Origin of the sequence: Xylanibacter ruminicola, from assembly GCF_900107775.1 — a bacterium.
Classification (GTDB): Bacteria; Bacteroidota; Bacteroidia; order Bacteroidales; family Bacteroidaceae; genus Prevotella; species Prevotella ruminicola_C.
Genome location: NZ_FNRF01000001.1, coordinates 865,072 through 1,069,247 on the forward strand (window position 1 = coordinate 865,072; position 204,176 = coordinate 1,069,247).

Genomic DNA, 204,176 nt, shown 5'->3' on the forward strand with positions numbered 1-204,176 from the left:
TATACAATTCATAAGTTATCAAAGTATTTGCCAGTAGTTATGTAATTTTGCAGCATAAAATCAAATTAAAACTAACATCCAAAATGAAACGAATACTATTATCAACACTTGTTGTCGCCTTTGCGATTGTAGCATCAGCAAGTAAGAAGAAGGGCCCTACAATGGGGTGGAGTTCATGGAATACTTTCGCAGTAAACATCTCTGAAGACATCATTAAAGGTCAAGCCGATGCGATGGTGAACCAAGGATTGAAGGCCGTTGGTTATCAATACATTAATATCGATGATGGATTCCAGTACGGTCGTACGCCAGAAGGTAAGGTATGCATACATCCTGAGCGATTTCCTAACGGGTTGAAAGTGGTGAGTGACTATATCCATTCGAAAGGACTCAAAGCTGGAATCTATAGTGATGCCGGTGACCTTACTTGTGGTAGTATCAGTAATGGTGATGTGAGGAATACAAATGTAGGTTTGTATGGCTATGAACAAGTGGATGCTGATTTCTACTTCAAGGAGTTAGAGTTCGATTTTATTAAGGTAGATTATTGTGGTGGTAATCATCTGAGTCTTAATGAGCAAGAGCAATATACGCGTATCTCAAACGCCATTAAGAATACCGGTCGCGATGTTGTGTTTAACATTTGCCGTTGGCGCTATCCAGGCGATTGGTGCCACTATGCTGCAAACTCTTGGCGTACCACGGGTGATATCCACGAGAGTTGGCAGTCGGTAAAGGACTTGGTAAACGAGAACCTCTATATGTCGGCCTATTGCTATAATGATACCTATAATGATATGGACATGTTGGAGGTAGGACGCTCGCTGACAGCAGAAGAAGACAAAACTCATTTTGGCTTGTGGTGTATCATGGCAAGTCCGCTACTGATCGGTTGCAATATGGCTACTATTAATGAGCGTGCCTTGGAGTTGCTCAAGAACAAAGAGCTGATTGCCTTGAATCAGGATCTACTTCATTTGCAAGCCTATGTGATTCAGCATATTGGTGAAACTTATGTATTGGTTAAAGACTTGCTGAAACTGCATGGTAACACCCGCGCAGTAGCGCTCTACAACCCTTCAGATAAGCCTGTAGAGATGTGTGTTGATTTCAGCGAGCTGGAGTTAGGTGGAAAGGTGTCTGTGCGCGACTTGTTCGAGCATAAGGAGTTAGGTAAGATGCAGAACTCGCTTACAGTTCTGGTTCCAGCCCATGCCACACGTATCTATCGCCTGAAGGGCGAGAAGCGCCTTGAGCGCCGCGTTTATGAGGCTGAGACTGCTTTTCTGCACGATTATCAGCAGGTGGCTAATCATGAAGCCTTGGGTACAGCTATCTATCTACCAGGCGATGGTGCCAGCGGTCGTATGTTTGCAGGTTGGTTAGGTCACCGTCGCAGTAACTATTTGGAGTGGAGAGATGTGTATGTGAAGAAAGGCGGTAACTATGTGGTAAAGTTCCGTGCAGGTTCTCAGGAAAAACGTTCATTCAACGTGGAAGTGAATGGTGAGACAGTTGGTACTGTAAGTGTGAATACCAATGACTGGAATCATTTCCAGGAGTTCGAGCTTACCCTCAAACTAAAGGCTGGCTCAAACCGTATCCAACTGTATAATGCAGATGCCTGGATGCCGAATATCGACAATATGACTATATGTTCTAACAGCCTTTAGTGGGGCTGTTAGAACATTTGTGACACACGACGGATGCCCGCTATAAGGGTATCAATCTCTTCTTTTGTGTTATAAAGTGCGAACGAGGCGCGAACGGTGCCTGAGATGCCCAAACGGTCCATCAGTGGCTGTGCACAATGGTGACCAGTACGCACAGCAATGCCCAGACGGTCGAGTAGGGTACCCATATCCAGGTGGTGGATATCGCCAACGTTGAATGATACTACAGCATCTTTCTTCGATGCATCCATCGGACCGTAGATCTTCATGCAGTCGATGGTCATCAGCTGCTCCATGCAGTAGCGGGTGAGTTCCTGCTCGTGCTGCTGGATGGCATCAATGCCGATAGCATCGATATATTCGATGGCCTTAGCCAGTCCGTGGGTAGCCACATAGTCGGGTGTGCCAGCCTCGAACTTGAATGGCAGGCGCTCAAAGGTGGTCTTCTCCCAAGTCACTTTGTCAATCATCTCGCCGCCACCCTGATAGGGAGGCAACTTTTCCAGCCACTCTTCCTTTCCATACAGCACACCGATGCCGGTTGGTCCGTACATCTTATGACCGCTGAAAGCAAAGAAGTCGCAATCCATAGCCTGAACATCCACCTTGAAGTGTGGCGCACTTTGGGCACCATCCACCAGCACGGGGATGTTATGGGCGTGGGCTATCTTGATAATCTGCTCTACCGGATTTATTGTTCCCAGCACGTTGCTAACGTGGGCCACGCTCACGATCTTGGTCTTGGGAGTGATGAGTTGCTCCAGCTGGTCGATACACAAGATACCATCGTCGGTAATGGGGATGTGCTTTACCACAATGCCACGTTTCATGGCCTGTAACTGCCACGATACGATGTTCGAGTGGTGCTCCATCTCAGTTACAATCACCTCGTCGCCAGCCTGCATCTCGCTTTCGCAGAACGAGCTGGCCACCAGGTTAATGGCCTCGGTAGTACCACGCGTAAAAATAATCTCCTCTATCTTGCGGGCATTAATAAACTCACGAACCTTTTCGCGAGCCGCCTCGTGCAGGTCGGTAGCCTGCTGCGACAGGTAGTGTACGCCACGATGCACGTTGGCATTCACGTTGAGATACTCGTCGCGCATGGCGTCGAGCACCATCAATGGCTTCTGTGTGGTAGCCGCGTTGTCCAGATAAACCAGCGGCTTTTTATATACCTCGCGACCCAGGATAGGGAAATCTTCGCGTACCTTAATTATATTAAACATTGAACTTTAAGCTTTGAACTGTTTTTATTTGCAGAGTTTGCAGCCTGAGCATTTGTTCAGCTCGCCACGGAATCGCTTCTCTACCAGGTAGTGCAGGCGATCGCGTAGTGGCTCTAACTGCATGTGGTCGATAACCTCGTTGATAAAGGCATTCTGCAGCAGTACCTTAGCCTCCTGCAATGAAATGCCTCGCTGGCGCATGTAGAATAGGGCGGCATCGTTCAGCTGTCCAACGGTAGAACCGTGGGCACACTTCACGTCGTCGGCATAGATCTCCAGCATGGGCTGGGTGTACATGCGTGCCTCTTTGGTGGCAGTGAGGTTCTGATTAGTCATCTGCGAGGTGGTTTTCTGAGCACCATGCTCAACCAGCACACGACCGGCAAAAGCACCTGTAGCCTTCTCGTCGAGTACATATTTGTACAGCTCCTGCGAGTTGCAGTGAGGCACCTTGTGAACTATCAGCGTGTTGTTATCTACGTGCTGCTGCTTGTCGGCAATCACACATCCGTAGCATTGGCACTCGGCACCCTCGCCACTGAAGGTCAGGTCAAGCTTGTTGCGGGTAATACCGTTGTGCAGGGTGATGACGTTGTGGTTTACACGACTGTTGGCCTGCTGGTCGATATATACGTTGCTTACGCGTACATTCTTATGATGCGTCTCCTCCATGCAATAGAGGTCTAACGATGCATTCTCGCCTACGTAAGCCTCGATAACCTGTGTGGCTAGGAAGTTACGGTCGTCGGCAGCATGATCGCAGAACAGCATTTTTATTTCGGCATTCTCTTCGAGTACAATCAGCACGCGACGGTTCACCATCAGGTCGGTCACAACATGCTGCGCGTTCTGTGGTGTTGCCTTCAGGATGTTAATCACCTGAATGGCGCGATCCACCTTCACGTTCTTGGGCACGTAAACCAGCAGTCCGTCCTGTGCCAGCATGGTGTTGAGTGCTGTAACAGCATCCTCGCCAGTCTTAGCCAGCTTGGTGTAGTACTTGCTCACCAGCTCAGGGTAATCGCGCATAGAGCCGATCACAACGCCTTCAGGTAAGTGACCCTTCTGCTTGTCGTCGTGGTAGAACATATCGTTAACCACAAAGTACAGGCTTGTGCTCAGGTTGGGCACGTCGCAATGGAAAGCCTCGTAGGGATCCACAGGTATCTGCAGGCGATTCAGGTTCACACCGTAGTCGGGCTCAAACAGCTTCTGCATATCGGTGTACTTGTATCTCTCCACCTTTTTCGAGGGGAAGCCCTGCTTGCGGAAGTCCTCAAAGGCCTGGTCGCGCACCACGTTCATCGACTCTGGGGCATGCTTGATAATCATCTCGCGTGCCTGCTGATAGAGGTCAATATATTGTTGTTCGCTATTCATTATTCCTCGCCTATTTCTTCCTTAATCCAATCGTAGCCGTGCTCCTGAATCTGTACAGCCAGCTCTGGGCCGCCTGTCTTCACGATACGTCCCTTGTACAGCACATGTACAAACTGGGGCTTAATCATTTCGAGCAGACGGTCGTAGTGGGTGATTACGATGCACGAAGTCTCAGGGGTCTGCAGTTTGTTTACACCCTCGGCCACAATACGCATAGCATCTACGTCAAGACCAGAGTCGGTCTCGTCGAGGATGCTCAGTTTGGGCTCCAGCATAGCCATCTGGAAAATCTCGTTGCGCTTCTTCTCACCACCGCTAAAACCCTCGTTAACCGAGCGGTTAGCCAGCTTCGAATCGAGCTCTACAATCTTACGCTTCTCGCGCTGCAGCTTCAGGAATTCGGCAGCGTTCATGGGCTCCAGGCCCTGATACTTGCGCTTCTCGTTGATGGCAGCCTTCATAAAGTTGGTCATCGATACACCAGGAATCTCAACGGGATACTGGAACGAGAGGAACAAGCCCTCGTGGGCACGGTCCTCAGGCTTCATCTCCAGCAGGTTCTTACCGTTGAAGAAAGCCTCGCCCTCGGTTACTTCGTAAAGTGGGTTACCCACCAGTACGGCGCTCAGGGTAGATTTTCCAGAACCGTTAGGGCCCATGATGGCATGTGTCTCGCCATCGTTAATCACGAGGTCGATGCCTTTTAATATCTCTTTATCGCCAATCTTGGCGTGTAAGTTCTTAACCTCTAACATTAATATATTTTGTTATTTTACTATTTTACAATTAAAGGAATGCGTAGCGCATGATAAACAGAGCGGCCAGCAGGATAGTGGCCCAGTTAATGTTGTTACGCTCGTCCTTATCTTTGAGTGTGCCCGACAGCAGATGGATGAGTACATACGAGATAACACCCATCAGGATACCATCAGAGATACTGTAAGTAAGTGGCATCATCACAATACATACAAAGCAAGGGATGGCTGTAACGTAATCGCTGAAGTCAACCTTGCGGATGTCGTGCATCATCATCACACCAACCAGAATCAGCGCGGCGGCTGTGGCCTGTGCTGGGATGGCCAGGAACAGGGGCGCAAAGAGCAATGCTACTGCAAAGCAGATGGCGGTAGTAAAGCTGGTAAGACCAGAGCGGCCACCTACGTTTACACCCGAGGCACTCTCAACATAAGTAGTTACTGTTGAAGTACCCAGCATAGCACCAACAGTGGTACCGATGGCATCGGCCATAAAGGCCTGGTTCAGGTTCTTCACGTTACCGTTATCATCAACCATGCCGGCACGGTTTGATACACCAATCAGGGTACCGATGGTGTCGAACATATCGATAAACAGGAAGGTGAGTACCACTACCACCATATCTACGGTCAGGATGTTGTGCCACTCAAACTGCCAGAAGATGGGGCTGATTGATGGTGGAACCGACATCACACCTGTGTAGTTGGTAACACCCAGAGGGATACCTACGATGGTGGTTATCAGAATACCGATAAGCAGCGAGCCTGTAACCTTGCGTACCAGCAGGGCGGCAGTAAGCAGAATGCCGAAGATAGCCAGCAGCACAGCAGGATCGTGCAGGTTTCCTAAGGTGATGAATGTAGATTCTGATGAGGCTACGATACCAGCGCCCTTCAGACCTACAAAAGCGATAAACAATCCGATACCTGGACTGATGGCTCGGCGCAATACCAGTGGTATGGCGTTAACAATGTGTTTGCGCAGGCCTGTAACCGTGAGTAGGATGAAAATCAATCCCTCGATCAACACAGCCGTAAGTGCAAACTGCCAGGTGTAGCCCATGGTAAGCACTACGGTGAACGCAAAGAACGCATTCAGACCCATTCCAGGTGCCAAGGCAAATGGCAATTTGGCATAGATGGCCATAACCAACGTACCTACAACAGCTGCGATACATGTGGTGGTAAACACTGCCCCTGCATCCATACCGGTTGCCGAGAGGATGCTTGGGTTTACGGCTAAGATGTAAGCCATTGTTAAGAAGGTGGTAATACCACCAATAACCTCCTTGCGCAAAGTCATTGTGGAGGCATCAAATCCAAATAATTTCTGAAGCATATCGTTTTTATTTATCCAACAGTTCCTTCTAATGATACTGATAATAGTTTCTGTGCCTCAACGGCAAACTCCATAGGCAACTTCTGCAGCACCTCCTTGGCATAACCGTTCACAATCAGTCCAACGGCCTGCTCGGTGGGGATACCGCGCTGGTTGCAATAGAAGAGCTGGTCTTCCGAAATCTTCGAGGTGGTAGCCTCGTGCTCAAACACAGCTGTATCGTTGTGTACATCCATATAGGGGAAGGTATGTGCGCCACAATCCGAACCTAACAGCAGCGAGTCGCAGCTTGAGTAGTTACGGGCATTGTCGGCAGTTGATGCTGCACGCACCAGTCCGCGATACGAGTTCTGTGAGTGACCAGCCGAGATACCCTTCGAGATGATGGTACTCTTGGTGTTCTTACCAATGTGTATCATCTTGGTACCTGTATCGGCCTCCTGATAGTTGTTGGTAACAGCTACCGAGTAGAACTCTGCCACAGAGTTATCGCCGCGCAGAATGCACGATGGGTACTTCCAGGTGATGGCACTACCCGTTTCAACCTGCGTCCACGACAACTTCGAGTCAACGCCACGCAGATCGCCACGCTTGGTTACCAGGTTCAGCACACCGCCCTTACCGTTCTCGTCGCCAGGATACCAGTTCTGAACAGTAGAGTATTTCACCTCGGCACGGTTCATCACGATAATCTCAACGATGGCGGCATGCAACTGGTTCTCGTCGCGCATAGGGGCTGTACATCCCTCCAGATACGATACGTAGGCATCGTCGTCGGCAATAATCAGTGTACGCTCAAACTGACCTGTGTTACGGGCATTGATGCGGAAGTAAGAGCTGAGCTCCATGGGGCATCTTACACCCTTGGGGATATAAACAAACGAACCATCGCTGAACACAGCCGAGTTGAGTGCTGCAAAGAAATTATCTTTGTAAGGCACTACTGTTCCCAGGTACTGACGCACCAGGTCGCCGTGCTCCTTGATGGCCTCGCCAATCGAGCAGAAGATAACACCCTTTTCGCGCAGCTTCTCCTTAAAGGTGGTCTTTACCGATACGCTATCCATGATAGCATCAACGGCTGTGTTACCACTCAGGGCCAGGCGCTCTTCAAGGGGGATACCTAACTTATCAAAGGTTTTCTCCAGCTCTGGGTCGATCTTGCCATCGCCTTCGGGCTTCTTAGCCAGTGGGTCGGCATAGTAGCTAATGGCCTGATAGTCAATCTCCGGCACATGCACATGGCCCCACTTAGGTTCCTGCTGCTCCTTCCAGTAGCGGAACGCCTTCAGGCGGAACTCAAGCATCCACTCGGGCTCCCCTTTCTTAGCAGAGATGAGCCGAACGATATCCTCGTTCAGCCCTTTCTCGATTATTTCAGTATGTACGTCGGTAGTGAAACCAAATTCGTATTTTTGTTCAGCTACCTGACGTACAAATTCATTCTTATTATCTGACATTATTACAGTTTCTGTTCTACCTCAATCTCTGTGAAGGTCTCGATGATATCACCTACCTGGATATCGTTGAAGTTAACCAGTGAGATACCACACTCCAGTCCGCTTGCCACCTCCTTGGCATCGTCCTTGTAACGCTTCAGGGCGTCGATAGGAGCGGTGTGGATCACGATACCATCGCGGATAACACGGGCCTTGTCCTTGTTGTGTACCTTACCGCTGGTAACCAATCCACCGGCAACAGTACCAACCTTCGAGATTTTGAATACCTGCTTAACCTCGATCTCACCGGCCAGAATCTCCTTCTTAACCTTATCAAGCATTCCCTGCATGGTCTGCTTCACATCGTCGATAGCATCGTAGATGATAGAGTAGGTATTGATTTCTACACCCTCGCGGTCGGCAGCCTTACGGGCATCGGCCGAAGGACGTACCTGGAATCCGATGATGATAGCCTCTGAAGCCGAAGCCAGCATGACATCGTTCTCCGAAATCTGACCCACAGCCTTGTTGATTACGTTTACCTGAACCTTCTCGGTAGAGAGCTTGATGAACGAATCAGAGAGGGCCTCGATACTACCGTCGGTATCACCTTTAACGATGATGTTCAACTCGTGGAACTCACCCAGAGCGATACGGTGCGACAGCTCATCCAATCCAAGCTTGGTGGTGGTACGTAGGCTCTGCTCGCGCTGCAGCTGGATACGCTTGTTGGCAATCTCGCGGGCCTCCTGCTCACTCTCCATCACGTGGAATGAGTCACCGGCAGTAGGCGCACCGTTCAAACCAAGAATGATAGCTGGCTCGGCAGGACCGGCCTTTTCAATGCGCTGGTTACGCTCATTGAACATTGCCTTTACCTTACCCCAGGCAGTACCTGCAATCACTACATCGCCTACCTTCAGTGTACCGTTTGATACCAGTACGGTTGAAACGTAGCCACGACCCTTGTCGAGCGAACTCTCGATAATGCTACCAGTGGCCTTACGGTTAGGATTAGCCTTCAGGTCGAGCATCTCGGCCTCGAGCAGTACCTTCTCCAGCAGCTCGTCGACGCCGATACCCTTCTTGGCGCTGATCTCCTGGCACTGGTACTTACCGCCCCATTCCTCAACCAGCAGGTTCATGTTGGCCAGGTCCTCACGAATCTTATCGGGGTTAGCACCTGGTTTATCAATCTTGTTGATAGCGAATACCATTGGTACGTTGGCAGCCTGTGCGTGGGCGATGGCCTCCTTGGTGGTAGGCATCACTGAGTCGTCGGCTGCTACGATGATGATGGCGATATCGGTAACCTGAGCACCACGTGCACGCATGGCGGTAAATGCCTCGTGTCCTGGGGTATCCAGGAAAGTAATCTGTCGGCCATCCTTCAGTTTCACGTTGTAAGCACCGATGTGCTGGGTAATACCACCGGCCTCACCGGCAATCACGTTGGTGTTGCGGATATGGTCGAGCAGCGATGTCTTACCGTGGTCAACGTGTCCCATCACTGTTACGATTGGAGCGCGGCTGATCAGATCGTTCTCATCGTCCTCCTCCTCAGTAATGGCGTTCTGTACTTCGGCTGATACATACTCGGTGGTGAATCCGAACTCCTCGGCTACGATGTTGATGGTCTCAGCATCCAGACGCTGGTTGATAGATACCATGATACCGATGCTCATACAGGTACCGATAACCTGGTTCACACCTACGTTCATCATGGTGGCCAGCTCTGATACGGTTACAAACTCGGTAAGCTTCAGAATCTTGCTCTGTGCTGCCTCGGCTGCCATCTCCTCGTTCATGCGCTCTGCTACGGCATCACGCTTCTCACGACGGTATTTGGCACCCTTCTTATTCTGGTTCTTCGAGGTGAGGCGGGCCAGTGTTTCCTTAACCTGGCGTGCTACTGCCTCGTCGTCAACCTCCAGTGGCTTCTGGATGGGGCGGTTCTTCTTGTTCTTCTTGCCGCCACCGTTGTTTCCATCCTGGAAGTTCTGGTTGCCACCCTTGTTCTTCTTATTGTTGTTCTGGTTGCCGCCATTACGGTTGTCCTGACTGGCTGCAGCCTCGATGTCAACACGCTCCTTGCCGCCGTGAATGCGCTCGCGCTTCTTCTTCTCGCCGTGCATCTGGGCCTGCTTCTCCTCGCGCTCCTTGCGGCGCTCCTCCTTCGACTTCTTCTTGGGACGAGTGCTCTGGTTCAGCGAGTCGAGGTCGATCTTACCTACCACGTTAAAGTTTGGAGCCATCTTCTTCTCGCTCTTCAGCGTAAAGATGCTCTTCTGCTCGTTAGTGGCAGGCTTCTCCTCCTGCTTGGGTTCAGCTTTTACCTCGGGTTTTGGCTCTGGCTTAACCTCGGCTTTGGGCTCTGGTTTTGGCTCTGGCTTCACTTCGGGCTTTGGCTCGGGTTTTACTTCGGCTTTCACCTCGGGCTTTGGCTCAGGCTTAACCTCAGGTTTTGGCTCTGGCTTTGGCTCGGGTTTGGGCTCGGCCTTAGGCTCAGCGGGTGCTGCTGCCTGTGGCTTTTCCTCCTGATGCCTGGCGGGTTTGCCCACGCTGCTCAGGTCAATCTTTCCTAATGGAGTGAAAGTCTGCTTGATTTCATCCTTTACCTCAACGGTTTCAGATTTAAAGTCGGGTTTAGCTTTCTTCTCCTTCTTGGGGAATATCATAGCGGCCTGGTTCTTCACATCCTTGTCGCCCTTAAACTCCTTAACCAGCGCGTTGTACTGCTCGTCGCTAATCTTGGTGTTCATGGTGGCGTCGTTGATCTCGCCCAGGTTCTTCTTCTTCAGATAGTCAACGGCTGTCTGAAGTCCGATATTCAATTCTGTTAATACTTTATTTAATCTTACACCCATCTAATTCGAAAATTATAAAATTTAATAATTTAAAAATGTAACAATTAAAATGCTCAATGTAATTAATGCAATATCAGCGTTGCCAATTTTTACATTTTTACATTTTATCATTTTTAAATTGTTATTCAAACTCCGCGCGGAGTACATCCAGCAGCTGGTCGACGGTCTCTTCCTCCAGGTCGGCCTTCTCAATCAGCATCTCACGTGGGGCATTGAGCACAGCCTTAGCAGTATCCAGTCCGATAGCCTTGATGGCATCGATAACCCACTGGTCGATCTCGTCAGAGAACTCATCCAGGTAGATATCCTCATCGGCCTCGCCCTCGTTAAGTACGCGGAATACGTCGATGGTGTACTCGGTAAGCATAGAGGCCAGCTTGATGTTCATACCGCCACGACCGATGGCCAGCGACACCTCCTCGGGTTGCAGATAAACCTCGGCTTTGTGGTTCTCCTGATCCAGGTTGATGCTCGAAATCTTAGCTGGGCTAAGTGCGCGCTGGATAAACAGCTGGGTGTTAGCCGAGTAGTTGATTACGTCGATATTCTCGTTGCACAGCTCGCGAACGATACCGTGCACACGACTACCCTTAACACCTACGCAGGCTCCTACTGGATCGATACGGTCGTCGTAGCTCTCAACAGCCACCTTGGCACGGTCGCCAGGGATACGGGCCACGCGCTTGATGGTAATCAGTCCGTCCTGAATCTCAGGAACCTCAGCCTCGAGCAAACGCTCCAGGAATACAGGGCTTGTACGAGAGAGGATGATACGTGGGTTGTTGTTCTCGTTCTGTACCTCCTTTACAACGGCACGTACGGTCTCGCCCTTGTGGTAGTTGTCGCCAGGAATCTGCTCCTGCTTTGGCAAGTGAAGCTCGTTACCCTCGTCGTCAATCAGCAGTACCTCGCGCTTCCAAATCTGGTAAACCTCACCGCTAACTACCTGGTGAACCTTATCCTTATACTTCTGGTAGAGTGAGTCGTGCTCGAGCTCCAGAATCTTCGAAGCCAGAGTCTGACGCAGGTTCAGAATGGCACGGCGACCAAACTTAGCGAACTGTACCTCCTCTGATACTTCCTCGCCAACCTCGTAGTCGGGCTCAATCTTCTGAGCCTCGCTCAGCTCAATCTCCTTGTTCTCATCCATCACCTCGCCGTCGGGTACAACCACGCGGTTACGGTGAATCTCAAAGTCGCCCTTGTCGGGGTTTACGATCACGTCAAAATTCTCGTCCGAACCAAAAATCTTAGCGATAACGTTACGGAAGCTTTCCTCCAGTACGCTCACCAGTGTGGTACGATCGATGTTCTTGGTTTCCTTGAATTCCTGGAAGGTCTCAATCATTGAGGGGCCCTTCTCTTCTTTTTTTACTGCCATTCTTATATTGTTTTTTTAATTTTTACATTATTACATTTTTGCATTCTCTGCATTTTACTTAAAGGCCAGCACGTACTTGGCGTACTTAATCTCGTCCATCTGGTAGGTCTTATCTACATCTACCAGCACGGGGCGCTTCTTGCCTTCAATCTTCTGCTTTTCCTGTACGGTAATGGTAAAGCTTGGGGCATCTACTGCTTTCAGCACGCCCTGCACTTTCTTACCATCGGCCTGCAGCACCTCGAGGGTGTCGCCAATGTGGTTCATGTATTGCTGGGCTACCTTGAAAGGCTGACCTAAGCCGGCGCTGCCCACTTCCAGTTCGTATTCTCCGAGTTCCTCGCCCAGGCGCTCCTGCAGGAATCGGCTCAATGCTGCACAATCCTCGATCCATACACCATCTGCATGGTCAATCTCAATCACGATGCGGTCATCAGCCGCAAAGTTCACGTCTACCAGGAAGTACTCGTTGCCTTGCAACCACTCTTCCGTTAATGTCTGAATAATCTCTTTATTTATCATCTATCAGTTATTAAAATGTGAAATGAGAGACTCTTTCGAGCCTCTCATTCCGCTGAACGGGTGCAAAATTACGAATAATTCTGCAATCCTCCAAATTTTTCCTCACTTTTTTATGCTAAATCACTAAAAATCATCCGTTTAGGGGCCTTTTTGGTGATATTTACGGGCGATTTCTTCTGCAACTGTATCAGCTGGGCTGTCTGCTTAGGCTTCTTGGGCTGCAGTATTTTCTTGTACTCCTCCTGGTTCTTCAGCAGGCGTATGGCCTCTTTCACCTGCTTGTCGTAGGCCAGGGCAGCCTCGATGGTGCCGCGCTGGTAGTAGTAGGCGGCAATGATATCAGTCTCCAGCACCTGTCGCAGCACCTTCTCGTGCTTATCCAGGTCGGTAGCCACGTTGTGGTTCAGCTGCTTCTCCAGCTCGTCGAAAGTTTGCTTGGCATCATCGTAGTAGCCCTCAAACTTGGCTGTCTTCACCAGTTCGGATAGCTGCTTCTTGCTCACGGGGTCATACGTAAAACCACTCTTTATTACGCGGGCCTTAAACTCCTGCCAGTCGGCATCGCTGATGTGGAACTCGGTAGCAGGTGCTATCTGTGGGTGCTTGGCAATGTAATCCACCACGTAGTCGAACATCACCTCGGTTGAGTCCTGTCCGCTGGCGCTCAGGTAGAAGGCTATGTTAGGTATGGTGTCGCCCTTCAGCTCTACATCGGGCATAATACCACCGCCATCGCGCACCTCGCGACCGTTGCGGGTGTAGAACACCTTGGTGAGCGAGTCGGGTATATGCTCCTGATAGCCCATGCCGCGCTTGTAGTTGTAAGCCTGGATGCAGCGTCCGCTGGGAATGTAGTATTTCGAGGTGGTTACCTTCATGTTGGTATTGTAAGGCAGGTCGATAGGTATCTGTACCAATCCCTTACCATACGTACGCGTACCTAATATAATGGCGCGATCCAAATCCTGCAGGGCTCCGCTGGTAATCTCGCTGGCCGAAGCCGTCTCGCCGTTCACTAGTACTACCATGGGCATTACGGTGTCAACGGGCTCTACGTGGGTTTCGTAAGCCTTGCTGGCCTGGCGCAGTTTGCCTCGGTTCTCAACCACCTTTAAGCCTTTTGCCAGCCAGATGTTCAGAATGTCTACAGCCTCCTGCTCCGATCCGCCACCATTGCCGCGCAGGTCGAATATCAGCGATGTGGCTCCCTGTTTCTTCAAATCCACAAATGCGCGACGCACCTCCTTGGCGCATCCCTCGGTAAACTGGTTCAGCACAATGTAGCCCACGCCGTCCTTCACGCCGTAGTAGGGTAGTTCGGGAAGTTTAATGTTGCGTCGTGTAATCTTAAAGTTCATCAGCTTGCCGGTGCAGGGGCGCATGGCCTTCAGCACAAAGGTGGTGCCAGGCTCGCCACGCAGATGACTGCTCACGTAGCCCACCTCTTTCGATATCATCGTCGAGTCGTCGATGCTCAGTATGATGTCGCCCTTCTTCAGTCCGGCCTCGGCGGCAGGCATATTTTCGTAAGGCTCGTCTATCACCACGCGGTCAAGTTTCTGGTGTTTGCGCACCACGGCGCCTATACCCGCATACTTACCCGTAAGCATCTGTCGCAGGTTCTTGGTTTCGTCCTGTGCGTAGTATTCGGTATAGGGGTCAAGACTTCGCAACATGGCGTTAATGGCTGTGCCCACCGTTTCCTTGGGGTTCAGCGTATCCACATACAGCAGGTCCAGATTCTTATATACGTGGTTCAGTATATCCAGCTGCTTAGCCACTTCAAAGTTATGGTCGCTGGTTTTCTGGGCCATTGTGGCGGTGGTGGATAGGGCCATCGCGCAAAGAGCTATCATTAATCGTTTCTTCATCATCCTATATAATTAATGTTTATGGCTGCAAAATTACAAGATTTACGGCGAAAAACGTGCATTTTTGTCTGAAAAATGAAAAAAATTAAGGTTTATAGTCATTTTTTTCCAAAAAAGTTTGGTAGTTTCAAAAAATCCTCGTACTTTTGCACCCGCTTAACAGCAATACCTGCTTCAGTAGCTCAGTTGGTTAGAGCACCTGACTGTTAATCAGGGGGTCGTTGGTTCAAGCCCATCCTGAAGCGCATAAGTCCCAATCGCAAGGTTGGGACTTTTTTTTGTGATTTAACAAAAAAATAACGTTCGGTTAACCCTTTTTGCCATCGAAAGTAGTTATCTTTGCACCGTCAATCAATAAATAAGAGATATAAAATGATGAAAGCAACGGATAAACAATCGATTATTATTGCATGCGTATTCCTTAGTGTGCCATTCCTCAATATGCTTAATAACCTCCAGTTTATGGGGTGGGGCTATATGGTAGGCAGCGCATTCTATGTAGCATTGTTGTTCACTATGGCAGTTGTCTTAATTAAGTATGCCACATCCAACGAGCAGATGCATTTTTCGACCGCATTGCTAAAGTGCGCCAGTAAATATTGGGCTTTCGCTTTTTCCTTCATGATGCTGCTACTGGTGTTTATCAAATATGTTATTATGAATTAGAAGCGAGAGGACCGGCATTCGTTGTGAATGTCGGTCCTCTTGTATCCTGCTCGATGTCAGCGATCAGTCGAGAGAAGACTTTGACGAGCTGCTGTTAGAGTATTCGCCCAGGGGCGGCTATTGGCTCCACTTTGCCGTAAAATCAAAGGGGAATCGACGAAAAGTAAGGCTTATACAGGCGTAAAATAGTAACCGCCGATGTATCTCGAAAAAGATGCGTCGGCGGCTTTTTTATTCTGGTAATGTGGTAAAACTCTTAACTGGCGATTTAAACCAATCGGCGTAACCGAATCGCAGGGTGCAGAGGCCCGAGAAGCTGTAATAGTAGGTGGTGTTGGGCTGCAGATTTTTAAGCGTAAGCACAAACTGGTTGCCTACTCTGGGGGCCGTAGTCAGGTTTATCAGGTTGTTTTTATCCTTACCGTAGTACACTGATGCCCACTGCTCGCTGTCAAAACCCTCGGCATCCATGACGCAGGTGATGGTGGCCGAAGTAGAGGTGATATCGGTGGGCTCGCCTGGCAGGATATGATTGGCGGGATCATCGGTTTTAAATACATGTTTCTCGCTCTCGGCTACCGTATAACCATTCTTGACGGCCCCAATCCAGCACTCGTAGCTGCGACCATAGGTGATGGCATCGAGCACTACCGACAGCTTATTGCCGTCCTTCTTCATTTCTTCATTCAGTACCCAGCTGTCGCCAACCCCTTGGTAAAACAGCTTGTACTCCAGTCCTGTCTCTATAAGATGCGTGGTGCCCGTCAACTCGGCGTAAATAAACTTGGCATCGATGTTGTCGATGGTCATCAGCCCGTCGCGATTGCCTGTGGTGAAACTCTTTACGGGACCCAGCTTACAAGCAAGCTGATCGCCGCAAAGCACGCTAGCGCAATAATAATACGTGGTGTTGGATTTCAGCTTGTCGAGAACAAGTTTCTGGCTGGAAACGCCTGCAGAAGCTTGTGCAAACAGCAATAAACCATTCTCAAAATCATCGTTGTTCAGCATGGTTTGTTTGTTGTCGAGCAGGTCTTTTTCAGTAGAATACAGCACGCCGTACATGACATTGTCGTATTGTGATGGTAAGGCTGATGTGTTGCTGAATTTAACGTCAACGTTTGCCTTGTCGTAGCTTACACCACTAACCTCTTCGGCACTTAATATCAACTCCATGGGCAGTGTAACGAAAGGCTGTGTTTCACCATAAAGGCGTTCGGCGCCAAACTCTAAAAATGTACGTGCGTAATACTGGGTGCCAGGAATAAGTCCAAAGGCAGTGGCTGCAAAGTGACTACCCTGCAAATCGTCGACATAGCCCGACAGGCTGTTGTTGGCCTCGAAGCGTGGTGATGTTGAAAGCTCAACACCAAACTGCATGGGCATGCCGTTGGCATACGCCTGGGGCAGGTTGTCGGGATAATACTCGCCCGAAAGCGTGGCATAGGTCATACCGATGATTTCAACCGGGTTGGTAACGATATACTTGCCATCATGCTTCGGGCCATTGTCATCGCCCGAGCATGATACAGCCGTAAATCCATACATCAACACTGCGATAAGCCAAACACGACTCATCAGAACTGAAATAGTTTTTGTTGCAAAATTCATTGTTTTTGTTAATCTCTTTAATTCAAGTAATTCAATTGGCTGCAAAGATATAACAATATTTCGAATCAGCAAAACAAAAACGCTATTTCTTCAACTTTTTATCCAGATTTCTCTCTGGCAAATGGTTGTGCTGCCATCTGGGTGCAGCAAACGGCCGCAAACAGGGCGACTAGCAAAACTTTTGTTCTCATATATACAAAAAGAAAAATTGTTAACTTGATGTTGCAAAGATAATTGTTTTTGGCGAACCGAACGTATTGATATACAGAGTTTTTTGTTTTTTTATCAATAAACATGGATGCGTAATGCGGCTATGATAGTTTTTTTTCGTAACTTTGCACGCGATTTTAAGAACGTACGTTTAAAAATAGGTATAAGATTATGGCAAAGAAAGCATTATTGATGATTCTCGATGGATGGGGAATCGGTAAGCATGGTAAGGGTGATGTGATTTTCAACACTCCAACTCCTTACCTCGATCTGTTAACAGCTACTTCGGCTCACTCTCAGCTCCAGGCATCTGGTGAAGATGTAGGTTTGCCCGACGGACAGATGGGTAACTCAGAGGTGGGTCACCTGAACATCGGTGCCGGACGCATCGTATATCAGGACCTGGTAAAGATTAACCGCGCCTGCAAGGACGGTTCTATCATGGAGAATCCACAGGTTAAGGCTGCTTACACCTACGCCAAGGAGAACAACAAGAAGCTGCACCTGATGGGACTGACCTCTGACGGTGGTGTACACTCTTCACTCGACCACCTGTTCAAGCTCATCGAGATTGGTAAGGCTTACGGTCTGAAGAACCAGACTTTCGTACACTGCTTCATGGATGGTCGTGATACCGACCCCAAGAGCGGTAAGGGCTTTATCGAGCAGATTAGCAAGGTATGTGCCGATAACGATGCTGCCATCGCATCAATCGTAGGTCGTTTCTACGCTATGGACCGCGATAAGCGCTGGGAGCGTGTAAAAGAGGGTTACGACCTGATTGTGAAGGGTACTGGTAAGCAGAGCACCGATATGGTTGCTGCTATGCAGGAGAGCTACGACGAGGGCGTTACCGACGAGTTCGTAAAGCCTATTCACAATGCTGCTGTTAACGGTTGCATCGAAGAGGGGGATGTAGTAATCTTCATCAACTTCCGTAACGACCGTGCTAAGGAGATGACTATCGCACTGACTCAGGAGGATATGCCAGAGCAGGGCATGAAGACTATCCCTGGCCTGCAGTACTACTGCATGACTCCATACGACGCTAACTTCAAGGGTGTGAACATCCTGTTCCCCAAGGAGAACGTTGAGAACACACTGGGCGAGTACCTGAGCAAGCAGGGCAAGAAGCAGCTGCACACTGCCGAGACCGAGAAGTATGCTCACGTAACATTCTTCTTCAACGGTGGTCGCGAGCAGCCATACGAGGGCGAGGATCGTATCCTGGTTCCAAGTCCAAAGGTTGCTACCTACGACCTGAAGCCTGAGATGAGCGCCTTCGAGGTAAAGGATAAGCTGGTGGCTGCTATCAACGAGGCTAAGTACGACTTTATCGTAGTTAACTTCGCTAACGGCGACATGGTAGGTCACACTGGTATCTACAACGCTATTGCCAAGGCTGTTTGGGCTGTTGACAACTGCGTGAAGGATGTAATCGAGGCAGCTAAGGCTAACGATTACGAGGCTATCATCATTGCCGACCACGGTAATGCCGATAACGCTATCAACGCCGATGGTACTCCAAATACCGCTCACTCACTGAACCCCGTTCCTTTCATCTATGTAACCAACAACAACTCGGCTACAGTTAAGGACGGACGTCTGGCCGACGTGGCTCCTTCAATCCTGCACATCATGGGTCTGGAGCAGCCTGCCGACATGACTGGTGAGAACCTTATTTGCGATTAATAAATAATGGATGTTCAGATAGAACAAAGCTGGAAACAGCATTTACTTGGTGAGTTCGACAAAGACTACTTTGTTGGGCTCACCAATTCTGTTCGTGCAGAGTATCAGCAATACACGTGCTATCCCCCAGGCAAACTGATATTCAATGCCTTTAACCTGTGTCCGTTCGACAAGGTGAAAGTGGTGATTATCGGTCAGGACCCCTATCACGAGCCAGGACAGGCACACGGACTGAGTTTCTCGGTTCAGGACGGTATCCAGTTTCCGCCCTCGCTGCAGAATATCTTCAAGGAGATTCAGACCGACCTTGGTACGCCAATCCCCACATCGGGCAATCTTACCCGTTGGGCCGAGCAGGGCGTGCTGCTGCTGAATGCTTCGCTTACCGTTCGTGCCCATCAGGCCAACAGTCACTCGTCGCTGGGATGGCAGAAGTTTACCGATGCCGCTATACTGGCGTTGGCCAAGAACCGCCAGCACCTGGTGTATATGCTGTGGGGCGGCTATGCCCGCTCGAAGGCGTATATGATTGACAAGCAGAACAACCTGGTGCTTGAGAGCGTACACCCATCGCCACTGAGTGCTAATCGTGGCGGCTGGTTCGGTCAGCACCAATTCTCGCGCTGTAATGCTTACTTAGAGCAGAACGGCCAGGCTCCCATCCAGTGGTAAATATCTCTTAATTCTAAAATATCAATTCTAAATTGAATACAATTCCCCCAATTATACAAGTAGGTGATGTGTTGCTCTCGTCGGAGATACTGACGGAGAAGTTTTGTTGCGACCTGAGCGTTTGCAAGGGCGAGTGCTGTGTTGAAGGCGATGCAGGCGCCCCTGTAACGATGGACGAGATAGCTGCCATCGAAGAATGCGTGGATGACGTGTGGGACGACCTCTCGGCATCGGCCCAGGCTGTTATCGACAAGCAGGGCGTGGCCTACACCGATCAGGAGGGCGACCTGGTAACCAGTATTGTTGGTGGAAAAGATTGTGTGTTTACCTATTACGGCGACATTGAGGACTGGAACACCCACTTGCCCATTAAGAACTGTTGCCTATGTGCATTAGAAAAGGCTTACAGAGCAGGGCGTACCCACTTCTGCAAGCCTATTAGCTGTGCTTTGTATCCTATCCGCGAAAAGCAGCTTGGCGGCGGTTTGACGGGCCTGAACTACAACCGCTGGAGCGTTTGTAAGATGGCCATCGCCAAGGGTATTCAGGAGAATCTGTATCTGTATCAGTTCCTGCGCGATCCGCTGATCCGACGCTTCGGCGAGGCTTGGTATCAGGAGTTGCTTGATACCGTGAGCGAACTGAAGGAGCAGGGCTACCTATGATTTGCGATAGGCCGAGGGCGTCATGCCCACGTGTTCCTTAAAGTACTTGCCCAGAAAACTCTGATTGGGGAAGTTCAACTCTTCGGTTATCTCCTTGATGGATTTGGTGCTGTTCTTTAGCAGCACGCGTAACTCCATGGTTACATAACTCTCGATCCATTCTACGGCTGTGCGACCGCTGATGCGCTTAACGGCTGTAGAAAGATATTTGGGGGTGATGTTGAGCTGCTGGGCATACCAGCTGACGCGGCGTTCGCGTTTGCAGTTTTCCTCAACCATCTTCAGGAATCGTGTAAACACCTTCTCAGAACGCAGCAGCGACTCGTCGAAATTCTTCACTCTGTAAATCACATTACCCACATCGTAGAACATGGCCAGCATGAGCGTGCGAATCAGGTCCTTACGGAAGTGGTTGTGGTTGTCGCTGATTTTCTGTTTGATAAACTGGAAGTATTCTGTGAACGTAGCGATCTCATCGGCCTCGAGTTTCATCACAGGCTGCATGCGGGCAAACACAAACAGCGAGCTTACATCGTGTACGCTCTTGATGATCTCGTGGAAGAAATCCACACTCATCATGATGCAAAGTCCCTCCATATCCGCTGAGGGCTGATAGCCATCAATCACGTGGCGTTCGCTAGCCACAAGCATCTCACCGGCATGTACCACCAGTTCTTCGGTATCCATGCGATAGCTGATCTGACCTTTGGTGCAAAGGCCAATCAGAATGAAGTTCATCTTTCTGGGCTCGCTGGGCATAGGGGCCTTGTTAATCTGGTCGGACAACAGCAGGTCGTCGTCGAGACAAACCGATCCTTCCCAGTTTTTTGCCTTTTTAAACTCAGTGTCCTGTATCAGTATTTGCTTTTTAGCTTTTACCATGTTTTAATGTTTTGTGTCTCGCCAGCCTTCAGTTTTACCTTCTTCTGCTGACCGTTATATTTAAGCGTAAGTGTACCTGCTTTCTTGGCCTTGATGCTGCAACCGCGCACCTTGCCATTTTTCCACTCGAAGCTTACCTCGTAGCCACCACGAGCGCACAGGCCGCTGATGGCGCCATCCTGCCACTGCTCAGGGCATGCAGGCAGTAACTCGATGGTGGCCTGACCATTAGTCAGAGTAGATTGCATCAGCATCTCGCACACACCGGCTGTTCCGCCAAAATTACCGTCAATCTGGAAGGGTGGGTGCGCATCAAACAGGTTGGGGTAGGTACCGCCGCCCTTGTGCCAGGCCTTCCAATCCTCCTTACGCACACCGCGTGGGGCAATAGGTGTAAGCAGCTTCTGGTAGATGTGATAAGCCTGCTTGGCGTTGTGCAATCGGGCCCACAGGTTAATACGCCAGCCTGTGCTCCAGCCGGTGGTCTTGTCGCCCTTAATCTCCAGCGAGCGCTCGGCAGCCTTCTGCAGAGTAGCATCAGTAAGATGATTGCCTGGGTAGAGACCGATGAGGTGGCTCTGATGGCGATGCTGGAAATCCCAGTCGTCCCAGTCGTAGTACCACTCGTTCAGGTCGCCCATGTGGCCGATAGTGTAGGGGTGCAGCTTAGCCAAGGCCTGCTCCATCTCTTTGTTTTTCAGTCCGAGCACCTTGCCTGCAGCAATGGTGTTGATGAACAGCTCGCGGATAATGGCCAGATCGGCTGTACCGCCGTAGCAGGTAGTGCCGTGATAGCCCTTGTCGGTCTTATACTCGTTTTCGGGCGATGTGCTGGGGGCAGTAATCAGCTCGCCTGGCTGCTTGGGGTTGTCGATGAGCCAACGCAAGCAGAACTGGGCAGCACCCTTCATCAGCGGATAGGCCACATTCTTCAGGTAAGCCTTATCCTGTGTAAACTGGTAGTGCTCCCACAGGGTGTTTACCAACCAGGCACCACCCAGGTTCCAGTTACTCCACTCCGGACTCTCGTTCTTCTCGCCCACAGGGTTGGTCATCGCCCAGATGTCGCTGTTATGACTCGAGCACCAGCCCTCGTGAATGTTATAGTAGTTCTTGGCGGTGAACTTACCGTTGGCAGCCAGTCCGGCAATAAAACCGTCAAGTGGCTCGGCCATCTCGGCCATGTTAGCCACAAAGGCAGGCCAGTAGTTCTCCTCCAAGTTGATGTTTACCGTATAGTTGCCACGCCAGGGCGACCACAGCTGGGGTGCCCACAAGCCCTGCAGGTTGGCAGGCACGTTCTTGGTGCGCGAGGCTGAGATAAGCAGATAGCGGCCGAACTGGAAGTAAAGCTCCTCCAGATAAGGTGTCTGGTCGTTGCCGTTTGTATAGTCCAGCAGCATCTCGTCGGTCATACGGCGATCCTTGGCACCTGGCAGGTCCTTAGGATTACGTCCGCCCTTGTTCAGACATATTTTTACGCGGTTGTAGATAGTCTTATAGTCGGCCAGGTGGCGGGCATAGAACTCGTCGAACGTCATGTTCTGTGTGTGCCACAGGTCGTTGGTTACAGCCTCCAGGTAGTTGGCACCCTCGCGTACAGGGTGCTTGTCGAACCCGTTAAAGCTGGTTTCGTTTACAATATAGATGATAGCCTCTTTGGCTTTGGTGATGGTGAGCGATGAGTCGCTGGCAGCCATCTCGCCATCGGTCTTTACGCTCAGGATGGTACAGAAATGTGTGCTCTCCTGAGGGTCGCCAGTGGCATGGCCCGTCATGGTAAGCTGACCTAAGCCGCTCTTTACCTGGTGGGGCACTTGGGCTGTAAGGGCTATCTGGCAGTTGATGTCGCCACGCAATCGGATAGCTATCAGCTTATCAGGATTTGAGGCAAAGTACTCGCGGGTGATGCTGCGGCCGTCGCGTTCGTAACTGTCACGAACAATCGCCGAGTCGATATTCAGCGTGCGGCGGTAGTGCTTAATCTCGCCCAGACCTAAGTCCTTGATATGCAGTGTGCCCAGGGGCTGGTAGTGCTGCGAGTTAGGACCCTGCACGTGCAGCTGTAGCGAGTCGGCCAGCGCATAGTTCTCGTTAAACAGCGCCTTGCGAATCTCAGGTATCCACTTGTGGGCATCGGCATCCAGGTTGCGATCCACGGGTTTACCTGTCCACAGCGTAATGTCGTTCAGATAAATCACGTTGTCGTCGGTGCCGCCATAAATCAGGGCACCCATCCTACCGTTACCAATAGGTAGCGATTCTTCGAAAAATGTAGCTGGTTTGTTGTACTCCAATACCATTGGAGCCTGCTGCTGTGCCGTAGCAGTTAGGCACGTCATAGTTAGTAAAAGCAGGTAATTCTTCATTTTTTTTTGTTTTTATCGGTTTCTGCTTGCAAAGATACAAAAATATTTGTATATTTGCGCCATTAAACCGATAAAATTGATAAACCTATGCAGTCGATACGAACTTTAAATGATATGATAGTATTCCTCCAGCAGCGTGGCGACAAGAAGCGTGTGGCTGTGGTTTGTGCCAACGATGCCAGCACCCGATACGCTGTTGAGAAGGGTAAGGAAATGGGATTTATCGAGCCTATCTATGTGGATGGCGAGGATAAGGAGGAATGTGCTCGACGTGCTGTGGCGATGTGCAAGAATGGCGAGGCTGACATCCTGATGAAGGGCCTTGTGAACACCGATGTGTTGTTGAAGGCTATCCTTGATAAGGAGCATGGTATTCTGCGTCCAGGCCATGTGCTCACCCATGTGGCAATGGCCGAGATTCCCAAGTACGAGAAGCTGCTGTTTTTTACCGATGCAGCCGTGATTCCTGTACCCACCGAGGCCCAGCGCCGCCAGCAGATACACTATGTAAACTATGTGTGCCACGCCTTGGGTATCGAAGAGCCTCGTATCTCGTTGATTCATTGTGCAGAGAAGGTGAGCGCCAAAACATTCCCATATACCGTGGATTACTTAGAGATTATAGCCGAGGCTCAGACGGGTAAGTTCGGTCGATGCATCATCGACGGTCCGCTCGACCTCAAGACATCGCTTGACTCCGTTAGTCTGCGCGAAAAAGGTATCCACAGCGTGATTGACGGACAGGCCGATGCGTTGATATTCCCCGATATCGTGGCTGGTAATGTGTTCTACAAAACCATCACCCTGTTTGGCTATGCCAAGACGGCTGGTGTGTTGCAGGGCACCCAGTGCTGCTGCGTGCTGCCATCGCGTGCCGACAGCCCCGATTCAAAGTACTACTCTTTGGCTTTAGCAGCAATTTAATGAAGATATTAGTTATAAATCCAGGTTCAACATCAACGAAGATTGCCGTTTTCGACGACGAATCGCCTCTGCTGGTCCGCACCATTGCCCATAGTGCCGACGAACTGGCCCGTTTCGACGATGTGATAGAACAGCAGGACTTTAGAAAACAGCTGGTACTCGACGAGTTGCGCCAGGCCGATATACCCGTGGAGTTTGATGCTGTGATAGGCCGAGGCGGACTGGTGAAACCGCTCGAAGGTGGTGTTTACGAGATTAACGACCTGATGATACAGGATACCCACAGCGGTATTGCCCTGCATAATCATGCTTGTAACTTAGGCTGCCTGATAGCCCACGAGATAGCTGCAACCATCCCTCATTGCCGCTCGTTTATAGCCGATCCTGGTGTGGTGGATGAGTTGAACGACTATGCCCGTATCTCAGGTTCGCCGCTGATGAACCGTATCTGCATCTGGCATGCCCTTAACCAGCGCGCCATAGCTCGCAGGTATGCATCGGAGATAGGTAAGGAGTACGAAGACCTGAATCTGATTATCTGCCACATGGGTGGCGGCATCTCTATCGCAGCCCACGAAAAGGGCCGTGCCGTTGATGCCAACAACGCCCTGGATGGCGAGGGCCCGTTCTCGCCCGAACGTGCTGGTTCGCTGCCAGCATCGGATCTCATCCGACTTTGTTTTAGTGGAAAATATAACGAGAAGCAACTGCTGAAGCGCATTGCCGGCAAGGCCGGACTGAATGCCCACCTGGGTACCAACGATGTGCGCGAGGTGTTGCGACGCATCGAGGATTATGGCGACCAGCACGCCAAGCTAATCCTGGATGCGATGATATATCATGTGGCCAAGAACATCGCCTCCGAGAGTGCTGTGCTCTGTGGTCAGATAGATGCCATCCTGCTAACAGGTGGTCTTGCTAGGAGTGAATATATCGTGAGTCGTATCCGCGAGCGTGTAGGCTTTCTGGCACCCATCCGCTGTTTCCCTGGCGAAGACGAGATGGAAGCGCTGGCCCTGAACGCCCTGGCGGTGCTGCAAGGCAAACGAAAAGCTAAGGAGTACAAGTAAACAAAAACGCAGGTAAGTATGACTAAACTAACTAACTTTATCAAAGGCCGTCTATCAGTCAAAATCAGTCTGATGGCTGTCTCGGCTATGGCCGTTCTTCTCATAGCCTCGTTGGTAGTCATGCTGCTTTACTCGCGTAAGAAAGTAAGGGAGGAAACCTTGGCACGCGTTACCCTGACCCTCGATGCCACTGTGCAGAATATCGATAACATTCTGCTGAGTGTTGAGCAGGCTACGGGTAATGTGTATTACAGTCTGCCATCTCGTATCAACAATCCAGAGGCATTGGAACTCTATCGCCGCAAACTCATAGATAGTAACCCCTATGTGGCCGATTGCACCATCGCCCTTGGCGATACTACAGTAAGCGAGTCGAAGTGGACCGTAAAACCTGTTCAGGAGGGTAAGGAGCCGCTTATCAGTTTCAGCGTGCCGTTGTATAATACAGCAGGGCAGCTTGCGGGTTACGTCAGTACCGATGTGTCGATAGGATTGCTCTCACGTATTGTGGCTCAGACCAAACCATCCGAGAACTCGTTCTGTGTACTGCTCGACAGCGTGGGCAACTTTATTGTGCATCCCGATGCTGAGCAGCTCATACAACAGTCGGCCATCGAGATATCTAAGGCTAATGCCAACGCTGAACTTGTCGGGGCTGTGCAGGCCATGATAGCCGGTCAGACCGATTATCGCACATTCCGTTTGTGGGGTACCGATTTCTATGTGTATTTCAAGCCCTTCAGTCGTAGCAGCGTGCGTGGTCGCACCATCGGGCATCTGGGTTGGAGCGCAGGCATCATCTATCCTGAGCGCGATATCTTTGGCGATTACAACAATTTGCAGTACTATGTGCTGGTTATCAGTATTATAGGTTTGCTGTTGACATTCCTGTTGAGTCATGCGGTTATCAAGAGCCGCTTGAAGCCTCTGCTTATGCTTACGTCGCAGGCGCAGCATATTGCCGCAGGTAACTTTAGCGAGCCCATCCCTGATAGCAAACATATTGATGAGGTGGGACGTTTGCAGGATAAGTTCCAACTGATGCAACGCTCGCTGGCCACCCAGATAGATGAGCTGGAGAGCCTGAAGAATACCTTGTATCAGCGCTGCGAGGGATTGCGAAAGGCTTACGATCAGGCTAAGAAGGCCGACCGTATGAAAACCTCGTTCCTGCATAACATGACCAACCAGATGACGGAACCTGCCGATGCCATCGAGAAGGATGTGCTGCAGCTTTGCAGTCAGTCGGATCGTGATACAGCCCAGTTGGTGAGCGATGTACAGAAGAAGGGTAAGGCCATCACCGAGTTGCTGAAGAATCTGATATCGATGTCGGACGATGAAATGAGAAAGGAGGCCGATCATGATTAATATCCGTAAGTCGTTCTCAACCAAGCTCAGCGTGGCACTCCTGATTCTGGCTGCTCCCATCTTTGTCATCTCGCTGGGTGTGCTGTTCACTCAGTCGCGAAAAATGATTCGTAACGAGGCCATCGGGCATGCCAGCAGCGTTCTGAATGCCACCATGCAGCAGCTTAACCGTCATTTCCTGACTATCGAGACGGCTACAAATGCCAATCTGTGGCAGGTAGAGCAGGTGTTTACACCCGACTCGCTGTTGTATTTTGCCAACCGTATCGTGAGTCTTAATCCCCATATTGATGGATGCTCTATCAGTGCCCAACCTGACATGTTCCCCCAGTACGGACGTTATTTCTCGGCTTACTCGGTGCGCAAGGCCGACTCGGTAACCACAGTTATCGAAGAGCCCTACGACTATTTTAATAAGGTATGGTATAAAACGCCCCACCAGTTGCGCGATGCCTGTTGGGTAGCCTATTACGACGAGGTTGACTCGTTGGAGCTCACTCTCGACGGCATGTTGGCATCGTATTGCAAACCGCTTTATAATGCCGATAGCGCGTTTGTGGGTGTGATTTCTACCGACCTCTCGTTGTTGCGACTATCGCACGAAATGTCGGCTATGAAACCCTATCCCCATTCTTATTTCATGCTGATAGGCGAGAATGGCCGCTATTATGTGCATCCCGATTCTACGCTGCTGTTTAAACAAACCATCTTTACGGGCGCTGATACCCGCAAACAGGCCGACCAGATAGTACTGGGACACGAGATGACCAGCGGCAAAAGGGGTAATATGATGGTAAACATGGATGGTGCCGATTGTATAGTTTGCTACCAGCCTGTGCCTGGCACCAAGTGGAGCCTGGCTATTGTGTGTCCTGATAGCGATGTGATGGAAGGTTACCATCGACTGATTTATATCGTGGTATCGCTGCTGGTACTCGGCTTGCTGGTGATTATTCTGTTGAGTCATCGCGCTATGGCTCATACCATCCGTCCGCTGCACGAGCTGCTGGATAAAACCCAGAGCATTACAGCTGGTAACATGGATGTTACTATCCCTCGCACCACACGTATCGATGTGATAGGCCGTTTGCAGAACAGCTTTGCACAGATGCTGGAATCGCTTAACTACCACATGAAGAGTGTGCGCTTTGTGAGCGACCAGACCCGCCAGCGCAACGAGGAACTGCTGCAGGCCACCCGTATGGCTCAGGAGGCCGACCGCCAGAAGACCACTTTTATACAGAACGTTACCCACCAGATACGCACGCCGCTGAATATCATTATGGGCTTTGCTCAGGTGCTGAGCGATGCTGGTAGCGGTAACCTGTCGGACGACGATCTGAAGAATGTTACCGATACCATGAACCATAATGCCACCCAGCTTAACCGCATGGTGCAGATGCTGTTCGACAGCTCTGATTCTGGACTGAACGAGGAGATGAATTGCGATAAAACCGACACGCTGCTGTGTGTACAAGAGGTCCATCAGGCTGCAGATGTGGTGCGCCAGCGCTATCCTGGTGTCAGCATCAGCATTCAGTCGCAACTGGCCGACGATTTCAGTGTGCTTACCAACCGCACCTATTTTATGCATGCGTTGTTGGAGCTGCTGTACAATGCCGCCAAGTATTCCGACGGAAAGCATGTGGAGTTGCAGGTATCGGCCGATGAGGCTATGGTTAGCTTTGTGGTTCAGGATCAGGGTAACGGCATCCCTGAGGCCGAAGTAGAGCACCTGTTTAAGTTCTTTACCAAGGTCGACGACCTCTCCGAAGGTCTCGGCTTGGGCTTGCCGCTTGCCAAGCGCCACGCTCAGAACCTCGGCGGCGATGTAGTTCTCGACACCACCTACCACTCTGGCTGTCGCTTCATCCTCACCATCCCAAATACAAATTAAAGAATAGTGAAAAAGATATGTTTTCAAGGATTGATGGCAATGTTTGCCATCGGTGCTTCGGCCCAGAAGTGGGTGGAATGCCAGAAAATAGGTTTGCGGTAACGGTGAAGATAGATTCGACCATCTTTCCGCTGCCCAGCGCACCCTCCGCATGATGATGTGGTAGAATACGTAAAGTATCACTTTTATGTATAAGGTGTTGAAATACAGAATGATAGGTGTAGTGATGCTTTTTGTGGAAGTATCACTCCTAATATGATACATGTATAAAAACAAAACAACTTGTTTTGCTTTGTAAGAGATAGCTTCTTAAATAGTAAAAGACTATCTTTTACGCTACAAAACAAGTTGTTTTGTTGTCGTATCTGACGTATTATTATGCGTCGATATTGGCGTAGGTGGCGTTCTTCTCGATGAACTCGCGGCGTGGTTCTACGTCGTCACCCATCAGCATTGAGAAGATCTCGTCGGCCTCGGCAGCATTCTCGATGGTAACCTGCTTGAGCAAGCGGTTCTCGGGGTTCATGGTGGTTTCCCAAAGCTGCTCTGGGTTCATCTCACCAAGACCTTTGTAGCGCTGAGTGTGCAAGCCCTTGTCGTCGCCGTTGCCAGCCACGTACTTATCGATGAATGCCTGGCGCTGCTGCTCGGTGTAGCAGTACTCTGAGGTCTTCTTATAAGTACACTTGTAGAGTGGAGGGGTAGCGATGTAAAGGTGACCACCCTGGATAACCTGTGGCATGAAGCGATAGAAGAGTGTCATGATCAGTGTGTCGATGTGAGAACCATCGACGTCGGCGTCGGTCATGATGATAATCTTATCGTAACGCAGCTTATCGATATTGGCATCCTTTGAGTCCTCGCCGTCAACGCCGAAGCGTACACCGATACTCTGGATGATGTTCATAACTGATTCGGCCTCGAACACACGGTGCCACTGTACCTTTTCTACATTCAGAATCTTACCACGCAGAGGCAGGATGGCCTGGAAGTGACGGTCGCGACCCTGCTTGGCAGAACCACCGGCCGAGTCACCCTCGACGAGGAAGATCTCACACTCCTTAGGATCCTTGTTTGAGCAGTCGGCCAGCTTACCAGGCAGACCACCACCAGTCATAGGATTCTTACGCTGTACACTCTCGCGGGCCTTACGGGCTGCAATACGTGCTGTAGCGGCCAGAATAACCTTCTCGCAGATGGTATGAGCCTCTTTGGGGTTCTCCTCCAGGTAGTTGGTCATCGCCTCGCCTACGGCCTTCTGTACGGCTCCGTTCACCTCACTGTTACCCAGCTTGGTCTTGGTCTGACCCTCGAACTGAGGCTCAGCAACCTTAACAGAGATGATAGCGGTAAGACCTTCGCGGAAGTCGTCCTGGGCTACCTCGATCTTGGCCTTCTCAATCTGCTTGCGCAGCTGATCGTCCTCGTCGGCATACTTCTTCAGAGTGCGGGCCAGAGCGATGCGGAAACCAGTAAGGTGGGTACCACCCTCGATGGTGTTGATATTATTAACGTAAGAGTGGATATTCTCTGAATAATCGCTGTTGTACAGCAGAGCTACCTCGATGGGCACACCATCCTTCTCAGTTTTCAGGCAGATAGGATCGCCGATGATTGAGGTGCGGTGACGATCGACGTAGCGAACGAACTCCTTGAGTCCCTCCTTGGCATGGAATACCTCGGGCTGACGGAGGTTGCCCTCCTCATCAGGACGCAAGTCGGTAAGTGTGATGGTGATACCGGCATTCAGATATGCCAGCTCGCGCATACGCTTAGCGATGATGTCGTATTTATACTCGGTAGTAGTAAAAATGCTGCCGTCGGGCCAGAACTGCTGGCGGGTACCGGTCTTGTCGGTGTCGCCTACAATCTTTACGTCGTAGAGGGGCTTACCCTTCTCGTACTCCTGCTGGTAGATGTGACCGTTACGGAATACCTGCGACATCATGTGGGTAGAGAGCGCGTTTACACAGCTTACACCTACACCATGCAGACCACCTGATACCTTGTATGAGCCCTTATCGAACTTACCACCAGCGTGGAGTACTGTCATAACCACCTCGAGGGCGCTCTTGTGCATCTTCTCGTGCTCATCTACTGGGATACCACGACCGTTGTCCTGAACGGTGATTGAGTTATCCTCGTTGATGGTTACCTCGATGTGGGTACAGTAGCCAGCCATGGCCTCGTCGATAGAGTTATCAACGGTTTCGTTTACCAGATGGTGGAGACCCTTCTCACTGATGTCGCCAATGTACATAGCAGGACGCTTACGTACAGCTTCCAAACCCTCGAGTACCTGAATGTTACTCGCGGAGTAGTTTTGTTCTTGGTTCAGTTGTTCTTCTGTCATTATTTTAATTCTTCAATTTTTCGATTCTCGAAATTTACCATTTTGGTTGCAAAGGTACAAAAAAAAGTTCAGATAAACGTAGTTTATCTGCTAAAAAACTGAAAAAAGAAAGCCGCAACCCTCTTGGGGCTACGGCTTGTACTTATTTGTTGGGTAAATATTATCCCAGCTTGTTAACGTGCAGTGCAAGGCTTGACTTCAGGTTTGCGGCCTTGTTCTTGTGGATTACGTTGGTCTTAGCCAGCTTGTCCAGCATCTTCTGTACCTTTGGGAACAGAGCTACAGCCTCTTCCTTGTTTGTTGTAGCACGGAGCTTGCGAACTGCGTTACGCATTGTCTTTGCGTAGTAGTGATTGTGAAGTGCTCTTTTCTTCTCCTGACGGATTCTCTTCACTGATGACTTGTGATTTGCCATGTTTTTTGAATGAAATTTAAATTGTTAATATAAAGCTTATGGGTCTTACGTCGTTAAGGCTGCCCTGGGCGGGTTCTTGCGAACCCTCCGCCACCTTATCCCATCCTTGAAGGCTGGTAGCACATGGCTGTGCAGATGACAGATTTAAATTTTGTAGTCCCTAGGAGAGTCGAACTCCTCTTTAGAGAATGAAAATCTCTCGTCCTAACCGATAGACGAAGGGACCATCGCGCAAAATGCGGGTGCAAAGGTACTACTATTTTTCGGTTCTACCAAATTTTTTTAGTAAAAAATAACATTTTACGAATATTTTTCGTACCTTTGCACCGTATGTTGACGAAAACTCAGGCTATTGTGCTGCATGCTATCAAATACGGCGAAACCCGACTGATAGTAGATATGTTTACCAAAGTGTTTGGTAGGCAGGCGTTTATTGTGAGCATACCCAAAACACCCAAGGGGAAGGTAAAGAAGCAGTTTTTCCAGCCATTGACTATTTTGGAAATAGAAACCGATATACGTCCAAGACAGCAGCTGCAGAAGTTGCACGATGTACGGTTGGCTGCCCCCTTTGCATCGATACCGTTTGAGCCCGACAAGTTGGCCATCTCGCTATTTGTAGCCGAATTCCTGTATTATGCGTTGCGATCGGAACAGCGTAACGAGTTGCTGTACGAGTATCTGGAGAATAGTATTGTATGGCTGGATGGTCAGCAGACGAGTTTTGCTAATTTCCACCTGGTGTTCTTGTTGAGGCTGACACGTTTTTTGGGTTTCTATCCGAATCTTGACGATTACAAGGATGGCGATTATTTTGACTTGCGTGAGAGTGTGTTTATGCCCGTGCCGCCTGTGCATCGCGACTTTCTGCATCCTGAAGAGGCACAGAAGGTACAGCTGATGATGCGTATGGATTTTCCTACGATGCATCTGTTCCGCATGTCACACCAGGAGCGCAACCGCTTGCTGGAGGTATCACTAAAATATTATCGACTCCATCTGCCGGATTTCCCAGAGATGAAGTCGATAGAGGTATTGCAAGCCTTATATCAGTAAGGCAGCTGATTTACATAAACTTAATAGTGCCCTGAATAGGTTCCTGTGGCTCCTGGTTGGGCTCGTCGATGTTCACAATCTCATCTACGTTGCTGGCCTGCGAGTTGATGCTATCCAGAATCTCGCGGGTACGCTTGTAGGTAGGTGTCTGCTCAACAGCAGAGATCACATCGTCGTTATCCAGATCCTCAGGACGGAACAGGTAGATGTTTGGACGGCGCTTGTAGCGCTTGGTGGCACCCTCGCCGCCATAGTAGCGGTTACGACGGTCCTGACGCTCGGCTGCTTTCTCCTGCTCGGCAGCAATACGGTTGATATCCTCCTGAGAGTGCTTCTTCAGGTGGCCGTTCATACCATCTACATTCTCGATGCCGAAACCGGTGGCCAGGATAGTTACCTTAACCTTCTTGCCCAGCTCAAGGTCGGTTGCCAATCCCCATTTAATCTCAAAGTCGTTGCCGAACTTAGCCATGAAGTCGTTAACATCGTTCATCTCCTCCATCATAAGTGATGACTGACCATCCTTTGAGCCAGCAAACGAGATAGAGAGCAGAATCTTCTTAGAGTTGAAGATGTCGTTATCGTTAAGCAGCGGTGAGTTGAGGGCATCCTCAATAGCCTTCTTTACACGACCTTCGCCCTCGCCATAACCGGTACTCATGATAGCTACACCACCATCCTTCAGTACGGTCTTTACATCGTTGAAGTCGAGGTTGATGAGTCCGTGAACAGTGATAATCTCGGCGATTGACTTGGCGGCAACACTCAGTGTGTCGTCGGCCTTGCCAAAGGCATCGAGAACCGACAGCTCTGGATAAATCTCACGCAGGCGCTCGTTGTTGATAACCAGCAGGGCGTCGACATGTTTCGACATCTCCTCGACACCGTCGAGAGCCTGGTCGATCTTGCGGTCGCCCTCAAAGCGGAAGGGGATAGTAACGATACCTACGGTAAGGATACCCAACTCCTTAGAAACGCGGGCGATAACAGGGGCTGCACCAGTACCGGTACCACCACCCATACCTGCGGTGATGAATGCCATGCGGGTGCCGTCGTTCAGCATGGTGCGGATGTCGTCGATACTCTCTTCGGCAGCCTGACGAGCCTTCTCAGGCTTGTTTCCTGCACCAAGACCCTCCTTACCCAACTGGAGATGTACGGGTACGGGCGAATCGTTAAGTGCCTGGTTATCGGTGTTGCAAAGCACGAATGTAACATCGTGAATGCCTTCGCGATACATGTGGTTAACAGCATTGCCACCACCACCGCCAACACCAATCACTTTGATAATGCTGTGCTCCTTCTCCGGTGCTCCGAAGTCCAGGATGTCTATATTCATATTATTCTCCATAATTCTTCTTCTTTTTTAATCTTCTTCTTCAACAATCTTCTTTCCAAAGTTCAGGAGTCCCTTCTTGAACTTGTTCCAGGTGCTGTTTTCCTTGCGGATGCGGGCCTCTTCCTCTTGCTGGCGGCGCTCCTCCTCAAGGCGTGCGCGCTCTTCCTCCTCCTGCTGGCGGCGGCGCTCCTCTTCGGCTTTCTGCTTCTCGGCCTCGGTACGGATAACACCTGCTGGCAGATCGGTAGTCTGACGGGCTGGGCGCTGGTCGTTAGTGAGATGTGGTGTCTGAGGTCTCAGACTGGCAAACAGGTCGCCGTTAGGATCGAAAGCATCGCCGGCGCAGTTGATGTCGCCCTTGGCCAGCAGACCTAATACGGTGTTCATCGTGCCGTTGTGGGCCTTGATGTCCTCGTTGCTGGTCTGCACAGTCTGCGATACAAACTTGGCGATGCGGATTTTGTCTACATGAGTGTGGTTGAAGAAGGCTTTCTCGATGTTCTTCATGTTCGAACCACCACCTGTCAGGATGATACCGCCTAACAGTTTGTCGTAATATTCAGATGGTATCTGGTACCATACGTTTTCGATAATCTCCTCTAAGCGACCCTCTACAATCTCGATGAACTTACGGCTCTCAACCTGACGGTCGGGATCGATAGAGTACTTGAGCTCGTTGTCGATTTCGTTGTTGTCGGTATAGGCCGAACCGTACTTCAGTTTCATCTTCTCGGCATCGCTCTCTTCCATCTGGAGGGTGGCGATATCCTTGGTGATATTATTGCTGCCCAAAGGGATGACAGCCAGATGGCGCAGGATATTCTTTGAATAAACAGATACAGTAGTGGTATCCGAACCGAGGTCGACAAGGGCACAGCCAGAGCGCTTCTCAACCTCGGTAAGCACGCTATCGGCTAGTGCCAATGGTGCGAGGTACATCTCAGCTACGTTGATGCCGGCTGTCTCGAAGCACTTGTTCAGATTGCGGTAGAAGGCCTTGCGCTCCAGAATGTTCAGGAAGTGACCTTCGAGATGGGTGGCCTGGATGCCTACTGGGTCCAGCTGGAACTGGGTGCCAACCTTGTATTCCTGTACGGCAGCATCGAGAATTTCCTGGTCTTGGTAGGTCATGTTACGGTTAGCATCCATCAGTTCGATTACCATATCCTGTGTGATGATGGTTTCGCCTGGAAGATCCTTGGTTACTACGTTCTTAACGCTGCGGATTGACTGACCGCCAACGCCGACATACACCTGTGTGATCTGAGTCTTGAGCTGATTCTCCAGTTTCTTGATAATACTGGTAAGGCATTGTGCGGTCTTGTCGATGTTATAAACCACACCTTTGCGGATAAACGACGAAGAGTTCTCCTTGACAACAGCCAGTACGTTGATGCTGCCGTCGAGATTCTTCTGTCCCGCGATTCCGGTTACTTTGGACGAACCGAGTTCAATTGCTACAATAAAATCCTTTGCTGCCATATTATTAATCACTATTCACTTTTTTACATATAATTTGGTTGCTGAACTCTACATTGATATAGTTGTACTTGTTCCAACCGGCCTTGTTAAGACCGTAGATGTAGAACTTACGCAGACGTTCGAGCTTGCTGTCGATATTTGTGGGCGAGCCCAGGTACACAACATGCTCGCCTACACGGGGTACCATCTCGATGGTCCCATTGGGCAGAACGTTGAGCTGTACAGCCTGGTTGCGCCAGAAACTATCGCCTACAATCTGGTTGGCCACCTTCGACAGGGCTTTCTGGGCGTACTTCTTGCTGATGCGGCCTGTGGCTACCAGAATATCGGTGGCATAACCTGCCTCGGGCATGATGTTGCCATGATGGTCGAGATAGTAGTTCTCGCCGTTCTCGGCCATGATGCGGATAACAGGTATGCGCTGTTTGATGCTGATGCACACATGTCCGTTCAGTGTTTTATAGCACTCTGCCTTCTCAACAAACGGACTCTTAAGCAGGGTCTCCTCCATCTTGCGTGGCGAGATGGTGTTCATGGGTTGCGAGAGTGGGTACAACTGATGCTGTGTGAGCAGCTTCTTGACTTCGGCTGGATTCAGAAAACCCTCCATCGACTCCTGTTCGATGTCGATGTTAACCTCGGTGCAGGCTTTGGCCATGGCTTCGTCGGGGCTGTTGAAAGCGGTGACGGCCAGTATCAAGTAGATGCCAACGGCTGCGTTGCAGGCTACCAAGAGGATATGTTTCCAGTTGAAAGTCATTTATATTTTACAATTATACTATTTACTATTTAGAATCTTGACCATCTGGGGAACCTGGTTGTCCAGGTCGCCAGCGCCCAGTACGATGAGTACCTCGAAATCGTGGTCCTTGATGTAGTCGAGTACATCGGCCTTCTGTATCATCTTCTTCTGCACACCTGGCTTCAGGTTGTCGTAGATGAGCTGCGAGGTAACGCCTTCGATAGGTAATTCGCGGGCGGGGTATATCTCAGTGAGTATCACCTCGTCGAGCTGACTCAGAGCATCGGCGAAATCCTTGTAGAAATCGCGGGTGCGGGTGTATAGGTGGGGCTGGAAAATAGCTGTGATATGCTTGTTCTTATACAGCTCGCGGATACTCTTGGCACTCTGATAGATCTCTTTTGGATGATGGGCGTAATCGCTTAGGAACACTAACTTATCGGTCTTGATCTTGAAGTCGAAACGACGATCCACACCACCATAGGTCTGCATGCCGTACTTCAGTTCGTCGGCTGTACAACCATTCAGCTGTGCCATAGCCATAGCGGCAATGCCGTTCTCGATGTTGATGGGTACGGGCTGACCTAACTGTACGTTCTTAACGCTCTCGATGGGCGAAATGAAATCGAATGTAATCTCGCCGTTATCAATGCGGATATTCTCAGCGTGGAAGTCGCCATCGTTCAGACTATAGTCGTAGATACGAACACCTTCCTGTACGTTCTGCTTCATCTCCAGATCGCGATGGATAATCAGGGCACCGCCTGGCTGGATGAGCTCGGTGTAATGACGGAAACTCTCCAGGTAAGCCTCTTTGGTACCATAGATGTCCAGATGGTCGGGGTCGGTAGAGGTGATAACGCTCATCCAAGGGCGCAGCCAGTGGAAAGAGCGGTCGAACTCATCGGCCTCGATAACCACGTAGTCGGAATCCGACAGGATATAGTTGGTGCCGTAGTTCTTGGAGATACCACCCAAGAAGGCATTACAGTCGAGCTGACTCTGGTGCATGATATGTGCACACATGGTAGATGTGGTGGTCTTACCATGAGTACCTGCTACGCAGAGACCTTTGTGACTCTTGGTAAGGGTGCCCAGTACCTGAGCACGCTTCTGAATCTCGAAACCGTTCTCGCGGAAGTACTTGAGCTCCTGATGATCGGCAGGGATGGCTGGGGTATAGATAACCAGACACGACTCTTTCTTCTTGCACACGTGAGGAATCTCGTCGACACTTTCATGGTAGTGGATAAGCATCCCCTCGTTCTCGAGGTGCTTGGTCAGGTCGGATGGGGTCTTGTCGTAACCAGCTACCACCAGGCCTTTCTTAATAAAATAACGGGCGATGGCACTCATTCCAATGCCACCGGCGCCTACAAAATATACTGCTTTTATATCGTTTAATTCCATAATCTCTTTTTCACTCTTCGCTTTTCACTTTTTACTTTCCTGCCAACTTGATAACCTCCTTGGCAATGATGTCGGCAGAGTCGGGCAGGGCGAGCTTTAGAACATTCTCGCTCAGCGACTGCAGCTTCTGGGCATCGGCAACCGTCTTGATGGCCAGCTCCAACAGGGTGGCTGGTGCGTCGGCATCCTTCACGTAGATGGCTGCATCGCGGTTGGCCAGAGCCAGAGCGTTCTTGGTCTGGTGATCCTCGGCCACATTAGGACTTGGTACCAGGATAACGGGCTTGCCAATAAGACAGAACTCCGAGATACTGCTGGCGCCGGCACGACTGATAACCAGATCGGCGGCCTTGTAGGCAGCGCCCATATCGGTGATAAAGTCGGTTACCACTAGGTTGGGGATATCCTGTCCCTTCAAACGCTCGGCAATCTCAGCGCTGTAGTACTTACCGGTTTGCCAGATAAACTGGGCATCGGCAGCCTTTACCAGGTCGAGGTGCTGCAGCACGCTCTCGTTGACGGTGCGGGCACCAAGGCTACCACCTACCAGCAGAATGGTTTTCTTGGTAGGATCGAGACCAAAGGTCTTGATGGCATCCTCGCGTGAAATCTTTGTGTCGAGCAGAGCCTGACGTACGGGATTTCCTGTAAGGATAATCTTGTCGGCAGGGAAGAAACGCTCCATTCCCTCGTAAGCCACACAGATCTTGGCGGCTTTCTTGGCCAACAGTTTGTTGGTAACACCTGCGTATGAGTTCTGTTCCTGAATCAAGCAGGGGATACCCATGGCGGCAGCCTTGTTAAGGGTAGGACCGCTGGCATAACCACCAACACCTACAGCTACCTGAGGCTTAAAATCCTTGATAATCTGCTTGGCCATACGCTGGCTCTTCCATATCTTGTACAGAACCTTAAAGTTCTTGAGTAAATTCTTTCTGTCGAAACCGCAGATAGGTAAACCTTTGATTTCGTAACCTGCAGCTGGCACGCGTTGCATCTCCATTCGTCCAAGGGCGCCAACAAACAGAATTTGGGCGTCGGGACGCAGTGCCTTCACGGCATTTGCTATTGAGACGGCTGGGAAAATATGTCCTCCAGTGCCTCCTCCGCTAATGATGACTCTTAGTTCTTCCATATGATATTTGCTTATTGCGTGCAAAATTACAAATTTAATTTCTTATTCTGCTATTTTTAACTCCCTTTTTTTCGCAGAACGGCTAACACTTAATATAACACCGATGTAGGCACAGTTAATGATGGTAGATGTACCACCTTTACTGATGAGTGGAAGCGGCTGTCCGGTAACGGGTGCGATACCTACGGCTACCAGCATATTGAACGAGGCCTGGATGACTAACAGCAGGGCTAGACCCATGGCCAGGAAGGCTGGGAAATTGTTCTCGCAGCGACTGGCGATACGGGCGGTGCGGTATAGCAGCACAATGTAAAGGAATACTACTGCTGTGGCGCCTACAATACCTAACTCCTCGATGACAATAGCGAAGATAAAGTCGGAGAAGGCCTGTGACAGGAAGTCGCGCTCAACCGACTGACCAGGACCTTTACCGATGATGTTACTCGATACGATGGCAATGTTAGCGTGCGCCACCTGTGCATCCTTGTCGAGGTCGTACTGGTCCGGAGTAATCTCCTCTTTGTTCGAGAATTTCTTGATACGTGATTTCCAGGTGTCGGCACGGTGCAGCAACTTCTCGATTTTACTCTTCTCCTTGGGGACAGTAACCACCTGCTCGGTCTGGGCTTTATCTACGGCCACATTGGTATCGTTACCTACGGCCATGATGAGCAGCAAGCCTACCAAGGCCAAACCAATCACTATACCAGCCAGTTTTATCAGTTGCAGGGCGGGCACACGGCCGATGATCATCATGAGATATACGACCAAGCACAGCAGGGCTGCCGTCGACAGGTTCTCGACCATAATTAGGAAGGCGATGGGGACCACGATGCACAGGATGTACTTGAAGGCCTTTTTGTCGGCTCCGTTCTCGCGTTGCATAGCACTCAGAATCTGGGCTGTGGCCAGCACAATGGTGCCTTTGGCTATCTCGGACGGCTGGAACGTTAAGCCGAAGATATTAATCCATCGGCTGGCATCACCGGTTCGTTCACCAGCAGCCAGTACCCATAGCAGCAGTACTACGGTGATGATGAGTAAGAAAGGCGTCATCAGCTTGAAGTAACGGCACGGGATGTTAAGGGTAACTACCGCTACCACAGCACCCAATATGATGGTGACGGTGTGGAACACGATAGGACCCATATAGTTCTGGCTCTTATACGTCAGGTTACTCGAGGCAGAGAATACCTCGACAATACTGATCATACAGAGGAAGAAGAATACCATCCAGATGACCTTGTCTCCTTTGAAGATGTTGCCTATTTTCTTGTTCATTCTTTACAGACTTCTTGCTATTGTCTTAAACTGCTCGCCGCGATCCTCCATGTTCTTGAAGAGGTCGAACGAAGCACAGCAGGGGCTTAACAGTACGGTTTCGCCTGGCTTGGCCATCTCGTAGCAGGCCTCCATACACTCCTTCATAGAGTGGGTGTCGCGAACGGGAATGCCTAAGTTGTCGAAGTTATCGTGCAGTTTCTGGTTGTCGGCACCCAGGTACACAATACCCGAGCACTTCTCCTTAACCAGTGGTTTGATGGGCTCGTAATCGTTGCCCTTATCCTTACCACCGATAATGAGGATAACCTTGGTTTTCATAGCCTCGAGGGCATACCAACAGGCATCTACGTTGGTGGCCTTTGAGTCGTTGATATACTGCACACCACGAACGGTGCATACCTTTTCTAAACGGTGCTCAACACCAGGGAAGTCGCTCAGACTCTTGCGGATCTCTTCCTTCTTGATACCAGCAATGTCGGCAGCGATACCGGCAGCCAGCGAGTTGTAGATGTTGTGCTTACCCGTCAGACTCAGACTCTCCTGCTCCATGTTGAATGGCTCGGGCTTCTCAATCTTATACTGGCCCTCCTCGATGTAACCAATCACGCCCTTCTCTTTCAGCTCAGAGAATGGGTACTGGATAGAGTGGATATCGTACTTCTCTAATTCGCGCTTGATGATGGGATCGTCGGCCCAGTAGATGAAGGCATCCTTATCTGTCTGGTTCTGGATGATACGCATCTTGGCATCTACATAGTTCTGCATCTCGAAGTTGTAACGATCCAGATGGTCGGGGGTGATATTCAGCAGAATAGCGATGTCGGCACGGAAATCGTACATATTGTCGAGCTGGAACGAGCTGAGCTCGATGATGTAGTATTCGTGTGGATCCTCGGCCACCTGCAGAGCCAGCGAGTTACCGATGTTACCAGCCAGACCGGCATCGTAACCAGCCTCCTTAAAGATATGATAGATGAGCGAGGTAGTGGTGGTCTTACCGTTAGAACCTGTGATACAGATCATCTTTGAATCGGTATAGCGACCAGCAAACTCAATCTCGCTGATGATATGGATACCTTTGGCAATGATTTTCTGAATCATGGGAGCGGTATCGGGGATGCCTGGACTCTTGATGATTTCGTCGGCATTCAGAATCTTCTCCTCTGTGTGCTGACCCTCCTCCCACTCAATCTGGTGGTCGTCCAACTGTTTCTTGTACTTGTCGGCAATCTTCGACATGTCTGATACAAACACATCGAAACCTTCTTTCTTTGCGAGAACAGCGGCTCCTGCGCCACTTTCTCCTGCTCCTAATATAACAATCCTTTTCATATACTTGTTTAACGCATCTTTAATGTGATGATGGTGAGGGCGGCCAGAATAATCGAGGTGATCCAGAATCGGATAGTGATCTTCGACTCGTGGAACGGACGATGAGGCCAACTCTTCAGAATATATCTACTTGTAGCATCGAGCTGTGTGTCGAGCTTACGGAAATTGTCGTGGATAGGTGTGGCACGGAATACGCGCACACGCTGACCCTTGCGTTTCATGAACTTGAACCACTGGGTCTGGATAATCACACTCAGACTCTCGACGAAGAAGATACCGCACAGGATAGGCAGCAGCAACTCCTTGTGGATGATGATGGCGGCTACACCGATGATACCACCGATGGTAAGCGAACCGGTATCGCCCATGAATACCTGAGCGGGATAGGCATTGTACCACAGGAAACCAATCATGGCTCCGATGAATGCGCAGAGGAATACAACCAACTCCTCAGAGTGGGGGATATACATGATGTCGAAGTATGAGGCATAACCGATGTGCGATGACACATAGGCCAGTATGCCTAACGCCACACCGACGATAGCTGAGTTTCCTGCACACATACCATCCATACCATCGTTGAGGTTGGCACCGTTTGATACGGCTGTAACGGCAAAGATGGTGATGAATACGAAGATGATCCAACCGGCAGCTACCTTGTACTTGCCGCAGAACGACATCACGTTAGAGTAGTTCAGGTTGTGATTCTTTATGAATGGGATGGTGGTCTGTAACGATTTTACAGCCTCCTTCTTATGCTTTACCACAATCTCCTGGTTCTGCTGACGGACGTTCACATTCTCGCGAACCACTACATCGGGACTGAGCCAGAGTGTGAGACCAACGATGAAGCCGATACTTACCTGACCAACAATCTTATACTTACCTTTCAAGCCATCCTTGTTGCGCTTGAAAATCTTGATATAGTCGTCGAGGAATCCCAGGAAACCTAACCATACGGTGGTGATAACCATCAGGATAAGATAGGTATTACGGATTCGACCGAAGAGCAATACCGGGATGAGGATGCTCACGATGATGATGATACCACCCATGGTGGGCACACCCTTCTTCTCTACTCCGAATGGGTCGATACTTGGATCGCGCTCGGTCTCAAAAATGCTGCGGCGCTTCATCCATTTAATAAACTTCTCACCAAACCATGCTGAAAGCAGCAGCGAGAGGATGAGCGTGAGCAGTGAGCGGAACGAAATGTACGCCCACATGTGTGATCCAGGTATATCGTACTGGTCGAGGAATCTGAACAGATAGTATAACATTGTTGCTATTATTATGAGTTAAAAATTTCCTTTACTACTTCCTTATCGTCAAAGTGGTGCTTGACACCTTTAATTTCCTGATAGTCTTCATGGCCCTTACCGGCAATCAGAATAACGTCGCCCTTTTCGGCCAGCATGCAGGCGGTGCGGATAGCCTCGCGGCGATCAACAATGCTCACAACCTTCTTCATCTGCTTCTGGTCGAGACCTGCCAGCATATCGTTGATGATATCCTGTGGTTCCTCAAAGCGTGGATTATCAGAGGTGATAATCACTTTGTCGCTCTGCTTAACGGCCTCCTGAGCCATGATGGGGCGCTTACCCTTATCACGGTTACCGCCAGCACCGCATACGGTGATGACCTTACCCTTGCCGTTCAGTACCTCGTGGATGGCATTGAGCACATTCTCCAAAGCATCGGGGGTGTGGGCATAGTCAACAATGGCTGTATAGCCTTCGGGTGAGTGGATAGGCTCCAATCTTCCGTTCACGCTCTTCAACGTACTCATAATGAGTAGGATATCCTCGGGCTTCTTGCCTAGCATTACAGCTGCGCCGTAAACGGCCAACAAGTTGCTGACGTTGAATTTACCGATAAACTGCACGCCAACCTCCTTGCCGTTGATGTCGAGATACATACCCTCGAAGTGGCACTCGATGATCTTTGCCTTGAAATCGGCCATGGTGCGGGTAGAGTAGGTCTTTACGTTGGCCTTGCAGTTCTGTACCATCACCATGCCATTCTTGTCGTCGGCATTGGTAATGGCAAAGGCATCTTTCTCCAAACCATCGAAGAAAGCTTTCTTGGCATCACGGTAGTTCTCGAAGGTCTTGTGATAGTCCAAGTGGTCGCGTGTCAGGTTGGTGAACAAACCACCTGCAAACTTCAGTCCGCCGATACGCTTCTGAGCGATGGCATGACTCGAACACTCCATGAAGGCGTACTCGCAACCGGCATCAACCATCTGAGCCAGCAAGCGGTTCAGCTCGATGGGGTCGGGAGTAGTATGATCGGCTGGGATAGCCTCGTCCTCGATGTAGTTGCATACAGTTGACAGCAGACCGCACTTATGTCCGAACTTGCGGAACATATTATATAATAAGGTGGCGATGGTGGTCTTACCATTGGTACCTGTTACTCCAACCAGTTTGAGTTTGCGCGATGGGTCGCCATAGAACTGGGTGGCAACCTCGCCTACGCAGCTTTCGGTAGATTCAACTGCGATGTAGGTTACACCTGGCTCGCGTTTGTTAGGGAAATACTCGCAAAGTACGGCTACGGCACCTTGCTCGATAGCTTTTGGAATGAACTTGTGTCCATCGGTTACGGTGCCTGGGATGGCAACGAACAGATGACCAGCTTCAATGCGACGTGAATCGATATTCACACCCGTAATCTCTACATCAACATCGCCCAGCGTGTTGAGTACTTCTACATTCTTGAGCAGTTCATTTAACTTCATATGCTTATACCTTATTATATATATTAATCTAAAATGAGTTCGCACACCATACCTTGCCTAACTGCAGTTCCGGCGTGGATACTTTGTGATTTAACTTTTCCTCTTCCTTTGATGCGTGCCTTAACGCGACGGCTCTCTAACAGATAAACGGCATCTCTGGCACCCATGCCTGTTACATCGGGTACGGTATGCTTGCTGCCTTCGCGATAGTTGGCGCTGCTAGGAGCCGAAGCCTTGGTCTTAAGACTGGCCAATACGTAGTTGGCAGCCTGGCTGTCACCCTTCTTAACTGCTGGTGTAAACGATGAGCGCGAATCGCGGGCATCATCCACGCTACGCTTCAGGCTCTGCGCCATTACACCTTCGGCAATATGGTGGAATACCACACCACTCATACCACCACCAGATGCGGGCAGGCCCGACTTCTTGAGGCATACGATACAGGTGTAACGTGGGTTGTCGGCAGGGAAGAAACCTGCGAAACTCAACCAGTAACGGGTAACGCCTGAGTGGTAACTACCAAACTGGTCGGCCACCTGGGCTGTACCTGTCTTACCTGCCACCTTGAATGATTTAGAGCCAGCCTTCTTACCCAGACCCTGACTAACCACGTGTTCCAGAATGGTCTGCATGGTCTTGATGGCCTGTGGCTTGGCAATGCGCTCTTTCAGCACGACTGGTTCGAACTCGCGAATCACCTCGCCGTTCTTCATCAGCTGCTTAACAAAGCGTGGCTGCATCATCTTGCCGTTGTTGGCTATCGCATTATAGAAAGCCACGGTGTTGATAGGTGCTATCTGGGTTTCGTAACCAATACTCATCCAGGGTAGGGTGGTCTTACTCCAGTACTTGGATCTGTCGGTAGTCTTGGTATCCGGCATACGGATCATAGGGGTGTGATAACCCACCAAAGGCAACTTCAGGTCCTCGTGTATACCTATTCTATATAGACCCTCTACGTATTTCTTGGGGTTATGACCATAGTACTTGTCAATCAGGTAGCTTACGCCGATGTTCGAGCTCACCTCGAGAGCGCGTGCTACATTGATGGTGCCATAGCCGCCACGACGCCAGTTGTGATCCTTCATGGGACGACCGTGCATTTCCATCACACCACAGCCTGTTGGGATAGTCATTGTGGTGTCGATCACACCATCGTCGAGGGCAACAAGGAACGAGGCTACCTTGAATACTGAACCTGGTTCACAACGGTAGCTGATGGCATTGTTCACCATCTCGTAATAGTTGCCGTCCAATCCACGGGTCATATTTACAATGGCTTTTACGTCGCCGGTCTTTACCTCCATCAGGATGGCTACGCCCATTTCGCCGTTAATCTCCTTCAGTTCATCTACCAAGGCACGCTCGGCTAAATCCTGCATGCCTACATCGATGGTGGTTACTACATCTACACCATCCTCGGGCGACAGTACAGGGATGTCGAGGTACTTGCTCAGAATCTTACGACGATGCATCAAACCATTCTTACCACGGAGCAGGGTGTCTAATGAGAGCTCCAGACCATTCTTGGCGCTATCTTTAGCACCGTACATCTCACCGATGGTACGCTGGGCCAAGGTGCCGAATGGCTTACGGCGTGAGTTGAAGGTTTCCCAGTGGAAACCGCCTTTATACAGTTTCTCTCTGAAGATGGGCAATTCGTGCACCTCGCAGAAAGTGTTGTAATCAATACGGCGAGGCCAGATAGCCCAGTGACGGGCACCTATGGTACCGTTCTTCATCACCTTACGCTTGCCTTCCAACAGATGCGCCTTGAATTCGGCTGCCGACTTCTGTGGGAAAATCTGGTTCAGTCCATAGCAGATGGTATCAATCTCGGCTGCCCAGATGGAGTCGCGATTGTGTACACCAGTAGAATCCTCGGCGCCAGCCTGGAAATCCATATATACCTTATACTCAGGAATGCTGCTGGCCATCAGCTGACCGTCGCAACTCAGAATATTTCCACGATTAGGCTTCACGGTAACGCTATCGCGCTTCAGTCGCGAGGCCACCTGAGTCCAATAATCCTTCTTGGCAGTCATGATGTACATGGCTTTGCCCACTACGGCAAAACCAATCAGCGTGAGTACTACTGCTATGACGAAGTAGCGCGGCATGACTTTATCGCTATTGAACTTACTCATCTCGTTTCTTTATTCTGGTACATTAATAATATAAGGTGGCTGGTCGGAAATGTGCAGCAGCGTATCTCTGTTCTGCTTCAATGCCTCCAGCACATGACTCTCACGGCATTTTTCTGTCAGGGTACTTGAACTCGACAAAGCCTTGTATTTGGCATGCAGCAGTTCTTTCTCCAGTTTATCGATGGCAATCAGATCCTGCTGACACTGGTATCTGGAAGCCACATAGATGATGGTGAACAATACCATGAGTACAATCAGCCAAATCTGGCGGCGCACCATGTCGGCTGTCAGAAAGTCGCCACCAAGAATAGTCCTCAGATTCAGGGATGGGGTGAGCTTGGGGTCTTCCTCCTTCACCTTTTCCTTAATCTTCTGGATGGTTTTCTTGGCATGCTCTTTTACGTCGGCAGCCTCAACCAACAGTTCAATTTCTTCTTTGTTCTCCATCTCCTCTCTTATATTTTCTCTGCTATTCTCAATTTGGCGCTACGGCTACGAGGGTTCTGTTGCAGCTCCTCGTCGCTGGGCACAATCACCTTGTTGTTTATCAGGCGGAAAGGCGTCTCGATCCGACCGAAGAAGTCTTGCTTAATCTTACCTTCTACGTTGCCTGCTTTCATCATGTTCTTCACAATACGGTCCTCCAGCGAGTGGTAGGTGATGACCGACAGACGTCCGCCCTCGCCAAGCAGGTCCTTGGCGCCATTCAGCATCTCCTTCAGGGTATCCATCTCGTGATTCACCTCTATACGGAGGGCCTGGAACATCTTGGCCATCTCTTTCTTCTCGCGTTCGCGCTGGAAGAGCTTCTCGGTGGCGCTCATCAGGTCGCCAGTAGTCTCCATCTTCTTCTCATTGCGTGTCTTGGCAATGATAGATGCTATCTTGCGGGCATTCTTCAGCTCACCATAGATATAGAAGATGTCGGCCAACTGCTCCTCATCGTAGGTATTGAGAATATCGGCAGCGGTAGCTCCGGCACGTTTGTTCATGCGCATATCCAATGGGGCGTCGAATCGGAATGAGAAACCACGTGTTTCATCATCAAAGTGATGGCTCGATACACCTAAGTCGGCCAGCAAACCGTCGATATGGTCCACGCCGTAATAGCGCATCCAGTTCTTCAGATATCTGAAGTTGCTGCGTACAAACGTAAAGCGATCGTCGTTTACAATGTTTTTCTCGGCATCTGGATCCTGATCAAAACTATATAAATGTGCCTTTTTATCGAGTCGGCGCAGTATCTCTTTACTGTGGCCGCCACCGCCAAAGGTAACGTCTACGTAAATGCCGCCAGACTTGATGGCAAGTCCGTCGATGCTCTCATGGAGAAGCACGGGTACATGGTATGTTTCAGCTGTGGTTATCATAAAGCCTCACAGTTATTCATAATGTTCTCAAATTCAATCCCAAATTCTTCTTCGGTTTTCAGCGTCTGCTTCAATCGCTCTGGTGCCCACATCTCGATGGTGTTGTCCATGCCGATAAACTGGATGTCTTGATCAATCTCGGCAACCTTCAGCAGGCGCTTTGAGATGAGGAATCGGCCATTGCCATCAAGCGTTACAACTTCTGCCTCCGATACAAACTGTCTGAACATCTGCTGGTGGGTGTGCTTCCATGGGTGAAGTTGCGACTTCAAAAGGTCGAGGCGCTCATTCCATACGCTTTCAGGATAGAGCACTAAGCAATTCTGGAAGACGTCCTTTCTGAGTACCAGGTTTTCCTCGCCAGATGCCTGAAGCACCTTGCGGAAAATAGCTGGCAGGAATGCTCTTCCCTTAGCGTCGATCTTAGCCTCTATATTACCTATAAAACGCATGCGTACATATTTAATAATAAATTTGCCGCAAAGTTACTCATTTTTCCCCACTCTACACCACAATTCCCCACTTTTTTTCAAATTTAACCTTTTTTTGATGATTTTACCCCCTCTCGTGTCCTAAATACATTTAAAAACTAAGTTTTTTCTGCATTTTTTGCTCATTATTCAAAGAAATGTGCTATTTTTGCAAATTGTTAGTACATGAGAGAAATGACAACCGTAACAGAGCGTACGATAGACATTGAAAAAATCCTGAAAGGGAAGATGGGCGCAAAGGCTAAGTTTGTGCCCGGTTTCTTGGTTCGTTGGCTAAAGAAGATAGCCCACCAGGACCAGGTAAACGCTTTTCTTTGGGAAAGTCGAGATAAAGTTGGCGTTGAATGGTTGGAGGAATGTGTGAAATACCTCGATATGACGCTGAACATTGTTGGTAAGGAGAATCTGCCTGATCCTAACGATGGCAAACTATACACTTTTGTAAGTAATCACCCCTTGGGTGGCGAGGATGGTGTGGCGCTGGGTGCCATCATCGGCCGTTTCTATGAGGGTCGATTCCGTTATCTGGTTAACGACCTGCTGATGAACCTGCCTGGTTTGGCGCCGTTGTGCATCCCCATCAATAAAACAGGTAACCAGAGTCGTAACTTCCCAGCGATGGTCGAGGCTGGTTTCCAGAGTGATCACCACATGCTGATGTTTCCTGCAGGCATCTGTTCGCGAAAAAAGAACGGCGTGATTCGGGATCTCCCCTGGAAAAAGACCTTTATCTCGAAGAGCGTGGAATATCAGCGCGATGTAGTGCCCATTCATTTCAGCGGCGAGAACAGTCAATTCTTCTACCGCTTAGCAAACTTCAGCGACAAGCACCTGCCCTTTAATTTGGCAATGCTGTTTTTGGTCGATGAAATGTACAAAAACGTGCACAAATCTTTCGAAGTAAAGATTGGTAAGCCAATTCCCTGGCAGACATTCGACAAATCGAAATCGCCGATGGAATGGGCAGAATTTGTAAAAGATCAAGTCTATAAACTATAAACTTTTTAAGTAGAGAGAATGGAACAGGAAATTATCCAGCCAATTGCTAAAGAGGTTCTCAAGAGTGAACTCACTCCCGACCGTCAGCTGCGTATGACGAACAAGAGTCACAATGAGATTTATATCATTACGGCTCACAATGCACCAAATGTGATGAAAGAAATCGGGCGTTTACGTGAGATTGCTTTCCGCGAAGCTGGTGGTGGTACAGGCAAGTCGATGGATATCGATGAATTCGATACTTGTGACAATTGTTACAAGCAGCTGATTGTATGGAACCCTGAGGCAGAGGAGATTATCGGTGGCTACCGTTATCTGCTTGGTACCGATTGGGAATACGATGAAAAGGGGCAGCCCATTCTGGCTACCAGTCATATGTTCCACTTCTCCGATCGCTTTATTAAGGAGTATGCCCCTTGGACCATCGAACTCGGTCGTTCATTCGTCTCTCTTCCTTATCAGAGTTCGCGCATGGGTGCCAAGAGCTTGTTTGCACTCGATAACCTGTGGGATGGACTTGGTGCGCTGACGGTGATCAAGCCCAACGTGAAGTATTTCTTTGGTAAAATGACCATGTATCCATCGTATATCCGCAAAGGCCGTGATATGATTCTCTACTTCCTGAAGAAGCATTTCGACGATAAGGATAAGCTGATTATACCGATGAAACCGCTGGAATTGGAAACAGATCCCAAGGAATTGGACTCGTTGTTTGGTGGAACGTCGTTCAAGGACGACTATCGCGTGCTGAATGGCGAGATCCGTAAGTTGGGTTATAACATCCCACCATTGGTTAATGCGTATATGAGTCTGTCGCCAACCATGAAGTTGTTTGGTACTGCCATCAACTACGGCTTTGGTGATGTGGAGGAAACAGGTATCCTGATTGCTGTTGATGAAATTCTTGAAGAGAAGCGCGTGCGCCATATCGACTCGTTTATCAAGGAACATCCTGAGGCTCTGAAGATTACCAGTGGTGCCAATAATGTTATTTATAAGGAAAAGTAAGTTAAAAAAGATTTAACCTAAAGATAACGTACTGTTTTATCTTACTTTAAGAAATTCATCGTACCTTTGCACTTGGAAAGAAAAAAAGCAAAGACGATGAAAAAGGCAATGATGTATCTACTGTTGGCATTGGGCATCACATTGTTTGTGATGTTCATTGGTGGTGCTGTCGGTGGGTTTCTTATTGGTTTCATTGATGGCTTTAATGGAGGGAAGGTTGGAGTTTCCTCTTCTATGTCTTATATGGCAGGATTAGGTTCGGGCCTTGCGTTGGTTCTTTGCTTAATTCTTAATTTTGTGTTCCTAAAGAACAATTTTGCCAGCTATACTATCGGTCGCATTCCTAAGCCCATCTGTTGGAAGGTTTTTTTAGGTATGATTATTTCCATGGCTGGTATGGCGGTACTCTATGCTGCGATGAATGATGTAGCTATCGAGAGAGGCTGGCGCGATGAATTCTTGATTGAGGCGTATGCTTGGATGCAGCATCATCCTGTATTCTCTTTGCTGGTAGTTTCTGTCGTCTCGGCTACTGCCAATCTGATCATTTATGGTGCTGTGTTACGCGAAATACTAGAGTGGAAACATCGACCACAAATAATAATTCCGATTTATGGTGTGATTATGGCTCTAGTGAGTATGCTTGATGGCAACTTCATGTTGATGATTGTCTCGATGATGATGGCCCAGCTCGAGGCGTTGGTTTATGAATATACCCGTAGTGTGATACCTATTATTATAGGCGATGTAGCTTTTTGGGCGGTTACATTATGCCTGATAGGTATTCCTTCAAGCGGATGGTGGCTCTTGATTGGTATCATCTTGGTTCTGCCAGGTTTGTATCTGGCTGTTAATCTGATGGAACCTTACAAACCTATCGATTAAGCCATTGCTTGCGCTTATGCGTTAACTAATAACTGTAGCCCTATGCCTCTGACTGTTTTTAACGTAATCTTTGGCTCGTCGGCCAATACTTTTCTGAGTTTATTGACGAATACATCGAGCGAACGACTTGCAAAGTAATCATCTTCGGTATTCCAGAATCTACTCAGGATAGCTTCTCTGCGAACCACATTATTCTTGTTCTCGGCCAACAGCTGCAGTATCTGAGCCTCTCGTTGGGTGATGGTTTGTGCCTCGCCTGTTTCGTCGTTGCGAAGTGTGGCGTGGTTGGCATCCAACGTGAATTTGCCCAGTTTGTAATGGCTCGTTTCGTTCTGAGTCTTGGCGCCGCCTCGCATCTTCATGAGTGCCTGGATATGTGCGTCTAACTCCTCTGGAACGAAGGGCTTCTTTACATAGTTATTGATGCCTAAGCGATAACCGGCCTTTACATCGTTGGGCGAGGTGAGGGCCGAAGTGAAGATGATTATCACGTCGCCATCCGTCTCGCGGATACGTTCCACCATCTCGAAACCATTCATCACAGGCATGTCGATGTCCGATATAATCACGTCGGGATGCGTCTCCTCCCAAACTTTCACGCCTTCCTTACCATTCTTGGCGGTAATTACTTCGTAGCCACCAATAATGTCTTCCAAACCTGTCTTTTCGATGTAAGCGAGCGATTCGTCGTCTTCAACTAACAATAACTTGATCATACGTTCTTTGGGATATAAAGTGTAAACTCTGAAAATTTGTCTTTCTCACTCGATACCGTCACCTTGCCGCCATGGGCTTGCATCACCTGATCGACATAGTTCAGACCTAAACCGAAGCCGGATACGCCGCCTTTGCGGTTCTTTTCGTGGATGGCAGCGCGACCGAACTTGTCGAAGATAATCTGCTGCTCTTCCTTGGTGATACCTATACCGTTATCGCGTACCTTTAAGAGTACATTTTTGTCGGTATCTATCGATGAAATCTTGATTTTTATCTCATCCCTCGAGTATTTGATGGCGTTATCCAGTAGGTTGGCAATAGCCTCTGTAAGGTATTGCTCATCGGCCAGTACATTCCTTATTTTCAGGTCGGTGATAATCTCGAGTGGCTTGTCGGTCTTAGCCTTTGTTTTCTCGATTAAATCGGTAATTATTGGCTCGATATCTATATCCCACTTGTTGAGAATCAGCTTTTTGTTCTCGAGTTTAGAGATGGTGAGCAACTTGTTGACGAGTGCCAACAGGTGTTCGGCTTCTTCTTCAATGATGGTATAGTACTTTTCTTTAATCTGTGGTTTGTCGTCAACCTTACCGCTATGCAAGAAGTGGGCACCCATAATGATCGATGAAAGCGGCGATTTCATATCGTGAACCATCGCATACGAGAAGTCGTTACGCAACTCGGCCATCTGTTCCTGTTCGGTAATAAACTTCAACAGCTGCACAATAATGATGGCAAAGAATCCAAGAATAAAGGCACTTAACAGAAAGAGTGGACTCAGTTTCTGAGCCAATTCTGGATAGGGGTTGTTAAGCGCCAGCTGGATGGCTCGCGATTGGTCTCTACGAATGCTGACGGGACGTGTGAGTAGCGACCATGAGGTGTTACGCTCGTTGTTGCGTCTGAGCACATTCCTGTTCGAATCTACCTCCAAAATGGTTACGTTGCGGTTAATATCAGCTATGCTGAGCAGCGAGTCGACATAGAGAGCAACGGTATCGAGTGAAATCTCTGATTGATAATCTTTGCTCAAAGCATCGTTCATACCCTCAACCGACGAGGCTAACGATATGTTACCTCGTGCTTCAGGCAGACTGAGTGTATCGTCGGCTGTTACCAGGTCGGCACGTGTGTAGCTCTCATAGAACATGGCCCATGTGAGCTGGTTGCCAGCGCGTTCCGTCATATCTTTCGTAACAGAACGATAGGTCATCCACATATAAAGAGCCAGCAGTAGCAAAACTGCTACTGCACTCACAATCGACACGTATTTGTACCTGTTTTTATGCATAACCGCCTGCAAAGATAGTGCAAAATACGTGAACTTCCAAATTTATTGTGGAAATTCGTACACTAAATATTGCGTGTTAGGCTCTGTGGGGTAGTTGGTGAGTCGACCAGAACGTGTGATGAACGACAGAATGCCGTTATTTACCCCATTGCCAAAGGTATGCATGCCACCATAGATGTTGATATACTGGATGCGGCGGGCATCATACTTCAGTAGGCGATCAATGTCGATAACAGGCATGCCGTCTATCAGTACCGTAGCTGGCCAATAATTGTTGTATTGGTCGTCTTCTTTACGTACAAACAGCTGTGTTACGCCATTACTCTTCTTGCTTCGTACGCATTGAACGTACTCAATCAGCACCTCTTTAATAGTGAGGAACTGACGGTATTCGTCGAGATTGTATGTCATGTCGGGCTGATTGCCAAATACCGTTGCATCATAATCCATTGGAACACCATCTTCGGCGGTTTCATCGGAATAGTCGCCCAGTTGCAGCTCGCGTTTGGCGGGGGTAATGGCTATCTGATGTCGTTGCATGGCTAGAGAGCGGGCTTCAACTTCGATGCGTTTGTAATGGAAAATAAGGTGTGGAAGTTCTTTAGGCAGTAAGGTGGCAAACGGACTGATCATCTCGATAGGCAGAGTTAAGCCTGTGAGCGATGTGGCTGTGAGCACCAAGGGTTGTTTGCCATGAATGCCGTAAGTATAGAATACGGCTGTAGAGTCGTTTTCCATCTTGCCCTCAAAATAATGTATCTGTTTACCTACAATGCTTAACGACGGGTTAATTTGTTGTGCATTGTAGGTGTTTCCATTATAGGTATTCTTAATACGTGCTCTGATGATATGTCCTTCAGTCTCGCGGATATCTACAACTTTTTTGTTGGTCAGGTTTGCTGTGCCTTTGCCTGATACCCAGCAGCTATCGCTTGATATCCACTCGATATCATCGTCCTTGCTCTTGTGGAGTGGATTGATGATGGGAATCAGTTGGTTTGATACCTGAGCGCTGTGGCGGGTATATACTGATAGTACATAGTAGCCGCTATGCAGGGTGGCTGGCAGTTCTATGGCGCCTGTACCTTTATTGTTATGGATGCTGATAATGGTGCCTGCGGCCAAACCCTGCGTATCGCACAGTTCGGCATAGGCTATCAGGGCATCTTGGTCTGTTACACTTACTGTCATCTGCTCGCCTGCCAGATACCAGGTGCGATCAGTTCTGAATTCTGCGGCAAAAGTGTTGTGTGCCAGCAGAATAGTTGCTATGAGTGATATGATTCTGTTCATCTTTGTTATCTTTGTGATTATTCAAAAGGTGGCATATAGTCGGGCTTGGTAGTTGTTGCACCACTCAAGCGTACGTCAAAGTCGGCAGGATAAGCCCAATATGTGGTTAACGGTTGATATATCATTCGCCTATCATCCCAGATATAGAGTATCATGCCCTGATATACCATTTTCTCGCAATCAAGTTCTGTGCAGTCTTCTAATTTTATGTATGGACCAGGCTGGGGAACCTCTCTGTAGATATCATGCCCATCAATGTACACACGCTTGCTGGCCGTATTAAGCGAGCAGCCCACAAAGCCTAACGCTCTTTTCGACGAGGTGGTGCAGCGAATGTTGCTGGGTAGGGCTGATGGCTGGGGTGTAAACAATCCGCCCATCTCCCATCCGGCTTCAACACATGCCTTATTGTATTCGTATTCGGCCTTGCTGATAGCACGTTGAGTTACTTCATTGCAGTAGTTCCAAGCTATGCGTTCGTCTTTGTATGAAATATCCAGTAATTGGTATTTAGTGAATTTTCCACCTACATACTGAGCTGTTGATTCTGTTAGAATGGCTTTGCTATCTGCAATTTTCCATCCTTTCGAAGGATACAGCATGTCTTGGGCCAGGTACTTTGCAGTCATAGCTTCCAAGTCGAAATAAACCGATGTCTGGCGTGTTGGTCTCACTTCCCAAGTCTCAGTATAATCCCATGTGTAATAGGCTGTCTGTGTAGGATCATCAGGCTCTGCTGTGGTCAGCAGTATCTCTATGTTCTCCCAATCACCTTTCTGATAATACTCTAATTCCTCGATATCAGGTGTGCGGAGAGGCTTTTCGGGTTCCGACTGATAAATGTCGTCATCGTATTCTATCCTTACAAAATACGCTACGTCTGGGTTCAGCGATGGTGTATCACAACTATAATAACCATTATCCTGTATTTCACAAGCGTATTCCGAACCATCGGTTCCACAGATGGTAACTCTTGCATAGTAAACAGTCTGCGCATCCCAAGTGTAACTGTCGTTTACATAATAATAGTCGGAACTATGATCGTTGAGCGGAATAGACCTTGTGAGATAGAACTCGCTTTTTTCGTTCGAACGGATGGTGCCGTTAACCACTAGCAGGTTCGTTTCGCCCTCAGGCAGATCGGCTTCGTATTCCTCCACGCATCCTGTTAGCATACAGGCGCAAATCACGATGAAATGGGCGATTTTTGAAAATAATGATATCCTTTTCATATTAGTTGAAGCGTACGTTAAGTGAGATATAGGGGATGGCTGTACCAAATACTGATAGCTTGTAGCCCTTGATGCTTTCGCCTTCGGTTACATAATAGATATTATAGGCGTTTTTTCGGGCAAGGGCATTATACACACCGATTGAGAACGAGGTGTGGAAAAATGCTGTCAGCCTATGGGTTGGCTCGATGTTGAACGCAAGATCCAGACGTGTGTAGTCGGGAATACGGTAGTTGTTGCGCTCGGTATAGTAGGGCAGGTAGTAACCTAACTTGTTGTTGTAGAATCTACCTGCGGGTACTGTGGTAGGACGACCTGTGGCATAGTTAAAGTTGCTTGAAAAACTGTATCGTTCTGTAATCTTGTAGTTCAGCACAGCTTTTACCTCATGCGGTCTGTCGTATTCCGATGGATACCACTCGCCGTTGTTCAGGGGCACCGCTACGCGTTTGTCGTCCTGGCGCAGTAGTGAGCGCGAGTAAGTATAGCTTACCCAGCCATTCAGCTTACCGAAAGGCTTTTTGGCCTGTAACTCCACGCCGTAGGCCTTTCCTTTGGTAGAAATTACATCAGTTTCCAGGTGTGGATTCATCAATAGTACAGCCGAACTACGATAGTTCAGATAGTTGCTGATGTGCTTGTAGTAAGTCTCGGCCGAGAACTCGTAGTTCTTGTCGGGTGTCTCGTAATAGATACCTGCGGCTATCTGCCAACCATTCTGGGGTTTGATGTTCAGATCCGACAACTTCCATATGTCGGTAGGCGACATGATAGAGGTGTTAGACACCTTGTGGATATACTGATGCATGGTGTTGAAACCTGCCTTAACCGAAAAATTGTCCTGTATGGCATAACGTGCCGAGAATCGGAACTCGGGAGCCTGATAGGTTTTGATGATGCCTGTTTCGTGGCGTGTCTCTAACAGGGTTTCCTGCGATGGCAGTTCCTGGTCGGTATAGATATTCACGTCGCGAGGACCAATGGCGTTGAACATCGAATAGCGTAAACCTGCCGATACCGACAACTTTTCGGTCAGCGAATGTTCGTAGTCGATATAGGCACCACTCTCCAAGGCTTTCTCTTTCTGTAGCTGGTCTGGATTGACATACGATTCCTCGCTTAAAGGTTCGTACTTTCCGCTCTGTACATCGTAATGCTGAACAGACAGACCGTAAGAGAGGCTTTGGTTCTCAGTCAGACGGTGGCGGATATGCAACTTGGCCCACAGCTGATCGATGCCGAAACTCAGTCGGGCTGCCATCGTGGGCTTTGCTTTCTCGTCGTTATAATAGTCGTAATGGTCTAATCCGGCAGTCAGTGTGGCTGTTATCTTTTCGCTCAGGATCGATCGCCATTCGGCTGAGAAGTTGCGGTTCTGATAGCCGTAACTATCGTCAGAACTGAACGAGAACTTATCTTTACTCAGATATCCGAATATCTTGAGACGATGCATGTTGTTAAGTTTCCAAGTAAGTACGCCGCCAAAGTCGTAGAAGTTGGCTTTACCGTTTTTGTAGCCACTTTCCTCTGGCAACTGCTTCAACATCCAGTCACTATAGGTGGTACGGGCATTCAGCAACAGCGACACATGATCCTTTACGATTGGGATTTCAAGATTAGCCTTGCTGGTAAGTGCACCGATACTGGCCGAACCAGTAAACTTACGCATGTTAGCCTCTTTTGAGTTCACTTTCAGTACGCTACTTATTCTGCCGCCATATTCTGCGGGGATACTCGATTTAAACAGCTCTACATCCTCTACCGCATCCGAATTGAACGATGTAAACAAGCCGAAAAGATGCGTTGGATTGTACACCGTGCCGCCGTTAAACAGTATCAGGTTCTGGTCGGTGGCACCACCTCGTACGTTGTATCCGCTCGAAGCCTCGCCAACGGTTGTTACACCAGGCAGCGTTAGCACTACCTTCATGATGTCTGATTCGCCAAAGGCCGATGGGATATTCTTCAGTAACTGAGGCTTGAACTTCTCGGCTCCCATCGTGGTGCTTTGTACTACCGATTGGCGACCTGCTACTACTACAATCTCGGCCAGTTCCTGATCGTCGGCAAGGCTTGCCCTTGCTTTCTTGGCACCTGGTATAATATAGGTTCGTGTATTAGCCGAACCTGCGGTTATCGATAATGTATCGCTATCAAGAACAGGGATACCGGCGATGAGCGAATCTGTAGGAATGTATTCTATCGTAACAGGAAGTTCTTTGTTTTTTTCTCCTTCAGGTGTCGTTTCTGCTTGTAAGTGCTTGGCGACTACTTCCTTTTTCTCTCCGATTACACTTGCCACCACTTGCGCAAGACTTTGCTCACGTTTATGTTTGGTAAAGGTAAGGTGTTGCTGCTTGGCAAACTGTTTGATCTGTTTTTTCTGTTCGGGAAACAGCGCTGCCACATCCTTAGCGCGTTTAACATGACATGTTTTCCCTTCAGGTGTGATGAGCGTGTAGTGTTCCAAATTGCTAAGGTGTTTAAGTAATTTTCTTTCGCCAAAAGTTTTCTCGCCGTTATAGCGCTTCCACATACTATGATAAAGTTGTACGCCATTAACGTTGCCATCACAGAGTTGGGCTGCAAATCGGGTACTATCTTCAGGATCGTGTACAAATCTGTAGCCGTCCATTTCAAACCAGTCGATATGCTGCTGGTCGGGCAGACAGCAGATGCCTGCTTTGGGCGATAGCACAGATACGTGCTGTTTCATCTGGTCGAAACGTAGCTCAACATCATCGTAAACTACACCATAATAGCTTATTCGCCCTTTATACATATTTGTATTACCTTTATAATAGGGAATGTCGTACCACTGTGATAGCTGGTACTGTGGTTCGACAGGCCCAATATACAGGCGGGCATAGTCAGAAGCTGCAGAGAAGTAGTCCTGAGCTTCAGTGTTCTGTACAACAAGCGTCATACAGGCCAATAGTAATAATTCTTTTTTCACGTCTTTATAGATACACAATATTCATTAGGTTGATGCATTTTAGAACTTAGTTCTAAGTATTAAATGCAAAAACACGTAAAACGTTGTATTGAGACCTTATAATTTAACATACTTTAGTAACTATGCTAGGCTAACAATGAAAGTTTGTTAATTATTCGCTTTTTTATGCAAGATTCTGCCTACTGATGAATTCTATAAATAAAATAACGCTCAATCATATAACAAACCAAATGGTATGAAACGAACTATAGAAATGATTACAATGACGCTGATAATCATAGTATTTGCAGCGTTTGTAGGCTCAACACTAATGGGCTGTGGAAGTGACGACGGTAGCATCATTGTTACCGGTGACTTTCATGTAAGGGATGTTGCTAACAGTGGTTGTAAAAGTACAAGCCACACAAGGAGCGAATACCCGGAGTACTTTGAGTTTAAGGCCTGCGATGGTGGTTACCTGTCTGTTAATCATGTGAACGCATCGTTCAATTGTGCTCCTGGGGAATTAAAAATAGAGGCTACTATCGATGGTAATGTGATTAAGATTCTGGAAACAGAAGAGACATCTTTGGCAAATTGTATTTGTCCTTATGATCTATACTGCGAGGTTGGTCCTCTCAGTAACGGCGATTACGAAGTGGTGATCTACCGTGGTTCGTTCGAAATTCCTGCTCATAAATTTTCTATCACCTATAATAAAAGGCTGAATGCAAAATATGAAGTTACTTATGATAATTAAACAATAACAGTTGTACAACAGCCTACATGCCTACATAAAAACGCTCAAAACCCGTATGTACAAAGGGTTTTGGGCGATTTGGAGCCTACATAAAGCCCCACAAAAGCCTACATAAAGCCTACATTGTTTATACATTCAGCCTGCGTGTTTTAACATTTATACACGGGGTAGAAGATGGTTTTTGTCTGAATAACAACTTTTATCCTTAATGCTTGTTGTAAAATTCTCTAGAGAATTTTGTGGTTTCCTAGGCAGTTAGCAATCTTTAGTACGGCACTTAGCCAAAAATTCTCTAGAGAATTTCGCAACTACCCTTACTACAAATTATTGCAAGTACGTTGAAAAGTAACTTTTTGCTCGGCAGGAAGCCACTTCTTGTGCCTCAAGAAGCTACTTCTAGCCTATCAAAAAGCTACTTTTTGTGGATTTTATGTAGGAAACATGTAGGCTTTATGTAGGCTTTTGTGGGGCTTTATGTAGGCTTGAACAACACGAAAATGCCCATAAACACAGTTGTTTTGAGCAATTTTATGTAGGCATGTAGGCAATATGCGATTATTTTATTCGCTTAAATACGAATGTGGCTGGAACATGGTCGCAGGTATAGATGCCGTCATAGTGAAGTTTGAGTCGAGTACTTGTAACCTCATAACTGAATGGTACTTCATCAATCTTAAGAACTGGATAGTTGGAATAAGTAGATTCTTCAGATGGAACAAGAGTCAACTTAACTGGTGTACTCGGTGTTGAGGCGTTCTTCTCGTCTTCAGGAAACAGAATGGTTCCATCTCCTTTAATCTCAATCGTATAATCATTTGGAATATCCTTCTTCCATGCCTTTTGTCCATCATCACCTAGTGATCCTGGTCCATTCTGTACTTCAAGCAAACGCCATCTGCCATAGAGACCTTCCCCTTCGAATTCATCACTCGAACAACCGGTTATGCTGATGGATAGCAGCATAACAGCAAAAATCTGTAAAAAACAATTCTTCTTCATACTTATAGCTTTTTTATGTTTGTTACTGACAAGATAATGAGAGAAAGTAGGAATCCTTGTATGGTGAAGTGTATTTTTTACAATTTGTTAACGCTGGGGAACTTTCTACGTTGGTAGATAATTCGTATCTTTGCAACCAAAATATCAATATTTTCTAACGAACTATGATCAGAAATGTTTTTTTGGTAGCCGCTTTGTTGGCTACAAGTCTCTGCGGGGCAGAGGAGGTAAAGGTGAAATCACCAAGTGGAAATCTGGAAGTTACAGTGAACGATGAGGGTGGCAAGGCTACCTATCAGGTATCGCTCGATGGCAAGCAGATGGTTACCAAGTCGAACTTAGGCTTGAACACCAGCATTGGCGATTTAACTCAGGGCTTGAAGATTGTGGATAGCAAGACCGAAGCTGTGGCAAAGCAGTATGATATCCGTACCGTTAAGGCTTCGCACATTGATTACAAAGCCAACAAACTTACATTAACACTCGAGAACGAACAGAAGTTGCAGATGACCGTTACCTTTATGGTGTCCGATAACGATGTGGCTTTTAAGTATGGTATTGCTAAAGCCCCACGTGGCATGCAGCGCACGCTGGTGTTTGGCGAGGCTACCAGCTTTAACTTTCCTGATGGCACCACCACGTTTATCACACCGCAGATTGGTCCAAAGACTGGTTGGGCAAATACCAAACCCAGTTACGAAGAGGGTTACAGCGTAGATGGAAAGCTGAACGAGAAATCGCATTATGGTCGTGGTTACACCTTCCCTTGTCTGTTCCACCTGCAGGATGGCTGGGCATTGGTAAGTGAGACTGGTACCACCGGCGCTTATTGTGGCACACATATCTCTGATTATCAGCCTGGTATAGGCTATACCGTCGCATTCCCCGATAAGGGCGAGAATGGTGGCTTTGGTTCGGAGTTTGTAGCGTTGTCGTTGCCTGCTGAAACACCTTGGCGTACCATCACCGTAGGCTCAACCCTGAAGCCTATCGTTGAGACTACCGTAAGCTACGATGTGGTTGATCCACTCTACGAGGCCTCTGAACAGTATAAGGAGGGCCGTTACACCTGGAGCTGGCTTATCTGGCAGGATGGTGCTACCGTTTATAAGGATCAGGTACAGTTTATCGACCTGGCTGCGGCTATGGGCTACGAGTACTGCTTGGTTGATGCCCTTTGGGATACTCAGATAGGTCGTGACAAGATGGTTGAACTCTCACGTTATGCCCAGAGCAAGGGTGTGAGCCTGATGCTTTGGTACAACTCAAATGGCTATTGGAACGATGCGCCTCAGGGCCCACGTAACTGTTTGAACACCTCGCTGGCTCGTAACCGCGAGTTCAAGTGGTTGCAGCAGATTGGCGTAAAGGGCATCAAGGTTGATTTCTTTGGTGGCGACAAGCAGGAAACCCTGCAGCTTTACGAGGATATCATGGTTGATGCCAACCGTTACGGCATTCAGGTTATCTTCCATGGATGTACCCTGCCTCGCGGTTGGGAGCGTATGTTCCCCAACTATGTTGCCTCTGAAGCTGTGCTGGCCAGCGAGAACGTGTTCTTTGGCGAGGGCGCAGCCATTCACGAGCCATTCGACCTTACCTTGCATCCATTCTGCCGCAATGCTGTGGCATCGATGGACTGGGGTGGTGTGATTATGAATAAGTATCTGAGTCGCGACAACAAGAGTCGTCACTCTCGTAAGACTACCGATATCTTCGAGATTGCTTCAGGCATCACCAACCAGACATCTATCCAGTGCGTGGCCATGTGTCCTAACAATCTGCAGGAGCTGCCTCAGTTTGAGCTCGACTTCCTGAAGACTCTGCCTGCTACATGGGATGAGACACGCTATATTGATGGCTATCCTGGTAAGTATGTGGTACTGGCCCGTCGCCATGGTGCTGATTGGTACATCGCAGGTTTGAATGCCCAGAAGGAGCCACTCAAGCTCACACTCGATCTCTCGATGTTGGCTGGTAAAACACCAACTATCTATGTAGATAACCAGAAGGGCGAACCTACAATGGGTACCTTGAAGGTAGATAAGAAGGGCAAGGCAAAGGTTACTATCCAGCCTAATGGAGGATTAATCATCAAATAACAAATGATATGAAGAAATTACTAACTACTATGTTGCTGGCTGCAAGTGGTGTGCTTGCTGCTTCAGCCGCTAACGAGCCCCTGCCATTAATCCAGAATGTACAGGCTTATGAGAGTTGTTCGCTGAATGGCGATTGGAACTACATTGTTGATGTACAGGAAGAGGGCTATTACGACTATCGCATGAACCCCATGCGCAATGGTTTCTTTATCAATGCTAAGCCCCAGAAACCTGAGGATTTGATTGAGTACGACTTCGATAAGTCGCCAACCATGAAGATTCCTTCTGACTGGAATACTCAGGACGAGAAGCTGTTCTTCTACGAGGGAACGGTTTGGTTTAAGAAGAGCTTCCAGGCTGTGCCTATGACCGAATGCCGCACCTTGCTGTATTTCGGTGCTGTAAACTACGATTGCCATGTATGGGTGAATGGTAAGAAGGCTGGTCACCACGTGGGTGGCTTTACCCCATTCAACTATGATATCAGCGATTTGCTGAAGAAAGGCGAGAACACTGTGATTGTCAAGGTAGATAACAAGCGTCATGCCGAGGATGTGCCTACACAGATTTTCGACTGGTGGAACTACGGTGGTATCACCCGCGATGTGAAGCTGGTTAAAGTGCCCATGAACTATCTGGAGAACTATGATCTGCAGCTGAATAAGGCTGCCAACAAGGTCAAGGTGAGAGAGCTCGCCTTTTCGGCTAAGATGAACGCCAAGGAGGCTGGTCATCAGGTAGAGGTGTATATTCCTGAACTGAAGTTGAAACAGCAGTTCACTACCGATGCCGAAGGCAAGGTGAGTGGTATCCTGAAGGTGGCTGCCAAGAAACTGCAGCTGTGGTGCCCAGAGAACCCCAAACGCTATGATGTGCAGCTCACGCTCGATGCAGGTATGGTTGCTGATTCTATCGGTTTCCGTACCATCGAGACACGTGGCAAGCAGATTCTGCTTAACGGCAAGCCCATCTTCCTGAAGGGTATCTCTATCCACAATGAGAAGCCTAATGGCGGCGGTCGTGCCAACAGCGTTGAGGATGCTCACACGCTGCTTTCATGGGCCAAGGAGTTAGGTTGTAACTTTGTGCGTCTGGCCCACTATCCTCACCACGAGGAGATGGTGCGCGAGGCTGAGCGTATGGGTATCCTGGTATGGAGCGAGATTCCTGTTTACTGGACCATCGCCTGGACTAATCCAAACACCTTTGCTAATGCCAAGCAACAGCTTACCGATATGATTGCCCGCGACCATAATCGCGCTAACGTGATTATCTGGAGTATCGCCAACGAAACCCCACACTCAGCCGAGCGTGATAAGTTCTTAGGAGGTCTGGCCAAGTATGCCCGCACACTCGATAACACCCGTCTGATTTCGATGGCGATGGAGGTTACAGGTGCCTCGAACTACGTGAACCGTTTGAACGACAATATGAACGAGTATGTGGATGTAGTAAGCTTCAACCAGTACATCGGTTGGTATCGCGATGTAAACGATGCACCAAAGATGAAGTGGGTGATTCCTTACGACAAACCCGTGATTATCAGCGAGTTTGGTGGTGGTGCCCGTTATGGCTATCATGGTGCCAAGAACCAGCGCTGGACCGAGGAGTTCCAGGAGAATCTCTATAAGGAGAATACCGCTATGCTCGATAAGATTGAGGGTCTGGCAGGTACCACACCTTGGATTCTGAAGGACTTCCGTTCGCCTCGTCGTGTTCTGCCTGGTGTGCAGGACTACTATAACCGTAAGGGTCTGGTAAGCGATAAGGGCGAGAAGAAGCTGGCCTTCTACGTGCTGAAGAAGTGGTACGAGACTAAATAATAATAAATAAGGTATTATCCAATGAAAAAGGAACTTAAGACTATTGGCAGTTGGGCTATGATGGCGCTTGCTGCATTAATTACAAGTTGTAACACAGCAACAGACATGGAACAGCAAATTGATGAACTCTACCAGAAGATGCCTCAGGAGGAGCGCATCGCACAGCTGAAGAGTATGTATATGGACGAACTCTTTGATGCTGACGGCAAGTTAGATACAGCCAAGTGTAAGGAACTGATACCTTATGGTATTGGTCATTTCTCACAGTTCTGCATGCAGCAGCCTCGCGATCCGAACGAATTGCGCGATCGTGCTGTGGCTATTCAGGACTGGCTGATGCACCATACACCCAACGGTATCCCAGCACTTTTGCACGAAGAGGTGCTCTCGGGTATCAATACCTTAGGTTCCACCATCTATCCCCAGCAGATTGGTCAGGCTGGTTCGTTCAACCCTGAGTTGGCTGAACTGAAAACACGTCAGACCAGTACACAGCTGCGTAAGATGGGTGGTATCTTTGCCCTGTCGCCAATGGTGGATGTATGTCGCACCCCCAGCTTTAATCGCTTGGAGGAGTCGTATGGCGAGGATGGCTACCTGTCGGCTGTGATGGGTACCGCTTTTGTAAACGGCTTGCAGCAGGGCGACTTGAAGAAAGGTGTTGGCGCCTGCTCTAAGCACTACTTAGGTTATGGTGGTGGCGGCGATGCCGACGAGAAGGAGATGATGGAAGAGATTCTGTTGCCTCACGAGACTATGATTCGTTTGGCTGGTAGCGTAGCTGTTATGCCAGGCTATCACGAGGTGCATGGCACAAAATGTGTGGCTAACAGCGAGATTCTGCAGGATATTCTGCGTGGTTACGTAGGTTTCGATGGTATGGTGGTGAGCGATTATACCGCTATCGACCAGATTCCAAATATCGACAGCGCAGTAGAAAAGGCTGCCGCTGCCATCAATGGTGGTAACGATGTTGACTTCCCCTTTGGTGCCAACTACCAGCTTTTGCAGGAGGCTATCGATAAAGGTCTGGTTAAGCCCGAGGTGCTGGAGCGTGCCGTGAAGAATGTGCTGCGTATCAAGTTCCGTATGGGCTTGTTCGATAAGGATGCTTATCTCTACTCGAAGGAGGATGTCAAACTCGATACTCCCGAGGAGCGAAAGACGGCTTACGATATCGCTACCCAGAGTGTGGTGCTGTTGGAGAACAATGGGGTGCTGCCACTCAAGGAGGTGAAGAACGTGCTCCTTACTGGTCCTAATGCCAACTCTATCTGGGCTATGTGTGGCGACTATACCTATCCTGCCATGTCGTACTTCTGGAAGAAGGTCGACTATAAGTCGGAGAATCCTCACATCGTGAAACTGCTCGAAGGTATGCAGAACCACAAGCCCGAGGGCGTGAACGTGATGTATTCGCGTGGTTGCGATTGGACCGAGGAGATTGAGACTAAATATGGCGAGCTGGGCGATGCACGTGCTTGGGAGTACGAGTTGCTGCACCGTAAGGTGGATGCAGGCGAGAAGGCCGACAAAGCCGAAGCCCTGCAGATGGCTAAGGATGCCGATGTGATTATTGCTGCCGTGGGCGAGAACGTGATGCTTTGTGGTGAGAACCGCGATCGTCAGGGCCTGCGCTTGCCAGGTAAGCAGGAGCAGTTTGTTGAGGAACTCATCCAGACAGGCAAACCTGTAGTGCTGGTGATGTTTGGCGGTAGAGCTCAGGTTATCTCTGGCTTAGCCGAGAAGTGCGCTGCCATCATTCAGGCCTGGTATCCAGGCGAGGAGGGTGGTAATGCTGTGGCCGACATCCTGTATGGTAAGGTATCGCCATCGGCTAAGCTCTCTGTCAGCTATCCTAATGTTGAGATCAACGAGCCTATCTGCTACAACTATGCTGCCGAGAAGGATGCACGTGTTGCATGGCCCTTCGGTTATGGTTTGAGCTATACCACCTTCGAGTATGCTAACTTAGAGGCTACAATCGAGGTTACTACCAAGGACGAGAGCTTTAACCTTACCTTTGATGTGAAGAATACAGGTAAGGTGGCAGCCGATGAGGTGGCACAGATCTATCTCTCGCCTGCCGATAAGAGTCAGCAGATTCGTCCTATCCAGCTGCAAGGCTTTGCCCGTGTATCGCTGAAGCCCGGTGAGAGCAAGAAGATTAGCGTGAAGATGTACACCGAGCAGTTAGGTTATTATACCCATGATGGTCAGCGCCAGTGGAATATCCAGCCTGGCAAGTATGTCATTAAGGTAGGCGCATCTTCGCAGGATATCAAGCTGCAGCAGGAGATTAACGTAAGTGGCGAAGCTGTTAAAATGCCTCTGAGAAAGTACTATTTCTCGGAGGCTAAGCAGATTTAACCTAAAGATAACATTACGATAACTCAATGCTTGTGCAACTTTTCGTACCTTTGCAACGTCAAACAGATAAAAATAACAATTTAAAACGATAAAGGTATGAAAGCAATCATCACAGCAGCAATGGTTATCGCCATGTGTCTTAGCACTGTTAGTTCGTATGCAGCTAACAATCAGAGTGAGGCTCAGAAGGTTGAGTATCGTTATGAATACGATGAGCAGGGTCGCCTTGCCTTCAAGGAGATGCTGAGCTGGGATGAAGCCACACAGCAGTGGCAGAAGAGCAGCCGCCTGACTTATAAGTACTTTAAGAATGGCTACAATGTAGAGGTAAGCATGTGGAATGCCGAGAAGCAGACCTATGATATCCCCTCGCAGGTAACACTCTACCGTTCGCAGGCTCCTAATCTTACAACGGTTAAGACCTATAAGATGAACGAGGCACACGACAACATGTACCTTACCAGTCGTACGGTAGTCATGGAACCGCTGAACACTTATCTGCTGGCTAGTAAGTAAATTCTCTCTCTTTAAATTATAAAAACCCTTAAAGGGTAAAAGAATCCGTGGTCAGTTTACACTGATTACGGATTTTCTTAGTAACTTTGCACCCGAATTTATAATAATACAAAAACAATGGAACTAATTAGAGGTAAGGAATTTGGAGGCGAGAGGCCTCTGTTTGCCGCTCATGATTTGAGATTAGAAGAGATTACAATTGTAGATGGAGAGTCTGGTATCAAGCAGTGCCAGAACATGGAATGTTACGATAGCAAGTTCTATGGAAAATACCCTTGGTGGCACGTGGATGGTGCTAAAATCGAACGCTGCTATTTTGCACCCGGTTCGCGTTCGGCTATCTGGTACACCAACGATCTGGTGATGAAGGATTGCACCATCGACGGTCCAAAGTTCTTCCGTGAGATGAAGAACGTAGAGCTGGAGAACGTGGTGATTAACGATGCCGACGAAACTTTCTGGAAGGTAGATGGCTTGAAACTGAAGAATGTGAAGCTGCATGAGGGAACCTATCCCTTCATGTTCTCTAAGAATATCTATGTAGATGGATTGGAGAGTGATGCCAAATATGTATTCCAGTATTGTGAGAATGTAGAGATTCACAATGCTAAAATTATCACGAAGGATTCGTTCTGGGAGTGCGAGAATATCACCATCTACGACTCTACGTTGGATGGTGAGTATCTAGCTTGGCACTCTAAGAATGTGCGTTTGGTTAACTGTCATCTGGCAGGCGAGCAGCTGCTGTGCTATGCCCAGAACCTGGTACTCGAGAACTGTACCTTTGATGCCGCTTGCGACCGTGTATTTGAGTATTCAACCGTTGAGGCCGACATCAAAGGCCATATCGAGAACATTAAGAACCCCACCAGTGGCCACATCGTTGCCGACAGTATAGGTTCGATTACTATCGATGAGAACGTGCGTGAACCAAATAATTGTATAATAGAAACAAGAAAATGAAATACGATTTTGACGAGTTGGTAGAACGTCGTGGAACGGGATGCGTAAAGTGGGACGAGGCTGAGAACTGCGATGTAATTCCACTTTGGGTAGCCGATATGGACTTTAAGGCTGCCCCAGCCATACTGGAGGCAGTTCGTAAGCGTGCCGAGCACGGTGTGTTTGGTTATACTGTGGTTGAGGATGATTACTACGAGGCTGTTATCTCATGGTTCCAGCGTCGCCACGATTGGACAATCCATCGCGAAGAAATTCTCTATACCACAGGTGTTGTTCCTGCCATGAGTGTGGCCATCAAGGCCCTCACCATGCCAGGCGAGAAAGTGCTGATTCTCTCGCCCGATTACAACTGTTTCTTCTCGTCGGTCCGTAACAATGGCTGCGAGGTGCTTGAAACAGCCTTGAAGCGTGTTGGTGATACCTTCGAGGTTGACTGGCAGGATTTTGAAACCAAGTGTGCTGATGAGAAAACGACTGTCTTCCTGCTGTGCAACCCTCATAACCCCACCGGACGTGTGTGGACTAAGACGGAGTTGATGCAGATGAACGATATCTGTCTGAAGTACGGTGTCAAGGTGGTGAGTGATGAGATTCATTGCGAACTGATGATGCCTGGTCACAAGTTCCTGCCGTTTGCAGCTGTGAGCGAGGCATGTCGCCAGAACTGTGTCATCCTTAATTCGCCTTCAAAATCGTTCAATATAGCAGGTTTGCAGGCTGCCAACATCATCTGTTCACAGCCTTCATGGCGCCGCAGATTGGATCGCGCTATCAATATCAACGAGGTGTGCGATCTGAATCCCTTCGGTCCTGTAGCCCTGAAAGCGGCCTATAACGAGAGCGAGGAGTGGATTGATGAGCTGAACCAGTATCTCTGGGGTAACTATCAGCTGCTTTGCGAGTTCGTGGCAGAAAACATCCCCCAGTGGAAGGTTTGCAAATTGGAGGGCACCTATCTGCCTTGGGTTGATATCTCGGCCATGAATATCACATCGCAGGCCCTATGCGATAAACTGCTTGATGAGGCTAAGGTATGGCTTAATCCTGGCACGATGTACGGACCTCAGACAGGCGAGGGTTATGTGCGATTCAACATCGCCACCCAGCGTTCGCGACTGAAAGAAGCCTTGGAAAGAATAAAGGATGCACTCGGTTGAGTGCATCCTTTTTCTTTATTAGTTAATAAGGAATATCTTTGTAAGACCGTTGTAGGTTGCCTTAACGGTGGCGCGTCCTTCTACAACTTTGCTTATCTCAAACTTCACTTCAGGTACATCAGAAGTGACAACAATGCTTGAGTTGTCGCTTACTTTACCATATACCTGATAGCGGGTCTGGTCGGTATAGCCGTTCAGATTGGTGAAGCGGATAGGTGTTGTGGGCATGACTAACTTCTGTCCGTCAACCTCAATGTTGACCTGAGGCACAACAGGAGCTTCGAACTTATCGCCAGCCTTTGAGAAACCGATACCGTGCAGGTCGAACAGTCCCTGAGGGCGCTGAGGTCTGCGTGGGCCCCACTGTGGGCGTATAGGCGCTTCGATTTCTGCACCATCAGCCACCAGATAGATAGCGTGCTTACCTGTCAATCCTTCGACTGCAGGTGTGCTTACCTGGTAAATCTTAGCGGTGCGTGGTGCATCGGCTGGAATATCTAGTACGGCAATCTCTTCGCCCTTCCATGGGTTATCCAGACGTACGTGAATCTTAAAGGCACCATGTCCGCCTGGAGTTAGGTTTAGATTCAATGTGGCGCCATCGCCTTTACTGATGCCTTTAAAGGCCTTGATGCCCTTGGTGTCGGCTTTCAGTCCGCCAAAGCCAAAGTACTTAAAGCCTACAATACCAGTATTGGTAATGCCAGCCAGGTCCATCGAGTTGTTCCAGATGTCGTGGTTATCCTGCATCCACTCGTTGCTGTTGGTGCCGCCAGTCATAAAGCAGGCGATACCAGCCGAATAGTACTGATATGGGGGCAGACCGAAAATCTGGAATCCCTCTGAAGTTACTTCGGCACCAGTATATTCTGTGCCATCGGTAGCCTTGGCTGTCCAACTGTTATCAGCAGCATATGGATCGTAACCGGTAATCTTTACGGTACCGCCTTTAGCCACAGGTTTCTTGTCCCAAGTAATCTTAACAGGGGCTACCATTGCCTGACGGGCATAGCCGAAACCACGTGGTGGACGATGATAGAATACGTACCACTGACCGTTAATCTCCTGCAGCGAGCCATGGGTGTTGTGGGCGGCATTGGTGGTAATCAGCTTCGAACCGTCTTCGCCAGTTACTACACCACGCGAGTCAACCAATACACCACCAGAGCGCCAAGGACCTAATGGTGAATCACCAAAGGCATAACGCAAGGCTGAGTTGGTAGAGCCCTGTCCGTAGTCAGGACCGCTATAACCAGAGAATACCATCACGTATTTGTTGCCTACCTGACGGATGCTCGAAGCCTCGAAGAAGTTAAACTCGCCAGGATTCTGTCCTTTATAGAGGGCTGGATACTGCGTGCCCTCTGGGTCGCGAACCTTACCGTAACTGGCCGAAGCGGGGATAAAGTAATCGTGCAGCTCAGTGCCTGGGCGCATAGAGTACATGGTGTTCTGATCCAGCTCACAAGCGGTTGAATGTTGGAAACCATAGAATACGTAGGCACGGAAGCCTTTAGCGTAATCGGGATCCTTTTTGTTCGTTACAGGCTCGATGAATACTGATGGGTCGAAATCAATCAGTGAGCCAGGTAGGCACTTGCGACCATCCTCGGTGAGGTTGATAGGGGTGAAGGGACCGTTGGGGCGGTCGCCCTTACAAACCATGGGCACGCGCTGCCAGCCACGAGAGTGGGGATACAGATAGTAGGTCTTCTTACCTGTGGCCTTATCCTTTACCTCAACCAAATCTGGGGCAAACATGGTGTCCCACTGACCGTCAACATAATGGGTAAAGATAGGACCTTCGTCGCGCCATTGGCTTAAGTCCTCTACAGGTGCCGACCACATGCGGATATCGCTACCGCAGTAGGCTGTGTAGTTGGTGTCGTGCGAACCGATAATGTATGCACGGAACTTTCCTGGCTGATCGGGATCCTCAAATACACGAGGTTCGCCATCAGGCAGATGCTCCCAAAGCGGGAGGTAGGGATTCTGTGCCTGAGCTGATAAAACAGCCAGCAACAGAAGGGGTAACATAAAAAGTCTTTTCATATAAATATGGGTTGGGTTTTGTGAAAAATTGCTTGCAAATTTAGTAAATTATCTACATTTATGCTGTTATTTTTAAAGGAAATGTTTAACTTTGCAACATATATGAAAGTAATTGTAACTATTCTGGCGTCTTTGTGTATTGCATCGATGCACGCAGCCGACTTTAACATTAAAAGTTATGGTGCCAAAAACGACACCACAGTACTCTCTACGCATGCTTTACAACAGACCATCGACGCTTGCTCTGATGCAGGTGGTGGTCGTGTGGTGGTGCCTGCTGGTATTTATAAGATTGGTACTATACAACTAAAGAGTCATGTACACTTGTATCTGGAACAAGGAGCCACGCTCTATGGTAGTACCCGATTAGAGGATTATATACCGATGAAATCGGACTATTTGTCGCTTCGAACACAAACTACCACCATCCAATTGATTTATGCCGATGGTGTGCAGGATGTGTCGATCGATGGCTTAGGTACCATTGATGGTCGTGGACGGGCCTTTAAGAAACTTTCGTGGAATGATGAGGGTATCACCCGTCCGCATCTGATTCGCTTTATCCAGAGTCAGGACATCCTGGTGCGTGGTATCACCTTGCGTAATTCGGGCTGCTGGATGCAGCATTACTTGGCTTGCGACCGTTTGAATATCGATGGAATCAAGGTTTTTAATCGAAATAACTATAATAACGATGCGCTGGATATCGATGGCTGCCATGAGGTGATTGTACGCGGCATGATAGCTGATAGCGATGACGATGGTATTACGCTGAAGAGTACCTCGCCCCGTCTTTGCGAAAATGTGCGTATCAGCGACTGTGTGGTATCGAGTCATTGCAATGCCGTTAAACTGGGTACTGAGACCAATGGCGGCTTCCGGAATATCAATATCAGTGGCATCGTGGTAAAGCCCAGTTACAATCAGCAGGAGAAGTTCTTCGGACAGTGGATTGGCTCGTCGGCCATCTCGCTTGAGATAGTTGATGGCGGTGCGCTCGAGAATGTGAATATAGCCGATTTTACCGTCGAAGGTACCGAGTCGCCTATCTTTGTGCGCTTGGGCCATCGTGGACGTGGCTACAAAACTGGACAGCATATCGATCATGTAGGTTCGATTGATGGTGTACGCATCAATAATATCCAAATCCGAAATGCCGGTTCTATGGGCTGTTCGATTACAGGTCTGCCAGGCTATCCTGTTCGTAATGTATGGATATCTAATGTGTCTATACATCATAAGGGAGGGGTGAAGAAGGATCAGTTGACAGAAATTGCCGATTCCATCGCTAATGAGAAGGCTGCTGATTATCCTGAGGCCACCATGTGGGGTAATCTGCCGGCAAAGGGTTTCTTTGTGCGTCATGCCCGTAACGTACAGTTCTCTAATATCCATGTATCTACTGTTGATGAGGATGTGCGCCCTGATTTTGTGGAAGTAGATACCGAGGGATGGGGCGATCAGGGTGACGGAACATATCGTAACCCTGTACTGAATGCCGATTTTTCTGATCCTGATGTCATCCGTGTGGGCAACAAGTTCTATATGGTGGCTTCTGATTTCCACTTTATGGGTATGCAGGTGCTGGAGAGCGACGATATAGTGAACTGGCGTTATATCTCCCAGATTTATCGCCGTTTTAACGAGCCTGGCTGGGATGCCAACCAGCATTATGCCGGCGGCTCGTGGGCACCCAGTATCCGCTATCACAACGGCTTGTTCTATGTTTATTTCTGCACACCCGATGAAGGTCTTTATATGTCAACAGCCAGCAATCCTGCAGGCCCATGGGCACCGCTGCATCTTGTAAAGCGTGTGGCTAAGTGGGAAGATCCTTGTCCGTTCTGGGATGAAGACGGACAGGCTTATTTAGGACGCAGTCAACATGGCGCTGGTCCAATCATTGTGCATCGCATGTCGGCCGATGGCAAAACGCTGCTCGATGAGGGTAAAACGGTATATGAAGGACCTATTGCTGAGGGTACAAAGTTTATGAAACGTAATGGCTGGTACTATCTTATCATTCCTGAGGGTGGTGTTGGTACAGGCTGGCAAACTGTTCTCCGTGCTCGTAATATCTATGGGCCTTATGAGCGTCGTATTGTATTAGAGCAAGGTTCTACTAACATTAATGGTCCTCACCAAGGTGCGCTGGTAGATGCGCCAGATGGCTCCTGGTGGTTCTATCATTTCCAGGAGACACCCGTACTGGGGCGCGTGGTTCATCTGCAGCCTGCCCGTTGGGAAGCCGATTGGCCTGTGATAGGTGTCGATTATGATAAGAACGGTATAGGCGAACCTGTGGCTGCTTGGAAAAAGCCTGTTTCTTCGGTAGAAACTGCCAGTTTCCAGACCTGTGACGACTTTAATGGCGTCTTAGGACTGCATTGGCAATGGAATCATAATCCGGTTGATACACATTGGAATCTCACCGATCGCAAAGGCTGGCTCACACTCAAGGCAATGCCTGCCGATAGTTTGAAACAGGTCCGCAATATGCTTACTCAGAAGGTGATTGGCAATCAGAGTGAGAGCACCACCAAGGTAAGCATTAAAGGCGGCAGCTATGCAGGACTTTTCTGCTCAGGTAAGTTGTTCTGTGGGGTAGGATTGTGTAAAGATGGTGTGTTTACCGAGTTTGGTGGACAGCGTAAGCTCGTCGCCAAGGGTAGCTATCAGGAAGTATGGTTCAAGGTAACTAACGATTGCGAGCAGAATCGCCACCTATTTTATTATAGTATAGATGGAGAGCATTATCAGCCTGCTGGTTCGGCATTCGCCATGCGCGGCGGTTATTGGAAAGGTATCCGTGTGGGACTGTTTAATTACATTCCTACAGGCAAAACGTCCGCTAAGAGCCAGTCATCTTCGTATGCTCAATTCGACTATTTCAATCAAATATTCGCCCAATAGTTTGGCTGATTGCTAAAAATCTCGTACCTTTGCACACGAAAGAACACGCGCCCTGATAGTTAAATGGATATAACAAGGTCCTCCTAAGACTTAGTTCCGCGTTCGATTCGCGGTCGGGGTACGAAAAAAGAGCTGCATTCCATCTGGAACGCAGCTCTTTTTTATATGCGATTGTATGATTACTTGTTCTCAGCAACCTCTACGTCGTCCTCCTTGATAGTACGGCCCATCCAAAGGAAGGCTGTAGGAGCGGCGATGAAGAGCGAACTCAGAGTTCCGAATACAACACCCAGAATCATAGCCAGAGAGAACGAGCGGATGCTATCACCACCAAGGATGAAGATAGCCAGCAGCACGATCAGTGTGGTTACAGAGGTGTTGATGGTACGAGCCAGTGTCTGGTTCAGTGAGTCGTTGAACAACTGCTGACGGTCGCGCTTGCCATACAGACCGAGGTTCTCACGGATACGGTCGAATACTACCACCTTATCGTTGATAGAGTAACCGATAACGGTCAGGATAGCACCGATGAATACCTGGTCGATCTCGAGCGACATGGGAACCCAACCCCAGCACAGTGAGTAAACACCGATAACGAGCAGAGCGTCGAGAGCCAGAGCCACAACAGCACCTACAGAGAAGGCGAGGTTGCGGAATCGCAGCAGGATGTAGAGGAAGATAGCAATCAGAGCGATACATACGCTGATGATAGCACCATGTGTGATATCCTTAGCTACTGAAGGACCTACCTTAGCAGAGCTGATGATTGAACCACCCTCGCGAACATCAGGATTCTTGAATGCCTCAACGTTCTCCTGACTTACGAGACCAGCCTTCTTCAGGGCGCCGAACAGGATGTTCTCAGCCTTGTCGTCAACCTCAGGATTATTTGACTCGATATCCCAGTTGGTAGAGATACGAACAGTCTTACCATCAGTACCCAGAGCGATAACAGAGGTGTTAGCCTCCTGGTTAGCCTTCTCGCCGATGGTGTTGATGAATGCACCAGCCATAGCCTTACGAACCTCCTCAACAGGAGTCTGCTTGTCGAGTGTTACAACGTAGTTACGACCACCAGTGAAGTCGATGCTCTGGCTCAAACCACGAACAAAGAACGAACCAATGCAAACTACTGCTACAGCAGCCCAGATAGCATAGGTCTTCTTGTAAGCGCCCATGAAGTTGAACTTAGCATTCTGCATCAGGTTCTTAGAGTAACCAGTTACGAATGTCAGGTTTGTCCACTTATCTTTAGCCAGCATGCTGTCGTAAACGATACGTGTGAGGTATACTGCGGTAAAGAATGAGATAACGATACCGATGATCCATGTGGTAGCGAATCCCTTAACAGGACCTGTACCGAAGTAAAGCAGGATGATACCTGTAATCAGCGAAGTGAAGTTAGAGTCGAAGATAGCGCTGAAAGCGTTAGAGTAACCCTTGTTCAGAGCCTCTTTTACACCAAGACCCTTCTTCAGCTCCTCCTTGATACGCTCGTAGATAAGCACGTTAGCATCCACAGCGGTACCCAGAGTCAGTACGATACCGGCGATACCAGGCATTGTAAGAGCGGCCTGGAACGAGGTAAGGATACCCAGTGTGAAGAACAGGTTGAACAGCAGAGCGATATCCGAGAGAAGACCTGGTACAAAGCCGTAAAGCATGATCATGTATATCATCAGCAGTACGAAAGCCACTACGAATGAGATAATACCCTGCTGGATTGACTGAGCACCCAGTGAAGGACCTACAACCTCCTCCTGTACGATACGTGTAGGAGCTGGCATCTTACCTGAATTCAGTGTGTTAGCCAGGTCCTTTGTAGCCTCGATGGTGAAGTTACCAGTAATCTGTGAGTTACCACCGTCGATCTGAGTGAGGATACGAGGAGCAGAGTAAACGGCATCGTCGAGCACGATAGCTACAGCCTTACCGATGTTCTGCTTGGTAATCTGGCTCCAACGACGAGCACCGTCAGAGTTCATCTGCATTGATACAGAGGGGTGACCCATCTGATCGAAGTCGTCCTTGGCACCAGTGATAACATCACCCTCCAGTGGAGCACGACCTGAAGGCTCAGTAACCTTCAGAGCATAGAGCTCGAAGATGTCGCCCTTAGTATTCTGGCCTCCGAAGTCCTCAGGTGTAGCACCCCAACGGAGCTTCAGCTCAGCAGGGAAGATACGACCAGCGAGGTCAGAGTAGATCATCTTGTTAATCTCGGCAGTATCGCGAGCGTTAGCATAACCAACTACAGCGAGGGTGTTGCCCTGTGTAGGCTGGAAGATAGAGAACAGAGGATTCTGCTTCTTTGCCATCTCAACAGCCTTGTTATCCTTGCTGTCCTTCTTAGCCAGCTTAGCAGCCAGGTCGCCTGTAGCAGCCTTAGCGCTATCGGCAACAGCAGCAGTAGCAGCGCTGTCAACAGCAGTTGTATCGGCTACGTCAACACCACCCTGAGCAGCCCAACGCTGATTCAACTGAGCCAGCAGAGGAGTTACCTCCTGTGAGTTGTAGGTCTCCCAGAACTCAAGGTTAGCTGAACCCTGGAGCAACTTACGTACACGCTCAGGCTCCTTGATACCAGGCATCTCGACCATGATACGGCCGCTCTGGCCTTCGAGCTTCTGGATGTTTGGCTGAACAACGCCGAACTTATCGATACGGTTACGAACTACATTGAATGAGTTATCAACGGCACTCTGTACCTCGGTACGCAGCGCAGCTTCTACCTGTGAGTCGGTAGATGATGTGCTAACCTTGCCCTTCATCTGCTGGGTAGCAAAGATAGCAGCAAGTGGACGACCGTTGCCTTCCTGTTTCCAATACTTTACGAACAGAGAGATGAAGTCGTTCTGACTGGTCTCCTCTTCCTTCTTAGCCAGCTCCATGGCCTTCTTGTAGGCAGCGTCAGTCTTGTGGTCGGCCAATACGTCAACCACATCAGGTACTGATACCTCAAGAATAACGTTCATACCGCCTTTCAGGTCAAGACCCAGGCCAATCTCCATCTCACGGCACTGCTTCAGAGAATAGATACCCATGTACACCTTCTCGTTGTTGATTGAATCGAGGTACTCCGCACCTGCCTCTTCGCCCATAGCTGCAGCCTTACTTTCGTAGTGGCGTGTTACGAACGAGAAGGAAAGGTAGAAGCAGCACACGAGAATCAGAAGCACTGCGATAAATTTTACAATTCCTTTGTTTTGCATTTTGTTTTTAATTATTATTTATTTATATTATTTTCTGTTCGCGTATAAAATAGCGTGCAAATATAGGCATTTTTTTACACAAGGAAAAATTTATTGGCAAAAATTCACTCATTTTTATTGATTACTTTTCATTTTTAGGGTGCAGATGATAGGATTATGGTCACTTGCGTCCATTTTACTATCAATGTGACAATTATAGGGTTCAAAGTGGTTGGATACTAAAATATGGTCGATACGTACAAAGAAACCTTTCTGATTATATGACAAACCGATGCCTCTTCCTGTCTCCTGATAGCAGTCTGTCAACCCCTGTGCGATGGTACGACGGGAGTACGAAATGGGGTTGTCGTTAAAGTCGCCACACACGATAATCGGGTACTGTCGGTGTGCCTCGATATAGTCGTGAACAGCTTCGGCTTCAGGCGCTCGTTTGGCGGCGTTTTTGCCTAATTTCTCAATCAGAAACAGCGTTTCGGCCTTAGCGGTGTCTTTCTTCATCTTGCCGCTAATCATCTGCTTGTATTTATCTCGGTCTTCGTTCGAAAGATGTGTACCTTCTAAGTGATTGTTAATCACTAGTACGGTGTCGTTACCCACTTGGAGGAAGTAGGCTACAGAACCATTTCCTGACGACTCGTAGGGGATACGTTCCTTCCTGATAATCGGGTACTTAGTATGGATACCAACACCATTGATGGAGGCATCCTGAGGATTAAAGATGGTGGTGTCGTTATAAGGGTAGATTTTCTCGTACCATTGTTTCACATATCTGCGCCAGGTATCGACATCCTCCTGTAAGCAAACAATATCGGCATCCTGCTCTGTCAGGTATTCGTGTACCTTCTCAAAGCCTTGCTCATATTTGTAGTTGCCACCATACTGACAGACGTTGTAGGATATTAGCTTGATGGTGCCTTCTGGGGGCGTTTGCGAGACGTGTAGCGGCATATAGAGCGTGATAGGACCATATACTATCACATAGCCTACGACAGGGATCCAGACCTTCTTCCATTTGAATGTCAACCAAAAGAACAGAAATAGCAGGTTGGCAATCAGGAAGCCAGGGAAAGCCATACCCATACACGAAAGCATGGGGTGCTCTACAGGATTGATACGGTCGGCATAGCCCGCCAGTATCATCAGCAGTACAGTAGCCACATTGGCGCCTGCGATAAGGTTTACCGTTATGGTCTTAAGTTGCTTGATCATGACTGGTTGCTTGCATCGAAGAGCTTTTTCTTCTCTTCTTTAGTCAGACTGTCGTAGCCACTCTTGCGAATTTTATCAAGAATGGCATCTATCTCTTCCTGGTTCTGCCGCTTACGGGCATTATACTCCATATCATCTTCTTTCGAGCCGCCACCTCTGTTTACGTGCATGTTGGGATTGCTGTACCCGCTGCCCTGATGGTGCTGGCGCTGTTCAAAGTTGCGCTTCAGGTTATCGAAGAACTGCATCCCCCGACCACGATCGTAGCCTGAGTTGGGATGACGGTTCCAATAGCGTATCATGAGGAATCCGAACAGCATACCACCTAAGTGGGCAGTGTGTGCTACACCATCGCCACTGGTTCCTAAAGCAGAGAAGAACTCGATAGCTACATAACCCAATACAAACCATTTGGCCTTGATGGGGAATGGGAATGGGATGATAAAGAGTCGCTCGTTGGGGAATGTCATACCGAACGCTAAGATCACGGCATAAACGGCACCAGAGGCGCCAATGGTGGTCCAGGCATTGAGTTGACCGCTCAGTTGCTGACCGATGGCAAATATCTCGCCAAAAGTTACTGTCGGGTCTTGTGCGTTAATGGTCATATAGAACTGGCCCAACTGCGCGATTTCCTGCAGGAATCCGGCACCAATACCACAAGTAATGTAATAAAAAAGGAATTTCTTTGGGCCCCATACATTTTCTATCACACAACCAAACATCCATAAGCCGAACATATTACTGAGAATATGCATGAAGTTGGCATGCAGGAACAGGTAGGTGACAAACTGATACAGGTGGAAATCGTTGGCCATGAAGAAATGCAGGCCACCGATGTCGGCCAGATCGATACCACGCAGTTGTAGTACTACCGTGGCTAAGAATGCTATCAGGTTAATGATAAGCAGATTCTTTGTGATGGTTGGTATGCGGAACATCATATCGTTTACTATTTATCTATTATTACTTTTTATAATGAGTGCCTTTTGGCATCTATCGGGTGCAAAATTACTAAAATAATCTCTTTTTTAGGCCAAAATGCCCTCGATTACAACTATTTTTTATTAAAAAGTGAAATTTTTCTGTTTTTTTGTTGTTTCTTTAAATACTTTCCCTTATATTTGCCAAAGTTTTCGACTATACAACAGTTATTACTATTAAATATTTCATTAAATTTTTTAAGATTATGAACAAAACAGAATTGGTAGAGAAGATTGCAGCAAGTGCTGGCATCTCAAAGGTTGACGCTAAGAAAGCTCTCGACGCAACAGTTGTAGCTATTAAGGACGCTCTCGTTAAGGGCGACAAGGTTGCTCTCGTAGGTTTCGGTACATTCAGCGTAAACGAGCGTCCTGCTCGTGAGGGTATCAATCCTCTGACAAAGCAGAAGATTACAATTGCTGCTAAGAAGGTTGCTAAGTTCAAGGCTGGTGCTGAGCTTGCTGACGCTATCAAGTAAGTCGATTGTAAATAAAAATTAAATGGGGATCCTTTTCAGGGTCCCCATTATTGTTATATATGTATCATGTGCTTATTTTGGCTGCTTGCCGATATAAGCCAAGATACCACCATCTACATAAAGCACGTGACCGTTTACGGCATCCGAGGCGTGTGAAGCCAGGAATACAGCAGGACCACCTAACTCAGAAGGATCGAGCCAGCGGCCGGCAGGTGTCTTGGCGCAGATGAATGAATCGAATGGATGACGGCTTCCGTCTGGCTGACGCTCACGCAATGGGGCTGTCTGTGGGGTGGCGATATAACCAGGACCAATACCATTACACTGGATGTTATACTCACCGTACTCCGAGCAGATGTTACGAGTAAGCATCTTTAAACCACCCTTAGCAGCAGCGTAGGCAGATACGGTCTCACGGCCCAGTTCACTCATCATAGAGCAGATGTTGATGATCTTACCCTCGCGACGCTCCATCATCTCAGGAATAACAGCTGAAGAGCAGATGAATGGACCAACGAGGTCGATATCGATAACCTGCTGGAACTCAGCACGCTTCATTTCATGCATAGGAATACGCTTGATTATACCGGCATTGTTCACCAGAATATCAATCTGACCAACCTCAGCGTGAATCTTCTCAACGAGTGCCTTGACAGCATTCTCGTCAGTTACGTCGCACACATAACCCTTAACGTTGTCGATACCGGCCTCCTTGTAGTTGTCGATACCGCGCTGCAGAGCAGCTTCGTTAATGTCGTTGAAGATGATGGTTTTGATGCCGGCAGCAACGAATGCTTTAGCAATGTTGAAACCAATACCGTAAGATGCGCCAGTAATCCAGGCGTTCTTACCCTCTAATGAAAATAGATTTGCCATAATTTGTTTGTTTTAGAAAAATGTTCTTAGTAGTTGGACGACTCGGATTCGAACCGGGAATGACAGAACCAAAACCTGTAGTGTTACCATTACACCATCGTCCAAGGATATTTGGCTGCAAAGGTACGAAGTTTTTTTGTAAGTACCAAATTTTGCAGCCAAATATTATTTAACGATCAGCAAGTAGTAGTTCTTTTTGCCTTTCTGGGCCAGAAGATACTTGCCATCAATCAGATCCTCGGCTGTGATAGCGCGGTTCTGATCGGTAATCTTTTCTTTGTTCAGCGATACACCACCGCCCTGAACCATCTTACGCATTTCGCCCTTTGATGGGAATACAGGTGCAACAGTTGTCAGCAGCTCGATAGCGGGCTGACCAAGCTGGTCCTTAGAAATCTCGAACTGGGGAACGCCGTCGAATACATCGAGCAGTGTCTGCTCGTCAAGTTTCTCAAGGCCTTCCTTGGTTGACTTGCCAAACAGGATGTTTGATGCCTCGATTGCAGTGTCGAGAGCCTCTTTTGAGTGTACCAGTACGGTAACTTCCTCGGCCAGACGCTTCTGCAGAACACGACGACCAGGATCCTGCTTGTGCTCCTCAATCAGGGCGTCGATAACGTCCTTCTCAAGTGATGTGAAGATCTTGATGTAACGCTCGGCATCGTCGTCGCTTACATTCAGCCAGAACTGGTAGAACTTATATGGTGTGGTACGAACAGGATCGAGCCAGATGTTACCGCTCTCGGTCTTACCAAACTTCTTACCATCGCTCTTGGTAATCAGTGGACAGGTGAGTGCAAAGGTCTCAACCTCATTGCCCAGAGTGCGACGGATAAGCTCAGTACCTGTGGTCATGTTACCCCACTGGTCGTTACCACCCAACTGCAATTTTACGCCGTAGTGCTGGTAGAGATACAGGAAGTCGTAACCCTGCAGCAGCTGATAGGTGAACTCTGTGAACGACAGACCGTCACGAGCAGTTCCGTTCAAGCGCTGCTGTACGCTCTCCTTTGCCATCATATAGTTAACGGTGATGTGCTTACCAACCTCGCGTGCAAAATCAAGGAAGGTAAAGTCCTTCATCCAGTCGTAGTTGTTAACCATCAGTGCAGCATTAGGCTCCTTCGACTCGAAGTCGAGGAACTTGGCTACCTGCTTCTTGATGCACTCCTGATTGTGATATAGTGTTTCGTTGTTAAGCAGATTACGCTCCTGACTCTTACCCGATGGGTCGCCAATCATACCTGTGGCACCACCTACCAAAATCACAGGACGGTGACCGCAACGCTGAAGGTGGCGGAGCATCATGATACCGCACAAGTGTCCGATATGCAGCGAGTCGGCTGTAGGGTCGGTACCCAGATAGGCTGTTACCATCTCTTTCTGGAGCAGTTCTTCTGTACCTGGCATCATCTGTGCCAGCATACCGCGCCATTTCAGTTCTTCTACAAAGTTCTTCATCTTTATTTCTAAAATTGTTTCTTTATTCTTTCTTTATTAAGGAACGGGGTCGTAACCCGAACCACCCCATGGGTTGCATCTTAATATGCGCCAGATTGCCAATCCTAAACCCTTGATGGGACCATGCTTCATGATGGCCTGCTTGGCATACTCGCTACATGTGGGAGTGAATCGGCACGATGGCCCTAAAAGCGGAGAGATGGCCGTTTGGTAAAAGCGGATGGGCAATACCAGCAGCCATGAAATGATATGTATCAGCCTCTTCATGCTTTGTCTTTAGCAATCTGCTTCATGAGGCTTATCATCTTCTTCTCAACATCAAGTGTTGGGAAGTGTTTGTCGGTCAGCCAGATGATGGCAATCAGTAGCATCTCGCCTTCGTTTACCTTACCTTCGAGCAGTGATTTGTTCTTGCGGTAGGCCTCACGTACCTGGCGTTTCACCCTGTTTCTGTCAACTGCGTGCTTAAAGCGTTTCTTAGGCACGCTGATGAGCAGTTGCACAGGGGCACACCCCTCATGGTGTTCTGTTTTAAGAAAAACAGCCCTTAGAGGATAAGCAGTCAGCGAATGACTATTGCCTTTCTCAAAGAGCGTTTCTATCAGCAGGTTGCTGACGATGCGCTCCTCTTTACTGAAGGTAGGCGCTGTCGTCATCAATTCTTAGTCTTGTATTTCAAACAGGTAGTGCTGCAGAGCACCTGTCATTGATGGATACTTCTCGTTAGGAGCCTCGATATCCAAGCGCAGACCGGCTTCCTTGGCAGCCTTTGCTGTTGCTGGACCGAAAGTGGCGATAGCAATCTTGTCCTGCTTGAAGTTGGGGAAGTTCTTGGTCAGCGACTCGATTCCGGCAGGGCTGAAGAAAATCAGCATGTCGTAGTCGAAGTTCTTAACCTCTTCCTCAGTGAAATCGTTGCTCACAGTCTTGTACATGACGCACTCGGTGTGCTGCAGCTTCTTAGAGTCGAGCAGGTTGGCCAGACTGTCGGTATGTACATCGCTCAGTGGAACAAGATACTTCTCGGTCTTATGCTTAACCATGGTAGGAATCAGATCGTCGATACGACCAGTCTCACCAAAGAAGATCTTGCGCTTTCTGTACTGCACATATTTCTGGATGTACAAAGCAATAGTCTCGGTAACACAGAAATACTTCATGTCCTCAGGAATGTTGATTCTGAGCTCCTTGGCCATGTTGAAGAAATGGTCAATGGCATGACGCGAGGTAAATACGATGGCAGTGTGATCCAGGATGTTCACCTTCTGTGCACGGAAATCTTTAGAGCTGATTGCCTCGACCTTGATGAAAGGACGGAAAACCAGTTCTACACCAAACTTGTTCGCTATATCGAAATATGGCGACTTCTCACTTGTTGGCTTAGGTTGTGAAACCAAAATCTTTTTGAGCATATGTGTCCTAAATATTTATTTTCAAATTCTCAGTTATTACCAGCAATCCGCTCCAGAGCGAAATTAAAGGTATCATTTCGAGGGCACAAAAGTACAAAATATTTTGCAGAAAACCTCCTTTTTGATTAAAAAAGATAACATAAGACTTATAAAATGTGAGAATTTTAGCAAAAATAACGATAGTTGCGGTGTAATAGATGGCATTTTGGAGTGAAAACTGGAAATATGCCAACAATAATACCAACGGGAATAATGCAACCCCTTCAAGTGATGTTATGAGTAGTAAAGATCTCTGAAATTGTAAATTTTTTCTCTTTAAAAAGAATACACTGTTCACTACCGAATACAATATTATTCTGCCTAGCATATAAATCAGTATGCTCAATCCGTATATGAATAGCAACGTGTATTCGGAAGAAAATACAAAGGTGTTGGCCACAAAATGGTTAGTATAGAAGTAGTATAGCAGGGCATAAAGCAGACAGGTGATAAACAGGAAAAGAAACTGAAATTTGATTTCACTACCTGTTTCGTCGAGTATCTGCACCGACTTGGATGGTGAGAAGAAATGCTTCGTCTGCTTGATGATAAATCCTGAAATGCGCGATAGGGTGAATGTTATCAACAGGAAACAGAATATCAGGATGCCAGTTACAAAACTGTCGTTCTGAATGGTGTAGGGGATAGGGGCGCCTGAAACGCCAATACGCTCTACATTCAGTTCCGGATGATACATCGTGTTGTTCGAGAAGAAGTTCTCGCGGTAATAGTTCGGCAAACTTACTTCCTTCAGGTCGCGAGGTATCTCTTGTCCTGGCAGATGCAGTGTGTCAGGTCTACTGCTATAATGGATCTCCTTGGGCTCGAACCACTCTTGTATAGCCGAGTCCTGTTGGGCAGGTGTAGCATCTTTAGGCAATAACCGCAGCACCTCGTAGGGTGTCTGCGGTTTTGCCGTATGAACTACCACCGTATCTTCGGGGGCAGATGTTATAGTAGTTAGGATGCTATCGTTCTCCAGCATATCTGATTACAGTCCGAACTCTTTGCGGATATCGTCTACACGGTCCAGTTTCTCCCATGTAAACAGTTCTACATCCATCGTTTTTGTTTCGTGATAATGACTGGTGAAAGTCTTCTGTACTACCTCGCACTTACGTCCCATGTGTCCGTAGGCTGCTGTCTCGCTGTACATTGGCTGACGGAGTTTCAGGGTGCGTTCGATGGCCTTTGGACGCAGGTCGAAGAGCTTCTCAATCTTCTTGGCAATCTCGCTATCGCTCATCTGTACGTTGCTGCGACCGTAGGTGTTTACATATATGTTCATGGGTTTAGCCACACCAATGGCATAGCTTATCTGTACCAGCATCTCATCAGCAACACCTGCTGCAACCATATTCTTGGCTATGTGGCGGGCTGCGTAAGCGGCACTGCGGTCAACCTTCGATGAGTCCTTACCCGAGAAAGCACCACCTCCGTGTGCACCCTTACCACCATAGGTGTCGACAATGATCTTACGGCCAGTCAGACCTGTATCACCGTGAGGACCACCAATCACGAACTTACCTGTTGGGTTAACGTAGTACTTGATGTCGAGTCCGAACAGGTCGAGTACCTTCTGTGAGTGAATCTGTTTCTTCACGCGAGGGATCAGGATATTGATGACATCGTCCTTGATCTTGGCCAGCATCTTCTCGTCCTCGTCGAACTCGTCGTGCTGTGTTGATACTACGATGGTGTCGATACGCTCGGGGATACCCTCGTCTGAATATTGTACAGTTACCTGACTCTTAGAGTCGGGGCGCAGGTAGGTCATTTCCTTGCCCTCCTTGCGGATATCTGCCAGGGTACGCATAATGAGGTGTGCCAGATCGAGGCTTACGGGCATGTAGCTCTCAGTCTCATTGGTGGCGTAACCGAACATCATGCCCTGGTCGCCAGCGCCCTGTTCGTCTTCGTTGCCGTTGTCAACACCGCGGTTGATGTCGGCACTCTGCTCGTGGATGGCACTCAGGATTCCGCATGAATCGCCGTCGAATTGATACTCTGCTTTGGTATAGCCAATGCGCTTTATTGTTTTGCGGGCCATAGTCTGCAGGTCGATGTACACATCACTGCGAACCTCACCCATGATTACAACCTGACCTGTAGTGACAAACGACTCAATAGCACAGCGTGCCTTTGGGTCGTAAGCCAGGAACTGGTCAAGTATTGCATCAGAAATCTGATCGGCCACCTTATCGGGATGGCCTTCAGATACTGATTCTGACGAAAATAGATAACTCATTCTCTCTTAATTATAAATATTTTATTCTAAATTTTTACTCTGCGGGCAGCATGATCACCTCGGCACGGTTACCCGACTTCAGAACCTCTTTTACAAAGGCACTGATGCTTTCAGGTGTCTGTGCATTCACCAGCTTCTCAAAGTTGCTGTGGAAGTCGATGCCATACTTGCGCCAGCCATTAATGATGCTCAGCCAGTAGCTGTTCTGCTTTACCTGGTCGCCATGACTCTTCAGCATGTACTCCTTTACCTTCTGCAGTTTTTCTGCATCACAGGTCTTGGCCATAGCCGTAACCTCGTCGCGCAGAATCATGATGGCTGTATCTGCCTTCTCTGGCTTCATGGGGCAAACGGCAAGAATCTGAGCGATAGTCTCAAAGTCGTTGCGCTCAACACCGGCCATTGCCTGTACGGTATAGGCAGCACTGGCATCTTCGCGAATCTTCTTCAGATATTCCATGCTGAGAATCTGTCCAGCCATGTCAATTTTGATATCGTTCTCTGCTGTCATAGGAATATCTTCTGAGTACCACTGCATAACGGCAAAGGCCTTTGGTGTTTCTGCCTTCTGCTTGAAGTTGTTGATGGCAATACCCTTAAAAAGGGTAGATACCTTCGGACTCTTTACTACCTTCTTCTTGGCAGGCAGTGATGCCAGATAGGTCTCGATAAGTGGACGGATAGTGCTCTCGTCGTAGTTACCAATGATGGTGAAGGTAAAGGCAGCAGCGTTGGCTGTCTGTTCCTTGGCCATCTCGAGGATACGATCGTAGCTAACCTTAGTCAAATCGGTTGTTGTCAGCACCTTGTTGCGTGGGTTGTTGCAGGTCAGGGTGGCAGTCAGAGAATCCTGAAGTACAGCCTCTGGCTGCAGCAGACGGTTCTTCAGACTAACCTCTGTGGTCTGCATCAGGTTGTCATACGACTTCTGGTCCTTTGCAATGTTGGTGAAATAAAGGTAAACCAACTGCAGCATAGTCTCAATATCCTTTGGTGTAGAGCTACCGCTTACATTCTGACGGTTAGTTCCGAGTGAAATAGATGCACTGGCAATCTTACCGGCAAGAGCTTTCTCGAGCTCTGTGTGTGAGAAGTTGCCCAGACCGCTGGCTTCAATCACATCGTCGAACATCTTGATGTTGGCAAAGTCTTTCTCGCCATAGAGGGCTGAACCTCCAAATCCTTCACCGCGCAACAAAACCTGATCTTTCTTGAAGTCGGTCTGCTTCAGGATAACCTTTGCACCGTTAGAGAGAGTCAGCTCGGTGTAGCCGAACTGGTCGTTCTTGGTTTCTTTCTTGATACTACCCTTTTTAGGCATGGTGGTCATCAGTGGCTCGTCCTTTACATTGTCAACGTAAGCCTCAATCTGTGCCGAACGGGCGTTGGCAATAGCCTTTTTCATGCTCTCCTCTGTAGGATAAACAGTACCCTCCTTTTCAGTGTTCATGCTGAATACCACCAGATTACTGTCGTTGGTCAGGATCAGTTCCTTCATCAGGGCATTGATAGCCTCCAAAGGCAGCATTGGCACAATCTGCTTCATGGTGGTATAGGTGTAGTCGATGCTTGGCATTGGAGTATTGTTAAGGAAGTTCTGAACACACTGATTTACAAACTGCGAATTGTAACGTTTGTCTTTGTTTGAGTACTGTTTCTCAAGCTGACTGGTGTAGTTCTGCTTGAAACGGTTGTACTCTGTAGCTGTAAAGCCGAATTCGGCAGCACGACGTGCTTCGGTGAGGGCGGCGGTAACAGCGGCTTCAATCTGTCCGTCCTTTGGACTTAAGTCAATCTCAAATGCATCCATTGTACTCGAGAGAATATATCTGCCGTCGTCTGCTCTAGCGCTCAGGAATGGACTCTCGGGCTTCTCGGCATACTCCTTCAAACGGTCGTTAAGCATCGAAATGCAAGCATCTTTCAGATAGTCGGTCAGCATGTAGGTGATGGTGCCTTTCAGTGAGTCGGGGAAGATCTCATGCTTCATCATGATCATTACCTCGTTGGTGGGCTGCTCTTTATCCTTGTCTATAACGTAAATAGCCTCGGCATTGTCGGGCACAGGTTCTTTGGTAACGAGTGTGCGGTTCTCTGGCAGCACGATAGGTGAGAACAGATCCTTGATCTTCTTCTCAATCTTGTCTACATCTACATCACCTACTACGATGATACCCTGATTGTCTGGGCGGTACCACTTCTCGTAGTATGACTGCAGGAATGGACGCTTAAAGTTGTCGATAATCTCCATCAGACCGATTGGCATACGATGACCGTACTTAGAGCCTGGGTAGAGCTTAGGAAAGTCTCGCTCAAGCATACGCATCATAGGACTGGTGCGCAGGCGCCACTCCTCGTGAATCACACCACGCTCCTTTTCAATCTCCTCCTGCTCCAGCAGCAGCCCGTCGGCCCAGTCGTAAAGAATCAGCAGACAAGAGTCTATGATACCCTCGCGTGTAGTGGGGACATTACTGATGTTATATACGGTTTCATCGATTGATGTGTAGGCGTTCAGGTCACCACCAAAGTTGATACCTACGCTCTCGCACCAACGAATCAGCTCGTTGCCTTTAAAGTGTTTTGATCCGTTGAAGGCCATGTGCTCAAGGAAGTGAGCCAGACCACGCTGATCGTCGTCCTCCTGAATAGAACCTACCTTCTGAGCAATGTAGAACTCAGCACGGTTCTCAGGCCAGTTGTTGTGACGGATGTAATAGGTTAATCCATTGTCAAGTTTGCCGATGCGTACATCGGGATCTACGGGAATTGATGGCATCTGCATCTGTGCCATCATCGCTACTGTGCCGATCAGTGTCAGCAAAATGGTCGATAGAATTTTCTTCATGTCATTTAAGTTTGGTTGTTGCATAACTGTTATCGGGTGCAAAGTTACACCTTTTTTACTTATTTGTTGCAAATTCTACGTTAAACCTACGTTAAAACTAAATTACCTACACTAATAGTCGCTTAGCAAAGTAGCGAACGGGATACCATACAGAGAGAAAACCTACAATCAATACCGTGCAGAATACCAGGATAATATCCTCGGGATGCACGCTTACGGGGTAGGCGTTAATTACAAATGTGCCGCTTGATGAGCCTAAGGCCACAATGCCGTATTGCTGCTGCAGCCAGCACAGGGTCAGACCAATGACGATACCTAAGATGGCACCGATGGCTGAAATCATACGACCCTCGAACAGGAATATACGAACAATCTGCTTGTCGCTTGCACCAAGGTTACGCAGCGTAACTACATCGTCTTTCTTATCGATAATCAGCATCGACAGCGAGCCGATGATGTTAAAGCAGGCCACCATCAGAATGAAGGTCAGGAAGATATAGGCAATCAACTTTTCAATCTTCATAATCTTGAAAGTGTCGTCCTGCTGCTCAAAACGGTCTTTTACAACGAACTTGGTGCCGCACAGTTGTTTAATCTGATCTTTTGTCTTGTCGAAGTTACTGCCTGGCTTCAGGCGTAGCTCGAGCGACGAGAGCATGCCCTGCTGTCCGAAGATACGACGGGCGAATGCGATGCTGGTCAGGATGTAGTTCTTGTCATAGCGCGACTGCTTTACGTTGAACAGAACACCGGGTGAGTAGAGCTCATCTTCCTCGAATGCCTCGTCGGGGTTGGTCATGTCTAACTGACCTTCGCGGCGTGGGGCATAAATATGAATAGGCTCTTCGTAGGTGTAGCCTGTGCCTAACGTCTCGGCCAGTCGGATACCTAAGGTGCCGTAGTCCATATCGGCAGCATGCAAGCTGAAATCGCCATCGCCCACCAGAATCTCGTTGATGTGGGTAAGCTGGGCAAAGTTGTCGTCAACACCTTTGATTACCACCATCGCCTGTCTGCCACGATAGATGGCCAGTGCCATGTCCTCTACGCTCTCGGTAGCCACCTCAATCTCGGGCAATTGTCTGATCTCTGTCAGAATCGGGTCGTCGGCAGCTACGGTCTTTCCTTCGGCAGGCACCACTTTCAGCTGCGGGTCGAAACTGGTAAAGAATGTTGCTACCAGATCGTGGAACCCATTAAACACTGATAGTGTGACCACCAGCGCCATTGTAGCTACGGCCACACCAATCACAGAAATACCACTGATGACGTTGATGGCATGAGTGGATTTCTTTGAGAACAAGTACCTGCGGGCAATAAAGAAAGGAAAGTTCACCTTTTTACTTTTTCAAAAGTTCGTCGATGTGCTCAATATAGTCGAGCGAGTCGTCGATAAAGAATCGCAGCTCTGGGATGATACGCATCTGGTTTCTTACGCGAGTGCCTAACTCGTAGCGTATCTGTTTGGTATTGGCATTGATGTTGGCCAATATCTCTTCGCCCTTTTCGCTGGGGAATACACTCAGATAGGCGGTGCAGATACTCAGGTCGGGTGAAATCTTGGTACGTGTAACCGATATCATCACGCCGTGAGTAGCACGCGTCTGTTGCTGGAATATCAGCGAGAGCTCCTTCTGCAGCAATCTCGCAATTTTGTTTTGTCTTGTCTCTTGCATCTCTAAAATCTTAATTCTAAATATCTTTTTTTCTTATCAGTGTCAACCCGTCTCTTAGTGGCAGTATCACCTGCTCTACGCGAGCGTCACGGGCTATATAGTCGTTAAATGTCTCAATGCCTTGGGTCTGTCGATCCTTATCGTAGGCATGATCTATCACATGTCCGTCCCAAAGTGTGTTGTCGGCCAATATAAAACCGCCAGGCTTCAGTATGCTCATCACCATCTCGTAGCAGTCACGATAGGTGCGCTTGTCACCATCCATGAAAGCCATATCAAAAGCTATGCCTAACTTGGGGGCCTCTTGTAGCGCATCACCGATGATGAATTCTATCTTATCGCTCACACTCGAACCTTCTATCCACGGACGGGTAAAGTCCTCCATCTCGTCGTTAATCTCGAAGGTATATAAGCGTCCGCCTTCGTCCAGTCCTTCTGCCATCGATATAGCACTGTAGCCGCTAAAGGTGCCTATCTCTAAGATGTTCTGGGGGCGAATCATCTTCACCAGCATCTTGAGCAGTCGGCCTTGCAAGTGTCCACTCGCCATACGTCCGTGAATAGTGTGTATGTGGGTGGCGCGCCATAGTCGGTACAGGTAGTCGGGCTCTGGCTCCGTATGCTGCAGGATATACTCGTCGAGCGTCATCCCTTCAGAGCTTCTATGGCCAAACGGTACGAGTCGAGACCGAAGCCTAGAATTACACCTTTGCAGGCGCATGAGATCATCGACTTATGACGGAACTCCTCGCGTTGGTGCACATTCGAGATGTGAACCTCGATCACAGGTGCCTTAAGTGAACGGATACAGTCCTGCAGAGCGATAGAGGTGTGGGTGTAAGCGCCGGCATTCAGCACAATGCCATCGTAGCTAAAGCCAACCTCTTGCATCTTGTTAATCAGCTCGCCCTCTATGTTGCTCTGATAGTACTCGATGTCGATGTCGGCAAAGCGCTTACGCAACTCAGGCAGGTATGCGTCGAATGACGACGAACCATAGATGCCTGGCTCTCTCTGGCCCAACAAGTTCAGGTTCGGACCATTGATAATCAGAATCTTCATTTTTGTAACTTTGTATTAATACGGCTGCAAAGTTACAAATATTTTTCTATATATTAGAAAAAAATACTAACTTTGCACCAAATTTGTGCAAATGATTGACCAAAAGGGTATTGTAAAGGCTTATGTACGCTATCTGAAGCTGCAACGTAATATGTCGGGTAATACGCTCGATGCCTATCAGCGCGACCTTCGTAAGCTACTCGACTATCTCGATCATGAGCAGATCGCTATAAGCGATGTGACGTTGGCCGACTTGGAACATTTCTCGGCCAGTTTGCATGATATCGGCATTCATCCCCGTTCGCAATGTCGCATTCTGAGTGGTATCCGTAGCTTCTTTAAGTTCGCTCAGTTGGATGGCTATCGCGATGATGATCCTACTGAACTGTTGGAGTCGCCACAGATAGGCGACCATCTGCCCGAGGTGCTTACCACTCAGGAGGTTGACCGCCTCGAAGCCAGTATCGATCTCTCTAAGTGGGAGGGCCATCGCAATCGTGCAATCATCGAGGTGCTCTTTTCGTGTGGACTTCGTGTTAGTGAACTTGTAAACTTGAAGTTGTCCGATTTATATCTCGACGAGGAGTATGTCCGTGTATTGGGTAAAGGCTCTAAGGAACGTTTAGTACCCATTTCGCCAAAGGCCATTCAAGAACTGGGTTACTGGTTTGATGATCGCAACCTGATGAAGATTAAGCCTGGCGAGGAAGACTATGTGTTCCTTAATCGTCGTGGTGCCCATCTTACTCGTACCATGATTCTCATTATGATCAAAGCCCAGGCCAAGGAGGCTGGTATACAAAAGACCATATCTCCCCATACCCTGCGTCACTCCTTTGCTACCGCATTACTCGAAGGCGGTGCCGACCTTCGCTTTATCCAGGCTCTCTTAGGTCATGAAGACATCGGCACCACCGAAATCTACACCCACATCGACACCTCAACCCTGCGCCAAGAAATCTTGGAGCACCACCCGAGGAATATGAAACGGTCGTAGAGTGAATGTCTTTATTTCCTTAGCCAAAGATACATCAGTTGGTCAGCTATAAAGTATTCGCTTGATGATGTTGAAACGAGTCCAAGTGCGAGCAATTTCTTAATAGCTTGCTGGACACTACTGGTAGAGCTGAGCTGATGCTTGCGGATGAATGCACCTGATGTAATTTTCTGTGCTCGGCCTTCGTTAGCAATGGCATATAGCAGTTCTTTTTGTGGGAGAGAGAGTCTTGAGAGTTTCTCGCTATAAAGATGGTCTGCTTCTTTAATCATTAGGTTGATGCTGTTATCAACTGTCTCCAGTGAACAAGTTTCGCCTTGAGCGGTTTGCGCAAACGCCTCTCTGAATGTTTTCTGATTATAATAGGTGTTGCCCTCAAAGAGGTGATAAACATGGCTGATGGTATCGTTTGCAATCTTCTTGTCATTCTTATTAAAATGATATTGTACAAACTCACAATATTTCTCCTCAGCAATAATGTCAATACTCTGTATGTCTGCACTATTATAAAAAGGTCTGCTTGATTCTAAGAACATTTCTTCAAGTAGCTGTCGCTCACTACCTGCAAAAATAAATAGTGAGTTACTTAGTTCTTGTATATGCGTACGCAGAATAGCCTCGATATTTTTCTCTGGGTAGTTAGTTATCTGTTGGAACTCATCGATAGCTACAATGCATTTTTTGCCAGCCAGTTCGAGTGTGCGGAATATCTCCTCTAACGAATAGGCTGGGTTTTGTATATTTCCTATGGCAAGTCCGAATGTAGGTAGCATGGTAGCTGGATCGATGGTGATGTTACCCATCAACGATTTCATGGTAGCGATAGCCAGTTTCTGCATCTTTTGCCCCTTTGTGGCGAGAGTGTTGAATACAGCTTTACCAAATTCATAGGTAAACTCCTGGAATGATGATGTTCGGAGTATATCCACAAATATGGTAATATAGTGGTCTTTTATCTCAGGTTTATCAAAACAATGGTATATGAGCTGTGTTTTACCAACTCGTCGTGGCGACATTAATACAACGTTGGCACCATTAGTTAAACTTTGGATGAGGCGTTTCGACTCGTCCTTCCTGTCGCAAAAAAGCTTTGCAGGAATTTTGCCTGAAGCGATAAATGGATTTGTAACTATGCTCATAACTCGTTCATTTTTCGACAAAGATAGGTTATTTCCATGAAATATCCAACTAATTATTTAAAACAAATTATTTATTTTGAATAATTTAACTTGAATAATTGGTTTTAAATAATTTTTATTTTCTGTTGGTTAATATCGAATATCACTTTGAATGTGAGATGGAAATATATAGTTCCCGAGACAATTGAAGTGCCCCACGAAAGTTTGGCAAAATAACTATCGGGGGCACTTCTATTTAGTGATGTGTAGTTTTACTCATCCAATTTGAAACGCCATATCTGGTAGTTCCCTTCTGTATTACCACGATCTGATACGAAATAAAGGAAGTTGTCTTTTGTCCAATAGGGCATTCCATCGTATGAGTTGTTGATGGTCACTTGTACAAGATTATTGCCGTCAATGTCTACTATATAGATGTCGTAATCCTTTTTGTCTTTTTTTGAAGACTCAAATACAAGTTTATTTCCATCAGGACTCCAGTTAGGTCTAATTGCATACCCTTTCTTAGCATCTGTAATTTGAATTTGTTCGCTACCATCTAAATTCATTGTCCAGATACTAGTACTCTTGGCATCTGAGGAATATTTTACAAAAGCAATTTTTGTTCCGTCTGGAGAGAATGCGGGCATAGCGCCTGTTCCAAGAAGTGTTGTTTCTCCTGTCTTCAAATTCTTCATCCAAATTTCACTGTTGGCAACCCATACAGTATTTGAAATGCCAAAGAGTGCTCCAAACAGACTGTACGATTTGTAGTAAGAATATTGTACTTTACTATATACTATCAACGTTCCATCTGGATTAAAGCTTGGTCTGTCTTCGTATGCTGTAGATGATTCTGTAATTTGATTCATAGCTTTTCCTTTACCATCAGTCATCATATAGATGTCTGATGTATTGCTCCCTTCTAGCTGGCAACGAAAAGCTAATTTGTCTGTAGTAGTACAATAAGCAGGACTAAAATTGTAGTTCTTTCCACTTGTTTTCTGTGTCATTGCTGCAGAGAATGGGTTGTCTTTTTTGTAGATGTTGAACCATTTCTTGTTTTCGCGTGCAGAAAAGAATAATGCAGTACCATTGTCTCCTCCAAATGGGTAAAGACATGGTTCTTCGTTATCTGTAACTTGTGTTAGTGCTTGAAGCATCTCTCCATTTGTTGTAATGGCGTACTTCTTTTTTGCATAAGTTGATACTGCTATCGATGCTAGCAGTGTGGCAAATAGTAATTTCTTCATAATTTATAGTTTTAAAATATTATTGGTAATATTCTGCAAATATAGTTTAATTTGGGAGAGAGTCTTGAATTGGCTATCAAGATTTAACTATTTTTAGCGAATGTGTCTTTCAGCATTCCCATTAATGGAGCGAGATGTTTTTCGATAAACGAAGCGACAAAGCCGATTTCCCACGTTGGGAATGAAATGTTCCCAGGTTGGGGACAAAACATTCCCTAGTTGGGAATAAATCTCGCGCTTTTGTTGGCGATGATGAAAGACTAGGTCTGGAGATTTTACGTGCAAAAATCCCTCATCTCTCATAAATGTGCGTAAGTATCTTATATACAGGTGTTTAACGAATTGAGAGATTCCTAAAATCTCTCCCTCATCCCTCCCTTATCTCTCCCTCATCTCTCATGCGGTCTCCACTTTACAATGATGCAGATGGTACTAATTTGGAGGGGGTAAAGGGAGGGATAAGGGAGAGATAAGGGAGGGATAAAAAGAATCTCTCAAAGCCCGAATCTCCTGTGTTTATGCGGGTTTTGAGAGATTTGTTGAGAGATGAGGGATTTTTTATCCTAAAGTGATGTTATCTACCTCTACGGGTTCGTGGAGGAAGATTTGGGCTTGTTCCTTGAACTTGTTGGGGTTCTCGGTGGTGAGGTAGTGTACACCTGCACCTTTTGAGCATTTGGCTTCGATATTTGGATGGCGCTCCAAATATTGTTTCAGACTCTCGGCTACGTATTCGCCTTGGGGCACAACGCGTACTCCTGCGGGCAGATACTTCAGAATCTTAGGCATCAACAAGGGATAATGGGTGCAGCCTAAGATGATGGTATCGATATCTGAATCCTTACGCATAATCTCGTCGATGCGTTTCTTTACGAAGTAATCGGCACCTGGTGAGTCGGCCTCGTTGTATTCTACAAGTGGTACCCAGAAGGGGCAGGCCACGCCTGATACCTTGATATCAGGAAAAAGCTTGTGAATCTCAAGGTCGTAGCTCTCACTCTTGATGGTTCCTTCGGTGGCTAGTACGCCAACATGCTTGGAGGTGGTAAGATTGCCAATCACCTCGGCTGTAGGACGGATGATGCCTAACACGCGGCGTTCGGGATCAATCTTTGGCAGATCGTTCTGCTGGATGGTGCGTAGTGCCTTGGCAGAGGCTGTGTTACAACCTAAGATAACCAAGTGGCAACCCATCTCAAATAGTTTTACTACAGCTTGGCGTGTAAACTCATAAACCACGTCGAACGAACGTGGTCCATAAGGCGCACGGGCATTGTCGCCCAAATAAAGATAATCGTATTCGGGAAGCAGTTGACGGATGCCATGCAGGATGGTGAGTCCGCCGTAACCGCTATCAAAAATACCAATAGGTCCTGGATTACTTGAGAGCATCCTTCACTATTTCGTTGATATCTTCGCCCAGTGCGGGATTAATGAATGGGCAGGCATCGCTGTCGGTATTGATAATGAGTGCCAAACCACGTTGCTGGGCAATGGCGCTAAGCGTCTCGTTAAGACGAGTCTTGAGGGCGTTCATTGCCTCTTTCTCAGCGGCTTCAAGTTCTTTGGTGCTCTTGTTCTTAAACAAGATGTTCTGCTGCATCAGCTCCTGAAGTTCTGACTGGCGCTTTTGCAGAATGCTTTTAGGGAAGTCGCGCTGACCATCAAGAAATTCCTCGTACTTCCTGTTGAATTCGTCTTCTACACGCTTGGCCTCTGCCTGATACTTGGCTTTGAGGTCGGCCATCTGCTGCTGAACCAGCGCGTAGTCGGTCATCGACTGGATGGCGGCCTGATAGCTCAGGTAGCCAAATTTGATAGATGAGGTGGTCTCGTCCTGTGCAAATGCATGGAGCGATACGAATGCCACAAGAAGTACGAGGAATCGTTTCATGATGTTATAATTTGGTAGTTATACTTTCGAATTACTTCAAACCTAACTTTGTCTTAACCTGAGCAGTTACATCGGTAGAGAGGGTAGTGCTGATGTAAGGCAGCGAGTTGTTCTCCATTATGTAAACATACTGACCAGCCTGACCTACGGCCTTGATAGCATCAAGAATCTTGGTCTGGATAGCCTGCATCTTCTCAGCCGAAGCCTTCTGCAAAGCCTGCTGGTTGTCCTGGTAGCTCTGCTGAATCTTGGTGTACATATCCTGCAGTTCCTGCTGACGGCGCTGCTTGATGTTCTCGGGCAGTGAAGCCTGCTCCTTCTCGAAAGCCTCACCCTTCTTCTGCAGTTCGTCCTGCATGCTCTTCAGGTCAGCCTCATACTGGTCCTGCAGCGCCTTAATCTCGTTCTGAGCCTTTGTAAACTCAGGCATGGCCTGCATAATCTCCTGGGTGTTCACATGGCCGAACTTACCCTGTGCATTGGCGGTAGTGAAACCGCAGATAGCGCAAAGTGCGCAGATAATCAATTTTTTCATATTACTTATTGTTTTTAATTATTATTTTTTCAATTTTCAATTAATTTGCGTATCCCAACTTACGAAGCACCTCTGATGAGATGTCAATCTTGGGTGAACTGAAGATGATACCTGCATCGCTGGCACGATCGAGTACCAACTGATAGCCTCGCAGTTCTGCTATATCTTTAATCACGTTGTAAACCTCTTCCTGTATTGGGTTCATCAGGGCGGTACGCTTCTTAAACAGCTCGCCCTCTGGACCGAAGTAGTGCTTCTTCAGCTCGGCAGCCTGCTTCTCCTTGTCAACGATAGCGTCCTGCTTGGCTTTCTTCTGCTCCTTCGAGAGGAACACCACCTCGTTCTGGTAGTTCTTATAAAGTGTCTGGGCTTCGGCATTCAGAGCGTCAACCTCAGCCTGCCACTGCTTTGATACCTGACCTAACTGCTCGTTGGCACGCTCGTAGGCTGGGATGTTCTTCAGGATGTACTCCATGTCGATCACTGCCACCTTCTGGGCGTTGATACTTGTGAAACCACAGATTGCGCAGATTGCGCAGATAATCAATTTCTTCATAGCTGTATAATTTAGAATTCCTGACCGAGAATGAAGTGGAAGTTGCTTCCACCCTTCTTCTGTGCACCATACTGGCTGGTGTAAACGTTGTCGAAACCGTATGCCCAGTCGATACCCATCAAACCAACCATAGGCAGGAAGATACGAACACCGAGACCTGCCGAACGCTTCATCTTGAATGGGTTGAAGTCCTTGGCGTTGGCCCAAGCGTTACCACCCTCCAGGAAGCCCAGTCCGTAGATAGTGGTGTTACCCAGCATGAATGGGTAGCGCAGCTCGAGTGTGAATCGGTCGTAAGCGTAAGAGTTGTAAGATGAGATGGTACCACCCTTCATCATGGTCTCGTAGGCCGAAGAGTAAGAGAGTGATCCATTCTCGTATCCGCGCAGTCCAATAGTCTCCTCTGAGTAGCCGTATGAGTATCCGCTCATACCATCACCACCCACGTAGAAGGTCTCGAATGGTGAGCGCTTATTGCTGTTGTAGCTGCCTAACAGTCCCATCTCTACACGGGTCATCAGCACAAAGCACTTCTGACCGCCTGTGAGGGCTGTAAAGGTGCGGCTCTTAAACTTCCACTTGTGGTACTCAATCCAGCGATATACATCCTGCAACTCGTCCTCGTAGGTAGCCGAGTTAGAGTTCTTGGCCAGATTAGCATAGTCCTTATTGTCGAAAAGCGACCAAGGTGGTGTGACGGTTACCGATGCCATAAATTCTGAACCGCGACGTGGGAACAGCTGGTTATCGGTAGATGTACGACTCAGTGTCAGACCAAGGTTGATATTGTTACAGTTACCGTTGTGGATATAGAAGTAGCTCCAGTCGCGCAACATGTAGCGTGAGAAACCGAGCTGTGCCGACAGCTGGAAGTAGTCGTCGGGCCAGCGCAGACGCTTACCCCATCCCAGAGATGCTCCGAATACGGTCATGGTCTTATCGTCGTCGAGCATCGACTCATAGTTGTAGTAGTAATTATTGTATGAGCCGTAGCCGCCGCTGTACATGTAGTAGTTGTTGTAGAATGAATTGTTACGGTAGTAACTTGATATGTCGCTCTGCTTAGAGTAGAACACACCCACATTCAAACTGTTAGGACGCTTGCCGCCAAACCAATTGGTACCATAGTTGGCGCTCAGTGAGCTGTAGTAGCTACCGTTGGTCTGGAAGCTGAAGCCCAACTGCTCACCATCACCATAAGGCAGGATACCGCGGTGCAGCTTGTTCTTACCAAACAGGTTACGGATAGAGAAGTTGTTGAACTTGATACCAATCTTACCGATGATACCGGTCTGTCCCCAACCTAATGAAAACTCCAGCTGGTCGTTACTCTTCTGTTCCAGGCGCCAGTTTACGTCTACCGAACCATCCTCAACGTTTGGCTTTATATCTGGAACTACCTTTTCTGGATCAAAGAATCCCATTGATGCGATATCACGTACCGAACGTGTCAGTGCCTCCTTGTTGAACAGGTCGCCAGGCTTGGTGCGCAGTTCACGACGTACAACCTCTTCATACAAGCGGTCGTTACCATAGATGCGAACGTGGTTCAAATGAGCCTGAGGACCCTCGGTTACGCGCATCTCAATATCGATAGAGTCGCCGTCGATGTTCACCTCAACAGGGTCGATATTCGAGAATACATAACCATTGTTATAGTAATAGTTTCCAGCGGCATCCTCGTCTTCACGCAGACGCTTGTCGATATGCTTCTGGTTATATACGTCACCCTTCTTCATGCCCAATACGGCATTCAGGTAGTCGGTAGTAACCACAGTGTTACCTACCCATGTGATATCGCGTATAAAGTACTTCTCACCCTCGTCGATCTTTACTAAGATGTTTACGTGCTTATCGTCGCATGGATAAACCGAGTCCTCAACGATGGTCGCATCGCGGAAACCTAACTCGTTATATTTGTCGATCAGGGCCTGCTTTGCCTCCTTATAGCGTTCGTCGGTAAACTTCTTGGCTTTGAAGAAGTTGGTAAACTTACCAGCCTCGTGAATCTTTCCGAAAGCACCCTTGCCAAACAGCGAGCCTTTAATCTTGCCAGTCTTCAGCTTGTCGTTACCCTGGAACACCAGCTGGCGTACCTTCATCTTGTCTTTCTTGTCGATGTTTACGTCAAGTGTTACCTGTCCAGAGGCGTCCTCATGCTGTATGATGTCGATCTCGGCATTCTTGTAACCCTTGTCGTCGAAGTATTTCTTGGCCAAGATCTTAGCACGGTCGATGATGTTACGAGTCAAACTCATACCCTTAACCATACCTAATTTAGCCTCCATATCCTCGCGCTCAGCTTTCTTGATACCGTTGTAGTTGATGGTCTTGATACGTGGACGCATACCTAAGTGAATGCACAGATAAATCTTGTTGCCAACAATCGAGTCGGCAGTAATCTGCACCTTCGAGAACAGTCCGTTGCGCCAGTAGCGCTTTACGGCTTCGGTAATCTGCGAACCGGGCACCTCAATCTCCTGACCTACTGTCAGTCCCGAGAGACCAGCCAATACGTAATCCTCGTATCCCTCAACACCCTCAACTGCGATACCACCGATTTCGCAGGTACGAGGTGTACCAGCGTACGAGATATCAGGGTTTACAATCTTATCCTGAGCAGAAGCAGTGAAAGGTAAAAAGGTTAAAAGGCAAACAGGTAAGATACCTTTCACCAGTCCTTTTACCTTATTTATAATATATATATAAGTCACTTTCTTTTTACTTTATTACTTTCTTACCTTTTTACTTTTTCTCTTCGGCCTCTACCTGTGCCTCGGTCTTGCCGAATCTGCGCTGGCGATTCTGGTAGCTGTAGATAGCCTTGTACAGGTCCTCCTCCATGAAATCAGGCCAGTATGTATCACAGAAGTATAGCTCTGAGTAGGCAATCTGCCACAACAGATAGTTTGATATACGAACCTCGCCACCTGTACGGATCAGCAACTCAGGATCGGGCATGAAATTAGTCCACAAACGTTCGTTGATGGTCTCCTCGGTAATGCTGTTCACATCCAGTTTTCCTTCCTTTACCTCCTGGGCAATCTGCTTGGTAGCTGTGGTCAGCTCCAGCTTCGATGAGTAGCTCAGTGCTACTACCATGGTCATGGCGTCGTTTTTGGCGGTATGCTCCTCGGTCTCGGCCAACTTCTTGTTAACTGCATCGGGGATACGTGAACGGTCGCCCACCACGCGGAAACGTACGTTATTCTTCATGAAGATCTCGTCCTCAAGCGATGTGAGTACCAGTCCCATCAGGGCTGCAACCTCGTCGGCTGGACGATTCCAGTTCTCCGTAGAGAAGGTGTATAGCGTTAAGAACTTGACTCCCAGTCGGGTACACTCAGAAGTGATGCGGCGCACTGCATCTACACCTGCCTGGTGACCAAAACTACGGTCTTTACCACGCTCCATGGCCCAACGTCCATTACCGTCCATAATGATGGCAATGTGCTGGGGAATCCTGTTCATGTCTAAAAGTTCCTTCATATATCTTAATATCTATCGTTGTTACACGTTTTGCATTTCTCCCAGAGGTCGTAGGTTAGTGCTATTTGTAGCACGCTGTAGCCATCGGTGTTCTTAAACAGGCCGCTGCTCTTAATGCCTAAGGGATCCTTACTGCCGTCCAGCTTGTCGCTCAGCGTAAAACGCATGGCCCACTCAGCTGTCAGGTTCAGTCTGTTGCCGATTTTATATTTTATGCCTGCGCCTATTGGCAGGTTCATCGTTGCTCCTTTCTCTGGTCCGCCATAAAAGCTTGCGCCTGCACCTATGGTGATGAATGGTGTAAAGCGCCTTGCGCCTCGATATTCATAACCTGTTCCATACGGCCAGAAGTTGTATTCTAATCGTACATCAGCCTCGGTTACATTGTGACTGAACTCGTAGCCATTGGTTATTGTTTCGGCTTTGCCTTTTAACTTGCCTGTGCCTAAATCAAAGGCTATGGCCACACGTGGATCCAGTCGGTATTTGGCTACTAATGCCAGCCAAGGCTGCATACCTTTCAGTGGATTGCTGTTGTAGTCTCCTACATAGCTTACCAAGCCTACGCCGGCACCTATCTCCATCTTGTACTCAGGCTCGTCCTGAGCAGTGGCGGCCATCGTTATGGCCAGTGCGAAGATTACTGCCAGCAGCTTTTTCACTGTTATTCAATAATAAGGCCTCGCCATACTTCACCGGTATCCTTGCCTACCAGCCAGAGATAGCCGTTGTCGTCGGTGATGGCGGTGAGATTATTGGTGCCCAAAGCATCGGGTAATGTATATTTCGTTGTCGTTTTCCAGGTGATGCCCTGATCACGACTTACGTAAATGTTCTTGTCGTTGCCAATGGCCAAAACCACATTGTTAAAGTGTACCAAGTTCAAGTTCTCCATCTTAGGCAGGTAATAACCAGTGCTTTCCTCGATAGGAATGAGTACCCATTTTGAAGGCTGACTATTATGAGCATACTCTGCTATCTTGCGCCATACCATACAAGCCTTATCGCTCTTGTCGTTGGTGCCTATCAGCATCTGGTAATCGGTAGAATCGTTGGCAGCAAAGGCCCACGATGCAAAGGCGATATTATCTGTTGGCAGCCAGGCTGCATCATCGTCGAGTATATCGGCTGCCCATGTGTCGCCGTTGTCCTTACTTACCATCAGCGTACCGTCGGTATCAAAGGCATACCCCTCGGCAGTGCCGTAACCTATCAGCTGCTTCATATCTGCTGTAGCAGCTTTCTGCTCCCACAGGGCTTTCTTGGTATCGGTAGGCAGATCGGCAGCAGTCTTCTGCTCCCAAATCATCTTATTTGTCTCGGCCTGGTGTACGTTGATTGATACTGCATAAGTGCGATAGCTGTTACCGCTCTGTGCGTATACACGCAGGTCCTTCAGCTTGGTAAAGTCGATCGAGTCGGTACTGCTGTAGTAGAGCAGTGAGTCTTCGCCGTTCTTATCTGGGTAGTTTACTACCACCGTACCAGAGTTAAGGCTGCTGATTGTGGCCAGAACGTGGTTCAAGTCAACATCCGATGGCAGCGAGTCGGTATTATATATCTTGCGCTGTGCCTGATCGATGGTGAATACAACAGGGTCGCTCAGCGTTTTCTTGTAAACAGAATCCGCACCTGCCGAAGTTGTGGTATGTACATAACGATTTACACACGACAGCTTGAACTGTGTAATAGCCGTGTTGTTGTAATACTGGGTGGTGTCGTCGTTCTCGTCCTTCAGGCACGAAGTCATCAGCAGGGCACCCGCCAGCATCATGCAAAGCGTAGAAATATATCTTTTCATTGAGTCAATAATCTCTATTTTGTTCAATTTGGCTGCAAATTTACGCACATTTCTGCAAAAATGAGCACATTTCTACTTATAATTAATGAAAATATGCCATAATTTGACCGATTTTAAGTTAGTTTAGGGTTTTAATACCAAAAAGAGCGCGGTATGAATCACTCACCCCGCACTCAATTCAACGTATGTTAGTATGCATGAGCGTATAAATGCTCAGGCCGGCAGATAATCCAACCATTACTAACATAACAGTTGTTTGAAAATCTAATAACATAATCTTTTACCTTAAAATCTAACTAATAAAAAACCTAATGAAATACAAGTAATCTCCCGATTACAAGTGCAAAGGTACAAAGAAAAAGTGAGAAACTAAAAGTGAATAGTAAATAGTTGAGGGTCTCAAGAGTTGATTTTGATATATATCAATAAAAATTGGCCACGCCTTTCGGCGCAGCCAATTCTGATATTTAGAGTGATAAATCTCTTATTAGAGCTTTGGACCAGCAGCAACCAGAGCCTTACCAGCCTCGTTGCCCTCGTACTTCTTGAAGTTCTTGATGAAGCGGCCAGCCAGATCCTTAGCCTTCTCCTCCCACTCAGCAGCGTTAGCGTAAGTGTCGCGAGGATCGAGGATGTTGGTGTCTACGCCCTCAAGCTGTGTTGGAACCTCGAAGTCGAAGTAAGGGATCTTCTTGGTAGGAGCGTTCAGGATAGCACCACCCAGGATAGCGTCGATGATACCACGAGTATCGCGGATAGAGATACGCTTACCAGTACCGTTCCAACCAGTGTTTACGAGGTATGCCTTAGCACCGCTCTTCTCCATCTTCTTAACCAGCTCCTCAGCATACTTTGTTGGGTGCAGCTCGAGGAATGCCTGACCGAAGCAAGCAGAGAATGTTGGAGTAGGCTCAGTGATACCGCGCTCTGTACCAGCCAGCTTAGCTGTGAAACCAGAGAGGAAGTAGTACTTAGTCTGCTCAGGAGTCAGGATAGATACTGGGGGCAGTACACCGAATGCATCAGCACTCAGGAAGATAACGTTCTTAGCGTCAGGACCTGCACTCTTACCATTTACCTTCTGGGCAATCTTCTCGATGTGGTCGATAGGATATGATACACGAGTGTTCTCGGTTACGCTCTTATCAGCGAAGTCGATCTTACCATCCTCAGCAACAGTTACGTTCTCGAGTAGAGCGTTACGACGGATAGCGTTGTAGATATCGGGCTCGCTCTCCTTGTCAAGGTTGATAACCTTAGCGTAGCAACCACCCTCGAGGTTGAATACACCCTCGTCGTCCCATCCGTGCTCGTCGTCACCAATCAGCAGACGCTTTGGATCGGTTGACAGAGTGGTCTTACCTGTACCAGACAGACCGAAGAAGATAGCGGTGTTCTTACCCTCCATGTCGGTGTTAGCAGAGCAGTGCATTGAAGCGATACCCTGCAGAGGCAGATAGTAGTTCTGCATTGAGAACATACCCTTCTTCATCTCACCACCGTACCATGTGTTGATGATGCACTGCTCACGGCTTGTTGTGTTGAAGGCAACACAAGTCTCTGAGTTCAGACCCAGCTCCTTGTAGTTCTCAACCTTAGCCTTAGAGGCGTTATAGATTACGAAGTTAGGCTCGAACTTCTCCAGCTCCTCAGCAGTAGGCTGAATGAACATGTTTGTTACGAAGTGTGCCTGCCATGCTACCTCAACGATGAAGCGAACAGCCAGACGTGTAGCCTCGTTAGCACCGCAGAAAGCATCTACTACATAGAGGTTCTTGTTAGAGAGCTCCTTGATAGCGATGTCCTTAACCTGCTTCCAAACCTCCTCGCTCATGGGGTGGTTGTCGTTCTTATATTCCTCAGAAGTCCACCATACCTTGTCCTCGCTCTGTGCATCCTTTACGATGTACTTGTCCTTAGGTGAACGGCCGGTGTAGATACCAGTCATAACGTTTACAGCGTTGAGCTCGGTGTTTACGCCCTTGTCGAAACCCTCGAGTCCAGCCTTGGTCTCTTCCTTGAAGAGCTCCTCATACGATGGATTGTGTGCAATTACGGTAGAACCTGTAATGCCATACTGAGTCAAATCTAACTTTGCCATATTACTAATCTTTATTTTAAGTTGTGAATATTATCCTTTTGTTATATATAACTTTCTAAAAAGCGCTGCAAAGTTACAAATTATTCTCGAATTGACAAGTGGCATTTAGCAATATTTTGTGCGCACACAATTCTTTTTAGGTTAAAGAAGCTAAAAAAAAACGTCGGAGTAGCGCTTTTGCCACTCCGACATATCATTTTCTGATTTTGGATATTTACTTTTTTAGCTCATCTGGAATCACAGGCATGGCGCCGTTCTGGGTGCATACATAGGCGCTTACCTGTACGGCTGTTTTGTGGGCTTCCTGTACGGGTTTCCCGTTGATGATTGATGCACAGAACGAGCCGGTAAACGAGTCGCCGGCGCCCACGGTGTCGGCAACCTCCACCTTGGGTGTCTCCTGGAATGAACACAGACCATCGTCGGTGAAAACATACGAGCCATTAGTGCCACAGGTCAGTACCAGCATTTTTAAGTGGTAGTCCTCTACAATCTGATGGCAAGTGTCGCGCATGTCCAGACTGTCGTAGCCAAACATGCGGTTGATAACAACCAGCTCTTCATCGTTGATTTTTAGGATGTTGCAGATGCAGAACGAGTCCTCGAGAATCTCTTTCGAGTAGAACTGCTGACGCAGGTTGATGTCGCAGATTTTTATACAGTCTTCTGGCGTGGCGTCCAGGAATTTTCGGATGTTCTCACGGCTTACCACGTTGCGCTGTGCCAGCGATCCGAAACAAACGGCACGGGCATTCTTAGCTATCTCCTCCATCTCGGCTGTGAATGGGATATTGTCCCATGCTACGTTTTCCTTAATGTCATAGGTGGGTATGCCGTCGCCCGTTAGCGTCACTTGTACCGTACCGGTAGGATAGGGCACATGCGGCATCAGGTAGTTCAGATTGTGCTCCTTCAGCGCCTCAATGGTCTCCTCGGCCAGCGCGTCGTCGCCAAGTGCGCTGATGGCAATAGTGTCCAATCCGAACTGTGCTGTATGATAGGCGAAATTTGCTGGTGCGCCACCAAGTTTCTTTCCTTCGGGAAGTACGTCCCACAATGCCTCTCCGAGGCCTACTATATATCTCTTCATAATACTTAGTTGTTTTTTACGTTCTTAATATAGGTAAACAGATAAATCACTCCAACAGCCATTACTGCTACTGCGCCGGCCTGGCCCATAGCGTCGCTGGCAATTCCCATCAGCAGTGGGAAGATAGTGCCGCCAAACAGTCCCATAATCATCAGTCCCGATACCTCGTTCTGCTTCTGTGGCATAGCTGTCAGTGCCTGGGCAAAACAGATGGAGAAGATGTTAGAGTTGCCGTAGCCCACCAGTGCTATAGCTGCGTAGAGTATCCATTTTTCTGTGCCGATAAAGAGTCCACACATCGATAGCGCCATCATCACTACGCTGATTACGAAGAATGTGCGATTAGGCAATACTCGCAGGAAGAACGATCCGGTAAGGCAGCCGATGGTACGGAATATGAAGTACAGACTGGTGGCAAATGCGGCATCGTTCAGCGTCAGTCCCAGTCGCTCCATCAGTATCTTTGGTGCTGTGGTGTTGGTGCCCACATCGATGCCCACATGACACATGATACCAAAGAATGACAGCAGTACGATAGGTGTGCCCAGCAGTTTCAGGCATTCAGTAAATGTAGATGCGTTGCCTGTGGTGTGTTCTTCTTCGATAGGCGTAACTGCCAGCAGTGCTGCAGCCAGAATACCCACCACGAAGTAGATCATAAACAGCACTCGCCAGTCGTAGCCGAACGAGGGCAGTACCTGTGTGGCGCCCCACATGGCCAGATATGGAGCCAAGAACGAGGCGATGGCCTTGATAAACTGTCCGAAGGTAAGTGTCGATGCCAGATTCCCTCCGCCCATCACTGTTGATACCAGTGGGTTAAGCGATGTCTGCATCAGGGCGTTACCTATGCCAAGCAGCGAGAATGCGCAGAGCATTATGCCGAAGTTCTCGCCAAACAGAGGCAGAAGCAGCGATACGATAGTCACGCCGAGCGATAGCAATACAGTGTTCTTTCGTCCGATCTTGTTCATCAGCATCCCCGTAGGTACGCTGAAGATCAGGAACCAGAAGAATACGAGCGACGGGAAGATGTTGGCCACGCTGTCTGTCAGCTGCAGGTCTTCCTTCACATAGTTCGATGCAATGCCCACCAGGTCGACAAATCCCATGGCGAAAAAGCAGAACATCACGGGGATCAGAGCAAATTTCTTCATATTACTAAATATTCTCTAAATTCTAAATTCTTACTTCTTAATCTCATATATGGTCGCCTTTCCGCCCTTCACCTTTATGTTATTATAAGGTTCTGATGGGAATACCAGGTTTGTCATTGCCATCTTTCCTTCTGCATCGAAGGCCTCGATAGAACAGCGGTCGATAAACAATCGCAGCTGTTTGATATGTCCATAGGTGGGAGCGATAGTTGTGCATGCAAAAGCCTCACTGAAGCTCACGTCGCCACTCTTTGTGCGGTCCATGCTGAAGCTCTGGCGCTGTCCGTCGTAAACCATCGTCACCTCCTCGCCCTTTGAGTTCGAGAGCACAATCTCCGCCTGATTCTTCACGTCCACTACTATCTCGCAAGCTTCAGTCGGCTTCCTTACCTTGGCTCCACGCATGTCCAGCATCTCCTTCGATGGTACTACGCTTACGTATGTCTCCTCGCCAAAGTTAAACAGTCCCAGGTCGCGAGGAATGCTGTTGCCCGAGCGATACTGCTTGGTTGGCACCTGGTTGGCATACTGCCAGTTGCTCATCCATGCCAGTACCACATGACGGTTCTCAGGTGCATTGTAGAACGATACTGTAGCATAGTGATCCTTGCCATAGTCCATCCATTTAGTTACCTTTGGCATCGACTCGCAAGTAAACTTATGTCCGTCGAATTGCCCCACAAAGTACTGTGTAGCACTACCTCCGAATGGGCCGCCAGGGTTGATGTTGCAGATAAGCACCCACTTGTCGCCAATCTGAATCAGGTCGGGACACTCCCAAACGCCACCGTGATTGCCATACTCCTGACCGAAAGCTGACTCGTATTTCCAGTCTTTTAGGTTCTCTGACGAGTAGAGCTGCATCTCCTGACCCACTGCCAGGATCATCACCCAGCGCTTGGTGCCCTCAAACCAGAACACATTGGGGTCGCGGAAGTCGGGCTTGTCGCTGGTCAGTATAGGGTTTCCTTCATATTTCTTGAATGTCATTCCACCGTCTTTTGATATGGCCATCGACTGTGTCTGGTGGTGACCGGCTGAGGTGTAGAAGGCTACTACATCATCTCCGTTGGTGATACATGAGCCACTGAAGATGCTACCCAACCAGTCGGGCTCGAATGTCTGTGGCTGTGCTTCCCAATGCACCAGGTCTTTCGACGTAGAGTGGCCCCAGTGCATGTTCTCCCATTGTGAACCATAAGGGTTGTACTGATAGAAGAGATGCCAAACACCATCTTTGTAGAACATACCGTTAGGATCATTCATCCAACCATATACTGGTGTATGATGATAAACCGGGCGGAAGCGCTCGCGATTGGTGGTGTCGAAGGTATCGCTATACTTGATTTCCTTCCAACAGGCGAACTCGCCTACGGCACCTTTCAGACGGCGGTCGCCATGAAACTCGATGTCGAGCAGCTGGGCATCTTTCAGTTCGTAGGGCACATAGTAATCTACGCGATCTACTGCCAACTTCACATTGATGCGCTGCACCATCTCGTTCTTCCCGTTTACCACAGCTATTGCTGCAATGTCCTCAGTTTCCTGTACGGGCAGCAGTAAGTACTTGGTTGGTTGTTCCACTCGCAGCATGGCATGCTTTTCGCCCAGTACCATAGGTGTTACTTGGGCCATTGCCGATGCAGAGGTAAGCACGGCTGCCACCATCATCATTACCGTTTTTCTCATTTTGCTATTCATTTTTTGTTGTACGATTTTAGATTTCTGCTGCAAAGTTAAGTCAAATCGCGTGTATATCCTATAAATAATGTTTCATTTCTTAAGAAAAATCGTTCATTGCAACAAATTTTTATGCAATGAACGATAATTGAAAGGTTTAATTCTCTAACTACTTTTCAATTGCAAAGTACCTAGCGTGCAATTGTTTTCTAACTACTTTGCAAATACTACACTTCAATAAAAACGTGCGACTCTCACGAACCGCACGTTTTTTTGAAAAACCAATCCATTACCTTACTACTAAATTACTAACTAACATTTAACCAATTAATCACTCGATGAACCTAAAACAATTTAACTAACTAATAACAATATGACCGTATCCTAAATCTTCTGCTGCAAAGTTAAGACGTTTTTCAATATCCATCGATAAATAATGTTTCAACTGCTAACAAAAATCGTTCATTGCAACATTTTTATGCGCAATGAACGATTATTTCTAATTCCATATCCTGCTTAGGCTTCTTACTTGTGCAGTAGGGCTTGTGCCTGCGAAAGACACTCTGTCGTAAATTGACTGAGGGAACACAAGGTTTGTCATCGACATCGTACCATCCTGTGTAGTAATCTCTACCGATGATTGATCAACAAAGATGTCGAGAACAACTGTGCTACCATCAGTGTTAAGTGGCGCTTGCATTGATGGGATTGAGAAACTGCCATTAAAGTTGGTCTTGCCCGTAGATGCATTGCGATGAACAGCTATTGTACGTGATGATGCGTTTACGTCGATCACGTATTTTTCATTATTGCTATTACCAAGCGTGATGGTTGTGTTCTGTTCCAAACTTACATTAATGCACAACTGATAAGCCGACTTGTTGGCATCAAGCGGCAGCGCCTCTGTGTTAACTTCCTGCCACTGACCAGCTATCTTGTCTATCTCGCTCACTACAGGACTGCAGAGCAATGGCTTGCCTGCATATTCCGCCAGTTTTAGTTCGCGAGGTAGCGTCATAGCCGAGCGCCAAGGCGAGCAAGGTACGCTGCCTGCATACTGCCAGTTGTTCATCCAGCCAATCATTATTTTACGATTGCCTGTGTTGCTCCATGTTACACCTGCATAGTTATCCATTCCATAGTCGAGCCAAAGCGGATAGTCGAGGGCATCGGCTTTGAACTCTTTGCCATCGAAGTCGCCAACAAAATACATCGTACCAGAGCCAAGTACAGGTCCACCAGGATTTACACTTACCAGCAGAACCCACTTGTTGCCCATCTGAATCAGATCTGGACACTCCCACTGCAAACTTGGTCTGCCTGGAAGATCAACCACAAAGGTACTGAGATGATTCCAGTTTTTCAGATTGGTAGAACCATAAAACTCTACGCCTCGAAGCCAGCCTTTGGCCAGAGCCATCACCCATTGCTTACTGCCTTCGTGCCAGAAAACTTTTGGGTCGCGCAGATTGTCGTCGTTGTTCTTGATTACAGGATTACCTGTGAATCGAGTAAAACTATTTCCGCCATCAATAGAGTAGGCGATAGACTGCTGCTGTACACTGCTGGCCGAAGTATAGATGGCCACCATAGCATTGGCGCCAAATCCTGCTGTGTTATCTTTATCGATAACTGCCGATCCAGAGAAGATGTCGCCCAGTTCATCATGACGCAAGGCTACAGCCTGTTCTGTCCAATGAATGAGGTCGGTACTTGTGGCGTGTCCCCACGACATGTTGCCCCAGTCATTGCTCTGTGGATTGTACTGATAGAACAGGTGATACGTGCCGTCTGCATATACCATTCCGTTAGGATCGTTCATCCAGTTCTTGGCTGGAGTGAAGTGTACTTGTGGGCGAAACAATTCAGTGTAACTGTCTGGTGTAGGTGCTGGAGGGGGCACAGGATCCACGGGCGTTGGTGGCTCGGGAGCCGGTTGCTCCTTTTGGGGATCATCACCTGAACAACCACTGATGGTAACCGCCATACCAGCGGTTACCATCATTGCAGAAAAGAAATTCCAGAATTTCTTCATGATCTTTATTACTAACTCTAATTACTAGCGTGTCTTCAGATATTCAAGAGCGTTCTTGGCGAGCGTAAGGACATTGTCCTGATAGATATTGTTCTTTGGATGAGCACTCTTGTCAGGAGTACCGTCGGCATTCTTCATCGAGAACTCGCAGCCACCATTACCGATACAGAGCAGTGTGCCCTTGAACTCGGTGTTACCCTGCTGAGCCTCCCAGACATTCATCTGACTTACCCACCAGATCTGACTGTCCCATGTGCCGAGTGGATATACGCCAAAGGTGCTGGTGCACTGGGCATAGCAGGCTTCCTCGGTGTTGCCGATACCTGTCCACAGACTAGGCAGATTGAAGTACAGACAGTTGTGGTCCTCAGTCCAACCTGGTCCCTTGAAGGCAATGAGTTTGGTGTCGGGAGTGGTCTCTACTTCCAGACCCTTATAGATGGGGTGAGAAGAGTGATCTTTCTTGAACTTGTGGTCGGGATTCAACTCAACAGCCATCTTCCACACGTCGTTGTTGATGCCACCCTCACCGAATCCGAAGGCATGGTCGTTGCCCTTCATCTCATCGAGATTGATACGTCCCAGGTGTCCTGCATATACGGTGGCATGACTCCACAGCAGCATGCTTCCGCCGTTCTTATACCACTCCTTGATGATAGGTGTGGCAGCTTGTACGTCGGTAGGAATATTCCATACGTCACTTTCGCTGACACCCTCAAGGTCGCGCAGCCAGAACAGCACACGGAATGGCTCAATGACGTCGGCAGATGTGATACTTGTGAATGGTACGAACTGTGCTGTAGGATAGGTCTCGTGCAGCCAGAGCCAAGCCGAAGCCTCGTCGTCGTCGCCCTTCTCTACTAGCTCATCTGGAGTGGCGTAGATGCTCAGGAAGCCGATGGCGGTCTTACCGATACGGAGCGATGATGTGGTTGACAGCGATGTGCCCTTTTCGTTCTGGGCTACCAGTTTCACCTCCCAAGTGTCGCCTGTCTCAACATCTTTAATGAGATATTGGGTGTCGGTACCAGCCAGCGTTTCTGTAATGGTTCTTACACCGTTAGTGGCAGTCAGTATGATACTTGTGGCATCGGTTGACTTGTTCCAAGTAACCAAGGCATCGTAACCGCCGTCTTTGTCAAGCTGACTCATCTGTACGCCACTGATGCTGCTTGCACCTTCGCGGGTGTAGTTCTTGACAACACCGGCAGATACGTTGCTGCCATCGGTCAGTTTGAACACATATTCAAATGCCACGTTGGTGGGCACATTCTTATGTGTAAAGGTATTGCCGCTGACGGTCTCTGTATTCGAGATGGTTCCATTGCGGTAGATAGCAACTCGCATCTGAGCGTTCTGGGCTGGCCACGACCAGATGTAGTCGTCGCCCGACAGTTGACCTGTGATCTGTGATACATCGGGAGCACTCAGCTTCATTGCCTCGCGTTCGATGTCCTTGTCTTGGCAAGCGCTCAACACTAGAGCGAACATCGCCATTATAATGAATGAAATCTTTTTCATAACTCTAAGTTCTTAATTATCAATTATCAATTGTCAATTATCAATTAATTATATCCCTTGTTCTGAGTATAGAGACCTGGCACATAGTAGAGCTGGATGTATGGCAGAGGGAAGTACTCGTTTTTAGCAGGAGTGAAGTGAGCATCCTTGTAGTACTGTGCGTATGTCTGTCCATCGTATACCATATCCTTTTCAATCTCGAAGAAGTTGTTAAGAGTCTTTGAGGCAATACCCCAGCGGCGCAGGTCGAAGAAACGATGATTCTCCATGGCCAACTCCAGTCGGCGCTCCCACTGCAAACACTTGCGGGCACTCTCCTTATCCTGGAAGTAAGATGCAGGATAGAGTGCAATTTCGCACTGATCAGCTGCATAGGCGATGTGCTTTGCAACAGAGTTCTTGGCACGCTGACGGATATCGTTGATGATAGTACGGGCACCTTCCAGGTCGCCAGTTTCTACCATAGCCTCGGCACGCATCAGCATCACGTCGGTATAGCGAAATACATAGTCGTTCATGGCGAAAGCCTGCCAAGGATTGTCGAATGTCTCACCCTTTGATCGCTGTGGCACTTCCTTTAATGAGGCATAGTAGCCATAAGTGTTAGGTGTGCGAGAGTTGTCCTTTGTCATAGTATATTCTACCTCATATTTGTATGGGAAGGTAGGCATACCTACTGTGTGGAAGAGGCGTGGATCCCACTTCTGTGCATTGGGCACACCATTGGTAGGATAGGCAATCTCCTTGTTGTAGTCGTCGAACATAGGCAGTCCGTCCTTGGTCTTGAAAGCGTTCACCAGATTCTGTGTTGGCTTGTGGAAGTCCCATCCACACGACCAAATACCCCAGCAACCATTCAGCATGTTACTCCAGTTGGCACGACCATAGAGTGTATTATCATCCTGATAGTCTGAGTGCTGTACAGCGAACACGCTCTCCTTAGAATTCTTGTACTCAGGAAGGAAAATATCTCCGAAATCCTCCAGATAGCCATACTGCGAATTGGCTACTTCCTGTGTATACTTCAATACTTCCTGCATGTATTGGGTGTTGATGTGGCTTACACCAGTGTTTGCCTCGTAGCCATCACCCCAAGCCATAGTAAGGTAGCACTTTGCCAGATAGGCAGCAGCAGCAATCTTGTTGGCGCGTCCGCCCTCAGCCTGTGTTGCTGGCAGAACGTCGTAGGCTGCCTTGAAGTCGGCAACAATCTTCTGCATCAGCTCATCATGTGTGAACTCATCGTTGCGAGTCTGCTCCTCAGAGTGAACCTTATAAACTTCCTCGTCAATCCAGGGCACCTGATTCCACATCTGTACCAACTTGAAGTAGAAGTGTGCACGCAGGAAACGAACCTCACCCTCGCGGATAGCCTTTGTCTGAGCGTCCATCTTGTCATCGTTGGCCAACGATACCAATGCACGGTTGCAACGGCTGACAGAGCAGTAGAAGTGATACCAGAGCTCGTCCATATGGTCGGGGGTAGAAGCGGTAAGAGTAGACCAAACCTCAACGGGGTGGTAGTTAGTATCGGTAGTTCCCGATCCGCCTTTCATGGCATCGTCTGATGATACGTCGCCATAAGGCCAGAGGTTAAACGGATAGGTGTACCAGTCGTCGCCCAATTTGGCGTAAGCTGCAGTTACCATTTCTTCGGGCTGACTCATGGCAATGTCTTCGCTAATGACACCCTTTGGAGTTACGTCGATGAAATCGTTGCACGATGTTAGCGTACCGCAAACGATCAGACCTGCACAGATTGTTTTATATATTGTCTTCATAACTATAATCTTTTTAACTATTATACCTTTTTCTTTTTCACCTTTAGAAGCTTGTCTGGATACCAAATGAGATGCTGGTGCTGTTAGGATACATCCAACGTGGGTTCTCTGGGTCCGAGCAGGTAAGTGAACTACTCTTGATAGTGAGCAGATTGTGACCTGAAACGTAAACACGTGCACTTGTCATGTTCAACTTGCTGATGATGCTCTTGGGCAGGTTGTAACCAATCTGTACCTGGCGCAACTTCCCGTATGAACCATTCTCAACGAAGTAGGTTGATGTGCGGTTCTCGTTACCAGTATTGTTGGTGGTAAGAGCAGGGATGGTGCTGCTGGTGTTGCCAGTGGTCCATGCACCCAGCATGCGGTTTCCCTTATTAGATCCGGCATCGGTAAGACTGTAGAAGTCGGTCTGGAATTTCTGGTCGTTATATACGTCCTGACCAGCAACACCCTGCCAGAACATATTGAAGTCGAAGTTCTTGTAGCTAAGATCTACATTCAAACCCCAAGAGAAGTTGGGTACTGGGTTGAAAATCCAAGTCTGGTCTTGCTCGTTGATGATGCCATTACCATCCAGATCGGCATACTTCAAACCACCTACACGGGCGTTGTCCTGACCGCTTGCCAGCACTTCCTCACGATTTTGGAATAATCCGTCGACTACATAACCTACGATTGAACCATAAGGACGACCAGATTCTACCAGATTCTCTTTAGCTGTATGAACATACGAACCAGTTGTCGTCTCAGGAAGATAAGTAACCTTTGAGCGGTAGAAGTCGATGTTTCCGTTTACGTTGTACTGCAGACCGTATTCTGTTGTATGACGATAGCCGAGAGCAAACTCCATACCCCAGTTCTGCAGGCTTGGACCATTGAGCCAGCTGGCACCGCCTTCACCCATCGAACCCAAATATGCGGGGTTAATCAGCATGTCCTTCACCTTCTTAATATAGGTATCGAATGTACCATAGAGTGAGCTACCGAAGAAGCGGAAATCGAGACCTGCATTCCACTGTTCTGTGGTCTCCCACTTCAGGTCATTGTTCTGAGCCTGTGTAGCACGGAATCCTGATGGGAATATACCGCTACCAGCCAGTGCAAGATCGTAAGCAGTCGACTCATTGCGTGCACCTCCATAGGTGGCAGCATAGAGCCCGTAGCGAGCATAGTTCGAGATGGCCTGATTACCAGTCTGTCCCCAAGATGCGCGAATCTTCAAGTCATCAATCCAACTCTGTCCGAGGTGCTGTGATATACGATAACCGAGTGTTGCAGCAGGGAATGTACCGTAGCGGTTGTTCTCACCAAAGCGGCTTGAACCGTCGTGACGGATGGTGAACGAAGCTAGTATCAGGTCCTTGAAATTATAGTCGACCTTGCCGAAGAATGAAACCAGGTTGTAACCCTCCTGGATACCAGTTGCACGTTGTGTGCCAGTTGCAGCATCGGGATACATATAGTCGTAGTTCTCGAGTGCGAACATCTGTGCGTAGGCATTCGACCACTCGTTGATATCTCTGTGAAGTTCGATACCACCCAGTACGATGAACGAGTGATCGGTGCCAAGTGTGAAGTTATAGTTGGCGGTATTCGACCATGTCCACTTAACTGAAGTCTTTGCTCCCATGTTGGCAGATGGGGTAGAGTTGTTTACCACGTCAGAGTGCCAAGTATAAGTAACGCTGTGGATATTCTCCGACCATAGGTCAAGTCCGAAGTTTGAACGCAGCAGCAGACCCTTGATTGGCTCGAAATTAACGTATGCATTACCGAAAACACGCCACATCTTCAGACGATTGTCGCGATTATGATACAGCTCGCGCAGTGGGTTCTGACGGTCGCTCATGCCACCTACAGGACCAGAGAATGTAACGCCGTCTTCTTCGTATACAGGCAGAGTTGGCGACATCTTAAGCGCATTCTCCAGGGGTTGGCAGTCTACCTGATTAGAATATGTAATAGTAGCATTCTCACCTACAGTAATAAGTTTGTTTACTTTGAAACTTGTGTTGATACGGCCTGAGAAACTCTCGAAGTCAGTGTACTTAAGAATACCGCTGTTCTTCTTGTAGCCAAATGAGAACAGAGCCGATGACTTATCTGTAGCATTAGAGATAGAAAGGTCGTAATTCTGTGAGAAACCTGTGCGTGAAATCTCCTTCAACCAGTCGGTATCACTGAAGCGCATGGTTCTCTTAGAGTTCATATACCCGTCGTACAAACCATTAACGGTAAAGTTCTCCATCTGTCCTGTTGCGGGGTTATAGGCAGAGATGGGTGTACCGCTGCCAGCGTGCAGAGTCAAACCGTAATTATTGGCATATGCCTCAGGATCCAATCCGTCGTTCATGGCGGCCTGAGCCATTGCTGTAGCGTATTCAGATGTATTCGAAAGACTCATCATGCTCTGCTTGTTGTAGAACTGAGCCGTGAGATTGGCCGAGAAGTCTACTTTTACCTTGTCGCCCTTTTTACCGCTACGTGTCGTGATGATGATGACACCATTGGCAGCTCGGCTACCATAGATAGAGGCAGAAGCGGCGTCCTTCAGCACCTGCATCGACTCGATGTCGTTCATGTTCAGTGTGTTCAGGTTGGTGGTTGTTGGCACACCATCGATAACGAACAGCGGATCCTGTGAAGAGTTGAATGAACCAATACCACGTATACGTACTGTACCTGCGCCTACTGGCGATCCATTACTAGTAATCGTCATACCAGGAACCTTTCCCTGCAGAGCACGCATTGGGTCGGTATCAGAAGAACTCTTCAAGTCTTTTGTTTCCACTACAGAAACAGAACCTGTCAGGTCTGCCTTACGTTGGGTCTGATAACCTGTTACTACAACCTCTGCCAGTTCCTTGGCATTGTCTTTCAGTGTTACCTGCATACCATCTTTTGCTGGCAATTCCTGTGTCTTGTAGCCAATGTACGTGATAACCAGCGTTGTACCAGGATTAACCTTAATCTTAAAGTTACCGTCGAAATCAGTAATAGTACCGTTCGAGGTCCCTTTTTCCATAACTGTGGCACCAATAATGCTTTCGCCTGTAGCGTCGACCACTGTACCGCTAATTTGCGTCTGCGCGTACACGATGGTACTTGTCAGCAAGAGTGTAAAACTCAGAAACATTTTCTTTAGTTGTTCCATTGTTGATCGTTTTAATTGTTAGTACTCAATTTGATTTGAAATTCTGCTGCAAAAGTACAAATGTATCGTTAGCACAGCGTTAAAATATCGTTCATCACGTTCAAAAATTGTTTCAATGTATCATATTTGTTATCAAATGAACGTTTTTTGTTAGTATCTGTTGGCAAATATACAAAAATTACGCAAGAATGTCTTGTATATCAGAACTTTTTTTTATATTTGCCGACAGAAAGCTTAAAACAATTATGAGGAACTTATCAATTTACCTTTTTACGTTTGCTGCAGTCCTGCTGATGGGTTGCAAGCAAAACGAGTCTAAATATATAATAGGTGTTTCACAATGTTCTGAGGATATATGGCGTGATTGGCAGAACGCCGAGATGAGAATGGAGGCCAACTTTCATGAGGGTGTAGAACTGCGCTTTACCGCTGCTCACGACGATTCTGAACTTCAGAGCAGTCAGATAGATAGTCTGGTAGAGAGTGGTATCAATCTGCTGATTGTGGCTCCCAACCAGCTCTCGTCGGTGTCGCCTGCTATCGACCGTGCCTACGATAAGGGCATTCCCGTTATCGTGTTCGAACGTAAAACCGACTCGCGTAAATACTCTGCCTTTGTGAGTGCTGATAACTATGAGATGGGACATCTGATGGGTGAATACATCGCTACCCAACTTGGTGGTAAGGGGCAGATAATGGAAGTGAAAGGACTGAAAGGTTCATCGCCTGCCGAGGAGCGTTATAATGGCTTCCATGTGGCTTTGGCTGCCTATCCTGATATTAAGGTGGTGGCCGAAATACAAGGCGACTGGACTGAGCCTACGGCTTATCAGGCCGTTAAGAACTGGAAGGGCGATATGAACAGTATCGATCTGGTTTTCGGACATAACGATCGTTCTGCTATTGGGGCCCGTAAGGCCTTCGAAGAACGAGGCGCCAAACTGCCCATGTTCTGTGGTATCGATGCCTTGCCAGGACCTGATGGTGGTATCCAACAGGTGCGCGATTCGCTCCTCGATGCCTCGTATATCTATCCTACACGTGGCGACCAACTGCTACAACTGGCCCTCGACATCCTCGATGGCAAAGAATATCCAAGAGAAACCTTGCTTACCTCGGCTTTGGTAACCCGCGATAACGCTACGGTACTGTTACTTGAAAGCGATGAGGTGGTGCGCCAGGCGCATAATCTGAGTAAGCTTCAGAAAAAGGCCGCAAGCTATCTTGAACAACTGTCAACACAGCGCACCATCTCGTTGCTGGCACTCGTGTTGTTGGCATTGCTGGTACTTATATTAGTACTCTTTATTCTCTATCATCGTTCCAGAGTGTCGGCCCAGCGCGAGCGTATTGTCAATAACCTGTGGAACATGAAGGCACCAGCTGAGCCGGTACGGCCTGCCGATCAACAGTCTACGGCTGCACAGCCCGTCGTACAACCCGTAGATGAGGCTGCTGAATCGGCCAAGGAGCCGCTATTCATCGTGCGCTTCAAGGATGTGGTCGAGGCCCGTCTCTCCGATAGTGATCTGAGTGTTGATGATTTGGCTGCTGCTATGAACCTGAGTCGTGTACAGCTGTACCGTAAAGTTAAGGCCATCTCTGGTTCGTCGCCTGTCGAGCTGTTGCGTTCTGCCCGACTGAATCGCGGCTATCAGTTACTGGTCAAAGGCGATAAGACCATCGCCGAGGTAGCCTACGAGGTTGGTTTCACCGCCCCCAGCTACTTTACCAAGTGTTTCAAGGATGAATTTGGAATCAGTCCTTCCGATCTGTCCTAACTCAGCATGTTTTTCCCATAAAAACTTGTCACTGTCATTTTAAATTTGTACTTTTGCCGCAAAAATGTAAGTATATGATTGAAGTAGTAGATTTTAGCAAAACCAATTCGGTTATCAATTTGTACATGTCGGAACTGAGAGACAAGAACTATCAGAAGAACCGTCTGTTGTTCCGTCATAATATCAAGCGTGTGGGCGAGATGATGGCCTACGAGTTGTCGAAAACCTTGGAGTATCGTCCTAAGACGATTACAACACCATTGGGCACCATCGATATCCAGCTGCCAAAGGAAGACCTGCTGATTGCCACTGTGCTGCGTGCCGGTCTGCCTTTCCACGAGGGCTTTATCAATGTGTTCGACCATGCCGATAACGCCTTTGTATCGGCCTATCGTATGTACACCAACCGTGAACATACCGAGGTGGGCGTGCATACCGAGTATCTGGCTGCACCAAGTGCTAAAGGCAAAACGCTGGTAATTGTTGATCCTATGCTGGCTACGGGTGGCTCGATGGCTGCCAGTATCGAGGCGTTAGTGAAGACGGGCAAGCCTAAGAAGATTCATGTGGCTTGTGTGATTGCTGTTCCCGAGGGACTTGAGGTTGTGAAAAGTGCGCTTCCCGATGGCTCTACTATCTGGTGTGCTGCTATCGACCCAGGTATGAACGAACATAAGTATATCGTTCCTGGCTTCGGTGACTGTGGCGACCTCTGCTACGGAGAGAAGTTATAAAAAGAAAAATCCCGCTCAACCGAGCGGGATTTCTTTTTTCTATTTAGATGAGGTGAAGTGTTCCCATCAGGTAAACCAGACCGAAGCCTAATACCATTGAAATGATACCCATTACGATACCCATTTTGGCCATGTCGTTCTGTTTTACATAGCCAGTAGCAAATGCCAGTGCATTTGGTGGGGTAGAGATAGGCAGAATCATAGCACTCGATGCTGCGATGGCCACACCGATCAGTACGGTTGGGGTACCACCGATAGGAGCCAGCTTGTCGCCCATAGCGCCACAAACAATGGCAAGGATAGGCATGAGCAGTGCTGCAGTAGCCGAGTTGGAGATGAAGTTGCTGAGCAGGTAGCAGATAGCGCCTCCCATCAGCAGAATGAGCAGTGGTGAGAACTCGCCGAAGGGGATGCTCTCAACAGCGTTAGCAGCCAGACCTGATGCATTCAAGCCATAACCCAGGGCGAAACCACCGGCAACCATCCAGATAACACTCCAGTTAATCTGCTCCAGGTCGCGCTTGGTAATCACACCTGTCAGGGCGAATACCATGAATGGAATCATAGCTACTGTATATGAGTTGATACCGGTAACACGGTCGAGCAACCAGAGAGCTACGGTTACAAAGAAGGTAACGATAACTACGGTAGAGTGGAAGCCCTTCTTCATGCCACCCTCGATGTTCAGCTCAATGGTTTTCTGTGTGAATGGGAATGCCTTGAGCAGAATGCGCCAGCTGATGAACAGCAGCAGAATAACGAGTGGGAACATGAACATCATCCACTGACCGAAACCGAGACCGAGGTTCAATCCCTCTGGGTCGTTCAGATACTTCAGAGCGATGGTGTTTGGAGGTGTACCGATAGGGGTACCCATACCACCTAAGTTGGCAGCTACAGGAATACTCATAGCCAAGGCTACACGACCCTTACCCTCGGGAGGCAACTGGTGGAACACAGGGGTGAGGAATGTCAGCATCATGGCAGCAGTAGCTGTGTTAGATACGAACATCGAGAACAAACCGGTGATGAGCAGGAAACCCAACAGTACCATCTCACTGCGTGTGCCGAAAGGCTTCAGCAGCACCTTGGCCAACTGGGCATCGAGACCGGTCTTGGTAGCGGCAATAGCCAGTACGAATCCACCGATAAACAGCATAATCACTGGGTCGGCGAAGGTGGCCATCACACCTTTGTAACTAAGTAACTTACCTACTTCTTCTTCGTTCACCATCGGCAATATTCCGCTATCCGTACAGAATAACAACATGAGCACTATGATGGCTACTGATGTGGCCCACGAGCTTACAATTTCGAAAACCCACATGAGCGTAGCAAACGCAAAGATAGCGATGATGCGCTGCTGAATGACGGTAAGGTTCTGGATGCCATACCATTCGGCAGGCATATTCCAAAGTAACAGAGTAATGAGAGCTACAAGTGCAATCTTAATAGCTCGTTTGGTACCATCGGCAGGATAGTACTTACGATTGTGACGCATTTTGTGATACGCCTCAACAAGATGAAATCCTTCGTAAATGTGAAACATATGTTATAAGTTATAATTTAATATTTGGTTTTAAGTAAAAATCGAGCGCAAAGATAATCATTTATTGAGAAATTAGTTTTATAGTTGAGAGAAAAAACGATAAATGAGTGTATTTTTACACAAAAATCATCCCCACGACGATTTGCCATGGGGATGATTGATATGTGGAGTTTACAAACTCGCGGGTAATTTAGAGGTTATTTAACCTCCCAGATGTCGTTGGTCTCGAGCAACTCCTCAAAGTTATGATACTTCTTTTGGGCAGCTACCTCAGCCAGCTGTGCATGAACGGCATCGTTGTAGGTTGGAGCCTCTACATCGCGGATTACACCGAGAGCGATGGGGAATCCATCCTCAGGTGTCATCATGGCCAGCTTCAGCTGTAGGGTGTTATCCTCGCAGTGAGCGTCGTGTACCAGTACATCGTCGATGGTGTAGCCATCCTTGCCAATCTCAACTACTTTCAGTCCGAAGCCCTGCTGTACCAGTCCGAACTCGTTGTTCTCGCCGAATACCAGTTTCTCACCGTGCTTTACATAGATGGCGTTCTTCTTACGCCCCTCGTTGTTGTAAACCACATCGTGGCAGTGGTCGTTGAAGATCACGCAGTTCTGCAGAACCTCTGTTACACTGGCACCCTTGTGTTCGTAAGCAGCCTTCAGTACCTCAACAGTACCCTTGGCATCGGTAGCCACGCAACGGGCAAAGAAGTGACCGCGGGCACCGAAGCAAAGCTCGGCAGGACGGAAGGGATCCTCTACGGTACCGTAAGGACTCGACTTAGATACGAAGCCACGGGGTGAGGTGGGTGAGTACTGACCCTTAGTCAGACCGTAGATACGGTTATTGAGCAGAATCATGTTCAGGTCGATGTTACGACGGTTGGCATGAATAAAGTGGTTACCACCGATAGCCAGTCCGTCACCATCACCTGATACCTGCCATACGGTCAGGTTGGGGTTAGCAACCTTGGCACCGGTAGCGATGGCAGCGGCACGACCGTGGATGGTGTTCATGCCGTAGGTTGCCATGTAGTGAGGCAGACGGCTCGAACAACCGATGCCAGAGATGACTGCTACGTTCTCGGGAGCTACGCCAATCTCGGCCATAGCCTTATGGAGTGAGGCCAGGAAGAAGTGGTCACCGCAACCAGGGCACCAACGAGGCTGGCCTTTCTTAAAATCTTGTGCTGTATAACTCATAATAGTTTACTTCTTTTAGTCGCTACGCTTTGTAAAAGCGCTAAAGCGGTTACTTTAAAATTTCCTCGAATGCGTTCACTAACTCTTCTACTACGAAAGGCTGACCCTTAACCTGATTGAACTGGTAAGGTACGAAGCCGTCAACCTTCATGCGGAGGTAAGCGGCCAGCTGACCCATGTTCTGCTCGGCTACTACCACCTTCTTGTATTTAGTAAGAACGGCAGTAGTGTTCTTTGGCAGTGGGTTCAGATACTTGAACTGAGCCTGAGCTACCTTGTGGCCCTTAGCCTTCAGCTCATCCATAGCTGAGTGCAGGTGACCATAGGTAGAACCGAAGCCAACAATCAGCAGGTCGGCATCGGCGTCGCCGTCAACTTCAAGGTCGGGCACCTGGATATTGTCAATCTTCTGCTGGCGCAGACGAGTCATCAGATCGTGGTTCTCAGGGTTGGTAGAGATAGCACCTGTGTTAGAGTCCTTCTCCAGTCCACCCAGGATATGAGCAAAGCCCTCGCGACCAGGAACAGCCCAGTAGCGGGTTCCGTTCTCGGCACGCATGTATGGTGTCCACTTACCCTTCAGCTCCTCAGGAACATAAGGAGGATTGATGGCATCGAGCTTAGCCATCTCGGGCAGCTTAAAGGCACCAGAACCATTAGCGATATAAGCATCGGTAAGCAGTACTACAGGTGTCATATGCTCCAAAGCCATCTTGGCTGCCTGGTAAGCAGCGTCGAAACAGTCGGCAGGACTGGTAGCAGCCATTACAGGCATGGGGCTTTCACCGTTACGTCCGAACAGAGCCTGCAGCAGGTCGGTCTGCTCACTCTTGGTTGGCAGACCAGTAGCAGGACCACCACGCTGTACGTCGAGTACTACGAGTGGCAACTCCATAATCACAGCCAGGTTCATGGCCTCGCTCTTCAAGCAAACACCAGGACCAGAGGTTGAGGTAACACCAAGTGCACCGGCGAACGAAGCACCGAGAGCCGAGGCACAGCCCGAAATCTCATCCTCGCACTGTACGGTGATGACACCGCACGACTTGTGCTTACTGAGCTCGTGCAGCACGTCGGTTGCAGGAGTGATAGGATAAGAACCTAAGTAAAGGCGCAGACCAGCCTTCTCGGCAGCAGCGATGAAGCCGTAAGCGGTAGCCTTGTTACCGGTGATATCCATATAGCGTCCAGGAGTCTTCTCCTTGGTTTCTACGCGATAAACATTGATAGCGCTTGAGTGTGTGTTGTGACCGTAGTCCCAACCAGCCTGAATCACCTTGATGTTAGCCTCGGCGATAGCAGGCTTCTTGGCAAACTTTTCACGCAGGAAGTTAGCTACGAGGTTCAGGTCGCGATCGAAGAGCCAGCAAACCAATCCGAGCGCGAACATGTTTCTACATTTCAGCATAGCCTTGTTGTCCATACCGCTGTCGGCTAGACAATCCTTAACCATGGTAGTGAGAGGGCACTGGATCACACGGTCGGGGTCGATGCCCATCTCGCCAAGGTAATCCTCGGTAGCAAACTGGGCCTTCTCCAGATCCTTAGGACCGAATGAGTCTGTGTCGATGATAATCGTTGCACCGGGCTTGGCGTAACGATACTGAGTCTTCAGCGCGGCTGCATTCATGGCTACGAGCACGTCGCACTTGTCACCAGGGGTGTAAACTTTACCAGCACCGATGTGTACCTGGAAACCTGATACACCAGTGAGCGAACCTTGCGGGGCGCGGATGTCGGCTGGATAGTCGGGGAATGTTGAAATGCCGTTACCAACGGTGGCACTGACCGTAGAGAAGATGTTTCCAGCAAGCTGCATGCCGTCGCCGGAGTCACCAGAGAAGCGTACGACCACTTGGTCAAGCTCCTTCACTTCCAATGTTTCTGCCATAATATTCAGTTTTGTTTCTAACGTTTCTAACTTACGGGGTGCAAATTTATTCAATTTTAGCGGAATATCCAAGGGAAAACGCAAAAAAATGCATTTCTGGACGAAAATTTATACATAAAGCCATAAAAAAGGTGGCCGTTTTACACAGTCACCTCTCTTGCTCTAGGTCGGGATGAGGCGACTCGAACGCCCGACCCCTACGTCCCGAACGTAGTGCGCTACCAACTGCGCTACATCCCGATTTTGCGGGTGATTCCGAAGAATCGCCTGCAAAGGTACATCTATTTTTTGAAATACGTGCACGAAAAGGGATAATTTTTACTAAATCCCTTATTTATGCTTACTGTAGTATTGACGGAACTGGTCGTACTCATCGCACTTGGAAATATACGCTGGTTTGTTGGATGTATTCTCAACCATATTGTACACATTCTGGAAGGCGCGGAACTGCCATGATTCGCGGTTATACTGTCTGATATAGTCGGCTGCCTGCTCGTTCCATTCGTTGCTGGTCCACAGCTTAGCGCCAGGTGTGGCGTTGTAAAGTTCCTGCCAGCCCATGGCAAACATAGCCTTCAACTTCAGGTTCTTATCCTTTGTCATGGTTGTCTTCTGCAACAGTTCCGCAGCTTTAGCACCAAAGTCAATCTCGTTTACACGTACCGAGTCGTAGATATTCTTCGAGTTGCGGAGCAGCCACCAGCAGTCGCCTTTCAAACTGGCTTGGGCATAGCGTACGGCCAGGTCGTAATAACGCTGGTCGAGAGCTTTGTCTTGCAACAGGTTCAGCGAACTTTCCATGGTCTGCATTTCCTTGCAGAATTCGAGTTTGATGTTTTTGTTCCACTTCTGCTCGCGCTTGTTGGCATTGCTGCTATCAAGCCACTGGCGTGTTAGCCATGGCTCAACATTGTACTTGCGTGCTGTAGAATAATAAAGGTACTCCTGACTGTGGTGATAGTTAAAGTAGGCCAGGGGCAGTTTGCTGAGCCACTCGATGGCCTTGTCCCATTTGGCTAAGCGCATGTACTTGGTGCCGATGAGCTCGATGTACGATGAATCGTTGATTTGGAACTGGCGTTGCAGGAACTGGTCGAAGGGTTTGTCGCCTGGTGCCTTGGTGTAATGGAAGAATTTCTCCAGGTCGGCCACAGGCATGGTTTCCATACGCTCGATGTAATCGGTGTTGTTAGTGATAATCATCAGCGCCAACTGCTGCTCGGGTTTGTTCTGATAGTGGGGCACGATAGCCTGATACGAGAGTCGTCGCAATGCACTGTCAAAGAATCCGTCGGCTGTTTGCTGTTTAGACTGCATCCATGTCAGCTCTTCGGTAAAATACGTGTCAAAACTGTCGCTGGGTTTAGCTGTGGCGGTAGTCATGAAGAATTTCAACACGCGGGCATTATCCTTCATACGCTGGGTACCTTCCATTTGCATGGCGGTGTTGATGTCTTTCAGGGCTTCCTGTTTCTTGCCTGCCAGGTATTCGAGCCAGGCTTTCGCACTCTGCCACATAATGGGTGTTTCGGTTTTACCTTCGCGTACCACTTTCTGACAGAACTGCTGCATCTGAGCCGACTCCTGCTGGTTGATGTCGCGGATAAAGAGCTTACCGCCCAAAGCTCCTTCGGTCTTGGCATCTTCAGCTTCCTGAGCATTGTTTACAAAGTCCTGCAACAGGAATGGCAGCACCTTGGCATTGGGGTTCTGCTGGTATTGCTGACTGATGGCCTGGAACGAGCGTTTCTTATAATAGATGGTCATCAAACTCTCGTAGTCGTCCATCTCGGCAAACATCTCGCCAGCTTCGGCTGTGCGACCGCTCTTATACAGGGCACCGGCATAGATGTTCTTCATCATATCCTTATATACGGTCTCGATGAATTTGCTGGCTGTTTGCTCCCAGAAGTTAATGTTGTCCTGATGGCGACCCAATATCATGTTGCAGCGCATATAGAGCAGGGCATGCTGCGAGCGCAGTTTGGTCTTGGTTTTGCCAATGGCATAGGTGCGTACCGTTTGCAGGTCGCGTTTCTGGGCGTTTATGTCCTGAGGAGTGGGGTAGTTCCACTCGTATTGCTTGCGCTGTTCAATATCTACGCAGTTCAGGTATTTCTTCAGGTTCTGTAGGTAGCTCACCATCAGGACATCGCCTTTCTTTCGGGCGGCCTTGATGGCATCGTCGGCATTAAACCAGAAGTACTCCTCGGTAGATCCGAGATAGGCTTTCCAGTTGTCGTTGCAGATACGCTCCACACGGTTCTTAAAGTTCTTCTGCTCGTACATGCTGAACAGATAGAAGTTGGTGGTGTCCCACCACAAGCATGCCATCATGGGCATGGCGAATACACATAAAAGGCTAATGATGATAAATCTCTTCATAGGTCTCGGTCTTATATCTGTTAATGTTATCTGTTTCTAAATGATAGGTAATGATAGCCTTGGTCAGGCTGGGGCGCTCTTTTTCTAACGCTTTCTTTACTTTCAATATCTCGTCTGCCTCAACGGTATGCTCTATCCTTACGTTCTGTATGTTGCGTATCCACTGGTAAACGGGGTAGGCAGCAGCAAGGGGTAGCCTATACTGAGCCAGCTTGTTAAGGTATGGATACACATCGCGGTAGTCGAGAATGGGATTCCTTTCCTGCCACTTACGTGGATCGCCTGTGTTGTAAACCATCAGCACGCCATAATCCACGTGTGGCACAGGCATTGATAGCTGATGCAGTCGGATGGTGGTTGACAGTTGATAGTGGATAGTTGATAGTTGTGATTTTATGGCTTCCAGGAACTGATAGTACGTGGCGCGACTCTTCGAGGTGTAGTCGCAGTCAATCTGTATCTCGTGAACGTTGCCGATGTGGTTGGTCTTGTTCATCTGCATAATGCGTTTTACCAGCTTTTCGGCCAGGTCCTTGTGGGGTTTGTGCATACAGTCCTCGGTAATGTAAACGGTGGGGATGAGTTCGATGCCGGCTGGTAACGTATCAGTAAAAGCGATGGTGGCATTGGGCTTGGGCTCAGTGCCATCATCGCTCATCACTACATCAAAATATCTGCAATATACCTTATTAATATGGTGCTGCTTTAAGAAGGCTCGCTCGGTAGAATCCAGATGCAAGTCGGTGCGCCAGTAGTACACACCATAACTCTGCTCAAGGCTCTCGTCTTGATACCTCTGCTTTCCGCAACTAATCATTAGCAACCCTAGCAGGCAAGTCCACACAATGTAACCTTTGAAACTCAATGTTCAATGTTCCATGGTCAATGTTCAATGCTTTACAGTAGTTCGGGCAGTTGATAGAGCTTTGTGCTGTTTGAACCCTTGATAAGAATGTAATGGTCTGTTGGCTGTTCGGCAGCGATGGCGGCTTTCACCTCCTCTACATCCTTAAACTTACGGAAGTCGCACTGGGTGTCCTCAAACTCTTCGCCTACCAACCATACGGTTTTGATATCCGATGTCTTCAGATAGTCAACCACATGCTGGTGCTCCTCGGCCGATACCTCGCCGAGTTCACGCATGGCACCAAGGATAGCCATCTTGTTGTCGGCCTGCATAATCTTGAAATTCTCGAGGGCGGCCTGCATCGATGAGGGGTTGGCATTATAGGCATCTACTATCAGGTGGTTCTTCTCGGTAACGGTCATCTGACTGCGGTTGTTAGATGGTTCGTAGGCTTCGAGGGCGGCTACAATCTTTTTGCGATCTACACCAAAGTTGATACCTACGGCGATGGCTGCCAGCAGGTTGTCGATGTTATACGATCCAATCAGCTTGGTCTGTACCTTATGCCACTTGGTGCTGCGACCTTCTTCTTCGAGTACCATCAAAGGCTCGCGCCAACGGAACTTCAGGAATGGGTTGCACTCCAATACCTCGCCGCTGATGCACGAGTACTGGTTGTCGGGATCGGTAGAGTAGGGTGATAACCACATCTCCTCGTCGTCGCTAATCTGATCTATCAGGTGCTCGTTGTCGGCATTGATAAAGATAAGACTGTCCTCGCGACTGCGCAGGAAATCGTAAAGTTCGCATTTTGTTTTAATCACACCTTCGAACGAGCCGAAGCCCTGCAAGTGGGCACGACCAACGTTGGTAATCAGTCCGCAAGTAGGTTCAGCGGTCTCAGCCAGCGTCTTGATGTCGCCAGGGTGACTGGCACCCATCTCAATTACGGCTATTTCGTGCTCCTTGTTCAAGCGGAACAGCGTCTTGGGTACACCTACATCATTGTTAAAGTTTCCCTGGGTGTAGAGCACATTGTATTTCTGTGAGAGCACAGCGGCAATAAGCTCCTTGGTGGTGGTCTTGCCGTTGGTGCCTGTGATACCGATTACGGGGATATCGAACTGGCGGCGATGCTCGCGGGCCAGGTCCTTGAAAGTCTGCAGCGCATCATCAACTAGGATGATTCGCTTAGCTAGACTATCTAGAGGGTCTAGGTTATCTAGAACACTTGCTTCATCAACGATGGCATAAGCACAGCCTTTTTCGAGTGCCTGCAAGGCGAACTTATTACCATTAAACGACTCACCTTTCAGTGCCAGAAAGATGCTTCCTTCGGGGCAGTCACGACTATCGGTTGTGATGCACGGATGCTGCTCATACAGCTTGTATAGTTCCTTAATATCCATAAACTTCGTTATTTTTGGTGCAAAGATAGTGAAAATTCTTAATTCAGGATTCTTAATCCAAAAAAAATGTGTATCTTTGTGGGCGATATGAACGAAACGATTCAAATTCGAGGCAAATTAGTGGATCTCAGCACCCCGCAGGTGATGGGAATCCTGAACGTTACGCCCGACTCTTTTTATGCAGGGAGCCGAGTGCAGACTGAGGCTGAAATTGTTCAGCGTTGTCATCAGATTATCGACGAAGGTGCCAGCATGATTGACGTGGGTGGCTATTCTACCCGTCCTGGTGGCACCGAGGTGTCGGAGGCCGAGGAGATGGAGCGCTTGCGCTTTGGTTTGAAGATTATCCGTCGTGAGTTGCCCGATGCCATTATTTCGGTAGATACGTTCCGTCCCGATGTGGCCCATATGACGGTTGAGGAGTTTGGTGCCGATATCATTAACGATGTGAGCGAAGGCAACGAGACCATGTACCGTTTAGTGTCGCGCTTACGCGTACCTTATATATTAATGTCGCAGCAGCCCACGCTGAAAAGCATGCTGATGTCGTTTGCCCGACAGGTACAGCAGTTGCGTGATTGTGGTGCTTGCGATATCATTCTTGATCCTGGTTTTGGTTTCGGTAAGACGCTGGAGCAGAATTACGAGATTATGAACCAGATGGAGCGTCTGCTCGTGATGGAACTGCCCCTGTTGGTAGGCATCTCGCGTAAATCGATGATTTTTAAACTCTTGGGTACTACGCCTATGGAGTCGCTCAATGGTACTACGGTGCTTAACACCATCTCGCTCATGAAGGGGGCTCACATCCTCCGAGTGCACGATGTCCGTCAGGCTGTAGAATGCGTAAAAATGGTGCAATCGTTAAATAGTCAAATCGCAAAATAAACATGTTCTTCGAGTTTGGCATAAAGGACTTCATCGACATCCTGCTTGTAGCTATGATACTTTACTACATCTACAGGCTGATGCGCGAATCACGTTCGCTTAACGTGTTCATAGGCATTCTGATGTTTGTGATTACGTGGCTGTTCGTGTCGCAGGTGGTCGAGATGAAGTTGCTTGGCTCGATACTTGATAAGCTGGTGAGTGTGGGTGTTATCGCGCTCATCGTACTTTTCCAGGACGAAATCCGTAAGTTCCTTTATAATGTAGGTGCCCATCGTCGTATGCGGGCATTTGCCAAGCTGTTCACATCAAAGGATGTGAGCGAAGATGATAAGAAGGCACTTAAGGAGATTATCATGCCTATAGTGATGGCATCGATGAATATGAGTCGTGGCAAGGTAGGTGCGCTCATCGTGATAGAGCGTGCGATGCCACTCGACGAGATAGCTGTGACGGGCGATCAGATCGACTCCAACATCAATCAGCGACTCATCGAGAACATCTTCTTTAAGAACTCACCCCTGCACGATGGTGCCATGATTGTGTCAAAGAAACGTATCAAGGCCGCAGGTTGTATCCTGCCGGTAAGTCACGATATGGATATCCCAAAGGAGTTGGGTTTGCGACACCGTGCTGCCATGGGCGTATCGCAAGAGAGCGATGCTGTGGCCATCGTTGTATCCGAGGAAACGGGTGGTATCTCTGTCGCCGTTAAAGGCGAGTTCCATCTGCGACTCTCGGCTGAGGAACTGGAGAGTATCCTCACCAAAGAATTAGAACAATAAAGAATTCATATATATAACATTTTAAAACAAATCAAAGTTATGGATCTATTAAGTTCAATTGTAGCGCGTGCTAAAAGTGATAAGCAGCGCATTGTGCTCCCTGAGGCAGAAGAGGAGCGTACACTCTGTGCAGCCGATAAGGCTCTGGCCGACGACCTCGCCGACATCATCCTGATTGGTAACCCTGCTAAGGTTGAGGCTCTGGCTAAGGAGAAGGGACTCACCAATATTGGTAAGGCAACCTTGATCGACCCTGAAAACTACGACAAGAGCGAAGAGCTTGCTGAGAAGCTGGCTGAGATTCGCAAGAGCAAGGGTATGACTATCGAGGAGGCTCGTAAGCTCATTAAGAATCCTCTGTACCTGGGTTGTATGATTATCAAGACCGAAGGTGCCGATGGTCAGATTTCTGGTGCACTCTCTACTACTGGCGATACACTGCGTCCTGCGCTGCAGATTATCAAGTGCCAGCCTGGTATCACCTGCGTAAGCGGTGGTTTGCTGCTCATCTCTAAGCAGAAGCAGTATGGCGAGGATGGCGTATTGGTAGTTGGCGACGTAGCTGTTACCCCAATGCCAGATGCTGCTCAGCTCTCACAGATTGCTGTATGTACCGCTCAAACTGCTAAGAGCGTGGCTGGTTTTGCTGAGCCACGTGTGGCTATGTTCAGCTTCTCTACTAAGGGCTCAGCTAAGCACGAGGTAGTAGATAAGGTAGTTGAGGCTACTCGCTTGGCTAAGGAACTCGATCCAGCACTCAAGATTGATGGTGAGTTGCAGGCCGATGCCGCTCTGGTTCCATCAGTAGGTGCTAAGAAGGCTCCTGGTTCTGATATCGCTGGTAAGGCTAACGTACTGGTATTCCCTAACCTCGAGGTTGGTAACATTGGTTATAAGATGGTTCAGCGCCTGGGCGATGCTATCGCTATCGGTCCTATCCTGCAGGGTATCGCACGTCCTGTAAACGACCTGTCGCGTGGTTGCTCTATCGACGACATCTATTACATGATTGCTATCACTGCTTGTCAGGCAATGGACGCTAAAAAGTAATTGATAATTGAAAATTGATAATAATATGAAAATTCTTGTATTGAATTGTGGCTCTTCATCTATCAAGTACGCCCTGTACAACATGGACGATAAGAGTGTGATGACTAGTGGTGGTGCTGAGCGTGTAGGCTTGGACAATGCCTTTGTAAAGGTAAAGCTGGCCAATGGCGAGAAGAAGCAGATTATGCACGATATCCCCGAGCATACCGAGGGTGTTAAGTTTATCTTCTCTCTGCTTACCGATCCCGAAATCGGTGTGATTAAAGATCTGAAGGAGATCGACGCTGTAGGTCACCGTATGGTGCATGGCGGCGAGAAATTCAATAAGAGCGTGATTCTTACCGACGAGGTTCTGAAGGCTTTCGAGGAGTGCTCTGATCTGGCTCCCCTGCACAACCCTGCTAACCTGAAGGGTGTTAATGCTGTTAAGGAGCTGATGCCAGGTCTGCCTCAGGTAGGTGTATTCGACACCGCCTTCCATCAGACCATGCCTGCCAAGGCTTATATGTACGCTATCCCTTACGATCTGTACGAGAAGTACGGTGTGCGTCGCTATGGTTTCCACGGCACCTCTCACCGTTATGTATCTGCTCGTGCTTGTGAGTTCCTGGGTATCAAGGCCGAGGGTACAAAGATGATTACCTGCCACATCGGTAATGGTGGTTCTATTGCTGCTGTTCTGGATGGCAAGTGCATTGATACCTCAATGGGTCTTACCCCACTCGAGGGTCTGGTAATGGGTACTCGTGCCGGTGATATCGACGGTGGTGCTGTTACCTTCCTTGAGAAGAAACTCGGTCTCGATGCCGATGGTATGAGCAACCTGCTCAACAAGAAGAGTGGTGTAGCTGGTATCACAGGTGGTTCGAGCGATATGCGTGATGTAGAAAACGCTGCCAAGGCTGGTGAGCCCAAGGCTGTGCTGGCTCAGCAGATGTATTTCTATCGTATTAAGAAGTATATCGGTGCTTATGCTGCTGCCATGGGTGGTGTAGATGTGATTGTGTTCACCGCTGGTGTTGGCGAGAACCAGATCTCTATGCGCTCTGAGGTTTGCAAGGGCCTGGAGTTCTTGGGTGTGAAGTTCGACGACGAGAAGAACAATATTCGTGGCGAAGAGGCTATCATCTCAGCCGACGACTCAAAGGTTAAGGTTGTTGTTATCCCAACCGATGAGGAGCTGATGATTGCTACCGACACTATGAATCTGCTGAAGTAAGCATTTTGTCTATTAAATAAGAAAGGACAAAGCTCATACGGGTTTTGTCCTTTCATTTTGTCGGGCTTAGGTCGAACCTGAGGCCCAGCTGCAGGTTGAAGCTTGTTGGTTTATCCTTGAAATAATTATTGATAGTGCTACCATTATCTATATAATGTATGACTCCTGGCTCGGCATACAAACTCAGCTGAGGGATGATATGGTATGCCAATCCCAAACTGCCACCTACCGACCACTGCATGCGATCCTTGTCCATCACCTGATTCACCCCATCGGTATTCGATTCGGCCTTGATATTCCAGTCGGCTTGGGTGCCTGCAGTAAGATAAAGACTGATGCCATGCCATTGCAACAGGTGGGCCTGCAGGTTAAGGGGCACGCCTATGTAGTGGAGCTTCTGATGGCGCTGTATCTCATGGTTGGGCATCAGGGTGGTAAAGGTTGAATTCAGCTTGGTATAAACCAAACCCGAACTGAGCGACAACCAGCTATTGAGTGGATATCCAACAGAAAGACCGAACGATATGGGCTGGTTGTGACTCTCTTGCTCTTCGTAATCTGCTAGAAAAGCACGTGTTGCAGCCACGCGATGCATCAACTGCGGGTTCATCATCACCGCATTCTTATTGTTCATATCGTTGGTGTTACCCTGAGCAAACAGGCCCATGGTAAGGCGCATCGGCTTTTGCTGCTGATGTTTCGCATGAGAATATGCTTTAGGCTCTGCTGACAGAGGGTGATGTACCTGTGGACTTGGTGTATCTTCCTTGGGCTTGTTAGCCGTTTCATCGGGCTGTGTGGCCTTCTCTGTTGGTTCAGGAACTACGTTTTCTGGTAGCATAGCTGTTTCTGCTATCTGTGTAACAGGTTTGGCTGCTGTTACTACCTGAGCAACCAGTTTCTCTGGAGCCTTTACTGCTGCATCTGGGGTGATATCTGCTTGGGTGGCTACGGGCGCTTCTTCCTTATCGGCATGATTGGTAGCCTTAACCTGTGCCACTTGTGGCTGTACGGGCTCGTTGTTCCACATCAGATAGGCACCACCAAACAGCACACCAATGATAGCAGCTGCCATCATCCAACGACGCAGAGCTATGTGGCGCGTCTGACCTTTAGCCTGCTTATCGAGCGAAGCCTCAATGCCCTCCCACAAGTCGCGTGTTGGCTCCTGGTGGTAGTCCTTCAGGTGGTTGTTAAGCCTTTCGGCCCATTCTTCTTGCTTCATATCTCGTGTCGTTTGATGTAATCTGTTATCATTTGGGTGAGTATCTGTCGCGCTCTCGACAACTGTGAGGAGGATGAATTCTCTTTGATGCTTAACTTATTGGCTATTTCGCGATGCGAGCAATGCTCGAACACATACAGGTTTAGTACCATTCTGTAGCCTGTAGGTAGCTTGGCAATCATTGCCGTCAGCACATTGGGCGGTATCCGTTCTATCTCTGGCTCTTCGTCCTGTGTATCAGGGATGACGTCGGTAAACGTCATGCGCTCATGATGTTTCACAAAATCAAAGGCCTTATTAGCAACAATCCTGCCTATCCAACCTTTCAGCGAACCCTCACCTCGGTAATCGAACTTGCCGATAGAGGTAAGGATGGTCACAAAGCTGTCCTGCACCACGTCTTCCACGTCGCTCACTTCGGCTATATACCTTAGTCCGATTGACATGGCATAGCCCTTGTAGCGCTCGTAGAGTTGCCTCATGGCAGCACGATCGCCTTGGTTGATGGCTGATAGCAGTTGCTGTTCGTTCTCCACTTCTTTTTACTTAACTCTTTCGATACTGGTGAACTTGAGCTGCATCGTGGGATTGAGCGTCCTGCTTTCTTTCTGCCCGTCGATGATGGTTTCTATCTGCGTTACTGTTAGTATGTTTGTGAACGATGCTCCACTACGATCAAGCAAAGCGGTTGATTCGGTAGGGGCTATCGTCAGAACTACTGCCATCAGCGTGCCATCATCCTTGGTTACGATAAATGGCAGGTATATGGTGCCATATGTTTCGCTGGGCATCATCTCCAGATAGAACGATAGATCTGATATGCCGATAATGCGATAAGGAACGGCGAGGGTCGACTCCAGGCAACTTCCGTTTCGATAGTCAATCAGGGTCTGCATCCAAAGCTCTTCTTCGGGTGTTGGTGTGTTGCCATAGGGTGCTTCAGCCGAAAGCTTGGCCACCTTTACCTCAGGCAGGAATTTCTCCATGATAGCTGCGTAAGGATAATCCGCACAAGCTACGTAGTTTTCGCCTTTAAAGCCTAATACAGTACGTATATAAGTCTCGTTGCCTTTCACGTTGTCAACCATCCATACACCTTTGAAAGTGTAATCGAGGGATGGTTGGTCAGAAGGGTCGAGATGTGGGTCACCTGTTTCAAGCATATCGCTGCCAGGGCTGCATGATAGCAGCGTTACTAATACTATAAATAATGGAAATATTCGCTTCATATTTGTACACGTTTTATTGCTTCTTTATCCATTAAACGATGAAGAAGGCCAAATACTGCATCAAGAAATGTTAAATTTTCACATCAAGAATCTCTTCCTCGGTCGAGAGGTTGAAATCGCCCGGGATGGTGTTCTTGAGGGCTGCGGCAGCTAACGAGTAATTCAACTGCTTCTGCATGTCGTTGGGGAACAGACTGATGGCATGCAGCCAACCACCCATAAAGGCATCGCCCACACCAACTGGCTCCACCACATCAGGGATATCCATGATAGGTGCCTGCAACAGTTTATTGTCGGTATAAAGTAGGGCTGTAAGGGTGTGATGATTCGAACTTACGATATTACGCATACCCATCATCCAGTGTTTTACTCGGGGGTAGGCAGCATGCAACTCGTCGAACCACTCGCCATACTCTTTCATCTGCATCTCGAAGTTAGAGTCGGTAGCCGTGAATGGTGGCTGTGGATGCTGCGACAACCAGTCGAACTCGATGGCATCGCCAAACATCATATCGCAACGCGACAGCATGCGACTCAATGTCTTTCTAGGCTCAGCGCCTTCGTACTTCCAAAGGTTTTTGCGGTAGTTGATGTCGAAGCATACAGTAATACCCAACTCATCGGCCACGTCGAGTGCCTCGAAGGTGGCATCAGCAGCCTGTTGCGAGATGGCAGCCGTGATACCCGATACATGGAAGTAGTTGCAATCCTTCAGTATCTCGCGCCAGGGAATCATGCCTGGCTTCAGATCTGAATAAGCCGAGCCATTACGGTCGTAAATCACCTTGGCAGCACGCATGCCGGCAGCAGGCTCAAAGTAATAGGTACCAATGCGCTGTCCGCCATAAAGCACATGGCTGGTATCCACACCAAGCTCTGCTAAGCTCATGGCTCCTGCATGGCCTACTGGCGTATCAGGCAGTCGGGTAATATAGGTTACATCTTCGCCCTGGGTAGCCAACGATACGGCCACATTAGCCTCGCTACCACCATACTTACTGGTAAACAGGTCGCCCTGAGTCAGTCGCAGTTGTCCGGGCTTCGAAAACCTGAGCAACAACTCGCCAAACGTTACTATCTTCTTTCTGTTCATGTTGGTCATTATCTGATAACTTCGCTGCAAAGATACATATTTTAATTCAAAAAGACTTAATGTTACATTAATTTTTATATCTGTAAGATAATATAATATTTCATTTTGAAAAGATATGCAGAAAAGTATTACATTTGCACCCGTATTGAAAAGACTAAATAATGAAACTGTATCTGATCATATGGTTGATGCTGTGGGGCTCTGAGGTGTTTGCTCAGCGCAAACTGGTGGTGGCCAGTTTAGAGTCGAAAGCGCCGCAGCGTGATATCAAGGTTCGTGTTGATAATGGCGATGAGGTTGTTACCCCATGGAATGGCGAGATTGAGGTGCCCGACAGCTTTAAGCGTATCACCCTGAGTCATCCCAAGTTCCAGCACCGTTATGTGCTGCACGATGAACTGAAGAACGATACCATTTACTTGATACCAACCTTGCATGCCATCGACGAGGTAGTGGTGTATGGAACCGACCGTAGCAAACAGATGATGGCCAACATCATGCGTCCTGCAATCCCTAAGGAAGTGCCACTACCACAAGTGGTACCAGCTGGTCCCAATGTGTTAGCCATGTTAGGCTGGCTATTCGAAAAGACCGTGGCCCCAAAGATTGAGGCTAAACAGCGTAGAAAGAGGGCCCTGAAAGTAGTACGCCAGAAAGAGCAGGAGTATGAAGCCAAATGGGATGCCCTAAAGGCACCCCAGAAGTGACCACGATACTCTTTAACATATTTTGATGCAGTATTTTTACTTCTTAGTCGTTTAATGAGTAAAGAAGTTTTTTAAAAGCATTGAAATGAAACTAAAGACAATCTTGATAGCGATGGTATTCGTATCGGCTATCACAACAAAAGCTCAAGATGTTAACTGGCAGGCCCGGGTAGGTGGTGGTGTTACATGCCTGATGGGTGGTGTGTCTAATATCAACGAACGTACAGGTTTTCATGTTGGTGGTGGTGCTGATATCGGCTTGTCAAAAAACGGTGTGTTCAGATTGCAACCAGAGCTACGATTTGAGCGTAATGGCTGGCAGTTTGATGGATATTATGGTAGCGAGCAGATTATGGAGGCACATTTCAGTACGCGACTCGACTATCTGAAACTGCCCGTGATGGTAGCTGCCCGCCTGCGATTGGCCAATCAATGTTTCATTACTTTCAAAACTGGTGCTTATGTGGCTTACGGTCTGCAAGCTAAAACCCGTATGCACATCCTGAATACGGATTATGAGGAAACCTTCAGCGAAAACCACTTTAGTGCCCCCTGCGATTTCCATGGTGCAGCTTATGATAAAGATAATCGCCGTACGGGATATCCTAAATTCAACCATTGGGACGTTGGGTGTATCGGTGGTGTCGACTTAACTTTCCATCATTTCATCATCGGTGCTGAAGTGTCGTATGGACTGAAGCGTGTCTGCGAATCTGGTTTCATCGGTAATCCGCTTGGTAACATCGCTACATTAGTCCTAACAGGTGGCGGTCCCAAAAACATTAGTGCAGGTATTTCTTTGGCGTATCAATTCTGATTTTTGATGTCATAACGTCATATTGGGGCTGTTATATGACATTGAGATAGGTTGTATATAGTGTTTCATTAGGAGAAACACTTTGTTTCTACTGATGAAACATGTTGAAAACATAGGTTCTTTTATGCAGTGATGTACCTTGTATGACATCATGTGTTTTAATATGACATCATAACGTCATATATAACCAACTAAAAGTCAGATGGTTATAATGAATATGACGTTATGACGTTAAAAATACGAATAATTTGCAGTGAAGTGTTTTTTCATGGGCGGCTTTCGCCTTCGATGTATTGCGAAAGGAGCAGGTGTTCGCCATCAAACATCACATAAGAGAACTGACTGATCCAGTCGCCTAAGATAATCATGCGGGCTTTCTTGGTAAGCTGCAGATCTACTTCGATGTGACGATGACCGTAGATGAAATAATCTACGTTAGAGTGGTACTGGATGTACTTTTTGGTAAACAGTACCAGATGCTCGCGGTTCTCACCCATATAGGCAGGCTCTTCGCCGTTAGGACGCTTCATGCGACTGTGCTTGGCCCAGTTCAAACCAAACCACATGCCCCAACGGGGATGCAATGACGAGAAGGCCCACTGACAAGCCTTGTTGTGGAAGATGCTCTTGATAAGTTTGAACTTCTTATCAGGATCGCCTAGTCCGTCGCCATGCGCCAGGAAGAACATCTTTCCGTATATCTCAGTAGTCTCGGGCTTCTTATGCAGAATCACGCCGCACTCCTTTTCCAGATACTCGTAGGCCCAGATATCGTGGTTACCAGTAAAGTAATGCACCTCGACACCCATGTCGGTGAGCTCCGAGATTTTTCCAAGAAAACGAGTGTAGCCCTTGGGTACTACATATTTATATTCGTACCAGAAATCGAACATATCGCCCAGCAGGTAGATGGCAGCCGCCTTCTCCTTGATGCTATCGAGGAAACGGACCAGTCGGCGTTCCTGCATGCGCTGGTGCGGAATGGCTAACGAGCCCAAGTGGGCATCGGAAAGGAAATATACGTTCTTCATATTAATCGAATCCAAGTTCAACTCTCGCTTCTTCGCTCATCATACTCTGATCCCAAGCGGGTTCGAACACGAGATTAACATTGGCACCCTTTACGCCATCCACACTCTCTACCTTGGTGCGGACATCCTCAAGGATAAAGTCAGCAGCAGGGCAGTTGGGGGCTGTAAAGGTCATGTCCAACTCAACAGAACTGTCGTCCTGTACATCTATCTTGTAAATCATTCCCAGGTCGTAGATGTTGACGGGAATCTCTGGATCGTAAACGGTCTTCAGAACATCTACAATCCGCTCTTCTATCTGTGTCTTCTCTTCTTGTGTCATAATCGCTGCAAAGATACAAAAAAACATTCTCAGGACAAAAGAAAATCTTTCCTTTTTTGTTCAGATATGGAATTATTTCGTATCTTTGCAACCAAAACCGATCAGATGGGCTTTATAAGTGTACAAGTTAATATAAAACAACTTATATGTATATTGATAATGTCGTTGACGTTGTCAATACCTGCAATGGCTGTCTCTGCAGGAAACCATTGTCCAATGGTTAAGATAGAGGCTGAACGTTTGCCTGATATGACGATACCACGTAGTGGACACTCTGTTTTCGTAGTGAATGGCGAGGTGACGGTTGTTGGTGGTCATACATCTGGATTCAAGTTGACATCTACTGCAGAATATCTTAAAGACAATAAGTGGTATCTGTTGCCTACCGTCTATTCGCACGATGGTGGAATGTCTATAGTCATGAAGTCGGGAAAAGTGCTGTTGGCGGGTGGCTTTAAGGATAACTTGGGCATTTCGCAGAGTTATGAAGTAGAACTCTATGACCCCATGACTCATTCTTGCAAAGGATTCGGATGCCTGAACCAAAAACGTGCTTCGGCAGCTGCTGTAGAAATGGATGATGGTAAGGTGCTGATTACAGGTAATTGGTATGCTGATGACGAGATGGAACTTTACGATGGTAAGGCCTCGTTCTCTCATGCAAAGGCCGTTTCCCAATCGCGCTATCTGCCTCATGTGTTACGTACTTCTGGCAATGATGCGATGATTATTGCGGGTTATGATATGCATGGTGAACCGCTTGATACGATTATTGTTGATCGCTTATATGGAGAGGCTGTCAGAGATACATTGTTTAATACCTGGCGCCCATTGCATTATGACCTCTCTCAGCATAGTGATGATAGTTTTATCGGCGATGAGGCTCAGCAATTTTATCGTTATCTGGTACCTGTTGAGAATAGTCGTGGCCAATTAGCGATTGTTGATGTTCGTGATACAATCTTTTCTCTTCTCCCAACGATTTGTCCTATCCCAATGAAGAGTCAGTGGGGGACTATTAAATATATAACTCCGGTTTATGCAGATCGTTTGAATCATCGTGGTTATGTATTAGGTTTCGATAAAACACGCCGTGTATATGCACTCTGTATCGACTATGCCCAGATACCAGCCAAACTAACCCTTTATTATACTGATCCTTTGCCAAAAGATGCGGGTATGTTGAGCATTCCTGTTCTTACAAAAGATGGTAATCTGTTATTAACAGGTGGTATCGATGATAAAAGACCAAACGAAAATTTCCAGCCCAAGGCTTCTGTTTGGTTGTTACGTTTCACAGAAGTAAGCAAGGCGGAATCGCCTCTTTGGATATGGGGCGTTATATTAGTATTAATCATAATCGCAACTTCTGTTTTCTTTATACAGAGAAAGCTGCGTGGACGTAGAATGGAACTCGAGGGGGCTGACCAACCAACATCTGTAAATGTTGATACTCAGTTAATGCAGCGTATAACAGAGTTGATGGAAGAGAAACAGCTTTATAAAATTCCTGATTTGAAGGTCTTGGATATCGCAAGTGAGTTAAGAACCAATGCTCGTTATGTATCCGACTGCATCAAAAACTCAACGAATTATTCCTTTACTCAATACGTTAATAGTTATCGTATACAGCATGCCCAGCAACTGATGCGTGATTTCCCGGATCAGAAGATCTCTACCATTTATATAGATTCGGGTTTTACTAACGAAACAACATTCTTCCGAGCGTTCAAGGCTATTACAGGTATGACACCTAAAGATTGGAAAAACCTGCAAAACGACTGACAAAACAAGAATTGTCAGTCGTTTTGCAATTTTTGATAGTCGCTTTATGGGCTATTATGGCTATCTTTGCCCCACAAAAAATATGATGCTTATGAAACAGATTCTATTATGTGTGGCGACCTTGATGGCTTTTGTAGCTGGTGTTTATGCCCAATCGCTCAAAGAAAGAGCGCTTGTATATAAGTATGTGGTTAACGATAAGGCTCCTGGCGTTCACACCACCATTAAGAATGGTGTGAAGATCTGGACTAATTCTAATGGCGACAATCTCGGTGAGTATAAATACTCTGTCACTGTTAGTGAAAAGAAGGAGGCCGACAAGATTAGAGCGCAAGCAATGGATGAGATTACAAAGAAATCATTGACTAAAGAGGCTCGCAAAAAAGCGGATGAAGCAGTAAGAAAGAAATTCATCAAAGAGAGAACAGCCAAAACCAAGAAGAACGGTAATACATCTTCTGAAACAGAGTCTGTGTTTAATGTCAACACAAAAGATTGATTATAAAATGCTATAACTTATGGCAATTTGTGAAAAGTGTGGTCATTCCAATGATGACAATGTGAAATTCTGTGGTGGTTGTGGTGCCCGTATGGATGTAAGACGGTCAACACCACCTCCTCTTGTGTTCGACCTTGAGCCTGATGAGGAATCGCCTAAACAACCAAAGCGTGAACATAGGGGATCTGTACCTCCACCATATGAGCCTCGTCCCTCCTCACATTCGTCAAAGCCCAAACCAAAGAATAAGTACGTTGAGCGTAGTAGCACTCCTGGGTCTCTGTCGAGGGGGTGCATGTTCAAAGGGTGTTTGGTTCTGTTGGTTACTTTCCTAGTTTGTGGTGGAATTATGGCCTACCTGTTTTATCAGGATGATGAAAAAGAAAGCAGGGGCATCTTAGACAGCATTGAAACTCCAGAGGATACTATTAATATTGTAGGTGTTTCAGGTGTATCCTTATCTAAGGATAGTGAAGCTTCAGAAGAGAATGGTGAAGAAACACTCCCTATTGGGAAGGAGTATATCAACAGAGAACTTAATACAAAGATTGGTTTTGCCAAAAGTGAGAGTAGTTCCGAACCTGTCTACGTCGTTTATTTCTCAACAGATGATACTAAGGGGCATGATATCGTGAAGATAAGCCCCTCAGGTAAGGGGCACTTTACGCTTTATAAGTCGGATGGAATGACTCCCGATGCCGAGCTCTATATCTATCCTGGCGCAGAGAAGGTACGTATATCAAGCAAAGGTGTAGAGGTGATATTCCAATCTGCCGAGAGTTTCTCAGAGGCTGTCAGCAGTACCGATCCCAGCTATACACCAGCACGCTATGCCATCACGGCAGGATCGGATAAAGGTAAATGGGAAACACTGCAATCAGGTGAGACGGTCTATATCTATCCAAGTGGCACCTATGCCCATAGTATATGGATAAAGGATGGCGGTAAATTTTATTATGTAGATGCGAGTGGCTGCCTCATGAAGGATAACTATGCCCACGATGGCTTTTATGCTGGGGCAGACGGTGCATGGAATAAAGAGGTGAAATGCATCGATGTTAATAAGTTGCCTGGGAAATTATATACTGATAGAGACTCTCAGAGATGGATTTTTGATGTGAAAGAACATAGTAATGGTACTATCACAGGTACTGCTCAGCACATTTATCACGGTACTATCAACCTCACCGAGAACTATGTTGTCAAGTCGTTCGGTCATAGTGCTTACTCGCTAACAAAGAAGGACGATGAATTTGTACGCTGCCATGTGGTGGTACTCGATAATGGTCATACTATCCTTGTATCTTCCGTTGGAGCCACAAATAAATTTATATTAAACTAATGAAGATTTTTTATCAATTACTTGAATTAATCACGATGTTATTGGTTGTTAGTACTATCCTAACAGCCTGTCATCCGTCGTATGTTAATGCGCAGAAAGAGTTAGAGACGCTTTTAAATAGTGAAGAGGGACAGAAAATGACAGCTGACCAGCTGGCTGAGATGACGCCTGGTTTTGCTGATAAGTTGCGAGGGGCTGGTTGCGAAATTCATTTGCCGCTGACAGATGAAAACACGTTGCCTAAAACTGGTCAACTTTATGTTTCCTCCTCTACAGGTAGTAGTATACTGTTTCATCAGAACGGCTCAAGTGTTAGCGTAACCATTGCTTTGCGAGAGAATCATTGGGGTATGCCTGCTGACAGTTTGGAGGGTACTGCACAATATGTAGTGCAATCTCGCGGAAAAGGCCTCTATACCTTATATAATAATGAGGAAGCTCGTTTTGAAGGACGATTAGTATATGTGTTTCCTGGTGCTGATAGTATTATTGTTACTCGTGGCTGTCAGGAAACACAGCAGACTTTCTTTAGAACTGCTACAGATTATGATGCCGTTGGGCAGTGATCTTTGATGTATTGGCAAACCCAGTTGTAATCCTCTTCATCCACATAGATGTGGTTCCAGCTGTACCATGCCTCTGTGAGCTTGATAAGATTGCGACGAGGGACTGTCTTTACAGAATGGACATGCTTGAATTCTGTCTTAGTGACCTGTACACCAGAGGAGAAGAGAGACAGGCCCACCATGCCCATATCGCCCTTGGCTGCTCCTATCCAACCGCCAATGGTATTGATCAGCTGCAGCTTCTTCACTTTCTTGGGCATCTGATGGTGCTCAATGCCTTTCTCGTCCATTACAAACAGGGCGGCATAGGTTCCTCCCATAATGGCTGCAATCACTAGATAAGCCGGAATGGTTATTAGAAAGAGAAACAGAAACACACCCGTCAACATCAGTATGGATGGCAGCACCTCCTCGTCCAAGCAGAAATTGATGACCGAGAATAACACAACGCTTACCAGATAGCAGATAAGAAACATGTTTGCTATCACATAGAAGATGGTTGGGTTCCGATACATATTTACCTCATAAGCCCAACGGTACTTGCCATCTGGGCATAACTGAACTTTGTCTTTATTTTCCATAGCTTGAATACTCTATTTGTTCTTAGTCTATTTTCTTTCCGCATTCGGTACAGAATCTGTTCCCCTCTTTCAGGCGAGCGCCGCAATAGGGACAGAAAGCACGTCTTGACTCTGCTTCTGACATAGATTCTCCCTTTTCCTCTTCCATAGCGGCACGCTGCTCCAGACGTTGATTAGTGTATGCCACGATTTCCTCGGCAGTAAACTCTACCCCTTTGGAATTCGTAAAACGGTCGTAAGTCTTGTTGGCCACAAGAAACTCCTCTTTCAGTGTTACGGGATCCAACACCACCACGTTCCCAGCATGTGTCACTTGTATCAGGTGGATGGCCGGTAAATACTTCTCTTGTTCTTTTTCCATATTAAGTATGTCCTTTCGTGATTATTCAAAAAAACTTCAAAATTCTACTTGAATATTGCCAACTTGCATGCCTGCATGAGTCCAGAATGATTTTGATTTACTTCCGATATCAGAGAACTTTTCATCGACGCCATTCTGAAGGAAACTCTTTGTAGTATCAATAAGCGACTTCTTAACACTTGCCTCTCCTTTGATGATGTCAACGGTGGTATTTGCTATTGTGTCAAGACCTGTTTTGCCTCCGATATTTTTTAAGTCCTTATAATTGCCTGTGGAATTGATCTTCGACTTTCCGTACTCAGCACCGCCTTTAATGGCTGTACGAGCGATAGTCTTCACAACTGTCTCACCTTCATTAATACAATTGCCCAACTCTTCTGCTCCAGCAATTAATGCTAAACCGCCATCTGCTACAGAAGCCGCATGCGCTCCACCTGTTGCCTTGGAATATGAACTTATTGTCCTGAGGGCCCACTTACTTCCTTCACGAGCCGCATAGGTTGTCTTATAAGCAATATCCCAGTTTCGTTCAATGCGTCTATTACGCTCTTGGTCAGGCTGGAGTTTGTTTGTCATCTCATCATCCATCATTTTTCGTGCTTCTTCTGGGGTGGTCACATCCCTCATCGAGGTATGCTCACGCACATAGGACTGATGTTTTTTATCTCGTTCTTTGGTGGCTTTCTCGAACTCATCCTGACGCCAGCGCCACGACTTATAACTCTCACCTTTTTGGGGCTTCAAATACTCTTTGACACCTCTTTGGCGCAAGTCTTCCTGGATCTGTCGGTTAACAAACTCTTCCTCAGATTCACCCTGGCGTTTCTTCATACCTGAAACATTCTCTACCACCGTCTTCTTAGCTTTCTTACCCTTACGGATAATCTTAACAACGGCCCAACCGATCAATCCTCCTACAATAATTGGTATGGCTGGTGAGGTGCCTCCATCGTCGCTGTCAGAATTGCCAGTGGTAATTGCTGTTGCGCCTCCGCCTGCCTCTTCGATGATCGCCGCATCCTTCTCCGATGCCCAGTGATAACAATAAACGGCATCCATATTGCAGCACGACAAGATGATGTACATCTTCCTATCACCTTCGTCATCATTAGTGTAACCTGCCTCTTTGGGCGATACCACATTGTTTTTCATAACTGTGTTGTACTTCTCACCACTGGGAACTACAATGATTTGGTAGTTGTCATCATCTATTAGTGCACCAGGAAGTTCTGTATCGTTTGTAATACCCTGTCTTTCCCAGTTGTCAGCATTCCAGCCAAGACTCTTGTATTTGATGGTAGCTCGTGCCCAAATGGCATTCTCACGTGGACCATCGTCTGGATTCGATGTTAGCTCGTAATTCACTGCCACCTCGTCGCCAGGATGGTAGATACTCTTCAGACCTTTGGCGATGCCCTGAGCCGTTGCGTTGTACGTTTTCCCGTTATGTCGGTATTCGCGTTCCAGTCGGAATACACCCTTGTCGTACTGACGCCGTTCCGTTACAACACCTCCATCGTCATCGCGTTCATACTCATGAGCCCCATATACGGCAGAACTATGGAATACCCAGCAGAAGTCTTCTGTTTCTTTTATCACCTTCTTAGCCCGAACAAGCTCATAGACAAAATAGACGATAGGGGTTGTAGGCTGTGCAACGCCGTATGACGATGAAAGTGCGATGCCAATGTAGCGATATACTTTCTTTTTCTCCATCTTGGCATTGAGCATACCAAAAGGTATCTGCCATATCTGTTTGTCGCCAGACTTAGTGAAGGTGGCATACGATTTTTCATCCACAGAGATACTACTGGTATTCTCTTTACGACTAACGGGCAGAACTTTGGCTCCTCCTTTCACACTGGCCTCACCGTTTCCGTCAACAACGGTTACGTTGGGTACGGTCGAAAAGGTGTCTCCATGTTTGCAGGTGGTTTTGATACTTAGCTCCACCTTTAATTCTGTCGGCCCCTCTATGATATCAGGTAAACCTTTGATGATTAGTTTTGCTGTCATACTTTCGCCGTAATGGTCATGAGCTAATGTTGCATTCTTTTGTTTTTCAGGGTCATCCTTGTAGCTCGATAAGTATTGCCCAACAATAAACTTCTCTATCTTGATAGCGTTTTGATCAAAGGAATAATTGATCTGTACATTGTTTTCGCGACCAGCGACTCCCATAGATTTATACTCCTCAGATGGCATGTTATGTAACTTTGTGCCAACGAGTTTCCAACATGTCGCTTCTTGAGCCTGCATGGCAGAAACCAAGAAAAGAGCAATAATCGCAGGAAAGAATCTTTGGAATATAATCTTATGCATAGTCTTAGGTGTTTTTAGTTCTTATTTTGTATGATAGGTTTTCTCTGAGCGTTTGTAGCCCCAAGTAATGAGGAGATCCTTGCTGCCAGGCTTTATCCATACGATGCATTCTGCATACTCTGGGAATCCATCGGGATGCTTGTCGTGATTCTGACAATGGCAACCTTTGTGCTTGATATTATAAAAGGTGTAAAGGCCATTACCTCGAGCATGCACACGATAATTTATTGTTGTATCTGGTGCTTGCTGCTCCCAATCATGTATAACTGTCCGAAGGTCGGCTGTGCCGATGGGGCAGATAGTGTCTCCCTTGATAGTATCTTGATGGAATACGATGGTGCTGCCTGTTGCATCATCGATGTAAGGTGTGTCAAACAATGGATGTTCGTCAGCATTCGTGATAGGAAGATTGACAGCAAAAACACTATTGTTTTGATAGCCGTCTTGATGAGCCAGTTCTGTGGCGCTCATCATGTGTCCCTTGGCACTATTTAATACTGCATGAAGATGTTTAACGGCATCCTCTTCGATATTAGCGGCATCGTTAGTTATCTGCTGGGATGGGGTAGAACCGCAGGCCATTAGCAGAACTGTTGCAAAACAAAAAATTTTATTCATATCGTGAATCCTATAGTTATTCCGCAAATTTACCGCTAATATCCAAGAAAAGCAATAATGATGGGGCTAAAACGACTTACAATGCAAGAATTGATAGTCTTTTTACGATTTTTGTAAGTAACGCAGTCAGACTTTTTCCCTATATTTGCGAAATAAACAAACCTAGTTATTATGCATAAATACATCGGTTATGGAAATATGTTCTGTTGGCACTGCGGGAAGCGTGTTCATTTAGGGAAGAAATTCTGCCCGCATTGTGGTGCACGATATAATGGAACCGTCAAACACAGTAAGTTTAGCTACCCCGTCAACAAGCGTATCTCGCCCCATGTAGGTCTGGGTCCATTCCATTTTACGTTTGTTCGTTTCCTGTTCAAATACATCATCGGAAGCATCATCACGGCTTTGATCGTACTGGGCATCATTTATATGATAGATAATTACGAAGAAGGTGTGTATGAGAAGATATGTATGATTCTCTGCTCGTTCTGGGTAGTATGGCTTGCGTGGTATTTCTTGTCTAAAGCCTTGGCAGTGCCGTCTGTGCACCGTAAGAATAATGCAAAAGCTGCAGTTGGTGATGAGTTGGATTGTGCATGTTGCCATAATAAAGGGGTAGTAGGCGAGAACTATTGCGATCTCTGCGGTACTGTGCTTTACTACGATCATAATGGCATGAATCAGCCACCCGTTGAGCCAGACAAGTGAATAACAAATAAAACTATAAATATTATGAAAAAGTTAGTTATTACATTATTAGCACTTGTTGCTATTGTTACAGCAGTAAATGCTCAAGGTATGTCTGAAGAGCAGCGTGAGAAAACACTGTATAATCTGATTGTTCGTATGCGACCTGTTGGCACTCAATATGCCATCACTACCACGCCCGTTACTTATAATGAATACTGGGCTGCCACTGGCTCGAAGGCTCACTCTGCTGGTACCAGTGTCACGAAGGCTGCAAAAGTTACAAGGACGCAGGCAGAGAATATGGTTAAGAAGTTGAATGCTGAGACAAAAGGCGTCCTGAAATTCTCTATTGCCACTCCTGCACAGATTTCCCAAGGTTCAAAGAAAGTGGGCTTGCATGGAGAGATGGGACCACAGAATACCCAGACGCAGGGTTTCTTCTTGGTATTGCCCCATAGTCAATGGAAAATGTATAAAGCAACCGAATAATACCGTTATGCTATGACTCAAATTAGGAGATATCTCAAAACCCTGCTGACGGCATTGGCACTCCTGATGCCCTTAGGTGCATGGGCTAGTGGCGACTCAAAGAAAGCCCTGATTGATATGGACTTCGAACTGAAGGAGTTCAACGTGAATGACGGAGAGGGATGGGGAGGCTTTTCTGGGAAAGCTCATTTCTGGGCAACGAATGATGAATTCATTATAACCATTCCTGCCCAGACAGTTACCAGAAAGACCAATTATGAGGTGTATACAGCTAAACTCCCAGCCATCACGGTTAAAGGAAAGTGTAAGGTGGAACGCGCAACTTATGGTGGCTCTCCTCATTTCGCACTCTTGCCCGTCGGCAATGTGACGGTTAGCCCTACAAACCTTCATTTTGATATAGCCGTAAAAATTGATGGCACTGAGACTGGATATAAAGCAACAAAAGACTATGTGTTGTCTGCCAGTCAGGAACCTTGGTTCGAAACTGCTGGTATTATCCGCTTTTTTATCAATGCAGGCTTCGCCAGTAATGGTTCTGTTAATATTGGATTGAAATGGGATAAGCTGACGCGTAAGCCTCTTACAGGTACAACCCTTGCAGATTATCATAACCCAGATGTAATAGAATACAAGTGGGGCGAATATGATGGTGCACTAAGCGGTCAGTATCTGTATATTTCTGGAAAAGTTGAAGAAGTAAAAGTCAGCGAAGGCGACATAACAGCCAGTGCAGAGGATGATACGGAAGCTCCCGATGAGAAAGGTCCATGGGGAACAGCCATTCCTGCTGCCGTTGCTGCAGGTATCATCGGTTACCTGACTCATCTAATCAATAAACTCAGAAAGAGAAGAAAAGGAAATGCTAAAGACCAACAAGACGAAGATGATTCGGATGATAATGAAGAAGAGGACGATGATGACGAAGAAGAACCTGACCAGTTGGAGATGAAGTTCTACAAAGACTTCGATGGTACATTGATAAGTGGCGATGTTGCCCAGCGTGTTAGTGCCTGTATCGTGCGTCATCCTGCTAAAGGAGGTGAATGGGTGGATGAGAATCTGACCCGACAAATCGAGATTACTTCTGCCGATAATTACCTTGAAGTGGAGGACGACGGCATGGTAAACGGTTGGCGTTCATGTTTCGTATCAGCCCCACAGGATGATAATCCGCCCGAAGAGGGTGTCGTGAAGTTCCGCCTTTCTGTTGACAGGGGCACTTATACCAACCGCGTTCACTTCCGCATAGAAAAGGGCGAGATACAGTTCGGCCAGGAGAACCTGACCATCCCCGCTCAATATGAGTCGGTTTTGGAACTGCCTTTCCTGGTGCCAGGCTTTGAGGGCGAGAATGGTGTAACTGCCTACATCACAGATAGTGAAGGAAACGAAGGTGATTATGGGGTAGATGTGTATTGGGATGCTCAGAAAAAACATCACTTTGCGCATATTCGCGATAAAGTGAAAGATCCTGCAAAGGATGAGGGCATCCCTGGTCAGTACCTCAGTTATACGCTCCATGTAGAGGCCAAGAACGATCGTGGCACCAAGCTTGAAGGTACATTGCCTGTGCTGCGCTTTTACATGGGCCTGGCTGTGGAGTTTAAGGACAAGGGCGAGATAGGCTGTTACATCACAGAGTATGACCCGATGAAACACCGCACACGTCCGGAACTGCGTATCAAGGCTGGCAGCAAGCAGTATATGTCGCAGGAGAATCAGGCCATACTTACGCTTTATGATTATGATATCTCTCGTAATACCCTGCTGAAGATTTCTCCTATTCCGCTGCGTAAGGATGGATTTACTGTGAAGGCTAAGGACGAATCGAAGCAGGAGTTTGTGGATAAGTTGGGACTGCAGATGGAAGCACTGACAGATCGATGCGACGAGGGACGCCTCTGTCTCATTCGTAGTTTGAAGGGTGTGCTCGATGCGCCTAACCGTATTGATGCCGAGTGTATTATTAAGGTGGAATATCAGGGTCCGAACAATCCAGAGCCAAAGATCTACACTTGTACTCATGCTATACGTCTGGCATCACAGCCCCGTCGTGAAGTCCAGGATATGAATAGTGCCGAGGCCTTCATGAAGGAAGACCAACACACCTACGACCGCCTGATGCATATCATCGAGTCAGTTGTCCAGACTGGACAATTGAACCGCATGTTCCCGTTGGTGAAATACACCGAGATGCAGATAGAAGGCTATGATGCAGCCTACGGCTATGATAAGCGCAACGTTAATCGTATCCGAAGCACGTATGCCCGTCTGGTCATGGGTGACATCGGTGGCGTGGACGAGGAACTGCCGCCAGAGTTGGGCATCAAGGATGAGCTGGAATGGTGGTTCGAAGCCATAAAACAGGTAGAGAAAGACATCGGTTTCATTGGCCGTATTGTGGCAGGCGTCGGTTCATGGGGCCTTTCGGAACTTATCTTTATGCCCGTTGATTTTGCTGAAGAGATTCGTGAGTACGTTTACGACAAGAACGGCGACAGCATGCTGAAGATGTTCTGGATAGGCATTAAGAATGGTGCATTCATGGTGTTGGGTGCTACTGGCGCTGCCAGCACAATAAAGGCTAAGAACCTTACCCGTCAAGGCATGCGTGAGGCTATACAGAATGCCAAGAAGGGCTTTGAAAAGCCGTATAACACCCTAAAGGGATGGCTGTTCCGCGAATCGGCAGAGAAGAGTTTGGAGGCTACACGTCGTGCTTCATCGGTAGCAGAGATGCGTCTGAATGCTGCCAAGAATGCGCCACGTTTGCCAGGTGATTTGAACCTCGACAAAGCGATGGCGACAGGACGTGCCAATGCTGCTGAGAAGGTGAAGAACCTGAGAGCTGCCATTGAGATGGCGGAACAAAATGGTGAATGGACGAATGTAGCTCTGAAGAACCGTCTGATTCTGGAGGTACAAGGCGATAAGCAAGCCATGTATATGTTGAAGAATGCCAGCTCGAAGTACGATGTTGTCCGCAAGGAATTGAACGGCACCTTGAAGAATATCTATGAGATTACCGATGCCAAGAGTATAGCGGAGTTGTCAAAGAAGTACCCTGGCAGGAAGATACGGGTCATGAATGCCACATCGTCGAAAGCCGAGCAATTGGCCAGTGGAAAGACCATTACGATGGACCGTGACATCACTTATTATTTCGTCGACGAGAACAATGTGACGCATTATCTGCCTCATGAAGAGGTGGTTGAAGTCTATAACCGCAACTTCTACGAGACGACTCGACGTTTCACGTCGAAGTCGAATGTGATTGCGGATTCGTCTGCATCGTCTGCTGAGGTATATGGCAGGTATGCCAAGGGTAAGGATCAGACTGTCATCCAAGACGTATTGCATGATAATGAGAGTTTCGGCGTCGATTGGGAGAAACTTGCAGATAAAAGTCGTCATGGTGAGGCACTCACTAACCCAACCAAGGTGGGTGATGCCATGACCTTCAAGGGCTATGACCGTTTCCAATCGGCTGAGAAGATGCTAAAGGAGGCAGAAACCATCACCAACGAAGCAGAACGACTGCTCGTGCAGAGCGAGGCCGTAAACGAGTATATGGAAGGTCTGCGTCAGATGGCCAAAGAGTTCAACAACTTCGTCAAGCCCTATGATATTGCCCGTTATAAAGTCAACGGTACGAGCATGATTCCGCAGCACATGCGTGAGGCAGTGGAGATGGTTGAGGATATGTTCAAGGCTGGATCGACGGTCTCTATCGACCAGATACAGCGAGCTTTCCGTAGCATGAACTATAGTTTCTACCAATTCGCTGACGATATGGGTGCCTGCATGAAGCGGATAACTACAGCTAAGAGTTGGGAGATCGCAAAGTAAACGTATAAACAAAGGATTCTATATGGAAGAGAATAAAAATGGTCAAGGTTTCTGGGTGGAAAGCAACTTTGAACCCAATCCTAACTATCAGCCGAAGCGTAGACAAAAAGCTAAAGGTGGAACCTCGAAGCATAAGGCTGGGAACAGTAGTGCCCTGTCGGGACTTAACGCCCTATTGCCAAGTCTTACATGGTTTTTCCCAAGACTCTCTGGAATAATCTCACTGGGTACAGGCATCGTTTCACTGTTCGGTGGACTTGGAAAATTTCTAAAACGTGGATGCTTGATACTGGTTGTTGGTATTGTCGTCATCATTGCCTTACTTTGGGGAGTCGGTACATGCATGGGAATTGATGACGATGGTCATCAGGTAAAAGCTGTTGCTGATAGTACAATAGTGGAATCAGAACCAGTCGAAGAACCTGAGACTATTGCTGAACCAGAAACAGAACAAGAGGTTACAGAACCTGTTGAAGAACCAGCGATAGTTGAGGAACCTAAACCTGAGCCAGTTGAGGTTTCTGTGCCAGAACCAGAGCCGGAAAAGCCGAAGGTTACGCCTCAGCAAAATCCGCAGTCGAAAGCTTTGAACCGAAATAAGTCGACTCGTAAGCGTTCATCAAAGTCCACGGATACTCCTCCTACTAAAAAGAAGAAGGGCTATGGTTTCCGCTTGGAGAGGGTTGATCATATTCCAACGAAGGATAATCCGTAATTCTTAGTTGGAATATCAATCTTAACATTTTCCTTGTTCGTGGTAGCTGTAGTAGTGGCCATCTGTGATGATGACGTGATCGGCAAAGTGGATGTCCATCAGCTTGCAGGCATTCATGATGCTGATGGTTAACTCATCATCCTGTTTGCTGGGTGTGATGCCACCCGATGGGTGGTTGTGACATGCCACCAGCTGTGTGGCGTTGCAGAGTACTGCCTCGCGGATGATGAGGCGTATATCTACTGTTGTTGCGGTAATGCCGCCACGGGCAATACGCAGTTTCTTGATGAGTCGGTATTGCTGGTTAAGCAGCAGTACCCAGAACTCCTCTACATCCAAATCCTGCATCACTGGGTGCATGTGGTTGTAGATACGAGTGGCTGTGCCTAAATCGGGACGCTCCTCGGGTGTTTCCATCTGCCGGCGCTTGCCCAGTTCGCAGGCTGCCAGGATGGTGATGGCCTTGGCATCGCCTACGCCGTTATACTGGCATAGGTCGTGAATGGATTTCTTGCCTAAGGTGTTCAGACTGTTGTTGCAGTCGGCTAAGATGCGCTTCATTAAATCTACGGCGCTCTCTTTGGTTGAACCCGAACCAATCAGTATGGCCAATAGCTCAGCGCTGCTCAGTGCCTCGGCACCCAGCGTAGCCATCTTTTCGCGAGGACGATCCTCTTCGGCCCACTGATTAATGTTCAGTTTCTCGCTCATTTGTAGAAGTTTTTTTCGAATGCGGTAAACTCATCCTGCTTCAGTATGCAGCGTTTCCACCACGACTCGATGAAGCCGAAACCATAGCCCATCAGTTGTACAAAGGCGGCTGGGATGCTGAGCAATCCTACCCACAAGCTCTTGTTCTTGATGCTTGAGTCGATGCAGAGCAATAGACTATATAATATAATAGGAACGCACGCGAGCGCCCAGAAAAGCGAAATGAGCAGCAACCCGATGATACCCAAGGTGAATACGGTTGGCAGTAGATGCACTAACTTCATAGTGCCGGGATGGCGCTTTTCGAGATTGATGCGGGCGATACCGCTGTTGTACACCTGACGGAAAAACTTGCGGAAATCGGTGCGGCGCTTGTGCCACACCCAGGCCTCGGGGAAGAGACGTGGCATATAACCTGCCTCGACGATACGATACGAGAAGTCGATATCCTCGCCAAAACGCATCTTGGTAAAGCCGCCCAACTGGAGATACACATCGCGACGGATGCCCATGTTGAACGAACGGGGATAGAACTTATCAAGCTTAGCCTTTCCACCTCGGATACCACCAGTGGTAAAAAAGGATGTCATCGAGTAGCTGATGGCCTTTTGTATCGGGGTGAACGATGGGTGTGTGGCGTCGGGACCGCCAAAAGCTTCGCATGGGTTCTGCTTGAGCTCATCCTCGACAGCTTGAAGATAGCTTGCGGGCAGTACCACATCGCTATCTAAAATGATAACATACTCACCGTTAGCACGTTCGGCACCGTAGTTGCGACTCTGACCGGGACCGCTGTTCTCCTTGGCGTAATAATGCAAATCAAGGATGCTTGCGTATTTATCGCAAACATCCTTGCATGGTTTTACTGATCCGTCCTCTATTATCAGAACCTCAAAATCCTTAACGGTTTGTTCACTGAGGCTCTGTAACAGTTCGTCTACCTCGTCGGGACGATTGTAGACGGGAACGATGATCGAGTATCTCATTATTCCTTTACACGCTGCAGGTAAGAACCGTCGCGAGTGTCAACCTGAATCAGGTCGCCCTCGTTGATGAACAGAGGAACACGAATCTCAACACCAGTCTCCAGAGTAGCAGGCTTCAGAGTGTTGGTAGCAGTGTCGCCCTTAACACCAGGCTCAGAGTGAGTAACGCGGAGAACGGTCTTAACTGGCATCTCAGCGTAAAGGATAGTACCATCGGTAGTGTCAGAAACAACCTCCACGATGTCGCTCTCCTTCATGTACTCATGACCGATTACGAGCTCGTTGTCGATGGGGATCTGCTCGAATGTCTCCTGATTCATGAAGATACGACCAGACTGGTCCTCATAGAGATACTGGTAAGGACGACGCTCGATGATTACATCCTCGAGCTTCTCACCGATGTTGAAGCGACGCTCCAGTACGCGACCGTCTGAAACGTTCTTAACTTTGATAATCATGATGGTGTTACCCTTACCTGGCTTGCGGTGCTGGAAATCGATGCACACCCAGATGCCACCGTCCATGCGAATGGCGGTGCCCTTTTTAATGTCCTGTGAATTAATCATAAACCTTTAAAATATTACTTTTATATCGTTTTCGGGTGCAAAGGTACTGCTTTTTTGGAAAAAAACATAAAAAGTTTAGCTAAAAATCGTATAAAATTTGCGTAATTCAAAAGAAATGAGTACTTTTGCACCCCAAATCGGTAAATAAATAACAAAATTAAATAAGTATTCACAATGAAGAGAACATTTCAGCCACACAATCGCCGTCGCGTAAACAAGCACGGCTTCCGTGAGAGAATGGCCACCAAGAACGGTCGTCGAGTACTGGCTGCTCGTCGCGCTAAGGGCCGCAAGAAGTTGACAGTTTCTGACGAGAATCACGGAAAGTAATCCGAGAGGAACTTAGAAAATGAGTTAAAATAGAAAGAAGTAGAGTGAAATCTTTGCTTCTTTCTGTTTTTTTATGTACTTTTGCACAAAATTCGCAAAAGAAAGATGAGAACAAAAGAATTCTTCGGCAAGTTCTGTAGTAAGTTCCTGATTTGGAACCTGATAGCTATGGCGCTCGTGGTCATCCTGTTGGTGGTAGGTGTGAACTACGGACTTGACTGGTACACCCATCACGGTGAGAGTATCAGAGTGCCGAATATAGAGGGTATGCGAATAGCCAAGGCACGCGAGATGATGGAAGAGTGCGGACTGGAGATTGTGGTAACCGATTCGGGTTACAACAAACGCTTGCCTGCCGACTGCGTACTGACGCAGAGCCCTGGTGCCGGACTGACTGTTAAGTCGGGCCATACCATTTATGTAACCATCAACTCGTCGAACTCGCCATCGGTAGCTATTCCCGACGTGGTGGATAACTGCAGCTACCGCGAGGCCGAGGCTAAGCTGATATCATTGGGATTTAAAGTTCTTCCGCCACAGTATGTAACAGGCGAGAAGGATTGGGTTTACGGTGTGTCGTGCAATGGTCGTAAGGTTTCTACAGGCGAACGTATATCCATCGAACAGCCCCTGACGCTGCTGGTAGGTAGCGGACAGTATGGTGCCGATGAAGAATTGAACGTAATTGGCGGCGACGATGCTATGATGCAGAGCGGTAACGGCGAAGTGGATGATTTTGAGGAGGTAACAGAATGACAAACGAAACCATCGATATCGAAGAGCAGGAGCAAGAAGACTTGCTGTACGAACACTTTCGTATGGAGGTTGATAAAGGACAGGTGCCTATACGTATTGATAAGTACCTGGTTGAACATCAGCCACACTCCAGTCGTAACCGTATCCAGCAGGCTGCCGATGCAGGTTTTATACATGTAAACGAAAAGCCAGTAAAAAGTAACTATAAGGTACGTCCGGGCGATATCATCACATTGATGCTCGATCGTCCGCATTACGATACCACAATCGAACCCGAAGATATCCCATTAGAAGTGGTTTACGAGGATGCCGACCTGATGGTGATTAACAAGCCTGCAGGTATGGTGGTTCACCCGGGATGCGGCAACTTTAACGGCACCTTGGTAAATGCAATAGCCTGGCATCTGAAGGATTTGGCCAGCTACGATCCTAACGACCCAGAGGTGGGTTTGGTGCATCGTATCGATAAGGATACCAGTGGCCTGTTGGTAGTAGCCAAAACACCCGATGCCAAGACATCATTAGGAAAACAGTTTTTTAACAAAACCACTCACCGCAGTTATAATGCCTTGGTGTGGGGAAACTTTGTGGAGGACGAAGGTCGTATCGAAGGAAATATCGGTCGCGATCCCAAGGACCGTCTGCGTATGGAGGTGTTCCCACCCGATTCAGAGATAGGAAAACCAGCCGTAACCCATTACAAGGTGATGGAACGTTATGGCTATGTAACACTGGTGGAGTGTATCCTCGAAACAGGTCGTACCCACCAGATACGTGCTCACATGAAACATATCGGGCACCCGTTGTTTGCCGATGAGCGCTATGGCGGTACCGAACTGTTGCGTGGCGAGCGTACTGCCAGCTACAAGGCTTATATCCAGAACTGTTTTAAACTCTGTCCGCGGCAGGTGCTGCATGCTAAGACCTTAGGTTTTGTACACCCTACCACGGGTAAGCAGATGGACTTTACGTCAGAGTGGCCTGCTGATATGGCGGCTCTGATTGATAAGTGGAGAAAGTATATAAAGGCAAAAGAATAAGAAGTAAAAACATAAGATACAATGGAGAACTTAAAGAGAACGATTGCCATCGTATGTGGTGGCGACTCATCAGAACACGACGTTTCTCTGCGCTCGGCACAGGGACTTTATTCATTTTTTGATAAGGAACGCTACGATGTGTATATCGTAGATATCAAAGGACAGGACTGGCACGTGGAGCTGCCAGATGGAACTACAGCTAAGATCGACCGAAACGACTTCTCGTTTATGGAAAACGGCGAGGCCAAGGTTTTCGACTATGCTTATATCACCATTCATGGCACCCCAGGCGAGAACGGTCTGTTGCAGGGCTATTTTGATCTGATTGGTCTGCCTTACAGCACCAGCGGCGTACTGGTTGAGGCTATGACCTTTGATAAGTTCGTGCTGAACCAGTATCTGCGCGGCTACGGTGTAAAGGTGGCCGATTCACTGCTGATTCGCAAGGGCTACGAGGAGTTGGTAAGCGACGACGAGATTGAGGAGCGTATCGGTATGCCATGCTTTGTAAAGCCTGCTGCCGATGGTTCATCATTCGGTGTATCGAAGGTGAAGGAGAAGGATATGCTGGCTCCTGCCATCCGCAAGGCCATGTTGGAGAGTCCTGAGATTATGGTTGAGAGCTACCTCGAAGGTACCGAGATCTCTATCGGTGTTTATAAGACCAAGGAGAAAACAGTGGTTCTGCCTGCCACCGAGGTGGTTACCAGTAACGAGTTCTTTGATTACGATGCCAAGTACAACGGACAGGTACAGGAGATTACTCCAGCCCGTTTGCCCGAGGATGTAACAGAGCGCGTACGTCAGATTACCTCGCATATCTATGATATCCTGCATTGTAATGGTATCATCCGTATCGACTTTATCATCTCGAAGGAGGGTAACATTTCGATGCTTGAGGTAAATACCACACCAGGTATGACAGCTACCAGCTTTATCCCTCAGCAGGTACGTGCAGCAGGTCTGTCGATGACCGATGTGCTGACAGAGATTGTTGAGAATCAGTTTGATTAATATATGAGAGAAGAGTTCGACGAGATCCGACCTTACGAGGCGGGAGAGATGAAGCAGGCGTTCGACGACTTGCTCAACGACAGACAGTTCCAGATGATACTGAAGGGCTTTACCCCGTGGTTGCCCAAATCGATGCGTAACGCCTTGTTGCGCCTGGCATTTACTGGTATCAAAACACCACTCGATTTCCAGAAGCGTTTTATGAAACCTGTGGTTAACTACATCATCCGCAAACATACCGACGGGTGCTCGTTCCAGGATTCTTCGATTGCAGCTTACGATAAGAGTCAGCGATACACATTTGTATCGAATCATCGCGATATCGTGCTTGACTCGGCATTCTTGGATGTAAAGCTGGTTGAAGCAGGTTATCCCACTACCGTTGAAATAGGTATTGGCGATAATCTGCTTATCTATCCGTGGATTAAACGATTGGTGCGTATGAACAAGGCCTTTACCGTACGTCGTGGCTTGTCGCTGCGCGAAACGTTGGCAGCCTCGCAACTTATGAGTCGTTATATCCACTATGCCGTAACCCAGAAAAAGGAGAATATCTGGATTGCCCAGCGCGAGGGTAGAGCCAAGGATTCGAGCGACCACACCCAGGATGCTGTGCTTAAGATGCTGGCGATGGGGGGTGACTTGAAGGAGCTGAACATCGTACCGCTCACCATCAGCTATGAGTTTGATCCTTGCGACTATCTGAAGGCACAGGAGTTCCAGCAGAAACGCGATAATCCGGCTTTCAAGAAATCACGACAGGACGATCTCGACAATATGAAGACAGGTATCTTCGGCTATAAGGGACGTGTGGTTTATCGTCCTGCAGCTCCCATCAATACCTGGATCGATGAGCTCTCGGCGTTGCCAAAGACAGAGTGGTTCAAGGCTGTGGCTGAGCGTATGGACCGTGAGATACATCGCGGCTACGAACTTTATCCCTGTAACTACATCGCCCTTGATGAGTTGAATGGCGATAAGGCTAATGCAGCCCATTATACCGATGCCGACGTGAAACGTTTCAATCAGTATTTAGCTGGTCAGATGGCTAAGATACAGTTGCCAAATAAGGATGAGGCATTCCTGCGTGAGCGCATGCTGACGATGTATGCCAACCCAGTGCGAAACTTAATGGCTGCCCAATGAGAAAGTTACTTAGCATAGTATCGTCCTTCCTCCTTCCTCTTTCCTCCTTCCTCATCATCTCGTGCTCTCAGGATGTTTACGATAAGGGCGAGGGGAAGTACTCTTTGTTGCGAGGCGACTTTGCTGAGGCTGTGGTGAACAGCAACCAGCAGGTAACAAAGATTGTTACCGATGATGGCGACGAATTGTCGCTCACAGCACCTTATACTGCCAATTGGGTCAGCAAGGCCGATACCACCTATCGCTGTATGCTATATTATAATAAGGTGGATAATCAGGCCGAGGTGGTTTCGATGGGTCAGGTGCCGTGTGCCTATATTACCCTGCTTTCGGATTCCGACAAGCCGTTGTTGACCGATCCTGTGAAGTTCGAGAGCACCTGGATGAGTAAAACGGGAAAGTATCTGAACCTGAGTCTGCAGCTGAAGACGGGTGTTACCGATGATTCTACCGCCGCTCAGAGCTTAGCGATTGTTAGCGATACGCTGGTTAAGCATGCTGATGGCAAGCAGATACGTCATCTTATTCTGTATCACGATCAGGGTAACGTGCCTGAGTATTACTCCACTAAGGTATATCTCAGTATCCCTACAAAAAGAATTGTTGCCGACTCGGTTAGAATCAGCATCAACTCGTACGACGGTGAGGTTATTGCCAAGCACCGTATCCGTTAATTTGCTTTATATTCTTTGTTCTCTATCGCATTCCAGTTAATCTGGTCGGTGCGCTGGGCCAGTGGGGCGTGGGGTATCACACTGCCATCCTTGACCAGGATGATGCAGGGTATCTTGCCTGCCTCGATGGTCTGATAGCCGCCGTCGTAAACCTTACCTGTCTGATAGTCGATCCACTTGCCATTTGGCAGATAGACATTACGACTGTTGCCACTCTCCAATAATGGAGCCACCAGCATCTTTGAGCCGAACATATACTCATCTTCTACATACCAGGCACCCAGATCGTGTGGGAACTCTACCAGCAGGGCACGTACCATGGGCAGTCCTAACTTAGAGCACTCCTTGGCCTGTTCCCAAACATATGGCATCAGCTTATACTTCATCTCGGCGCAAGCACGGAAGGCATCGGTAAACGATTCGGAGATGAGCCAAGGCTCTGTGGGAGGGGCACCATGGGCACGGGTGTGACTGCTCAGGAATCCGAATGGCAGCCAACGACGATAGATATCCTCGGGCGATGCTGTGACGAAACCGCCCATATCATGACTCCAGAACGAGAAACCACTCAGTCCAAAACTCAGTCCACCTCGCAAGTCGCCAAGCATGCCAGTGTTGGTGGTAGCGGCATCGCCACCCCAGTGCAGGGCATAGCGCTGACTGCCTGCCCATGCCGAACGGGCCCAGATAATACCTTCGTTAGGATGATTGCGCTCTACAACCTCCCAGAGTGCCTTGTTGTAGCGTAGCGGATAGAGGTTGTGCTCATACAGTCCGCCCTTACCGCTATGATAGAAACCATTGTAAGGCGCAGCTTCGCCAAAGTCGCACTTGATAGTTGAAACGCCTTGTTTCAGTAGTCCCTCAATCTTTTGCTGATACCAATCTACGGTTTCGGGGTTTGAGAAATCCAGAATGGCATCCTCAACAGGCATACCGCCTGTAGCGTTCTTAACGTTCAAGCCCTTGTCGATAATCTCGTTAAAGAATCGGTTCTTGGGTGTGAAGTAGGGGAGCTGCCACAAGCAGGTGTGGAAACCGTCCTTTGCTAACTGCTTCAGCATCTTTACCGGATCCTTAAAACGGTCTTTGGCAAATTGGTAGTCGCACTGCCAGTCGGTACCAAACCAGCCCGTATCAAAATGTATCACATCGGCAGGAATACGGTTGGCGCGCAACTGACGGGCAATCTCCAGACCCTCTTCTTGCGAGAAATAAGTGATACGACTCATCCAGGTGCCAAAACTCCACAGCGGAGGCAGTGGCGATTTGCCTGTAATCTCGGTATATTCGTAAAGGATATCCTTAGGCTCGCCGAAGAAAATGAAGAAGTCCATCTGCTCATCGGCCATAAACAGGCGGTCGGCGCCGATATACGAAGCACCGAAGTCGCAGGTTACTGGGGCTGATGTATGCATGAAAATGCCGTAGCCACGATTCGAGAAGAAGAAGGGGACGGGCTTATATTGTCCGTCGGTCTCGGGACCCTGTGGGTCGGTCACACTCAGATGCACCTTCTGTCCCACCTTGTTCAGCGACGTGAACGACTCACCGCAACCATAGATGCGCTCACCTGGTGCCAGTGTCAGCACGGGGTTGATGCTGCGACTGTTGTCGCTGCCTCGCTTAATAAACGAGAAGGGTTGCAGCTTTACCTGCGAAGAATCGTTATCGATGAGGTGGCGTGTCTGTGTCAGCACTTTGCCGTTAGCATCCTTTATCACCAGTCGCCAAGGGTACTGCTTGATCTCTATGCTGCCATAGGACGATTTATAACTAATGGCGTCAGCTGTCTGCGATGTTTTCCACATCGCACCCACGCCCTTTTCCTTAAACCCATCACAGAACATGATATCCTCCTGGTCTGTGTTCTTAGGCTCCACTGGTGAAGTGAACATGCGGATGCGTGCTGCTCTGGGCGAGATAAACTCAATTTTAATCTTCAGGTTCGGGTCGTTCTCGTAAGCCGCATCGGGGAAGTCCAACATCTGCATACGTACAGGCCAGTAGCCATTCAGGTTAAAAGCCTGTCGTGGACTCATACGATATCGCTTCCACTGTACCAGTCCTTCGCCTTTGGCAGTGTCGAAACTTACCAAAGAATCAGCAAAAAAGTACGTGTTCGACAGATCGTAGAAATCTGTCGACATATCTTTCTGCATACACTGCAGGTACTGCACACCTGCGTTTGTCTGAATCTGTGCTGTGGCATGTAATCCCCATGCAGCACACATTATTAATAATAAGCGTTTCATTGTTAATGGTTATTTGGTAAAATATTTTTTTCCGTTCTGGATGTAGATTCCCCTTTGTGGCTGAGCTATCTGCTGCCCCTGCAGGTTATAGATGCGATCGTCGACTGATGGGGTATGGTGTACATCGTGTATGCCGCTAACAGGCGATGATTCTGTGCTAAGAGAGCAGCCCCAGGCAACGGTTGGGGTGAGTTTTACTTCCGAGTTGTCGCTCTTGATCAGCACCACCTTGTTGATTTTAGCTGTTGTAACACCGACATTGGTTTGGAGTGTGATGCGCGAAACGGTAGAACCTGTTTTTGCACTTTCAAAGTTTACGGTGGTTGTTTTAGAGTTGGCTGAGAGAGTATAGTAATTTTCTTTGAAACTTGAACCGGTAGCATCGCCATATACCTTTACTTGCAGCTTGCTGCCATAGTTATCGTCCATCTCTATGCGTAACCCTTTATACTCAGTTAGTTTCAGTGGCGATACACTATTGTAGTTGCCATAAAGGAATAGTTCGGCCCAGTCTTTTTCGTAGTTTACAATATAACTGATGTTGAAATCATCCTCGGTAGGGTAGCTGCCTGCAAAGTCGTTACCATGATAGGCCTTAGCTATACGCTCAGCCAGATCGGGCTGGTTGAAGGCTGGCAGCGAACGGTAAGCGCCATCCGACAGTCCCATCCAGTAGAAGGTGGCTACATTCTTCTCTTTACATGCCTTTATCATGTAATCCACAAATTCAAACATCACATCCCTGCGCACATCATAGTCGGTCTTTCCGTCGCCTTCATCCACGTTGGCTGTACCCCATTCGCCCAGAATCATAGGTACGCCTTTCGAGATGATATACGTGTCCCATGCGGCCACCATATCATCAATCTCATTCTTGACGTTCGCAGTGCCGTTTTCGATATGGGGGTAGTCGTGAACCTGTACAATCAGATGGTTCCCTGTCTGCTCGGTAGGGATGGTAAACTTCGATAGAGGCTCTTTCAGATGGTTGTTCCAGGTACCGCTACCACAACAGGCGGCATAGGTGTTTACCACCAGGTTACGCGTGGTGTTTTTGCCCCCCGTATTGCGTACAGTAGTTACAAAACTCTGAGCATAGCTGTTAATGGCATTATAGGCCGATGTGGCTACAGTAGCATCATATTTATTGGTTGATGCATACGAGGCAAAGCACCACGAACTCAGCTTATCCAGCATCTCGTTATAGCTTTCAAACAGCAAATGCTCATCGTAATCCTTAAACTCTTCGGCAATTTGCTTCCATAGGTTCTCGTATCTGGTTTTGTTCTGCTCGTAGTTAGCCTCGTCGGCCTTTATCCACGATTTGAAGCTGTCTTTATCGGCGCCAGTGTCGTGATGTACATTAACTATACAATAGAGCCCTTGGTTGATCACGTAATCTACCACTTCGTGTACACGTTTCATCCATTCGGCGTTCACCTTGCCGTCTTTATCCATGTGGTTATACCATGTTACAGGCACACGGATGGCGCCAAAGCCGGCCTCCTTCATCATCTTGATGAGCTCGGGCTTGGTTTTGCTTTGTCCCCAACAAGTCTCTGACTCCAGTCCCTGTTGCCCCCAGTAGTTGTCTTTTGTAAAATCGTGATTGGTCTGGTTGTTGGCTTCTAGGGTGTTGCCTAGGTTCCAGCCCACGCCCATATTTTTTACGGCTTGGGTGGCTGTTTCAAACTCCTGAGCCTGTAAATGCATGCCGCACATCAGCAACAAAGCAAAAAAAGTATTAACTCTCTTGTTCATATTGTTTTAGATTGATAATTATGGGGCAAAGGTAAACACTTTCTATCATATTTTGGGTGGTTTTTACGTATTTTAAATGTTAAAAAACGGCATTAGGTAAAAAAGTATCAGTTTTGGGCAAGCAAAATTGTTTTAGTTTCTTAAATTTTGCCTATCTTTGCCCCCGAAAACTTAAAATAAAGAAAAATATGACCCGAAACAATTCGTCTTAACTATTGAGTCATCGCGTACCTATTTATATATTAGGCTTGCGTTCAATAGGAGTATTACTAAATACTCACTCCAACTAAGACATTATCACAAACCAATTATCTATAGTTTAAAACTTAAGTATGAATCGAAATTTTAGAAAGACAGCGCTGCTGATGGGTACTATGGCCTGCTTAGGTCTTGGTTACTCTTCAAATGCCTATGCCGCCGGAGCTCCTCAGGAAATCCAGCAGGCAACGAAGAAGATTACAGGTACTGTAGTCGATGCATCAGGCCCCGTTATCGGAGCTAGCGTAGTTGAAAAAGGTAAGTCAGGTAATGGCGTTATTACCGATTTCGACGGAAACTTCTCTCTCTCAGTGTCGCCTGGTGCAACACTTGTTATCTCGTACATCGGTTATGAGACTCAGGAAATTAAGGTGGGCAACCAGTCAACCCTCAGCATCACCCTGAAGGAAGACAATGCTCAGCTTGATGAAGTGGTAGTTATTGGTTACGGTGTCCAGAAGAAAAAGTTGGTAACTGGTGCAACAGTAGAGGTGAAGGGTGAGGACATCGCTAAGATGAATACCACTCAGGTTCTTGGTGCACTGCAGAGCCAGAGCCCAGGTGTGATGATTCAGGCCGTATCGGGTCAGCCTGGTGAAGGATTTAAGGTAGCTATTCGTGGTGCAGGTACTAATGGTGATACCAAACCTCTTTACGTTATCGACGGTGTAAGTGGTGGTGATATTAATAATTTGAACCCCGCAGATATCGAGCGTATCGACGTGCTGAAGGATGCTGCATCATGTGCTATCTACGGTTCTGCTGCAGCTAATGGTGTAATCCTCATAACTACCAAGCAGGGTAAGCAGGGCAAGGTTACCGTTACTTATGATGGTAACATTGGATGGTCAAATATCTATCGTCTGCCACAAATGCTTACAGCGCAGCAGTATATGGATGTGCAGGATCTGGTTCGCTTTAATAGTGGCGTAGAGCCACGCGATTGGTCACAGTATATCGATGCTGATTTACTGGCACGCTATAAGAATGGCTATGAAGGGTCTAATTATCTGGAGGCTATCAGGAATAAGAATGCGGTAACTACTAGCCATTCTGTCAATATAGCAGGTGGTTCGGAGTACTCAAAGTTCTCTACTGGTATTGGTTACCAGTATCAGGATGGTATTCTGGGTAATCTCGTTAAGTCAGACTTCCGTCGTTTTACTCTACGTTTGAATTCAGAGCACGTCATCTACCGTAACTCAAAAGGTATGGACGTTGTGAAGGTGGGTGAGAATGTTTACTACCAGCATCGTCAGAGTCAGGGACTTCAGCAGGGTGACCAGTACAGCAACGAATTGTCGAACATGCTGCGTGCTAATCCTTGCATACCTATTTATAATGCCAACGGTGATTTCTTTGGCTATGAGGATCTTAAATCTTCAGGCTCATCTGCTAACGGATGGTTTGACTATAACTCATATAGCAGCAACCCAATTGCATCGATGATGTATAATCAGAGTGCAAACAATAAGAGTGTTAGCCACGGACTCAATGCTGTTGGATATATTGAAATCCAACCTATTAAGAATTTGGTATATCGTGGACAACTCAGTTACAACCAGAGCACTTGGACTTGGCGTAATTATCTGCCAGCTTATAAACTGAACGACCAAGGTGCTAGTCGTGCTGTGGATTCGGCAACTAACCAGATTGGTACAGGTTGGGGATGGAGTACGACAAATACGCTGAACTATAAGTTTGATTTGGCTACAAAACATCACTTCGATTTGTTGGTAGGTACAGAATATGGCATGTCAAAACCCGACTATGGATTCCAACTTAATGCCACGGCAAATAACTCTTATTTCGGTGATATGAAGCATGCCTATATGGGATTTATGAAGACTCGTGAAGGCGATGCAACCGTAAGTGGTACGCCTTATGGAGATTCTCGAGGAATGTCATACTTTGGTCGTGTTAACTACGACTTCAACGAGACTTATATGTTCACCGCTATTTTCCGTGCTGATGGCTCATCGGTATTTGCACCAGGACATCGCTGGGGCTATTTCCCATCGTTCTCTGCAGGTTGGGTTGTTAGCAATGAGAAATTTATGAAAAATACTGCTTCTTGGCTTGATTTCCTTAAGATTCGTGCTGGTTGGGGACAGAATGGTAATAAGAATGCTGACGCTTTCTCATATCAGGCTACGTTCCAATATGGTTCGTTCGGTAATTATTCATTCAATAATACAAAGGATACTTCAACCAATGGTGCATATCCATCACGTTTGGCTAATGAGAATATCACATGGGAAACATCTGAACAGCTCGACTTAGGTTTTGATGCTCGCTTCCTCGGGGGACGTCTGGGATTAGCTTTCGACTGGTACAAAAAGACAACAAAGGATCTTCTCCTTTATGTGCCTGTAACTCCTACTACAGGTTTCTCTACCCAGTTGCAGAATGCTGGTACAGTTGAGAATACTGGTATTGAAGTTGCTTTGAATTGGCGTGACCAGATTGGCAAGGATTTCAATTATGGCATTAGCTGGAATATGGCAGTTAATAAGAATGAGGTAACTAAGGTTAACAGCTCTCAGAATTACAATAATGGTGGTAACGACCTCTTGGCTCAGGGTACAGGTTACATGGCTCGATTCCAAGAGGGACATCCTATTGGCTACTTCTGGGGCTATAAGACTGATGGTGTAGTACAGAATGCTGAAGATCTGCAGGATTATGTTAAAGCCAACTGTGATGGTGATGCTGCAAACTCGCTTCAGGGCTCGTCTTTGAAACCTGGTGATTTGAAGTTTGTGGATGTAAATGGCGATGGTGTTATCAATGCTGACGACAAAACAGACCTTGGTAATCCTCATCCAGATGTGACGATGGGTCTTACTCTGAGTGCAGACTATAAAGGCTTTGATCTCAATATCACAGGTTTTACAGCTCTTGGACAGCAGGTGGCTCGTTCTTATCGTAAGTTCACTGATGGTGAGCAGGAAAACTACACTACAGAGGTGTTCAGCTATTGGAATGGAGAGGGCACATCAAATAAGTATCCTCTGCTTGCTCGTATGAATGAAGGTGTGAACTGGCAGTCAATCTCTGACATCTATATTGAGGATGCTGGTTACTTCCGCTTGCAGAATGTGACATTGGGCTATGACTTCAAGCATATTTGGAAAAATTGCCCATTCCAGCAGCTTCGTTTCTATGTTACTGCACAAAATCTGTTGACTATTACCAAATACAAGGGTATGGATCCTGAGAATGGACGCGCTCTTAGAAACGGAGAACCATGGGTAACAGGTGTTGATGTAGGTAACTATCCTCAGCCTCGTACATACTTAGTAGGTGTCAATGTTAAATTCTAAAACAGAACAAATTGTATGAAAAAAATATATTTATTGGCGGCAGCCATAATCACATTTGGATTAGCCTCATGCGACATCAATAGTGTGGAGAATATGGCAGAACTTTCAACAGAGAACTTTCCTGTATCAGAGGAAGACGGTACTGCAGTTCTTGCCGGAATTTATGAGAATCTGAATGCTACTCATGCTAATCCTCAAGAGTCGTTCTTATACTATGCATGTTTGGCCAGTGATGACCAACTTGGAGGTGGCGGAACAAACGATAAACTAATGCAGGCAGAGGATTTGCTGTGTAACTATAATGCAGATATGACCAATAATTTCTGGGCGCAGCGATATGAGGGGCTGAACAGAGCTAATACACTTATTCAGGCTTTGCCAAATACAGCCATGTCGGATGCACTGAAGACCCAGTATCTTGGTGAGGCGCTATTCTTGCGTGCTTATTACTATTATGAGTTGGCTTCATTCTATGGAAATGTGCCATTGCTCACAGAGCCTAGCGGAGAAATGGTCACTCAAGGCGACGTGAATGTGCTGTGGGGTCAGATCTTACAGGATTTGCGTGATGCTGCTAATATGATGCCTGCTGTTCGTAAAACTGATGGACATGTGGATAAGTATACAGCTGAGGCTATGTTGGGACGTGCATGGCTGTTCTATACAGGATTCTATTGCAACGGATCGGACATCGCTTCGCTTACAAGTTCTAACTACAATCCTCTGACATCTGTTAGTCTGCCTGATGGAACAACTTTGAGTAAGCAGGATGTTATCAGTTATATCGATGATTGTGTAAATAACTCAGGTTATAAACTGGTATCTGATTTCCGCAATCTTTGGGCTTACACCAATCGTTGTACCGTTGAGGACTATGACTACACCAAAGGCCAGGATCTGAAATGGGTCGAGGATGACAATGCAGTCAATCCAGAGGCATTGTTCTCTATTAAATTTAATAAGTTGGCATCTTGGAGTACTACTATTGGTTACTCTAATGGTATAGCTTTGCACTTTGGCGTTCGTGGTGGACAGCAATATGCTAATACTTTCCCATTTGGTCAGGGATGGGGTGCTGGCCCTGTTGCGCCAAACTTGGTTGCTGACTGGAAGTCGGCTGAGCCTAACGATATCCGTATCAATGCTACTGTACAGGATTGGACTACACAGCCTTCTTATACTTATGGTGGTTGGTCGGACTTTGTGCAGGAGACAGACTACTATGGCAAAAAGTGGTCGCCTATTTCTTGTAAGAATGATGGCTCTACCAGTCTTACCGATGAGTATATCTGCTGTTTCGAAGATATTATGTATGGTAATACAGGTGGCCTCTCTGGAGGTTATGGTAATAACATGCAACTCGACAACATTCACGATCTGGTGCTTATCCGCTTTGCCGATGTTCTGTTGATGCAGAGTGAGCTGAAGGAAGATGTGGCCGGTATCAATAAGGTCCGTGCACGTGCTGGCTTGGATCCAATAAGCAGCTATTCACTTACTGCTTTGCAAAATGAGCGTCGTTGGGAGCTGGCTTGTGAGGGCGTTCGTTGGAATGATATCCGTCGTTGGCATATAGCTGCAGAGGCGCTTGCTAGACAGCAGAATCAGCCAATTTACTATTGTGGAAATCCAACTACCAATCAGGCGCATAATGGTGGTTATGCAGCACGTTACAATGCTACTGCAGGATTCCAAAAAATGCCTGAAAGCCAGGTGGCTATAGGTAGTGTAAACCAGAATGAAGGTTGGACGACTGCCGAAGCCGAGTATACAGGTTGGTAATTAATGCAAAAGTCAACAATTAATTAAGAAAGTATTATGAATAAAAGAATATTTTTTACAGCTCCGCTGATGGCTTTGGGATTCCTGATGCTTACATCATGCGATCCATCGCATGACAATGAAAGTCCTATCAGTGCAGTGTCTTCAGAGCAATTGACTAATGAGTTGCAGATTACTGCAAAAAGTGAAGGTAATAATAATTTAACAGTATTTACTTCGCCTACTCGTTACATAAAAGTATATGATTCTACTACTGGCGCCATGATGGGTTCTGGTACTTTGGTAAAGATTCAGATTGCTCCTCCACAGACAGAGGCATCATATTATGTAACAACAGCAGCTATGGATGGCACGACTTCCGTGAAGTCGGGAGTAAAGTCGATCTCTATTAGCGAGTATACTGATCTCCCTGCAATTTATAGCACTATTTTCGGTGATGGCAACGGTGGTTACACTTCTCACACTTGGGTGTGGGATACCGAAGCCAGCGATGGTGTTTGGGGTAATGGTGCATATCTTGAGAATACTGGCCCAGGTTGGTGGGTAGTTTCTGCTGCTGATATTGATGCGCAAGCGGAAGGTAAGAATTTACCCGATGATGGCCTTAATGGTTGGATGTCATTAGCTCTTACTGGTGTAAAGACAAGCCGTGGCGAGTCTGGCCAGGTTAAGGTTTCTGAAGAGACAGTTAAAGCAGGATGGGACATTGGTAGAATGGTATTTTCTGGTACGACTCCACTGATGGGTATTCAGCCAAATGTCGGTGGCAATCAGTATGATTATCACATTCTAAAGGCTGATGACAAGAATCTGCGTCTTTGTGCTCCAGAGCCTGGCGCTGGCGACTGGGGAACAGCATGGTTCTGGAACTTCAAACGTAAGGACTAAAAAACTCAATAAATCAATCAACCGCCCCGCAACTGTTTCATCAGTCTGCGGGGCGGTATTTTATTGTATAAATTCGGATGTTTTCTTTTATCGTTATTTGCTTGTGCGATTGACGTAATCGATGATAATCTCTGCGGCATCATTCTCGGTCAGGTCGTCCATCGAGATAACGAGTTGGTAGTTGCGGGTGTCGTAGCGTGTGGTATCCTCATACTTCTTGATGTAGACCTCACGGGTGGCATCCATCTTGGCGATAATGTCGCGGGCTTGCTCCATCGTTACATTCTTACGGTTCATAATGCGCTTGATGCGATGCTCCAGCGAGGCCTGGATGAAAACGTTCAGATGGTTGGGCCATTCGCGGAACACCATGAAACCCGTGCGACCTGCTACTACGCACGATGACTGCGTAGCCAGCTCCTGCAGGATACGCTTCTCGGTCTCGAACATGGTGGCATTGTCGAGCCTCACCTCAGCGTCCATAGGCAGACTGGTGCTGTTCACAAGTGTCTGGTAGTAGTTGTTGATATCGTTCCACCACGATTTTTTCTGTGCCTTGATTTCCTCGATGCGCTCTGGTGATAGACCAAACTTCTTGGTCAGTCCTTCTATCACAGCTTTGTCGCAGTACTTCACGCCTAATTTCTCGGCCAGTATCCGGCCTACGGTGCGACCACCCGAACCGACTTCGCGGTTGATGGTGATGACAAATTTTTCGTTTCTTTTCATTGTCTGATTGTTTTTTGAATTATTATTATCGGTAATCTATATCAGAATGAGTATCCCGTTCTACCTAATCGCATAGAGGTAGGCCAACAGGGCCATCTTGCCACGCATGGTTTCGCGGGGAGTGAACTCGCCGTTTACCCAGAAGTAACGCTGATTGAAGTACGACTCCTGACGGGGCCAACCACCATTGTTCCAATCTGGATAGCAATAGCCCAGGATAACACGGGCATCGCCACCATTATGACCAGGCGACCAAGTCTCGGTACCGTTGAAAGGTGTCTGACCGGGGTGGGTGCCTGGGGCACCATCGTTGCGACCGGTGGTATAGACATCGGTGATGTGACGCTGACCAAGGCCTGTCATCTCAACAATATTACCAGGATTGCGACCTAAAGCCCAACTGGCTTCGGTGTACATGGCGTGCTCCAACTGCTTGCGCTCAGCCTTGTTGGCTATGTAGTGGGCCAGCATTACCAGCTGCAGGTTCTGCGAGGTTTGCCAACGATCGTCGTTGGCCGAACGGCGACTGGGGCGTTGGGGCATGTGACCATAGTTGTAAGCCTCGGCCTGGCCCTTGATGCTGGCTTTCAGGTTTTGGTAAAGCTCGCCATAGTGGCGTGTATGTGGACAGGTAAGATAGGCTGCTGCTGCCCAGTACTGGCAGAAGGGGACTAACTGCTTACTCTCCTCGTGCATTACACCTACGCCAAAGAAACCGTGCTTACCCTTGCTGAATACCTGTGAGTTAGGACTCTTAATCATACTCTCATCAGCAAATATCTTTTCCCACTTCTCATCGTCAGTCAGGTTATACAGGAAGGCTGCTGCCATCTGGCGGAAGTCGCGTCCACGCATCTGCATAGAACCTACATCCTGCAGGTCGTCGAGCTGCTGATTGTCCTGCTTTGATGCAAAGCTAAATGCTTTGATAGCCTCGGCAGTATAGTATTGGCGCAGGCTGTCGTTTCCGTTCAGACGGAATGCCTCGGCCAGGATGGCGCAGTTGGCGGCATTGGCCCAAGCGGCCATGGTGGTGCAACCTGCTTGGAACATCACGCTCCAGTCGGCACAAGGGTTGGTGACACCCTGTGAGTAAGCCTCGCCATCACGGATAGAGAGGAAGAAATCTACCTCGTTGCGGGCTTCGTCAATCAGATCGGGGATGCCATTACCGCTCTCGCGGATACCTAACTGATCCTCGTTCAAACGTCCACCCGAAAGGATATAAGGCAACAGCATATCGTAGATGTTGCTGACGTGTGCCAAGTGGCGGTCCCAGTCGAAGGCATCGGAGTGCCCACCTTTAACCTCGGTATTCACAGGATTACCAGGCAGGCGATGCTGCCAGAAGATGGATTGCTTAAGCTGCTTAAAGTGGGGTTCGTCCCACACATCGGTGTGCAGTTCGCGCCAACCTGGGCTCCAAGGATGGAAGTCGGTCTTATAAACGGTAAAGCCCTTGGGATCGGTCTCAGGAATGAACTGTGGCTGGCGTGGGGCAGGGAATACCTTGGTGGTATCGATTGGCTCGCCCAAACGCATGTAATAATAGCCTCGAACCGAGTAGCGGTAGGGTTCGTAGTAAATGTCGTTCTTTACCTCGAAGTCCATACTACAGCCCACATCCTCTACTACCAATCGGTAACAACCCGGTTTGTTGGCGCTAAAGTCGATATTCCATACATCGGTACCTATCAGACTCTTACCGCCGGCTTCTTTCTTGGCAGCTGAGGCTGGTTGCCAGAACTTAACGGTGCCCACCTTCTGCTTTTTCTTGGTATTTACATTATAGAGCCAAACACCCTTTCCCTCCAGTTGTTTGTAATCGCGCTGACCGCCATCGCCTAACCATTGGTAAAGGTCGGCAGCATGAACAGACTCAAAAGGCGAATAACCTATTATATTAATGTGTACGGCTTCGGATTGGTTGTTCCATACATCGAAGCGGATAGTGGCCTCGGTTTTATCGCTGCCTATGCCTGCGGGGATGGTAACTTTGTATGTGCAGCCCTGTTTCATGGCCTTAGGCATCTGCAAAAACAGCCAATGGTCTAACTCGCTTGTCAGTGTGTTGTCGGTGTTCATTGGCTTGGATTTACGCCAGACGGCTAAGGGTTGTGCTGTGGCAAAGGTCTTGTCGTCGGGCGAGCTGATCTTCCACAAAGCGGCGTTCTGTGCCTTGGCCGCTTTCAAACGCTCGCCGAATACCAATAGGGTATCGTCGCCCTCGGCAAACGAGTGACCTAAATAGGCGCTGGGACCCGTGCCGTTGTCGCGATAATGCACCTCGCCATCGCGGAAGTGGAGCATCAGATAATCTTTGTCGATAACTTTAACTCCAAGGAGTTTGGTTGCTAAACAATTTGTTGGCATGGCAAGCACGACTGCTGCTAGCGCTGCATACAATGTTTTCTTCATTTCATTGTTTTTTGGTTGGTAATACTTTCTTGCTTAATTCGGGTACAAAGATAGTAAAAAATTTTTTTTGTTGGTAGAAAATAGATAAAAACTTTGTTAAGTCAGAATTTTGTGGTACTTTTGCAGCGTTTATGAATAAAACGATAACTAAATACGGAACTATAGCCTTGTCAGTGCTAATAAGCATCGGCGCATTCCTGTTTTGGTATATAGCATACCCACACGCCATGTCGTATCAGGAGCAGTACCAACTGTTTCTGTGGACGAGTGATTACTTCGTGGAGCGTGTCAGTCTTCCTGGAGGTTTGGCCGATTGGCTAGGTGAGTTTATTGTGCAGTTTTATTATGTAGAATGGTTAGGGGCACTGCTGTTGGCGTTACTTTATGTAGCTTTACAGCGTTTAACGGCCCGATTGCTGCCGCCAAAGTGGTGGTTGCTTAGTTTGGTTCCCGTTTTGATGCTATGGTGGTTGATGGGCGATATCAATGTACTGTTATCGCTGCCTGTAGCCATCGTCTTGGCATTGGCATTAGCTTGTGTTATGCCTCGACGCTATTCATGGATAGATGCGGCTGTGCTGCCTGTGGCCTATTGGCTGATAGGACCGATAGTATGGTTATATATAGTGGTACGTGCGGTACAGTTGGGATGGAAACACCTGTGGACGGCAGGCTGGATGTTGGCAGCCCAACTGATGGTGTATGCCTGGTTGTTGCCTCAGTGGCCTCTGCAGCAGACTATGACTGGACTAAATTATTATCGCATACCTTTGCACTATCCACAGTGGACTGGCTATGATAAGGATATGTACGAGTTGGTTCGTATGGATTATCTGGTGCGCCATGAACGCTGGGATGATATTGTGAAGCGTGCCGGCGAATATCAGGTGAATACTCCATTCTGGTCGAACTGTGTGAACTTGGCTTTGTCGCAAAAACGTTTGTTAGCCGATCGTATGTTTGATTTCTATCAGAGTGGTGAGGATGCTTTGGTGATGCCTCGTACACGCGACCTTACCTCGATGTTGCCATCGGCTGAGGCTTTCTGGCGTTTAGGTATGGTTAACTCGGCCCAGCGCTATATGTTTGATACGCAGGAGTCGATACTGAATGCCCGTAAGAGCGGTCGATGCACCAAGCGCATTGCTGAGTGCATGCTGGTTAATGGACATTACAAGGCTGCCATGAAACAGTTAGACTTGTTGAAGAAGAGTCTGTACTATAGTTCGTGGGCAAATGATGTGATATTGAGTGATGATTGGGTAAACGCACAACCCGAATACCATCGTTTGCGACAGTTGCGCTATAAGGAAAACTTCCTGTACAGTTACGAGGAGATGGACAAGATGTTCGGTCTGCTCTTTATGAACAATACCGACAACAAAATGGCCCTGGATTACTTCCTGGCTCAGATGCTACTGAAAGGCAACCTGAAGGGTTTCCAACAGTATTTGGGTGCTGCCCAGCAGTATGGTGGCTATCGCCAGATGCCGTTGGGCTATCAGGACGTGATGCGCTGCATACAGATGCAGGGTAACGTACAGGGTTCGCCGTTTGCCAATTACGCTAAAAGAATGATGGGAGGACAACAGCAATGAATAAGATTGAATCTTGGTTAATAGGTGCCGTATGCTGGCTGATGGCTAGTTGTGCCTCAACCCCCGAGCAAGTCTCAAAGGTTAATCAACTGCCTGATATCTACCCAGATTATATAGGTGTTACGATACCTGCCGATATAGCCCCGTTGAATTTCAACCTCGCCGATGAGGATATTGATTGTATGGATGTGGTGGCTCGTGGTAGTAAAGGTGGCGAGTTGCACACTAACGGCGATTGGGCCGATTTTGATATTGCCGATTGGCAAGCGTTAACCCAACAGAACCGAGGTGGAAAAATCACCCTCACGGTATGTGTGGAGAAAGATGGCCAATGGACACAGTATAATGACTTTGATATTTTCGTAAGCCCAGATAATCTGGACGAATGGGGATTAACCTATCGTCGTATAAAACCTGGCTACGAGGTGGGGGGCGATATCGGCATCTACCAACGTAATCTCAGTAATTTTGATGAGACTGCCATCCTTGCAGAGACCGTTGTGCCTGGCCGATGCTTTAACTGTCATACTGCCAACTGCACCAATCCCAACCGTATTACCCTGCAGATGCGTGGCGAGGGTGGGGGTACCATGATACAGAAAGAGGGCAAACAGGCTTGGGTGGAAACCAAGACCGATTCGACCAAGGCGGCTGGCTCTTACAGTTACTGGCACCCGCAGGGCGACTATGTGGCAATGGCTGTTAACTCTGTGCATCAGAGTTTCTTTACTGGCATAGGACAGCGTATTGAGGTATATCACAAGTTCAGTAATGTTGAGGTGCTCGATACCCGTACTAACGAACTGATACTTTCGCCCCTGTTGCAGACAGAAGATCTGGAGATATTCCCCGCTTTCTCGCATGATGGCAAGTGGCTGTACTACAGCACCTCGAAACCTTGTAAGGTGCCTGCCGAATACGAGAAAGTAAAATGCTCCCTCTGTCGTATCGGCTTTGATGCCGAAAAGGGACAGTTCGGGCTACAGGTGGATACGCTGTTGAACGGACCGGCAACTGATAAAAGCTACGTGTTGGCCCGTCCCTCGTACGATGGGCACTGGCTGATGTACTGTGTAAGCAGTCGTGGTAATTTCCCTGTGAGTCAGGACGATGCCGATTTGTGGTTGATGGATATGAAAACGGGAAAGATCAGAGCGTTGACCGAGGTGAACAGTCTGCAGTGTGAGGCCTATCACAACTGGAGCGACAACAGTCGTTGGTTTGTGTTCAGCAGTAAGCGCGAGGATGGAATGTACACCAAACTCTATTTGGCTTGTATCGACGAGCAGGGACGTGTGTCAAAGCCATTCCTCTTGCCTCAGCGCAATCCACGCAAGTATTATCAGGAACAGATGGATGCTTACAACGTGCCTGACTTTACCAAGACCAAGGTGGAGTTTGATGCTCACGAAGCTTACCGACAGGTGTTTGACAACAATCGAGAACAAGTAAAAATTAAATAACGATGAAGAAGATTCTTTTGTGTTTTATGACATTGGCAACTGCAACGATGTTCCACAGTTGCCAGCAAAGTAGTCAACTGTGCCATATTGAGGGCACCGTGAATGGCGAACAGTACGAAGGAAAGCGTATATTCCTGGTGCCATTTAAAGGGCCAAAGACTGCTGAGTTTGTTGATTCGATGGAGATAAAGGATGGTAAGTTCCATTTCGAAAAAGATACTACCCAAATGTACACCATCCTGATGGATTACCATTACCGTTTTGGATTGCAGCCATTATTAGTGATAAGCGAGCCTGGTGTTGTGAAGGTTACTATCGATAGTATCAGTCATGCCATGGGTACTCCTCAGAACGACTCGTTGGAGAAGTGGAAGGCGCGTACCGAGATGCATAACCGCGAGCTGATGAAGATGCGTAGGTTTGCTGCTAACTTGTACTCAAAAGGCGACAGCGTGCAGGCTAAATACATTGCACAGCGTGCCGACAGTTTCCATGTGGTGTATAAAAACTATACCCGCCAGTTGGCAAAGAACATGAAGGAGGGCGTGCTGTACGATTTCCTGAAGGATATGTTCCCCTTGACCTATCAGCGTAAGTCTCCTGATGGACGCGTGCTAACGATGAATGCCGATACACATGAAGAAATTAAGCAATAAGTGGAGGACGATAAACCTCTCGCAACGAGGTGTGTCGTGGCTATTGACCTTGGCGCTTGGGATAGCAGTGTTCCTGTTCTGGGGCGTACGTTATCCTTTTGCACTCACCTATCAGGAGCAAGCACAGTTGTTCCTTTTCGACTGTGATTACTTTGTACAGCGTATAGCTGATCCTGGTGGCTTTGCCATTTATGTGGCCGAGTTTCTGGTACAGTTCGATAACCTGGTGATGCTGGGAGCATTGCTGATGGCTTTCTTGTTTATGTTGGTGCAGCGCCTTACTTGGCACCTCATGCAGCAGAAAGCCTATTATGCTTTAAGCTTTGTGCCTGCGGTGATGCTGTGGTGTGCCATGGGCGATGAGAATGTGATGATGACTTATGCGGTGGCGCTGGTGATGACTATGGGAGCCATCTTGCTGCTGAGGCGTTGCCAGCAGTTGCATAAGTTCGTGAGATATGCGATAGTGATAGTTGCTATTCCGTTGTTATATTGGTTAATAGGACCAATAGTGGTGCTTGTCGCTGTTTGTATACTTCCGCTCTCGGTAGTTTGGGCGGTGGCAGTTATCTTGCTGAGTGCACATTATCTGCCTTACTCTATGCTTAGAGTGGTATTGGGCGTAGGCTATTATCGTTCACCAGAGTTGATGCCTTATCTGCTCATAGCTATTCCTGTGGTAGTAGCTGTGTTGTACTGGACCTATCAGCTGATAAACAACATGAAGAGTACCAATGTGAAGGAGATGCTGGCATGTGTAGTGGTGATAGGTTTGGCTATCGTGGTTATACCCCTTAATTATAATGCTAAAACCTACGAGATGATGGAGTACGATTATCTGGTACGTGTGGCTGATTGGGATGGGGTTATTCGTAAAGCTGAAAAAAAGATGCCTGATACACCAACAAGTGTGAGTGTGACAAACCTAGCTTTGGCTATGAACAACCAGTTGGGTGATCGTATTTTTGATTTCTATCAGCGTGGCTCAGAAGGTTTGTTGCCTGATATCGATAATAATTATCCGGTATTGCAGTTGTTAGGCGAGATTTATTTCCGTTTGGGATTGGTGAACACGGCTCAACGATTGGCTTTTGAGGCTATGGAAGCCATTCCTAACTATAATAAGAGCCCCCGCGTAATGAAGCGCTTGGCCGAAACCAATATGATAAATGGTGAGTACAAGGTTGCCGAGAAATATCTGAAGATGTTGGAGAAAACTGTGTTCTACCGTCCATGGGCACAGCGTACGTTAGCGATGTTAGGCAACGAAAAGGCTATTAATGAGCATCCGTTGTACGGCACGCTGCGACAGTATCGCTTGCAGGAGGATTTCCTGTTTAGCGACAGGGAACTTGATAAAATATGTGGACATCTGGTGATGCACAACCCAGATAATCTGGTGGCGATTCAGTATCTGTTGATGATACCGTTGCTTGATCGGGATGAACAAAGATTTATGCAGTATTTCCAGTATGTGCAGAAAAAATTAAGGTATAATCCCCGTAGCTGTCAGGAGGCTGTTGCACTTGCTTATATGCAGCAATACGGAAAGTTGCCTGATGGAATGGTTAGCCCGTATGTGGCACAGCAGTTAAATGAATTCGGGCGCATATACTCGTCGGCAGGCAAGGATGCACCAGAATTAAGAGCGTTTAAGAATACGGCATGGTACTATTTATTAGTTGGAGAATGATGAAGAATAATATTTTGTGTTGGGTGATTGGTGTAGGATGTTGGCTGCTGTCCAGTTGTAACTCAACGCCCGAGAATGTATCGAAGGTTGATAAACTGCCCAATATCTACCCTGACTATATCGGAGTGACCATACCTGTAGAGATGGCACCCCTGAATTTTGATTGCCCTGATGCTGACTGTGTGGATGTGGTTGTAAAAGGCAGTAAGGGGGGCGAGTTGCATGTACAGGGCGACTATGCCGACTTTGATATAGACGACTGGCATGAGCTGACTCAGCAGAACAAAGGCGGACAACTGACGGTGACTGTTTGTGCCAAAAAGGACGGGCAGTGGACGCAGTATAAGGATTTTACGATAAACATAAGCTCCTACGCGCTTGACGAGTGGGGACTGACCTATCGTCGTATTGCTCCTGGTTATTCTGTGTTCAGTAAGATGGGTTTATATCAGCGGGATCTGGCAACATTCGACGAGTATTCTATTATCGAGAATACTCAGGTGCCTGGCATGTGTGTGAATTGTCACTCGGCGCGCCAGACCGACCCTTCGAAGTTCGTATTCCATGTGCGTGGCGATCATGGTGCTACCATGTTCCAGATAGATGGCAAGCGCGAATGGCTGAAGGCCAGCAACGAGCAGTTAGGTGGCTCGATGGTGTATCCTTATTGGCACCCCAGCGGCAAGTACTGTGCTTTCTCTACTAACCAGACACGTCAGGGATTCCATATGGTAGCTCATGAGCGTATTGAGGTGTTCGACTTGTCGAGCGATGTATTTGTGTATAATCCCGCTACTCATGAGATTATTAAGGACTCGCTGCTGTCGACACCCGACTGGAGTGAGAACTCGCCAGTATTCTCGCCTGATGGTAAAACCTTGTATTACATGACATGCAAGCAGCAGGAGTACCCTATGCATTATAAGGACGAGAAGTACAACCTGTGTAAGATTGCATTCGACCCCGCTACAGGTAAATACGGCGAGAAGGTGGATACCATCTTTAATGCCGTGGCGATGGGAAAGAGTCTGACCTGGCCTCGTCCGTCGTACGATGGCAAGTACATCCTGTTTACGCTGATGGACTATGGCTACTTCTCAATCTGGCACCAGGAGAGTAACCAGTGGCTGCTGAACTTGCAAACGGGTGAAGCGCGCGAGTTGAAGGAGATAAACAGCGAGAAGGCCGACAGCTATCACAACTGGAATGTAAACTCGCACTGGATTGTCTTTACCAGTCGCCGTGGCGATGGACTTTATAGTCATCTCTATCTGGCTTGTGTGGATGACAAAGGACACTTCTCAAAACCATTCCTGTTGCCTCAGCGCCGTCCGAAAGAGTACTATGAGGAAAGTATTTTCTCGTTTAACGTACCCGACTTTACCAAAACAAAAGTTGATTTCGACGCTTACAATGCAGGTCGCGAAATAGCTTCCGATCAACGCGTTGAAACGAAGGTGAAATAAAAAAGAATCCGTGACTATTTAAAGGTCACGGATTCTTTTTTCATTGCTTTGGCCACATCTTCAACATCGAACGGCACCTTGCCTTTACCTAGCTCTGGCGCATTGAACGACTTCAGATTGTTGTCGTAGAACGAAGGATGTGCCTGTGGCAGGCAGAAAGGCTTGTGGGCTTTGCCATGCTTGTCAATATAGCAGAAGTAGGGCTTGCCATACAGACCGTCGTCGCGTTTCGAGGCAAACACAAACCAGCGGCTGTTGCTGCTCCACGAGTGATAGGTATCGCTTTTGGCACTATTCACAATGCCAAGTGTATCAATCTTCCCTGTTTGCAGGTTCATCATCTGCAAATCGGCCTCTGGATGCCAGATGGGGAAGGTGCCGTAGTCGGCTACGGTATAAAGAATATATTGACCGTCGGGGCTGACACGTGGATGGCACACACTACGCTGATGGTAAAGTGTATCTACCTGAGTGCCGATGGTGCCCGATTTCTCGTCAAAGGCGATGCGTACCAGACTATACTGCAACTGTTTGATATCGTGAGGCAGACTCACGCTATCAGCGGCACAGTAGTAGATGTACTTGCCATCGGGCGAGAAGGTGGGGAATGTCTCGAACTTCAGACTGTCGGACAGCAGTGGTGAGGTAAAGATACGATGCTCCTGCATATCGGCCACGCATACATTCGACTCCGAATCGTACACTTCCAATCGCTTGCTTGGGTCGCTATGGAAAGCAGGAATAATCTTCTGGGTAGAATAGGTGATATAGCGGCCAGTGGGACTGAATCCGAAGTAAACACTGCCAGGGATATTCAGCTTGCTGAGTATGCCGTTCTCATTCAGGATGGCACCGCCGCCAGGACCACGAACGTACATCATGGATAGCTGTGGGTTCTGGTTGGCAAACGTGTGGCAGTTCATGCAGCGGTTTTCCAACTTCTCGTAATGTCCTAAGGCGTTTACGTCGAAGTTCTCTACACAGCGTTGTTGAATCTGCACGTTGTTCCATATCTCGTAATCGGGCTCAATGAGGCGGTAGGTGAGATAGGGATCTACCTTGTCGCTTACTACCTGCCAGGTGAAGGGCCTGTAGGCCGTCCACTGTCCGTTGATAAGGGCGCTGACGGTAACCTCAATACTCTTATCAGCAGATTGCTGCAGCAGGGCTTTCCAATCATCGATGTCGAACACAGCCTCATTACCACGGGCGTTGATGGTGATATCGCCAGCCTTTACCTCGATGGCCTCGCAATCGGCACGCAACAGAAAGTTTAGGGGAGCTATGTTCTGAGGAATGGTTACATCGCAATAGTCGGGATAGATGGGGGGCAGAACATTGCTCTGCTGCACGTTCTCGGGTGTTGGCGTGCATGAGGCAAGCACTGTTAGTATGGTTAGTAAAGATAGTATTTTTTTCATATTTCAGGTGCTTTTATCTTATCGAAGTAATACCAATAGGAGTCCTTGAAGTTGGTATTACCACGTTGTTGGTTATACTGTTGGAAACGCTGGAACACGTCGCCACGCTTGATGTACTTTTCCCACTCCTGCTGCGGCGCATTGGTACCAGCCAGCCAAATGCAAAGTGCCTCTTGGTAGAGTGTCTTTAATCGTGGGTTGTTGGTGTCGATACAATAGCGGTCGTAGTCGCGCTTAAAGCTGGCAATATCCTTTAATACCAATGTGCTGCACAGAATGTAATCCAAGGCTGTGGTGTTGTTCGGATTGGCATCGAGCAACTGCATCATGAGCAGGTGGGCATTGTCGGTTGTCGATATGGTGTCGTGGCGATTTACCATCTGCATCTTCTGCTGGTAGATGGTCTTGCCATTCTGGCGAACGTTATCGGCCCAACGGGCATATACAAATGTCTTGTCGAGAATACGTAAGTATTTCTCGGCTGCTAACGAATCGCCACTCACGTAATTACACTCGGCCAAACGTTGCATCATTCGCACGTTTCGGTTGTTGTGTGAGAACACGTTCGTCATCATAGCTGCACGCTCGGTAAAGGTCATATCGCCTAAGGCCCAATACAGCTCGTTCATGTTACGGATAATCAGCATGGGTGTTTCGGGACCAATCTTGTAGAAGGTACCCAACTGGGTGGGAGTGAACTTGAGCAGGTGGTCGGGTAGCTGACCGCGCTGTGCTTGTGCCAGGTTATAGAAGAACACCATCTGGTCGGTCCATCGGTCCTGACCTTCTACCATCTGTATCACTTTATCGTAATGGCCAAAGTGGTATTCGCAGTCGACAGCAAAATCCTTCTCTAAAACCAGATCTGGCATCTGCAATTGCTTGATGACAGGACTGCCAAACAGCAGATAACTGGGGAGCAGGCCACAAGCTAATACCGACAGCTTTAGGGCGTTTTTTCGGATGCTTGATACCCCCCATAATAAGAGCAGCCATCCCATGATAGAGATTGTAGATGAGAGTCGATAGCTGGTGCTGAAATGGCATACGGCCACGAACACCATCACAAACAGCGCCAACAGCAGGGCAACAGGTTTGCTAACCTTAAAGTTGGTGAGTGCCTTGTAAAGCAGACATGCGATGATGAGCAGGCAAGCGGTAAGGATTGTAGCTCCTGCAAACAGGTAGTAATAAAACTGTGTGAGGAAATCACCCACAAGACCTGCCAATCCACCTGACTTATCAGTATAGGTGGAGATATAATCCCACGACCAGAGGAATATTTGATTCTGCTCCTGGAAGAAGAAGTGATAGGGATACCAGAACTGAAAGAAACACCAGATGATAATGGCGCAGAGAATAATTGCGGCTGTAGGGTAATATTTATAGTATAGGTTCTTCATCCGAGTATCTTCTCTAATTCGTCTAATTCTTCTTCGGTGGTGGCCCAGCTGGTTACGAATCGGCAGATGGTATGGTATTTGTCGGCCTGACCGAAATGAGTGAACTTCATCTTCTGACTCAGTGCCTCAACCAGTGTGTTGTCCATAATTACAAACTGCTGGTTGGTGGGTGAGTCGACATAGAACTCGAAGCCTTTCTTAATGAATATCTGCTTCATACGCATAGCCATCTTGATGGCGTGTTCTGAGAGTTTGAAGTAGAGGTCGTCGGAAAAAAGCGCATCGAACTGCAAGCCAATCAAAGCCCCCTTGGCAATCACAGCACCATGCTGTTTCTGGATAGAGAAGAAATGCTTGTGGGCATTCTGGTGCGTAAATACTACAGCCTCACCGCAGAGGGCACCAATTTTAGTGCCACCGATATAAAACACATCGCAGTGGCGGGCCAGATAGGGCAGGGAGATATCATTGCCTTCTGCCATCAGTCCATAGCCTAAACGGGCTCCATCAATATAGAGAGGTATCTCGTAGCGCTGGCATACCTGATAGATATCGTCGAGCTCCTTGGCTGAGTAAAGTGTTCCGAACTCGGTGGGGAAAGTGATGTAAACCAGTCCAGGGTGCACGGCGTGGTCCTTGTTGCCATCGTGCATATAGTCGTCGAGATACTTGTCGAGTGTCTTGGCCTCCATCTTACCATTGTTATCCGCAATGGTTATAATTTTGTGCTCGGTAAACTCTACAGCACCAGCCTCGTGTACGTTGATATGACCGCTACCTACACAAATCACACCCTCGTACTGATACAGCATCGAGTCGATGGTGGTGGCATTGGTCTGGGTACCGCCAGTCAGAAAGAAAATCTGGGCATCAGGCAGTCCGCAGGCTACGCGGATGCGCTCCTTGGCGCGTTCGCTAAATTCATCAAAACCATAGGGGGTTGGTTTGGCATCGTTGTATTTAATCAGGTTCTCCAAAACTTTTGGATGAGCCCCGTTGTTGTAGTCACATTCAAATGAAATCATATTGTTTATTAGTTGTTTTTGCGTGCAAATTTACATAAAGTTTTGCGATTTATTTGCTAACTTCGCTTGAAATTTGTATTTTTGCAGGCAAATTAGTCAATTATATGTGTACGAATAGACTAAAAACGGCTTTTGTTGCGCTTTTTTGCGTATGCGCTTCGCTATTCCTCAGTTCGTGGGATAGTGATAGTCAGTCGGTTATCGGTCCAATTCCCGCTTCACCGCATTACGATGATCCCAGCCAGTGGTTTATAGTTAACCGCCAGGGTGAGGCCGATTTGTTTTATATCATCTCTACAGAAACAGGCGACCATATGATAGGTAGTGATACCTGCCATTTTGCCGACACTTACAATGCTGGTCAGCGTGGACAGATGAAGATTGAGATGCATGCTGTGGATTCGTTTTATTCAGGCAAACTGAATTACTATTCGCCTTATTACCGTCAGGTGTCGCTACAGTCGTGGTCGTCAACCGAAACTGCGCTTGCACGTTTGCCATTAGCCATGTCGGACTGCGTTCGGAGTTGGGATTACTATATCAAACATCTGAATCAGGGGCGCCCCTTTATACTGGCAGGCTTCAGTCAGGGAGCTCATGCTATGTTGGAGATTATGAAACGGATGCCGGATGATGTGGCCGACCGCATGGTGGCTGCCTATTTTATAGGTTATAGGATTACGAAGGAAGATACGGCCTGTTGCCGACATCTGCATCCGGCTTGCAAGGCTAACGATACCAAGGTGTCGATTTGCTTTAACTCGGTAAAGACACCTGAGTGCGAAATACCAGTGGTAAGTGCGGGTAATCTGTTCTGTATCAATCCCATCAATTGGCGAACAGATACGGTAGGCGCGTCGTTTGTGTATTACGACAAGGAGCATCAGAATGATACGCTCTCGGCACGACTCGACCCGAAGAGCAAGTTACTGTTGATAGGTGGCTATAAGAATGATGAACCGATGCCTGTAATCGGTATTCCGGGAAACTATCATCATATGGAACTAAGATTCTACTACCCTTATATCAGGCAGAATATGGCTGATCGTGTGGAGGCATTTATTAACAATAAAAACTAAATAAAATAAAGTGTAACTATGAACAGAAAACTATTCATGACTGGTCTGTTGATGCTTGCTATGGCTATGCAGGCCCAGACCGCAAAGAAGTTTACCCTGAACCTGACCGATGACGGAAAGGCTCAGATGGTTTGTTTCCTGCCAGAGAAACCCTCAGGCAGAGCCATTGTTGGTGTGCCTGGAGGTGGCTACTCTATGCTTTCGAATACGCATGAGGGCTATCAGGCTTCCGATTGGTTAAATAAACAGGGTATCGCTTATTTCGTGGTAAACTATCGTTTGCCGCATGGTGACCGTACCATTCCAGTAGGAGATGTGGAGCAAGGCTTCCGTATCGTTCGCGACTCGGCTAAGGTCTGGAATATTAATCCTAACGATGTGGGCATTATGGGCTTCTCGGCAGGTGGTCATCTGTCGTCGGTCATCTCAACGATGTCGCCTTATGAAGTGCGTCCTAACTTCTCGATACTATTCTATCCAGTAATCTCGATGGATGAGCGTGTATCACATAAGTGGTCGTGCATCAACTTTCTGGGTAAAGAGGGGTATAAGGATCCTAAACTTATAGGACAGTACTCAACCCAGAATGCCGTTCGCAGTCATCTCACACCACCTGCTTGTATCATCAGTGCTAACGACGACCGTTTGGTGCCTGTGGTAACCAATGGCATACAGTATTATTCTGCTATGCGCAATGCCGGTAATGAATGCAGCTTGTTTATCTACCCTTCGGGCGATCATGGATTTGGCTTTGGCACGTGGTTTAAGTATCACGACCAACTGTTGCAGGACTTAGGTAACTGGCTCAAGTCGATTCCTGCCCCCAAGGAGGATGCTATCCGTGTGGCTTGCATCGGTAACAGCATCACCGATGGTTTTGGTATTGATATGCGTGCCAAGTATGGCTATCCGGCACAGTTGCAGGGCATGCTCGGCGATGGCTACTGGGTAAAGAACTTCGGCGTGAGTGCACGTACCATGCTGAACAAGGGCGACTTCCCTTATATGAACGAGATGGCATGGCGTGATGCTTTGGCATTTAAGCCCGATGTAGTGGTGATTAAACTGGGTACTAACGACTCGAAACCCGAGAACTGGCAGTATGGCGCTGAGTTTAAGCAGGATCTGGAACAGATGATTAAGACCTTACGCCCAGATTTGGCTCAGCTTGCCAAGAAAGGCAAGAAGAAGGGGAAGGCTGTAGCGCAGCCTGCAGGACCAAAGATTCTGCTTTGCACACCTATTCCTGCTTTCAAGCCCAGTTGGAAAATCAACGATAAGGTGATTACCGATGAGATTATTCCCATCCAACAAGAAGTGGCAAAGCAGTATGGCTTACAGGTTATCGACCTGCACACATTGATGCTTAACGACGGCGATAAGGTGGTAGATGATGGTATTCATCCCAACGAAAAAGGAGCCAAGAAAATGGCCGAGATTATTGCAGCAGCCATCAAATAAATACAACAATCCCCGTTCTGTTGTGAACGGGGATTATTTTTTATTTTAATCTAACCACAAACCGAGCACCTTGCGTGTAGGTAGTGTCGAGTGTAAGGGTGTATCCCATAGAGGTGGCTAAGCATCTGGCTAATGGCAAGCCGACGCCAAGTGTATGTTCGTTGGGCGACAGACGTACAAACGGCACAAAGATATGCTCAGCATCACTCGCTGGGATGGTGGGGCCTTCGTTGCTTACAGCAATCGCATAGCTACCATCGGTTAGGGTGTGACAGCTTAACTGCAGCGTATCGCCTGTGGCATATTTTACAACATTGTCGAGCAGGCAGTTAATCAGCTCCTGCAGCAGCATATTGGTGGTAATCTTCACATCGTCGGCCACATCTGTTATAAACTCGATGTTCTTGGGTTGGGTTTTGAAATGCTGGTCGTAACTGTTTAGAGTGGTACGTGCCATTTCGTTAAGACCAATCTCGTAGTTCATAGGGATAGGATAAGCATCGCCATAGAGACTGAATAATATCAGCTTGCGGGTAGATGTAGCTACATCGTAGGCATCACGGCAGATAGCTGAGCGTAACTGCATATACTCATCGTGGGGCAACTGTCCGTCGGCATCGATGATAACTTCTGCAGTACCAATCAGTGTCTGTAACGGCGAGCGGAGCGCATCCTGACAAACACGTTTCTCCTCATCAGTAATTCCTAAATCGCCACGTGAGTAAGAATCAAGTACAGGGTCCATCAACGATTCGATGTTCTTGGCTGCAGCAACAATATCGCGATAACGCTTACTGCGTTCCTCGGGTTTGAGTTTGAATTCTGGGTCGTTGAATATGCGTGCATAGTTTAGCAGCGAATTGATAGGCGATTTAAGCTTCTCCAAGATGGTTGTTACAAAGGCACGACGGATAGCTTGGCCGGCCTCGGCTCGACGGCGGGCCTCCTGTAACTCCTGAAACTGCTCTTTCAACTTGAGATTTTTGAAATAGCGATAGATAAGTACTGCTATCAGCAGGGCGATGATGGTGGCTGCCATCAGACCTGCAGACATCAGTTGTTTGCGTCGTAGTTCGGCCTTTTCCTGCTCGGCTTGTAACAGGTCGATGTCGTGGGTCACGTCCATCAGGTGTTCCTCCAGTACTTCGCGCTCGTCGGCTTGTTCCATACTGTCTTTCAGCTGAATTTCACGGAAGGCTTGCTGCCAATTGCCTGTTGTCTGGAAAACCTCCAATCGTAGTTGGTTGGCTAACTGTGGAACTGCGGCTGAGTCGCACCATGCCAACGCCTGCTTGTAGTCGTTACGTAACAGGTAGTGGCATACCATCACCTGCTGCAGGTTTGCAGGATTAAACCCTGCGGGATTATGCTGGCGTATACTGTCGTAACGGGCAAAGTATCGGTCGAATGCCTGGCGGTCGCCTTGTTGGCTGGCAATGATACACCGGTAGCCAAGCACACCGCTGTCGTACATGGGGTTCTCGAGCATTTGTTTTGGTAGACTGTCGAGACAAGCCATCGCCTCAGCAGGGTGCTTGAAACTAAGTGACAGTGCCAGCGAAAGATAGCAATTGAATACTGATACGGGGTCCTTATTAGCATCAACACCCTTCAGTGCGCGACGGAAGTAGGTCTCGGCCATCTCCGGCTGGTTTCTGCTACTATAGAATAAGCCAAGACACATATTGGGGATGTATAGGTATTGTTCTTGATGACGTTTACGGATATCATCGGTTAGACGGTGAATCTGGGTGAAAGCGCGGTGAAAGTGTTTGTGGTTAACGTCGTAGTTCACACGGCTCATCCAAACACGGTAGTATTTGTCCCAAGCCTGGTTCTGTTCCAGGTGGTTGAGAAATAACTTTTGAGCATTGTAGAAGTCGGAATCGCTGCCACTTACCTGCGCTTGTTGAACGCGCATGGCTAGTTCCTGTTCTACGTTATCGGTATCAGCATAGATCTTGTTGCTACCGAGAAATGCCAAGGTTAAAAGAACAAAAAGGTATAGATAATGTTTCATGATGTTTTTGGGGTAATGGATGCCCCGCGCCGCTGATGACGCGGGGCATTGTTATTGGGAATTATTGTTTGCGGTTAAAGGGCTTCGAGCATGCGCTTGATAACTACCGAACAGCTGATCTCGCGGTTGGCTGCCTCGGGGATTACAAGGCTGTTGGGGCTCTCAATCACATCGTCTGTTACAATAAGGTTACGACGAACGGGTAGACAGTGCATGAACTTACCATTGTTTGTCCATGACATGTGCTCTGTGTCAACTGTCCACGACATATCTTTGCTGGTAATCTTTCCATAATCGGCAAGGTTTGTTACACCTGGGTTACTCCAGTTTTTTGCATAGATGAAATCGGCACCTTCGAAAGCTTTCTTCTGATCGTACTCTACGCGGGCATTACCTACGAACTTTGGATCGAGCTCGTAACCCTCAGGGTGGGTGATGACGAAGTCAACATCGGGAGCGGCGTTCATCCACTGGGCGAACGAGTTAGGTACAGCCTGAGGCAAAGCGCGGCAATGAGGTGCCCAAGTGAGGACAACCTTTGGACGTTCTACTACCTTATGCTCCTCGATGGTGATGAGGTCGGCAAAGGCCTGTAGGGGGTGAACTGTTGCCGTTTCCATCGCAAATACGGGACGACCGCTATATTTGATGAACTGTTGCAGTACGGTCTCGGCATAGTCGTACTCACGGTCGGTAAGTCCGGCAAACGAGCGTACACCAATCAAGTCGCAGTAGCATCCCATTACAGGAATAGCCTCAAGCAGATGCTCGCTCTTGTCGCCATCCATAATCACACCACGCTCGGTTTCCAACTTCCATGCACCGGCATTTACATCAAGCACAATCACATTCATGCCTAAGTTCATTGCTGCCTTCTGGGTGCTGAGACGGGTGCGGAGCGAATTATTAAAGAAAATCATCATCAGGGTCTTGTTTTTACCCAGATGCTGGTACTTATAACGATCGTTCTTAATCTCAAATGCTTCGGCCATCGCCTTATCCAATGGACCGAGGTCTTCTACGTTGATAAAACTTTTCATATCTTTATTTTATTAATGTTCAATGCTTAATCTTTTAATCGTTTCTTTAGTACGCTTGCCTAAGCAAGAATGTTTAATGCTTTGAGGCACATGATGGTCATGTCGTCGTTAGGTTCGGCACCATTACGATGGCGCTCCACTTCGGCTTCCATCAGTTCTACTACATGGCGGGCGTCTTTGAATTTTGTATGCCGTAGTATATCTAGCATATGCTCGTCGCCAAACTGTTCCAGCTTGATGTTCTCGGCTTCATTAAGTCCATCGGAATAAATGAAAAGAGGACGCCCCTTGATGGATGCAATCTCCTCGCCGATATATTCAAGTTCCGGCCATAGACCGATAGGAGCATTCGGCTCCATCTCAAGGAATGAACCTTGCTGCTCATCGCCTCCGATGACAGGGGGATTGTGTCCGGCATTGCAGAAATGAAGTTGCCCGTTGGTTAGATTTAGCTGACCAATGAACATAGTGACGAACATGCCGTTGTCGTTTTTCTCTGTTAGTTCATCATTCAAGCGTGTGGCTATGGAGGCTGGCATCATGTGCTGCTTTGCCAGGGCACGGAACAGACGGATGGTCTGGGCCATAAATAGTGAGGCAGGCACTCCTTTTCCAGATACATCGCCCAAACAGAAATATAAGATGTTATCTTCAAGCAGATAATCGTATAGATCGCCACCAACCTCCTTGGCAGGGTTCATCGAGGCGTAGAGATCCAAATCGGGACGCTCGGGGAATTCGTGTGGCACCATCGACATCTGGATGTCGCGGGCAATACGCAGCTCGCTCTCAATGCGCTCTTTGGCAGCTGTGGTTTGTTCAAGCTGTTCATAGGCTGTTTCCAGTTTGTCGTAGGCAACAGTCAGATCCTTCATGTGGCGACTGCGGCGATATAGATAGATGCATAGGAAAGTGATGATGAGTAGACCCACACCGATGGCTGTCCAAAGGGTGATACGTTCCATCCTCTCCTTGTTCTGCTCCAATTCAAGTTTTGACTGATACTCGCTCAACTTCGATTGTTGGGCCTGGCGGTCCAGACTATCGTTCTTTAGTTTTATGGCGGCATTGCTTAGTTCGATGTCGCGATTCTTAAGTGTCAGATCTAATGCTTCTTTCTCCAAGCGTTCTTGTTCCAGTTCGTTGGCTTGGCGTTCCAAACGTAGTTCCTGGTTGTGCAACTTCAATTTCTTTGCTTCGTTCTCGGCTCGGATGATGTCCATCTGCATGGTATGCTCTGCCGATTGCTTACGTATGTCGGCCGTGTTGATGGAGTCGCTAACCCTTTTATACTCTTTGAAGTATTTGAGGGCATCTTCCCATTTCCCCAACCATTCGTAAGCGTAAGAGATAAACTGGGCTCGTTCTTGGGGCAACTTCACTTTTTGGGCCAATTCGAGCATTTTCTCGTAGTCGCCGTTAACACGGGCATGGTAGATTTCAATATCGTTAGCAAAGAGCGAACGGTAATGATACTTCTCTGAGACTTTTTTCCATTCCGCGTAAGCCTTGTTCAACTCTGTTTTTTGATTGGCTCCCTGATGATACATGGCTGCGATGCATCGATAACTCCATGCATCTACAATCGAAGGTCCTGTGAGGTTGGGTTCTTTCAAGGCTTTGTCGGCCATTTCGAGCACTTTCTTCTGGTCTCTGCGATTGTGATAGATTTTTGCTAGTCCCAAATAGGCCGGAGCGGCATTGATATGGGGCAAAAAAGATTGTTTATATTTTAAGGCTTTTAAGTAATTCTGCTCAGCCTGTATTTCCATCCTGAGGATGCTGGACTGGCTGGCTGTGATGAGTGACGAATAGTATATACCTAGTTTGCTGTCGTGTTGCTGGCTATACTCGTTCAGAGCCTTGGCTATCTCAATGCCTTTGTCTCTGCTGATTTTTGAAAATGCAAAGGAGGCCTGGTTGGCCCAGGTCCGGTAGTAGAGATCTTCGTCTTTCGCTTTCTGGCAAGCGTCTTTCAGTTGGTCGGTGATATTCATGAACTGCTCAACCTCGTGTGAGGAGTACAGACGGTACATCTCCTTTGTCAACCGATCAAGTTCGGTCTGATGACTTTGGGCCGCCACTATAAGTGGCAGCACAAAGAATAGTAGGTATATAGTAATGTTTCTTTTCATTTTGTTCCCTCCTTATATATAACCTATGGACGTATCTGTCCTTCACCTTCGATAAGCCACTTGAACGTGGTAATCTCCTCAAGTGCCATAGGGCCACGGGGGCCGAGTTTCTGGGTAGAAATGCCAATCTCGGCACCAAGGCCGAACTGTGCACCATCGGTGAACGAGGTGGGGGCATTCCAGTAAACGCAGGCTGCATCAACATGAGCCTGGAACTTACGGGCTGTTTGTTCGTTCATGGTAACGATAGCTTCGCTATGTCCGCTGCCGTTCTGGTCGATATGGTCAAGGGCTTCTTCAAGCGATGCAACCGTCTTAATGGCAAGCTTATAGTCCATAAATTCGGTTCCGAAACTGTCGTCGGTGGCTGACTCCAGGAAAGGATAATTGCCATCGAGGGCTTTGTATGCCTGTTTGTCGGCATAGATGATAACATGCTTGTCGGCTAAAGGCTTAACTAGATCTGCTAGATCTACTAGTCGATCTTGGTGTACTAGCAGACAGTCGAGTGCATTGCAAACAGATACACGACGGGTCTTGGCATTGTTAATGATTGCACAGCCCATCTCTAAGTCGCCCTCTGCATCGAAATAGGTATTTACCACACCGGCACCTGTTTCGATAACAGGTATGCGGGCTGTGTCGCGCACAAAGTCAATCAGCTTGCGACCGCCACGAGGAATGCAGAGATCTACATATCCTACTGCATTTAGCATCTCGCCTGTGGCCTCGTGGGTGGCGGGCAGCAGGGCAACCACATCTTTGGATACACCATACTGTTCCAATATCTCATGAATGAGTGCAACTTCCTCGCGGTTACTGCAGTCGGCATCCTTTCCACCTTTCAGTATGCAAGCATTACCGCTCTTAAAGCAGAGCGAGAATACATCGAACGTAACATTAGGGCGCGCCTCGTAAATCATACCAATCACACCAAAGGGCACGCTGATACGACACAGACGAAGTCCGTTGGGTAGCGTTTTCTGTTTGGTGACATGTCCTAATGGTGAGGGGAGGGTGGCTACGTTGCGCATGTCGGAAGCAATACCCTCTAAACGGCTATCTGTGAGTTGCAGACGGTCGTACAATGGGTTGTCTTTCGACATCTTGGCCAAATCCTGGGCATTTGCCTCCAGGATTCTTTCCTTATGATTAATGATAGCATTGGCAACGGCATTGAGTATCTCGTTGCGCTGCTCGTCGGTAAGCAGAGCCAGACTCTTGCTGGCACGTTTTACACGCTCGAATGTATCTTTGAGTTGCATAGCTCTATTATGTTAGGAATTCAGTGTGAGGTGTTAACTCTGGTCTTTCAATCAAGTCGATCAGGATATTATCGCGGGTTCCATTAGCAATGATAACATGGATGCCTGCCGACTGTATGTTGCTGGCCGTGTGGTATTTTGAGTGCATACCACCACGTCCGAAAGCACTCTTCTCCTTCTTGATATATTTAGAAAGGTCGGTGCATGGTGCAACGGTAGGTATCAGTTCCGATGAAGGATCATCAGGGTGACCGGTGTAGATACCATCGATGTTAGAGAGCAGAATCAGTGAATCGGCCTTCATCATCTGTGCGATGAGGCCCGAGAGCTCATCGTTATCAGTAAACATCAGCTCGGTAACTGATACGGTGTCGTTCTCGTTAACGATGGGGAGAACATCGTTCTCCAGCATCACCGTCATACATGCCTGCTGGTTGCGATACTGCTCGCCTGGCTGGAAGTTCTCCTTCATGGTGAGCACCTGACCAACGTGAATGCCAAACTCGCGGAACAAGTCGTAGTAGAGACCTACAAGTTTTACCTGACCGACAGCAGAGAACAACTGGCGCTGTTCAACCGAATCAAGCGAGTGGTCGACTGTGAGTTCGCGTCGACCGCAGGCTACGGCACCCGAGGTAACAAGAATCACCTCGATATCCTGCTTGCGTAACCAAGCTATCTGGTCGACCAACGCCGACATACGGGTGACGTCCAGTTTGCCATCGGCTCGTGTCAGTACGTTCGAACCTACTTTGATAACAATTCTTTTCTTCATCTTCTAATATAATCGTACATCTTTGATGTGATCTATTTCTGGTTGCTGACCTATCGTGCCAACTACAGTAATAATGTCGAACCTGACATCGCTGTTGATACGGCGATACTTGATGTAGTGGTTGATGGCCAGACGGAGATTCTGTAACTTACGGTAGTCGACAGCCTCTTCAGGGTCACCGAACAATCGGTTGCGACGGGTTTTGACTTCAACAAATACCACTTCGTTGCCGTCTGTGGCGATGATGTCGATATCCCGACGCCCCGACTTCCAGTCGCGTTCTATTATACGATAGCCATGATGCTGTAGGTATTCAGCGGCTTGGTTTTCGCCCCATTCTCCTAACTCATTATGTGCAGCCATAACTATTCATATTCATTCTTCACTATTTCTCCGCGTCTTTCTTGCGGATCTCTACGCGACGAATCTTACCACTGATGGTCTTTGGCAGTTCGTCAACAAACTCCACAATACGTGGGTACTTGTAAGGCGCTGTTTCCTTCTTAACGTGCTGCTGCAGTTCCTTAACGAGATCGTCACCAGCCTTGTCCTTCCACTCTTTGCCGAGTACAACAGTAGCCTTTACCACCATACCGCGGATATCGTCGGGTACACCAGTGATGGCGCACTCAACTACGGCAGGGTGAGTCATCAGGGCGCTCTCAACCTCGAACGGGCCAATGCGGTAACCTGAGCTCTTGATTACATCGTCGATACGACCTTCGAACCAGTAGTAACCGTCCTCATCGCGCCATGCCATATCACCGGTGTGATAGATGCCATCGTGCCAGGCCTCGCGGGTTTTCTCCTCATCACGGTAGTAACCCTTAAACAAACCGATAGGCTTCTTATCGCCTACGCGTACCACAATCTCACCTTTCTCACCATCCTCACATGAAGTGCCATCGGCACGCAGCAGGTCGATATTGTACTGAGCATTGGGGATACCCATCGAACCGGGTTTGGGTGTCATCCAAGGGAAGGTACCGAGTGTCATGGTGGTTTCGGTCTGGCCGAAGCCCTCCATCATGCGGATGCCGGTCTTCTCGTAGAACTTATCATATACAGCTGGGTTCAGGGCCTCGCCTGCGGTACAGCAATACTGGAGACTGCTCAGGTCATACTTACTCAAATCCTCACGAATCATGAAACGGTAGATGGTGGGAGGTGCACAGAAGCTGGTAACCTTATATTTCTCCATCTGGCGCAGCAGGGTGTCGGCATTAAACTTCTCGTGGTCGAATACGAACACGGTAGCACCGGCAAACCACTGACCGTAGAACTTACCCCATACAGCCTTACCCCAACCGGTATCGGCTACGGTGAGGTGGAGTGAGCCTTCATGCAGGTTGTGCCAGAATACACCTGTGGTGAGGTGGCCCATGGCATACAGATAATCGTGTGCCACCATCTTTGGCTCGCCGCTGGTACCAGAGGTGAAGTACATAATCATGGTGTCTTCGTTGTTATTAACGAAAGCAGGACGCTCGAATTTGGGGGCCTGCTGCCATTCTGTCTTCCAGTTGTGGAAACCTTCCTCGTCGCGCAGTGTGATATATTGCTTTACCGTAGGACTCTCAGGCATGGCCAGCTTGATCTGACTGATGATATAGTCGTCATCAGCACAGATGATGGCCTTTACTGAGGCGCGTGTGTTACGATAGACGTAGTCGTGCTTGGTGAGCATGTGGGTAGCAGGAATCACAATGGCACCAATCTTACATAACGCCAACATGATTACCCACCACTCGTAGTGACGCTTCAGGATGAGCATGACGGGATCGCCCTTACCGATACCCAGCGACATCAGGTATGATGCTGCCTGATCGCTCTGTTCCTTTAACTCACCATAGGTGGTACGTATCTCTTCGCCCTGGTCGTTGGTCCAGAGCAATGCTAACTTTTCGGGTGCCTCCTCTGCCCACGCATCCATCACATCGTAGGCAAAGTTAAAGTTCTCTGGAATGATAAACTCCAGATTTTTATTGTAATCCTCTACAGACTCGAAATGTGTCTGCTTTAAAAATCTTTCTACCATAAATTTATTCTTCAATCTTTCAATTCTTCATTTCTATTCGACTGTAAAGGCGAGGAATTTCACAGGTTTGTCGCCTACGGCCAGCATACCATGGGGCTTTGATGAGTCGAAATAGATGCTGTCACCCTCGTCGAGAATGATGGTCTTGCCACCGATAAAGAGTTCCATCTTACCCTCGAGTACCATGTTGAACTCCTGACCTGGGTGGGTATTCTTGTAAATGGTGCGAGCGCCTGGCTTGGGCTCAACAGTTACAATGAATACATCGGCCTGGTGGTTTACGAAACCACTTACCAGACTCTGATACTTGTAAGCCTTGGTGCGCTCAACGCTCATGCCCTGTCCCTTACGTACCACAAAGTACGATTTCATATGGGGTGCCTCGGCAAACATCAGCTCCTCGGCTGATACACCATACTTGTGGGCTATCTTCATGAGGTTTGAGATGGTGATATCAAGCTCACCCTTCTCAATCTTCTCGTACTTTTCTGAGTCGATACCGATAGTTTCGGCCATCTCGCTTACTGGAATGTCGAGAACATCGCGCAAACCGCGAAGGCGTTCTCCAATTTGCTTTAATTGCTCGTCCATGTGTTCTATGTTATTTATCGTTCATCTATGATTTTGTAATTCGCATATTTTTCTTTGGGGAAAACGAAAATGCTATCGTCGATGTTACCTGCCTTAAAGTTTGAAAAAGTGATAGTGGCCCAGAAAATGCTAACTTTTATACGTAGTTTCTTGGGATAGTAATTGCCAGGATTGAGCAGGGCAATTATCTTTTTCATTTTTACTTTGGCACCAGGTTTAGCTTGGAGGGTGACCAACAAACCATCAGGATCCTTGGCGATAGAGTAGTTGTAGCTGTCGGGTTCGAATTTGAACATCTGCAGCTTTTCGTTCTTCTTGTTTACTTTAGGGTCGTGAATCTCGACGATGCCTTTCTTTTCTCGGAGGATGTATTTGAGGTTACCGTCGTTCCACATCTTGGAGTCCTTATATTCCGACTTGGCTTTGTCGCCTTTATTCCATGAGGTGCCTTCTTCTTTGTATACGTGAAGAATGTCTATCTTATAATGGAATGTAACGCCCTCCTTACCATAGATATGGTTCCAAGCAGTGTTGAACACACGCTTGGCTTGGCGGGCGTTAGCATTGTCCTGCGCCGTTGCGGTAAGACTTAGGCATAAGACAAGCAGAATATAAAGGAGGCGTTTCATTTGAGTCCTGCTTTAAGACCGCGGATAACTGCAGAGGTGAAACCTGCATGCTCCATCTCGTTGAGACCCTTGATGGTTAAACCGCCAGGAGTAGTAACCAAATCGATGGCAGCTTCGGGGTGCATACCACTGGCTTCTAGCAGTTCAACAGCGCCCTTCATGGTCTGCATCACAATCTTCTTAGCATCATCGGCCTTGAAGCCTAACTCTACACCACCTTCGGCTGCCGCACGGATATAGCGCATGGCATAAGCAATACCGCAACTGGCCAGCGTGGTACCCGATGCCAGGTGCTGCTCGTCGGTGAGGAGCGATGTGCCCATATCGTTAAAGATACCCTGAATCAGTTCTGTCTGCTGCTGGGTAGTATCGCAAGGTACGATGAAGGTCATCGAAGCCAACTGGGCAATGGCGATGTTTGGAATAACCAGGAAGAGTGGGGGACAGTTTGCACCCAACCATTCCTTGATACTTGCTGAAGGAACGCCTGCGGCAATTACAATCAGGAGTTGTTTCTTGGGGTCGAGTTCGGCTTTGATGTCGGTGAGTACACGCTCTACTAACCAAGGTTTTACAACTACGCAAACAATATCGGCAGTCTTGGCAGCCTGCTGGTTGTCGGTAGTTACGTTAACACCTAACTTAGCAAACTTATCTACAACCGCCTGCGAAGGGTCGCTTACGGTGATATCTTCGTTCTTGAACTGATGGCCTTTGATCAGACCTTCGACGGTAGCGCCACCCATGGCGCCTGCGCCTATTACTGAAATCTTCATAATTCCTCGGGTTTTACTCTAATCAGTCTTTCGATAAAGTCGTCGGCTTCTGCCTTGGTGAGACAGAGTGGTGGCAGCAAGCGCAGAATGTTCTGACCTGCACAACCGGTAAAGCAATGCTCATGCTTGATGAGTGGCTTACGTACCATGGCGTGTGGCATGTCGAGTTCGATACCAATCATGAGTCCACGACCGCGAACCTCCTTGATGTGCGAACTACCAATGTTGCGAATGCCTTCCATCAGGTAGTCGCCTACCTCGCGGGCATTTTCTACCAGACCTTCGTCCTCAAATACATCGAGTGTAGCCAAGGCTGCAGCACAAGCCAGGTGGTTACCACCGAAGGTGGTGCCTAACTGTCCGTAAACCGGCTCGAACTCTGGTGAAATCAGCACACCGCCCATGGGGAATCCGTTAGCGATACCCTTGGCAACGGTGATGATATCGGGCTTGATGCCTAACCATTGGTGGGCAAAGAATTTTCCGCTACGACCATAGCCGCACTGAATCTCGTCGCAGATAAGTACGGCGCCATAACGCTTACAAGCGTAAGCCAATCCCTGGGCAAACTCAGGTGTAGCCATCTGAATGCCGCCTACACCCTGGATGCACTCCAGAATTACAGCTGCAACGCCACCTTTCGACAACTCGCGAACCCAGGGCTCCAAATCGTTCAAAGGCAGGAAACGTACGTGGTGGTTGTCGTTGATGGGAGCCACAATCTTGGGATTGTTTGTTACCTCGACAGCCAGACTGGTACGACCGTGGAATGCTTTCTCGCAACTCAGCACGCGGGTGTTGCCGGTTTTGAACGAAGCCAGCTTCAGGGCATTCTCGTTAGCTTCGGCACCAGAATTAATCAGGAACAACTGATAATCGTCGTAGCCCGAAATCTTGCCTAAACGCTCAGCCAGCTGTACTTGAAGCTTGTTGATAACAGAGTTAGAGTAGAATCCGATATTCTGCAACTGCTCTGTTACCTTACTAATATAATGGGGATGTGAGTGACCAATGCTGATAACAGCGTGTCCACCGTAAAGATCAAGATACTCCTGACCTTTATCGTCCCACACTTTACAACCTTTTCCTTTTACGATGTTAACATCGAACAATGGATAAACGTCGAATAGTTTCATGTCGTTTCCTTTCTTTTAATTGTTAGAAAGCTGATGCTTTAAGTTTCAGTCCAGCAGTCTCGTCGATGCCGAACATGATATTCATGTTTTGTACAGCCTGACCAACTGCACCCTTTAACAGATTGTCGATAGCAGAGGTTACGAGTAGTTTGTTGCCGTATTTCTCTACATGTACCAAAGCTTTGTTGGTATTTACTACCTGCTTCAGGTCGATAGCTTTGTCGCTATAGTGGGTAAAGGCTGCATTCTTATAGAAGTCTTTGTACGCTTCGATCACATCCTCTACTGGGGCTGGTGTCTTGATGACTGCTGTGCAGAAAATGCCACGGGCAAAGTCGCCACGATAGGGGATAAAGTCGATATCTGCGTCAAGATAGCCTTGGATTTGTTTTAATGACTGACGAATCTCGGCAATATGTTGGTGCTGGAAAGGCTTGTAAATGCTCAGGTTGTTGTTGCGCCACGAGAAGTGTGTAGTGGCGCCTGGCTTCTGGCCTGCACCGGTTGAACCAGTGATGGCATTCACAGCCACATCCTCTTTCAGCAGATTCAGATAAGCGGCAGGCAGTAGTGCGAGCTGGATACAAGTAGCAAAGCAGCCTGGGTTAGCCAGGTGCTGGGCTTTCATAATATCCTCCTTGTTAATCTCGGGTAGACCGTACACATAGTCGTGGTCGCCTTTGATGCGGAAGTCCTGTGCCAGGTCGATGATTTTGACGTTGGCGGGGATGGTGTGCTCCTTCAGGAATGCCTCGCTCTTGCCATGACCGAAACAGAAGAATACCACATCCACCTTGTCGAAAGGCATCTCGCTGGTAAACTTAAGATCAGTGTCGCCAATCAGACCTTCGTGCACATCCGATACAAGATTGCCAGCATTACTTTCTGAGTTGGCAAACACAATCTCTGCTTCAGGATGGTTCAGCAACAAGCGGATGAGTTCGCCGCCTGTGTAGCCTGCTGCTCCAAGTATTCCAATCTTCATATTCTTTATGCTTTAAGTTATTACACCCCTCCTTTTGGAGGGGATGGGGGAGGCTTTATCTTTTCTCGTCCTTGTGGATGCCGTAGTATACACGCAGTGGGGTAGAGCTAACTTTGATGAAGCCCTTGGCCTCGTCGGCTGTCCAACCTGTCTGAGTCTCACCATATTCGCCCAGCTTGCTCTTGGTCAGGTCGTTTGCACTGTCGATACCAACGGTCTCAAATCCGTAAGGACGGAGTTTCAGAATAGCTGTACCAGTTACGTTGCGCTGCGAAGAGGTAAGCATAGCCTCGATATCGGGCATCACTGGCTCCAGATACTGACTCTCGTGGAGGAACATGCCATACCAGTTGGCAACCTGATCCTTCCAGTACTGCTGCCACTTAGAGAGTGTTGACTTCTCCAGCAGACGGTGAGCCTCGATGATGAGCTTGGGGGCTGCTGCTTCGAAACCTACGCGACCCTTAATGCCGATGATGGTATCACCTACGTTGGCATCACGACCGATAGCGTAGCTGGCTCCAATCTCTTCAATCTTCTGGATGGCTTTCACCTTATCATCGAACTTCTCGCCATTTACGGCTACAATCTCACCCTTGTCGAACTGAATCTTCAGCAGTGCTTCCTGCTCCTTGGCAGTAACATGCTTCAGGTAAGCCTCTTCTGGCAGTCCCTGTGTGGGATCTAACAACTCGCCGCCACAGATACTTGTACCCCAGATACCAACGTTATATGAGTACTTCAGTTTGGTGAAGTCTGCAAAGAATCCGTGCTCGTTCAGGTAGTCAACTTCTTCTTTACGAGTCAGCTTCTTATCGCGGGTCAGGGTGATAATCTCTACGCCTGGTGCCATGACGAGGAAGGTCATGTCGAAACGAATCTGGTCGTTTCCGGCACCGGTTGAACCGTGGGCGATGGCATCAGCACCAATCTCCTTGGCATAGCGGGCGATGGCTATAGCCTGGAAAATACGCTCGCTTGATACAGAAATGGGGTAGCAGTTGTTACGCAGCACATTTCCGAAAATCATATACTTCAACGATTTCTCGTAATACTCGTGGGTTACATCGAGGGTAACATAAGCCTTTGCACCCAGTTTAAAGGCGTTCTCCTCGTTCTTCTTCAACTGCTCGTCGCTAAAACCGCCTGTGTTGGCGCAGGCTGCATATACATCCCAGCCATCCTGGGTGAGTTTCATAACGGTGTAAGAGGTGTCAAGACCTCCTGAAAATGCGACTACTACTTTCTTGTTTGCCATATCTTTGTTGCTTTATATTATTTACTATTGATACTTCGTATCGAACCTTCACAATTCACTAACAGAATCAATTTTGCGTATTCTCTCCAGTACATCGTCGGAGATCTTTGCTGGCAGATGCTCTGTTGGATCGTAAAGCATAGCTGTACAGATGCAGTATTTGCGACCTGTACGATGCAGAACGTCAACATTGCAACAGCCCTCGCAACCTTTCCAGAATGCCTCGTCGTCGGTTAAGTCGGCAAAGGTAACTGGCTGATAGCCTAATGCGGTGTTCATTGCCATCACTGCGGCACCACTGGTCAGCGAGAAAATCTTGGCATGTGGCCATCGGGTTCTTGCCAGTGTAAAAGTCATGTCTTTGATGCGCTTAGCAATATGCTTACCTCTGAAGTCGGGATGTACAATCAGTCCCGAGGTGGTTACATATTGCTGATTCTCCCAAGTCTCGATGTAGCTGAATCCTGCAAATCTACCATCTTTGGTCAGGGCGATGACAGCTTTGGCTTCCATCATCTTCTTGGCCAGATACTCATGCGTTCTCTTGGCTATACCTGTACCACGTACCTTCGCAGCCTCTGCAATGGTGTCGAGAATTGTGTCTACGTACTTCTCGTGTTCAGGTCCTGCTACCAAGACTTCAATTTCTTCTTCCATGTCTTTCTTCTTTATTTCATGTTTGGCACAACATCAGTCAGGGCTTCTACCACGTCCTGATGTTTTACGCCTTCTTTAATTACAATGAATATGGTGTCGTCGCCAGCAATGGTACCAAGAATCTCAGGCACATCGCTGTTGTCGATGTTCCAGGCAATCGAACTGGCATAGCCAGGGCGTGTCTTGATAATACCCATGTTACCCGAAAAGTTGATACTGATAAAACCAGGTACCTTCATCATCTCACGAATGCTGTTGGGCGTGCTGACTCGCTTGTACATGGTCTCGTTGGGCAGTACATACACGTAGTTGCCACTCATCGAAGCGGCTTTAGCAACCTTTAGTTGCTTCAGGTCGCGACTCAGTGTGGCTTGTGTCAGTTTGAAACCTTCCTTCTGGAGGGCGTTCAACAATTCGTCCTGGCTTCCTAACTGCTGACTTGATATGATCAGTCTCAGGGCTTCTAATCTGTTGGTCTTTACTTTCATCTCAGTATATTTATTCAGAAATCGGTTGCAAAATTATACAAAATTTCGCAACCGACCAAATATTTCTGCATATATTTGCAAATTTTACCGTTTCATATCGAATCCAACACGTACACCATCGTAATTTTTGCTCAAATCGCCAATTGTTTGCAAATCTTTGTTACCGCTCATGGCCGACATGGTCTGAAGAACAGTCAACAGCTTCTTGGCTTCGAACAGGATAGAAATACCATTTGCCTCTTTCTTGGCATAGCAGTTCATCGAGAGCAGTAGTCCTTTTAATGATATTTTCTGTGTAGCCTCGTCGAAAGTGTATTTGCCGTTGAATGGAGTGCCAGCAATTTTTGAAGAGAAGGTGCCGTCTTCGTTAAAGGTAATATATGTATTACTGTCTGAGAGGCCAACCTGTTGGTAGTAGGGCAGCAATTTCTCCTCAATCTGTACGGCGGCAACTTCACCACCAGCTTTGGCCAACAGGTTTTCACTGGTAAATGCGCAGCCGGGACCGGCATACTTCCATGTGGCAATCAGATTCTGTTGTTTTACTTTATCAAGACCGATAACACTTGTGATGGCATTTACTACACCAGTACCATTGGTCATGGCACCGAGTACCTGACCCATATTACCGCAGCTTGTCATGGCGATGCATGTCAAAGCGGCAATTCCAACCATTACTTTCTTCATTATACTTTTTCTTTTTATGGTTCTACTTCCTTTGATAATGCAAAAGTACGCTAAATCCCTCAAACAACAAAACAATTATCAGAAATTAACGTGTGAGTTAATTCAAAAAGGGCAATGAATTAATTCACGAGGGGTTTTGAATTAACTCACGGTTTTTGGCGCATGGTGTCGCCGTCTATATAATATATAATAATGTGAAGCTGTTTTTGCGATTGATATCTATCAAGAGCGACCAGAAAAATGCATGAAAAATGAAAATTTCTCTCGAAAAGTTTTGGTAGTTTCAAAAAAAGCCGTACCTTTGCACCCGCAAATCAGGAACACCACCTGACAAGCAC

The 204,176-nt window shown here is 47.8% G+C and carries 164 protein-coding genes and 4 tRNA genes; 56 read left to right on the plus strand and 112 right to left on the minus strand.

Going from position 1 to position 204,176, the window contains the following annotated elements:
• The first annotated feature begins 83 nt into the window (after positions 1-83).
• Positions 84-1,673, plus strand: coding sequence for an alpha-galactosidase D (locus tag BLU97_RS03300; RefSeq protein ID WP_074760233.1), 1,590 nt, complete (start codon positions 84-86; stop codon positions 1,671-1,673).
• 8 nt (positions 1,674-1,681) lie between these two features.
• On the opposite strand, the gene BLU97_RS03305 is transcribed toward BLU97_RS03300, so the two are convergent.
• From BLU97_RS03305 to BLU97_RS03345, 9 genes are all read right to left on the minus strand, one after another.
• The gene (locus BLU97_RS03305) at positions 1,682-2,902 is read right to left on the minus strand and encodes an aminotransferase class V-fold PLP-dependent enzyme (protein ID WP_074760234.1); all 1,221 of its coding nucleotides are present in this window, start codon (positions 2,900-2,902) and stop codon (positions 1,682-1,684) included.
• Between the two features lie 24 nt (positions 2,903-2,926).
• Positions 2,927-4,282, minus strand: a complete 1,356-nt coding sequence (sufD, locus tag BLU97_RS03310) for a Fe-S cluster assembly protein SufD (protein ID WP_074760235.1) — start codon at positions 4,280-4,282, stop codon at positions 2,927-2,929.
• Positions 4,282-5,037, minus strand: a complete 756-nt coding sequence (sufC, locus tag BLU97_RS03315) for a Fe-S cluster assembly ATPase SufC (RefSeq protein WP_013064590.1) — start codon at positions 5,035-5,037, stop codon at positions 4,282-4,284. Before sufC ends, sufD begins: the two co-directional genes overlap by 1 nt.
• Before the next feature lie 31 nt (positions 5,038-5,068).
• Positions 5,069-6,376 (minus strand): NCS2 family permease, encoded by a 1,308-nt coding sequence (locus BLU97_RS03320; RefSeq protein ID WP_033150691.1) that lies wholly within the window; start codon positions 6,374-6,376, stop codon positions 5,069-5,071.
• 11 nt (positions 6,377-6,387) lie between these two features.
• Entirely contained in the window at positions 6,388-7,836 is a 1,449-nt protein-coding gene (gene sufB, locus BLU97_RS03325) for a Fe-S cluster assembly protein SufB (protein WP_028906565.1), read from the minus strand.
• 2 nt (positions 7,837-7,838) lie between these two features.
• Positions 7,839-10,682 carry a translation initiation factor IF-2 gene (gene infB / locus BLU97_RS03330; protein WP_074760236.1) on the minus strand — a complete coding sequence of 948 codons (2,844 nt, stop codon included), beginning with the start codon at positions 10,680-10,682 and terminating at the stop codon, positions 7,839-7,841.
• Positions 10,683-10,803: 121 nt separating this feature from the next.
• Positions 10,804-12,063, minus strand: coding sequence for a transcription termination factor NusA (gene nusA, locus BLU97_RS03335; RefSeq protein WP_028906567.1), 1,260 nt, complete (start codon positions 12,061-12,063; stop codon positions 10,804-10,806).
• 54 nt (positions 12,064-12,117) lie between these two features.
• Positions 12,118-12,585: a ribosome assembly cofactor RimP gene (rimP, locus tag BLU97_RS03340; protein WP_074760237.1), complete on the minus strand. Its 468-nt coding sequence runs from the start codon at positions 12,583-12,585 to the stop codon at positions 12,118-12,120.
• 110 nt (positions 12,586-12,695) lie between these two features.
• Positions 12,696-14,456 (minus strand): S41 family peptidase, encoded by a 1,761-nt coding sequence (locus BLU97_RS03345; RefSeq protein WP_081352860.1) that lies wholly within the window; start codon positions 14,454-14,456, stop codon positions 12,696-12,698.
• Between the two features lie 171 nt (positions 14,457-14,627).
• On the opposite strand from BLU97_RS03345, the gene BLU97_RS03350 reads away from it, so the two are divergent.
• Together BLU97_RS03350 and BLU97_RS03355 are read left to right on the plus strand one after the other, a co-directional pair.
• Positions 14,628-14,701 (plus strand) — tRNA-Asn (locus BLU97_RS03350).
• Between the two features lie 127 nt (positions 14,702-14,828).
• On the plus strand, positions 14,829-15,122 hold the full coding sequence (locus BLU97_RS03355) for a hypothetical protein (protein WP_074760239.1): 294 nt from the start codon (positions 14,829-14,831) through the stop codon (positions 15,120-15,122).
• Between the two features lie 231 nt (positions 15,123-15,353).
• On the opposite strand, the gene BLU97_RS03360 is transcribed toward BLU97_RS03355, so the two are convergent.
• Positions 15,354-16,733, minus strand: coding sequence for a fibronectin type III domain-containing protein (locus BLU97_RS03360; RefSeq protein WP_139208732.1), 1,380 nt, complete (start codon positions 16,731-16,733; stop codon positions 15,354-15,356).
• A 381-nt stretch (positions 16,734-17,114) separates the two neighbouring features.
• Between BLU97_RS03360 and gpmI the strand changes: the two genes are divergently transcribed.
• Genes gpmI through BLU97_RS03375 form a run of 3 tightly spaced genes read left to right on the plus strand, consistent with a single transcriptional unit; the run spans position 17,115 to position 19,972 of the window.
• Positions 17,115-18,635 (plus strand): 2,3-bisphosphoglycerate-independent phosphoglycerate mutase, encoded by a 1,521-nt coding sequence (gene gpmI, locus BLU97_RS03365; RefSeq protein ID WP_028906574.1) that lies wholly within the window; start codon positions 17,115-17,117, stop codon positions 18,633-18,635.
• Between the two features lie 6 nt (positions 18,636-18,641).
• Positions 18,642-19,307: a uracil-DNA glycosylase gene (locus tag BLU97_RS03370; protein WP_074760240.1), complete on the plus strand. Its 666-nt coding sequence runs from the start codon at positions 18,642-18,644 to the stop codon at positions 19,305-19,307.
• A gap of 32 nt (positions 19,308-19,339) precedes the next feature.
• Positions 19,340-19,972: a DUF3109 family protein gene (locus tag BLU97_RS03375; RefSeq protein WP_013065356.1), complete on the plus strand. Its 633-nt coding sequence runs from the start codon at positions 19,340-19,342 to the stop codon at positions 19,970-19,972.
• Here the strand turns inward: BLU97_RS03375 and BLU97_RS03380 are convergent.
• Both BLU97_RS03380 and BLU97_RS03385 read right to left on the minus strand, forming a co-directional pair.
• Entirely contained in the window at positions 19,967-20,854 is an 888-nt protein-coding gene (locus tag BLU97_RS03380) for an AraC family transcriptional regulator (protein ID WP_074760241.1), read from the minus strand. The genes BLU97_RS03375 and BLU97_RS03380 overlap by 6 nt on opposite strands.
• A complete protein-coding gene (locus BLU97_RS03385; RefSeq protein ID WP_074760242.1) occupies positions 20,848-23,223 on the minus strand; it encodes a glycosyl hydrolase family 95 catalytic domain-containing protein in 2,376 nt (791 codons plus the stop codon). The genes BLU97_RS03380 and BLU97_RS03385 overlap by 7 nt, the downstream gene beginning before the upstream one ends.
• 87 nt (positions 23,224-23,310) lie before the next feature.
• On the opposite strand from BLU97_RS03385, the gene BLU97_RS03390 reads away from it, so the two are divergent.
• From BLU97_RS03390 to BLU97_RS03405, 4 genes are read left to right on the plus strand one after another with little or no spacing between them, the layout of a single operon-like run.
• The gene (locus BLU97_RS03390; protein ID WP_074760243.1) at positions 23,311-24,147 is read left to right on the plus strand and encodes a phosphate acyltransferase; all 837 of its coding nucleotides are present in this window, start codon (positions 23,311-23,313) and stop codon (positions 24,145-24,147) included.
• Positions 24,147-25,217: a butyrate kinase gene (buk, locus tag BLU97_RS03395; protein ID WP_074760244.1), complete on the plus strand. Its 1,071-nt coding sequence runs from the start codon at positions 24,147-24,149 to the stop codon at positions 25,215-25,217. The genes BLU97_RS03390 and buk overlap by 1 nt, the downstream gene beginning before the upstream one ends.
• Positions 25,218-25,235: 18 nt before the next feature.
• Positions 25,236-26,588, plus strand: a complete 1,353-nt coding sequence (locus BLU97_RS03400; protein WP_081352836.1) for a HAMP domain-containing protein — start codon at positions 25,236-25,238, stop codon at positions 26,586-26,588.
• A complete protein-coding gene (locus tag BLU97_RS03405; RefSeq protein WP_074760246.1) occupies positions 26,581-28,485 on the plus strand; it encodes an ATP-binding protein in 1,905 nt (634 codons plus the stop codon). Before BLU97_RS03400 ends, BLU97_RS03405 begins: the two co-directional genes overlap by 8 nt.
• 376 nt (positions 28,486-28,861) lie before the next feature.
• On the opposite strand, the gene gyrB is transcribed toward BLU97_RS03405, so the two are convergent.
• The 3 genes from gyrB to BLU97_RS15920 form a co-directional block, all read right to left on the minus strand.
• Positions 28,862-30,838, minus strand: a complete 1,977-nt coding sequence (gyrB, locus tag BLU97_RS03410) for a DNA topoisomerase (ATP-hydrolyzing) subunit B (protein WP_013063082.1) — start codon at positions 30,836-30,838, stop codon at positions 28,862-28,864.
• Between the two features lie 160 nt (positions 30,839-30,998).
• A complete protein-coding gene (rpsT, locus tag BLU97_RS03415; RefSeq protein ID WP_013065333.1) occupies positions 30,999-31,253 on the minus strand; it encodes a 30S ribosomal protein S20 in 255 nt (84 codons plus the stop codon).
• A 154-nt stretch (positions 31,254-31,407) separates the two neighbouring features.
• Positions 31,408-31,479: transfer RNA gene (locus tag BLU97_RS15920), tRNA-Glu, on the minus strand.
• A 104-nt stretch (positions 31,480-31,583) separates the two neighbouring features.
• Between BLU97_RS15920 and recO the strand changes: the two genes are divergently transcribed.
• The gene (gene recO, locus BLU97_RS03420; protein WP_074760247.1) at positions 31,584-32,309 is read left to right on the plus strand and encodes a DNA repair protein RecO; all 726 of its coding nucleotides are present in this window, start codon (positions 31,584-31,586) and stop codon (positions 32,307-32,309) included.
• Positions 32,310-32,319: 10 nt separating this feature from the next.
• Here recO and ftsZ read toward each other — a convergent pair whose 3' ends face one another.
• The 13 genes from ftsZ to mraZ are packed head-to-tail and all read right to left on the minus strand — an operon-like array spanning position 32,320 to position 47,745.
• The gene (gene ftsZ / locus BLU97_RS03425) at positions 32,320-33,648 is read right to left on the minus strand and encodes a cell division protein FtsZ (protein WP_369821141.1); all 1,329 of its coding nucleotides are present in this window, start codon (positions 33,646-33,648) and stop codon (positions 32,320-32,322) included.
• 27 nt (positions 33,649-33,675) lie between these two features.
• Positions 33,676-35,130 carry a cell division protein FtsA gene (gene ftsA, locus BLU97_RS03430; protein ID WP_028906589.1) on the minus strand — a complete coding sequence of 485 codons (1,455 nt, stop codon included), beginning with the start codon at positions 35,128-35,130 and terminating at the stop codon, positions 33,676-33,678.
• 4 nt (positions 35,131-35,134) lie between these two features.
• Positions 35,135-35,890: a cell division protein FtsQ/DivIB gene (locus BLU97_RS03435; RefSeq protein WP_074760248.1), complete on the minus strand. Its 756-nt coding sequence runs from the start codon at positions 35,888-35,890 to the stop codon at positions 35,135-35,137.
• A gap of 18 nt (positions 35,891-35,908) precedes the next feature.
• Entirely contained in the window at positions 35,909-37,282 is a 1,374-nt protein-coding gene (gene murC, locus BLU97_RS03440) for a UDP-N-acetylmuramate--L-alanine ligase (RefSeq protein WP_074760249.1), read from the minus strand.
• Positions 37,283-37,313: 31 nt separating this feature from the next.
• Positions 37,314-38,417, minus strand: a complete 1,104-nt coding sequence (murG, locus tag BLU97_RS03445) for an undecaprenyldiphospho-muramoylpentapeptide beta-N-acetylglucosaminyltransferase (protein ID WP_074760250.1) — start codon at positions 38,415-38,417, stop codon at positions 37,314-37,316.
• A 42-nt stretch (positions 38,418-38,459) separates the two neighbouring features.
• Positions 38,460-39,698, minus strand: coding sequence for an FtsW/RodA/SpoVE family cell cycle protein (locus BLU97_RS03450; RefSeq protein WP_074760251.1), 1,239 nt, complete (start codon positions 39,696-39,698; stop codon positions 38,460-38,462).
• A 3-nt stretch (positions 39,699-39,701) separates the two neighbouring features.
• On the minus strand, positions 39,702-41,033 hold the full coding sequence (murD, locus tag BLU97_RS03455; protein ID WP_074760252.1) for a UDP-N-acetylmuramoyl-L-alanine--D-glutamate ligase: 1,332 nt from the start codon (positions 41,031-41,033) through the stop codon (positions 39,702-39,704).
• Positions 41,034-41,041: 8 nt separating this feature from the next.
• Complete coding sequence (locus BLU97_RS03460) at positions 41,042-42,313, minus strand: phospho-N-acetylmuramoyl-pentapeptide-transferase (protein WP_074760253.1); 1,272 nt, start codon at positions 42,311-42,313, stop codon at positions 41,042-41,044.
• Positions 42,314-42,324: 11 nt separating this feature from the next.
• Positions 42,325-43,776 carry a UDP-N-acetylmuramoyl-L-alanyl-D-glutamate--2,6-diaminopimelate ligase gene (locus tag BLU97_RS03465; protein WP_074760254.1) on the minus strand — a complete coding sequence of 484 codons (1,452 nt, stop codon included), beginning with the start codon at positions 43,774-43,776 and terminating at the stop codon, positions 42,325-42,327.
• Between the two features lie 23 nt (positions 43,777-43,799).
• On the minus strand, positions 43,800-45,923 hold the full coding sequence (locus BLU97_RS03470) for a penicillin-binding protein (protein WP_074760255.1): 2,124 nt from the start codon (positions 45,921-45,923) through the stop codon (positions 43,800-43,802).
• A gap of 9 nt (positions 45,924-45,932) precedes the next feature.
• Positions 45,933-46,370, minus strand: a complete 438-nt coding sequence (locus BLU97_RS03475) for an FtsL-like putative cell division protein (RefSeq protein ID WP_013064597.1) — start codon at positions 46,368-46,370, stop codon at positions 45,933-45,935.
• 8 nt (positions 46,371-46,378) lie between these two features.
• Positions 46,379-47,293, minus strand: coding sequence for a 16S rRNA (cytosine(1402)-N(4))-methyltransferase RsmH (gene rsmH, locus BLU97_RS03480; RefSeq protein WP_074760256.1), 915 nt, complete (start codon positions 47,291-47,293; stop codon positions 46,379-46,381).
• On the minus strand, positions 47,290-47,745 hold the full coding sequence (mraZ, locus tag BLU97_RS03485; RefSeq protein WP_074760257.1) for a division/cell wall cluster transcriptional repressor MraZ: 456 nt from the start codon (positions 47,743-47,745) through the stop codon (positions 47,290-47,292). Before mraZ ends, rsmH begins: the two co-directional genes overlap by 4 nt.
• Before the next feature lie 213 nt (positions 47,746-47,958).
• On the opposite strand from mraZ, the gene BLU97_RS03490 reads away from it, so the two are divergent.
• From BLU97_RS03490 to BLU97_RS03500, 3 genes are all read left to right on the plus strand, one after another.
• Positions 47,959-48,783 carry a glycerol acyltransferase gene (locus BLU97_RS03490; RefSeq protein ID WP_074760258.1) on the plus strand — a complete coding sequence of 275 codons (825 nt, stop codon included), beginning with the start codon at positions 47,959-47,961 and terminating at the stop codon, positions 48,781-48,783.
• A gap of 18 nt (positions 48,784-48,801) precedes the next feature.
• Positions 48,802-49,791 (plus strand): GNAT family N-acetyltransferase, encoded by a 990-nt coding sequence (locus tag BLU97_RS03495; protein WP_074760259.1) that lies wholly within the window; start codon positions 48,802-48,804, stop codon positions 49,789-49,791.
• A 108-nt stretch (positions 49,792-49,899) separates the two neighbouring features.
• Positions 49,900-50,676, plus strand: a complete 777-nt coding sequence (locus tag BLU97_RS03500) for a hypothetical protein (protein ID WP_139208735.1) — start codon at positions 49,900-49,902, stop codon at positions 50,674-50,676.
• Positions 50,677-50,690: 14 nt separating this feature from the next.
• Here BLU97_RS03500 and BLU97_RS03505 read toward each other — a convergent pair whose 3' ends face one another.
• From BLU97_RS03505 to BLU97_RS03525, 5 genes are read right to left on the minus strand one after another with little or no spacing between them, the layout of a single operon-like run.
• Positions 50,691-51,392, minus strand: coding sequence for a response regulator transcription factor (locus tag BLU97_RS03505; RefSeq protein WP_013063765.1), 702 nt, complete (start codon positions 51,390-51,392; stop codon positions 50,691-50,693).
• Positions 51,389-52,684, minus strand: a complete 1,296-nt coding sequence (locus BLU97_RS03510) for a sensor histidine kinase (protein WP_074760261.1) — start codon at positions 52,682-52,684, stop codon at positions 51,389-51,391. The genes BLU97_RS03505 and BLU97_RS03510 overlap by 4 nt, the downstream gene beginning before the upstream one ends.
• Before the next feature lie 42 nt (positions 52,685-52,726).
• A complete protein-coding gene (locus BLU97_RS03515) occupies positions 52,727-53,977 on the minus strand; it encodes a hypothetical protein (protein WP_074760262.1) in 1,251 nt (416 codons plus the stop codon).
• A gap of 17 nt (positions 53,978-53,994) precedes the next feature.
• A complete protein-coding gene (locus tag BLU97_RS03520; RefSeq protein WP_081352837.1) occupies positions 53,995-55,209 on the minus strand; it encodes a DUF4249 domain-containing protein in 1,215 nt (404 codons plus the stop codon).
• A gap of 1 nt (position 55,210) precedes the next feature.
• Positions 55,211-58,165 (minus strand): TonB-dependent receptor plug domain-containing protein, encoded by a 2,955-nt coding sequence (locus BLU97_RS03525; protein WP_254771645.1) that lies wholly within the window; start codon positions 58,163-58,165, stop codon positions 55,211-55,213.
• Positions 58,166-58,475: 310 nt separating this feature from the next.
• Between BLU97_RS03525 and BLU97_RS03530 the strand changes: the two genes are divergently transcribed.
• Positions 58,476-58,904, plus strand: coding sequence for a hypothetical protein (locus tag BLU97_RS03530; RefSeq protein ID WP_074760265.1), 429 nt, complete (start codon positions 58,476-58,478; stop codon positions 58,902-58,904).
• 555 nt (positions 58,905-59,459) lie between these two features.
• Here BLU97_RS03530 and BLU97_RS03535 read toward each other — a convergent pair.
• The gene (locus BLU97_RS03535) at positions 59,460-59,903 is read right to left on the minus strand and encodes a hypothetical protein (RefSeq protein WP_074760266.1); all 444 of its coding nucleotides are present in this window, start codon (positions 59,901-59,903) and stop codon (positions 59,460-59,462) included.
• Between the two features lie 164 nt (positions 59,904-60,067).
• On the opposite strand from BLU97_RS03535, the gene BLU97_RS03540 reads away from it, so the two are divergent.
• From BLU97_RS03540 to BLU97_RS03565, 6 genes are all read left to right on the plus strand, one after another.
• Complete coding sequence (locus tag BLU97_RS03540) at positions 60,068-62,005, plus strand: glycoside hydrolase family 97 protein (RefSeq protein WP_074760267.1); 1,938 nt, start codon at positions 60,068-60,070, stop codon at positions 62,003-62,005.
• A gap of 8 nt (positions 62,006-62,013) precedes the next feature.
• Positions 62,014-63,828, plus strand: a complete 1,815-nt coding sequence (locus BLU97_RS03545; RefSeq protein ID WP_074760268.1) for a glycoside hydrolase family 2 protein — start codon at positions 62,014-62,016, stop codon at positions 63,826-63,828.
• Positions 63,829-63,849: 21 nt separating this feature from the next.
• Positions 63,850-66,198: a glycoside hydrolase family 3 C-terminal domain-containing protein gene (locus tag BLU97_RS03550; protein WP_074760269.1), complete on the plus strand. Its 2,349-nt coding sequence runs from the start codon at positions 63,850-63,852 to the stop codon at positions 66,196-66,198.
• A gap of 96 nt (positions 66,199-66,294) precedes the next feature.
• Complete coding sequence (locus tag BLU97_RS03555; protein WP_074760270.1) at positions 66,295-66,714, plus strand: DUF3836 domain-containing protein; 420 nt, start codon at positions 66,295-66,297, stop codon at positions 66,712-66,714.
• A gap of 117 nt (positions 66,715-66,831) precedes the next feature.
• Entirely contained in the window at positions 66,832-67,677 is an 846-nt protein-coding gene (locus tag BLU97_RS03560) for a DUF3737 family protein (RefSeq protein ID WP_074760271.1), read from the plus strand.
• Positions 67,674-68,834, plus strand: coding sequence for a MalY/PatB family protein (locus BLU97_RS03565; protein WP_074760272.1), 1,161 nt, complete (start codon positions 67,674-67,676; stop codon positions 68,832-68,834). Before BLU97_RS03560 ends, BLU97_RS03565 begins: the two co-directional genes overlap by 4 nt.
• 18 nt (positions 68,835-68,852) lie before the next feature.
• Here BLU97_RS03565 and BLU97_RS03570 read toward each other — a convergent pair whose 3' ends face one another.
• Positions 68,853-70,886, minus strand: coding sequence for a hypothetical protein (locus BLU97_RS03570; RefSeq protein ID WP_074760273.1), 2,034 nt, complete (start codon positions 70,884-70,886; stop codon positions 68,853-68,855).
• Positions 70,887-70,988: 102 nt separating this feature from the next.
• Between BLU97_RS03570 and BLU97_RS03575 the strand changes: the two genes are divergently transcribed.
• The gene (locus BLU97_RS03575; protein WP_175456285.1) at positions 70,989-73,799 is read left to right on the plus strand and encodes a family 43 glycosylhydrolase; all 2,811 of its coding nucleotides are present in this window, start codon (positions 70,989-70,991) and stop codon (positions 73,797-73,799) included.
• 179 nt (positions 73,800-73,978) lie between these two features.
• Here BLU97_RS03575 and secDF read toward each other — a convergent pair whose 3' ends face one another.
• The 3 genes from secDF to BLU97_RS03590 all read right to left on the minus strand — a co-directional run bounded on the left by secDF (position 73,979) and on the right by BLU97_RS03590 (position 79,161).
• Positions 73,979-77,011, minus strand: a complete 3,033-nt coding sequence (secDF, locus tag BLU97_RS03580) for a protein translocase subunit SecDF (protein ID WP_074760275.1) — start codon at positions 77,009-77,011, stop codon at positions 73,979-73,981.
• A gap of 114 nt (positions 77,012-77,125) precedes the next feature.
• Positions 77,126-78,220, minus strand: coding sequence for an endonuclease/exonuclease/phosphatase family protein (locus BLU97_RS03585; protein ID WP_074760276.1), 1,095 nt, complete (start codon positions 78,218-78,220; stop codon positions 77,126-77,128).
• Positions 78,217-79,161 carry a rhomboid family intramembrane serine protease gene (locus tag BLU97_RS03590; protein WP_074760400.1) on the minus strand — a complete coding sequence of 315 codons (945 nt, stop codon included), beginning with the start codon at positions 79,159-79,161 and terminating at the stop codon, positions 78,217-78,219. Before BLU97_RS03590 ends, BLU97_RS03585 begins: the two co-directional genes overlap by 4 nt.
• A 248-nt stretch (positions 79,162-79,409) precedes the next feature.
• Between BLU97_RS03590 and BLU97_RS03595 the strand changes: the two genes are divergently transcribed.
• Entirely contained in the window at positions 79,410-79,682 is a 273-nt protein-coding gene (locus BLU97_RS03595; protein ID WP_013064050.1) for an HU family DNA-binding protein, read from the plus strand.
• 72 nt (positions 79,683-79,754) lie between these two features.
• On the opposite strand, the gene BLU97_RS03600 is transcribed toward BLU97_RS03595, so the two are convergent.
• The 13 genes from BLU97_RS03600 to aroQ form a co-directional block, all read right to left on the minus strand.
• A complete protein-coding gene (locus tag BLU97_RS03600; protein WP_074760277.1) occupies positions 79,755-80,558 on the minus strand; it encodes a gluconate 5-dehydrogenase in 804 nt (267 codons plus the stop codon).
• Positions 80,559-80,591: 33 nt separating this feature from the next.
• Positions 80,592-80,662 (minus strand) — tRNA-Gln (locus BLU97_RS03605).
• 61 nt (positions 80,663-80,723) lie between these two features.
• Positions 80,724-82,019: a tyrosine--tRNA ligase gene (tyrS, locus tag BLU97_RS03610; protein WP_033150736.1), complete on the minus strand. Its 1,296-nt coding sequence runs from the start codon at positions 82,017-82,019 to the stop codon at positions 80,724-80,726.
• Between the two features lie 36 nt (positions 82,020-82,055).
• The gene (gene yidD / locus BLU97_RS03615) at positions 82,056-82,286 is read right to left on the minus strand and encodes a membrane protein insertion efficiency factor YidD (protein WP_074760278.1); all 231 of its coding nucleotides are present in this window, start codon (positions 82,284-82,286) and stop codon (positions 82,056-82,058) included.
• Positions 82,283-82,675 carry a ribonuclease P protein component gene (rnpA, locus tag BLU97_RS03620; protein ID WP_028906619.1) on the minus strand — a complete coding sequence of 131 codons (393 nt, stop codon included), beginning with the start codon at positions 82,673-82,675 and terminating at the stop codon, positions 82,283-82,285. Before rnpA ends, yidD begins: the two co-directional genes overlap by 4 nt.
• Positions 82,676-82,681: 6 nt before the next feature.
• The gene (locus BLU97_RS03625) at positions 82,682-83,431 is read right to left on the minus strand and encodes a uroporphyrinogen-III synthase (protein WP_013063921.1); all 750 of its coding nucleotides are present in this window, start codon (positions 83,429-83,431) and stop codon (positions 82,682-82,684) included.
• A 7-nt stretch (positions 83,432-83,438) separates the two neighbouring features.
• Positions 83,439-84,455, minus strand: a complete 1,017-nt coding sequence (locus BLU97_RS03630) for a DUF4271 domain-containing protein (protein ID WP_074760279.1) — start codon at positions 84,453-84,455, stop codon at positions 83,439-83,441.
• Positions 84,456-84,461: 6 nt separating this feature from the next.
• The gene (gene metK, locus BLU97_RS03635) at positions 84,462-85,718 is read right to left on the minus strand and encodes a methionine adenosyltransferase (protein ID WP_074760280.1); all 1,257 of its coding nucleotides are present in this window, start codon (positions 85,716-85,718) and stop codon (positions 84,462-84,464) included.
• Positions 85,719-85,752: 34 nt separating this feature from the next.
• A complete protein-coding gene (locus BLU97_RS03640) occupies positions 85,753-88,566 on the minus strand; it encodes a M16 family metallopeptidase (RefSeq protein ID WP_074760401.1) in 2,814 nt (937 codons plus the stop codon).
• Between the two features lie 106 nt (positions 88,567-88,672).
• Complete coding sequence (locus BLU97_RS03645) at positions 88,673-89,902, minus strand: FtsX-like permease family protein (protein ID WP_013065415.1); 1,230 nt, start codon at positions 89,900-89,902, stop codon at positions 88,673-88,675.
• Between the two features lie 4 nt (positions 89,903-89,906).
• Positions 89,907-90,242 (minus strand): 30S ribosome-binding factor RbfA, encoded by a 336-nt coding sequence (gene rbfA / locus BLU97_RS03650; RefSeq protein ID WP_028906624.1) that lies wholly within the window; start codon positions 90,240-90,242, stop codon positions 89,907-89,909.
• Positions 90,243-90,258: 16 nt separating this feature from the next.
• Positions 90,259-90,891, minus strand: coding sequence for an O-methyltransferase (locus tag BLU97_RS03655; protein ID WP_074760281.1), 633 nt, complete (start codon positions 90,889-90,891; stop codon positions 90,259-90,261).
• Positions 90,888-91,304: a type II 3-dehydroquinate dehydratase gene (aroQ, locus tag BLU97_RS03660; protein WP_074760282.1), complete on the minus strand. Its 417-nt coding sequence runs from the start codon at positions 91,302-91,304 to the stop codon at positions 90,888-90,890. The genes BLU97_RS03655 and aroQ overlap by 4 nt, the downstream gene beginning before the upstream one ends.
• Positions 91,305-91,395: 91 nt before the next feature.
• Between aroQ and xerD the strand changes: the two genes are divergently transcribed.
• Complete coding sequence (xerD, locus tag BLU97_RS03665; RefSeq protein ID WP_074760283.1) at positions 91,396-92,301, plus strand: site-specific tyrosine recombinase XerD; 906 nt, start codon at positions 91,396-91,398, stop codon at positions 92,299-92,301.
• Positions 92,302-92,312: 11 nt separating this feature from the next.
• On the opposite strand, the gene BLU97_RS03670 is transcribed toward xerD, so the two are convergent.
• The 18 genes from BLU97_RS03670 to BLU97_RS03755 form a co-directional block, all read right to left on the minus strand.
• Positions 92,313-93,440, minus strand: coding sequence for an AAA family ATPase (locus tag BLU97_RS03670; RefSeq protein ID WP_074760284.1), 1,128 nt, complete (start codon positions 93,438-93,440; stop codon positions 92,313-92,315).
• 251 nt (positions 93,441-93,691) lie between these two features.
• The gene (locus BLU97_RS03675; RefSeq protein WP_074760285.1) at positions 93,692-94,672 is read right to left on the minus strand and encodes a PD40 domain-containing protein; all 981 of its coding nucleotides are present in this window, start codon (positions 94,670-94,672) and stop codon (positions 93,692-93,694) included.
• A gap of 558 nt (positions 94,673-95,230) precedes the next feature.
• Entirely contained in the window at positions 95,231-96,064 is an 834-nt protein-coding gene (murI, locus tag BLU97_RS03680; RefSeq protein ID WP_074760286.1) for a glutamate racemase, read from the minus strand.
• Complete coding sequence (locus tag BLU97_RS03685; RefSeq protein ID WP_074760287.1) at positions 96,051-96,566, minus strand: OmpH family outer membrane protein; 516 nt, start codon at positions 96,564-96,566, stop codon at positions 96,051-96,053. Before BLU97_RS03685 ends, murI begins: the two co-directional genes overlap by 14 nt.
• 31 nt (positions 96,567-96,597) lie before the next feature.
• Positions 96,598-97,101 (minus strand): OmpH family outer membrane protein, encoded by a 504-nt coding sequence (locus BLU97_RS03690; protein WP_028906630.1) that lies wholly within the window; start codon positions 97,099-97,101, stop codon positions 96,598-96,600.
• A gap of 40 nt (positions 97,102-97,141) precedes the next feature.
• On the minus strand, positions 97,142-97,657 hold the full coding sequence (locus tag BLU97_RS03695; RefSeq protein ID WP_013063167.1) for an OmpH family outer membrane protein: 516 nt from the start codon (positions 97,655-97,657) through the stop codon (positions 97,142-97,144).
• 11 nt (positions 97,658-97,668) lie between these two features.
• Positions 97,669-100,332 (minus strand): outer membrane protein assembly factor, encoded by a 2,664-nt coding sequence (locus tag BLU97_RS03700; RefSeq protein WP_254771655.1) that lies wholly within the window; start codon positions 100,330-100,332, stop codon positions 97,669-97,671.
• Positions 100,333-100,402: 70 nt separating this feature from the next.
• A complete protein-coding gene (locus BLU97_RS03705) occupies positions 100,403-101,146 on the minus strand; it encodes an isoprenyl transferase (RefSeq protein WP_074760288.1) in 744 nt (247 codons plus the stop codon).
• Between the two features lie 5 nt (positions 101,147-101,151).
• Positions 101,152-101,808 carry a DUF6089 family protein gene (locus tag BLU97_RS03710; RefSeq protein WP_074760289.1) on the minus strand — a complete coding sequence of 219 codons (657 nt, stop codon included), beginning with the start codon at positions 101,806-101,808 and terminating at the stop codon, positions 101,152-101,154.
• A 2-nt stretch (positions 101,809-101,810) separates the two neighbouring features.
• The gene (locus BLU97_RS03715) at positions 101,811-102,947 is read right to left on the minus strand and encodes a DUF6242 domain-containing protein (protein WP_139208737.1); all 1,137 of its coding nucleotides are present in this window, start codon (positions 102,945-102,947) and stop codon (positions 101,811-101,813) included.
• A gap of 487 nt (positions 102,948-103,434) precedes the next feature.
• Complete coding sequence (gene pckA / locus BLU97_RS03720; protein WP_074760291.1) at positions 103,435-105,048, minus strand: phosphoenolpyruvate carboxykinase (ATP); 1,614 nt, start codon at positions 105,046-105,048, stop codon at positions 103,435-103,437.
• Between the two features lie 214 nt (positions 105,049-105,262).
• Positions 105,263-106,138: a carbohydrate kinase family protein gene (locus tag BLU97_RS03725; RefSeq protein ID WP_074760292.1), complete on the minus strand. Its 876-nt coding sequence runs from the start codon at positions 106,136-106,138 to the stop codon at positions 105,263-105,265.
• Between the two features lie 5 nt (positions 106,139-106,143).
• Entirely contained in the window at positions 106,144-107,295 is a 1,152-nt protein-coding gene (locus tag BLU97_RS03730) for an MFS transporter (protein ID WP_074760293.1), read from the minus strand.
• A gap of 30 nt (positions 107,296-107,325) precedes the next feature.
• Positions 107,326-108,984, minus strand: a complete 1,659-nt coding sequence (locus BLU97_RS03735; RefSeq protein ID WP_074760403.1) for a DUF4980 domain-containing protein — start codon at positions 108,982-108,984, stop codon at positions 107,326-107,328.
• A gap of 490 nt (positions 108,985-109,474) precedes the next feature.
• Positions 109,475-111,010 (minus strand): glycoside hydrolase family 32 protein, encoded by a 1,536-nt coding sequence (locus tag BLU97_RS03740; protein ID WP_074760294.1) that lies wholly within the window; start codon positions 111,008-111,010, stop codon positions 109,475-109,477.
• A 24-nt stretch (positions 111,011-111,034) separates the two neighbouring features.
• On the minus strand, positions 111,035-112,531 hold the full coding sequence (locus BLU97_RS03745) for a DUF4960 domain-containing protein (RefSeq protein WP_074760295.1): 1,497 nt from the start codon (positions 112,529-112,531) through the stop codon (positions 111,035-111,037).
• 44 nt (positions 112,532-112,575) lie between these two features.
• Positions 112,576-114,312, minus strand: coding sequence for a RagB/SusD family nutrient uptake outer membrane protein (locus tag BLU97_RS03750; RefSeq protein ID WP_074760296.1), 1,737 nt, complete (start codon positions 114,310-114,312; stop codon positions 112,576-112,578).
• A gap of 43 nt (positions 114,313-114,355) precedes the next feature.
• Positions 114,356-117,469 (minus strand): SusC/RagA family TonB-linked outer membrane protein, encoded by a 3,114-nt coding sequence (locus BLU97_RS03755; protein WP_074760297.1) that lies wholly within the window; start codon positions 117,467-117,469, stop codon positions 114,356-114,358.
• A 245-nt stretch (positions 117,470-117,714) separates the two neighbouring features.
• Here BLU97_RS03755 and BLU97_RS03760 point away from each other — a divergent pair, with 245 nt between their 5' ends.
• The gene (locus tag BLU97_RS03760) at positions 117,715-119,250 is read left to right on the plus strand and encodes a substrate-binding domain-containing protein (protein WP_175456286.1); all 1,536 of its coding nucleotides are present in this window, start codon (positions 117,715-117,717) and stop codon (positions 119,248-119,250) included.
• Positions 119,251-119,327: 77 nt separating this feature from the next.
• Positions 119,328-119,984: a uracil phosphoribosyltransferase gene (gene upp / locus BLU97_RS03765; protein WP_033150812.1), complete on the plus strand. Its 657-nt coding sequence runs from the start codon at positions 119,328-119,330 to the stop codon at positions 119,982-119,984.
• A gap of 43 nt (positions 119,985-120,027) precedes the next feature.
• Here the strand turns inward: upp and BLU97_RS03770 are convergent, their stop codons facing one another.
• The 7 genes from BLU97_RS03770 to BLU97_RS03800 all read right to left on the minus strand — a co-directional run bounded on the left by BLU97_RS03770 (position 120,028) and on the right by BLU97_RS03800 (position 129,267).
• Positions 120,028-121,533, minus strand: a complete 1,506-nt coding sequence (locus tag BLU97_RS03770; protein ID WP_175456287.1) for an SLC13 family permease — start codon at positions 121,531-121,533, stop codon at positions 120,028-120,030.
• A gap of 197 nt (positions 121,534-121,730) precedes the next feature.
• Positions 121,731-122,738 carry a 2-oxoacid:ferredoxin oxidoreductase subunit beta gene (locus BLU97_RS03775; protein ID WP_028906645.1) on the minus strand — a complete coding sequence of 336 codons (1,008 nt, stop codon included), beginning with the start codon at positions 122,736-122,738 and terminating at the stop codon, positions 121,731-121,733.
• Positions 122,739-122,784: 46 nt separating this feature from the next.
• On the minus strand, positions 122,785-124,626 hold the full coding sequence (locus BLU97_RS03780) for a 2-oxoacid:acceptor oxidoreductase subunit alpha (RefSeq protein WP_074760405.1): 1,842 nt from the start codon (positions 124,624-124,626) through the stop codon (positions 122,785-122,787).
• 167 nt (positions 124,627-124,793) lie between these two features.
• Positions 124,794-124,866, minus strand: a tRNA-Pro gene (locus BLU97_RS03785).
• 90 nt (positions 124,867-124,956) lie between these two features.
• Complete coding sequence (locus BLU97_RS03790; protein WP_139208739.1) at positions 124,957-127,011, minus strand: hypothetical protein; 2,055 nt, start codon at positions 127,009-127,011, stop codon at positions 124,957-124,959.
• On the minus strand, positions 126,989-127,828 hold the full coding sequence (locus tag BLU97_RS03795; protein WP_074760300.1) for a hypothetical protein: 840 nt from the start codon (positions 127,826-127,828) through the stop codon (positions 126,989-126,991). Before BLU97_RS03795 ends, BLU97_RS03790 begins: the two co-directional genes overlap by 23 nt.
• Positions 127,829-127,908: 80 nt before the next feature.
• Entirely contained in the window at positions 127,909-129,267 is a 1,359-nt protein-coding gene (locus BLU97_RS03800) for a UDP-N-acetylmuramoyl-tripeptide--D-alanyl-D-alanine ligase (protein WP_074760301.1), read from the minus strand.
• A gap of 87 nt (positions 129,268-129,354) precedes the next feature.
• On the opposite strand from BLU97_RS03800, the gene folP reads away from it, so the two are divergent.
• Genes folP through BLU97_RS03820 form a run of 4 tightly spaced genes read left to right on the plus strand, consistent with a single transcriptional unit; the run spans position 129,355 to position 133,209 of the window.
• On the plus strand, positions 129,355-130,155 hold the full coding sequence (folP, locus tag BLU97_RS03805) for a dihydropteroate synthase (RefSeq protein WP_074760302.1): 801 nt from the start codon (positions 129,355-129,357) through the stop codon (positions 130,153-130,155).
• A 2-nt stretch (positions 130,156-130,157) separates the two neighbouring features.
• The gene (gene cdaA, locus BLU97_RS03810) at positions 130,158-130,940 is read left to right on the plus strand and encodes a diadenylate cyclase CdaA (protein WP_074760303.1); all 783 of its coding nucleotides are present in this window, start codon (positions 130,158-130,160) and stop codon (positions 130,938-130,940) included.
• 39 nt (positions 130,941-130,979) lie between these two features.
• Positions 130,980-131,990 carry a phosphate acetyltransferase gene (gene pta / locus BLU97_RS03815; RefSeq protein ID WP_074760304.1) on the plus strand — a complete coding sequence of 337 codons (1,011 nt, stop codon included), beginning with the start codon at positions 130,980-130,982 and terminating at the stop codon, positions 131,988-131,990.
• Positions 131,991-132,015: 25 nt separating this feature from the next.
• A complete protein-coding gene (locus BLU97_RS03820) occupies positions 132,016-133,209 on the plus strand; it encodes an acetate kinase (RefSeq protein ID WP_074760305.1) in 1,194 nt (397 codons plus the stop codon).
• 52 nt (positions 133,210-133,261) lie between these two features.
• Here the strand turns inward: BLU97_RS03820 and BLU97_RS03825 are convergent, their stop codons facing one another.
• The 4 genes from BLU97_RS03825 to BLU97_RS03840 form a co-directional block, all read right to left on the minus strand.
• Positions 133,262-134,434: a porin family protein gene (locus tag BLU97_RS03825; RefSeq protein WP_074760306.1), complete on the minus strand. Its 1,173-nt coding sequence runs from the start codon at positions 134,432-134,434 to the stop codon at positions 133,262-133,264.
• Positions 134,431-134,970, minus strand: a complete 540-nt coding sequence (locus BLU97_RS03830; RefSeq protein ID WP_074760307.1) for an RNA polymerase sigma factor — start codon at positions 134,968-134,970, stop codon at positions 134,431-134,433. Before BLU97_RS03830 ends, BLU97_RS03825 begins: the two co-directional genes overlap by 4 nt.
• Positions 134,971-134,976: 6 nt before the next feature.
• Positions 134,977-135,663, minus strand: coding sequence for a hypothetical protein (locus tag BLU97_RS03835; RefSeq protein ID WP_139208741.1), 687 nt, complete (start codon positions 135,661-135,663; stop codon positions 134,977-134,979).
• A gap of 70 nt (positions 135,664-135,733) precedes the next feature.
• Positions 135,734-136,756 (minus strand): sugar kinase, encoded by a 1,023-nt coding sequence (locus BLU97_RS03840; RefSeq protein WP_074760406.1) that lies wholly within the window; start codon positions 136,754-136,756, stop codon positions 135,734-135,736.
• A 161-nt stretch (positions 136,757-136,917) separates the two neighbouring features.
• On the opposite strand from BLU97_RS03840, the gene BLU97_RS03845 reads away from it, so the two are divergent.
• Both BLU97_RS03845 and BLU97_RS03850 read left to right on the plus strand, forming a co-directional pair.
• Positions 136,918-137,463, plus strand: coding sequence for a hypothetical protein (locus tag BLU97_RS03845; protein WP_074760309.1), 546 nt, complete (start codon positions 136,918-136,920; stop codon positions 137,461-137,463).
• Positions 137,464-137,548: 85 nt separating this feature from the next.
• Complete coding sequence (locus BLU97_RS03850) at positions 137,549-138,280, plus strand: porin family protein (protein WP_074760310.1); 732 nt, start codon at positions 137,549-137,551, stop codon at positions 138,278-138,280.
• Positions 138,281-138,546: 266 nt separating this feature from the next.
• Here the strand turns inward: BLU97_RS03850 and BLU97_RS03855 are convergent, their stop codons facing one another.
• Positions 138,547-139,311: a UDP-2,3-diacylglucosamine diphosphatase gene (locus BLU97_RS03855; RefSeq protein WP_028906659.1), complete on the minus strand. Its 765-nt coding sequence runs from the start codon at positions 139,309-139,311 to the stop codon at positions 138,547-138,549.
• A 1-nt stretch (position 139,312) separates the two neighbouring features.
• Positions 139,313-139,633: a metal-sulfur cluster assembly factor gene (locus BLU97_RS03860; protein ID WP_028906660.1), complete on the minus strand. Its 321-nt coding sequence runs from the start codon at positions 139,631-139,633 to the stop codon at positions 139,313-139,315.
• 66 nt (positions 139,634-139,699) lie between these two features.
• Between BLU97_RS03860 and BLU97_RS03865 the strand changes: the two genes are divergently transcribed.
• From BLU97_RS03865 to BLU97_RS03880, 4 genes are all read left to right on the plus strand, one after another.
• Positions 139,700-141,418 carry a helix-turn-helix domain-containing protein gene (locus tag BLU97_RS03865; protein ID WP_081352840.1) on the plus strand — a complete coding sequence of 573 codons (1,719 nt, stop codon included), beginning with the start codon at positions 139,700-139,702 and terminating at the stop codon, positions 141,416-141,418.
• A gap of 91 nt (positions 141,419-141,509) precedes the next feature.
• Positions 141,510-141,917 (plus strand): hypothetical protein, encoded by a 408-nt coding sequence (locus BLU97_RS03870; protein ID WP_139208743.1) that lies wholly within the window; start codon positions 141,510-141,512, stop codon positions 141,915-141,917.
• Between the two features lie 19 nt (positions 141,918-141,936).
• Positions 141,937-143,259 carry a zinc ribbon domain-containing protein gene (locus BLU97_RS03875; protein WP_074760313.1) on the plus strand — a complete coding sequence of 441 codons (1,323 nt, stop codon included), beginning with the start codon at positions 141,937-141,939 and terminating at the stop codon, positions 143,257-143,259.
• Positions 143,260-143,300: 41 nt separating this feature from the next.
• Complete coding sequence (locus BLU97_RS03880; RefSeq protein ID WP_175456288.1) at positions 143,301-143,825, plus strand: hypothetical protein; 525 nt, start codon at positions 143,301-143,303, stop codon at positions 143,823-143,825.
• Here the strand turns inward: BLU97_RS03880 and BLU97_RS03885 are convergent.
• The 4 genes from BLU97_RS03885 to BLU97_RS03900 form a co-directional block, all read right to left on the minus strand.
• Positions 143,804-144,406, minus strand: coding sequence for a hypothetical protein (locus tag BLU97_RS03885; protein WP_074760315.1), 603 nt, complete (start codon positions 144,404-144,406; stop codon positions 143,804-143,806). The two genes, BLU97_RS03880 and BLU97_RS03885, sit on opposite strands and share 22 nt — an antisense overlap.
• A 22-nt stretch (positions 144,407-144,428) precedes the next feature.
• Positions 144,429-144,719, minus strand: a complete 291-nt coding sequence (locus BLU97_RS03890) for a zinc-ribbon domain-containing protein (protein ID WP_175456289.1) — start codon at positions 144,717-144,719, stop codon at positions 144,429-144,431.
• Positions 144,720-144,803: 84 nt separating this feature from the next.
• Entirely contained in the window at positions 144,804-146,783 is a 1,980-nt protein-coding gene (locus tag BLU97_RS03895; protein ID WP_139208747.1) for a hypothetical protein, read from the minus strand.
• 327 nt (positions 146,784-147,110) lie between these two features.
• Entirely contained in the window at positions 147,111-147,707 is a 597-nt protein-coding gene (locus BLU97_RS03900; protein WP_139208749.1) for a hypothetical protein, read from the minus strand.
• 171 nt (positions 147,708-147,878) lie between these two features.
• Between BLU97_RS03900 and BLU97_RS03905 the strand changes: the two genes are divergently transcribed.
• The 4 genes from BLU97_RS03905 to BLU97_RS03920 are packed head-to-tail and all read left to right on the plus strand — an operon-like array spanning position 147,879 to position 153,453.
• Positions 147,879-148,415 carry a zinc-ribbon domain-containing protein gene (locus BLU97_RS03905; protein WP_074760319.1) on the plus strand — a complete coding sequence of 179 codons (537 nt, stop codon included), beginning with the start codon at positions 147,879-147,881 and terminating at the stop codon, positions 148,413-148,415.
• 24 nt (positions 148,416-148,439) lie between these two features.
• A complete protein-coding gene (locus tag BLU97_RS03910; RefSeq protein ID WP_074760320.1) occupies positions 148,440-148,886 on the plus strand; it encodes a hypothetical protein in 447 nt (148 codons plus the stop codon).
• Between the two features lie 12 nt (positions 148,887-148,898).
• Entirely contained in the window at positions 148,899-152,738 is a 3,840-nt protein-coding gene (locus BLU97_RS03915; protein ID WP_139208751.1) for a hypothetical protein, read from the plus strand.
• Positions 152,739-152,760: 22 nt separating this feature from the next.
• Positions 152,761-153,453 (plus strand): hypothetical protein, encoded by a 693-nt coding sequence (locus BLU97_RS03920; protein WP_074760322.1) that lies wholly within the window; start codon positions 152,761-152,763, stop codon positions 153,451-153,453.
• 21 nt (positions 153,454-153,474) lie between these two features.
• Here the strand turns inward: BLU97_RS03920 and radC are convergent, their stop codons facing one another.
• Genes radC through efp form a run of 3 tightly spaced genes read right to left on the minus strand, consistent with a single transcriptional unit; the run spans position 153,475 to position 155,716 of the window.
• Entirely contained in the window at positions 153,475-154,164 is a 690-nt protein-coding gene (radC, locus tag BLU97_RS03925) for a RadC family protein (protein WP_074760323.1), read from the minus strand.
• The gene (locus tag BLU97_RS03930; RefSeq protein ID WP_074760324.1) at positions 154,161-155,150 is read right to left on the minus strand and encodes a glycosyltransferase; all 990 of its coding nucleotides are present in this window, start codon (positions 155,148-155,150) and stop codon (positions 154,161-154,163) included. The genes radC and BLU97_RS03930 overlap by 4 nt, the downstream gene beginning before the upstream one ends.
• Positions 155,150-155,716, minus strand: coding sequence for an elongation factor P (gene efp / locus BLU97_RS03935; RefSeq protein WP_013064453.1), 567 nt, complete (start codon positions 155,714-155,716; stop codon positions 155,150-155,152). The genes BLU97_RS03930 and efp overlap by 1 nt, the downstream gene beginning before the upstream one ends.
• Before the next feature lie 174 nt (positions 155,717-155,890).
• Here efp and rpmH point away from each other — a divergent pair, with 174 nt between their 5' ends.
• From rpmH to BLU97_RS03965, 6 genes are all read left to right on the plus strand, one after another.
• Positions 155,891-156,046: a 50S ribosomal protein L34 gene (gene rpmH, locus BLU97_RS03940; protein ID WP_013063965.1), complete on the plus strand. Its 156-nt coding sequence runs from the start codon at positions 155,891-155,893 to the stop codon at positions 156,044-156,046.
• 105 nt (positions 156,047-156,151) lie between these two features.
• Positions 156,152-156,802 carry a PASTA domain-containing protein gene (locus tag BLU97_RS03945; RefSeq protein WP_074760325.1) on the plus strand — a complete coding sequence of 217 codons (651 nt, stop codon included), beginning with the start codon at positions 156,152-156,154 and terminating at the stop codon, positions 156,800-156,802.
• Positions 156,799-157,842: an RluA family pseudouridine synthase gene (locus BLU97_RS03950; RefSeq protein WP_013063418.1), complete on the plus strand. Its 1,044-nt coding sequence runs from the start codon at positions 156,799-156,801 to the stop codon at positions 157,840-157,842. Before BLU97_RS03945 ends, BLU97_RS03950 begins: the two co-directional genes overlap by 4 nt.
• 21 nt (positions 157,843-157,863) lie before the next feature.
• Positions 157,864-158,856, plus strand: coding sequence for a D-alanine--D-alanine ligase (locus BLU97_RS03955; RefSeq protein WP_074760326.1), 993 nt, complete (start codon positions 157,864-157,866; stop codon positions 158,854-158,856).
• A 3-nt stretch (positions 158,857-158,859) separates the two neighbouring features.
• Positions 158,860-160,002, plus strand: a complete 1,143-nt coding sequence (locus BLU97_RS03960; protein WP_074760327.1) for an acyltransferase — start codon at positions 158,860-158,862, stop codon at positions 160,000-160,002.
• On the plus strand, positions 159,999-160,676 hold the full coding sequence (locus BLU97_RS03965; RefSeq protein WP_074760328.1) for a hypothetical protein: 678 nt from the start codon (positions 159,999-160,001) through the stop codon (positions 160,674-160,676). Before BLU97_RS03960 ends, BLU97_RS03965 begins: the two co-directional genes overlap by 4 nt.
• Here the strand turns inward: BLU97_RS03965 and BLU97_RS03970 are convergent.
• Together BLU97_RS03970 and BLU97_RS03975 are read right to left on the minus strand one after the other, a co-directional pair.
• Positions 160,673-162,931: an alpha-xylosidase gene (locus BLU97_RS03970; protein WP_074760329.1), complete on the minus strand. Its 2,259-nt coding sequence runs from the start codon at positions 162,929-162,931 to the stop codon at positions 160,673-160,675. The genes BLU97_RS03965 and BLU97_RS03970 overlap by 4 nt on opposite strands.
• A 9-nt stretch (positions 162,932-162,940) precedes the next feature.
• On the minus strand, positions 162,941-164,692 hold the full coding sequence (locus BLU97_RS03975; RefSeq protein WP_074760330.1) for a glycoside hydrolase family 5 protein: 1,752 nt from the start codon (positions 164,690-164,692) through the stop codon (positions 162,941-162,943).
• Between the two features lie 332 nt (positions 164,693-165,024).
• On the opposite strand from BLU97_RS03975, the gene BLU97_RS03980 reads away from it, so the two are divergent.
• From BLU97_RS03980 to BLU97_RS03990, 3 genes are all read left to right on the plus strand, one after another.
• Entirely contained in the window at positions 165,025-168,276 is a 3,252-nt protein-coding gene (locus BLU97_RS03980; RefSeq protein WP_074760331.1) for a SusC/RagA family TonB-linked outer membrane protein, read from the plus strand.
• Between the two features lie 15 nt (positions 168,277-168,291).
• Positions 168,292-170,058, plus strand: coding sequence for a RagB/SusD family nutrient uptake outer membrane protein (locus tag BLU97_RS03985; RefSeq protein ID WP_074760332.1), 1,767 nt, complete (start codon positions 168,292-168,294; stop codon positions 170,056-170,058).
• Positions 170,059-170,145: 87 nt separating this feature from the next.
• Positions 170,146-170,946: a hypothetical protein gene (locus tag BLU97_RS03990; protein ID WP_254771646.1), complete on the plus strand. Its 801-nt coding sequence runs from the start codon at positions 170,146-170,148 to the stop codon at positions 170,944-170,946.
• A 93-nt stretch (positions 170,947-171,039) separates the two neighbouring features.
• On the opposite strand, the gene BLU97_RS03995 is transcribed toward BLU97_RS03990, so the two are convergent.
• Positions 171,040-171,675 (minus strand): AAA family ATPase, encoded by a 636-nt coding sequence (locus tag BLU97_RS03995; protein WP_074760334.1) that lies wholly within the window; start codon positions 171,673-171,675, stop codon positions 171,040-171,042.
• Positions 171,676-171,735: 60 nt separating this feature from the next.
• Complete coding sequence (locus BLU97_RS04000) at positions 171,736-174,093, minus strand: glycoside hydrolase family 9 protein (RefSeq protein ID WP_074760335.1); 2,358 nt, start codon at positions 174,091-174,093, stop codon at positions 171,736-171,738.
• A 131-nt stretch (positions 174,094-174,224) separates the two neighbouring features.
• On the opposite strand from BLU97_RS04000, the gene BLU97_RS04010 reads away from it, so the two are divergent.
• The 5 genes from BLU97_RS04010 to BLU97_RS04030 are packed head-to-tail and all read left to right on the plus strand — an operon-like array spanning position 174,225 to position 180,969.
• Entirely contained in the window at positions 174,225-175,691 is a 1,467-nt protein-coding gene (locus BLU97_RS04010) for a DUF6057 family protein (RefSeq protein WP_139208753.1), read from the plus strand.
• Complete coding sequence (locus BLU97_RS04015; RefSeq protein WP_074760338.1) at positions 175,688-177,154, plus strand: TolB family protein; 1,467 nt, start codon at positions 175,688-175,690, stop codon at positions 177,152-177,154. Before BLU97_RS04010 ends, BLU97_RS04015 begins: the two co-directional genes overlap by 4 nt.
• A 2-nt stretch (positions 177,155-177,156) precedes the next feature.
• The gene (locus BLU97_RS04020) at positions 177,157-177,810 is read left to right on the plus strand and encodes a DUF4369 domain-containing protein (RefSeq protein ID WP_081352842.1); all 654 of its coding nucleotides are present in this window, start codon (positions 177,157-177,159) and stop codon (positions 177,808-177,810) included.
• A complete protein-coding gene (locus BLU97_RS04025; RefSeq protein WP_074760340.1) occupies positions 177,791-179,503 on the plus strand; it encodes a DUF6057 family protein in 1,713 nt (570 codons plus the stop codon). Before BLU97_RS04020 ends, BLU97_RS04025 begins: the two co-directional genes overlap by 20 nt.
• Positions 179,503-180,969, plus strand: coding sequence for a TolB family protein (locus tag BLU97_RS04030; protein ID WP_139208791.1), 1,467 nt, complete (start codon positions 179,503-179,505; stop codon positions 180,967-180,969). The genes BLU97_RS04025 and BLU97_RS04030 overlap by 1 nt, the downstream gene beginning before the upstream one ends.
• Positions 180,970-180,983: 14 nt before the next feature.
• Here BLU97_RS04030 and BLU97_RS04035 read toward each other — a convergent pair whose 3' ends face one another.
• The 3 genes from BLU97_RS04035 to BLU97_RS04045 are packed head-to-tail and all read right to left on the minus strand — an operon-like array spanning position 180,984 to position 184,818.
• Positions 180,984-182,390, minus strand: a complete 1,407-nt coding sequence (locus BLU97_RS04035) for a TolB family protein (protein WP_074760342.1) — start codon at positions 182,388-182,390, stop codon at positions 180,984-180,986.
• Positions 182,387-183,793: a DUF6057 family protein gene (locus tag BLU97_RS04040; RefSeq protein WP_074760343.1), complete on the minus strand. Its 1,407-nt coding sequence runs from the start codon at positions 183,791-183,793 to the stop codon at positions 182,387-182,389. The genes BLU97_RS04035 and BLU97_RS04040 overlap by 4 nt, the downstream gene beginning before the upstream one ends.
• Positions 183,790-184,818, minus strand: a complete 1,029-nt coding sequence (locus BLU97_RS04045) for a threonine aldolase family protein (RefSeq protein WP_074760344.1) — start codon at positions 184,816-184,818, stop codon at positions 183,790-183,792. Before BLU97_RS04045 ends, BLU97_RS04040 begins: the two co-directional genes overlap by 4 nt.
• A gap of 104 nt (positions 184,819-184,922) precedes the next feature.
• On the opposite strand from BLU97_RS04045, the gene BLU97_RS04050 reads away from it, so the two are divergent.
• Together BLU97_RS04050 and axeA1 are read left to right on the plus strand one after the other, a co-directional pair.
• The gene (locus tag BLU97_RS04050; RefSeq protein ID WP_074760345.1) at positions 184,923-185,897 is read left to right on the plus strand and encodes a DUF3089 domain-containing protein; all 975 of its coding nucleotides are present in this window, start codon (positions 184,923-184,925) and stop codon (positions 185,895-185,897) included.
• 18 nt (positions 185,898-185,915) lie between these two features.
• Positions 185,916-187,358 (plus strand): acetylxylan esterase AxeA1, encoded by a 1,443-nt coding sequence (axeA1, locus tag BLU97_RS04055; RefSeq protein WP_074760346.1) that lies wholly within the window; start codon positions 185,916-185,918, stop codon positions 187,356-187,358.
• Between the two features lie 40 nt (positions 187,359-187,398).
• Here axeA1 and BLU97_RS04060 read toward each other — a convergent pair whose 3' ends face one another.
• The 16 genes from BLU97_RS04060 to BLU97_RS04135 form a co-directional block, all read right to left on the minus strand.
• A complete protein-coding gene (locus BLU97_RS04060; protein WP_081352844.1) occupies positions 187,399-189,378 on the minus strand; it encodes a sensor histidine kinase in 1,980 nt (659 codons plus the stop codon).
• A 74-nt stretch (positions 189,379-189,452) separates the two neighbouring features.
• Positions 189,453-190,418 (minus strand): acetylornithine carbamoyltransferase, encoded by a 966-nt coding sequence (locus tag BLU97_RS04065; RefSeq protein WP_074760348.1) that lies wholly within the window; start codon positions 190,416-190,418, stop codon positions 189,453-189,455.
• A 59-nt stretch (positions 190,419-190,477) separates the two neighbouring features.
• Positions 190,478-192,553, minus strand: a complete 2,076-nt coding sequence (locus tag BLU97_RS15630) for a PP2C family protein-serine/threonine phosphatase (protein ID WP_254771647.1) — start codon at positions 192,551-192,553, stop codon at positions 190,478-190,480.
• Positions 192,554-192,576: 23 nt separating this feature from the next.
• Positions 192,577-193,818: a glutamate-5-semialdehyde dehydrogenase gene (locus BLU97_RS04075; protein WP_074760349.1), complete on the minus strand. Its 1,242-nt coding sequence runs from the start codon at positions 193,816-193,818 to the stop codon at positions 192,577-192,579.
• A 7-nt stretch (positions 193,819-193,825) separates the two neighbouring features.
• Positions 193,826-194,593 (minus strand): glutamate 5-kinase, encoded by a 768-nt coding sequence (gene proB, locus BLU97_RS04080; RefSeq protein ID WP_074760350.1) that lies wholly within the window; start codon positions 194,591-194,593, stop codon positions 193,826-193,828.
• A gap of 3 nt (positions 194,594-194,596) precedes the next feature.
• The gene (locus BLU97_RS04085) at positions 194,597-194,956 is read right to left on the minus strand and encodes a YraN family protein (RefSeq protein ID WP_028908663.1); all 360 of its coding nucleotides are present in this window, start codon (positions 194,954-194,956) and stop codon (positions 194,597-194,599) included.
• Between the two features lie 22 nt (positions 194,957-194,978).
• Complete coding sequence (locus BLU97_RS04090) at positions 194,979-196,631, minus strand: AMP-binding protein (protein ID WP_028908662.1); 1,653 nt, start codon at positions 196,629-196,631, stop codon at positions 194,979-194,981.
• A gap of 33 nt (positions 196,632-196,664) precedes the next feature.
• Positions 196,665-197,222 carry a helix-turn-helix domain-containing protein gene (locus tag BLU97_RS04095; RefSeq protein WP_028908661.1) on the minus strand — a complete coding sequence of 186 codons (558 nt, stop codon included), beginning with the start codon at positions 197,220-197,222 and terminating at the stop codon, positions 196,665-196,667.
• 14 nt (positions 197,223-197,236) lie between these two features.
• Positions 197,237-197,851: a hypothetical protein gene (locus tag BLU97_RS04100; RefSeq protein WP_074760351.1), complete on the minus strand. Its 615-nt coding sequence runs from the start codon at positions 197,849-197,851 to the stop codon at positions 197,237-197,239.
• Positions 197,848-198,627 carry a pyrroline-5-carboxylate reductase family protein gene (locus BLU97_RS04105; protein WP_013063049.1) on the minus strand — a complete coding sequence of 260 codons (780 nt, stop codon included), beginning with the start codon at positions 198,625-198,627 and terminating at the stop codon, positions 197,848-197,850. Before BLU97_RS04105 ends, BLU97_RS04100 begins: the two co-directional genes overlap by 4 nt.
• A complete protein-coding gene (locus BLU97_RS04110) occupies positions 198,624-199,763 on the minus strand; it encodes an aspartate aminotransferase family protein (protein WP_074760352.1) in 1,140 nt (379 codons plus the stop codon). The genes BLU97_RS04105 and BLU97_RS04110 overlap by 4 nt, the downstream gene beginning before the upstream one ends.
• Before the next feature lie 22 nt (positions 199,764-199,785).
• Positions 199,786-200,748, minus strand: coding sequence for an N-acetyl-gamma-glutamyl-phosphate reductase (argC, locus tag BLU97_RS04115; protein WP_074760353.1), 963 nt, complete (start codon positions 200,746-200,748; stop codon positions 199,786-199,788).
• 55 nt (positions 200,749-200,803) lie between these two features.
• A complete protein-coding gene (locus BLU97_RS04120; RefSeq protein WP_033150780.1) occupies positions 200,804-202,006 on the minus strand; it encodes an argininosuccinate synthase in 1,203 nt (400 codons plus the stop codon).
• 48 nt (positions 202,007-202,054) lie between these two features.
• Positions 202,055-202,663, minus strand: a complete 609-nt coding sequence (locus tag BLU97_RS04125) for a GNAT family N-acetyltransferase (RefSeq protein ID WP_074760354.1) — start codon at positions 202,661-202,663, stop codon at positions 202,055-202,057.
• An 11-nt stretch (positions 202,664-202,674) separates the two neighbouring features.
• A complete protein-coding gene (argR, locus tag BLU97_RS04130) occupies positions 202,675-203,151 on the minus strand; it encodes an arginine repressor (RefSeq protein ID WP_013064565.1) in 477 nt (158 codons plus the stop codon).
• 84 nt (positions 203,152-203,235) lie between these two features.
• Positions 203,236-203,838, minus strand: coding sequence for a DUF4923 family protein (locus BLU97_RS04135; RefSeq protein ID WP_074760355.1), 603 nt, complete (start codon positions 203,836-203,838; stop codon positions 203,236-203,238).
• Between the last annotated feature and the right edge of the window lie 338 nt (positions 203,839-204,176).

Excerpts from the sequence above, each read along its gene's own strand:
- BLU97_RS03300 (WP_074760233.1), top strand. The coding sequence starts at position 84 with ATGAAACGAATACTATTATCAACACTTGTTGTCGCCTTTGCGATTGTA.
- BLU97_RS03305 (WP_074760234.1), bottom strand. The coding sequence starts at position 2,902 with ATGTTTAATATAATTAAGGTACGCGAAGATTTCCCTATCCTGGGTCGC.
- sufD (WP_074760235.1), bottom strand. The coding sequence starts at position 4,282 with ATGAATAGCGAACAACAATATATTGACCTCTATCAGCAGGCACGCGAG.
- sufC (WP_013064590.1), bottom strand. The coding sequence starts at position 5,037 with ATGTTAGAGGTTAAGAACTTACACGCCAAGATTGGCGATAAAGAGATA.
- BLU97_RS03320 (WP_033150691.1), bottom strand. The coding sequence starts at position 6,376 with ATGCTTCAGAAATTATTTGGATTTGATGCCTCCACAATGACTTTGCGC.
- sufB (WP_028906565.1), bottom strand. The coding sequence starts at position 7,836 with ATGTCAGATAATAAGAATGAATTTGTACGTCAGGTAGCTGAACAAAAA.
- infB (WP_074760236.1), bottom strand. The coding sequence starts at position 10,682 with ATGGGTGTAAGATTAAATAAAGTATTAACAGAATTGAATATCGGACTT.
- nusA (WP_028906567.1), bottom strand. The coding sequence starts at position 12,063 with ATGGCAGTAAAAAAAGAAGAGAAGGGCCCCTCAATGATTGAGACCTTC.
- rimP (WP_074760237.1), bottom strand. The coding sequence starts at position 12,585 with ATGATAAATAAAGAGATTATTCAGACATTAACGGAAGAGTGGTTGCAA.
- BLU97_RS03345 (WP_081352860.1), bottom strand. The coding sequence starts at position 14,456 with ATGAAGAAACGATTAATGATAGCTCTTTGCGCGATGGCCCTATCCACC.
- BLU97_RS03355 (WP_074760239.1), top strand. The coding sequence starts at position 14,829 with ATGATGAAAGCAACGGATAAACAATCGATTATTATTGCATGCGTATTC.
- BLU97_RS03360 (WP_139208732.1), bottom strand. The coding sequence starts at position 16,733 with ATGAATTTTGCAACAAAAACTATTTCAGTTCTGATGAGTCGTGTTTGG.
- gpmI (WP_028906574.1), top strand. The coding sequence starts at position 17,115 with ATGGCAAAGAAAGCATTATTGATGATTCTCGATGGATGGGGAATCGGT.
- BLU97_RS03370 (WP_074760240.1), top strand. The coding sequence starts at position 18,642 with ATGGATGTTCAGATAGAACAAAGCTGGAAACAGCATTTACTTGGTGAG.
- BLU97_RS03380 (WP_074760241.1), bottom strand. The coding sequence starts at position 20,854 with ATGGTAAAAGCTAAAAAGCAAATACTGATACAGGACACTGAGTTTAAA.
- BLU97_RS03385 (WP_074760242.1), bottom strand. The coding sequence starts at position 23,223 with ATGAAGAATTACCTGCTTTTACTAACTATGACGTGCCTAACTGCTACG.
- BLU97_RS03390 (WP_074760243.1), top strand. The coding sequence starts at position 23,311 with ATGCAGTCGATACGAACTTTAAATGATATGATAGTATTCCTCCAGCAG.
- buk (WP_074760244.1), top strand. The coding sequence starts at position 24,147 with ATGAAGATATTAGTTATAAATCCAGGTTCAACATCAACGAAGATTGCC.
- BLU97_RS03400 (WP_081352836.1), top strand. The coding sequence starts at position 25,236 with ATGACTAAACTAACTAACTTTATCAAAGGCCGTCTATCAGTCAAAATC.
- BLU97_RS03405 (WP_074760246.1), top strand. The coding sequence starts at position 26,581 with ATGATTAATATCCGTAAGTCGTTCTCAACCAAGCTCAGCGTGGCACTC.
- gyrB (WP_013063082.1), bottom strand. The coding sequence starts at position 30,838 with ATGACAGAAGAACAACTGAACCAAGAACAAAACTACTCCGCGAGTAAC.
- rpsT (WP_013065333.1), bottom strand. The coding sequence starts at position 31,253 with ATGGCAAATCACAAGTCATCAGTGAAGAGAATCCGTCAGGAGAAGAAA.
- recO (WP_074760247.1), top strand. The coding sequence starts at position 31,584 with ATGTTGACGAAAACTCAGGCTATTGTGCTGCATGCTATCAAATACGGC.
- ftsZ (WP_369821141.1), bottom strand. The coding sequence starts at position 33,648 with ATGAATATAGACATCCTGGACTTCGGAGCACCGGAGAAGGAGCACAGC.
- ftsA (WP_028906589.1), bottom strand. The coding sequence starts at position 35,130 with ATGGCAGCAAAGGATTTTATTGTAGCAATTGAACTCGGTTCGTCCAAA.
- BLU97_RS03435 (WP_074760248.1), bottom strand. The coding sequence starts at position 35,890 with ATGACTTTCAACTGGAAACATATCCTCTTGGTAGCCTGCAACGCAGCC.
- murC (WP_074760249.1), bottom strand. The coding sequence starts at position 37,282 with ATGGAATTAAACGATATAAAAGCAGTATATTTTGTAGGCGCCGGTGGC.
- murG (WP_074760250.1), bottom strand. The coding sequence starts at position 38,417 with ATGGAAGAACTAAGAGTCATCATTAGCGGAGGAGGCACTGGAGGACAT.
- BLU97_RS03450 (WP_074760251.1), bottom strand. The coding sequence starts at position 39,698 with ATGAACAAGAAAATAGGCAACATCTTCAAAGGAGACAAGGTCATCTGG.
- murD (WP_074760252.1), bottom strand. The coding sequence starts at position 41,033 with ATGAAAAGGATTGTTATATTAGGAGCAGGAGAAAGTGGCGCAGGAGCC.
- BLU97_RS03460 (WP_074760253.1), bottom strand. The coding sequence starts at position 42,313 with ATGTTATACTATCTGTTCAGATTCCTCGACCAGTACGATATACCTGGA.
- BLU97_RS03465 (WP_074760254.1), bottom strand. The coding sequence starts at position 43,776 with ATGAAGTTAAATGAACTGCTCAAGAATGTAGAAGTACTCAACACGCTG.
- BLU97_RS03470 (WP_074760255.1), bottom strand. The coding sequence starts at position 45,923 with ATGAGTAAGTTCAATAGCGATAAAGTCATGCCGCGCTACTTCGTCATA.
- BLU97_RS03475 (WP_013064597.1), bottom strand. The coding sequence starts at position 46,370 with ATGGAGAACAAAGAAGAAATTGAACTGTTGGTTGAGGCTGCCGACGTA.
- rsmH (WP_074760256.1), bottom strand. The coding sequence starts at position 47,293 with ATGATAACCACAGCTGAAACATACCATGTACCCGTGCTTCTCCATGAG.
- mraZ (WP_074760257.1), bottom strand. The coding sequence starts at position 47,745 with ATGCGTTTTATAGGTAATATAGAGGCTAAGATCGACGCTAAGGGAAGA.
- BLU97_RS03490 (WP_074760258.1), top strand. The coding sequence starts at position 47,959 with ATGACAACCGTAACAGAGCGTACGATAGACATTGAAAAAATCCTGAAA.
- BLU97_RS03495 (WP_074760259.1), top strand. The coding sequence starts at position 48,802 with ATGGAACAGGAAATTATCCAGCCAATTGCTAAAGAGGTTCTCAAGAGT.
- BLU97_RS03500 (WP_139208735.1), top strand. The coding sequence starts at position 49,900 with ATGATGTATCTACTGTTGGCATTGGGCATCACATTGTTTGTGATGTTC.
- BLU97_RS03505 (WP_013063765.1), bottom strand. The coding sequence starts at position 51,392 with ATGATCAAGTTATTGTTAGTTGAAGACGACGAATCGCTCGCTTACATC.
- BLU97_RS03510 (WP_074760261.1), bottom strand. The coding sequence starts at position 52,684 with ATGCATAAAAACAGGTACAAATACGTGTCGATTGTGAGTGCAGTAGCA.
- BLU97_RS03515 (WP_074760262.1), bottom strand. The coding sequence starts at position 53,977 with ATGAACAGAATCATATCACTCATAGCAACTATTCTGCTGGCACACAAC.
- BLU97_RS03520 (WP_081352837.1), bottom strand. The coding sequence starts at position 55,209 with ATGAAAAGGATATCATTATTTTCAAAAATCGCCCATTTCATCGTGATT.
- BLU97_RS03530 (WP_074760265.1), top strand. The coding sequence starts at position 58,476 with ATGGGCTGTGGAAGTGACGACGGTAGCATCATTGTTACCGGTGACTTT.
- BLU97_RS03535 (WP_074760266.1), bottom strand. The coding sequence starts at position 59,903 with ATGAAGAAGAATTGTTTTTTACAGATTTTTGCTGTTATGCTGCTATCC.
- BLU97_RS03540 (WP_074760267.1), top strand. The coding sequence starts at position 60,068 with ATGATCAGAAATGTTTTTTTGGTAGCCGCTTTGTTGGCTACAAGTCTC.
- BLU97_RS03545 (WP_074760268.1), top strand. The coding sequence starts at position 62,014 with ATGAAGAAATTACTAACTACTATGTTGCTGGCTGCAAGTGGTGTGCTT.
- BLU97_RS03550 (WP_074760269.1), top strand. The coding sequence starts at position 63,850 with ATGAAAAAGGAACTTAAGACTATTGGCAGTTGGGCTATGATGGCGCTT.
- BLU97_RS03555 (WP_074760270.1), top strand. The coding sequence starts at position 66,295 with ATGAAAGCAATCATCACAGCAGCAATGGTTATCGCCATGTGTCTTAGC.
- BLU97_RS03560 (WP_074760271.1), top strand. The coding sequence starts at position 66,832 with ATGGAACTAATTAGAGGTAAGGAATTTGGAGGCGAGAGGCCTCTGTTT.
- BLU97_RS03565 (WP_074760272.1), top strand. The coding sequence starts at position 67,674 with ATGAAATACGATTTTGACGAGTTGGTAGAACGTCGTGGAACGGGATGC.
- BLU97_RS03570 (WP_074760273.1), bottom strand. The coding sequence starts at position 70,886 with ATGAAAAGACTTTTTATGTTACCCCTTCTGTTGCTGGCTGTTTTATCA.
- BLU97_RS03575 (WP_175456285.1), top strand. The coding sequence starts at position 70,989 with ATGAAAGTAATTGTAACTATTCTGGCGTCTTTGTGTATTGCATCGATG.
- secDF (WP_074760275.1), bottom strand. The coding sequence starts at position 77,011 with ATGCAAAACAAAGGAATTGTAAAATTTATCGCAGTGCTTCTGATTCTC.
- BLU97_RS03585 (WP_074760276.1), bottom strand. The coding sequence starts at position 78,220 with ATGATCAAGCAACTTAAGACCATAACGGTAAACCTTATCGCAGGCGCC.
- BLU97_RS03590 (WP_074760400.1), bottom strand. The coding sequence starts at position 79,161 with ATGTTCCGCATACCAACCATCACAAAGAATCTGCTTATCATTAACCTG.
- BLU97_RS03595 (WP_013064050.1), top strand. The coding sequence starts at position 79,410 with ATGAACAAAACAGAATTGGTAGAGAAGATTGCAGCAAGTGCTGGCATC.
- BLU97_RS03600 (WP_074760277.1), bottom strand. The coding sequence starts at position 80,558 with ATGGCAAATCTATTTTCATTAGAGGGTAAGAACGCCTGGATTACTGGC.
- tyrS (WP_033150736.1), bottom strand. The coding sequence starts at position 82,019 with ATGAAGAACTTTGTAGAAGAACTGAAATGGCGCGGTATGCTGGCACAG.
- yidD (WP_074760278.1), bottom strand. The coding sequence starts at position 82,286 with ATGAAGAGGCTGATACATATCATTTCATGGCTGCTGGTATTGCCCATC.
- rnpA (WP_028906619.1), bottom strand. The coding sequence starts at position 82,675 with ATGACGACAGCGCCTACCTTCAGTAAAGAGGAGCGCATCGTCAGCAAC.
- BLU97_RS03625 (WP_013063921.1), bottom strand. The coding sequence starts at position 83,431 with ATGCTCAAAAAGATTTTGGTTTCACAACCTAAGCCAACAAGTGAGAAG.
- BLU97_RS03630 (WP_074760279.1), bottom strand. The coding sequence starts at position 84,455 with ATGCTGGAGAACGATAGCATCCTAACTACTATAACATCTGCCCCCGAA.
- metK (WP_074760280.1), bottom strand. The coding sequence starts at position 85,718 with ATGAGTTATCTATTTTCGTCAGAATCAGTATCTGAAGGCCATCCCGAT.
- BLU97_RS03640 (WP_074760401.1), bottom strand. The coding sequence starts at position 88,566 with ATGAAGAAAATTCTATCGACCATTTTGCTGACACTGATCGGCACAGTA.
- rbfA (WP_028906624.1), bottom strand. The coding sequence starts at position 90,242 with ATGCAAGAGACAAGACAAAACAAAATTGCGAGATTGCTGCAGAAGGAG.
- BLU97_RS03655 (WP_074760281.1), bottom strand. The coding sequence starts at position 90,891 with ATGACGCTCGACGAGTATATCCTGCAGCATACGGAGCCAGAGCCCGAC.
- aroQ (WP_074760282.1), bottom strand. The coding sequence starts at position 91,304 with ATGAAGATTCTGATTATCAATGGTCCGAACCTGAACTTGTTGGGCCAG.
- xerD (WP_074760283.1), top strand. The coding sequence starts at position 91,396 with ATGATTGACCAAAAGGGTATTGTAAAGGCTTATGTACGCTATCTGAAG.
- BLU97_RS03670 (WP_074760284.1), bottom strand. The coding sequence starts at position 93,440 with ATGAGCATAGTTACAAATCCATTTATCGCTTCAGGCAAAATTCCTGCA.
- BLU97_RS03675 (WP_074760285.1), bottom strand. The coding sequence starts at position 94,672 with ATGAAGAAATTACTATTTGCCACACTGCTAGCATCGATAGCAGTATCA.
- murI (WP_074760286.1), bottom strand. The coding sequence starts at position 96,064 with ATGCTCTCAAGTAATCCAGGACCTATTGGTATTTTTGATAGCGGTTAC.
- BLU97_RS03685 (WP_074760287.1), bottom strand. The coding sequence starts at position 96,566 with ATGAAACGATTCCTCGTACTTCTTGTGGCATTCGTATCGCTCCATGCA.
- BLU97_RS03690 (WP_028906630.1), bottom strand. The coding sequence starts at position 97,101 with ATGAAAAAATTGATTATCTGCGCACTTTGCGCTATCTGCGGTTTCACT.
- BLU97_RS03695 (WP_013063167.1), bottom strand. The coding sequence starts at position 97,657 with ATGAAGAAATTGATTATCTGCGCAATCTGCGCAATCTGTGGTTTCACA.
- BLU97_RS03705 (WP_074760288.1), bottom strand. The coding sequence starts at position 101,146 with ATGAAGGAACTTTTAGACATGAACAGGATTCCCCAGCACATTGCCATC.
- BLU97_RS03715 (WP_139208737.1), bottom strand. The coding sequence starts at position 102,947 with ATGAAAAGATATATTTCTACGCTTTGCATGATGCTGGCGGGTGCCCTG.
- pckA (WP_074760291.1), bottom strand. The coding sequence starts at position 105,048 with ATGGCAAAGTTAGATTTGACTCAGTATGGCATTACAGGTTCTACCGTA.
- BLU97_RS03725 (WP_074760292.1), bottom strand. The coding sequence starts at position 106,138 with ATGAAGAGATATATAGTAGGCCTCGGAGAGGCATTGTGGGACGTACTT.
- BLU97_RS03730 (WP_074760293.1), bottom strand. The coding sequence starts at position 107,295 with ATGAAGAAATTTGCTCTGATCCCCGTGATGTTCTGCTTTTTCGCCATG.
- BLU97_RS03735 (WP_074760403.1), bottom strand. The coding sequence starts at position 108,984 with ATGAGAAAAACGGTAATGATGATGGTGGCAGCCGTGCTTACCTCTGCA.
- BLU97_RS03740 (WP_074760294.1), bottom strand. The coding sequence starts at position 111,010 with ATGAAGAAATTCTGGAATTTCTTTTCTGCAATGATGGTAACCGCTGGT.
- BLU97_RS03745 (WP_074760295.1), bottom strand. The coding sequence starts at position 112,531 with ATGAAAAAGATTTCATTCATTATAATGGCGATGTTCGCTCTAGTGTTG.
- BLU97_RS03750 (WP_074760296.1), bottom strand. The coding sequence starts at position 114,312 with ATGAAGACAATATATAAAACAATCTGTGCAGGTCTGATCGTTTGCGGT.
- BLU97_RS03755 (WP_074760297.1), bottom strand. The coding sequence starts at position 117,469 with ATGGAACAACTAAAGAAAATGTTTCTGAGTTTTACACTCTTGCTGACA.
- BLU97_RS03760 (WP_175456286.1), top strand. The coding sequence starts at position 117,715 with ATGAGGAACTTATCAATTTACCTTTTTACGTTTGCTGCAGTCCTGCTG.
- BLU97_RS03770 (WP_175456287.1), bottom strand. The coding sequence starts at position 121,533 with ATGTTTCACATTTACGAAGGATTTCATCTTGTTGAGGCGTATCACAAA.
- BLU97_RS03780 (WP_074760405.1), bottom strand. The coding sequence starts at position 124,626 with ATGGCAGAAACATTGGAAGTGAAGGAGCTTGACCAAGTGGTCGTACGC.
- BLU97_RS03790 (WP_139208739.1), bottom strand. The coding sequence starts at position 127,011 with ATGAAGAGATTTATCATCATTAGCCTTTTATGTGTATTCGCCATGCCC.
- BLU97_RS03795 (WP_074760300.1), bottom strand. The coding sequence starts at position 127,828 with ATGATTAGTTGCGGAAAGCAGAGGTATCAAGACGAGAGCCTTGAGCAG.
- BLU97_RS03800 (WP_074760301.1), bottom strand. The coding sequence starts at position 129,267 with ATGGATATTAAGGAACTATACAAGCTGTATGAGCAGCATCCGTGCATC.
- folP (WP_074760302.1), top strand. The coding sequence starts at position 129,355 with ATGAACGAAACGATTCAAATTCGAGGCAAATTAGTGGATCTCAGCACC.
- cdaA (WP_074760303.1), top strand. The coding sequence starts at position 130,158 with ATGTTCTTCGAGTTTGGCATAAAGGACTTCATCGACATCCTGCTTGTA.
- pta (WP_074760304.1), top strand. The coding sequence starts at position 130,980 with ATGGATCTATTAAGTTCAATTGTAGCGCGTGCTAAAAGTGATAAGCAG.
- BLU97_RS03820 (WP_074760305.1), top strand. The coding sequence starts at position 132,016 with ATGAAAATTCTTGTATTGAATTGTGGCTCTTCATCTATCAAGTACGCC.
- BLU97_RS03825 (WP_074760306.1), bottom strand. The coding sequence starts at position 134,434 with ATGAAGCAAGAAGAATGGGCCGAAAGGCTTAACAACCACCTGAAGGAC.
- BLU97_RS03835 (WP_139208741.1), bottom strand. The coding sequence starts at position 135,663 with ATGAAGCGAATATTTCCATTATTTATAGTATTAGTAACGCTGCTATCA.
- BLU97_RS03840 (WP_074760406.1), bottom strand. The coding sequence starts at position 136,756 with ATGAACAGAAAGAAGATAGTAACGTTTGGCGAGTTGTTGCTCAGGTTT.
- BLU97_RS03845 (WP_074760309.1), top strand. The coding sequence starts at position 136,918 with ATGAAACTGTATCTGATCATATGGTTGATGCTGTGGGGCTCTGAGGTG.
- BLU97_RS03850 (WP_074760310.1), top strand. The coding sequence starts at position 137,549 with ATGAAACTAAAGACAATCTTGATAGCGATGGTATTCGTATCGGCTATC.
- BLU97_RS03855 (WP_028906659.1), bottom strand. The coding sequence starts at position 139,311 with ATGAAGAACGTATATTTCCTTTCCGATGCCCACTTGGGCTCGTTAGCC.
- BLU97_RS03860 (WP_028906660.1), bottom strand. The coding sequence starts at position 139,633 with ATGACACAAGAAGAGAAGACACAGATAGAAGAGCGGATTGTAGATGTT.
- BLU97_RS03865 (WP_081352840.1), top strand. The coding sequence starts at position 139,700 with ATGGAATTATTTCGTATCTTTGCAACCAAAACCGATCAGATGGGCTTT.
- BLU97_RS03870 (WP_139208743.1), top strand. The coding sequence starts at position 141,510 with ATGAAACAGATTCTATTATGTGTGGCGACCTTGATGGCTTTTGTAGCT.
- BLU97_RS03875 (WP_074760313.1), top strand. The coding sequence starts at position 141,937 with ATGGCAATTTGTGAAAAGTGTGGTCATTCCAATGATGACAATGTGAAA.
- BLU97_RS03885 (WP_074760315.1), bottom strand. The coding sequence starts at position 144,406 with ATGGAAAATAAAGACAAAGTTCAGTTATGCCCAGATGGCAAGTACCGT.
- BLU97_RS03895 (WP_139208747.1), bottom strand. The coding sequence starts at position 146,783 with ATGACAGCAAAACTAATCATCAAAGGTTTACCTGATATCATAGAGGGG.
- BLU97_RS03900 (WP_139208749.1), bottom strand. The coding sequence starts at position 147,707 with ATGAATAAAATTTTTTGTTTTGCAACAGTTCTGCTAATGGCCTGCGGT.
- BLU97_RS03905 (WP_074760319.1), top strand. The coding sequence starts at position 147,879 with ATGCATAAATACATCGGTTATGGAAATATGTTCTGTTGGCACTGCGGG.
- BLU97_RS03910 (WP_074760320.1), top strand. The coding sequence starts at position 148,440 with ATGAAAAAGTTAGTTATTACATTATTAGCACTTGTTGCTATTGTTACA.
- BLU97_RS03915 (WP_139208751.1), top strand. The coding sequence starts at position 148,899 with ATGACTCAAATTAGGAGATATCTCAAAACCCTGCTGACGGCATTGGCA.
- BLU97_RS03920 (WP_074760322.1), top strand. The coding sequence starts at position 152,761 with ATGGAAGAGAATAAAAATGGTCAAGGTTTCTGGGTGGAAAGCAACTTT.
- radC (WP_074760323.1), bottom strand. The coding sequence starts at position 154,164 with ATGAGCGAGAAACTGAACATTAATCAGTGGGCCGAAGAGGATCGTCCT.
- BLU97_RS03930 (WP_074760324.1), bottom strand. The coding sequence starts at position 155,150 with ATGAGATACTCGATCATCGTTCCCGTCTACAATCGTCCCGACGAGGTA.
- efp (WP_013064453.1), bottom strand. The coding sequence starts at position 155,716 with ATGATTAATTCACAGGACATTAAAAAGGGCACCGCCATTCGCATGGAC.
- rpmH (WP_013063965.1), top strand. The coding sequence starts at position 155,891 with ATGAAGAGAACATTTCAGCCACACAATCGCCGTCGCGTAAACAAGCAC.
- BLU97_RS03945 (WP_074760325.1), top strand. The coding sequence starts at position 156,152 with ATGAGAACAAAAGAATTCTTCGGCAAGTTCTGTAGTAAGTTCCTGATT.
- BLU97_RS03950 (WP_013063418.1), top strand. The coding sequence starts at position 156,799 with ATGACAAACGAAACCATCGATATCGAAGAGCAGGAGCAAGAAGACTTG.
- BLU97_RS03955 (WP_074760326.1), top strand. The coding sequence starts at position 157,864 with ATGGAGAACTTAAAGAGAACGATTGCCATCGTATGTGGTGGCGACTCA.
- BLU97_RS03960 (WP_074760327.1), top strand. The coding sequence starts at position 158,860 with ATGAGAGAAGAGTTCGACGAGATCCGACCTTACGAGGCGGGAGAGATG.
- BLU97_RS03965 (WP_074760328.1), top strand. The coding sequence starts at position 159,999 with ATGAGAAAGTTACTTAGCATAGTATCGTCCTTCCTCCTTCCTCTTTCC.
- BLU97_RS03970 (WP_074760329.1), bottom strand. The coding sequence starts at position 162,931 with ATGAAACGCTTATTATTAATAATGTGTGCTGCATGGGGATTACATGCC.
- BLU97_RS03975 (WP_074760330.1), bottom strand. The coding sequence starts at position 164,692 with ATGAACAAGAGAGTTAATACTTTTTTTGCTTTGTTGCTGATGTGCGGC.
- BLU97_RS03980 (WP_074760331.1), top strand. The coding sequence starts at position 165,025 with ATGAATCGAAATTTTAGAAAGACAGCGCTGCTGATGGGTACTATGGCC.
- BLU97_RS03985 (WP_074760332.1), top strand. The coding sequence starts at position 168,292 with ATGAAAAAAATATATTTATTGGCGGCAGCCATAATCACATTTGGATTA.
- BLU97_RS03990 (WP_254771646.1), top strand. The coding sequence starts at position 170,146 with ATGCTTACATCATGCGATCCATCGCATGACAATGAAAGTCCTATCAGT.
- BLU97_RS03995 (WP_074760334.1), bottom strand. The coding sequence starts at position 171,675 with ATGAAAAGAAACGAAAAATTTGTCATCACCATCAACCGCGAAGTCGGT.
- BLU97_RS04000 (WP_074760335.1), bottom strand. The coding sequence starts at position 174,093 with ATGAAGAAAACATTGTATGCAGCGCTAGCAGCAGTCGTGCTTGCCATG.
- BLU97_RS04010 (WP_139208753.1), top strand. The coding sequence starts at position 174,225 with ATGAATAAAACGATAACTAAATACGGAACTATAGCCTTGTCAGTGCTA.
- BLU97_RS04015 (WP_074760338.1), top strand. The coding sequence starts at position 175,688 with ATGAATAAGATTGAATCTTGGTTAATAGGTGCCGTATGCTGGCTGATG.
- BLU97_RS04020 (WP_081352842.1), top strand. The coding sequence starts at position 177,157 with ATGAAGAAGATTCTTTTGTGTTTTATGACATTGGCAACTGCAACGATG.
- BLU97_RS04025 (WP_074760340.1), top strand. The coding sequence starts at position 177,791 with ATGAAGAAATTAAGCAATAAGTGGAGGACGATAAACCTCTCGCAACGA.
- BLU97_RS04030 (WP_139208791.1), top strand. The coding sequence starts at position 179,503 with ATGAAGAATAATATTTTGTGTTGGGTGATTGGTGTAGGATGTTGGCTG.
- BLU97_RS04035 (WP_074760342.1), bottom strand. The coding sequence starts at position 182,390 with ATGAAAAAAATACTATCTTTACTAACCATACTAACAGTGCTTGCCTCA.
- BLU97_RS04040 (WP_074760343.1), bottom strand. The coding sequence starts at position 183,793 with ATGAAGAACCTATACTATAAATATTACCCTACAGCCGCAATTATTCTC.
- BLU97_RS04045 (WP_074760344.1), bottom strand. The coding sequence starts at position 184,818 with ATGATTTCATTTGAATGTGACTACAACAACGGGGCTCATCCAAAAGTT.
- BLU97_RS04050 (WP_074760345.1), top strand. The coding sequence starts at position 184,923 with ATGTGTACGAATAGACTAAAAACGGCTTTTGTTGCGCTTTTTTGCGTA.
- axeA1 (WP_074760346.1), top strand. The coding sequence starts at position 185,916 with ATGAACAGAAAACTATTCATGACTGGTCTGTTGATGCTTGCTATGGCT.
- BLU97_RS04060 (WP_081352844.1), bottom strand. The coding sequence starts at position 189,378 with ATGAAACATTATCTATACCTTTTTGTTCTTTTAACCTTGGCATTTCTC.
- BLU97_RS04065 (WP_074760348.1), bottom strand. The coding sequence starts at position 190,418 with ATGAAAAGTTTTATCAACGTAGAAGACCTCGGTCCATTGGATAAGGCG.
- BLU97_RS15630 (WP_254771647.1), bottom strand. The coding sequence starts at position 192,553 with ATGAAAAGAAACATTACTATATACCTACTATTCTTTGTGCTGCCACTT.
- BLU97_RS04075 (WP_074760349.1), bottom strand. The coding sequence starts at position 193,818 with ATGCAACTCAAAGATACATTCGAGCGTGTAAAACGTGCCAGCAAGAGT.
- proB (WP_074760350.1), bottom strand. The coding sequence starts at position 194,593 with ATGAAGAAAAGAATTGTTATCAAAGTAGGTTCGAACGTACTGACACGA.
- BLU97_RS04085 (WP_028908663.1), bottom strand. The coding sequence starts at position 194,956 with ATGGCTGCACATAATGAGTTAGGAGAATGGGGCGAAAACCAAGCCGCT.
- BLU97_RS04090 (WP_028908662.1), bottom strand. The coding sequence starts at position 196,631 with ATGGTAGAAAGATTTTTAAAGCAGACACATTTCGAGTCTGTAGAGGAT.
- BLU97_RS04095 (WP_028908661.1), bottom strand. The coding sequence starts at position 197,222 with ATGGACGAGCAATTAAAGCAAATTGGAGAACGCCTTCGCGGTTTGCGC.
- BLU97_RS04100 (WP_074760351.1), bottom strand. The coding sequence starts at position 197,851 with ATGAAACGCCTCCTTTATATTCTGCTTGTCTTATGCCTAAGTCTTACC.
- BLU97_RS04105 (WP_013063049.1), bottom strand. The coding sequence starts at position 198,627 with ATGAAGATTTCAGTAATAGGCGCAGGCGCCATGGGTGGCGCTACCGTC.
- BLU97_RS04110 (WP_074760352.1), bottom strand. The coding sequence starts at position 199,763 with ATGAAACTATTCGACGTTTATCCATTGTTCGATGTTAACATCGTAAAA.
- argC (WP_074760353.1), bottom strand. The coding sequence starts at position 200,748 with ATGAAGATTGGAATACTTGGAGCAGCAGGCTACACAGGCGGCGAACTC.
- BLU97_RS04120 (WP_033150780.1), bottom strand. The coding sequence starts at position 202,006 with ATGGCAAACAAGAAAGTAGTAGTCGCATTTTCAGGAGGTCTTGACACC.
- BLU97_RS04125 (WP_074760354.1), bottom strand. The coding sequence starts at position 202,663 with ATGGAAGAAGAAATTGAAGTCTTGGTAGCAGGACCTGAACACGAGAAG.
- argR (WP_013064565.1), bottom strand. The coding sequence starts at position 203,151 with ATGAAAGTAAAGACCAACAGATTAGAAGCCCTGAGACTGATCATATCA.
- BLU97_RS04135 (WP_074760355.1), bottom strand. The coding sequence starts at position 203,838 with ATGAAGAAAGTAATGGTTGGAATTGCCGCTTTGACATGCATCGCCATG.